The 230686-nt window shown below is 69.6% G+C and carries 203 protein-coding genes, 5 tRNA genes and 1 other RNA gene (3 of these 209 only partly in view); 79 read left to right on the top strand and 130 right to left on the bottom strand.

Features of this window, described 5'->3' with window-relative positions:
• Window positions 1-23, top strand: partial view of a DUF3515 family protein gene (locus tag HF024_RS08340; RefSeq protein ID WP_168689261.1) — the 3' end only. The gene continues 514 nt to the left of window position 1, outside the view; 23 of the gene's 537 nt are visible here — the last part of the coding sequence; the start codon falls outside the window, past its left edge; it ends in the stop codon at window positions 21-23.
• Here the strand turns inward: HF024_RS08340 and HF024_RS08335 are convergent.
• The 23 genes from HF024_RS08335 to HF024_RS08225 all read right to left on the bottom strand — a co-directional run.
• Window positions 1-1056, bottom strand: partial view of a ThiF family adenylyltransferase gene (locus HF024_RS08335; RefSeq protein ID WP_168689260.1) — the 5' portion only. 24 nt of this gene lie to the left of the window's left edge; only the first 1056 of its 1080 coding nucleotides appear in the window; the start codon lies at window positions 1054-1056; its stop codon lies beyond the left edge, outside the window. The genes HF024_RS08340 and HF024_RS08335 overlap by 47 nt on opposite strands.
• A gap of 107 nt (window positions 1057-1163) precedes the next feature.
• Window positions 1164-3554, bottom strand: a complete 2391-nt coding sequence (locus HF024_RS08330; RefSeq protein WP_168689259.1) for an FtsX-like permease family protein — start codon at window positions 3552-3554, stop codon at window positions 1164-1166.
• 31 nt (window positions 3555-3585) lie between these two features.
• Window positions 3586-4365 (bottom strand): ABC transporter ATP-binding protein, encoded by a 780-nt coding sequence (locus HF024_RS08325; RefSeq protein WP_168689258.1) that lies wholly within the window; start codon window positions 4363-4365, stop codon window positions 3586-3588.
• On the bottom strand, window positions 4362-5300 hold the full coding sequence (locus HF024_RS08320; protein WP_168689257.1) for a lysophospholipid acyltransferase family protein: 939 nt from the start codon (window positions 5298-5300) through the stop codon (window positions 4362-4364). Before HF024_RS08320 ends, HF024_RS08325 begins: the two co-directional genes overlap by 4 nt.
• A gap of 294 nt (window positions 5301-5594) precedes the next feature.
• Complete coding sequence (locus HF024_RS08315) at window positions 5595-6689, bottom strand: D-alanine--D-alanine ligase family protein (protein ID WP_085370345.1); 1095 nt, start codon at window positions 6687-6689, stop codon at window positions 5595-5597.
• Entirely contained in the window at window positions 6592-7734 is a 1143-nt protein-coding gene (locus HF024_RS08310; protein ID WP_168689256.1) for an NAD(P)H-dependent glycerol-3-phosphate dehydrogenase, read from the bottom strand. Before HF024_RS08310 ends, HF024_RS08315 begins: the two co-directional genes overlap by 98 nt.
• Window positions 7724-8473, bottom strand: a complete 750-nt coding sequence (locus HF024_RS08305) for a lysophospholipid acyltransferase family protein (RefSeq protein ID WP_247597368.1) — start codon at window positions 8471-8473, stop codon at window positions 7724-7726. The genes HF024_RS08310 and HF024_RS08305 overlap by 11 nt, the downstream gene beginning before the upstream one ends.
• Window positions 8474-8534: 61 nt before the next feature.
• A complete protein-coding gene (gene murA / locus HF024_RS08300; protein ID WP_085370341.1) occupies window positions 8535-9905 on the bottom strand; it encodes a UDP-N-acetylglucosamine 1-carboxyvinyltransferase in 1371 nt (456 codons plus the stop codon).
• On the bottom strand, window positions 9902-10501 hold the full coding sequence (gene leuD, locus HF024_RS08295) for a 3-isopropylmalate dehydratase small subunit (RefSeq protein ID WP_085370339.1): 600 nt from the start codon (window positions 10499-10501) through the stop codon (window positions 9902-9904). Before leuD ends, murA begins: the two co-directional genes overlap by 4 nt.
• Window positions 10501-11991 (bottom strand): 3-isopropylmalate dehydratase large subunit, encoded by a 1491-nt coding sequence (gene leuC, locus HF024_RS08290; protein WP_168689255.1) that lies wholly within the window; start codon window positions 11989-11991, stop codon window positions 10501-10503. The genes leuD and leuC overlap by 1 nt, the downstream gene beginning before the upstream one ends.
• 154 nt (window positions 11992-12145) lie before the next feature.
• Window positions 12146-12631, bottom strand: coding sequence for an FHA domain-containing protein (locus HF024_RS08285; protein WP_168689254.1), 486 nt, complete (start codon window positions 12629-12631; stop codon window positions 12146-12148).
• Between the two features lie 18 nt (window positions 12632-12649).
• Window positions 12650-15010 carry a transglutaminase-like domain-containing protein gene (locus HF024_RS08280; protein WP_168689253.1) on the bottom strand — a complete coding sequence of 787 codons (2361 nt, stop codon included), beginning with the start codon at window positions 15008-15010 and terminating at the stop codon, window positions 12650-12652.
• A complete protein-coding gene (locus HF024_RS08275) occupies window positions 15007-16326 on the bottom strand; it encodes a DUF58 domain-containing protein (RefSeq protein WP_085370333.1) in 1320 nt (439 codons plus the stop codon). Before HF024_RS08275 ends, HF024_RS08280 begins: the two co-directional genes overlap by 4 nt.
• Window positions 16326-17294 (bottom strand): MoxR family ATPase, encoded by a 969-nt coding sequence (locus HF024_RS08270; protein ID WP_085370331.1) that lies wholly within the window; start codon window positions 17292-17294, stop codon window positions 16326-16328. The genes HF024_RS08275 and HF024_RS08270 overlap by 1 nt, the downstream gene beginning before the upstream one ends.
• A 17-nt stretch (window positions 17295-17311) precedes the next feature.
• Window positions 17312-22528, bottom strand: a complete 5217-nt coding sequence (locus HF024_RS08265) for an Ig-like domain-containing protein (RefSeq protein WP_168689252.1) — start codon at window positions 22526-22528, stop codon at window positions 17312-17314.
• Between the two features lie 160 nt (window positions 22529-22688).
• Window positions 22689-23414, bottom strand: a complete 726-nt coding sequence (locus tag HF024_RS08260) for a hypothetical protein (RefSeq protein ID WP_168689251.1) — start codon at window positions 23412-23414, stop codon at window positions 22689-22691.
• The gene (locus HF024_RS08255; RefSeq protein ID WP_168689250.1) at window positions 23411-25099 is read right to left on the bottom strand and encodes a serine/threonine-protein kinase; all 1689 of its coding nucleotides are present in this window, start codon (window positions 25097-25099) and stop codon (window positions 23411-23413) included. Before HF024_RS08255 ends, HF024_RS08260 begins: the two co-directional genes overlap by 4 nt.
• Window positions 25096-26385 (bottom strand): FHA domain-containing protein, encoded by a 1290-nt coding sequence (locus HF024_RS08250; protein ID WP_168689249.1) that lies wholly within the window; start codon window positions 26383-26385, stop codon window positions 25096-25098. The genes HF024_RS08255 and HF024_RS08250 overlap by 4 nt, the downstream gene beginning before the upstream one ends.
• Window positions 26386-26396: 11 nt before the next feature.
• Window positions 26397-27209: a protein phosphatase 2C domain-containing protein gene (locus HF024_RS08245; protein WP_168689248.1), complete on the bottom strand. Its 813-nt coding sequence runs from the start codon at window positions 27207-27209 to the stop codon at window positions 26397-26399.
• The gene (locus HF024_RS08240; RefSeq protein WP_143465958.1) at window positions 27206-28312 is read right to left on the bottom strand and encodes a TerC/Alx family metal homeostasis membrane protein; all 1107 of its coding nucleotides are present in this window, start codon (window positions 28310-28312) and stop codon (window positions 27206-27208) included. The genes HF024_RS08245 and HF024_RS08240 overlap by 4 nt, the downstream gene beginning before the upstream one ends.
• A gap of 253 nt (window positions 28313-28565) precedes the next feature.
• A tRNA-Glu gene (locus HF024_RS08235) sits at window positions 28566-28638 on the bottom strand.
• An 86-nt stretch (window positions 28639-28724) separates the two neighbouring features.
• Window positions 28725-29627, bottom strand: a complete 903-nt coding sequence (locus HF024_RS08230) for a YegS/Rv2252/BmrU family lipid kinase (RefSeq protein WP_085370320.1) — start codon at window positions 29625-29627, stop codon at window positions 28725-28727.
• A gap of 345 nt (window positions 29628-29972) precedes the next feature.
• Complete coding sequence (locus HF024_RS08225) at window positions 29973-32108, bottom strand: copper-translocating P-type ATPase (protein ID WP_085370318.1); 2136 nt, start codon at window positions 32106-32108, stop codon at window positions 29973-29975.
• Window positions 32109-32185: 77 nt separating this feature from the next.
• Between HF024_RS08225 and HF024_RS08220 the strand changes: the two genes are divergently transcribed.
• A complete protein-coding gene (locus HF024_RS08220) occupies window positions 32186-32824 on the top strand; it encodes an MBL fold metallo-hydrolase (RefSeq protein WP_168689247.1) in 639 nt (212 codons plus the stop codon).
• Window positions 32825-32828: 4 nt separating this feature from the next.
• Window positions 32829-34217: a deoxyribodipyrimidine photo-lyase gene (locus HF024_RS08215; RefSeq protein ID WP_168689246.1), complete on the top strand. Its 1389-nt coding sequence runs from the start codon at window positions 32829-32831 to the stop codon at window positions 34215-34217.
• Between the two features lie 3 nt (window positions 34218-34220).
• On the opposite strand, the gene HF024_RS08210 is transcribed toward HF024_RS08215, so the two are convergent.
• Window positions 34221-34484 carry a hypothetical protein gene (locus HF024_RS08210; RefSeq protein ID WP_168689245.1) on the bottom strand — a complete coding sequence of 88 codons (264 nt, stop codon included), beginning with the start codon at window positions 34482-34484 and terminating at the stop codon, window positions 34221-34223.
• Window positions 34485-34532: 48 nt separating this feature from the next.
• Between HF024_RS08210 and HF024_RS08205 the strand changes: the two genes are divergently transcribed.
• Window positions 34533-34772 carry a hypothetical protein gene (locus tag HF024_RS08205; protein WP_168688228.1) on the top strand — a complete coding sequence of 80 codons (240 nt, stop codon included), beginning with the start codon at window positions 34533-34535 and terminating at the stop codon, window positions 34770-34772.
• Window positions 34773-34837: 65 nt separating this feature from the next.
• Window positions 34838-35614 (top strand): nuclease-related domain-containing protein, encoded by a 777-nt coding sequence (locus HF024_RS08200; protein ID WP_247597367.1) that lies wholly within the window; start codon window positions 34838-34840, stop codon window positions 35612-35614.
• Here the strand turns inward: HF024_RS08200 and HF024_RS08195 are convergent.
• Genes HF024_RS08195 through HF024_RS08185 form a run of 3 tightly spaced genes read right to left on the bottom strand, consistent with a single transcriptional unit; the run spans window position 35574 to window position 39561 of the window.
• Window positions 35574-36509 (bottom strand): metal-dependent hydrolase, encoded by a 936-nt coding sequence (locus HF024_RS08195; RefSeq protein ID WP_168689244.1) that lies wholly within the window; start codon window positions 36507-36509, stop codon window positions 35574-35576. The genes HF024_RS08200 and HF024_RS08195 overlap by 41 nt on opposite strands.
• Window positions 36510-36532: 23 nt before the next feature.
• On the bottom strand, window positions 36533-38239 hold the full coding sequence (locus tag HF024_RS20025; RefSeq protein WP_168689243.1) for an ABC transporter permease/substrate binding protein: 1707 nt from the start codon (window positions 38237-38239) through the stop codon (window positions 36533-36535).
• Entirely contained in the window at window positions 38239-39561 is a 1323-nt protein-coding gene (locus HF024_RS08185) for a glycine betaine/L-proline ABC transporter ATP-binding protein (RefSeq protein ID WP_247597366.1), read from the bottom strand. Before HF024_RS08185 ends, HF024_RS20025 begins: the two co-directional genes overlap by 1 nt.
• Window positions 39562-40009: 448 nt before the next feature.
• Here HF024_RS08185 and HF024_RS08180 point away from each other — a divergent pair, with 448 nt between their 5' ends.
• The 4 genes from HF024_RS08180 to HF024_RS08165 all read left to right on the top strand — a co-directional run bounded on the left by HF024_RS08180 (window position 40010) and on the right by HF024_RS08165 (window position 43611).
• Entirely contained in the window at window positions 40010-40978 is a 969-nt protein-coding gene (locus HF024_RS08180; RefSeq protein WP_168689241.1) for a Dyp-type peroxidase, read from the top strand.
• Window positions 40979-41091: 113 nt separating this feature from the next.
• A complete protein-coding gene (locus HF024_RS08175; protein ID WP_168689240.1) occupies window positions 41092-41940 on the top strand; it encodes an ABC transporter substrate-binding protein in 849 nt (282 codons plus the stop codon).
• A 25-nt stretch (window positions 41941-41965) separates the two neighbouring features.
• The gene (locus tag HF024_RS08170; RefSeq protein WP_247597365.1) at window positions 41966-42853 is read left to right on the top strand and encodes an amino acid ABC transporter permease; all 888 of its coding nucleotides are present in this window, start codon (window positions 41966-41968) and stop codon (window positions 42851-42853) included.
• Entirely contained in the window at window positions 42850-43611 is a 762-nt protein-coding gene (locus tag HF024_RS08165; RefSeq protein ID WP_085370301.1) for an amino acid ABC transporter ATP-binding protein, read from the top strand. The genes HF024_RS08170 and HF024_RS08165 overlap by 4 nt, the downstream gene beginning before the upstream one ends.
• A gap of 15 nt (window positions 43612-43626) precedes the next feature.
• Here the strand turns inward: HF024_RS08165 and sufU are convergent, their stop codons facing one another.
• The 3 genes from sufU to HF024_RS08150 form a co-directional block, all read right to left on the bottom strand.
• Complete coding sequence (gene sufU, locus HF024_RS08160) at window positions 43627-44073, bottom strand: Fe-S cluster assembly sulfur transfer protein SufU (protein ID WP_168689239.1); 447 nt, start codon at window positions 44071-44073, stop codon at window positions 43627-43629.
• Window positions 44070-45347, bottom strand: coding sequence for a SufS family cysteine desulfurase (locus HF024_RS08155; protein ID WP_168689238.1), 1278 nt, complete (start codon window positions 45345-45347; stop codon window positions 44070-44072). The genes sufU and HF024_RS08155 overlap by 4 nt, the downstream gene beginning before the upstream one ends.
• Before the next feature lie 76 nt (window positions 45348-45423).
• Complete coding sequence (locus HF024_RS08150) at window positions 45424-45750, bottom strand: hypothetical protein (RefSeq protein ID WP_085370297.1); 327 nt, start codon at window positions 45748-45750, stop codon at window positions 45424-45426.
• A gap of 176 nt (window positions 45751-45926) precedes the next feature.
• Here HF024_RS08150 and HF024_RS08145 point away from each other — a divergent pair, with 176 nt between their 5' ends.
• From HF024_RS08145 to HF024_RS08125, 5 genes are all read left to right on the top strand, one after another.
• Entirely contained in the window at window positions 45927-47606 is a 1680-nt protein-coding gene (locus HF024_RS08145; RefSeq protein ID WP_168689237.1) for an HAD family acid phosphatase, read from the top strand.
• A 55-nt stretch (window positions 47607-47661) separates the two neighbouring features.
• Window positions 47662-48168 (top strand): hypothetical protein, encoded by a 507-nt coding sequence (locus HF024_RS08140; RefSeq protein WP_085370295.1) that lies wholly within the window; start codon window positions 47662-47664, stop codon window positions 48166-48168.
• A 22-nt stretch (window positions 48169-48190) separates the two neighbouring features.
• Window positions 48191-48388 carry a hypothetical protein gene (locus HF024_RS08135; RefSeq protein WP_085370292.1) on the top strand — a complete coding sequence of 66 codons (198 nt, stop codon included), beginning with the start codon at window positions 48191-48193 and terminating at the stop codon, window positions 48386-48388.
• Between the two features lie 32 nt (window positions 48389-48420).
• Window positions 48421-49347, top strand: a complete 927-nt coding sequence (locus tag HF024_RS08130; RefSeq protein WP_168689236.1) for a Ppx/GppA phosphatase family protein — start codon at window positions 48421-48423, stop codon at window positions 49345-49347.
• A 180-nt stretch (window positions 49348-49527) separates the two neighbouring features.
• The gene (locus tag HF024_RS08125) at window positions 49528-53739 is read left to right on the top strand and encodes an SdrD B-like domain-containing protein (RefSeq protein WP_168689235.1); all 4212 of its coding nucleotides are present in this window, start codon (window positions 49528-49530) and stop codon (window positions 53737-53739) included.
• An 87-nt stretch (window positions 53740-53826) separates the two neighbouring features.
• On the opposite strand, the gene HF024_RS08120 is transcribed toward HF024_RS08125, so the two are convergent.
• From HF024_RS08120 to HF024_RS08095, 6 genes are all read right to left on the bottom strand, one after another.
• Window positions 53827-53898: transfer RNA gene (locus HF024_RS08120), tRNA-Gln, on the bottom strand.
• Between the two features lie 57 nt (window positions 53899-53955).
• Window positions 53956-54906: an NAD(P)/FAD-dependent oxidoreductase gene (locus tag HF024_RS08115; RefSeq protein WP_085370288.1), complete on the bottom strand. Its 951-nt coding sequence runs from the start codon at window positions 54904-54906 to the stop codon at window positions 53956-53958.
• 7 nt (window positions 54907-54913) lie between these two features.
• Window positions 54914-56431: a glutamate--tRNA ligase gene (gene gltX / locus HF024_RS08110; RefSeq protein WP_168689234.1), complete on the bottom strand. Its 1518-nt coding sequence runs from the start codon at window positions 56429-56431 to the stop codon at window positions 54914-54916.
• A gap of 12 nt (window positions 56432-56443) precedes the next feature.
• A complete protein-coding gene (locus tag HF024_RS08105) occupies window positions 56444-57211 on the bottom strand; it encodes a fumarylacetoacetate hydrolase family protein (protein WP_085370284.1) in 768 nt (255 codons plus the stop codon).
• A gap of 24 nt (window positions 57212-57235) precedes the next feature.
• Complete coding sequence (locus tag HF024_RS08100; RefSeq protein ID WP_168689233.1) at window positions 57236-58132, bottom strand: 2-dehydropantoate 2-reductase N-terminal domain-containing protein; 897 nt, start codon at window positions 58130-58132, stop codon at window positions 57236-57238.
• Complete coding sequence (locus HF024_RS08095; protein ID WP_348770481.1) at window positions 58129-59073, bottom strand: LysR family transcriptional regulator; 945 nt, start codon at window positions 59071-59073, stop codon at window positions 58129-58131. Before HF024_RS08095 ends, HF024_RS08100 begins: the two co-directional genes overlap by 4 nt.
• An 80-nt stretch (window positions 59074-59153) precedes the next feature.
• Here HF024_RS08095 and HF024_RS08090 point away from each other — a divergent pair, with 80 nt between their 5' ends.
• Entirely contained in the window at window positions 59154-60254 is a 1101-nt protein-coding gene (locus tag HF024_RS08090) for an aminotransferase class V-fold PLP-dependent enzyme (RefSeq protein WP_168689231.1), read from the top strand.
• On the opposite strand, the gene HF024_RS08085 is transcribed toward HF024_RS08090, so the two are convergent.
• The 3 genes from HF024_RS08085 to HF024_RS08075 form a co-directional block, all read right to left on the bottom strand.
• Window positions 60251-61381 (bottom strand): branched-chain amino acid aminotransferase, encoded by a 1131-nt coding sequence (locus HF024_RS08085; RefSeq protein ID WP_085370279.1) that lies wholly within the window; start codon window positions 61379-61381, stop codon window positions 60251-60253. The genes HF024_RS08090 and HF024_RS08085 overlap by 4 nt on opposite strands.
• Before the next feature lie 38 nt (window positions 61382-61419).
• A complete protein-coding gene (locus HF024_RS08080; RefSeq protein ID WP_085370277.1) occupies window positions 61420-62484 on the bottom strand; it encodes a 3-isopropylmalate dehydrogenase in 1065 nt (354 codons plus the stop codon).
• Between the two features lie 101 nt (window positions 62485-62585).
• The gene (locus tag HF024_RS08075; RefSeq protein WP_168689230.1) at window positions 62586-64118 is read right to left on the bottom strand and encodes an MFS transporter; all 1533 of its coding nucleotides are present in this window, start codon (window positions 64116-64118) and stop codon (window positions 62586-62588) included.
• Window positions 64119-64177: 59 nt separating this feature from the next.
• Here HF024_RS08075 and HF024_RS08070 point away from each other — a divergent pair, with 59 nt between their 5' ends.
• Window positions 64178-64720: a TetR/AcrR family transcriptional regulator gene (locus HF024_RS08070; RefSeq protein ID WP_143465954.1), complete on the top strand. Its 543-nt coding sequence runs from the start codon at window positions 64178-64180 to the stop codon at window positions 64718-64720.
• Here the strand turns inward: HF024_RS08070 and HF024_RS08065 are convergent.
• From HF024_RS08065 to serA, 3 genes are all read right to left on the bottom strand, one after another.
• Window positions 64717-65970, bottom strand: coding sequence for a DUF6596 domain-containing protein (locus tag HF024_RS08065; RefSeq protein WP_168689229.1), 1254 nt, complete (start codon window positions 65968-65970; stop codon window positions 64717-64719). The genes HF024_RS08070 and HF024_RS08065 overlap by 4 nt on opposite strands.
• A 34-nt stretch (window positions 65971-66004) precedes the next feature.
• Window positions 66005-66370 carry a YciI family protein gene (locus HF024_RS08060; RefSeq protein ID WP_085370273.1) on the bottom strand — a complete coding sequence of 122 codons (366 nt, stop codon included), beginning with the start codon at window positions 66368-66370 and terminating at the stop codon, window positions 66005-66007.
• 233 nt (window positions 66371-66603) lie between these two features.
• Window positions 66604-68196: a phosphoglycerate dehydrogenase gene (gene serA, locus HF024_RS08055; RefSeq protein WP_085370271.1), complete on the bottom strand. Its 1593-nt coding sequence runs from the start codon at window positions 68194-68196 to the stop codon at window positions 66604-66606.
• Between the two features lie 259 nt (window positions 68197-68455).
• Between serA and HF024_RS19775 the strand changes: the two genes are divergently transcribed.
• The gene (locus tag HF024_RS19775; protein ID WP_247597364.1) at window positions 68456-68845 is read left to right on the top strand and encodes a DoxX family membrane protein; all 390 of its coding nucleotides are present in this window, start codon (window positions 68456-68458) and stop codon (window positions 68843-68845) included.
• A 44-nt stretch (window positions 68846-68889) separates the two neighbouring features.
• Here HF024_RS19775 and HF024_RS08045 read toward each other — a convergent pair whose 3' ends face one another.
• Window positions 68890-69579, bottom strand: a complete 690-nt coding sequence (locus HF024_RS08045; RefSeq protein WP_168689227.1) for a TetR family transcriptional regulator — start codon at window positions 69577-69579, stop codon at window positions 68890-68892.
• Window positions 69580-69639: 60 nt separating this feature from the next.
• On the opposite strand from HF024_RS08045, the gene HF024_RS08040 reads away from it, so the two are divergent.
• Window positions 69640-70101, top strand: coding sequence for an anthrone oxygenase family protein (locus HF024_RS08040; protein ID WP_168689226.1), 462 nt, complete (start codon window positions 69640-69642; stop codon window positions 70099-70101).
• Between the two features lie 23 nt (window positions 70102-70124).
• On the opposite strand, the gene HF024_RS08035 is transcribed toward HF024_RS08040, so the two are convergent.
• From HF024_RS08035 to otsA, 7 genes are all read right to left on the bottom strand, one after another.
• Entirely contained in the window at window positions 70125-70853 is a 729-nt protein-coding gene (locus HF024_RS08035) for a copper homeostasis protein CutC (RefSeq protein ID WP_168689225.1), read from the bottom strand.
• A 131-nt stretch (window positions 70854-70984) separates the two neighbouring features.
• Entirely contained in the window at window positions 70985-72013 is a 1029-nt protein-coding gene (gene ilvC / locus HF024_RS08030) for a ketol-acid reductoisomerase (RefSeq protein WP_085370264.1), read from the bottom strand.
• Between the two features lie 39 nt (window positions 72014-72052).
• Window positions 72053-72562 (bottom strand): acetolactate synthase small subunit, encoded by a 510-nt coding sequence (ilvN, locus tag HF024_RS08025; RefSeq protein WP_055892785.1) that lies wholly within the window; start codon window positions 72560-72562, stop codon window positions 72053-72055.
• A 2-nt stretch (window positions 72563-72564) separates the two neighbouring features.
• Entirely contained in the window at window positions 72565-74373 is a 1809-nt protein-coding gene (locus HF024_RS08020; protein WP_247597363.1) for an acetolactate synthase large subunit, read from the bottom strand.
• 49 nt (window positions 74374-74422) lie between these two features.
• On the bottom strand, window positions 74423-76117 hold the full coding sequence (gene ilvD, locus HF024_RS08015) for a dihydroxy-acid dehydratase (RefSeq protein ID WP_085370262.1): 1695 nt from the start codon (window positions 76115-76117) through the stop codon (window positions 74423-74425).
• Between the two features lie 72 nt (window positions 76118-76189).
• Complete coding sequence (gene otsB, locus HF024_RS08010) at window positions 76190-77002, bottom strand: trehalose-phosphatase (protein ID WP_168689223.1); 813 nt, start codon at window positions 77000-77002, stop codon at window positions 76190-76192.
• 40 nt (window positions 77003-77042) lie between these two features.
• Window positions 77043-78629 (bottom strand): alpha,alpha-trehalose-phosphate synthase (UDP-forming), encoded by a 1587-nt coding sequence (gene otsA / locus HF024_RS08005; protein WP_168689222.1) that lies wholly within the window; start codon window positions 78627-78629, stop codon window positions 77043-77045.
• A 151-nt stretch (window positions 78630-78780) separates the two neighbouring features.
• On the opposite strand from otsA, the gene HF024_RS08000 reads away from it, so the two are divergent.
• On the top strand, window positions 78781-79593 hold the full coding sequence (locus HF024_RS08000; RefSeq protein ID WP_348770484.1) for a sugar phosphate isomerase/epimerase: 813 nt from the start codon (window positions 78781-78783) through the stop codon (window positions 79591-79593).
• Here HF024_RS08000 and HF024_RS07995 read toward each other — a convergent pair.
• A complete protein-coding gene (locus HF024_RS07995; RefSeq protein WP_168689220.1) occupies window positions 79568-80458 on the bottom strand; it encodes an SGNH/GDSL hydrolase family protein in 891 nt (296 codons plus the stop codon). The genes HF024_RS08000 and HF024_RS07995 overlap by 26 nt on opposite strands.
• Before the next feature lie 74 nt (window positions 80459-80532).
• Window positions 80533-81192: a TetR/AcrR family transcriptional regulator gene (locus HF024_RS07990; protein WP_247597362.1), complete on the bottom strand. Its 660-nt coding sequence runs from the start codon at window positions 81190-81192 to the stop codon at window positions 80533-80535.
• Between the two features lie 120 nt (window positions 81193-81312).
• Between HF024_RS07990 and HF024_RS07985 the strand changes: the two genes are divergently transcribed.
• On the top strand, window positions 81313-84249 hold the full coding sequence (locus HF024_RS07985) for an MMPL family transporter (protein WP_168689218.1): 2937 nt from the start codon (window positions 81313-81315) through the stop codon (window positions 84247-84249).
• Window positions 84246-86147, top strand: coding sequence for a YhgE/Pip domain-containing protein (locus HF024_RS07980; protein WP_168689217.1), 1902 nt, complete (start codon window positions 84246-84248; stop codon window positions 86145-86147). Before HF024_RS07985 ends, HF024_RS07980 begins: the two co-directional genes overlap by 4 nt.
• Before the next feature lie 90 nt (window positions 86148-86237).
• On the opposite strand, the gene HF024_RS07975 is transcribed toward HF024_RS07980, so the two are convergent.
• Window positions 86238-87392 (bottom strand): SLC13 family permease, encoded by a 1155-nt coding sequence (locus tag HF024_RS07975; protein ID WP_168689216.1) that lies wholly within the window; start codon window positions 87390-87392, stop codon window positions 86238-86240.
• 114 nt (window positions 87393-87506) lie between these two features.
• Here HF024_RS07975 and HF024_RS07970 point away from each other — a divergent pair, with 114 nt between their 5' ends.
• Both HF024_RS07970 and HF024_RS07965 read left to right on the top strand, forming a co-directional pair.
• Window positions 87507-87704 carry a hypothetical protein gene (locus HF024_RS07970; RefSeq protein ID WP_085369532.1) on the top strand — a complete coding sequence of 66 codons (198 nt, stop codon included), beginning with the start codon at window positions 87507-87509 and terminating at the stop codon, window positions 87702-87704.
• Window positions 87705-87843: 139 nt separating this feature from the next.
• Entirely contained in the window at window positions 87844-88260 is a 417-nt protein-coding gene (locus HF024_RS07965) for a hypothetical protein (protein WP_247597361.1), read from the top strand.
• A 14-nt stretch (window positions 88261-88274) separates the two neighbouring features.
• Here HF024_RS07965 and HF024_RS07960 read toward each other — a convergent pair whose 3' ends face one another.
• Entirely contained in the window at window positions 88275-89651 is a 1377-nt protein-coding gene (locus tag HF024_RS07960) for a glucose-6-phosphate dehydrogenase (protein ID WP_210724050.1), read from the bottom strand.
• A gap of 30 nt (window positions 89652-89681) precedes the next feature.
• Between HF024_RS07960 and HF024_RS07955 the strand changes: the two genes are divergently transcribed.
• From HF024_RS07955 to HF024_RS07945, 3 genes are read left to right on the top strand one after another with little or no spacing between them, the layout of a single operon-like run.
• A complete protein-coding gene (locus HF024_RS07955) occupies window positions 89682-91499 on the top strand; it encodes a glycoside hydrolase family 15 protein (RefSeq protein WP_168689214.1) in 1818 nt (605 codons plus the stop codon).
• 37 nt (window positions 91500-91536) lie between these two features.
• On the top strand, window positions 91537-91827 hold the full coding sequence (gene clpS / locus HF024_RS07950; protein WP_085369529.1) for an ATP-dependent Clp protease adapter ClpS: 291 nt from the start codon (window positions 91537-91539) through the stop codon (window positions 91825-91827).
• Window positions 91824-92375, top strand: a complete 552-nt coding sequence (locus HF024_RS07945; protein WP_168689213.1) for a DUF2017 family protein — start codon at window positions 91824-91826, stop codon at window positions 92373-92375. The genes clpS and HF024_RS07945 overlap by 4 nt, the downstream gene beginning before the upstream one ends.
• A gap of 43 nt (window positions 92376-92418) precedes the next feature.
• Here HF024_RS07945 and HF024_RS07940 read toward each other — a convergent pair whose 3' ends face one another.
• Window positions 92419-93540, bottom strand: a complete 1122-nt coding sequence (locus HF024_RS07940) for a hypothetical protein (RefSeq protein ID WP_168689212.1) — start codon at window positions 93538-93540, stop codon at window positions 92419-92421.
• A 122-nt stretch (window positions 93541-93662) separates the two neighbouring features.
• Here HF024_RS07940 and HF024_RS07935 point away from each other — a divergent pair, with 122 nt between their 5' ends.
• The 7 genes from HF024_RS07935 to HF024_RS07905 all read left to right on the top strand — a co-directional run bounded on the left by HF024_RS07935 (window position 93663) and on the right by HF024_RS07905 (window position 102223).
• On the top strand, window positions 93663-95777 hold the full coding sequence (locus HF024_RS07935) for a hypothetical protein (RefSeq protein WP_168689211.1): 2115 nt from the start codon (window positions 93663-93665) through the stop codon (window positions 95775-95777).
• Entirely contained in the window at window positions 95774-96799 is a 1026-nt protein-coding gene (locus HF024_RS07930; RefSeq protein WP_168689210.1) for a LacI family DNA-binding transcriptional regulator, read from the top strand. The genes HF024_RS07935 and HF024_RS07930 overlap by 4 nt, the downstream gene beginning before the upstream one ends.
• Window positions 96800-96818: 19 nt before the next feature.
• A complete protein-coding gene (locus HF024_RS07925; RefSeq protein WP_168689209.1) occupies window positions 96819-98111 on the top strand; it encodes a sugar ABC transporter substrate-binding protein in 1293 nt (430 codons plus the stop codon).
• Window positions 98112-98118: 7 nt separating this feature from the next.
• Window positions 98119-99105 (top strand): sugar ABC transporter permease, encoded by a 987-nt coding sequence (locus HF024_RS07920; protein ID WP_085369523.1) that lies wholly within the window; start codon window positions 98119-98121, stop codon window positions 99103-99105.
• The gene (locus HF024_RS07915) at window positions 99102-99998 is read left to right on the top strand and encodes a carbohydrate ABC transporter permease (protein WP_085369522.1); all 897 of its coding nucleotides are present in this window, start codon (window positions 99102-99104) and stop codon (window positions 99996-99998) included. Before HF024_RS07920 ends, HF024_RS07915 begins: the two co-directional genes overlap by 4 nt.
• Before the next feature lie 81 nt (window positions 99999-100079).
• On the top strand, window positions 100080-101156 hold the full coding sequence (locus HF024_RS07910) for a hypothetical protein (RefSeq protein ID WP_168689208.1): 1077 nt from the start codon (window positions 100080-100082) through the stop codon (window positions 101154-101156).
• On the top strand, window positions 101153-102223 hold the full coding sequence (locus HF024_RS07905) for a glycosidase (protein ID WP_168689207.1): 1071 nt from the start codon (window positions 101153-101155) through the stop codon (window positions 102221-102223). Before HF024_RS07910 ends, HF024_RS07905 begins: the two co-directional genes overlap by 4 nt.
• 46 nt (window positions 102224-102269) lie before the next feature.
• Here the strand turns inward: HF024_RS07905 and HF024_RS07900 are convergent, their stop codons facing one another.
• Window positions 102270-102395: an LPXTG cell wall anchor domain-containing protein gene (locus tag HF024_RS07900; protein ID WP_168689206.1), complete on the bottom strand. Its 126-nt coding sequence runs from the start codon at window positions 102393-102395 to the stop codon at window positions 102270-102272.
• Between the two features lie 192 nt (window positions 102396-102587).
• On the opposite strand from HF024_RS07900, the gene HF024_RS19660 reads away from it, so the two are divergent.
• Genes HF024_RS19660 through HF024_RS07890 form a run of 3 tightly spaced genes read left to right on the top strand, consistent with a single transcriptional unit; the run spans window position 102588 to window position 105070 of the window.
• On the top strand, window positions 102588-102929 hold the full coding sequence (locus HF024_RS19660) for a YciI family protein (protein ID WP_143465773.1): 342 nt from the start codon (window positions 102588-102590) through the stop codon (window positions 102927-102929).
• A 5-nt stretch (window positions 102930-102934) separates the two neighbouring features.
• Window positions 102935-104200 (top strand): sigma-70 family RNA polymerase sigma factor, encoded by a 1266-nt coding sequence (locus HF024_RS07895; RefSeq protein WP_247597360.1) that lies wholly within the window; start codon window positions 102935-102937, stop codon window positions 104198-104200.
• A 27-nt stretch (window positions 104201-104227) separates the two neighbouring features.
• Window positions 104228-105070, top strand: a complete 843-nt coding sequence (locus tag HF024_RS07890; RefSeq protein WP_168689204.1) for an NAD(P)-dependent oxidoreductase — start codon at window positions 104228-104230, stop codon at window positions 105068-105070.
• An 18-nt stretch (window positions 105071-105088) separates the two neighbouring features.
• Here the strand turns inward: HF024_RS07890 and HF024_RS07885 are convergent, their stop codons facing one another.
• From HF024_RS07885 to HF024_RS07860, 7 genes are all read right to left on the bottom strand, one after another.
• Window positions 105089-106126, bottom strand: coding sequence for a Gfo/Idh/MocA family oxidoreductase (locus HF024_RS07885; protein ID WP_168689203.1), 1038 nt, complete (start codon window positions 106124-106126; stop codon window positions 105089-105091).
• Window positions 106123-107172, bottom strand: a complete 1050-nt coding sequence (locus HF024_RS07880; protein ID WP_247597359.1) for a Gfo/Idh/MocA family oxidoreductase — start codon at window positions 107170-107172, stop codon at window positions 106123-106125. Before HF024_RS07880 ends, HF024_RS07885 begins: the two co-directional genes overlap by 4 nt.
• A 17-nt stretch (window positions 107173-107189) precedes the next feature.
• Window positions 107190-108044, bottom strand: a complete 855-nt coding sequence (locus HF024_RS19770; RefSeq protein ID WP_085369514.1) for a carbohydrate ABC transporter permease — start codon at window positions 108042-108044, stop codon at window positions 107190-107192.
• Complete coding sequence (locus HF024_RS07875; RefSeq protein WP_168689202.1) at window positions 108037-108993, bottom strand: sugar ABC transporter permease; 957 nt, start codon at window positions 108991-108993, stop codon at window positions 108037-108039. Before HF024_RS07875 ends, HF024_RS19770 begins: the two co-directional genes overlap by 8 nt.
• The gene (locus tag HF024_RS07870) at window positions 108993-110117 is read right to left on the bottom strand and encodes a sugar ABC transporter substrate-binding protein (protein ID WP_247597358.1); all 1125 of its coding nucleotides are present in this window, start codon (window positions 110115-110117) and stop codon (window positions 108993-108995) included. The genes HF024_RS07875 and HF024_RS07870 overlap by 1 nt, the downstream gene beginning before the upstream one ends.
• Window positions 110118-110340: 223 nt before the next feature.
• Window positions 110341-111531, bottom strand: a complete 1191-nt coding sequence (locus HF024_RS07865) for a Gfo/Idh/MocA family oxidoreductase (RefSeq protein WP_168689200.1) — start codon at window positions 111529-111531, stop codon at window positions 110341-110343.
• On the bottom strand, window positions 111528-112721 hold the full coding sequence (locus HF024_RS07860) for an ROK family transcriptional regulator (protein WP_085369510.1): 1194 nt from the start codon (window positions 112719-112721) through the stop codon (window positions 111528-111530). The genes HF024_RS07865 and HF024_RS07860 overlap by 4 nt, the downstream gene beginning before the upstream one ends.
• A gap of 230 nt (window positions 112722-112951) precedes the next feature.
• On the opposite strand from HF024_RS07860, the gene HF024_RS07855 reads away from it, so the two are divergent.
• Window positions 112952-114085 (top strand): AI-2E family transporter, encoded by a 1134-nt coding sequence (locus HF024_RS07855; protein ID WP_247597357.1) that lies wholly within the window; start codon window positions 112952-112954, stop codon window positions 114083-114085.
• 66 nt (window positions 114086-114151) lie between these two features.
• On the opposite strand, the gene HF024_RS07850 is transcribed toward HF024_RS07855, so the two are convergent.
• Window positions 114152-115246, bottom strand: coding sequence for an acyltransferase (locus HF024_RS07850; RefSeq protein WP_168689199.1), 1095 nt, complete (start codon window positions 115244-115246; stop codon window positions 114152-114154).
• A 264-nt stretch (window positions 115247-115510) separates the two neighbouring features.
• Here HF024_RS07850 and HF024_RS07845 point away from each other — a divergent pair, with 264 nt between their 5' ends.
• Window positions 115511-116800: an O-antigen polymerase gene (locus HF024_RS07845; RefSeq protein ID WP_168689198.1), complete on the top strand. Its 1290-nt coding sequence runs from the start codon at window positions 115511-115513 to the stop codon at window positions 116798-116800.
• A gap of 108 nt (window positions 116801-116908) precedes the next feature.
• Here HF024_RS07845 and HF024_RS07840 read toward each other — a convergent pair.
• Window positions 116909-116984: transfer RNA gene (locus tag HF024_RS07840), tRNA-Lys, on the bottom strand.
• A gap of 117 nt (window positions 116985-117101) precedes the next feature.
• Between HF024_RS07840 and hisN the strand changes: the two genes are divergently transcribed.
• A complete protein-coding gene (hisN, locus tag HF024_RS07835) occupies window positions 117102-117899 on the top strand; it encodes a histidinol-phosphatase (protein ID WP_168689197.1) in 798 nt (265 codons plus the stop codon).
• Between the two features lie 93 nt (window positions 117900-117992).
• Here the strand turns inward: hisN and HF024_RS07830 are convergent, their stop codons facing one another.
• Both HF024_RS07830 and HF024_RS07825 read right to left on the bottom strand, forming a co-directional pair.
• Window positions 117993-118469 (bottom strand): SRPBCC family protein, encoded by a 477-nt coding sequence (locus tag HF024_RS07830; RefSeq protein WP_168689196.1) that lies wholly within the window; start codon window positions 118467-118469, stop codon window positions 117993-117995.
• The gene (locus tag HF024_RS07825; protein ID WP_085369504.1) at window positions 118466-118831 is read right to left on the bottom strand and encodes a metalloregulator ArsR/SmtB family transcription factor; all 366 of its coding nucleotides are present in this window, start codon (window positions 118829-118831) and stop codon (window positions 118466-118468) included. The genes HF024_RS07830 and HF024_RS07825 overlap by 4 nt, the downstream gene beginning before the upstream one ends.
• 129 nt (window positions 118832-118960) lie before the next feature.
• Between HF024_RS07825 and HF024_RS07820 the strand changes: the two genes are divergently transcribed.
• The 3 genes from HF024_RS07820 to HF024_RS07810 are packed head-to-tail and all read left to right on the top strand — an operon-like array spanning window position 118961 to window position 122057.
• Window positions 118961-119836 carry an ABC transporter ATP-binding protein gene (locus HF024_RS07820; protein WP_085369544.1) on the top strand — a complete coding sequence of 292 codons (876 nt, stop codon included), beginning with the start codon at window positions 118961-118963 and terminating at the stop codon, window positions 119834-119836.
• Window positions 119836-121077, top strand: a complete 1242-nt coding sequence (locus HF024_RS07815) for an ABC transporter permease (RefSeq protein ID WP_168689195.1) — start codon at window positions 119836-119838, stop codon at window positions 121075-121077. The genes HF024_RS07820 and HF024_RS07815 overlap by 1 nt, the downstream gene beginning before the upstream one ends.
• Entirely contained in the window at window positions 121077-122057 is a 981-nt protein-coding gene (locus HF024_RS07810) for an NAD(P)H-quinone oxidoreductase (protein WP_168689194.1), read from the top strand. The genes HF024_RS07815 and HF024_RS07810 overlap by 1 nt, the downstream gene beginning before the upstream one ends.
• On the opposite strand, the gene HF024_RS07805 is transcribed toward HF024_RS07810, so the two are convergent.
• On the bottom strand, window positions 121960-122430 hold the full coding sequence (locus tag HF024_RS07805; protein ID WP_168689193.1) for a DUF2809 domain-containing protein: 471 nt from the start codon (window positions 122428-122430) through the stop codon (window positions 121960-121962). The genes HF024_RS07810 and HF024_RS07805 overlap by 98 nt on opposite strands.
• A 63-nt stretch (window positions 122431-122493) precedes the next feature.
• Here HF024_RS07805 and HF024_RS07800 point away from each other — a divergent pair, with 63 nt between their 5' ends.
• Window positions 122494-123507: an adenosine deaminase gene (locus HF024_RS07800; RefSeq protein WP_168689192.1), complete on the top strand. Its 1014-nt coding sequence runs from the start codon at window positions 122494-122496 to the stop codon at window positions 123505-123507.
• Window positions 123508-123581: 74 nt separating this feature from the next.
• Window positions 123582-124724, top strand: coding sequence for a hypothetical protein (locus HF024_RS07795; RefSeq protein ID WP_247597356.1), 1143 nt, complete (start codon window positions 123582-123584; stop codon window positions 124722-124724).
• Here the strand turns inward: HF024_RS07795 and HF024_RS07790 are convergent.
• Window positions 124690-126546 carry a glycoside hydrolase family 15 protein gene (locus tag HF024_RS07790; protein ID WP_168689191.1) on the bottom strand — a complete coding sequence of 619 codons (1857 nt, stop codon included), beginning with the start codon at window positions 126544-126546 and terminating at the stop codon, window positions 124690-124692. The two genes, HF024_RS07795 and HF024_RS07790, sit on opposite strands and share 35 nt — an antisense overlap.
• 137 nt (window positions 126547-126683) lie before the next feature.
• Between HF024_RS07790 and HF024_RS07785 the strand changes: the two genes are divergently transcribed.
• Genes HF024_RS07785 through HF024_RS07775 form a run of 3 tightly spaced genes read left to right on the top strand, consistent with a single transcriptional unit; the run spans window position 126684 to window position 129553 of the window.
• Window positions 126684-128102, top strand: a complete 1419-nt coding sequence (locus HF024_RS07785) for an MFS transporter (protein WP_168689190.1) — start codon at window positions 126684-126686, stop codon at window positions 128100-128102.
• The gene (locus tag HF024_RS07780; RefSeq protein ID WP_085369497.1) at window positions 128099-128617 is read left to right on the top strand and encodes a hypothetical protein; all 519 of its coding nucleotides are present in this window, start codon (window positions 128099-128101) and stop codon (window positions 128615-128617) included. Before HF024_RS07785 ends, HF024_RS07780 begins: the two co-directional genes overlap by 4 nt.
• Before the next feature lie 48 nt (window positions 128618-128665).
• Window positions 128666-129553 (top strand): alpha/beta hydrolase, encoded by an 888-nt coding sequence (locus HF024_RS07775; protein ID WP_247597355.1) that lies wholly within the window; start codon window positions 128666-128668, stop codon window positions 129551-129553.
• A 21-nt stretch (window positions 129554-129574) separates the two neighbouring features.
• Here the strand turns inward: HF024_RS07775 and HF024_RS07770 are convergent, their stop codons facing one another.
• From HF024_RS07770 to HF024_RS07745, 6 genes are all read right to left on the bottom strand, one after another.
• On the bottom strand, window positions 129575-130693 hold the full coding sequence (locus HF024_RS07770) for a hypothetical protein (RefSeq protein WP_168689189.1): 1119 nt from the start codon (window positions 130691-130693) through the stop codon (window positions 129575-129577).
• A gap of 47 nt (window positions 130694-130740) precedes the next feature.
• Entirely contained in the window at window positions 130741-134067 is a 3327-nt protein-coding gene (locus HF024_RS07765; RefSeq protein ID WP_168689188.1) for an InlB B-repeat-containing protein, read from the bottom strand.
• A 76-nt stretch (window positions 134068-134143) separates the two neighbouring features.
• Window positions 134144-136315, bottom strand: a complete 2172-nt coding sequence (locus HF024_RS07760; protein ID WP_168689187.1) for an alkaline phosphatase family protein — start codon at window positions 136313-136315, stop codon at window positions 134144-134146.
• Between the two features lie 179 nt (window positions 136316-136494).
• On the bottom strand, window positions 136495-137241 hold the full coding sequence (locus tag HF024_RS07755) for a GntR family transcriptional regulator (protein ID WP_168689186.1): 747 nt from the start codon (window positions 137239-137241) through the stop codon (window positions 136495-136497).
• Between the two features lie 45 nt (window positions 137242-137286).
• Window positions 137287-138081 carry a thioesterase family protein gene (locus HF024_RS07750; RefSeq protein ID WP_168689185.1) on the bottom strand — a complete coding sequence of 265 codons (795 nt, stop codon included), beginning with the start codon at window positions 138079-138081 and terminating at the stop codon, window positions 137287-137289.
• A 55-nt stretch (window positions 138082-138136) separates the two neighbouring features.
• Window positions 138137-139618 (bottom strand): arylsulfatase, encoded by a 1482-nt coding sequence (locus HF024_RS07745; RefSeq protein WP_168690830.1) that lies wholly within the window; start codon window positions 139616-139618, stop codon window positions 138137-138139.
• A gap of 148 nt (window positions 139619-139766) precedes the next feature.
• Between HF024_RS07745 and HF024_RS07740 the strand changes: the two genes are divergently transcribed.
• Complete coding sequence (locus HF024_RS07740; protein WP_168689184.1) at window positions 139767-140705, top strand: HAD family hydrolase; 939 nt, start codon at window positions 139767-139769, stop codon at window positions 140703-140705.
• Between the two features lie 22 nt (window positions 140706-140727).
• Here HF024_RS07740 and HF024_RS07735 read toward each other — a convergent pair whose 3' ends face one another.
• Both HF024_RS07735 and ssrA read right to left on the bottom strand, forming a co-directional pair.
• Complete coding sequence (locus HF024_RS07735) at window positions 140728-141621, bottom strand: formylglycine-generating enzyme family protein (RefSeq protein WP_168690829.1); 894 nt, start codon at window positions 141619-141621, stop codon at window positions 140728-140730.
• A gap of 95 nt (window positions 141622-141716) precedes the next feature.
• Window positions 141717-142112: a transfer-messenger RNA gene (gene ssrA, locus HF024_RS07730) on the bottom strand.
• A gap of 127 nt (window positions 142113-142239) precedes the next feature.
• Here ssrA and HF024_RS07725 point away from each other — a divergent pair.
• Window positions 142240-142908 carry an SIMPL domain-containing protein gene (locus tag HF024_RS07725; protein WP_168689183.1) on the top strand — a complete coding sequence of 223 codons (669 nt, stop codon included), beginning with the start codon at window positions 142240-142242 and terminating at the stop codon, window positions 142906-142908.
• A gap of 22 nt (window positions 142909-142930) precedes the next feature.
• Here HF024_RS07725 and HF024_RS07720 read toward each other — a convergent pair whose 3' ends face one another.
• From HF024_RS07720 to prfB, 6 genes are all read right to left on the bottom strand, one after another.
• Window positions 142931-143671: a tyrosine-protein phosphatase gene (locus HF024_RS07720; RefSeq protein WP_168689182.1), complete on the bottom strand. Its 741-nt coding sequence runs from the start codon at window positions 143669-143671 to the stop codon at window positions 142931-142933.
• A 76-nt stretch (window positions 143672-143747) separates the two neighbouring features.
• Window positions 143748-144224, bottom strand: a complete 477-nt coding sequence (gene smpB, locus HF024_RS07715) for an SsrA-binding protein SmpB (RefSeq protein WP_055892644.1) — start codon at window positions 144222-144224, stop codon at window positions 143748-143750.
• Window positions 144225-144294: 70 nt separating this feature from the next.
• Window positions 144295-145200 (bottom strand): permease-like cell division protein FtsX, encoded by a 906-nt coding sequence (gene ftsX, locus HF024_RS07710; protein ID WP_085369479.1) that lies wholly within the window; start codon window positions 145198-145200, stop codon window positions 144295-144297.
• Entirely contained in the window at window positions 145197-146381 is a 1185-nt protein-coding gene (ftsE, locus tag HF024_RS07705; RefSeq protein WP_168689181.1) for a cell division ATP-binding protein FtsE, read from the bottom strand. The genes ftsX and ftsE overlap by 4 nt, the downstream gene beginning before the upstream one ends.
• 97 nt (window positions 146382-146478) lie before the next feature.
• On the bottom strand, window positions 146479-146919 hold the full coding sequence (locus HF024_RS07700) for a GNAT family N-acetyltransferase (protein ID WP_085369477.1): 441 nt from the start codon (window positions 146917-146919) through the stop codon (window positions 146479-146481).
• The gene (gene prfB / locus HF024_RS07695) at window positions 146916-148031 is read right to left on the bottom strand and encodes a peptide chain release factor 2 (RefSeq protein WP_085369476.1); all 1116 of its coding nucleotides are present in this window, start codon (window positions 148029-148031) and stop codon (window positions 146916-146918) included. The genes HF024_RS07700 and prfB overlap by 4 nt, the downstream gene beginning before the upstream one ends.
• A gap of 71 nt (window positions 148032-148102) precedes the next feature.
• On the opposite strand from prfB, the gene HF024_RS07690 reads away from it, so the two are divergent.
• The 4 genes from HF024_RS07690 (at window position 148103) to HF024_RS07675 (ending at window position 151486) form a co-directional block, all read left to right on the top strand.
• Entirely contained in the window at window positions 148103-149371 is a 1269-nt protein-coding gene (locus HF024_RS07690; RefSeq protein WP_168689180.1) for an MFS transporter, read from the top strand.
• A gap of 96 nt (window positions 149372-149467) precedes the next feature.
• Window positions 149468-150505, top strand: a complete 1038-nt coding sequence (locus tag HF024_RS07685) for an LLM class flavin-dependent oxidoreductase (RefSeq protein WP_168689179.1) — start codon at window positions 149468-149470, stop codon at window positions 150503-150505.
• 16 nt (window positions 150506-150521) lie between these two features.
• Window positions 150522-150606, top strand: a tRNA-Leu gene (locus tag HF024_RS07680).
• A 160-nt stretch (window positions 150607-150766) separates the two neighbouring features.
• Window positions 150767-151486, top strand: a complete 720-nt coding sequence (locus HF024_RS07675; RefSeq protein WP_168689178.1) for a VTT domain-containing protein — start codon at window positions 150767-150769, stop codon at window positions 151484-151486.
• A gap of 78 nt (window positions 151487-151564) precedes the next feature.
• Here HF024_RS07675 and HF024_RS07670 read toward each other — a convergent pair whose 3' ends face one another.
• The 4 genes from HF024_RS07670 to murI all read right to left on the bottom strand — a co-directional run bounded on the left by HF024_RS07670 (window position 151565) and on the right by murI (window position 154836).
• Window positions 151565-152467, bottom strand: coding sequence for a cation diffusion facilitator family transporter (locus tag HF024_RS07670; RefSeq protein ID WP_168689177.1), 903 nt, complete (start codon window positions 152465-152467; stop codon window positions 151565-151567).
• Window positions 152468-152571: 104 nt separating this feature from the next.
• Entirely contained in the window at window positions 152572-153171 is a 600-nt protein-coding gene (gene rdgB, locus HF024_RS07665; protein WP_085369470.1) for an RdgB/HAM1 family non-canonical purine NTP pyrophosphatase, read from the bottom strand.
• Window positions 153171-153926, bottom strand: coding sequence for a ribonuclease PH (gene rph, locus HF024_RS07660; protein WP_168689176.1), 756 nt, complete (start codon window positions 153924-153926; stop codon window positions 153171-153173). Before rph ends, rdgB begins: the two co-directional genes overlap by 1 nt.
• Before the next feature lie 88 nt (window positions 153927-154014).
• The gene (gene murI / locus HF024_RS07655; RefSeq protein ID WP_085369468.1) at window positions 154015-154836 is read right to left on the bottom strand and encodes a glutamate racemase; all 822 of its coding nucleotides are present in this window, start codon (window positions 154834-154836) and stop codon (window positions 154015-154017) included.
• Between the two features lie 68 nt (window positions 154837-154904).
• Here murI and HF024_RS07650 point away from each other — a divergent pair, with 68 nt between their 5' ends.
• A complete protein-coding gene (locus HF024_RS07650) occupies window positions 154905-156215 on the top strand; it encodes a nicotinate phosphoribosyltransferase (protein WP_247597354.1) in 1311 nt (436 codons plus the stop codon).
• 36 nt (window positions 156216-156251) lie between these two features.
• On the opposite strand, the gene HF024_RS07645 is transcribed toward HF024_RS07650, so the two are convergent.
• The 3 genes from HF024_RS07645 to HF024_RS07635 are packed head-to-tail and all read right to left on the bottom strand — an operon-like array spanning window position 156252 to window position 159222.
• A complete protein-coding gene (locus HF024_RS07645) occupies window positions 156252-156536 on the bottom strand; it encodes a DUF3039 domain-containing protein (RefSeq protein WP_085369466.1) in 285 nt (94 codons plus the stop codon).
• Window positions 156537-156574: 38 nt separating this feature from the next.
• Window positions 156575-158152 (bottom strand): hypothetical protein, encoded by a 1578-nt coding sequence (locus HF024_RS07640; RefSeq protein ID WP_247597353.1) that lies wholly within the window; start codon window positions 158150-158152, stop codon window positions 156575-156577.
• Window positions 158128-159222: an ABC transporter ATP-binding protein gene (locus HF024_RS07635; protein WP_168689175.1), complete on the bottom strand. Its 1095-nt coding sequence runs from the start codon at window positions 159220-159222 to the stop codon at window positions 158128-158130. The genes HF024_RS07640 and HF024_RS07635 overlap by 25 nt, the downstream gene beginning before the upstream one ends.
• A 401-nt stretch (window positions 159223-159623) precedes the next feature.
• Here HF024_RS07635 and HF024_RS07630 point away from each other — a divergent pair, with 401 nt between their 5' ends.
• The 6 genes from HF024_RS07630 (at window position 159624) to HF024_RS07605 (ending at window position 163974) form a co-directional block, all read left to right on the top strand.
• Entirely contained in the window at window positions 159624-160316 is a 693-nt protein-coding gene (locus HF024_RS07630; RefSeq protein ID WP_085369463.1) for a phosphocholine cytidylyltransferase family protein, read from the top strand.
• Window positions 160317-160436: 120 nt separating this feature from the next.
• Window positions 160437-161225, top strand: coding sequence for an ABC transporter permease (locus tag HF024_RS07625; protein WP_168690826.1), 789 nt, complete (start codon window positions 160437-160439; stop codon window positions 161223-161225).
• Window positions 161225-161962: an ABC transporter ATP-binding protein gene (locus HF024_RS07620; protein WP_085369462.1), complete on the top strand. Its 738-nt coding sequence runs from the start codon at window positions 161225-161227 to the stop codon at window positions 161960-161962. Before HF024_RS07625 ends, HF024_RS07620 begins: the two co-directional genes overlap by 1 nt.
• Before the next feature lie 139 nt (window positions 161963-162101).
• The gene (locus HF024_RS19765) at window positions 162102-162491 is read left to right on the top strand and encodes a hypothetical protein (protein ID WP_247597352.1); all 390 of its coding nucleotides are present in this window, start codon (window positions 162102-162104) and stop codon (window positions 162489-162491) included.
• 105 nt (window positions 162492-162596) lie between these two features.
• A complete protein-coding gene (locus HF024_RS07610; protein ID WP_168689174.1) occupies window positions 162597-162911 on the top strand; it encodes a helix-turn-helix transcriptional regulator in 315 nt (104 codons plus the stop codon).
• 79 nt (window positions 162912-162990) lie between these two features.
• Window positions 162991-163974, top strand: a complete 984-nt coding sequence (locus HF024_RS07605; protein ID WP_247597351.1) for a hypothetical protein — start codon at window positions 162991-162993, stop codon at window positions 163972-163974.
• A 63-nt stretch (window positions 163975-164037) separates the two neighbouring features.
• Here the strand turns inward: HF024_RS07605 and HF024_RS07600 are convergent, their stop codons facing one another.
• The 4 genes from HF024_RS07600 to HF024_RS07585 all read right to left on the bottom strand — a co-directional run bounded on the left by HF024_RS07600 (window position 164038) and on the right by HF024_RS07585 (window position 168686).
• Window positions 164038-164919: a glycosyltransferase gene (locus HF024_RS07600; RefSeq protein ID WP_168689173.1), complete on the bottom strand. Its 882-nt coding sequence runs from the start codon at window positions 164917-164919 to the stop codon at window positions 164038-164040.
• Window positions 164912-165730 carry a CDP-alcohol phosphatidyltransferase family protein gene (locus tag HF024_RS07595; protein WP_168689172.1) on the bottom strand — a complete coding sequence of 273 codons (819 nt, stop codon included), beginning with the start codon at window positions 165728-165730 and terminating at the stop codon, window positions 164912-164914. Before HF024_RS07595 ends, HF024_RS07600 begins: the two co-directional genes overlap by 8 nt.
• A 2-nt stretch (window positions 165731-165732) precedes the next feature.
• Window positions 165733-166794, bottom strand: coding sequence for a glycosyltransferase family 2 protein (locus HF024_RS07590; protein ID WP_168689171.1), 1062 nt, complete (start codon window positions 166792-166794; stop codon window positions 165733-165735).
• Between the two features lie 131 nt (window positions 166795-166925).
• Window positions 166926-168686 (bottom strand): trypsin-like peptidase domain-containing protein, encoded by a 1761-nt coding sequence (locus HF024_RS07585; protein WP_168689170.1) that lies wholly within the window; start codon window positions 168684-168686, stop codon window positions 166926-166928.
• Window positions 168687-168854: 168 nt separating this feature from the next.
• Here HF024_RS07585 and HF024_RS07580 point away from each other — a divergent pair, with 168 nt between their 5' ends.
• A complete protein-coding gene (locus tag HF024_RS07580) occupies window positions 168855-170051 on the top strand; it encodes a pyridoxal phosphate-dependent aminotransferase (protein ID WP_168689169.1) in 1197 nt (398 codons plus the stop codon).
• 61 nt (window positions 170052-170112) lie between these two features.
• On the opposite strand, the gene HF024_RS07575 is transcribed toward HF024_RS07580, so the two are convergent.
• Genes HF024_RS07575 through HF024_RS07545 form a run of 7 tightly spaced genes read right to left on the bottom strand, consistent with a single transcriptional unit; the run spans window position 170113 to window position 176109 of the window.
• Window positions 170113-170928 carry a carbon-nitrogen hydrolase family protein gene (locus HF024_RS07575; RefSeq protein ID WP_168690824.1) on the bottom strand — a complete coding sequence of 272 codons (816 nt, stop codon included), beginning with the start codon at window positions 170926-170928 and terminating at the stop codon, window positions 170113-170115.
• Window positions 170928-172691 (bottom strand): ATP-binding protein, encoded by a 1764-nt coding sequence (locus HF024_RS07570; protein WP_168689168.1) that lies wholly within the window; start codon window positions 172689-172691, stop codon window positions 170928-170930. The genes HF024_RS07575 and HF024_RS07570 overlap by 1 nt, the downstream gene beginning before the upstream one ends.
• Window positions 172688-173083 (bottom strand): response regulator, encoded by a 396-nt coding sequence (locus HF024_RS07565; RefSeq protein ID WP_247597350.1) that lies wholly within the window; start codon window positions 173081-173083, stop codon window positions 172688-172690. Before HF024_RS07565 ends, HF024_RS07570 begins: the two co-directional genes overlap by 4 nt.
• The gene (locus tag HF024_RS07560; RefSeq protein WP_168689167.1) at window positions 173080-173235 is read right to left on the bottom strand and encodes a hypothetical protein; all 156 of its coding nucleotides are present in this window, start codon (window positions 173233-173235) and stop codon (window positions 173080-173082) included. Before HF024_RS07560 ends, HF024_RS07565 begins: the two co-directional genes overlap by 4 nt.
• Window positions 173232-174029 carry a PHP domain-containing protein gene (locus HF024_RS07555; protein ID WP_247597349.1) on the bottom strand — a complete coding sequence of 266 codons (798 nt, stop codon included), beginning with the start codon at window positions 174027-174029 and terminating at the stop codon, window positions 173232-173234. Before HF024_RS07555 ends, HF024_RS07560 begins: the two co-directional genes overlap by 4 nt.
• Window positions 174026-175027, bottom strand: a complete 1002-nt coding sequence (locus HF024_RS07550) for an ATP-grasp domain-containing protein (RefSeq protein ID WP_168689166.1) — start codon at window positions 175025-175027, stop codon at window positions 174026-174028. The genes HF024_RS07555 and HF024_RS07550 overlap by 4 nt, the downstream gene beginning before the upstream one ends.
• Window positions 175024-176109, bottom strand: a complete 1086-nt coding sequence (locus HF024_RS07545) for a response regulator (RefSeq protein WP_168689165.1) — start codon at window positions 176107-176109, stop codon at window positions 175024-175026. Before HF024_RS07545 ends, HF024_RS07550 begins: the two co-directional genes overlap by 4 nt.
• Before the next feature lie 170 nt (window positions 176110-176279).
• Here HF024_RS07545 and HF024_RS07540 point away from each other — a divergent pair.
• Window positions 176280-176356, top strand: a tRNA-Met gene (locus HF024_RS07540).
• Between the two features lie 81 nt (window positions 176357-176437).
• Entirely contained in the window at window positions 176438-178327 is a 1890-nt protein-coding gene (locus HF024_RS07535; RefSeq protein WP_168689164.1) for a DUF2207 domain-containing protein, read from the top strand.
• A 42-nt stretch (window positions 178328-178369) separates the two neighbouring features.
• On the opposite strand, the gene HF024_RS07530 is transcribed toward HF024_RS07535, so the two are convergent.
• Window positions 178370-178888, bottom strand: coding sequence for an isochorismatase family protein (locus HF024_RS07530; protein WP_168689163.1), 519 nt, complete (start codon window positions 178886-178888; stop codon window positions 178370-178372).
• Between the two features lie 113 nt (window positions 178889-179001).
• Here HF024_RS07530 and HF024_RS07525 point away from each other — a divergent pair, with 113 nt between their 5' ends.
• On the top strand, window positions 179002-180141 hold the full coding sequence (locus tag HF024_RS07525) for an ROK family transcriptional regulator (protein WP_168689162.1): 1140 nt from the start codon (window positions 179002-179004) through the stop codon (window positions 180139-180141).
• Here HF024_RS07525 and HF024_RS07520 read toward each other — a convergent pair.
• The 4 genes from HF024_RS07520 to HF024_RS07505 form a co-directional block, all read right to left on the bottom strand.
• The gene (locus tag HF024_RS07520; RefSeq protein WP_168689161.1) at window positions 180138-180662 is read right to left on the bottom strand and encodes a hypothetical protein; all 525 of its coding nucleotides are present in this window, start codon (window positions 180660-180662) and stop codon (window positions 180138-180140) included. The two genes, HF024_RS07525 and HF024_RS07520, sit on opposite strands and share 4 nt — an antisense overlap.
• On the bottom strand, window positions 180662-181858 hold the full coding sequence (locus tag HF024_RS07515; protein WP_085369447.1) for an ROK family transcriptional regulator: 1197 nt from the start codon (window positions 181856-181858) through the stop codon (window positions 180662-180664). The genes HF024_RS07520 and HF024_RS07515 overlap by 1 nt, the downstream gene beginning before the upstream one ends.
• A 198-nt stretch (window positions 181859-182056) precedes the next feature.
• On the bottom strand, window positions 182057-185002 hold the full coding sequence (locus tag HF024_RS07510; RefSeq protein ID WP_210724048.1) for a UPF0182 family protein: 2946 nt from the start codon (window positions 185000-185002) through the stop codon (window positions 182057-182059).
• 130 nt (window positions 185003-185132) lie between these two features.
• Window positions 185133-186275 carry a PDZ domain-containing protein gene (locus HF024_RS07505; protein WP_168689160.1) on the bottom strand — a complete coding sequence of 381 codons (1143 nt, stop codon included), beginning with the start codon at window positions 186273-186275 and terminating at the stop codon, window positions 185133-185135.
• Window positions 186276-186436: 161 nt separating this feature from the next.
• Between HF024_RS07505 and HF024_RS07500 the strand changes: the two genes are divergently transcribed.
• Together HF024_RS07500 and HF024_RS07495 are read left to right on the top strand one after the other, a co-directional pair.
• Window positions 186437-187780 (top strand): zinc-dependent metalloprotease, encoded by a 1344-nt coding sequence (locus HF024_RS07500; protein WP_168689159.1) that lies wholly within the window; start codon window positions 186437-186439, stop codon window positions 187778-187780.
• A 147-nt stretch (window positions 187781-187927) separates the two neighbouring features.
• Window positions 187928-188740, top strand: a complete 813-nt coding sequence (locus HF024_RS07495; RefSeq protein ID WP_168689158.1) for a hypothetical protein — start codon at window positions 187928-187930, stop codon at window positions 188738-188740.
• Window positions 188741-188743: 3 nt separating this feature from the next.
• Here HF024_RS07495 and HF024_RS07490 read toward each other — a convergent pair whose 3' ends face one another.
• Both HF024_RS07490 and nudC read right to left on the bottom strand, forming a co-directional pair.
• The gene (locus HF024_RS07490) at window positions 188744-190504 is read right to left on the bottom strand and encodes an ATP-dependent helicase (RefSeq protein ID WP_168689157.1); all 1761 of its coding nucleotides are present in this window, start codon (window positions 190502-190504) and stop codon (window positions 188744-188746) included.
• 13 nt (window positions 190505-190517) lie between these two features.
• The gene (nudC, locus tag HF024_RS07485; RefSeq protein WP_168689156.1) at window positions 190518-191525 is read right to left on the bottom strand and encodes an NAD(+) diphosphatase; all 1008 of its coding nucleotides are present in this window, start codon (window positions 191523-191525) and stop codon (window positions 190518-190520) included.
• Between the two features lie 60 nt (window positions 191526-191585).
• Here nudC and HF024_RS07480 point away from each other — a divergent pair, with 60 nt between their 5' ends.
• Window positions 191586-192662, top strand: coding sequence for a phosphotransferase (locus HF024_RS07480; protein ID WP_168689155.1), 1077 nt, complete (start codon window positions 191586-191588; stop codon window positions 192660-192662).
• Here the strand turns inward: HF024_RS07480 and HF024_RS07475 are convergent.
• Entirely contained in the window at window positions 192599-195925 is a 3327-nt protein-coding gene (locus HF024_RS07475) for an ATP-dependent DNA helicase (protein WP_168689154.1), read from the bottom strand. The two genes, HF024_RS07480 and HF024_RS07475, sit on opposite strands and share 64 nt — an antisense overlap.
• A gap of 13 nt (window positions 195926-195938) precedes the next feature.
• Complete coding sequence (locus HF024_RS07470) at window positions 195939-199055, bottom strand: ATP-dependent DNA helicase (protein WP_168689153.1); 3117 nt, start codon at window positions 199053-199055, stop codon at window positions 195939-195941.
• A gap of 108 nt (window positions 199056-199163) precedes the next feature.
• On the opposite strand from HF024_RS07470, the gene HF024_RS07465 reads away from it, so the two are divergent.
• Both HF024_RS07465 and HF024_RS07460 read left to right on the top strand, forming a co-directional pair.
• A complete protein-coding gene (locus HF024_RS07465; RefSeq protein ID WP_168689152.1) occupies window positions 199164-199388 on the top strand; it encodes a DUF3107 domain-containing protein in 225 nt (74 codons plus the stop codon).
• Window positions 199389-199398: 10 nt separating this feature from the next.
• A complete protein-coding gene (locus HF024_RS07460; RefSeq protein WP_168689151.1) occupies window positions 199399-199701 on the top strand; it encodes a hypothetical protein in 303 nt (100 codons plus the stop codon).
• 293 nt (window positions 199702-199994) lie between these two features.
• Here HF024_RS07460 and HF024_RS07455 read toward each other — a convergent pair whose 3' ends face one another.
• A complete protein-coding gene (locus tag HF024_RS07455; protein ID WP_168689150.1) occupies window positions 199995-200711 on the bottom strand; it encodes a ferritin-like fold-containing protein in 717 nt (238 codons plus the stop codon).
• A gap of 127 nt (window positions 200712-200838) precedes the next feature.
• On the opposite strand from HF024_RS07455, the gene HF024_RS07450 reads away from it, so the two are divergent.
• Window positions 200839-202350, top strand: a complete 1512-nt coding sequence (locus HF024_RS07450) for a DEAD/DEAH box helicase (RefSeq protein WP_168689149.1) — start codon at window positions 200839-200841, stop codon at window positions 202348-202350.
• 80 nt (window positions 202351-202430) lie between these two features.
• Here the strand turns inward: HF024_RS07450 and HF024_RS07445 are convergent, their stop codons facing one another.
• Window positions 202431-203579 carry a hypothetical protein gene (locus HF024_RS07445; RefSeq protein ID WP_247597348.1) on the bottom strand — a complete coding sequence of 383 codons (1149 nt, stop codon included), beginning with the start codon at window positions 203577-203579 and terminating at the stop codon, window positions 202431-202433.
• 72 nt (window positions 203580-203651) lie between these two features.
• Entirely contained in the window at window positions 203652-204524 is an 873-nt protein-coding gene (locus tag HF024_RS07440) for a PHP domain-containing protein (protein WP_168689148.1), read from the bottom strand.
• 24 nt (window positions 204525-204548) lie between these two features.
• Here HF024_RS07440 and HF024_RS07435 point away from each other — a divergent pair, with 24 nt between their 5' ends.
• On the top strand, window positions 204549-206081 hold the full coding sequence (locus HF024_RS07435) for an aminopeptidase P family protein (protein ID WP_168689147.1): 1533 nt from the start codon (window positions 204549-204551) through the stop codon (window positions 206079-206081).
• Window positions 206082-206091: 10 nt separating this feature from the next.
• On the opposite strand, the gene HF024_RS07430 is transcribed toward HF024_RS07435, so the two are convergent.
• A complete protein-coding gene (locus HF024_RS07430; protein WP_085369430.1) occupies window positions 206092-206748 on the bottom strand; it encodes a general stress protein in 657 nt (218 codons plus the stop codon).
• Between the two features lie 56 nt (window positions 206749-206804).
• Here HF024_RS07430 and HF024_RS07425 point away from each other — a divergent pair, with 56 nt between their 5' ends.
• From HF024_RS07425 to HF024_RS07415, 3 genes are read left to right on the top strand one after another with little or no spacing between them, the layout of a single operon-like run.
• The gene (locus tag HF024_RS07425) at window positions 206805-208127 is read left to right on the top strand and encodes a CBS domain-containing protein (protein ID WP_168689146.1); all 1323 of its coding nucleotides are present in this window, start codon (window positions 206805-206807) and stop codon (window positions 208125-208127) included.
• Window positions 208114-208656, top strand: coding sequence for a DUF1003 domain-containing protein (locus tag HF024_RS07420; protein ID WP_168689145.1), 543 nt, complete (start codon window positions 208114-208116; stop codon window positions 208654-208656). The genes HF024_RS07425 and HF024_RS07420 overlap by 14 nt, the downstream gene beginning before the upstream one ends.
• Window positions 208649-209791: an Mrp/NBP35 family ATP-binding protein gene (locus tag HF024_RS07415; protein WP_168689144.1), complete on the top strand. Its 1143-nt coding sequence runs from the start codon at window positions 208649-208651 to the stop codon at window positions 209789-209791. Before HF024_RS07420 ends, HF024_RS07415 begins: the two co-directional genes overlap by 8 nt.
• Window positions 209792-209794: 3 nt before the next feature.
• Here the strand turns inward: HF024_RS07415 and HF024_RS07410 are convergent, their stop codons facing one another.
• The 3 genes from HF024_RS07410 to HF024_RS07400 are packed head-to-tail and all read right to left on the bottom strand — an operon-like array spanning window position 209795 to window position 213085.
• Window positions 209795-211288, bottom strand: coding sequence for a pyridoxal-dependent decarboxylase (locus tag HF024_RS07410; protein WP_168689143.1), 1494 nt, complete (start codon window positions 211286-211288; stop codon window positions 209795-209797).
• Entirely contained in the window at window positions 211275-212651 is a 1377-nt protein-coding gene (locus HF024_RS07405) for an MFS transporter (RefSeq protein WP_168689142.1), read from the bottom strand. The genes HF024_RS07410 and HF024_RS07405 overlap by 14 nt, the downstream gene beginning before the upstream one ends.
• 59 nt (window positions 212652-212710) lie before the next feature.
• Window positions 212711-213085, bottom strand: coding sequence for a twin-arginine translocase TatA/TatE family subunit (locus HF024_RS07400; protein WP_085369536.1), 375 nt, complete (start codon window positions 213083-213085; stop codon window positions 212711-212713).
• A gap of 82 nt (window positions 213086-213167) precedes the next feature.
• On the opposite strand from HF024_RS07400, the gene HF024_RS07395 reads away from it, so the two are divergent.
• Window positions 213168-213800, top strand: coding sequence for a class I SAM-dependent methyltransferase (locus HF024_RS07395; RefSeq protein ID WP_085369425.1), 633 nt, complete (start codon window positions 213168-213170; stop codon window positions 213798-213800).
• Between the two features lie 63 nt (window positions 213801-213863).
• Here the strand turns inward: HF024_RS07395 and HF024_RS07390 are convergent, their stop codons facing one another.
• The 3 genes from HF024_RS07390 to dapE all read right to left on the bottom strand — a co-directional run bounded on the left by HF024_RS07390 (window position 213864) and on the right by dapE (window position 216431).
• Window positions 213864-214037 (bottom strand): DUF3117 domain-containing protein, encoded by a 174-nt coding sequence (locus HF024_RS07390; protein WP_082581279.1) that lies wholly within the window; start codon window positions 214035-214037, stop codon window positions 213864-213866.
• Window positions 214038-214129: 92 nt separating this feature from the next.
• Window positions 214130-215365 (bottom strand): hypothetical protein, encoded by a 1236-nt coding sequence (locus HF024_RS07385; protein ID WP_247597347.1) that lies wholly within the window; start codon window positions 215363-215365, stop codon window positions 214130-214132.
• Complete coding sequence (dapE, locus tag HF024_RS07380) at window positions 215349-216431, bottom strand: succinyl-diaminopimelate desuccinylase (RefSeq protein WP_168689141.1); 1083 nt, start codon at window positions 216429-216431, stop codon at window positions 215349-215351. The genes HF024_RS07385 and dapE overlap by 17 nt, the downstream gene beginning before the upstream one ends.
• 17 nt (window positions 216432-216448) lie before the next feature.
• Between dapE and dapD the strand changes: the two genes are divergently transcribed.
• On the top strand, window positions 216449-217438 hold the full coding sequence (gene dapD, locus HF024_RS07375; protein WP_085369422.1) for a 2,3,4,5-tetrahydropyridine-2,6-dicarboxylate N-succinyltransferase: 990 nt from the start codon (window positions 216449-216451) through the stop codon (window positions 217436-217438).
• Between the two features lie 227 nt (window positions 217439-217665).
• On the opposite strand, the gene HF024_RS07370 is transcribed toward dapD, so the two are convergent.
• From HF024_RS07370 to pdhA, 3 genes are read right to left on the bottom strand one after another with little or no spacing between them, the layout of a single operon-like run.
• The gene (locus tag HF024_RS07370) at window positions 217666-219015 is read right to left on the bottom strand and encodes a dihydrolipoamide acetyltransferase family protein (protein ID WP_168689140.1); all 1350 of its coding nucleotides are present in this window, start codon (window positions 219013-219015) and stop codon (window positions 217666-217668) included.
• Window positions 219012-220025 (bottom strand): alpha-ketoacid dehydrogenase subunit beta, encoded by a 1014-nt coding sequence (locus tag HF024_RS07365; RefSeq protein ID WP_085369420.1) that lies wholly within the window; start codon window positions 220023-220025, stop codon window positions 219012-219014. The genes HF024_RS07370 and HF024_RS07365 overlap by 4 nt, the downstream gene beginning before the upstream one ends.
• A complete protein-coding gene (gene pdhA, locus HF024_RS07360; protein ID WP_247597416.1) occupies window positions 220022-221137 on the bottom strand; it encodes a pyruvate dehydrogenase (acetyl-transferring) E1 component subunit alpha in 1116 nt (371 codons plus the stop codon). The genes HF024_RS07365 and pdhA overlap by 4 nt, the downstream gene beginning before the upstream one ends.
• A gap of 234 nt (window positions 221138-221371) precedes the next feature.
• Here pdhA and HF024_RS07355 point away from each other — a divergent pair, with 234 nt between their 5' ends.
• Window positions 221372-221842 (top strand): Lrp/AsnC family transcriptional regulator, encoded by a 471-nt coding sequence (locus HF024_RS07355; RefSeq protein ID WP_168689139.1) that lies wholly within the window; start codon window positions 221372-221374, stop codon window positions 221840-221842.
• A 72-nt stretch (window positions 221843-221914) separates the two neighbouring features.
• Here the strand turns inward: HF024_RS07355 and HF024_RS07350 are convergent, their stop codons facing one another.
• The 5 genes from HF024_RS07350 to HF024_RS07330 form a co-directional block, all read right to left on the bottom strand.
• Complete coding sequence (locus HF024_RS07350; RefSeq protein ID WP_085369418.1) at window positions 221915-224215, bottom strand: polyribonucleotide nucleotidyltransferase; 2301 nt, start codon at window positions 224213-224215, stop codon at window positions 221915-221917.
• 316 nt (window positions 224216-224531) lie between these two features.
• On the bottom strand, window positions 224532-225314 hold the full coding sequence (locus HF024_RS07345) for a fructosamine kinase family protein (protein ID WP_168689138.1): 783 nt from the start codon (window positions 225312-225314) through the stop codon (window positions 224532-224534).
• A 40-nt stretch (window positions 225315-225354) separates the two neighbouring features.
• Window positions 225355-225984 (bottom strand): FMN reductase, encoded by a 630-nt coding sequence (locus HF024_RS07340; RefSeq protein ID WP_210724047.1) that lies wholly within the window; start codon window positions 225982-225984, stop codon window positions 225355-225357.
• Window positions 225984-227126 (bottom strand): LLM class flavin-dependent oxidoreductase, encoded by a 1143-nt coding sequence (locus HF024_RS07335; protein ID WP_168689136.1) that lies wholly within the window; start codon window positions 227124-227126, stop codon window positions 225984-225986. The genes HF024_RS07340 and HF024_RS07335 overlap by 1 nt, the downstream gene beginning before the upstream one ends.
• A 12-nt stretch (window positions 227127-227138) precedes the next feature.
• Entirely contained in the window at window positions 227139-227609 is a 471-nt protein-coding gene (locus HF024_RS07330; RefSeq protein ID WP_168689135.1) for a VanZ family protein, read from the bottom strand.
• A gap of 76 nt (window positions 227610-227685) precedes the next feature.
• On the opposite strand from HF024_RS07330, the gene HF024_RS07325 reads away from it, so the two are divergent.
• Window positions 227686-228876 (top strand): low temperature requirement protein A, encoded by a 1191-nt coding sequence (locus HF024_RS07325; RefSeq protein ID WP_210724046.1) that lies wholly within the window; start codon window positions 227686-227688, stop codon window positions 228874-228876.
• Between the two features lie 117 nt (window positions 228877-228993).
• On the opposite strand, the gene rpsO is transcribed toward HF024_RS07325, so the two are convergent.
• Together rpsO and HF024_RS07315 are read right to left on the bottom strand one after the other, a co-directional pair.
• Window positions 228994-229263, bottom strand: a complete 270-nt coding sequence (gene rpsO / locus HF024_RS07320; protein ID WP_055892416.1) for a 30S ribosomal protein S15 — start codon at window positions 229261-229263, stop codon at window positions 228994-228996.
• 125 nt (window positions 229264-229388) lie between these two features.
• Window positions 229389-230171 carry a VOC family protein gene (locus HF024_RS07315; RefSeq protein ID WP_168689134.1) on the bottom strand — a complete coding sequence of 261 codons (783 nt, stop codon included), beginning with the start codon at window positions 230169-230171 and terminating at the stop codon, window positions 229389-229391.
• 62 nt (window positions 230172-230233) lie between these two features.
• Between HF024_RS07315 and HF024_RS07310 the strand changes: the two genes are divergently transcribed.
• Window positions 230234-230686 carry the beginning of an NAD(P)-dependent alcohol dehydrogenase gene (locus HF024_RS07310; RefSeq protein WP_168689133.1) on the top strand. Its footprint extends 588 nt past the window's final position, so the window shows 453 of its 1041 coding nt (coding positions 1-453); its start codon is at window positions 230234-230236; its stop codon lies off the right edge, out of view.

The raw sequence follows: 230686 nt of genomic DNA, 5'->3' as shown, positions 1-230686 counted from the left end.
CGACGCCGACTCCGACGCGCTAGACGACGGCTCTCGGGTGAGCGCAGTCTGCCCGTCGGCGTGGATGCGCCTCGCACAATCGACGGCGGGCTCGACGCGGCGAATGCGCCAGTCCAGACTCATGATGTCCAGTTCCCGGACGTGGTCGGCGAGACCGAGCGGGAGGCCGAGCAGCACCCGCAACGCCTCCCAGGCCGTCAGGTTCCCCACCAGACCGGACACCGGCGCGATGCTCCCGCCGGCGTCGCTCCTCCCCTTGAGCGTCGTCATCGAGAGCCGACGGTGGTCGTCTCGTGTCGCGTCCCGGATACAGCTCCAGCAGACTGTCTTGCCCGGCACGACCGTCACGCCCGGAGAACCGAGGTTTCCGCCGTACGCTCCGCCGACGATGTGAGGGATGCCGGACACCTGCGCGCACTCGGCGACGATGTCGGACAGTGCGAACGGATCGGGCTCGTCTCCGCAGCTGATGACGAGGTCGGCGCCATCGACGAGGTCGGCGAGATCGGACGTCGACTCGACCGACCGCCGGTGCCCAGACACCACGATGCCGTCGGTGATGTCGCCGAGGCGATCGCGCGCGGCGTCGATCTTCGCTGTACCGACCTGCACGGTCGAATACAGCGGCTGTCGGTTGAGGTTCGACAGCTCGACGACATCGGGGTCCACGATGTCGAGCCGACCGACCCCGGCCATCGCCAACGACTGGAGCACCCACGATCCGACACCACCGATACCGACGATGACCACCCTCGCATCGCCGAGTCTGTCCTGCAGGGCTCGCGGCGATGCGGGGAGCTGCGGGAAGGTCGCGATCATCTCCTCGAAAAGCAGTCCCTGGCGGGAGTGGCGGGCATCGCCCGCCCACCGCTCACCACGGCCGAGGAGTCGCTCGTCTCTCAGCACGTCGAGACATGCATCGACCGCGTTCGCGCTGTCGGGGAATTCCGCGACGGCTGTCCGAAGCTCGGCGATGGAACGCGTGCCGTCGATCAGCGGGATCAGCGCGATGACCGCATCCGTTGCCTGGAACTCCTTGACGCGCAGATCGCTCACTGAGATGAACTGAACCGTCTGGTCACGACGGAAGGCGAGGACGCTGCTCCGGAGCCGAGGGTGACTGTGCGATTCATCCATGACAACCTCCTGCATCTGTCGACGACCTACTGCGCGGCCAGAGCGACAACGGGGTCGACCGCACTCGCCCTTCTGGCCGGGCCGATCGAGGCCGTCACGAGGAAGACGACGGTGACCACCGCGATCGCCAGCCAGGCGCCCGGCTCGAACGCCGGGGCAAGACTCACCCCGAGAGAACCCGCGATGACCTTGGTCAAGAGCGCACCTGCGAGCTGACCGAGGCAGAGACCGACGGCAAGAGAGGCGAGCGACACACCGATCGCGTCCCACAGCACGAGCCCGGCGACCCCGCGCCGTGTCGCCCCGACAGCGCGAAGGGCGCCGAACTCGGCCTGCCTCTGATAGACGGAGAAGGCCATGACACCGGCGATTCCGATGGACCCGAGGCCGAAGGCGATGAGGACAACCGCGAAGGCGGACGCCGAATACGCACCGAGTTCGCTGGTCGCCCGCTCCCGCATCGCGGCCGCCGTGATGACCGTGAGCCCAGGGACGTCGCCGAGCTCGTCCGCGACCGCGTCCCGTACCTCCACGGGATGGGCACCCTCGGCGACCGAGGCGTTCCAGCCCGTCTGACCTGACATCCCCAGTGCTCGGGCGATCGGGAGCGGAACGACCACCTGCGTCCCCGTGACCAGCGAATCGAACGTCCCGACGACAGCCAGGCGTTTGGACGCCGTTCCTCGCGTCAGTGTGACTTCGGAACCGACGCCGGCACCGCTGGATGCCGCCAGCGCAGCAGGCAGGACGATCCCGCCCGACTTCTCCAGGGCGGCCGGCGTGGTGTGGTCGTCTCCGGCGTTCCACGGGAGCTGCGCCGTCTGGAAATAGGTGGCCGGATCCACTCCGAGCACGCTGACCGCCGCGGTCTCGCCGTCCGGGCCGGAGAAGGTCGCCCGGTCGGCGATGGTGCCGGAGACGATTCGCACGCCGCTGACGCCCGCGATCCTCTCCGTCGCCTGCGCATCCAGGGGTACCGTCGACGTGACCTGCACGTCGGCCCCGAACTGGCGGGAGATCTGCACAGACATCGCCGTGCTGATTGCCGAGACCCCGATCACAAGCGCGAGGCCGAGACACGCGATGGAGGCGGTCATCGCCGAGATCATGCCCAATGGGTTCGTCTGTTGCAGGCGTCGCGCGGACGCGCGCGCCGACCAGGTCGGCAGCCCGGGCATCCTGGCCAGCAGACGTAGAGCGACCGGCGCCAGGAGCATGGATGCGGCGATCAGGCCCACGAGCGAGGCGATGGTGAGCGCGTCGTGATCGACGAACAGCGTCGCCACCGTCGGTGCCAGCACCGCGACCACGACAAGGAATCGACTCCAGCCGGTCATGCGGCGCCCACGATCCTGCGTGATCGTGGAGATCGGCGGGCGGCGCACCACCGACACGATCGACCTGCACGCCCCGGCCAGACCGGCAACGAGTCCTGTCGCGAACGCGATCGCGACCTGCCAGGGACGCACCTCCATCGGTGGAATCGGCAAGCCGTTGCTGGAGGTCAGGAGCAGGTTGAGCACCGCGCTCACTCCGAACCCCGCACCGATTCCGACAATGGAGCACACCACGCTGAGCATGGTCGCCTCAGCAAGCACGCGTCGCCCAAGCCACCCGCCCGAAGCGCCGACGGTGCGCATGACCGCGTATGTACTGTCCCGCGCCCGGATGGCTGCTCCGAGCGCGACGGCGATCAGGATCGCGGCAACGCCCATCGTCACGGCGGACGCCAGCACGAGGACCAGCGTGATCGTCGACAGGAGGGGTCCGAAAGCAGACGTGACGGCCGAGGTGTCCTGGAGCACCAGCCCGGGCGGGAGCTTCGCCGCGTTCGTCGCTTTCCAGTCGTCGGCAGAGCCAGAGAACGTGAGGTCCACTCTCGTGACCTGCGCCGGGAGGTCGAAGATATCCTGGGCCGTCGGCAGGCTGACGAAGATGTTCTCGTAGGCGAGCACTCCGAGGCTTCGGGGGTCGGCGATCCCGACCACCTCCAGGACGCGCCGTCCCGTCGTGGCCGCGAGCGCGATGTCGTCTCCGACCGTGACGCCGAGGCGCTCCGCAATATCCGACGGGAGCAGTACTTCTTCGCTTCCCTCCCGTGGGAGCCTGCCCTGCGAGGCGAGCCGGCTGATCGCCTCGTTGAGATCGGTCGAATATCCCGTGACTGTCAGATCGCTGCGCGACCCCCTCGCGCCCTCGACGGACGACCCCCGGCTGAGCGTGGTGACAGCCAGCCCGACTCCTGGCAGCTCCGCGACGGCGGCGGCGTCCTCTTCAGGGACGGCCGCCCCCGGGGTGCTCGACACGATTCCGGCTTGCCCGATTCCGCCGAGCGCGTCGACGCCCGCCGAGAGGGTCGCTCCGACGGACAAGGAGGTGAGGAGGGTGCCGAAGAGCAGCGCAACGCCTGCCGTCAACGCCGACGCTGCGACTGCGTACCGGCGCCCCTCAGCGAAGAGCTGACGCAAGCCACGAGCGAACATGTTCACCCCGCTCGACGTCGGAACGGCCGGCAGTGGCCCTGTCATGGCTCAGCTCGTCGACGATGACGCCGTCTCTGAGCGCGATGACACGATCGGCGAACCCCGCCGCCCGCAGGTCGTGGGTCACCAGGACGCCGCAGCGGACCTCGGAGGCATCGAGTCCGGTACGCAGGAGATTCAGGATGATGTCGCTGTTCTTCGTGTCGAGGTTTCCTGTCGGCTCGTCGGCGAGGAGGACGTCCGGTCGTCCGAAGATCGCCCGGCCGAACGCGACCCGCTGACGCTGCCCTCCGGAGAGCAGGTTCGGCATGCGCTTGGCGTGGTCGACGAGATCGAGTTCCGCGAGCACATCGAGCGCGCGCGGGAACCACTCCGCCCGCTTCGCGTTCGCGACGATCGCCGTGAGCGCCACGTTCTCAACGACGGTCATGGTGGGGACGAGGTGGAACGACTGGAACACGAAGCCGACATGGTCGCGGCGGAACACCGTCCTCTGCCGTTCGGTCTGCGCCGTCACGTCACGTCCAGCGAACGAGATCGTTCCGCTCGTCGCAGTGTCGAGGCCGCCGATGAGCTGGAGAAGCGTGGACTTGCCCGACCCGGACGGGCCGACGATGGCTACGAGTTCGCGTTCATGGACCGTGAGGTCCACTCCGCGGAGCGCCGCGATCTCGTTTCCGCCGGAGTCCGTATACACCCGGGTGAGCCCCCGCACGGCGAGAATCTCCTGCGCACCTGCGATCACGACGCCACCGCCGGACGTTCCGGCTGCATCCGATCGAACTCGTACCACATCTCCCACTCGCCGAATTCGCCATCGAGCAGCGTCGACTCGATGACCGTCCACAGCCTGGCGAGCGCGCTCGCGTCGTCCGTGCTCGTCCGGGGTGCGGGAATCGGCCCGTGATACTCGAGTTGGTAGTGCCCGTCGGCGGAGGAGCGCAGAGTGATGGGCACCATGGGCGCCCCCGCTGCGCGGCTGATGAGAACGGGTCCGAGCGGAGCGTTCACCGTTGTTCCGAGGAAAGGCACCCGCCGATGGTGTTTGTCCACCCCGCGAGGGTCCAGCTCTGGGAAGAGGGAGAAGGCCCGACCGGACCGGAGAACGCCCAGGGCTCGCCGGAAGGTGGACTCGGATCCCAGCTGATGCGCGTCGATGTCGAGTGAGGGGAATGCGAACCGGTGGAGCGCGTCGAAGTTCATCCGGTTGAACACGAGGCTGACCGGCATGTGGTGCGCCATCAACGGACCGATCGGGTAGGACGGCCCGACGTGAAGTGGAAGCGCCAGCACACCGTGACCAAGGCTCTGGGCACGGCGGAGATTGTCCAGGCCCGTAACCGTCACGACCCGATCGAAGAGGGCGTCCGGCTCATTCAGCCAGAGACAGAGGAACGTCGAGTCGAATTGCAGCCGCGGCCCGTAGACGGAGAAACGCCGCGCCTGTTCCGCCTTGTCGAGGCCGTCGAGAGCCGGCGCCTGATCCATGAACGCCACCGTGCGCTCGTAGATGGCGTCCGGGTGTTCCGCAGGAGGGACGTCCTCCAGGTAGGAAGCCTGGGCGTAGTCCGAGAGCTCGGACATCAACGCCCACGCCCGTTCGGGTCCGGCTGCCTTCAGCGAAGCGAAGAGAGCCGGATGGTCCGGAAGCTCGAAGATGTTGAAAAGCGGCATGGCCATGCTGGCGGGATCCCTTCATCGACGCCGATTGTCAGAGAGCGGACGGCGTGAGTGCGGCGGCGATCACCGCCGCACTCAGACGAGTCAGCTGCACATGCACTGGCTGCCACAGGCGAGCGTCGCTCCGGCCTGCAGGTCGATGTCCTTGACCTTCTCCACGGGAATCACCTCCTCACTGAATCGATGCCCACGACTGGGCGTTGATTCAGTGTTCCGAGGTTAGGTCTGCAATGTCAATCAATGCATTTCTTAGTCTGACATTACATACAGGTATTTATGTTGCGCGCGAGTCGCTCAGGCTGCGGCGCGCGCCAGCGCGACGTCGATCAGCTCGGTGATCAGCGCCGGGTATGCGAGGCCGGACTCCTGCCAGCAGCGCGGGAACATCGAGATCGGCGTGAAGCCGGGCATGGTGTTGATCTCGTTGATGACGAAACCGTCTGCGGTGAGGAAGAAGTCGACGCGGGCGAGGCCCTCTCCCCCGATGGCGTCGAACGCCTTCGCCCCGAGCGCCTGCATGGTGGCGAGCTCGTCGGCGGTCAGGTCGGCCGGGCAGACCAGGTCGATGCCGGGCGCATCCAGGTATTTGGCCTCGAAGTCGTAGAAGTCGCGGCCGGTGACCACGATCTCGCCGGCGACGGAGGCGCGGGTCGCCTGTCCGGGGCGTCCGCCCAGCACCGCGATCTCCACCTCGCGGCCGACCAGGCCGGACTCGATGAGCACCCGGTCGTCCTCGGCCAGCGCCGTCTCGATCGCCGCGTCGAGCTGCGACCAGTCGGAGACCTTGCTGACGCCGACGCTCGAACCGGCGCGCGCCGGCTTCACGAACGCGGGGAGCCCCAGCTCCTCCGCCGTCCTGCGCACCGCATCCTTGTCGGTGCGCCACTCGTACGCGGAGACCGTGCGCCACGGCGCCACGGGGATGCCCGCCTGCTGCAGCACGGTCTTCGTGAAGTGCTTGTCCATCCCGAGCGAGCTGGCCAGCACGCCGCTGCCGACGTACGGCAGGTCGACGAGCTCCAGCATCCCCTGGATGGTGCCGTCCTCTCCCCACGGGCCGTGCAGGATCGGGAACACCAGGTCGATGTCGCCGAGCGAGCGCGTCTGGCCGCCTTCCGTCACCGTCAGCTCGCGCGTGACGGCGCTCTCCGGCCAGTGGATGCGCGTTCCGTTGTCCTCGACGGCCGGCAGCTTCTCCGCGTTCAGCGCGAACAGCGCCGCGTCGTCCGGCTGCAGGGTGAACGCACCGTCGCGGGTGATGCCGACGGGGATGACCTCGTAGCGGTCGCGGTCAATCGCGCCGAGCACTCCCGCCGCCGTTGCGCAGCTGATCGAATGCTCGCTTGAACGCCCCCCGAAGAGAAGCACGACCGCGATTCGGTCCGTCATCCGTTGTCCTTTCACCCTGGGGTTCGTCCGAATCGGTGGTGAGATGCGGCGCGATGTCTTTCGGATCGAGCGTACCGGCAAGCACCTGGCTCACCTGGCGCACGATGGGCATGTCCACGCCGCGGGCCTCCGCCAGCGTCAGGATGGGGGCGACGGACGCCAGACCTTCGGCGGTCTGGTTCATCTGCTTCACGACGTCGTTGAAGCTGTAGCCCTGGCCGAGCAGGCGGCCGGCGGTGTTGTTGCGGCTGAGCGACGACTCGCAGGTGGCGATGAGGTCGCCGAGACCGGCGAGGCCGGACAGCGTGACGGCCTCTGCGCCATATGCCACGGCGAAGTCCGTCATCTCCACCAGCCCGCGGGTGATGATCGACGCCTTGGTGTTCTCGCCGTAGCCGACACCGTCGACGATGCCGATGGCGACGGCGATCAGGTTCTTGAGCACGCCGCCGAACTCGGTGCCGATCACGTCGGTGTTCACGAAGCTGCGGAAGTAGCGGTTGGTGGCGGCCATCGCCACCGCCTGCGCCGTCTCGAGGCTCACCGACGACACGACAGCGGCCGTCGGCTGCTCGCGCGCGATCTCGAGCGCGAGGTTGGGACCGGAGGCCACGGCGATGCGCTCCTGCTCGATCGGCAGCCCCTGGGCGATCACCTCGCTCATCCGGAGGCCTGTGCCCTTCTCGACGCCCTTCATCAGGCTGACGACGATGGTCGACGGGCCGAGGTACGGCGCGATGGCCTCCAGGTTGGAGCGCAGGGTCTGGCTCGGGATGGAGACGAAGACGAGTTCCGCATCCCGCATCGCATCGGACAGCTTGGACGTGGCCTTGAGGTTGCGCGGAAGGTTGATGCCCTCGAGGTAGTCGCTGTTGCGCTTCACCTCGTTGATCTCGCGCGCCAACTCCGGACGGCGCGCCCAGAGGGTCACGTCGGAGCCGCCGTCCGCGAGGATCTTCGCGAACGTCGTCCCCCAGCTGCCTGCGCCGAGGACGGCGATCCTGCGGGGGGCGACGACGGGGCGTCTGCCAGCGCTAGCCTTCAAAACGGCCGGTCTCCTTCTGGTCGTGCTCGGCGGGGTTCCACCGGACTGCAGGCGCCTTCTCGCCGCGGAGGTCTTCCAGCAGCGCAGTGATGGCGTCCATGATGACGGCGGTCGCTTCGTTCAGCGTCGCCGCGTCGAGGTTGCGGCCTCGGAAAGCGGACAGGTCGACGGGGTCGCCGATCTTGACCTCGATGGTCTTGCGCGGGAAGAAGCTGATCTTCTTGCCGTAGCGCGCCATCACGTGCTGGGTCCCCCAGTGCGCGACGGGGATCACCGGCAGGTCGTTCTCGAGCGCCATCCGCGCAGCGCCCGTCTTGCCGCGCATCGGCCACAGGTCGGGATCGCGGGTGAGCGAGCCCTCCGGGTAGATGATGACGATGCGGCCGTCCCGCACGATCTCCTTGGCCGCCGTGAGCGGCGCTGAGCCGCGGGTCGACCCGGCGCGCTCGACCGGCACCTGACCGGACTTGCGCAGGAACCAGCCGACCACCGGGATGCGGAACAGGCTCCCCTTGGCGAGGAACCGCGGCATCCTGCCGAGCTTCCAGGAGACCATCCCGACCATCACCGGGTCGATCTCGCTGTAGTGGTTCGGCGCGACGACGTACGCACCGCGGCGCGGCAGCTTGTCGCCGTCCTGGATGCGGAACCGCACCGCGATGCTCATGATCGGGATGACGATCCCCGCGAGCACCCAGAAGATCGAGGGCCTGCTCGTCTCCTTGCGCGGGAGCTTCACGGGTGTGCTCGGTCGATCGGTTGCCGGGTTCTGCTCTGAAGAGGGTCGGGACACCCCTCCATTATCCTTCGAGAACGAAGTCGGCTCCCAGCAGCTGCAGCTTGGTGATGAAGTTCTCGTAGCCGCGGCTGATGATCCCGACGTTGCTGACGGTCGAGCGTCCCTCGGCCGTGAGCGCGGCGATCAGGTGGCTGAAGCCTCCGCGCAGGTCGGGAACCTCGATGTCCGCACCCTTCAGGTCGGTCGGTCCCATGATGACCGCCGAGTGGTTGAAGTTGCGCTGACCGAAGCGGCACGGGTGCCCGCCGAGGCACTCCTTGTGGATCTGGATCTTCGCACCCATGTCGATCAGGGCGTCGACGAAGCCGAAGCGCTGCTCGTACACGGTCTCGTGGACGATCGAGACGCCCTTCGCCTTGGTGAGGGCGATGACGAGCGGCTGCTGCCAGTCGGTCATGAAGCCGGGGTGCACGTCCGTCTCGATGACGACGGGCTTGAGCTCGCCTCCCGGGTGGAAGAACCGGATGCCGTCGTCGTGGATCTCGAACGCGCCGCCGACCTTGCGGAAGACGTTGAGGAAGGTGAGCATCTCCGGCTGGCGGGCTCCGCCGACGTAGATGTCCCCGCCAGTGGCGAGCGCCGCGGCGGCCCAGCTGGCTGCCTCGTTGCGGTCGAACAGCGCGGTGTGGCTGTATCCGACGAGCTTCTTGACGCCCTCGATGCGGATGACGCGGTCGGTGTCGACCGTGATGATCGCACCCATCTTCTGCAGGATGTTGATGAGATCCATGATCTCCGGCTCGATCGCAGCACCCTTGAGCTCGGTGATGCCCTCGGCACGGACGGCCGTGAGCAGCACCTGCTCCGTGGCGCCGACGCTCGGGTACGGCAGCTCGAGCTTGGCTCCGTGCAGGCCGTTCGGGGCGGTCATCCTGATGCCGGTGGGCAGCTTGTCGACGATGGCGCCGAACTTGCGCAGCACTTCGAGGTGGTAGTCGATCGGGCGGTCGCCGATGCGGCAGCCGCCGAGGTCGGGGATGAACGCCTCGCCGAGGCGGTGCAGCAGCGGCCCGCAGAACAGGATCGGGATGCGGCTGGAGCCGGCGTGCGCGTCGATGTCCGCCATGTGGGCGGACTCGACGGCGCTCGGGTCGAGGAGCAGTTCGCCCTCGTCCGTTCCGTCGGTGACCTTGACGCCGTGGATCTCGAGCAGGCCGCGCACGACCCGGACATCGCTGATGTCCGGGACGTCGCGCAGCACGCTCGGACCCTCACCCAGGAGGGCGGCGACCATCGCCTTGGTGACGAGGTTCTTCGCGCCCTTCAGCTCGATCCTGCCGCGGAGCGGGATGCCCCCGTTGATCGTGATGCGGTCGCCCTTGAGGCCGACGCGCGCTCCTGCTGCCTGAGCGTCCTGAAGAAGTGAGTTCAAAGTTTCACCGGTAACGTTTTGGGCCGCCAGCTCTCGCGGCGGGCTTCGTATTCTGAAATGCGCGCCTCGTCGCGCAGGGTCAGAGCGATGTCGTCCAACCCTTCGAGCAAACGCCACCTAGTGTAATCGTCGATGTCGAAAGACACCTGGACTTCACCGACGCTCGCAGTCTTGGCAACCAGATCCACCGTCGCGGCTATTCCCGGCTGGGCCTCGATGGCCTGCCAGAGACGCTCGGCGTCCTCCTCCGTGATCTGCCCGGCGAGCAGTCCCTGCTTGCCGGCGTTGCCACGGAAGATGTCGGCGAACCGGGGGCTGAGCACGGCCGCGAAGCCGTAGTCGCGCAGCGCCCAGACGGCGTGCTCGCGCGACGAGCCCGTGCCGAAGTCTGCCCCGGCGATCAGGACGCGCGCTCCCTGGTATGCGGGCTGGTTGAGAATGAACTCAGGATCCTGCCGCCAGGCGTGGAACAGCGCGTCGTCGAAGCCCGTCTTGGTGACGCGCTTGAGGAACACCGCGGGGATGATCTGGTCGGTGTCGACGTTGGAGCGGCGGAACGGGACGGCGACGCCCTCGATCGTTGAGATCTTTTCCATCAGGCGCCCACCTTCTCTCCTGCGCGCGTATCCGAGCCGTCACGGCCCGGCGTGTCGTCACCATCGTCGTGCTCGAGGTCCCACGGGCTGGACAGCGTCCCGCGGATCGCGGTCGCTGCGGCGACCAGCGGGGACACCAGGTGGGTGCGCCCTCCCTTGCCCTGCCTGCCCTCGAAGTTGCGGTTGGAGGTGGATGCGCAGCGCTCGCCGGGAGCGAGCTGGTCCGGGTTCATGCCGAGGCACATTGAGCACCCGGCGAACCGCCACTCCGCGCCGAACTCCTCGACGATCTTGTCGATGCCCTCCGCCTCGGCCTCGATGCGCACGCGGGCGCTGCCAGGCACGACCATGACGCGCACGCCGTCGGCCTTCTTGCGACCCTTGATGACGGAGGCGAAGGCGCGGAGGTCTTCGATGCGGCTGTTGGTGCAGGAGCCCATGAAGACCGCATCCACCGGGATGCTCTTCATCGGCGTGCCCGCTGCGAGATCCATATACTCCAGGGCCCGCTCGGCCGCGGCGCGCTGGTTGGCATCCTCGATGGTCGCGGGGTCTGGCACGTTCTGGCTGAGCGAGACGCCCTGGCCGGGGTTGGTGCCCCAGGTGACGAACGGCTCGATCTCCGCGGCGTCGAGGTAGACCTCGGCGTCGAAGACGGCGTCGTCGTCGGTGGCGAGCGTCTCCCAGTACGCGACGGCGTCGTCCCAGTCCTGGCCGGACGGCGCGTGCGGGCGGCCCTTGAGGTAGGCGTACGTCGTCTCGTCCGGCGCGACCATCCCCGCCCGGGCGCCGGCCTCGATCGACATGTTGCAGATGGTCATCCTGCCCTCCATCGAGAGCGCGCGGATGGCACTGCCGCGGTATTCGAGCACGTAGCCCTGCCCGCCGCCGGTGCCGATCTTGGCGATGACCGCCAGGATGATGTCTTTGGCCGTCACGCCGGGGCGCAGGTCGCCCTCGACGGTGATCGCCATCGTCTTGAACGCCTTCAGCGGCAGCGTCTGCGTCGCCATGACGTGCTCGACCTCGCTGGTGCCGATGCCGAACGCCATCGCGCCGAACGCGCCGTGGGTCGAGGTGTGCGAGTCTCCGCAGACCACCGTGATGCCGGGCATGGTGAGCCCGAGCTGCGGTCCGACGACGTGCACGATGCCCTGCTCCAGGTCGCCGAGCGAGTGCAGCCGGACGCCGAACTCCTCGGCGTTCTTGCGGAGCGTCTCGATCTGGGTGCGGCTGGTGAGGTCGGCGATCGGCTTGTCGATGCCGATGGTCGGGGTGTTGTGGTCTTCCGTGGCGATGGTGAGATCGGGCCGGCGCACCGGGCGCCCTGCCATCCGGAGGCCGTCGAAGGCCTGCGGGCTGGTCACCTCGTGCACGAGGTGCAGGTCGATGTAGATCAGGTCGGGCGAACCGTCTTCGCCCTTGACGACCAGGTGGTCACGCCAGACCTTCTCTGCGAGAGTCAGTCCACGTTCGGAATCGGTACTCATGATGCTCAAGAACTCCTTAGCTTGCTTCCGGATCAGCCGACGACGAACTCCGCGACGAGGGAGGCCTGAAGGATCTAGGACTCGTCGCGGCAGCTAAGGAGGAGCAGACCGTGAAACACGTTGTCAGGTTATCACCGGATGGCGGGTGCTTCCGTCAGGCGAGCTCGACGCGCACCGCGTACCGGCCGAGGTGCACGGTCTCGCCGTGCGCGAGCGGCGCAGGCTCCCCCGGCGTCAGCTCGCGTTCCCGCTTCCCGTCCGCCACGACGACGACGCCGTTGGTCGAGTGCGCGTCCGTCACCGTCAGCGTGTCGCCGTGCGCCTCGAAGGCGGCGTGCGTCTTCGAGACGCTCGCGGCCGGGTCGTCGACGGCGACCAGTTCGGCGTCCGTCCACGCCCCGAACGTCACCGGGTTCCTGCCGACCAGCACGGTGCCCGTGACAGGCACGGCGCGGCCGCCCGGCAGCAGCAGCCGCCACTGGCGGGCAGGCGCCGCCGCGGTCGGAGCCTGGGCGGCGGCGGGCGGAGCGAACACCGGGAGCGAACGCTCGCGCGACGGCACCCGCACCGTCTCCGTCCCCGTGTCGTGACGGGGTGGGATGAGGTGCGGCGGCGGCACGATGAAGTCGGGCGAATCCACGCAGCCACTATAGGGGAGCTACGCGCTGCCCTTCTTCCCCCTGCTGCCCTTCCCCCTGCCGTCCTTCGCCGCGCGGCGGTAGCGGAACGCGGCCAGGCGCGACCGCAGCCCGCCCGCGGACGAGCGCGCGTCGCCGATGGCGGCGTCGGAGGCGCGCCAGACCGCATCCACTCTGTCCGTGCTGACCTCCGAGCCGTCGAACACGGCGGCGTCGACGTCGCGGGCCAGCGTGGCGAGGCCGCCCTGCGGCACGCGCAGGTTCTGCTCTCCGCTCTGCGCTTCGAGCGCGGCGGCGGCCTGCAGCCTGGTCGCGTTGCGCGGCACGCTGAGGCCGAGCTCGTCGTAGCCGTCGGCGAGCTCGTCCCACGCGCCCGCCGCCCGGCGGTCGGGCGGTCCGGTCGTCAGCCTGCGCCTGCGCCTGCGCCGTTTGAGGGCGGCGACGATGAGCAGCGGCACGAAGTACAGCACCAGCGGAATGACCACGATGCCGCCGACCACCCACGCCCACGCGGGGATCGCGAAGCCGGTCGCCGACTTCTTGCGCTCGTTGTCCTTCGTCTTCACCGGGGTGAGCAGGTCCTGTGCCTTGGGGTCGGCGGGCGGAGGCTGGCGCACCTGCGGCTGCGGTTCGAGCTTCGGCTTGGTGGTCTGGTTCTTGGGCGCGTCCGTCTTGGTGGGCGTCGGGAAGAACGGCACCCAGCCCACGCCGTCGAACGCGACCTCGTCCCACGCCGTCACATCGTTGCCGGTGACCGTCGTCGGCTTGCCGTCGACCACCTTCGGGGCGAAGCCCATCACGACCCTCGTCGGGTAGCCGAGGCGCCTGGCCATCAGGGCGAACGCGCTGGAGTACTGCTCCTGGTCGCCGACCATCGGCGATTTGGCGAACAGGTCGGTCATCCTGTCCGCGCCCTCCCCTGCCCGCGACGGAACAGGATCGGAGGCGCGGCCGTGGCTGAGGTAGCCGAGCGTCTTGAGCGAGCGCTCCAGGTTCCGCAGCTTCTGGATGGCCGTGGTCGCCGACCCCGCGTACTCCTCCGCCTTCGCGGACACGATGTCCGGCACGTTGGTGACGGGAGGCAGTTCGAGCCTGGCCGGGGCGACCTTGGCGAGCGCCTTGTCGCTCGGGATCTTCTGCGCGGTGGCGTCGACGCTGTAGCGGAGGCCGTCCTTCACCCCGCTGGTCACGGCGGTCGTGCCGGTCGCGGTGTTGACGCGGACCGTCGTGGACGGGTCCGTGCCCTGATACGCGTCGAAGCCGAGCTTGGTCAGGTAGCCGACCGTCGGCAGCCAGACGTCCGAGTACTCCTGGATGTCGATGGTCGCGGTGCTCGTCGAGCCCGGGGTGAACAGCCGGGGCTCCGGGATCGTGCTGCCGAGGAGTTCGAAGCTGCCGGACGCATCCGGGCTGTCCTTCGGGTCGGTGAGCGTCCAGACCACGCCGTCGTAGCTGTCCATCGTGGCGAGCCGGATGACCTGGCCGGAGGTCAGGCCGTCGACCGTGAACAGCTCGGTCTTCTGCAGATCCTTCGTGTACTGGCGGAACCCGGCGAGCGGGCTCGGGTAGTCGAGGGGGTCGAACGGCGGCGTGACCTCCTGGCGCAGCACGAACCGGGATGCGGGGGGCGGCGCGAGCGCCGAGCCGGCCAGCGCGCCGACCACCACGGCTCCGAGCACCACGGACCCGACCCCGACGATCCTGCGGCGGCGCAGTCCGGGGTCGGCGACGACCTCGACGGCGGCGGAGCGTGCCCGCCGCCAGGCGAGCCAGAGGAGCGTGATGGCCGCGAACGCGACGCCGCGAACGGCGGCGAGGTACGCATCCACGGTCCCCAGCAGGATGCCGGCGACGAACAGGGCGAGCGGGCCGGCCACGAGCACGGCGGCGCGGCCGACGCCGCGTCCCCCGCGCGCCCTCGCGCGCGGCAGCCAGCGCACGGCGAGCGAGACGGACACCAGGGTCACCAGCCAGCCGGCGACGTACGGCACGACGGCGACGTACGGCGGCGCTTCCAGCGGCGCCTGCAGGGTGACGGCGTCGCTCCAGCCGAACACCGCGCCGATGACGAGGCCGGACAGGCTGTCGAGCGACGGGAGGACGCCCAGGGTGGCGGAGCCCGGCATCGCGAGCGGCGTGCCGAACAGGAAGTACGCAGCGAGAGCGACGGCGACGGTGAGCGGCACGGACAGCCGGAAGAGCCGGCAGAGCACCGCGGCGGCTGTTCCGACGACCAGGCCGCCGAATGCCGCCGTGACGAAGGAGAAGTGGCCGAACGCCGGCTCGAAGCCGAGCACGGCGATGGCGCTCAGCACCACGACGACGGCGACGTCGATCCAGGTCGTCGCCGAAAGCCGGTCGATGGTCGTCGTGCGCGTCATCGGCCTGCCCTCTTCAGCAGGGCCGGAAGTTCGCTCAGGGTCGAGACGGTCGCGAGCATCATGCCGCCGAGCCTGCTCAGCCGCGGCTCGCCCGCGACGTCGACGCGCACGCCGACGGTCTCGGTGTCCGTGCCGTAGAGGCTCGCCGCCGCCCGGATCTGCGCGGGGTCGAGCTGCGAGCCGACCACCATGACGACCAGGCTCGGGGAGGCCAGGCGCATGGTCGACCGGCGGACGAAGTCGCGCAGGCTGTCGTGCATCCCGTCGACCGGCTGGATGCGGCACGAGTCGTCGAGCAGAGCCGTCGGCGTCTCGACGCGCATCGCCTTCTGCTGCCACACCGCATCGATCTCCGTCTCCTCGCGGATCACCTGGCAGCCGATGGAGGCGAGCACGGAGACGCCCAGCTCGAACTCGTCATCGTCGGCGAAGTGCGAGCGCTCGGCGTCGAACACCAGCAGGAGCTGCGACCGGCGCGTCTCCTGATACTGCCGCACCATCAGCTGGCCGGTGCGCGCCGACGTGCGCCAGTGCACGTTGCGGATGTCGTCGCCCGGCTCGTAGGTGCGCAGCGCGTGGAAGGCGAGGTCGCTGTCGGTGATGACCTTGGTGGTCTGACCCTCGAGGTCGCGCACCAGCCCGCGGGCGGTGGCGGCGAGCCTAGTCGTCTTCGGGTGCACGAACAGCTCGACCTGCTCCGTCCACTCCGTGGTGCGGCGCAGCAGCCCGAGCTGGTCGCCGCGGACGGAGAGCGCAGGACCGGCGAGGATCAGGGCGCGGCGCGCGGTCGGGACGGCGAACAGCTCCTCGCTCTCCTCCCCGGCGGCGAGCCTCGGCACCATGAACTCGGCGACGCCGGCTCCGACGGGCAGCTCCATCCTGGTCGGCAGCACCGGCTTCGATCCCGAGTTCCGCACGACCATGCGGCCGAGTGCTCTGTCGCCCGCCACCACGCGGCGCGGGTTCAGCTCGATCGCCACGTCGTAGGTGGAGCGGCCGAACACGAAGCCGACCGCGATCAGAAAGGCCGCGAACAGCGTCGCCCCGAGGAAGGCGAACTCCGCCCAGCCGAGCAGCAGGAGCAGCAGCAGGGAGACCGCGGCTCCCCCGAGCACGATCCAGCCGAACGTGCTCACCACCCCGAGCACCGGCGCCAGCCATCCGGTGACGGCCCGCCAGGCCGGATGGATGCGGCGGCCGAGCGCACCGAACGTGCCGCGCACAGCGTCGCCCAGCTGCCCGGCCGCGATACCGGCCTGGGACAGCGGGCGCGCCCGTCTGCGGCGCCCGGTGGGTGCTGGGGTGTCCGTCGTCATCAGGCCGCTCGGTAGGCGGGCGGGGTGGCTTCGGCGATGGCGCGCGACACGATGTCCTCGGCCGTCACGCCGGCGAACTCGGACTCCGGGTCGACGATCACGCGGTGCGCGAGCACAGGGAGGGCGAGCTCCCGGACGTCGTCGGGTGTCACGTACGTGCGCCCGGCCGAGATCGCCCAGGTCTTGGCCGCACGGGCGAGCGCGAGGGCGCCGCGGATGCTGACGCCGAGGGCGGAGTCCTTGTCGGCGCGGGTCGCCGAGACGATCTCACTCAGGTAGCCCATCACCGCCGCGTCGGTGTGCACGTCGGAGGCGAGCTGCGCGAGCGCCGTCACGGAGTCCGAGGCGATGATCGGCCGCACGCCCGCCGCCCGCGAGCGGTTCGAGGAGTCGAGCAGCAGGTTCACCGTGGTCTCGTGGTCCGGGTAGCCGAGCGACGTCTTGATCAGGAAGCGGTCGAGCTGCGCCTCCGGCAGCGAGTACGTTCCCGCCTGCTCCACCGGGTTCTGCGTGGCGATCACCACGAACGGCGCCCCGACGGGATGCCCGACGCCGTCGACCGTGACGACGCCCTCCTCCATCACCTCGAGTAGGGCGGACTGGGTCTTCGGGCTCGCCCTGTTGATCTCGTCCGCGAGCACGACCGAGGCGAAGATCGGGCCGGGGTGGAACTCGAACCGGCCGTTGCTCTGGTCGTAGATCGTCACGCCCGTCACGTCGGACGGCAGCAGGTCCGGCGTGAACTGGATGCGCGACTGCGTCCCCTCGATGGTGTTCGCGAGCGCCTTCGCCAGCACGGTCTTCCCCGTGCCAGGCACGTCCTCGAGCAGCACGTGCCCTCCGGAGAGCATCGCCGTGATGACGAGCCGGATGCTGTGCTCCTTGCCGAGGATCGCCTTGTCGACGTTCGCCACCAGCTGGGAGAAGGCGCCGGCGAACCAGTCTGCCTGTTCCTGCGTTACTGCCACGGTGTTCCATCCATTCTTTACGGGGACCAGTCCTGAACGCTGCTCTGCACGCCGCCTGCCGTCACGTACGCACCCTTGTATCCGCAGTACGCGTGCAGCCCGTTCGGCGCACCTCGGTAGTGCGCGTATCCACTGCCGTTGGTGGTGATCGACTCACTGGTGAGCTTTCCGCCGTTGCAGTAGAAGTTCATCGTGTACCGCGTGTTCGCGCCGAAGTGGTTGAGCGTCACGTCGTAGGTGAAGCTGTGCGCATATCCGGGTTCCAGGTCGCCCTGGGAGAGGTCGATCGACGGCTGGGGGTCCGGCTTCTTCGCCACGGAGACCGTGTTGGAGGTGTCAGCGCCACCGGTCTTGTTGCTGTGGTCGTTGACGGCGCGCACCTGGAACGAGTAGTCGCCGACGCCCTGGTTCGACACCGTCGCGGTCGTTCCCGAGGTGTTGTTCCACGCTCCGCCGTTGAGCCGCCACTGGTACGTCACCGAACCGCCGCCCGTGCCGGAGGGGTCGGACAGACCGTTCCAGCTCAGCCGCAGGTCGCTCGGCGCATACTGGTCGGCGCTGATCGTCGCGCCGCTGACCGCCTGCGGGGTCCCGTACGGCGTGACGGACGCGCTCGGCGCCGACTGCTGGCTCCACCCGTCCGCGTTGTGCGCCCTCACGGTGAACGAGTACGCCGTGCCGTTGGTCAGCCCGCCGATGGTCACCTGGCCGATCGAGCTCGTGGTCACGGCCTTCGGGCCGCCGCGCACCTCGTACTGGTCGATCGGCTTCCCGTTGTTCGCTGGGGCGGCGATGTCGACCGTCGCCTGCCCGTCGCTCGCCTTGGCGTTGCTGGGGGCACCCGGCTTGTCCGGAACGTCGTGGACGGTCACGCGGTACTGCCCGACGGCCGCGGCCGTGCGCTTCGGGTCCTTCGTCGCATCCTGCACGTGGTAGACGATGTTGACGGCGCCGATCGCCGCACCGGAGGCCGCGCTCACCGTGATCGACGACCCGGTGTACGTCACCGTCACCCCGGACGGAGCGCTGCCGGCCTTGGCATCGGTGATGGTGAGCGGATGCCCGGGGAACGGGTTCACCCAGGCCGAGTCGCTCGCGGCGCCGCTCAAGGTCACCGACTTCCCGCGCTGCAGCTCTTGAGTCTGCGGCGGGTTCTTCTGGCTGGCGACCGGCCGGTTGGAGCTCACCACCTGCACGTTGACGGTGCCCGCGATCGTGTGCGTCCCCGAACTGATCGTCACTGCGACCGTCGTCGACTGCCCGGGCTGCACGCCGAGGGGCGCGGACAGGGACAGCGACGAGCCGTTCAGCCCCACCTGGATCTGCTTGTTCGCCCACTGCGGGTTCGAGTACGTGAGCTTCGCCAGGATCGCCGGGTTCGGGTGGAAGCTCGACGCGCGGAGGTCGATCGTCAGCGGAGCCTCCCCCGGTTCGATCTTCTCGCTCGGCGACGTGAAGGTCGGCGCGACATCCGACTGGTCGGGACTGCCGACGGTGATCGGCAGCACCAGCGTCGTGATGCGGTCGGTCGTCTGGCCAGCATCCCGTCCGTCGTTGACCTTGAACGTGATCGCCGCCGGACCCCGGTAGTCCTTCGCCGCGGTGAAGCGGAGCGTCTGCTCGTCGCCGTACGACGAGGCGCCCGTGCTGTTGGTCGCGCTGACCCCGCTCGCTCCGGTGAGCTTGACCGCCCTGCCGGACGGCACATCCAGGATGTCCGACAGCTTCCAGGTCTTGCTCCCGCCCATCTCGACGATCTGCTGCGGCAGCGACTTCGCGATGCTCGGAGGGGCCGTGGCGTCGCCCTTCGGCGGCACGATGATAAACGCGTCGCCGGTGAGGCCGGTCACCGGATCCTTCACCTGGTAGGCGATGGCGAGCCGCTTGGCCGCGGGATGCACGGTGATCGCGCCGCCGGCACCCACCTCGGCCGCTCCCGCGTTCGGGCCGGTGACCGCGACCGTGAGGTCTTCGACGAGGCCGGACGGGTTGGTCGCCCCGGCCAGCGCATCCACCTTCACGCTGTCCTTGTTGGCGACAGCATCCGGTTCGATCAGGTGGTCGACCGCCGACGGGTACTGCTCCTTGGCGTTCGGGGTGACGGTCACCTGGATGAAGGCGCTCGCGACACCGCCCTGGCCGTTGCTGATCTGGTAGCGGACGATGTACGCGCCCTCGGTCTTCGGGGCGGTGACGAGGACCACCTTGCCGTGCACGGAGGCCTTGAGGCCCGCATCCACCTGCAGCAGCTTCTTCTGCACGGCGATGGTGTATCCGTTGGGGTCGGAGTCGTTGTCGAGCACCGGGACGGAGACGGTGCGTCCCGGCTTCACCTGCACCGGGTCGTTCCCGGCGATCGGCGACTGCACGGAGGTCGGCCGCGGGATGACGCCGATGCTGACCGTGCCGGTCGCCGTCTTCCCGTAGGTGTCCTTGACCTGGTAGGTGAACGTGTCCGTGCCCGCCGAGTCCGGGTACGCCTCGTAGGTGAAGGACGTGCTCGAGCTGTCGGAGATGCGGCCGAGGGTCGGCTGCGTTCCGAGCCCGGCGAGCGTGACCGAGTCGCCGTCCGGGTCGATGCCGTCGAGCGGCACGTCCACCGGCACGGTCGATCCGGCGAACGCCCTGATCGTGAGCGGCTGCGGGCGCGGCGCCTTGTCGGAGCCCTTGTCCGGAGCCGTGACCACGAAGCTCACCGTGGCCTGGGCCTTCTGGCCGAGCTTGTCCGTCACGCCGTAGACGACGCTGTACTGGCCGGGCTGGGTCGGCGCCTGGTATCGCACGGTCTTGCCGCTGACGAACGCGGTGGCACCCTTGCCCGCCGCCGCGTCATCGCGGAGAGCGGGGTCGAGCGAGAACGGAGCGTTGTCCGGCGAGTAGTCGTTGTCCATCACCGGAACAGTCGCGATGTCGCCGGCGCGCACCGTCACCGTGTCGTCGACGGCGATCGGCGGCTGGTGGGTGACCAGCGGAGGAACCGGGACGACGGTGATGCCCGCCTTCGCCTCGTGGATGCCGTCCGAGACGGTGTAGACCAGCTGCACCTGCTCGGCGAGCACGGTCGGCGCCGTGATCTTGACGATCGCGTTGTCGAGCACCTCGACGTTGAGATCGCCTGCTCCCTTGGCCGCGGTGACCGACCGGACGACGAGCACCCGCCCGGACGGGGACACGTCGTTGTCGAGCACGCTGACCGAGGTCGGCTCGCCCGGGCGCACGTATGCGGTGTCCGTGACGGCGACGGGCGGGGCGTCCGAGCCGCCGTCGGCGACCACGTTGACCCGGATCAGCCCGGTGGTCGACTTCGGCCCGGCCCCCAGGGTGTACGTCACGTAGAACTCGCCGGGCGCGTTGCTGAGCAGGGTGACGGTGCCGCGCGCGGCGTCCGTGGTCACGTCGGCGGCCGCCTGACCGTCGATCGAGGCGCCCACCAGGCTGAGCGGCTGCCCGGACGGCGACTGGTCGTTGTCCAGTGGATGCACGACCACCGGCTTCCCGGTGAACCCGCCGCCGAAGTCGGGCACGGCGACGGGGTCGAGCGATCCGGCGGGCTTGACCGTGATGAGCAGGCTACCCGTCGTGCTCTTCTTGCCGTCCGAGACGGTGACCTTGACCTCCTTCGAGCCGGTCTGCCCGGTCTTGCTGGTGAAGGTCACCTCGCCGTTCGGCTTGAACTGGACATCGTCCTCGGTGGTGGCCGCCGCGGACACGAGCGAGAGGTCGTCGCCGTCCGGGTCGAGCCAGTCGTTGAGGACGTCGTACTTCACGGACTGGCCGACCTCGGCCTGCGCCGTGCTCGCCCTCGTGGAGGCGGGGGCGGCGTTCTGCGCCGGCTGGTGCAGGGTCGCATCCACCTGCGTCGAGGAGGTGCCGCCTCGCCCGTCGTCGACCGTGTACCGGAACGAGATGGTGCCGCTCAGTCCGTCGCCGGGGGTGAACTGGATGGCGCGCCCGCCCTCGACCAGTTCGAGGGTGCCCTGCGCGGCCGGGATGGCGGACACGTCCGAGATCGTGAGCACGTCGCCGTCCGGGTCCGTGTCGTTGGCGAGCACGGGAAGCACGGTTGAGCGGCCGGGGCGCACGCCGAACGCATCCGGAACGGCGGTCGGCGGCCTGTTCACCTTCGTGCGCTGCGCGAGGGTGTCGGAGAACGACTGCAGCACCGGCTTCTCCTCGCCGGTGTCGCCCTGCACGGTGGTCTCGTTCGGTTTCAGCTGCGCCCAGTTCTGCACGAGGCGCATGTTGGAGGAGACCACCCAGGCGTTGCCGTCCCGGAGGTTGTTGAGGGCGATCACGCCATGGTTGACCCGGAACTCGAGGTCGTCACCCTTCACCGGCTGGTCGATGTCGACGCCGATGTCCTTCTTGCCGTCGCAGGCGTAGAGGTAGCGGGCGGAGCCCGCCCACGCGCCGTACGAGCAGCTGCCGAGGCGCACGGGCGCGGAGACCGCGGCCGTTCCCCCGGCTGCCGTCGCACCGGCGGGATGCGCGACGACGGTTCCCCCACCGAGCGGGACGCTGAGCAGGCTCGACGCCGTCGCGACCAGCGCGGACGGGTCGTCGGCGCTCGGCTGCTGCAGCTTCAGGCCCTTGGCGGGCAGGTCGACCGTCTTCCCGTCTGCCGTGACGAGGCGGTTGCCCTGCGTGTCGAGCACGACGGGCCGGTCACCGACGGCGGAGAGCTGGAACCGTCCGGGAACAGGGAACGACGCCGTCGTCGGCTCCGCTCCTGGGTGCTCGACGGTGTAGAGCTTCTTGCCGCTCGGCGCCACCACGAAGGTGGTGCCCGACTTGGTCACGACGAGCTGCGCATCCTGGCCGACCTTGGCCGTCGGCCTGGTCTTCGTCTTATCGAAGTCGAGTCGGCCGCTCGCGTCGAGCACCCAGAGCTGCCCGGCCGGCGAGAGCACGGAGAGCGTGTTCCCTCCGTAGCCGAGCTGGGACTTCTCCGGGATCTGGATGCGGCCGCCGAGCGAGACGAACGCCGGGTCGATCTTGTCGACCGTGCCGTGCGGTGCGTCGGTGAGGAAGTACGCGGAGCCGTCCTGGAGGACGTCGAGGTCGGAGCTCGCTCCGGTGACCGCTGCATCCAGTTCGTTGATCTGGTGGTTGAGACGCCCGCCCATCAGCTTGTCGCCGTTGGTCACCCAGACGTCGCGGGTGTCGAGGTCGACGGCGTTCACCGGGAAGCCGTTGTGGAGCACGGCAATGGTCAGCGGGACTCCCGCGACCACGGCGAGAGCGGTGACGGATGCGAGCGTCTTACGCTTCCGTATCCATGCGCTCAGCGATACCAAAACTCTAAAATCCCCCCGGGTACGAGACGACGACTACGCTAACACGGCGCAGAGCGCACGCCGATGGGCAGCGCTGCCCATCGGGTGCCGAGGAGGATCAGTCGTCGGCGTCCGGCGCCGAGCCCTGCTCCTTTTCCTTCTCCGCGTCGAGCAGCGCCAGATCGTCCAGCCCGACCAGGCGGGTGGTGACCGCGTACTCCACCAACCGGGCCCTGCGATTGGTGGCCAGCTTGCCCTTGCCGCCGCGCAGCCCGGCGACGCCGAGCTTGTCGAGCTTGTCGCAGACGTTGTCGAGCTTGCGGTTGAACGTGGTCATGCTCCAGCCCAGGCGTGCGGCGGCCTCCGCCGAGGTCGGGATGGTGCCGCGGCCGGGCACGGCCTGGGTCAGCACGCCCTCCGAGAGGGCGACGATCAGCTGGCGCTGGCTCGTGGTGAGCGTCACCGGCAGGATCGTGGTCGACCCGCCGGAGTCGTTCACGGTCACGGCCGTGTTGAAGAAGTCGTCCTCGCTGCTGATCGTGAAGTCGTACGTCGTGGCCCCAGCGCTGAACATGACGTGCATGGTCTGGAACACGATCGGCAGCTTCGCCCCCGGAGCGAGCCACGCCTGCACAGTGCCGGTGGAGTCGCTGACCGTGGCGGTGAGGAGCGTCCCGACGTTGGAGAGCCACCACATCCCGAAGTCGCTGCTGATGGTGAGGAAACGCCGGTGCAGGTACGGGTTGTCGTCGATGCTCAGGTCGGCCTCGCGCCCGATGCCGAACTCGTCCGGGCCCGTGACCGTGTACAGCTCTCCGCAGTAGTCGACCGTCAGCGGTTTCATTTGGCGCACGCCTTCAGCGGTTCGGAGGTGCGGCCGGAGCGCACCGTGGCGACATCGATGCAGACGGGGACGCCGGCGGTCAGCCCGGTCAGCTGCGCCTTCGGGGTGGCGGTGACGGTGGGAGGGTCCGTCGTGCCCTCGCGCACCCACTGATACTGGTCGCCCTTCTCGGGCTTGGCCGTCTTCCAGACGATCGTCGCCGTCGTGCCCGACGCGTCCCTGGTGGCGGAGACAAGGGTGGGCGGGGGCACCACGGTGACGGCGATCGTCCCGTCCTGATCCGTGCCGGCCCGCTGCGTCGGAGAGGCAGCGGGGCTCAGTGACGGGACGAGCACGGCGGCGAGCACGCCGCCGGCGACCACGAGGACGGCGGCGGCCGCGATCACCGGAAGCAGCCAGCGGGGGCGGGAGGTGCCGGGCTCGTCCTCCGCATCCGCCGCATCGGTGTCCGCTCCCTCCGCTTCGGCCGATGCCGTCGCCGCGGCGCCGCGTGGCCGCAGCATCGTGTGCTCGACGGGCGCTGACTCGCTCTGCTGCTCGGGATGCACGGTGGGCATGGCGCCACGCACCACGGTCGGACCGGCCAGAAGCTCGGGAGGGACCTCCACCAGCCCCGGTCGCGTCTCCGTGGGCTCGTTCGCCGTCGGGGACGGAGAGGGTCGCGTGGTGGGGCGGAGCCCCTGTGCGTCCACGGTCTGCACCGACCGGGCGCGCGTCTCGTCCTCTCCGGACGCTGGAGGCGACTCGTCGAGCACGCGCAGGTTGGGCACGTCGATGCTGGTCGGGGCGAACCCGAGTTCCAGCTCCACCCGCTGCAGCGCCCTGGCGAAGTCGACCGCCGTGGCGAACCGGTCGTCGCGTTTGGTGGCCATGCCCTTGCGCAGCACGGCGACCAGCGACGGGGGCAGGTCGTCCCTGTCGATCGGGGTGATCATCCCGCGCTCGATCCTGCCGATCAGGTCGAGGGTGCCGTTGGCGCGGCCCGGCACCTCGAACGGCGTGCGCCCGGCGAGGATGGTGTGGATGGTCGCGGCCAGCGAGAACACGTCGCTGCGCACATCCGGCTGGGGGTCGTCGTCGAACATCTCGGCGGGCGACCACGGAACGCTGAGCCCGACGGACCGGCTGCCGCTCGTCCCGGTGTCCGCGTCACCGCCGCGCAGCGATCCGAGCGACGCGGTGTGCACCGGAAGCTCTTCGAGCGCGGACGCGATGCCGAAGTCGGTGAGCGCCGGCCAGCCGAAGTCGGTGGTGAGCACGTTCGCCGGCTTGATGTCCCTGTGCAGGATGCCGACGCTGTGCGCCGTCGCGATGGCGCTCGACAGCCGCACGCCGGTGCGCAGGGCGTCCTCGACGGTGAAGCGCTCCCGCTTGAACCGGTCGCCGAGCGACGGGCCGGAGCAGTACTCCATCACCAGGTACGGGCGCTCGTCCGCCGACACGTCCGCGTGGTGGATCGTGACGATGTACGGATGTGCGGACAGCTGCGCCATCACGTTCGCCTCGGCCACGAACCGGGCGCGGGCGGCGTCGTCGACGCTGTCGGTCAGCAGCACCTTGACGGCGACGCTGCGCTTCGGGAGCTCCTGCTCGTACAGGAACACGTCGGAGAACCCACCGGAGCCGAGCAGCCGGATGAAGTGGAAGCCCGGCAGCGCGGGCGGCTGGGAGGCGAGACGCCTCATGCGTCCTCACCGACCGTGAGCGTCACACCGCTGCCCAGATCGACGACGGTGCCCGCGATGACAGCGGTCGGCTCGCCGCTGCGCAGCTTCTGCGGCGGCTTGCCGGGCAGGACGATCATGGTGCCGTTGCGCGAGTGCAGGTCGGTGACCACGACCGTGTCGCCCTCGACCGCGATGGTGGTGTGCGACCGGGAGATGTCGCGCTCCGCACTGTCGACGGTCACCGGCCGCGGCGCAGGACCGCGAGCGGTGGTGGAGGCGACGGGAGCGCGGCCGACGACGATGGGCGGCTCCAGGTATTCGCGCCTGCCGTCGGCGAGGTCGACGAAGAAGCGCGGGGAGGGAGCGGCGGGCGGCTGCGCCTCCTGCGCGCCGTCTGCCGCAGTGTGCTGCGCGCTGTCCTGCGCGCGGAGGCCGTCGAGGCTGCCGGACATGATCGTGAGGCCGTCGTGGTCGCCCGCCTCTGCGCTCGGGCGGGCCGGGGCGGAGTCCGTGATGAAGCGCGGCAGGTCGATGCGCGCCGGCTCCGCCTCCTCCGCGGGGCGCACGGCGGCGTCCTCGACGCTGCGCATCATGGTGGCGCCGAACAGGTGGTCGTAGCCGGTCGCGTCCGCCTCGGCCGCGTCTGTGTGGGTCACCTCGCTGAGAGTCGCATCCGGGATGCGGGTCTCGCCCGCCTCGACCTCGGACTCCGCGTGGTCGGGCACGCGCACGGGCACCGGCTCTGGCTCTGGCTCTGCCAACGGCTCGGGCTCGGGCTCCACCGCCGCCTCCACCTGCACCGGCGCCGTGATCGGCGCACGCTTCGCCTCCGGAGCCACGACGGGAACCACGGCCTGCGCCGCCGACGTGCCGCCCCAGCTCACGCCGGCCGCCCACACGATCCCGTCGGCCAGCGGCAGAGCTGGACGCGCAGAAGCCGCACCGTCCGCCATCCCCGTGACGGCCAGTGTCACCGCGGTGGCCTCGGCCACCTGCTGCTCCAGCCAGGTGGAGACGCCGTCGGCGTCGATGCTGCGCTCGCCATCGTGCGTGCGCACGGTCGCCGTCACCGGGCCGCGGACCGCGATCATCGCGCGTCCGGCCGCGCCTTCGATCAGTCCGAACGACGGCGTCCGGGCGAACCCGTCGGCCGCGAGCGCTTCGAGAGTCTCGGCGAAGCCGGACGAGACGGCGGCGGCGAGGCCGCGCAGCGCCGTGGCGTCCTGCCCTTCGACGATGAGTGCGCGCGCTCCGGCGGCGACCACCGCCCAGTCCCCGGCTGTCGTCTGCTGAACGTCGAACACGTCGGTGAAACCTACCCTCTCGGCTGCGTGTCTTCGAGAGAGCGGCTTCCCTCCGGCCTGTCCTTCGTGACATCCGATGCCGGTTCCGCGTCCCCCGCCGTCGATTCAACCACGACCACGGTGACGTTGTCGCGCCCGCCCGCCGCGATCGCCGCATCCACCAGCCGGTCGGCGATGTCCGCTCCCCCATCGGCGAGGATGCGCGCGATGGTCTCGTCGGAGAGTTCCTTGGTGAGCCCGTCGGAGCAGATCAGGAACGTCTGCCGCCCGGTCACCGGCAGCAGCAGCGAGTCCGTGTCGACGAAGTCCTCCGCTCCCAGCGCCCTGGTGATCACGTTGCGTTCGGGATGCACGGCGGCCTGCGCCTCCGTGATGAGGCCGGCGTCCACAAGCTCCTGCACCGCGGAGTGGTCGACGCTCAGGCGGGTGAGCGCCCTGCCGTCCCAGAGGTAGACGCGGGAGTCGCCGATGTTGACGACCATCCACTGCTCGTCGAGGGTCTCTTGCACCCGCACCCGCACCACACCGGTGAGGGTGGTGCCCGCGACGGCGACGCCGGACTCGTCGGCGCTCGACAGGGACCGCACGGCCGCGTTGGCCTCGTCGATGGCGGCGATGACCTCCTCCGGCGTCGGCCGCGTGCCGGCCGGGAGGGTGCGGGCGAGCGACTCCACCGCCGTCTGGCTGGCGGCGTCCCCGCGGGCGTGCCCGCCCATCCCGTCCGCGACGGCGAACACCGGATCGGCCGCGATCATGCTGTCTTCGTTGACGCGTCGTACCGCACCCACATCGCTGCGTACGCTCACGCCGACGGTTGACGTCATGTACCGGTTTCCTCCTGCGTTTTCGCGGCCGAGGCCGGTGCGCGCCCGGTGCTGTCCGCTCCGGATGCGCCACCCTGGTCGTCCACGTCGTCCTGATCATCGCCGTGGATGGCATCGGCGACGGAGGTTCCGCTGAGCTTCAGCTTCACCAGACTTGCAATCGTAGCGACTGCCATCGCCCCGACGATCACTCCGAGCGACATCATCGTGCTGATGTCGGGCGCCCACTCGATGTGCTGGCCGCCGTTGATGAACGGCAGTTCGTTCTCGTGCATCGCGTGGAACACCAGTTTGACGCCGATGAACGCCAGGATGAACGCGATCCCGTACTTGAGGTATTCGAGCTTGTCGAGCAGGTGCCCGAGCAGGAAGTAGAGCTGCCGCAGCCCCATCAGCGCGAAGACGTTCGCGGCGAACACGATGAACGGGCTCTGCGTGATCCCGAAGATGGCCGGGATGGAGTCGAGGGCGAACAGCAGGTCCGTCGTGCCGAGGGCGAGGAATACGATGATCAGCGGGGTGAACATCCTGGTGCCGTTGACCGTGGTGCGCAGCTTGTTGCCCTCGTACTGGTCGGACACCTTGAGGCGCTTGCGGGTGAAGCGCACGAACCAGCTGTCTTTCGTGCCCTCCTCGTCGTCGTGCTTGCTGAGCGCCTGGTGGATGGCCGTCCAGAGCAGGAACGCACCGAAGATGTAGAAGATCCAGCTGAACGTGGCGATCAGCGACGCACCCAGAATGATGAAGACGCCGCGCAGCACCAGGGCGATGATGATGCCCACCATCAGCACTTCCTGCTGGTACTTCCTCGGCACGGAGAACCTCGCCATGATGATGACGAAGACGAACAGGTTGTCGATGCTCAGGCTGTACTCGGTCAGCCAGCCCGCGACGAACTGCCCGGCGTGCTCGGCGTCTCCGATCAGGAGCATCGCCAGCGCGAACAGCAGCGCGAGCGCCACGTAGAACGACACCCACAGCGTCGACTCTTTGGGGCTCGGGATGTGCGGCCTCTTGAACACGATCAGCAGGTCGAACGCCAGGATCAGCAGCAGGACGATCATGGATCCGATTTCGAACCATGCGGGAAGAGCAAGCTCCACGGGGGGACAACCTTTCGAAGGGCACCGGCAACGGGTCCGAAAGTCTCTCCCGCACCCATCGTTCGGGTGCCGCTGTGCCCGGGCTCGAAGACTCGAACCGTGATGACGTCCACAGCGCCGACCCGTCGTGGGTCGTCCGGGATACTCCCCTTCGCTCCGAAGAGTCTACCGGATGCCCGGCGGCCGCGCTCGCCCTCGCCCGACCACACAAAAAAGCCCGGATACCAGTAAATTACTGGTATCCGGGCTGTTGTGACCCCAGCGGGATTTGAACCCGCGTTACCGCCGTGAGAGGGCGACGTCCTAGGCCGCTAAACGATGGGGCCGTTTTTGCAACTCAATGAGTATGCCACACCCTCCGCTCAGGTTCCAAAACGGCGGGTGCATCCCGGGCGTGGCGCGCGGGCTGCGGTCAGGCGAGCACGAGCAACGCGCCCGGAGAGACCGAGACCTCGACCGGCAGTGGGCCGATCCGCTCCCCGTCGGCGTACGCCACCACATCCGGAGCGTCGATCGTGACCGTGCGCGCCGGGAGGAATGAGACCTCGTCGATCTCCGTATGCGTTCCGGAGAATACTTTCGGGAACAGGCGCAGGAACCGCCACTTCGGCATGTCCCTGACGACGAAGAGGTCGAGCATCCCGTCGTCGAGGCTGGCGTGCGGCACCACGCGCATCCCTCCCCCGATGGAGCGGTTGTTGGCGACGGCGATGAGCAGCGCGTCGGTGTCGAGCGGCACACCGTCGGCGACCACGCGGTACGGGATGGGGCGGAGCGTCGCGAGCTCGCGGAGCAGGGCGAGCACGTAGCGGCTTCGGCCGCGCGGGCGGGTCATCAGGTTGGCGCGCTCGTTGACGGTGGCGTCGAACCCGGCGGAGAGCACACAGCCGAACCAGGTGCTCAGGCCGCCGTGCCGCACGATCCCGGCGTCGATCCGGCGCGGCGGCTTCTGCAACGCAGCGAGCAGGAGGGCGATGGCGGCCTCGGTGTCGGAGACCGGGATGCCCAGGCCGTCCGCCATGTCGTTGCCTGTGCCGCTCGGCACGATCCCGAGCGGGATGTCCGTCTGCGCGACGATGTTGATGCCGAGGTTCACCATGCCGTCGCCGCCGACCACCACGAGAGCGTCGGCACCGGCAGCGACGGCGCGTTTTGCTTCGCGCCGCAGGAGCTCGACGTTCGCCTCGTCGAGCGCGACCACCGAGTGACCGGCAGCGCGGAGCCGCTCGACCACGCGCGGGCCGACCTCCCGTCTCTTCCCGAACGACGCCATCGGATTGACCGCGACGACGACGGTGCGGGGGGAAGCGGCCATAGTGCACGATTATGGCGGACCAGCCGTGCGCGGCCGGGAGTAGACGTGGCTGTCCCCGTGTCGCGCGCGGGGGCGTGCCGGGCGTCCGTTCGAGCGGACTCCCAGCACGACACGCCGCGCCCGACTCTGCCCCAGCGGAGTTCCCGCAGCGAGCAGCACGCGTCTTCCGCCCGGACGGAGTTCGCGGCCGAGCGCACGGAGTCCGCCCGGGCGGAGTTCGCGGCCGAGCCGCGGAATCCGCTTGAGCGGAGTTCTCGCGGCCGGGGGCCCGCCCATTCCTTTCCAGCGGAGTCTTCCGCGGCGTGTCGCGCCGGGACTCCGCCCGGGCGGAGTTCGCGCCGCGGCCTAGAGGCGCACGCGCCGCAGCAGTTGCGCGTTCAGGGCCACCACGATGGTGGACACCGACATCAGCACGGCGCCGAACGCGGGAGACACGACCACGCCGATTCCGGTCGCCACGCCCGCCGCGAGCGGCAGCGCGATCACGTTGTACCCGGCGGCCCAGGCGAGGTTCTGCAGCATCTTGCGGTAGGTGGCCCTCGACAGCGTGATGACCCTGGCGACGCCGCGCGGGTCGCTCGACGCGAGCACGATCCCGGCCGACTCGATCGCCACGTCCGTGCCCGCGCCGATCGCGATGCCGACGTCCGCCTGTGCGAGCGCGGGAGCGTCGTTGACGCCGTCGCCGACCATCGCCACCTTCGCGCCGCCCTGCTGCAACTGCGCGACGGTGCCCGCCTTGTCGCCGGGCAGCACCTCGGCGAACACCTCGTCGATGCCCAGCCGGGCGGCGACGGCCTCGCCCACGGCCCGCGAGTCGCCGGTCAGCATCGCGACGCGCACTCCGCGGCTGTGCAGGATGCGCACCGCCTCCTCCGACTCGGGCCGCACGACGTCCGCGAGCGCGATCATCCCGGCCACCTGCATCCCGGCGGCGCCATCCGCACCATCCCCGTGCAGCACGTACACCACGGTCTGTCCCTCCGCCTCCGCCGCACGCGCGGCCTCGGCAACCGCAGCGTCGGGCGTCAGCCCCCGCTCGGCGAGCAGTCTCGGTGCCCCGACGGTCACGGCGACACCGTCGACCGTCGCCGTCGCTCCCCGACCGCCCAGCGCCTCGAAGTCCGCAGCGGCGGAGACGGTGAGCCTGCCCTGCTGCGCCTCGGCGACGATCGCCCGGGCGATGGGATGCTCGGCCGGTGCCTCGGCCGACGCGGCCAGCGCGAGCAGCGCATCCACGTCCCCGTCGGTGGCCTCCACGGACGCGACGCCCTGGCGGCCCTCGGTGAGCGTCCCGGTCTTGTCGAACAGGACGACGTCGATCAGGCGGGCGTCCTCCATCGCGTGCCTGTCGCGGATCAGCAGGCCGTTCTTCGCGCCGATCGCCGTGGAGATCTGGGCGACCAGCGGAATGGCCAGGCCGAGGGCGTGGGGGCAGGCGATGACGAGCACGGTCACGACGCGTTCGAGCACGAAGCCGGGCTCGTCCGGCCGCAGGATCGCCCACACGACCAGGGTGAGGGATGCGGCGGCGAGCGCCACGTAGAACAGCAGCCCGGCCGCGCGGTCGGCGAGGATCTGCGTGCCGGACTTGCTGGCCTGCGCGTCGGAGACGAGGCGCATGATCCCGGCGAGCGCGGTGTCTCCCCCGGTCTTCGTCACCCGGACCACGAGTGACCCGCTGCCGGAGATGGAACCGGCGACCACCTGCTCGCCCACTCCGCGGGTGACCGGCTTCGACTCGCCGGTGAGAAGCGATTCGTCCACGTCGGACCGTCCGTCGACGATCTCCCCGTCCACGGGCACCGCGGCGCCGGGGCGGACGCGCACGAGGTCGCCGACGGCGAGCGCACTGACGGGTACGAGCTCGGACGTGGACCCGTCGCCCACCCGCTCCGCCTGGTCGGGCAGGAGCTTCGCGAGCTGGCCCAGCGCATCCTGGGCGCCCATCACCGCCGACATCTCGATCCAGTGGCCGAGCAGCATGATCAGGATGAGGGTGGCGAGCTCCCACCAGAAGTCCATGCCGGGCAGGCCGAACGTGACGGCGAGGCTGTAGCCGAACGCGACGACGATGGCCAGCGAGATGAGGGTCATCATGCCGGGCTGGCGGCTCCGCAGCTCGGTGACGGCTCCGCGCAGGAAGACGAGGCCGCCGTAGAAGAAGATGGCGACGCCGAAGACCGCGGGGATGTACTGGCTGCCGGGGAACCGGGGTCCGCCGAGCCCGAGGATCTCCTGCAGGCCGGGCGAGAACACCAGAGTGGGGATGGTGAGGACCAGGGTCAGCCAGAACTTGCGCCGGAAGATCGCCGGATCGTGCCCGGCGTGGGCGCCGTGATCGTGACCGCCCTGGTCGTGACCGCCGTGGTCGTGCGCCGAGTGATCGTCGGCCGCGCCGCCGTGACCCGAGTGCTCGTGCGCCCCGTGATCGTGCGCGTCGTGTGGCTGGTGCGTCTGATTCGTCGTCGTCTCGTTCATATCCACCCTTGAACAGTACCCCCCAGGGGTATATTCCTCAAGTTGCACGACCACCCTTTTAGGTATTTCCTGGTGCCATGAGACTGACGAAGTTCGAACACGCCGCCCTGCTCCTCGAAGAGTCCGGAAAGAAGCTGTTCGTCGACCCGGGAAGCCTGACCTCTCCGCTCACCGACACCAACAGCACCGTCGGCGTCGTGATCACCCACGAGCACGCCGACCACTGGACCCCCGAGCAGCTGAACCGCATCCTCGACCTCAACCCGGATGTGCCGATCTTCGCCCCGCAGGGCGTCGCCGCCGCAGCCCCCGACTTCGCCATCACCGTCGTGCACCCCGGAGACACCGTCGAGGCCGGGCCGTTCACGCTGCGCTTCTTCGGTGGCCGCCACGCTGTCATCCACGAGAGCATCCCGGTCGTCGACAACGTCGGCGTGCTCATCAACGACGTGCTCTACTACCCGGGCGACTCGTTCACCATCCCGGAGGGCGTCGACGTGGATGTGCTCGCCACCCCGGCCGGCGCCCCCTGGCTGAAGATCGCGGAGACCATCGACTTCGTGCTCGCCGTCAAGCCCAAGCGCAGCTTCCCGACCCACGAGATGGTGCTCTCCCGCGGAGGCAAGGACATGGCGAACGCCCGCATCAAGTGGGCGACGGAGCAGAACGGCGGCGAGTTCTTCCCGCTGGAGCCCAACGACACGCTCGACCTCTGAGCGCGTGAGCGAGCAGCACGCCGCAGCGTCCGGATCCCGCCCGGCGGTCGTCTGGTTCCGTGACGACCTCCGGGTCGCAGACAATCCGGCACTGACGGCCGCCGCCGGCAGCGGGATGCCCGTCGTCTGCGTCTACGTGCTCGACGACGAGTCGCCCGGCGTGCGAGCGCCGGGCGGCGCGTCCCGGTGGTGGCTGCACCACAGTCTCACCGCGCTCTCCGCAGCACTGGATGCGCTCGGCGGCTCCCTGACGATCCGCCGCGGCCCGGCCGAACGCGTCATCGGCGACCTGCTCGCCGAGACCGACGCCGCCGCCGTGTTCTGGAACAGGCGGTACGGCGAGGCGGAGCGCACGGTCGACGAAGCCATCAAGACGCAGGCCAGGGACGACGGACGCGAGGCGTCCAGCTTCGGCGCGAACCTGCTCTTCGAACCGTGGACCATTCGGACGGGCTCCGGCACGCCGTTCTCCGTCTACACCCCGTTCTGGCGCGCCTGCCTCGCCTCGCCAGAGCCGCGCAAGCCGATGGATGCGCCCGGGAGCATCGCGGGCGCTCCCCCGCTGGACGGCCTCACGGTCGCCGACCTCGGGCTCCTGCCGACGCATCCCGACTGGTCGGCCGGCCTGCAGGAGACCTGGGAGCCGGGAGAGGACGCCGCGCACGAGGCCCTCGCGCGCTTCCTGGACGAGGACGTCGCCGCATACAAGGCGGACAGGGACACCCCGGGGATCGACGCCACCTCACGGCTGTCGCCGCGCCTCCGCTGGGGCGAGCTCAGCCCGCACCAGGTCTGGCACGCCACCGCCGCCGCGCGCACCCGCACGAACGCGGAGGGCGCGGCCACCTTCCTCTCCGAGCTGGGCTGGCGCGAGTTCGCGTACCACACGCTGTTCCAGCGGCCGGCGCTGGCGACGGAGAACATCCGCAGCGAGTTCGACGCCTTCCCCTGGCCGCGCCTGCACCCGACGGCGCTGCGCGCCTGGGAGCAGGGCCGCACCGGCATCCCGCTGGTCGACGCCGGGATGCGGGAGCTCTGGCACACCGGCACGATGCACAACAGGGTGCGCATGGTCGTCGCGTCGTTCCTGATCAAGAACCTGCTGATCGACTGGCGGCTGGGCGAGCAGTGGTTCTGGGACACGCTGGTCGACGCCGACCCGGCCAGCAACCCGTTCAACTGGCAGTGGGTCGCGGGAAGCGGGGCGGACGCCGCACCGTACTTCCGCGTGTTCAACCCCGAGCTGCAGCGCGAGAAGTTCGACACACACGGCGACTACGTGCGCCGCTGGGTGCCGGAGTGGCAGACGGACGCGTATCCGGAGCCGATCGTCGACCTCGCGGAGACGAGGAGGGCGGCCCTCGCCGCCTACGACGTGGTGAAGGGGCGCTGAGGGTCAGCGCCCGTGCTCGGCGAGGATCTGGTCGACGTCGATCCGCTTGAGCAGGCCGTTCCAGTCGATCCTGCGCGCCTCGTCCGCCTTGTCCTCGTCGGCGAACACCTTGCCGCTGCGCTCCACGACGATGCCGACGGGGATCATCCTGTTCAGTTCGGCGAGGATCGCGTCGTCGACGGCTTCGGTGTCGAAGTCGGCTCCGACGGTGGCGTAGTAGTCGCCGGACAGGGTGTACGACACGATTCCGGTCTCGATTCGGCTCATGGGCGGCAGTGTAGTCCCGGCATCCGACGGGAGCGTACAGTGCGCGGCATGAGCGATCAGGATGAGCCCACCACCGGCCCCGATGCAACCGGACAGGACACAACCACCGGCCAGGACACCCAGCAGAGCCAGGAGCCCGCTGCGCCGCGCGACGCCGACGAGTTGACCGAGGCCGTCACCGAACTCGGCTCGAACGACGAGGAACGTCTCGACGCCGTCGCCGAGCACAACGCCTCGCTCGAAGAGCGACTGCCCGGCGACGACGAGCTGCCCCTCACCAAGGGGTAGTCCGTCCGGAGCGCGCCCTGGTTGGGGGCCTGGAAGGGCTCCCATCCGCTCGGTACGGTGGCGCGGTGGACAACAGTGGACGGATGCGCGACAGGGTCGCCGGATACGCGGTGATGGAGCAGGTCGTCCGGTTGCACGGCGACGTCCCTCCCCGGTCTGCCGTCGCCCGCGCGTTCGGCGTCCGCCCGCTCAGCGCCGGCACCCGCCCCTGGTTCGACGGCGCGCTCGGCGAGCGCGAGGTGGGGGCGATGCTCGACCGCCTGCCGGACGGCTGGACCGTCTTCCACGCGCTGCCCGTCGGAAACGGGGATGCGGACATCGACCATCTCGTCGTCGGCCCCGGCGGCGTGTTCGTCGTGAACACCAAGAACCACCAGGGTGCTGAGGTGTGGGTCGGCGAGCGCGCCGTGCTCGTGAACGGGGCGAAGAAGCCGTACCTGCGCAACTCCGAGCTGGAGGCGTCGCGCATCCGGCAGGTACTCGCCACCGCGGGCCTGGTCGCCCCGGTGAACGCCGTGGTCGCGGTGCTGGGCGCGAAGAAGCTGACCGTGCGTCAGCAGCCGGCCAGGGTCGCCGTGCTCGCCGCCGGCGGACTGAACCGCTGGCTCACCCGGCGTCCGGCCGGCGTCGATAAGGCGACCGTGGATGCGATCGTGCGCATCGTCGACGACCCCGCCACCTGGCGAGCGGTACACGGCCCGTCCGGCGCAGGCTCGGCCACCGTCGAGCGGTTCGACGCCATCGCCCGCGAGGACAGGGCGGCGCGCGTCGTCCGGCTGGGCTGGCTGCTCGCGGTCGCGCTCAGTGCGCTCGCGGTGGCTCTGCCGTTCCTGCCGCACTGAGTGTCGCGGCGGTGCGCATCCGGAGTTCGAGCGCACCTTCCATCTCGTGGAGGTCGAGGTCGACCGTCACCGACGCCAGTTCGGAGAGCGAGCGCAGGTGCGTTCCTCCGCACGGGATCTCGACGGTGCCATCCGGGAGGTCGCAGCGCCAAGTGCGCCGCTCCCCCAGGCCGTCTCCGTCGCGCGCGATCGACACCGCGGCTCCGGTCGCCAGCCATCCGGCCAGCAGCTCGTTGGCTGCGGCCTCCACGGTGTCCAGCGCTCCGGCGAGCTCTGCGGCCTGGAACCCCTTCTTCCGCAGGCTCTTGCCGATGCGGTACGTGTCGAGCGAGCCGTCCGGCAGGATGCGCGACTCGGTAATCGCGAGCTGGTCGAAGTTGGGGCTGCCCCTGCCGTCGAGCTGCACCTCTTTGCTCCACAGCCCGGCCAGCGCCGCGTTGAGCGCCAGCGACGCCAGGTGGCAGCCGGTGTGCCCGGCGGAGAGCGCGCGGCGCAGAGCGGGGTCGACGGTGACGGTCACCGGCGTGCCCGGGGTGAGCCCGTCCGCGTCCTCCACGACATGGCAGACGACGAACGCCCAGCCCTCCGTGCCCGTCCGCACCGGGACGTCGCCCACGAACAGGTTCTCTCCGTCGATCGCGCCGACCACCGCGCCGACCACGGGATGCACGACACCGTCCACCGACAGCGTGCCGTCATCGGCGGGCTGGTCCGGCCAGACCGGGTCGACGGCGTGGAACGCCGTCCTGTCGAGGACGATCGCGGTGCGGCCGTCCCCGACCGGCTGCGCGATGAGCACAGTGCCGGTCGAGGTCAGGTCGCCGTCCGGGTACGTGACGATGGTGTCCGCGTCGATCCTGGTGGTGTCGACGGGATGGGCGAGAGGAAAGCTCATCCCTCCAGCGTACGAGGTCGCGCTCACTTCGTGAGCGTGTCGACGTACTCCTGGTGCTCCGTCATCCACTTCGTGACGATGGGGTCGTAGTCGTCCGTCTTCGCGCCGTTGAACATGTCGTTCTCGAGCGAGTAGAGAAGCTTCGAGTCGAGTTTGAAGGACTTCACCCAGCCGGCCACCTCGGGGTACTTCTTCTCGAAGTCCGTGCTGGCGATCGAGTGCAGGGATTCCGCCGTCCCGAGCGTGTTCTTCGGGTCCTTCAGATCCTTCAGGTCGAACTGGTCGTACGCCCAGTGCGGTCGCCACAGGGTGACGGCGATGTTGTCCTTGCTCTTCATCGCGCTGGTCAGCTCGGCGAGCATCGCCGGGGTCGACGACGTCGTGAAGTCGAGACCGCCGAGGCCGTACTCCGGGATGACCTTCTTCTGCGTCGCCTCGGTGAGCCCGGCGCCCGGCTCGATGCCGACCAGCCGGTTGCCGAACTCGTCGGCGTGCGCCGCGAGCTGGTCGAGCGAGTCGATGGGGGCGTCCTTGTTCACCGCGATGGTGAGCTTGGCCTCGTTGTTCCAGGCGCCGAGGTCGACGAGCGAGTCTCCGTACTTCTTCAGGTACGCCTCGTGCGTGGTGGGCAGCCAACCGTCGAACGCCACGTCGTAGTCGCCCGTGCTGAGACCGGCGAACGCTGGGCCGGCGTCGGCGTACTCGAACGTCACGTCGTAGCCCTTCTCCTCCAGCACGTGCTTCCAGAGGTAGGACACCGCCTCGCCCTCCGGCCAGCCGTTGAAGACGGCGACCTTGATCTCGCCCTTCGACGCGTCCGCCTGCGAGACGGCGGCGATGCTGGTGCCGCCGACGGCCACGAGGGCTGCTGCCCCGAGGGCCGCCAGCGCGCGCTTCGGCATCCGCTTGCGGGCCGCCCCCACGGAGGCCGTGAGCCGATCCAGGATGATCGCGATGATGACCACGGAGAGTCCGGCCTCGAAGCCGAGGCCCACATCCACCCGGCTGAGCGCCTGGACGATGTCGCGGCCGAGACCGCCTGCGCCGACCATTCCGGCGATGACGACCATCGAGAGCGACAGCATGATCACCTGGTTCACCCCGGCGAGGATCGACGGCATGGCGAGCGGCAACTGGATCTGGCGGAGGATGCGCCGGGGCGACGAGCCGAACGCCCGCCCGGCCTCGACGATCTCGCTGTCGACGCCGCGGATGCCCAGCTCCGTGAGCCGCACGCCGGGAGCCATCGCGAAGATGATCGTCGCGACGATGCCGGGCACGACACCCACCCGGAACAGGATGAGGGCCGGGATGAGGTACACGAACGCCGGCATGGTCTGCATGAAGTCGAGCACGGGACGGATGATCGCCGACGCCGTCTTCGACCGCGCTGCCAGGATGCCGAGCGGGACGCTCAGCGCGACGGCGATGGCCGCGGCGACGAGCACGAGCGCGAGGGTGTCCATCGCGTTCGTCCACTGGTCGATCCCGGCGATGACGAGCAGCCCGACCACCGTTCCCGCACCGAACACCCAGCCGCGCAGCCAGACGGCGAGCACCGCGAAGATCAGGATGATGCCCCAGAACGGAGGCGTCTGCAGCAGCCAGTCCATCCCGGTGTACAGCGCGGTGAAGACCGTGCGGATCACATCGAACACGGGGCCGAAGAACTCGGTGACGAAGTCGACGGCGCTGGTCGCCCAGTCGCCGAGGGGAAGTCGTACATCCATCAGCGCACCTCCTCGAGCTCAGGCTCTCCGCCTTCTCGCGCGCCGACCCCCGGCGCGGTCTCGAGCAGTGTCTGGTTCATCACGTCGACCGGGATGGTCGCCCTGGGCTCGACGATGATCGGGATCTCGGTGGTCTCGCTGGTGACGTTGCCGAGCGCCGCGAGCAGGGTCACCCGCGGGATGACGCCGAGAAGGCGCTGGTTGTCGTCGACAACCGCGAGCGGCAGGTCGCTGCCGACGGACAGCTCGACCAGCTCGCTCAGCACCTCGTCGCGGGAGACGGACGCGATGCCGTCGTCGATCACCGCGGAGAGGTCGGACTGGCCGTCGCGCACCTGGCGCATCACGTCGCGGTCGCGCACGGCGCCGAGCAGGCGGCGTCCGTGGCCGACCACGAAGGCGGCGGAGGTCTGCAGGTCGCGCATGGTGCGCACCGCGGCGCGCGGTCCAGCGGCCACGGTGACGAGCGCGCGCACGGGCTCCATCACGCTCGCCGCCGTCAGCACGCGGGCACGGTCCACATCCTGCACGAAGCTCTCGACGTAGTCGTTGGCCGGGTCGGTGAGGATCTCCTCCGGCGTTCCGATCTGCACGACGCGACCGTCGCGCATCACCGCGATCCTGTCCCCGAGGAACATCGCCTCGTTGAGGTCGTGGGTGATGAACACGATGGTCTTGCCGAGCTGGCTCTGCAGTTCGAGCAGCTGCTCCTGCATCTCGCGCCGGATGAGCGGGTCGAGTGCGGAGAACGCCTCGTCCATCAGGAGCACGTCGGTGTCTGCCGCCAGTGCCCTGCCGAGGCCGACGCGCTGCTGCATACCTCCGGAGAGCTCTCCGGGGAGCTTGTCGCCCCAGCCGGACAGCCCGACGAGGTCGAGCACGGTCTCCGCCTTGGCGCGGCGCTCCGCGATCGGAACGCCCTGCACTTCGAGGCCGTATGCGAGGTTGTCGAGCACGGTGCGGTGCGGGAGGAGGGCGAAGTGCTGGAACACCATCGAGATGTGCTTCTGCCGCACATCCCGGAGCTTCTTGGGCGGCAGGCCCGTGATCGTCGTGCCCATCACCGCCACCTCGCCGGCGGTCGGCTCGAGGAGCCCGTTCAGCAGGCGGATCAGCGTGGACTTGCCCGAACCGGACAGACCCATGACCACGAAGATCTCGCCGGGGCGCACGGAGAAGCTCGCGTCGATCACCGCTGCGGTTCCCGAGCCTGCGACCTCGTCGCGGGTCGCCCCGCCCTGCAGCCGGCGAACGACGTCGCCGGGTTTACGTCCGAACACTTTGTACAGATTGCGCGCTTCGACGGCGGCAGATTCGCTCACTTTTCCTCCGTGGCACGCGCGCCGATGCCCTGGTGCGTGCCCGTGATTGCGCCCGGGTGGGCAGCGTGAACAGCTGGGCGACTCAAGCGGATCGTCCGACCCGCGAATCACCGGCTGCCGACGCGCCATCGGGGCACGCCCACACCGCCCGACCGTACGCTCCGGCGTGCGGGGCCGGTGTACACCTCGGCCCCTCATTCCCGGAACGCGGGCTGGGTTGTTGCGGCCCCGTTTCTGCCGGTCACGGCCAACGGGGCGACTCGACGTTATCAATGTGTTTGTACAGAAAGCCAATCGAGATTCTGCATTTCACGGCACATTCCGTCGGCGGCATACACCGACATCCGCGTGCTGATGCGGATCACTCGGGCCCTGCCATCGTTACCTTTCCGTTACCTGAGTGCGGCCGCTCTTCCTGCGGACCGGGGATGTGCGGCAGACTCTCCCCATGACCTCCGACACCGGCGACCACGCCTGGCAGCGCGTCCCGATCGACGCCCAGAGCGTCGATGCCCCGCTCTCCCGTTCCGCCGTTTTCCTCGTGGTGTCCGTCGCGGACTCCGACGAGGCCTTCTCCACGGTGAAGGACGTGCTCTCCGACCTGTCCGGCCTGGTCAAGACGGTCGGCTTCCGCGACCTGAACGCCCACCTCTCCTGCAACGTCGCGATCGGCGCGGGCATCTGGACGAGGCTCACCGGGCGCGGTCTCCCCCGCGAGCTGCACCCGTTCACCGAGATCCGCGGACCGGTGCACACCGCCGTTTCCACCCCGGGCGACCTGCTGTTCCACATCAGGGCGGAGCGCGGCGACTTCACCTTCGAGTTCGAGCGGCTGCTGCTGGGCGCCCTCGGCGACAGCGTCCAGGTGGTCGACGAGGTCACCGGCTTCCGCTACTTCGACTCCCGCGACCTGCTGGGATTCGTGGACGGCACCGCGAACCCCGCCGACGGGGAGATGGCGTCGTCGACGCTCGTCGGAGACGAGGACCCCGAGTTCGCAGGAGGCAGCTACGTCGTGGTGCAGAAGTACCTGCACGACCTCACGAAGTGGGGAGCACTGCCGACACCGGCCCAGGAGGGGGTGATCGGCCGCACCAAGCTCGACAACGTGGAACTGGACGACGCCGAGTACGGCCAGAAGTCCCACAAGACCCTCGCCACGATCACCGACGAGGCGGGCGTCGAGCACGACATCCTGCGCGACAACATGCCGTTCGGCCGGGTCGGGCACGGCGAGTTCGGCACGTACTTCATCGGGTACTCGCGCGCCCTGTGGGTGATCGAGCGGATGCTGCAGCGGATGTTCGTCGGAGACCCGGAGGGCAGCTACGACCGCATCCTGGACTTCTCCACGGCGGCGACGGGAACCACGTTCTTCGCGCCGCCCCGCGCCATCCTGAACGCGCTGGGCGACTGACCGCCGCGCCTCCGGCGTAACACTGTGACCGGCCGCGTTGCCCGCGCGGCGCAGGATGCGCCATGCTGAGAGACCCGCACGCACCCCGCCCCCGATCACAGCCCGGAGTCGCCATGTCCCGCCGCATCCTCACCGTCGCCGCCGTCGTCGCGGCCGCAGCGCTCGCCCTCACCGGATGCGCGTCCGGCTCCGGATCCACCGGCTCGGCAAGCACGAAGGCCGACGACGCGTACGTCACGCCCGGCAAGCTCACCATCGCCACGGCGGAGCCCGCATACTCGCCGTGGGTGATCGACGACAAGCCGGAGTCCGGCAAGGGCTTCGAGGCCGCCGTCGCGTACGCGGTCGCGGACAAGCTCGGCTTCGCGAAGACCGACGTCACCTGGGTGCGCACCACGTTCGACCAGGCCATCGCCCCCGGACCGAAGACCTTCGACTTCAACCTGCAGCAGTTCTCCATCACCGACGAGCGCAAGAAGGCCGTCGACTTCTCCTCTCCGTACTACGAGACCACGCAGGTGGTCGTCACCACCGGCGCCTCCCCCGCGGCGAAGGCGACCTCACTCGCCGACCTCAAGAAGCTCTCCATCGGCGCCCAGTCGGCCACCACCAGCTTCACGGCGGCGGAGAAGCAGATCGCGCCCTCCGGCGGCGTGCAGGCGTTCAACTCCAACGACGACGCCAAGCTCGCCCTGGAGAACAAGCAGGTGGATGCGATCGTCGTCGACCTGCCGACCGCCTTCTACCTGCGCGACGCCGAGTTGAAGGACGGGAAGATCGTCGGTCAGCTGCCGAAGGCGTCCGGACAGGACGGCGACCAGTTCGGTCTGGTGCTCGCCAAGGGCAGCCCGCTCACCACGAAGGTGACGGCCGCGGTCGACGCGCTGCGCACCGACGGAACCCTGGACACGCTGGCCGCCAAGTGGCTCGCCACCGACGGCAACGCCCCGGTGCTGAAGTAGCGGCCGACCGGCTAACGTTCAACGGGTGAGCACCATCCAGCAACCGGGCGCCGCCGGGCAGCCCAGCGACGTCGACCAGCCCAGCGCCGTCGAGCTCGGCCGGCGCACGTTCCGGCGCAGGCAGACGACGCGCTCCGTGCTGATCAGCCTCGCCAGCACCATCGTCGTCGCCGTCGTCGCCTGGTTCTTCGTCATCAACACCCCCGGCTGGGCCGCCGTGCAGCAGACCTTCTTCGACCCCGCCGTGGCCGTGCAGGCGTGGCCGCGAGTGTTCGAGGGGCTGCTGCTCAACATCCGGGTGCTGATCGTCGCCGCGATCGGGGTGCTGATCGTGAGCATCCTGATCGCCACGACGCGCACCCTGCGCGGGCCGATCTTCTTCCCGCTGCGCGCGCTGGCGGCGGGCTACACCGACCTGTTCCGCGGAATGCCGCTGATCATCGTGCTGTACCTCGTCGGCTTCGGCCTGCCCGGGCTCGGCGTCTTCCCGCGCATGCCCGCCGAGTTCTGGGGCACCATCGCGCTCATCCTGGTCTACTCGGCATACGTGTCCGAGGTGTTCCGCGCCGGGATCGAGGCCGTGCATCCCTCCCAGCGGCTGGCGGCCCGCGGCCTCGGCCTCAGCCACTACCAGACCCTGCGGCTGGTGATCCTGCCCCAGGCGGTCCGCAAGGTCACGCCCGCGCTGATGAACGACTTCGTCGCCATGCAGAAGGACGTCGGCCTCATCTCCATCCTGGGAGCAGTGGATGCTGTGCGCGCCGCGCAGATCGAGACGGCCGCCACATACAACTTCACCCCGTACGTGCTCGCCGGGCTGCTCTTCGTGGTCCTGGCGCTTCCGATGATCCGGCTCACCGACTGGTATTCGGCGCGGGTGCGCAGGCGCGAGCAGATCGGGAGCGTCGTATGAGCGACCAGGACACCGCGGAGCCCGTGCTCCGGCTGACCGGGCTGCGCAAGCGGTTCGGCGACACGGAGGTGCTGCGCGGCATCGACCTGGACGTGCACCGGCACGAGGTGGTGGCTTTGATCGGCGCGAGCGGGTCAGGCAAGTCGACGCTGCTGCGCACGATCAACCTCCTGGAGCCCATCGACGACGGGCAGATCTTCCTCGTCGGGGACGACATCAGCGATCCCCGCACCCGGATGGATGCGGTACGCGGCCGCATCGGCGTGGTGTTCCAGCACTACAACCTGTTCCCGCACCTGTCCGTGCTCGACAACGTGACGCTCGCCAGCCGCCGCGTGCACCGCATCCCGCGCAGGGCGGCGGAGGCGAAGGCGCACGAACTGCTGGCGGCGATCGGCCTCGGCGACAAGGCGAAGGAGTTCCCGGACCGGCTCTCCGGCGGTCAGCAGCAGCGCGCCGCCATCGTGCGCGCCATTGCGACCGACCCGGAGCTCCTACTGCTCGACGAGGTCACCAGCGCCCTCGATCCCGAACTGGTCGGCGAGGTGCTGGAACTGGTGCGCGACCTGAAGGCGTCCGGCACGACCATCGTCATGGCGACGCACGAGATGGCGTTCGCGCGCGACGTCGCAGACCGCGTGGTGTTCCTCGACGCGGGCGTGATCGCCGAGCAGGGGTCGCCGTCGGAACTGTTCGGCGCGCCGCGCGAGCAGCGCACCCGCGAGTTCCTCGCGCGGTTCTCCGGCTGGGTCGCCTGACGGCCGCTGCTGTCTCTACGCGGCCGACGTGGCCAGCGCGTCCTCCAGCGCCACCCACGGCAGCATGGCGCACTTGATGCGCGTGACGTACTTCGAGACGCCGGCGAGGGCGACGGCGTCGCCGAGCAGCTCTTCGTCGCCGTCGATCGTGCCCTTCGACTGCATCAGCTCACGGAACGCGGCCACCGCATCGGCCAGCTCCTCGCGCGACACGTCGTGCACGATGTCGCTGAGGAGCGACGCCGACGCCGTCGAGATGGAGCAGCCGTGCCCCTCCCAGCTGATCGACGCGACGCCGCCCTCCGCCGATGGATGCACGTTGAGCGTCACCTCGTCTCCGCAGGTCGGGTTGAGCTGGTGCGAGCTTCCCGCCGCATCCGGTCGCAGGCCGTAGCCGTGCTTCTCCTTGGCGTGGTCGAGGATGACCTGCTGGTAGAGGTTCTGTAGGTCGGACGTGCTCATCGGTCGACTCCGAAGAAGGAGCGGGCGTCGGCGACGGCCGCGACGGCCGCATCCACTTCGTCCGCGGTGCTGTAGAGGTAGGTGCTGATGCGGGTGCTGGCCGTCGCGCCGAAGCGGCGGTGCACCGGCTGGGCGCAGTGGTGGCCGACGCGCACCGCGATGCCGCGGTCGTCGAGGAACTGGCCGATATCGTGCGAGTGGATGCCGTCCACCACAAAGCTTGCGAGCCCGACCCTCGGCACGTCGCGCCCAGGTCCGAGCACGCGCACGCCGGGGATCTCGGCCAGCCCGTCCAGGATGCGCGCCCCCAGCTCCTCCTCGTGCGCCTCGATGGCGGCCATCCCGACCGCGTCGAGGTAGTCCACAGCGGCAGCGAGCGCGACGGCCTGGGAGACGCGCTGCGTCCCCGCCTCGAACCGCTGCGGCGCCGGGAGGTACTCGGCGCCGGTGAGCGTGACCGTGGTGATCATGGAGCCGCCGGTGAGGAACGGCGGAAGGGCGTTCAGCAGTTCGCGGCGGCCGTAGAGCGCGCCGATGCCGGTGGGCCCCAGCATCTTGTGGCCGGAGAACACGGCGAAGTCGACGCCGGCGGCGTGCAGGTCGAGCGCCAGGTGCGGCGCGGACTGGCAGGCGTCGAGGACGGTGAGCGCACCGACCTCCCGGGCGAGGGCGACGAGCGTCTCGACCGGATTGATCGCGCCGAGCACGTTGGAGACGTGGGTGAACGCGACGATCTTCGTGCGCGGCGTGATGACGGCGGCGGCCTCGTCGAGGCGGAGCTGTCCGTCGTCGTGCAGGCCGATCACCGAGAGCGTCGCTCCGGTCCTGGCGGCGAGCTCCTGCCACGGCACGAGGTTCGCGTGGTGCTCGGACTCCGTGACGACGATCTCGTCGCCCTCCCCGATCCTGAACCGCGCCGCCGCGTCTCCCCCGCGCCCGAGCGACGCGTTCGAGATGCTGTACGCGAGCAGGTTGATGCCCTCCGTCGCGTTGGACGTCCACACCAGCTCGTCGGCGTCGACGCCGACGAAGGAGGCGACGCGTGCGCGCGCGTCCTCGAACAGCTCGGTGGCCTCGCCGGCGACGGTGTGCGCGCCGCGGTGGACGGCCGAGGTGTACTGCTCGACGAAGGAGCGTTCGGCGTCGAGCACCTGGCGCGGCTTCTGCGAGGTCGCTCCGGAGTCGAGATAGACGAACGGGTGCCCGTTGACCTCGCGGCCGAGGATCGGGAAGTCCGCGCGGATTCGGGTGAGATCGATGGTGTCGGTGTGCATGCGTTGAAAACCTTACTTCCTCAAACTGCAATGCAGTCGAGGGTTACGGCATTCCCGGATGCGCAGACTCCGCCCGTCAGGAGTCGCGGCCGACCGGCGGTTCCCCGACGAACTGGTGCGCCTCGGAGGCGAGCTCCTGCCAGTCCTCCACGTCGCCGATCGCAACCCACGAGCCGCGCGCATCCACCACCCCTCCGGATGCGGGTGAGGCGATCCCGCGGTCCACCAGGTCGAGCGCCCTCGCGGCGGGCAGATCGACCACCAGGGCGTCCCCGTCGAGGAACGCGAACAGCTTCCCGTGGACGTTCAGGCCCTTCTCCGTCGCGACGACGTCGTCGTCCGGGTCGTCGAGCAGGCGGGTGGTGAGCAGGTCGAAGGCCACGGTCGGCGATGCGTCGGTCATGGCGAGATGCTAGGCCACCCGCGTTCCAGCAGACAAGGCCCGGCCTCGGGAGCCACGGGACATGCGCTCATTCGCGCGGGCCGGCCGAGCGCGTCTGGCGCGTCAGACCGCATCCGGCTAGTGTGCTCCCAGACCCCCGTTCGGGGGTGGACCCCCTTGATCGATTGGTGTCTGCAATGTTGCTCAGGTCCACCGAGAGAACCGCCCATCCGCGCCGCACCCGCCTCGCCGCCGGGGCAGCGGGCGTGCTGGCCATCGTCGTCGGCTTCGGCGTGGTCGACGTGTCCGCCGCGTCCGCCTGGGACCCGGGACCGGGGCACGGAAACGGCCACGGGCAGCAGCTCGCGCCGCGCACCTCCTTCACGATGGCGCCGGACGGCACGAGCGGTGCGACGCAGGGCGGGGAGGGCATCCCGAACATCGACTCGGTCAAGAAGACCATCGCCACCTACTACGGCGACCCCGGCACCGGCATCTCGAACAAGACGGCGTCGCCGTACATCAGCGAGATGTCGGCGATCGTGGCCGGCGAGACGGCGAAGCTGCAGGCCGAGTACGCGGCGGCAAAGGCCAGGGGCGAGAAGCCCGCGATCGTCTTCGACGCCGACGACACCACCCTGTGGACGTACGACATGGAGGTGGCGGACATGCACTTCACCTTCAACCCGGCCGAACAGAACGTGTGGGTGCAGGACCAGCGCTTCCCCGCCACCCCGGCGATGGTCGCCTTCGTGAACAAGGCCGCGGCCATCGGCTTCAGCGTCTTCGGCCTCACCGGCCGCAACGACGACCAGAAGGCCGCCACCCTCGGCAACCTGTCCAAGGTCGGATACACGCCGTTCACCGCGGAGAACTTCTACACCAAGTGGACCGGCGTCGGCGCCTCCCAGCAGCCGTCGTACATCACCTGCGCCACGGCGAAGTGCACCACGGTCGAGTACAAGGCGCTCACCAGGAAGCACATCCAGGATCTCGGATACACGATCGACCTCAACGTGGGCGACCAGTGGTCCGACCTGCAGGGCGGATACGCCACGCGCGCGCTGAAGCTGCCGAACCCCACGTACTACCTGCCCTCCCCCGACCTCCCCGGCGTGAGCGAGCCGGCCCTGTCGCCGCGCACCCACTTCACGATGGCGCCGGACGGCACGAGCGGCGCGACCCAGGGCGGTGAGGGCATCCCGAACATCGACTCGGTGAAGTCCACGATCGCCACCTACTACGGCGACCCGGGCACGGGCATCGCGAACAAGACGGACTCCCCGTACATCCGCGAGATGCGCAGCCTGGTGCTCCGGCAGCTGCCGGTGCTCGCCGCGACCTGCTTCGTGGAGAAGAAGCTGCACAAGAACCCCGCCATCGTCCTCGACGCCGACGACACCACCCTGTGGACGTACGACATGGAGGTGGCGGACATGCACTTCACCTTCAACCCGGCCGAGCAGGACGTCTGGGTGCAGGACCAGCGCTTCCCCGCCACCCCGTCGATGACCACGCTCGCCGCGGTCGCCCAGAAGTCCGGATGCACGCTGATCGGCCTCACCGGACGCAACGACGACCAGAAGGTCGCCACCCTCGGCAACCTCGCCAAGGTCGGATACACCGGCTTCACCCCGCAGAACTACTACACCAAGTGGACGGGCGTCGGCGCCTCCCAACAGCCGTCGTACATCACCTGCGCCACGGCCAAGTGCACGACGATCGAGTACAAGTCGCAGACCAGGGCCCACGTCGAGTCTGCCGCCGGCGGCAAGTACGACATCGTCGCCAACTACGGCGACCAGTTCAGCGACCTGATCGGCGGCTCGGCCGACCGCGCGGTGAAGCTGCCGAACCCGACGTACTACCTGCCGTAGATCGCCCCTGCCGGGGTCGGCGTCCAGTACGCTGACTCCGGCAAGGGAGGTGCGGATGCGGAAGCCGCTCAGGATCACGACGGTGCGGGGCAAGTGGGCCTATGCGGTCGTCGGGTGGTGCGTCGTCGGGCTCGGGGTGCGGGCGATCATCGCGACCACCGGCAACTCGCTGGCGTGGGTGGTCTTCTCCACCGTCGCCGACCTCGCGCTCTATCTGGTCGGCGCGCGGATCTTCCGCGGAGCGGACGAGCTGCGCGATCCTCCCCGGCCCTGGTGGCGGATGACCGCGAGGGCGAAACTGAGCCGCCGCCTGGGGATCCTGTTCGGCTTCCTCACCGTCATGACCTCGCTCAGCCTGTTCGTCGGGAACAGCCGCCACCCGCTAACGGAGACCGCCACGGCGAGCGCTGTTGCCGGGGCGATCGAGTTCCTCGTCCTCACTGTGCTGTACGTCACCTCCGGACGCCGCCTCAAGCGACTCGAGACCCAGCAGCCCACACCGGAGAAGGTCGATCCAGCCCTCTCCGCCCCCTTCGACGACGGGTGGCCCCGCGCGCGGTGACCGCACCGGTATCCTCGTGAGCATGGTCGAGCGCACGAACGGTTCCCCCTGGTTCTTGATCGGCGGCATCCTCCTCGTCGCCGTCGGTCTCGGCGCGCCGCTGATCTTCGACGCCGCGACCGGCCAGACCCAGTGGATCGTGCGCGGGATCGGCGTACTCGTGGCGATCGGCGGCGGCGTGCTGATCGGGTTCTGGGTGCGTCACAGGCAGGGGCGCTGAGCCAGTACTGTCTGAGCCAGTACTGTCTGACTATGCGCCTCGGAGTTCTCGACGTCGGTTCGAACACCATCCACCTTCTCGTCGTCGATGCTCACCCCGGCGCCCGCCCCATCCCGGCCGCCACCCACAAGTCCGTGCTGCGGCTGATGCGCTACATCACCGCGGACGGCGCGATCAGCGACGAGGGCTGCCAGGCCATCCTGGACGCCATCGCGTCTGCGATGCGGGTGGCGGAGCAGGAGGGCATCGAGGAACTGCTGCCGTTCGCCACGTCCGCCATCCGCGAGGCCAGCAACGGCCCTGAGCTGCTCGCGCGCATCACCGCGGAGACCGGCGTCGACCTGCAGGTGCTGTCCGGCGAGGACGAGGCGAAGCTGACCTTCCTCGCTGTGCGCCGCTGGTCGGGCTGGTCGGCCGGCGACCTGCTGCTGTTCGACATCGGCGGCGGTTCGCTGGAGATCGCCTCCGGCCGCGACGAGTACCCGGACATCGCGGTGTCCGTCCCGCTCGGCGCCGGCCGCAGCACCATCGGGTTCCTCCACGACGACCCGCCCACCGCATCCCAGGTCGACGCGCTCCGGATGCACGCCCGCGCGGTCCTGCAGAATGCGGTTGCGCAATTCGGCTCCCGCGCATCCGGGAGCCACGTGGTCGGCACCTCCAAGACCATCCGTTCCCTGGCCCGCCTCGCCGGGTCGACGGCGCCTGGCCCCGGCGGAACCGAGCGCAGCCTGCTGAAGCGGTCGGAGCTGTCCGACTGGGTGCCGCGCCTCGCGCAGCTGCCGGCCGATGCACGCACGGCGCTGCCCGGGATCACCGCGGACCGCACGTTCCAGATCGTCGCGGGCGGCGTCGTCCTCCGCGAGACGATGCGCGCCTTCGGCGTGGATGAGCTCGAAGTCTGCCCGTGGGCGCTCCGCGAGGGCATCATCCTGCGTTACCTCGACCACCTGGGCTGACCCGGCTGGGCCCTCGTGGCCGATTGTGGACAGGATGCGTCCCACACGGGATAGTCGCGGCCTTTTCCCGCCGCCTAACCTTGCGAGCAATATCCGTGGACATCGGCCCCAACCCGACGTGGGCCGTAGCCGCATCTTCCGCACGGGATCCCCGTGCACACCCGGGAAAGCTCCATCGTCATGCCCTCCGTACCTCCTCGCCATCGCGCCAGCGCCGGCACGCCTATCCACCACCGCCACCGCCGCCACGCGCGCCTCCCCCGCCTCGCGGCCCGCGCGCTGACCGCCACCGCCACCGCTGCGCTGCTCGTCGTCGCCGGCTGGGCGCCCGCCGCCCTCGCCGCGACGGCAGCCCCGGATGCTGTGGTGAACATCGCGACCGACCGCACCACCGTGGGGTGGCACGACACCTCGACGTTCACGTTCACCGTGGAGAACTCCGTCGCCGTGCCGCTCACCGACGGCGACGTCACGCTGATCGTTCCGACGTTCGACGGCACAGACGCCTCCGGGAAGCCGGTCGACTGGTGGACGGCGGGCATCCACTGCACGGCCACCGGCGGCGCCGTCTGCCCGACCGGGCGGTGGACCTTCGCCACAGCCACCGGGGCCGTCAGCGCCACCGGGCTCGCGGTGCCCCAGGGCGGGAAGCTGACCTTCACCGCCACCGCACAGCACATCGCGACCAGCACGCAGTCGGCGCGCGCGTCCATCGAGGTCTCCTCGCCGCTCGGCGACCTCGCCCCGCGCACGAACACCGCCGACCTCACCTACCAGTACACGCTCGCGGGCTTCGCGCACGGCGTCGCCGTCACCCTCGACGACCACGACCCGGCCGGCCTGGTCGCGGACGTGACCATCACCAACACCGGCTCGCAAACCTTCGACCTGCTCACCGCGCAGTGGTCCTCCGGCATCCCGGTCGCGGCGGCTGCCCCCGCGAGCCCGGGCGATCCGGCGTTCTCGGGCGTCAGCTGCGACCAGGCGGCGTCCACCGGCGACTGCTCGGCCGTGACCGGGGTCGGCGGTGGCCCGATCGCCGCCACGACAGCGGGAGGCGGCGCGCAGGTGTCCGGTCTCCAGCCCGGTCGCAGCATCGTCCTGCGCGTCACGTACACGCGGGGAACCCCGGGCTGCGGCAGTGCGCCGGTGACCTGGCCGTTCGACGTCGACACGCTCGCGGGTGTCCCGGCGGAGACCGACGGCTCTGTCGCGGACAACACCGCCCACGCCGAGACGACGTGGACGCCGCCCGCCTGCCGGAACTTCGACCTGCGCACCGACGCGGCGGACGCCGTCCCCGCGGCCGGAGCGTGGGCGCCGGGCGGACCGTTCGCGTACACGGCCACGTACTCCAACGCCGGGCCGGACGGCATCACCGACGCGTACCTCCAGGCGGAGGCACCCGCCCGGCTCTCCGGCGCGGCCTCCACCTTCGACCTGGCCGCGATCACCTGCACCGCGACCGGCGGGGCCAGCTGTCCAGCATCCTGGGCGGTCGACGGAACCGGCGCGACGCCGGAGAGCGAACGCATCCGGAGCGGCTCTGTCAGCGTCCCCGCCGGCGGCACTCTGACCGTCACCTATCACGGCACGTATCAGAACATCGACGACGCGATGCTGTGCCGCCCGGCGACGGTGGCGTTCCGCACCCTCGTCTGGACGGACGCGGGAACTGACGCCCATTCGACCGGGGACGACGACGTGTTCGGCACGTTTCAGGGAAACAACGGCCGCGTCGTGCGCTCCGACGCACTGCAGGGTCGGGACTGCGCGTCTCGTCCATACGACCTGGGCGTGGTGAAGACCGGGCCGTTCCTCGATGCCGCAGCCACGACCCCCGCCGGGGCGTTGCGTCCCGGGCAGCTGGTCTACTTCCTGCTCGACGTGACCAACAACACGGTCGACAGCACCGACCTCACCGAGTACACCATCGACGACCAGGCCAGCATCGGCTTCAACCCGATGTACCAGCCGGCAACGGGGACGAGCGGGACAGGCATCGTCGCCGACAAGATCACCTGCCAGTCTGTCGCCAACGGCGCCGCCTGCCCGACCGCTCCCCCGGAGACGGACGGGAACCCGGACTTCTGGTTCGACCCGACCACCAGGATGACCGACACCGAGCTGCTGCACTACGACATCTCGACACCGGCAGGCGACCCCGCCGCGATGCCGGTCGGCGGCGAGATCCGCCTCACGGTGCCGTACCGCGCCCCGCTGATCAAGCCAGAGTTCGCGCAGTGCAGCCCGCAGAGCGCTGCCATCGCCGGCAATAACTTCGTCAGCGTCCCGACCGGGATCGCCCCCGACCTCGTCGACCGGGACCCGTACGGCAACAACTCGGACTTCGTCGAGTTCTCGGTCGACCATCCCACCTGCACCACCTCGCTGAGCGTGGTGAAGACCGCGACCTCTCCGTACTTCGACACCGACGGGGACGCGACCTTCACGATCACGGCGACCAACACGTCCACCTCGGGACTCGAGGTTCCTCGCCTGCGGGACGCCTTCACGAGCGCGGCCGAGCTGTCCCTGGCGGAGGTCGACCTCGCTCACACGACGGTGACCTGCGTGGCAGGCGCGGGAGCGTCCTGCCCGGACTACACCGTGCACCCCGGGTCCCGTCAGGGCGTCGACGGCGCGACCTCGCCGGTCGGGCAGGACGCCGACCCGTCGTTCGCCGCACTCTTCGACGCATCCTGGTCCACGCCCGGCGACGGTGCAGCCACCATGTCCGCGGGATCGTCGGTGACCTTCACGGTGACCATGGCACTCCCGCGCACTCCGTCCGGCGACCTCACCAACCGGGCGATGTTCGGAGCATCCGACGACGACCCGCTGAAGTGGCCGACCGTGATCGACAGGGCGACCGTCGGGCCCCGCCCTGGCAGCGCCGGCCTGTCGGTGACCAAGACGGTCGACCCGACGGTCGCGTACGCAGGCGAGACCATCGTGTACACGTCGGTTTTCACGAACTACTCCGACCAGAGCCGCACGGCCTCCCTCGCCGACCCGCTGGATGCGACCCTGCGCGCCGACAACCCGACGGGGTTCGGCGCCGTGACCTGCTCCCCGTCGCCGCGCGCGACGGACGGCGTCGTCGGCGCGAGCTGTCCGGCACCGCTCACCTCGGCCGCCGACGGGATCACCGCTGGACCGTTCACGATGCCCGCGCACTCGTCGTTCACGATCACGTACACCGCGACGGCGCCGCTCGGCGGGTATTCGAGCGCCCCGAACAGCGTCCGGTTGTTCCAGTCGCCGGATGCGGTCAGCGACGGCGACGCCCAGGCGCAGGCCAACGCGGCGTTCCTCAGCCGGGCATCCCTCGCGGGGACCGTCTTCGTCGACACGGACTACGACGACGCGCTCAGCGCGCCGGACTCCGGACTGCCCGGCGTCCTCATCACGCTCACCGGCACCGACGAGCGCGGCGCCGCCGTCACCCTGTACGCGTGCACCAACGCCTCCGGGTACTACGCGTTCGCCGCAGGTGAGACGGTGTACGCCGACCGGCCGGACTGCGCGCGTCCCGCGACGGCCCCCGTTGCCGGTTTTGTCGGCCTCATCCCCGGAACGTACGCGGTCACCCAGACCCAGCCGGACGGGTTCACCTCCACCACCCCGTCGTCGTTCGTCGGGAGCCACGGTGGCACGTCGGGCACGGACACCGTGACCGGTGTGACCCTGACTGCAGGAGACGCGGCGATCCACTACGACTTCGGCGAGCAGCAGTTCGGCTCGATCGGAGACACGGTCTGGCTGGATGCGAACGCGAACGGCCTCCAGGATGCGGGCGAGCCCGGCGTCGACGGCTTCGCGGTCACCCTGAGCGGCACCGACATCACGGGCGCGCCGGTCTCGGCGACCACGAGCACGGACGCCCTCGGCCACTATGTCTTCGACCACCTGCGACCGGGCAGTTATACGGTCACCTTCTCCCCCGCCAGCCTGGGCGCCGGGCAGACGTTCGCGACGCAGGGAGCGGGCGGGGACCCCGCGCTCGACTCGGACGGCGACCCGGCCACGGGCGTCACTGGGACCATCGCGCTGGGGGCGGGCGAGCACCGCAGCGATATCGACCAGGGCGTGGTGGGGCCGGCGATCGTGGCGCCGCCGGTGCCGCCGGTTCCGCCGGCGCCGCCCACGCCGCCGGTTCCGCCCACGCCGCCGGTTCCGCCGCTGGCGCCCCCTGTGCCGCCGCTGACGCCACTGCCGCCCGTCAACGCGCCAGGCGCGCCCTCAGCGCCCTCCGGCGCCTCCGCTAGCCGCCTCGCAACCACCGGCGCGGACATCAGCGGTGGCCTGACGTCCCTCGCCCTCGCGGCGGTGCTAGCCGGCGCGGTCCTGCTCGCGACGCGCAGGAGGCGCAGGCCCGGCCGGGGGTGAGCGCCGCGGCGCTCCGCGCCGGGCCTCGCCGCGCCGAACCTCACCGCACCAACAAGAAAACCCCCGGGCGACCGGGGGTTTTCACTGCTGGGGTACCTGGACTCGAACCAAGAACAACGGTACCAGAAACCGCCGTGTTGCCAATTACACCATACCCCACTGTCCCGAACCGAAGCCCGGGCACGAGAGTCAACTTTATCCTACGCCGACCCTCAATTACAAAACGGCGATCCCGGGCGCGCCGTCGATCGCGAGTCCGATGAGGTCGCGGTTGATCGCCGAGGCCGCGACCGCTCCGGAGCCCGCGGCCACGATGAGCTGCTGGGGGCCGGGAGGCGTCGTCTCGCCGACCGCGTACACCCCGGGCACCGAGGTGCGGCCGTGGGCGTCCGTGAGCAGGTAGCCGTCGCTGTCCGCGTCCAGGTCGAGACCGGCCGCGTACGCGAGCGACGGCGTCCAGACCGGGCGCACGAAGCCGCCCGCGCGGTCGATGACCGTGCCGTCCGCCAGGCGCACGCCCGTCATCGTCCCTCGCTCCCCCACCACGTCGTCGATCGCGCGGCGCTCGACGCGCACGCCGAGCCGGGAGAGCACCCGCTCGTCGTCGTCGCCGACCGTGCCGACGCCGTTGGTGAAGACGATCAGGTCGTCGGTCCACTGGGTGAGCAGCATCGCGCGCTCCGCGAGGTCGTCCGTCTCGCCGATCAGGGCGAGCGGCGCATCCGCCTTCTCGTAGCCGTCGCACTCCACGCAACTGTGCAGCTGGGTGCCGTAGTACGCCCGGATGCTCGGCACGGCGGGCAGCGTCTCCTGCAGTCCCGTCGCGATCACCACCGTCTGCGCGAGCACGTCGATGTCCGCTGCTCCCCTGACGCCTTTCGCGCGCACCCGGAAGCCGTCGCCCTCCACCTCGATGCTCTGGGCGAGGGCGAACGTCACCTCCCCGCCGTCGTACGCCTCGACCTCTTCGCGGCCGAGGCGGCGCAGTTCGAGCGGGGCGATGCCGTCGCGGGTCAGGTAGCCGCGGGCGACGAGGGTGGCCGCGTGCCTGGGCCGGTTGCTGTCGACGACGAGCACGTCGCGGCGCGCCCGCACCAGGTTGAGCGCGGTGGACAGCCCGGCGGGGCCGCCGCCGACGACGACGACCTCGTGTGACTCCCGTGGCACGGCGCGCCTATCCGAGCGCGGCGGACAGCTTGTCGAGGCGCGCGATGCTCTCGGCCTTGCCGAGGATCTCCATCGACTCGAACAGCGGCGGCGAGATGCGGCGGCCGGACACGGCGACGCGGAGCGGGCCGAACGCGACACGCGGCTTCAGCCCGAGTGCCTCGATCAGCGCATCCCGGAGGGCGGACTCGATGTTCGTGTGGTTCCACTCGTCGAGCGGCACCAGTTCGAGCGCGCCGATGGAGGCGGCGAGCACCTCTCCGGCGTTGGCGGGCAGCGAGGCGCGCGCGTCGTCCTGGATCTCGAGCGACGCAGCGTCGGTGAACAGGAAGCCGAGCATCGCCGGGGTCTCGCCAAGCAGCTGCACGCGCTCCTGCACCAGCGGGGCCGCCTCGGCCAGGATGGCGCGCTGGGCGTCGGTCAGCGGCTCCGTGAGGATGCCGTCGGCCACCAGGTACGGGATGGTCCGCTCCGCGAAGTCCCCGACCTCCAGCAACCGGATGTGGTCGCCGTTGATCGACTCCGCCTTCTTCTGGTCGAAGCGTGCGGGGTTGGGGTTGACGTTCACCACGTCGAACGCCGCGACCATCTCGTCGATCGAGAACACGTCGCGGTCGTGGGTGAGCGACCAGCCGAGCAGCGCCAGGTAGTTGACCAGCCCCTCCGGGATGAACCCGCGGTCGCGGTGGTGGAACAGGTTGGACTCCGGGTCGCGCTTGGAGAGCTTCTTGTTTCCCTCGCCCATCACATACGGCAGGTGGCCGAAGCGCGGCACGAACGTGGTGATGCCCGCGTCGATCAGCGCGTGGTAGAGCGCGATCTGGCGCGGCGTCGACGAGAGCAGGTCTTCGCCGCGGAGCACGTGGGTGACGCCCATCAGCGCGTCGTCCACCGGGTTCACGAACGGGTAGAGCGGGTGCCCGTTGGGACGCACGACGACGAAGTCGCTGAACGATCCGGCCGGGAAGGTGATCTCGCCGCGCACCAGGTCGTCGAAGCTGAGGTCGTCGTCCGGCACGCGCAGGCGCAGAGCCGGCTGGCGGCCCTCGGCGCGGTGCGCGGCCTTCTGCTCGTCGCTGAGGTCGCGCTCGAAGTTGTCGTAGCCGAGCTTGGGGTCGCGGCCGAGCGAGACGTTGCGCGCCTCGATCTCCTCGCCGCTGGCGAAGCTCTCGTAGATGTGGCCGGACGCCTTCAGCTTCTCGATCACGTCGCGGTAGATGTCGTAGCGCTCCGACTGGCGGTACGGGCCGTCGGGGCCTCCGACGTTCACGCCCTCGTCCCAGTCGAGCTTCAGCCAGGTGAGCGCCTCGATGATCTGGCCGTAGCTCTCCTCGCTGTCGCGGGCAGCATCCGTGTCTTCGATGCGGAAGATGAGCTTGCCGCCGGTGTGCCGCGCATACGCCCAGTTGAACAGGGCGGTGCGGATCAGGCCGACGTGCGGCGTGCCGGTCGGCGACGGGCAGAACCGCACGCGGACGTCGGAGCCGGTTGCGGTGGAGAACGGGTGCGAAGTGGAGTCAGACATACTCCCTCAATCCTACTTGGCGGCCCGCACCGGATTCACGAGCGAGCCGACGCCTTCGATCTCCACCTCGACCGTGTCTCCCGCGACGATCGGGCCGATGCCGGCCGGTGTCCCGGTGAGGATCACATCCCCGGGCAGCAGCGTGAAGACGCTCGACGCGTACTCGACGATCGACGGGATGTCGTGAACCATGTCCGCGATCGTGGCGTCCTGCTTGAGCTCGCCGTTGACCCGCGTGCGCAGGTAGGCGTCCGGTTTCAGCTCGGTCTCGATCACCGGGCCGAGCGGGCAGAACGTGTCGAAGCCCTTGGCGCGCGTCCACTGGCCGTCCGTCTTCTGCAGGTCGCGGGCGGTGACGTCGTTGGCGACCGTGTATCCGAAGATGTACTCGTGCGCGTCCTTCGCGGAGACGTTGCGGGCGATTTTCCCGATCACCACGGCGAGCTCTCCCTCGAAGTCGACCTGCTTCGACTGGGGAGGCAGCACGATGGCATCGCCCAGCCCGATGACGGCGGTGTTCGGCTTGAGGAACAGCAGGGGCTCCTCCGGCGCGTCCCCGCCCATCTCTGCGGCGTGGTCGCGGTAGTTCTTGCCGACGGCGACGACCTTCGAGCGCGGGATGACCGGCGCGAGCAGCGCGCCGACCTTGCTGAGCGGCACCCGCTCCCCCGTGGTGTCGAATCCGGCGAACATCGGGTCGCCGGCGAGGACGACGAGGGCGTCCTCGTCGACGATGCCGTAGTCGATGGATCCCTCATGGCTGAAGCGCGCGATTTTCACGCTCCCGAGCCTACTGCCCCGCCATCAGGCCACGCTCAGCGCACTCACGATCCGCTCGACCGCCGGGGTCGGGATCCCGTTGGCCGCCCCGATCCTCAGCAGGGCGCCGCCGAGGGCGTCCAGTTCGTTCGGCGCACCGGCTGCGAGGTCCTCCTGCAGCGAGGTGCGCATCCCGCCCGGCACCCCGGACAGCGTCTCGACGAGCTGCAGCGTCGTCGCGGGAACCCCGGACGCGTTCGAGCACGCCACCACTTCGGAGAGCAGCGCCTCCGTCAGCTCGGGGTCCTCGCTGAGGGCAGCGGCAACCGGCTGCCGCCAGTACGAGGTGAGCAGCGCGATCGACGCGAGCATCCGGAACTTGCCCCAGAGCACCTCTCCCTCCGTCCCGCGCACGCGCACGGCCGGGCCGGCCGCGGTCAGCGCCGCGACCGACGCGAACCCGGCAGCGGGCTCCGGCACCTCGATCCGCACCCACGGGCTCCGCAGGTCGATCACCGACGGGGATGCGCGGAGCGCGGACACCGCGATGCTCGCGCCGGCCACGGGCACGCCGGGCAGCGCATCCCGCAGCTGCCCCATGTGCTCGACGCCGTTGAGCAGCGACAGCACCTCGCCGGGCCGCGCCGCGGCGATACCGGGCAGCACGTCGTCGAGCCCGTACGTCTTGGTCGCGACGATGACGCTCGCACCCTCCGGCACGTCGACGCCGGCGGGCACCCGCTCGACACCCGTGCCGAACTTCTCCGCGGCCGCCCCTCCCGTGTCGCGCAGCTCGATGCCGTTCGCCTCGATGGCGGAGACGGTCGCCGGCCGCCCGACGGCGACCACGTCTTCTCCCGCACGGTGCAGCAGCCAGGCGACGAGTCCGCCGACCGCTCCCGGTCCGACGACGGCGATCACGGGATGCTGCTCGGTGCTCATGACACCGATGCTAGCGACCAGGCCGCCCCGTCGAGCTCGAGCAGCGCGGAGGCCGTGCTCGCGATGGCGGGCACCTGGTCGGCGCCGACGGCCCCGACCAGGTTCACCGTGCGGTGGTCGTGGTTGACGGTGGGCCGGATGACCACCCCGTCGTTGTGCCCGGCGGAGCCGATGGCGAGCGACGGGATCAGCGCGACGCCCACGCCCTCTGCGACCATGCTCACCACCGCGACGAAGTTGTCCGTCTCGTAGGCGATCCGCGGCACGAAGTCGCGCGCGTCCGTCAGTTCGAGCAGGTGGCCACGGCAGCGCGGGCAGCCGGCGATCCACGACTCCGTCGCCAGCTCGGCCAGGTCGACCGCCTTCGCGTCCGCGAGCCGGTGCCCTGCGGGAAGCACGAGCAGCATCTCGTCGCGCCAGACCGGGATGACCGCGAGTCCGCGCGCGCTCTCCCGGTGCGGGTCGACCCTGTCCCCCGGATAGCTGAACGTGATCGCGAGATCTGCTGTCTGCGCGCGCACGGCAGCGACGGCCTCGGGCGGCTCCGCCTCCGTGTACGTGATCCTCACCCCGGGATGCGCCGCCCCCATCGTGCGCAGCAGCCGCGGCACGATGGTCGACGACGCGGACGGGAACGCCGCGAGCCGCACCCGCCCCGACCGGAGGCCCTGCAGGTCGGCGAGTTCCCCGGCCGCAGCATCCAGTGCCGTCGTGACGCTCGTGGCGTGGCGGGCGAGCACCCTGCCGGCCTCGGTCAGCCGCACACCGCGTCCCGCCCGGGCGACCACGGGCATCCCGAGCCGGGCTTCGAGCCGTTTGAGGTGCTGGCTGATGGCGGGCTGACTGTAGCCGAGCGCGTCGGCGGCGCGGGTGATCGAGCCGTGGTCGGCGATGGCGCGCACGACGCGCAGGCTGTGGGAGTCGAGATCGTCGAGGGACACACGCACACATAACCACAGGTGATGGATGCGATTCAACACCTGCTCTTTTCGAATAGGTCCGGGATCGGCACGCTGGAGGCATGCCAGCACCCGTCATCGTCCCGCAGCCGCTCGCCGCCGCGCGCGCCGCCTTCGTCGGCGGGGCCGGCTACCTGGCCGCCTGCACCCAGGGCCTTCCGCTGCGGGCGACGCTCAGCGCATCCCGCGCCGAGCTGGACGCCTGGGAGCGCGGAGAGGCCACCCCGGCCGCGTACGGCGCCGCCGTCGAGGAGGCGCGGGCCGCGTTCGGCAGCATCGTCGGCGTCCCGGCCGACCGGGTGGCGATCGGCTCGCAGGTCTCCGCCATCGCCGCGACCGTCGCCGCATCCCTCCCGGACGGCGCGGAGGTGGTCTGCGTCGACGGCGACTTCAGCTCGATGGTCTTCCCGTTCCTCGCGCAGCAGCACAGAGGCGTCACCGTCGTGCACGCGCCGCTCGACCGCGTCGCCGACGCCATCGGCCCGCGCACCAGCCTGGTCGCCTTCTCGCTCGTGCAGTCAGCGACGGGCGCTGTCGCGGACTCCGACGCGATCATCGCCGCGGCGGCCACGCACGGCGCGATCACCTTCGCCGACCTCACCCAGGCCGTCGGCTGGCTCCCGGTCGACGCCTCCCGGTTCGACCTCACCGCCTGCCACGCATACAAGTGGCTGTGCGCCCCGCGCGGCTCGGCCTTCCTCACCGTGGGCGACCGGATGCTCGACGAGCTGCGACCCGTGCAGGCCGGCTGGTTCGCCGGCGACGACCCGTGGGCATCCTGCTACGGCCCGGACATGCACCTGGCCCGGGATGCGCGCCGCTTCGACGTCTCCCCCGCCTGGCCGGTCTGGCCGGGAACCGCCGCCGCGCTCGCATTCTTCGCCGGCCTCGACCAGGTCGCGGTGCACGCATACACGAGCGGCCTCGGCGACGCCCTCTCCGACCGCCTCGGCCTTCCGGCCCTCGGTCAGGCGATCGTCACCTGGCCGGATGCGGACGGCTCCGACCTCGCCGCCCTCAGCGCCTCCGGCATCCGGGCGTCCGGACGCGCCGGGCGTGCCAGGGTGGCCTTCCACCTCTGGAACACGCCCGACGACGTCGCACGAGTCGGCGACGCGCTTCCCGCGAAGGATCGGGGAAGCGCAGAGCCGGCAGGTTCCTAGCCGTCGAGACGCATCATCCAGTTGTGGCGGTCGCGCACGCGGCCGTACTGGATGTCGGTGAGCTCCTCGCGCAGCGACATCGTGAGCTCCCCGGGAGGGGCGGTGATGTCGCCGACGGTGAAGGTGTCCGACTTGAGCTCGCCGATCGGGGTGATCACGGCGGCGGTGCCGCAGGCGAACACCTCGACGATGTCGCCGGACTCCACGCCGACGCGCCACTCGTCGATCGTCACCTTGCGCTGCTCGACCTTGTGGCCGCGGTCGCGGGCCAGCTGCAGCACGGACTCGAGGGTGATGCCCTCCAGGATGCTGTCGGACTCGGGGGTCACCAGGGTGCCGTCCTTGTAGACGAGCACCACGTTCATCCCGCCGAGCTCTTCGAGGTACTTGCCCTCCACCGAGTCGAGGAACAGCACCTGCGCGCAGCCGTGTTCGGCCGCTTCGGCCTGGGGCAGCAGGCTGGACGCGTAGTTGCCTCCGGTCTTCGCCGCTCCCGTTCCGCCCTTGCCCGCGCGGGACCAGTGGTCGGAGAGCCAGATCGAGACCGGGTTCACTCCGCCGGAGAAGTACGCGCCCGCCGGGCTCGCGATCAGGTAGTAGGCGACTTTGTTCGCCGGACGGACGCCGAGGAACGCCTCCTTGGCGAACATGAAGGGACGCAGGTAGAGGCTTGTCTCCGGCTGGCTGGGCACCCAGTCGCCGTCCACGGCGATGAGCTGCTTGAGCGAGTCGATGAAGTACTCGACCGGGAGCTCCGGCAACGCGAGGCGGTATGCCGAGCGCTGCATCCTGGCGGCGTTCGCCTCCGGGCGGAAGGTCCAGACCGAGCCGTCCTCGTGACGGTAGGCCTTCAGACCCTCGAAGATCTCCTGCGCGTAGTGCAGGACGGCGGCGGACGGCTCCAGCTGGATCGGGCCGTACGGCGAGACGCGCGGGCGGTGCCAGCCACCCTTGACCGACCAGCACAGGTCCACCATATGGTCGGTGAAGTAGTTGCCGAAGCCCGGGTTCGCGAGGATCTCCTCACGCTCGGCTGCGCTGCGCGCCTCCTCGTTCCTGGTGACGGCGAAAGCGAGACCGCTGGGGGTCGGTGCTCCCGTGAGGGTGATGCTGGTCGGAGATGTCATGAGAATCCTTTGCGCTGCGCTCGTTCGAAGCGGATGAACTAATTCTGCGCCACGGCGGTGGCGATCGCGTCGCCGATTTCGGCGGTGGCGCGGGATGCTGTGCCGCGGCTGGCGAGGTCGGCGGTCACCGCCTGCTCCACCCGCTCCGCGAGCTCCACCCGTCCGAGGTGTCGGAGCAGGAGTGCGACGGAGAGGATCGCAGCGGTGGGGTCGGCCTTCTGCTGGCCTGCGATGTCGGGGGCCGATCCGTGAACCGGCTCGAACATGCTGGGGAATTCGCCTGCAGGGTTGATGTTGCCCGAGGCCGCCAGTCCGATGCCGCCGCTGATTGCGGCCGCGAGATCGGTGAGGATGTCGCCGAAGAGGTTGTCTGTGACGATCACGTCAAATCTAGCAGGATTCGTGACCAGGAAGATCGTGGCGGCGTCGACGTGCAGATAGTCGACCGCCACCTCCGGATGCTCGGCGGCGACAGCGTCCACGATCCGCTTCCAGAGCGAGCCGGCGAAGGTGAGTACGTTGGTCTTGTGCACGAGCGTGAGCTTCTTGCTGCGCTGCTCCGCCTGGTCGAAGGCGTAGCGGACGACGCGCTCGACGCCGTACGCCGTGTTCACGGAGACCTCGTTGGCGATCTCGTGCGGCGTTCCCTGGCGGATGGCGCCGCCGTTGCCGACGTACGGCCCCTCGGTGCCCTCGCGCACGACGACGAAGTCGACGTCGCCCGGGTCGGCGAGCGGGCTGGCGATGCCGGGGAACAGCGTGGTCGGGCGCAGGTTGACGTAGTGGTCGAGCGTGAAGCGGAGCTTCAGCAGCAGCCCGCGCTCGATGTTGGCCCCGGCGAGGCGGGGGTCGCCCGGCACGCCGCCGACGGCGCCGAGCAGGATGGCGTCGTGCTGCTTGATCGCATCCAGATCGGTGTCGGTGAGCACGTCGCCGGTCTCGAGGTAGCGCTGAGCGCCCAGCGAGAACGGCGTCTTCGAGAACGTGAGTCCGCTGCCCTCCGTGACGGCGTCGAGCACCTTGACCGCCTCGGCGACGACCTCCGGTCCGATCCCGTCTCCCGGGATGACGGCGAGCTTGACGACGGACGGGGACTCGGACATGGCACTCCTGCTGTTCGGTGCGGGCTGACCATCCCACACTACCGGCGAGCGACCGGGTGGATGCGCGCCCTCCGGATCGCGCCCCAGGGGCCGGATCCGCGTCAGCGCCCGATCTTCCGCAGCGAGAACACCGCGAGGGCCGCCGCGGCCACCATGAGCCCGACGCCGATGCCTGCGGTCAGCGCGACTCCGGAATCGAACGCGGCCCGCGCCGACGCGAGTAACTGCTCGCCGAGGTCGCCGGGGAGCTGTCCGGCCACGGTCGTGGCACCGCCGAGGGTCTCCCCCGCCGCGTGCGCCTGAGCGGCGCTGAGTCCATCCGGCAGCACCACCGCCGAACGGTATGACGCGGTGAGGATCGTGCCGAGCGTCGCCGTTCCGAGCACGGCGCCCAGTTCGTACGCCGTCTCGGACACCGCGGAGGCCGCACCGGCCTTCTCGGCGGGAGCGCTCGTCAGGATCAGCTCGTTCGAGACCGTCTCGGCCGCGCCGATCCCGAGCCCGAGCAGGACGAACGACAGGATGAGCACCCCGGCCTGCGCATCCCCTCCCGACAGAGCCACCACGAGGTAGCCGACCGCCGAGATCAGCAGCGCGACGGGCACCACGATCGCCGCCCGTACGCGCCGCGCGATCGGCACCACGACCAGCCCGGCCACGATCATCGTGGCGAGACCGGGGATGAGCACGAGACCGGCGTCGATCGGGCTGAGGCCGAGCACCAGCTGCAGGTGCTGCGACACGAAGAACAGGTAGCCGACGAGCGACACCACGCTCAGCAGGTTGATCAGCACGGCGCCGCTGAACGACGCCCGCCGGAACAGCCGCATGTCGAGCATCGGGATGGGCCTGCGCAGTTGCCTGCGCACGAACAGCCAGCCGGACACGGCCCCGATCACGATGGCGAGCACCCCGGCCACGGAGAGGCCGTCGGAGGCGAGCGACTTGATCCCGTACACGATGGGCGCCATCGTCAGCAGCGACAGCAGGATGCTCGGGACGTCGATCGGCCCGGGGTTCGGGTCGCGCGACTCGCGTACCAGCAGCGGAGTCAGCACGAGCAACGGGATGAGCACAGGCACCGCGAGCAGGAACACCGATCCCCACCAGAAGTGCTCGATGAGCACGCCGCCGACGATCGGGCCGAGGGCCGAGCCAGCAGCGAACCCGGAGGCCCAGACGGCGATGGCGAGCCTGCGCTGCTCGCGGTCGGTGAAGATGCTGCGCAGCAGCGACAGCGTGGACGGCATCAGCATCGCGCCGAAGAACCCGAGGCTGGCGCGCGCGGCGATGAGCCACTCGGTCGTCGGCGCGAAGGCGGCGCCGACGGAGACGACGGCGAACCCGGTCGCGCCGATCAGCAGCAGCTTGCGGCGCCCAATCCTGTCGCCGAGGCTGCCCATCGAGACGAGGAGCCCCGCGAGCACGAGCGGGTACGCGTCGATGATCCAGAGCATCCCCGTGCCGCTCGGTTCGAGCGCCTGGGAGATGGCGGGCAGCGCGAAGCTGAGCACCGTGTTGTCGACGGAGACCAGCAGCACGGGAAGCATCAGAACAGCGAGCGCCACCCATTGACGCGCACCGGCGCGGGGCGCGACGGCGGGCGTGGGCGTGGTGATGCTCGGCGTGGACATGTAGCTACTGTACCGTCTGGACGGTACAGTAATCAAGCCGGAGCGGCTACCATGTGCACATGGCAGAAACCCCCTCCGCCCGCGACCGCATCCTCGACGCGTTCGAGGAACTGCTCGCCGAGCAGAGCGAACGCGCCGCGACCCTCGACGCCGTCGCCGCCCGCGCCGGCGTCTCCAAGGGCGGCCTGCTCTACCACTTCGCCTCGAAGGACGCGATGGTCGACGGCGTCCTCGCCCGGCTGAGCGCGCACGTCGACGCCGACCTCGACCGGATGCGCTCCGCCCCGGAAGGCCCCGTCGCCTACTTCATCCGCACCTCGGTGCCCACCGACAACGACCTCGAACGCTCCATCGTCGCCGTCGCCCGCCTCGCCCAGAGTGCGGACAGCAGGGCACGGGATGCGCTGTCCGCGATGCAGCGCTCCTGGCTGTCGATCCTCGAATCGTCGGTCGGCGACCCGCTCGTGGCCCGCATCATCATGCTGATCGGCGACGGGATGTACTACAACACCGCTCTCCTGCCGGACACGAACGCCGTCCTGCGCAGCGAGACGGACATGGACAGGGTGATCGAGCTGGTGAAGCGGCTGGCCGACTCCTAGGAGCCGAGCCCGCTCCCGCCGCCGAGCCCGTCGAGCCGGGCCTGCAGGAACCGCCGCACCCGCGCATCCTGGGCGGCCTCGATCGCCGCGGCGTACGCGTCCGCCGCCCGCGCGTCCCCCGCCAGCCGCAGCAGGTCGGCGCGCACCGCGAGCGCCTGCGCGGCGACCACCCCGTCGAACAGTTCGGGATGCGCATCCAGGTCGGCCAGCGCCGCCTCCGGCCCCGCGTCCGCGCTGTAGCCGCGCGCCACGACGCGCCCGAGCTGCGCGGCAGCGGACGGCCACCCCAGCACGAGCCCGTCGTAGAGCCGGGCGATCGCCGGCCAGTCCGTGGCCTCCCAGGTCGGCGCGATGCCGTGCAGCCCGGCGATGGCCGCCTGCAGCGCGAACCGGCCGGGCAGTCCGGCCGCCCCGCTCAGCGCGACGGTGGCGAGGCGCTCCCCCTCTGCCAGCATCCCCGCGTTCCAGCGCGACCGGTCGGCGTCGGCGAGCGTGACGAACTCGTCGGCGTCGGAGATCCTGGTCGTCTGCCGCGCCTCGGTGAGCAGCAGCAGGGCGAGCAGCGCAGCCGCCTCCTCGTCGTGCGGGCGGAGGCGGTACGCGTCCCTGGCCAGCTCGATCGCGTCGGTGCGGAGCCGCCCGTCCGCGCGGGCGTGGCCGACGGTGTAGAGCAGGTAGACGGTGGTGAGCGCATCCGGCAGCCTGGCCGTCAGAGCCGCGTCGTCGCCGGCGGTGAACCGCAGCCGGGAGTCGTGGATGCGCTTCTTGGCCCGCGTGAGCCGCGCGGCCATCGTCGGCTCCTGCACCAGGAACACCTCCGCGACCTGCGCCGTCGGCACGTCGCAGACGAAGCGCAGCGCGAGGGCCACCCGCGTCTCCTCGGCGACATCCGGGTGGCAGACGAGCAGGATCAGCTCCAGTCGCTCGTCGCCGGTGAACACCTCGTCAGCCTGCATGTCGATCTCCGCCTGCCGGTCGGCCGCGCGCGCAGCCTCGGCGGCGAGCATCGGCGCCGCGCGAACGGCGGTGCCCTCGCGTCGCCGCATGTCGACGGCGATGCGCTTGGCCACCGTCGTGATCCAGGCGGCGGCGTTCGCGGGCTCTCGTCCGGCCGCTTCTTCGGCGACGGCGCGGGCGAACGCCTCCTGCACGGCGTCCTCCGCGACCTGGAGGTCGCCGGTCGAGCGGGCGACAGCGCCCAGGATGCGCGGCGCATCCGTGCGGAAGGCACGCTCGGTGGCGGTGGTCACAGCCCATTCAAGCAAGCGGTGACCACCGGCACAATCAGTTGACCGAGCTCAGGACGAGCACGGGGAACAGCTCGTTCCAGCCCTCCGTCGGCACGAGCGCAGCCAGCTCACGGGCCTGCTCCGGGGTGGCGGCGGTGAAGTTGTAGAACCCGGTGACGACCTCTTTGGTCTCGCCGAACGGCCCGTCGGTGAAGAGCGGGCTGTCGCCGTCCCTCGGGGTGATCCTGGTGGCGGCGCTGATCGGCTGCAGGGCGGCGCTCGCGACGATCTTCTCGCCGGCGGCGACCACCGCATCCTGGAACGCCCGGTGGCCGGCCATGCCTGCCGCCCACTGCTCCTCGGTCATCGCGGCCGGGTCCCAGTTCGGTTCCTTGATCAGCAGAACGTACTCGTCGGACATGATGTCTCCTTACGTCTCGCGCTCGCGCGCATCGGTGTGAACACCACTACGACGTCAGTCAACCGCGAAAATCGACAGTCCGCCCCACTTTTTTCTGCGCCTGCCTCCTCGGGCGCATCCGTTCTCGCGGAGAAGCGGCCGGCAGAACGACGAAACTCCGCCCGAACGGAGTCCTCGGCGGCGTGGCGGCCGGAGACTCCGCTCGGACGGAGCGGGAACGAGTGCGGGTCCGGTCAGGACTCGGTGATGTCGATCTCCTGCATCAGGTCGGCGTCGATGGCGATGCGCACCTTCTCGAGCAGCCCATCCGGGATGCGCGAGTCGACCGTGAGCACGCTGAGCGCCTTGCCGCCCGCGGACGTCCTGGCGATCTGCATGCCGGCGATGTTGATCTCCGCCTCGCCGAACTCCTGGCCGTAGACGGCGACGATGCCGGGACGGTCGTCGTAGACCATGACGATGAGGTGCTCCGCGATCGGGACCTCCACGTCGTAGCCGTTGATCTCCACGACCTTCTCGATCTGCTTGGTGCCGGTGAGCGTGCCCGACACCGACACCTGCGAACCGTCGCTGAGCGCGCCGCGCAGGGTGATCAGGTTGCGGTACTCCTCGCTGACCGAGTCGGTGATGAGGCGCACCTCGATGCCGCGCTGCTCGGCGAGCAGTGGCGCGTTCACGTAGGAGACGGTCTCGCTGACGACGTTGGTGAAGATGCCCTTCAGCGCCGCGAGCTTGAGCACGCTCACGTCGTAGTCGACCAGTTCGCCGCGCACCTCCACGTCCACGCTGGTGAGCGGGCTGTGGGCGAGGCCGGAGAACACCTGGCCGAGCTTCTCGACCAGCGGGATGCCGGGGCGCACGTACGGGTCGATGACGCCGCCGGCGACGTTGACCGCATCCGGGACCAGTTCGCCGGACAGCGCCAGCCGCACCGACTTGGCGACGGACACGCCGGCCTTTTCCTGCGCCTCGTCGGTGGATGCTCCGAGGTGCGGGGTGACGACGACGTTCTCGAGCGCGAGCAGCGGCGACTCGGTGGGCGGCTCGCTGACGAACACGTCGAGCCCGGCGCCGGCGATGGAGTTGGTGGACAGGGCGCGGTAGAGCGCGTCCTCGTCGATCAGGCCGCCGCGGGCGACGTTGACGATGAACGCGGTCGGCTTCATCAGCGCGAGCTGGTCGTCGCTGATCATGCCGGTGGTCTCCGGCGTCTTCGGCATGTGGATGGTGATGAAGTCGGCCTCGGCGAGCAGCTCGTCGAGCGTGACCAGCTGAACGCCCAGCTGCTGCGCGCGAGCCGAGGTGACGTACGGGTCGAACGCGATCACGCGGGTGCCGAACGCCTGCAGGCGCGCGGTGATGAGCGCGCCGATGCGGCCCAGCCCGATGATGCCGACGGTCTTCTCGTAGACCTCCGTGCCGGTGTACTTCGAGCGCTTCCACTGCCCCTGCGCCAGCGCGTTGTGCGCGGCCGGGATGTGACGGGCGAGGCTCAGGATGTGCCCGACGGTGAGCTCGGCGGCGGAGATGATGTTGGAGGTCGGCGCGTTCACGACCATGACACCGGCGTTGGTCGCCGCCTTGATGTCGACGTTGTCGAGCCCGACACCTGCACGCGCGATGACGCGCAGCTTGGGAGCGCCGCCGATGACCTCTGCGTCGACCTTGGTCGCCGACCGCACCAGGATGGCGTCGGCGTCGGCCACAGCGGAGAGCAGTGCAGCCCGGTCGGTCCCGTCCACACTGCGGATGTCGAAGTCCGGCCCGAGGGCGTCGACGGTGGCGGGCGAAAGTTCTTCGGCGATCAGCACGACCGGCTTTGTCACGTGGCAGTTCCTTAGTTTCGGAGCAGACTTGGGAGAAAGCGCCACTGGCCATTGGGGCGCGGATCGCAACAACTCTACCGGCTGGGCGGGGGTGCCTTTCGCCGCGTTACGTCTGGCTGCGCGGCCCGTCAACACCTCCGCGTCCAGCGCCCCACGGCACGCACGACTCGTGCAGGAATGGCGATCCGTGCGCCAGAAACCGCGCGTTCAGGTCGCCGAGCGCGCGGCGCATCGAGGAAGGCAGGGCAGACTGGGAGGCGTGACCGCCTTCGAAACCGTCCAGCTCGTCGTGCGGATCGCGCTCGCGTGCGTGTTCATAGGGATGGGCGTCCTGCACTTCGTTCCCGGGCCCGCCCGCGGAATGGCCGCGATGATCCCGCCCCGGATGCGCTGGGGCGCACCGTTCAGCCCGCGCGTCCTCGTCGCGCTGACGGGCGTGTGCGAGCTGGCGGGCGGGATCGGCCTGCTCGTGCCGTGGACGCGGGTGGCGGCGGCGATCTGCCTCGCGGTGTTCCTCGTCGCGGTGTTCCCCGCCAACGCGTACGCGGCGCGGCACAAGGAACGGTTCGGCGCGTTCGGCACCCCGCTCATCCCGCGCCTGCTGCTGCAGGTCCTGCTGATTGGGCTGTGCGTGTTCTGCGCGCTCTGAAGGCCACCTTCGCCGGGCCCATCGGGACAGCTTGGATCGTACTGTCAGCGCGCCCTGAGCACCGCGTCCAGGGCGGCGACCACCGTGGATGCGCGGGTCACGTCGGCGGCGACCGCCGCGCGCAGGTGCGCGACCGGCGTGCGTGCCGCGAGTTCGCGGCGCAGGGCGACGGCCTGGATGTCGGTCAGCCCGACGAGCGCCGTGGCCGCGATCCGCGGCTCAGGGTCGGCGGCTTCGAAGCCGCAGCGGGCGGCGAGTGACTCGGCGGCCAGGGCGACGAGCGCATCCTGTTGCTTGCGCTGGTGGGCGCGCAACGACGGCGTCTCGGCGATGAGGGCGCCGAACCTGGCGGTCTTGTCGTACGCCGCGCGCTCGTCCGGTTGGGCGGCGATCCAGTCGGTGAGACGTCCGAGTTCCCGGTCGAGCATCGTCGCGACCGCGGCGGCGGGCGGGGTGGTGTAATCGGCCAGGGCGCGTCGCAGTCCGGCCTCGGTGGCGTCGCCGCGGTCGAGCAGCAGGGCCTCTTTGCTGGGGAAGTAGTTGAACACCGTCTTCTCGGAGACGCCGCAGACGCGGGCGATCTCTGCGACCTGGACCGCGGCGAACCCGCGCTCGACGAACAATTCGGTGGCGGTGTCGGACAGCAGCCGCCGCATCCTGCGCTTCTTCTGCTCGCGGAGGCCGAGCTGCTCCCCCGGGTCGTCGTGATCCCAGACCACCGTTCGGTCGCTCATGCTGTTGATTTTACAGCAACCATATTTATACTGTCACTGTAATTATCGAAAGGGGTTCGCGTGTCCGCTCTTCTGGTGGCCGGCATCGTGCTGGTGGGGTTGGTCGTCGGCGTGTATTGGGGGCCGTGGATCGCGCTCACCCGGACCATCGCGACGTTCCAGCCTGCTGTGCTCCTGCCGCTCGTCGCGCGGCTGAGCGCGAACCTCGCTCCCGTGATGACCGTGCTGATGCCGCTCGCGCTGCTCGTGGTGGCGGCCGTGGTCGCGGTCGCGGCGTTCGGGCATCCGGTCACGCTCATCCTGGGTGCCGTCGCGTTCGTGCTCCTGGCGCTCACGCTGGTGGTGACGATGGCGGTCGAGGTGCCGATCGTCAAGACCATCGAATCCTGGACCGTCGACACGCTCCCACCCGACTGGCGCGCACGCCGCGACCGCTGGGTGTCGTTCCACCTGTTGCGCGTGATCCCGGGCGTCGTGGCGCTCGCGCTGCTCGCCGCGGCCGCGGTGACCTACCCGCTCTGACCCTGCCAACCACGCTCCCCCGCTCAGTACGCGGCGGCCAGCGCCTCCCGCACGACCGCGGCGTCCGTCACGTCGTACGATGCAGCCCCGCCGCCGGGGCCGGACGGCGAGCCTGTCACGGTCGTGCGCGCCGAGAGGTGCACCGCATCCACGCCGGTCGCCGCGATGCCTGCGATGTCGGTGACGCCGACTCCCCCGCCTGCCATCACCTGCACGCGGCCGGCGGACTCGGCGGCGAGGGCGGCGAGCATCCCGACGCCGTCGATGCTGCGGGATGCTCCTCCCGACGTCAGGATGCGGCGGACGCCGAGCGCGGCGAGCGTGTCGAGGGCGCCGAGAGGGTCCGGCGCGATGTCGATGGCGCGGTGGAAGGTGACGTCGAGGTCGCCGGCCTCGGCGACGAAGCGGGCGACCGCGTCCGTGTCCACGGCCCCGACGGCGTCCAGCGCGCCCACCACGACACCGGATGCGCATGCGCGCCTGGCGAAGCGGATGTCGGCCAGCGCCAGCTCCACCTCGTCCGCGTCGTAGACGAAACCTCCGGCGCGGGGGCGGATCAAGACGTGCACGAAACCGTCGCGGCCCGCGCTCTGCGCTTCGGCGACCGCCGCCTCGATCAGGCCCGCGGAGGGCGTGAGGCCGCCGACGCCGAGCGCGGAGCAGAGCTCGATGCGGTCGGCGCCCGCCTCCAGGGCGACGCGAACGCCCGCCCTGTCCTGGACAGCGATCTCGACGGCGAGACGACGGGACACGGGAACCTCCGGGGTGTGGGCGCGAGCGCGGAACGCGCGCGATTGGAGCGTGAAAAGCGGAAGAGGTGCCGACCTCCGCCGGAGCGGAAGCGGCACCTCTTCAGAGTAGCCAGTCGGTCGCTAGGCGACGATCAGCGCGCGACCTCGCCGTCGACGTAGTCGTCGTCGTTCGACGCGTTCCAAGCGAACAGCTTGCGCAGCTCGCGGCCGGTGGCCTCGATCGGGTGCTGCTCGCCCTTCTTGCGGAGCGCGAGGAACTCCGGCGCTCCTGCATCCTGGTCGGCGATGAAACGCTCGGCGAAGGCGCCGGACTGGATGTCGGCGAGAACGGCCTGCATGTTCTCCTTGACGTGCGGGTCGATGACGCGCGGGCCGGAGACGTAGTCGCCGTACTCAGCGGTGTCGGAGACGCTCCAGCGCTGCTTGGCGATGCCGCCCTCCCACATCAGGTCCACGATGAGCTTGAGCTCGTGCAGAACCTCGAAGTATGCGACCTGCGGCTGGTAGCCCGCCTCGGTCAGGGTCTCGAAACCGTACTGGACGAGCTGCGAGACACCGCCGCAGAGCACGGCCTGCTCACCGAACAGGTCGGTCTCGGTCTCCTCGGTGAAGGTCGTCTTGATGCCGCCGGCGCGGAGGCCGCCGATGCCCTTGGCGTAGCTGAGGACGAGGGGCCACGCGTTGCCGGTGGCGTCCTTCTCGACGGCGACGATCACGGGGACGCCACGGCCGGCCTCGTACTCGCGGCGCACGGTGTGGCCCGGGCCCTTCGGGGCGACCATGATGACGTCGACGCCCTCCGGGGCCTCGATGTAGCCGAAACGGATGTTGAAGCCGTGGCCGAAGACGAGCGCGTTGCCCTCTTCGAGGTTCGGCTGGATGTCGTCGGCGTAGAGGTGACGCTGCACCTGGTCCGGCGCGAGGATGACGATGACGTCGGCCCACTTCGCCGCGTCCGCGGCGCTCAGGACCTGGAAGCCTGCCTCTTCGGCCTTGGGCTTCGACTTCGAGCCCTCCTTGAGGCCGATGACGACCTCGACGCCGGAGTCGCGGAGGTTCTGCGCGTGCGCGTGACCCTGCGAGCCGTAGCCGATGACGGCGACCTTCTTGCCCTGGATGATCGACAGGTCAGCATCGTTGTCGTAGTAGATCTCAGCCACTGGGGGATTCTCCTTGTTCGTGTGGTTCTGCAGAAACGGTTAGTTCTTGAAAACGCGCTCGGTGATGGACTTCGAGCCGCGGCCGATCGCGAGGAGGCCGGACTGCGCCATCTCCTTGATCCCGTACGGTTCGAGCACCTTGAGCAGCGCCTGGGTCTTTCCGCTGTCGCCCGTGACCTCGATCACGAGGGCGTCCGTGGCCACGTCGACGACGCGGGCGCGGAACAGGTTGACGGCTTCGAGCACCTGCGAGCGGGTGGTGTTGTCGACGCGCACCTTGATCAGCAGGTGCTCGCGCTGCACGGACTGCGCAGGGTCGAGCTCCACGATCTTGATGACGTTGATCAGCTTGTTCAGCTGCTTGGTGACCTGTTCGAGCGGGAGGTCTTCGACGTCGACGACGACCGTGATGCGGGAGAGGCCGTCGACCTCGCTCGTACCCACCGCCAGGGATTCGATGTTGAAGCCGCGGCGTGCGAACAGACCGGCGACACGGGTCAGCAGACCCGGCTTGTCCTCGACGAGGAGGCTCAGAACGTGCGTGCTCATGTCTACTCCTCTCCGAAGGCGGGGCTGTGGTCGCGGGCGTACTGGACGTAGCTGTTGCTGACGCCCTGCGGGACCATCGGCCAGACCATCGCGTCCGCGCTCACGACGAAGTCGATGACCACGGGACGGTCGTTGGTCTCCAGCGCCAGCTTGATCGCCGCATCCACTTCCTCTTCCTTCGTGACGCGGATGCCGAGAGCGCCGTACGCCTCTGCCAGCTTCACGAAGTCGGGGACGCGCACGGTGTCGTGGCCGGTGTTCAGGTCGGTGTTGGAGTACCGGCCGTCGTAGAACAGCGTCTGCCACTGGCGGACCATGCCGAGCGACGAGTTGTTGATGATCGCGACCTTGATCGGGATGTTGTTGATCGTGCAGGTGGCGAGTTCCTGATTGGTCATCTGGAAGCAGCCGTCGCCGTCGATCGACCACACCACGCGGTCGGGCTGGGCCACCTTGGCGCCCATCGCGGCGGGCACCGAGTATCCCATCGTGCCTGCCCCACCCGAGTTGAGCCACGCGTTCGGCCGCTCGTACTTGATGAACTGCGCCGCCCACATCTGGTGCTGGCCGACTCCGGCGGTGTAGATGCCCTCCGGTCCGGTCAGCTCGCCGATCCGCTGGATGATGTGCTGCGGGGCGAGCAGGCCGTCCGTCGTCGGCGAGAACCCGAGCGGGAACTCCTCGCGGAGCCCGTTCAGGTACGTCCACCATTCGACGGTGTCGGGCGCCTGGTCTTTCGCGGCCTCTTTGAAGGCGGCGGTCAGATCGACGATGACATCTTTGGCATCGCCGACGATGGGCACGTCGGCGATCCGGATCTTGGAGATCTCAGCCGGGTCGACATCGACGTGGACGACTTTCGCGTTCGGAGCGAACAGCGAGGTGTTGCCGGTGACGCGGTCGTCGAACCGCGCGCCGAGCGACACGATGAGGTCGGACTCCTGGAGCGCGAGCACCGCGGGGACGGTGCCGTGCATCCCGGGCATGCCGAGGTGCTGCTTGTGGGAGTCGGGGAACGCGCCGCGCGCCATCAGCGTGGTGGTGACGGGCGCCCCGGTGACCTCGGCGAGCTCGAGCAGCTCCTGGGAGGCGCGGGAGCGGATGACGCCGCCGCCCACGTAGAGGATCGGCTTCTTCGCCTCGGCGAGCAGCTGCGCTGCCGCGAGGATCTGCTTGCCGTGCGCCTTGGTGATCGGACGGTAGCCGGGCAGGTCGACCTTGGGCGGCCAGATGAACGGCACCGTGTTCTGCTGCGCGTCTTTGGTGATGTCGACGAGCACCGGGCCGGGGCGGCCGGTTCCCGCGATGTGGTACGCCGCTGCGATGGTGGACGGGATGTCCTCCGCGCGCTTCACCAGGAAGGAGTGCTTGGTGATCGGCATGGTGATGCCGACGATGTCCGCCTCCTGGAACGCATCCGTACCCATCAGGGTGGAGAAGACCTGGCCCGTGATGAACACCACGGGGACCGAGTCCATGTGGGCGTCCATGATGGCCGTGACGAGGTTGGTCGCTCCGGGACCGGAGGTGGCCATCGCCACGCCGACCTTGTTGCTCGACGAGGCGTAGCCCTCTGCGGCGTGGCCGGCGCCCTGCTCGTGCCTGACCAGGATGTGACGGATCTTGGTGGAGTCCATGATCGCGTCGTAGATGGGGAGGATGGCTCCACCCGGGAGCCCGAAGACGTCGGTGACGCCGAGGAGTTCCAGGGTGCGGACGACGGACTGGGAGCCCGTCAGCGATTCGGGCGACGCCTTTCCAGGCGTCGCGGATGGCAACACGGTACTAGGAGAACTGGGTTCCGAGGACATGTGTGGGCGAGTCCCTTACGTACGAAACGGATGATGCGAGGAAGCGGAGCTACCCCGTGACCGCGCCCTCCGCAGCGGAGTGCACGAGCTTGGAGTACTTCGCGAGAACGCCACGGGTATAGCGCGGGGGAAGAGGCGCCCAGCCTTCACGGCGGGCGGTCAGCTCTGACTCATCGACAAGTAGGTCGAGGGAGCGAGCCGCGATATCGACCCGTATCAGATCACCATCGCGCACGAAGGCGATGGGACCTGCGTCCACCGCTTCGGGTGCTATGTGGCCGATGCAGAGGCCGGTTGTGCCGCCTGAGAATCGTCCGTCCGTCAATAGTAGTACATCCTTGCCGAGGCCCGCGCCCTTGATGGCGGCGGTGATGGCGAGCATCTCGCGCATCCCCGGGCCGCCCTTCGGACCCTCGTAGCGGATGACGACGACATCGCCGGCCTTGATCTTGCCTTCCGTCAGAGCATCCATTGCTCCGCGCTCGCGCTCGAACACGCGGGCGGGACCCTCGAAGACCTCGGCGTCGAAGCCCGCGGTCTTGACGACGGCGCCCTCAGGAGCGAACGACCCCTTGAGGATCGTGATGCCGCCGGTGGCGTGGATGGGGTTGTCGAGGCTGCGCATGACCTCGCCGTCCGGAGCGGGCGGGTTGATCTCCGCGAGGTTCTCCGCGACGGTCTTGCCGGTGACGGTGAGGCAGTCGCCGTGCAAGAGACCGGCGTCGAGCAGCGCCTTCATGACGACGGGGACGCCGCCGTGACGGTCGACGTCGTTCATCACGTACTTGCCGAACGGCTTGAGGTCGCCGATGTGCGGGACCTTGTCTCCGATGCGGTTGAAGTCGTCGATCGTGAGGTCGACCTCCGCCTCGCGGGCGATGGCGAGCAGGTGGAGCACGACGTTGGTGGAGCCGCCGAACGCCATGGCCACCGCGATGGCGTTCTCGAACGCCTTCTTGGTGAGGATGTCGCGCGCGGTGATGCCGAGCTTCAGCAGGTTGACCACGGCCTCGCCCGAGCGGTGGGCGAAGTAGTCGCGGCGGCGGTCTGCCGAGGGCGGCGCTGCCGAGCCGGGGAGGCTCATGCCGAGCGCCTCTGCGACGGAGGCCATGGTGTTGGCGGTGTACATGCCGCCACAGGCACCCTCGCCCGGGGCGATGGCGCACTCGATGCGCTTGAGGTCTTCTTCGCTCATCTTGCCCGCCTTGCAGGCGCCGACGGCCTCGAAGGAGTCGATGATCGTGACGTCCTTCTCCGTGCCGTCGGAGAGCTTGACCCAGCCGGGGGCGATCGAGCCCGCATAGAGGAAGACGGCGGAGAGGTCGAGACGCGCCGCGGCCATCAGCATGCCGGGGAGCGACTTGTCGCAGCCGGCGAGCAGGACGGTGCCGTCGAGGCGTTCCGCCATCATGACGGTCTCGACGGAGTCGGCGATGACCTCACGCGAGACGAGGGAGAAGTGCATGCCCTCGTGTCCCATCGAAATGCCGTCGGAGACGGAGATCGTGCCGAACTGCAGCGGGTATCCCCCACCGGAGTGGACGCCCTCTTTCGCGCCCTGTGCGAGGCGGTCGAGCGACAGGTTGCAGGGGGTGATCTCGTTCCAGGAGCTCGCGATTCCGATCTGCGGCTTCTCCCAGTCGGCGTCGCCCATTCCGACAGCCCGAAGCATCCCGCGGCTCGTGGTTGCTTCGATTCCGTCGGTGACGACGCGCGAACGCGGTTTCCAATCGATGTCTGGCATGGATCAACTCTAGGACGTTCGGGATGCCGCTCTGAACATATGACCGAGACCGGTGGATAACCCGCGAAGAGGTCAGGCTGTGGAGGACTGCCTGGCGTCCGCGAGCAGGCTCAGCATCGTCGCGACGGCGGTCTCGTCGGCGAGGCGGAACTGCGCTGCCGTCTCCCCTTCTCCCACCTTGATGCCGACGTCTCCGGCGCCCGGGCGGAGCACCGCGAAGCCGTCCTCGTCCGTCACGTCGTCTCCGGCGAACAGCACGGCCGTCGCCTTCGTGTACTCGCGCAGGCGCTCGATGCCGTCGCCCTTGTTGGCGCCGCGCACCGAGAACTCGATGATGTCCTTGCCGTCGCGGATGGTGAGCGTGTCGCTGACCGAGGCGGCAGCGGCGTACGCGGCCTCGACCACCTTCTTGCCCTCCTCATCGCCGAGCAGCCGGTAGTGGACGCCGTAGCCGACCGGCTTGGTCTCCAGGCGCGTTCCCTCCGTGGACGACACGAGCGCGCCGAGCACGTCTCCGAGCTTCTGCAGCGTCTCCTGCTCGTCGATGCTGAGGTCGAGCGATACGCCGTCGCGGCCGAACCGGATCTCGACGCCGTGCGAGCCGATGAGCAGCGCATCCGGATCGGCCTCCGTCACGATCTCGAGGCTCGACAGCGGTCGGCCGGAGATGTACGCGACCCAGGTGTTCGGCAGGGCTTCGAGCCTGTCGAGCGCCTCCTTGGCCTGCGGGAGCATCCTGGCCGCCTTGGGACGGTCGACGAACGGCGCGAGCGTGCCGTCGAAGTCGAGGGCGAGGAGGACGCGCTCCTCCGACGCGAACGCGCGGAGGGCGTCGACGAGGGCGACGGCGGAGGCGGACGGTGTTGCGGGGGCTGTCTCTGTCATGCTTCTTTCTCAGGTGATACTGCGGCTGGGTACGCGCCGGTCAGCGCCGGTTGACGGGCGGGTTCTGCAACGGGTGGTCTCCGTGCGCGCTGCGCGTCAGAGCATCCAGGAAGGATGCGGACCACTTGGCCACGTCGTTGGTGAGGACGCGCTTGCGCAGGGCGCGCATCCTGCGTGTCCTCTCCCTCCTCGGCATCGCGATCGCCTGCTGGATGGTCTCCTTCAGCCCCTCGATGTCGTGCGGGTTGATGAGGAGCGCCTGGCGCAGTTCGTCCGACGCCCCGGCGAACTCGCTGAGCACCAGCACGCCGTCGTCGTCCGCGCGGGTGGCGACGTACTCCTTGGCGACCAGGTTCATCCCGTCGCGGAGGGCGGTGACGAGCATCACGTCCGCCGCGAGGTAGAGGGCGACCATCTCCTCGCGCGGGTAGCCGTGGTGCAGGTAGGCGATGGCGGTGTGGCCGAGGGTGGAGTAGTCGCCGTTGATGCGGCCGACGGTCAGCTCGATCTCGTCGCGGAGCTGCATGTACGTCTCGACGCGCTCGCGGCTGGGGCTGGCGACCTGCACGAGCGTGACGTGCTCCGAGTCGAGCTTGCCCTCCGCGAGGAGTTCGCCGAACGCCTTGAGCCGGTGCCCGATGCCCTTCGTGTAGTCGAGTCGGTCGACGCCGAGCAGGATCTTCTCCGGGTTGCCGAGCTCTTCCCTGATCTGCCTGGCGCGCTCCTGGATCTCCGGCCGCTTCGCCAGCTCCTGGTACCGCTCGGCATCGATCGAGATCGGGAACTGCCTGGCGAGGACGGTGCGGGCCAGTCCCCCGTGCTTGTTGGTGGTCACGTGACGGTGCGACCCGGCATCCGGATCGTCGGTGTCGATCGGCACCTCGATGATCGGGCCGCGCGTCTCGTAGCCTTTCAGCCGCCGGACGGCGCGGGAGAAGTTGCCGGCGTCCGCGACCCGCTGGAAGCCGATCACGTCCGCGCCGAGCAGGCCGTCGATGATCTGCCTGCGCCACGGCAGCTGCGAGTAGATGCCGTACGGCGGGAACGGGATGTGGTTGAAGAAGCCGATCACGAGGTCAGGGCGCTGCGCCCTCAGCATGGCGGGGACGAGTTGCAGCTGGTAGTCGTGCACCCAGACAACGGCGCCCTTCGCCGACACGGCGGCGGCGGCATCGGCGAAGCGCTGGTTGACCTTCACGTAGGTGTCCCACCACTCGCGGTGGAAGCTCGGCTGCGCGATCACGTCGTGGTAGAGCGGCCAGAGGGTGTCGTTGGAGAAGCCCTCGTAGTACTCCTGCAGGTCCTGCTCGCTGAGGCGCACGGGCAGGATGTTGATGCCGTCCGCCTCGAACGGGTCGATGTCCTCGTCCGCGACGCCCGCCCAGCCGATCCAGACGCCGTCCTCCGCCCGCATGACGGGCTCCAGAGCGGCGACGAGTCCCCCGGGAGACGGCCGCCAGCTCGCCGTTCCGTCGTCGTCGGTGACCCGGTCGACGGGGAGTCTGTTGGAGACGATGACGAGATCGTACGTCTCGGTGTCCGTCGTCGTGTCCGTCGTCGTTTCCGTGCTGGTGGAGGAGGTTCGGTGGGGTGAGATGGTGTGTCCAATCCGTCGGGTCGCGGCCATTGCGCACTGTATGCCAGGGTACCAGCGTGTTCTAGCCCTCCCCAGGGGCGGCGGCCCGGCGGCGGGCCGGCAGCGGCGCGGCGGCGGCGCGGCTCGCGTTCGCGCGGCGGTCATGCTGCGTTCAGCGCGCGTGGGTACAGTGTCGCGCGTGATGCGAATCGGCATGAGCACGTCGTGCGTCTACCCGCTGGCCGTCGAGCACGGTTTCCGTCTGGCAGCCGAGGCGGGCTTCGACGGCGTCGAGGTGATGGTCACCCGCGACGAGACCACCCAGTCCCCGGATGCACTGCTCGCCCTCTCCGACAGCTACCGGATGCCCATCCTCTCCATCCACGCGCCCGTGCTGCTCCTGACGCACTTCGTCTGGGGCCGCGACCCGCGCGTGAAGCTGGAGAAGTCGGCCGAGCTGGCGGCGGAGGTCGGCGCGGACACCGTGGTCGTGCATCCACCGTTCCGCTGGCAGTCCGGCTACGCGGAGGACTTCCTGGCGATCGTCCGCGAGACCGCCGACGCGAGCGGCGTCGCCATCGCGGTGGAGAACATGTTCCCGTGGAAGCTGGCAGGCAGGGCGCTCGCGGCGTACTCCCCCGGCTGGAACCCCGCGGCGATGGACTGCGACGCGGTGACCCTCGACTTCTCGCACGCCGCGCTGAGCGGCGTCGACTCCCTCGCCCTGGCCACCGAACTCGGCGACCGTCTGCGCCACGTCCACCTCTGCGACGGGTCGGGCCCGCTCGACGAGAACCGCGTGTTCGACGAGCACCTCCTCCCCGGCCACGGCGGCGAACCGGTCGCTGAGGTGCTCAGGATGCTCGCCGGCCGCCGCTGGTCGGGCAGCATCGTCGCCGAGGTCAACACCCGCAAGGCGCGCACCGACGACGAACGGCTCGGGATGCTCCGCGAGACCGCCGCGTTCGCCCGCGAGAACACGGGGTCGGCTACTGCGCCTTCCCCAGCGTCCTGACGAGCGCCCGCGCGTACTCCCGGTATCCGGCGGCCGTCGGGTGGAAGGCGGCGAACCCCGAGGTGTTGACCCACGGGTTCTTGTTGCCGATGCCGTGTCCCTCGAAGTCGACGCCGACGAACGTCATCGGCACGCCTTTCGCCCTCTGCTCGTCGACCGCGGTGTGGATGACCTCGTTGAGGCCGATGGTCGCCGCGTTGATGGCGGCGGCCATCCCGAAGTCCGGGGCGTTGGGGTCGGAGGCGTCGTACATGACCGCGTAGCCGGTGACGACGATGCGCGCGTTCGGCGCGGCCTTCGCGACCGCCGCGTAGACCGCATCCAGCCGGTCGGGAAGCACGTTCAGCAGGGAGAGCGCGCTCGACAGCTCGTTGCGGCACGGGATGGCCTTGCCCGCCGCACAGTCGGACGCGATGTCCGCGACGCCGAGGTCGTTCCCTCCGATGCTGAGGGTGACGAGGTCGGTGCGGTCGTCGAGGGCGATCAGCTGCCGCTTGAGCAGGTCGGAGGTGGTGGCGCCGCTGCACGACGCGTTCGCGATCAGGTCGACGCCGGACTCCTCGGCGAACACGTCCGGGTAGCTCTTCGGGCTGCTCACGCACTTGCCCGTCTCGCCGCCCGCGCCCATCCCGGCCGCGAACGAGTCGCCGAGCGCGACGTAGCGGGTCTCCGGGGTGAGCGGCTCATCCGGGAACGGGTCGACGGTGGGCGTGGGCGTCGGCGTCTCGCGCGCGGCGACGGGGCGTCCGTCCTGGGAGTCGTGACGCGCGTTCGAGGTCGCCGACCACGCGAAGGCCGCTGCGCCGGCGAGCACGCCGACGACGACCACGGCGATGATCGGGATGACGATGGCTCTGCGTCGCATCCGATCAACGTTACCTGCGCATCCTTGGCGCCCGCTCGACGTCCGCCGTGGCTGGGCTCAGTGTGCGCTGTGCCTCACACCCGCTCGGTCAGCGCCAGCAGCACCGCGGGCACGCTGGCCGACAGGCGCTCGGAGAAGGCGCGCTCGTCGCCAGTGAGGAGCGCCCTGGCTTCGGCGTTCGCGCAGAGTTCGGCGATCACGCGCACCGCTTCCTCCGGCGCGATGGTGAAGCGGCGGTTGGCCGTCTCGAGCGCTGCCTCGACGATCTCGGTGAGTTCGGAGAAGAAGCCGTCCTGGTAGCGCACGAAGTCGGCGGCGATGGCGGGGTCGCGCATCGCGAGGAGCAGGAACTCCGACTGGACGAGCCACCAGCGACGGTCGTCGGACTGCAGTTCGAGCACCTTGGCGACGATGTCGACGACGTCGTCGTCGCCGATGGTCACACCGTCTCCGACCTTGGGCGCCAGGTACTGAGCGACACCGGCGTTCAGCTGTTCGATGCGCATGGTCTTCTCGCGCTCCATCAGCGCGAAGAACAGCTCCTCCTTGGTGGAGAAGTTGGAGTAGAAGGCGCCGCGGGTGAAGCCGGCCGCCTCGGTGATCATCTCGACGCTGGCCGCGTGGACGCCGTGCTCGGCGAAGATGTCGAAAGCCGCGTCGAGCAGGCGGGAGCGGGTCTTCTGGCGGCGCGCCGACTCGGCCGGCGCTTCGTCTCTGAGAGCTGTCGTTTCCAAGCTGAAACCTTCCTGAATCGAGTTCCAGATACACGAGTGTATCGGATACATTCGGGTATCGGATACAACGGTGTATCGAACCCCCGTACTGGATCTGTAGCCGATTATGTAGGAGAACGCGTGTCCTCGATTCTGTATTCGATCGGCCGCTGGGCGTTTCGTGCCCGCAAGCTCGTCGTCTCCCTGTGGATCGTCCTCCTCGTCGCCCTCGGCGGCGGCGCCGTACTCTTCAACCAGGGCACCGACAACTCGTTCAGCATCCCCGGCACGGAGTCGCAGGAAGCCCTCGACACCCTCAGCCGCACGTTCCCGCAGGTCAGCGGCACGTCGGCGCAGCTCGTCGTCGTCGCTCCGAAGGGCGAGTCGGTCACCGACGCGTCCGTGAAGCAGCCCGTCGACGCCGCCGTGACCGACCTCGCGAAGCTCGACGGCGTCGCGGGCGTCACCTCCCCGTACAGCAAGCAGGTGAAGGGCTCCATCTCCGACGACGGGTCCGCCGCCATCGTCACCGTGCAGCTGAAGGGCCAGATCACCACCGTTCCCGCCGAAACCAAGACGGCACTCCAGGATGCGGGGGCCGACCTCCAGAAGCAGCTTCCGGATGGGTCACAGGTCGCCGTGGGCGGGCAGCTGTTCTCGCAGAGCCTGCCGACGCTCAGCGTCACGGAGCTGCTCGGCGTCGGCATCGCCCTCGTCGTCCTGATCCTCACCTTCGGATCGTTCCTGGCGGCGGGGATGCCGCTGCTCACGGCGCTGCTCGGCGTCGGGCTGTCGATGGCGCTCATCTTCATCGCGACGCTGTTCGGGCCGATCTCCTCGACGACGCCGCTGCTCGCCCTCATGCTGGGGCTCGCGGTCGGGATCGACTACTCGCTGTTCATCATCTCCCGGCATCAGAGTCAGCTGAAGGCCGGCGTCGATCCGGAAGAGTCCGCCGCCCGCTCGGTCGCGACGGCGGGGTCCGCGGTGCTGTTCGCCGGGATCACGGTCATCATCGCGCTCGTCGGGCTGTCGGTGGCGAACATCCCGTTCCTGACCACGATGGGCATCGCGGCGTCGGCGGCGGTCGCCATCGCGGTGCTGATCTCGCTGTCACTCACCCCCGCTCTGCTCGGCTTCGCCGGCGCGAGGATCACGCCGGGACGGCGTGCGGCGAAGCGGGCGGCGCGGCGCGCGGCGAAGGCGGCGGGCGCATCCGGGGCGGGAGCCGCATCCGGCGCAGCGGCGACAAGCGCAGCACCCGAGACGCACGAACCCGTCCCCAGCGCCACGGCGCCGACCCTCGCGCACGCGGCCAAGGCCGACGTCCCTCCCGGGTTCTTCCGCGGCTGGGTGCGGGCGGTCACCCGGTTCCCGATCGTCACCATCGTGGGCGTCATCGCCATCCTCGGCGTCGCCACCATCCCCGCCGCCCAGCTGAGGCTCGCCCTCCCGGACGCCGGCTCGCACACCGAGGACGACCCGGCGCGCATCGCATACGACCTCATCTCCGAGCACTTCGGCCCCGGATACAACGGACCGTTGATCGTCACGGGCTCGATCATCTCCAGCACGGACCCCGTCGGACTGATGACGAAGATCGGCGACGAGCTCGCCGACCTCCCCGGCGTCGCCGCCGTGCCGCTCGCGACCCCGAACCAGACGGCGGACACCGGCGTCGTGCAGGTCATCCCGACCACCGGTCCAGACTCGGAGAAGACGGCGCAGCTCGTCTCGGACATCCGGGCGAAGCACCAGCACTTCCTGGACGAGTACGGCGTGGACCTCAAGGTCACCGGAAACACGGCCGCGCAGATCGACGTGTCTGACAGGCTCGGCGGCGCCCTGCTGCCGTTCGGGATCCTGGTCGTCGGGCTCTCGCTGGTGCTGCTGACGATGGTGTTCCGGTCGATCGCCGTGCCGATCAAGGCGGCGCTCGGCTACCTGCTCTCGGTCGGCGCGGCGTTCGGCGCCGTGACGGTCGTGTTCGAGTGGGGCTGGCTGTCGGACGCGCTCAACGTCGCGAAGACGGGGCCGGTGATCAGCTTCATGCCGATCATCCTGATGGGCGTGCTGTTCGGGCTCGCGATGGACTACGAGGTGTTCCTGGTCAGCCGCATCCGGGAGGACTACGTGCACGGCGGCAACGCCAGGCGCGCTGTCGAGAGCGGGTTCGTCGGGTCGGCGAAGGTGGTGACCGCCGCCGCGATCATCATGATCTCGGTATTCGCCGCGTTCGTCCCCGAGGGCGACACGTCGATCAAGCCGATCGCGCTCGGGCTCGCCGTCGGCGTCTTCGTCGACGCGTTCATCGTGCGGATGACGCTGGTGCCCGCCGTGCTGCAGCTGCTCGGCGAGAAGGCCTGGTGGATGCCGCGCTGGCTCGACCGCATCCTGCCGTCGTTCGACGTCGAGGGCGACGGCCTGCAGAAGGAGCTCGACCTGGCCGACTGGCCGGAGCCGGGCGGCCGTTACATCGCGGCAGCGGACGGACTGACCATCAGCGCCAAGAAGCGGCCGCTGTTCTCCGACGTGTCGTTCCGCCTCACGGATGGCGAGGTCCTGGTCGTGCAGGGCGACGACCGCACGGCGTCCCTCGCGCTGCTGATGGCGATCACCGGACGCACCAAACCGGATGCCGGCACGATCAAGGTGGCCGGCTTCGTCCTGCCGACCCGCGCCGCCGGCGTGCGTTCCCGCACCGCCGTCGTGCGCCTCGGCACCTCGGAGACGCCCGTGCACGACGTGCGGAACGCGCTCGCCGGTCACCCGCAGCTGCTCGCGCTCGACGCCGTCGATGCGGTGACAGACCCGGTGGAGCGCCGGCGCATCCGGTACGAGCTCTCCGACGCGGTCAACCGCGCACGGGACGACGAGCGGCCGTTCGCCATCGTCGTCAGTTGCGTCGATCCCGCCGAACTCGACGACCTGCTCCCGGTCAGCGTGGTGCCGACCTCGCTCGGCAGGACGGACCGGCCAGGCAGCGGCGAGCATCTCGCAGCCGACCACGCCGTGCACCAGCACTCCGCCCCCGCACACCCCGTAGACAGCACCACCGAGAAGGCGATCGTCCGATGACCACCCCGACCTCCCCGACCACGCCGCTCCGCCGCCCGCGCTCGCTGTTCTCCCTGGAACGGATGCGCTCCGACAAGCGCGTCACCTGGCTCACCATCGCCGGTCTGCTGCTAGTGCCGCTGGTGATCGGCGGGCTACTCGTCTGGGCGCTCTGGAACCCGACCGAGCGCCTCAGCGATGTGAAGGCCGCCGTCGTCAACCTCGACCAGCCTGTGGAGATCAACGGCCAGACCGTCCCGCTCGGGCGACAGCTGTCCGCCGGACTCCTCAACGGGAAGTCGGACAACTACAGCTGGGTGCTCACCGACAAGAAGGACGCCGACGCCGGGCTCGCCGATGGGACGTACGTCTCGGTCGTGACCATCCCCAAAGACTTCTCGAAGGCCGCGACGTCGCCGTCCGGCTCTGCCGCCGACGCCGAGCAGGCGACCATCGACGTGCAGTCCAGCGAGAAGTCGAAGCTCGTCGACCCCGCGATCAGCCAGGCCGTGACCACGACGGCGACCTCGGTGCTGAACACGCAGCTCACCTCCACCTACCTGGAGAACGTCTACGTCGGCTTCAACACGCTGCACGACCAGATCGCGAAGGCCGCGAGCGGGGCGACCGAGCTGTCCGGCGGGGCGTCGCAGCTGGCGTCCGGCGCGCACCAATTGAGTGACGCCTCCAGTCAGCTCGCGTCCGGGGCCTCAGCGCTCTCGAGCGGCGTCGGCCAGCTCTCCGACGGCGTCGCGTCGCTCGCCGGCGGACTGACCACGCTGCAGCAGCAGACCGCAGCACTCCCCGAGCAGACCCAGCAGCTCGCCGCGGGAACGGCCGGGGTGTCGAGCGGTGTGAACGCCACCGTCGCCGGGCTGCAGAAACTGGCAGCGGGATGCGCGGCCGTCCACGGCCCGAACGACCCGATCTGCGCGGGCATCACCCAGACCATCGCCGGCATGACCACCGGCCAGGGCGGCTCCCCCAGCCTGGTGGATGCGGCGGGTTCCGTCGCCGCGGGCACCCAGCAGCTGGCAGCGGGGATGCCGGCGCTCACGGCCGGGATCGGCCAGAGCGCATCCGGTGCGAGCCAGCTCGCCTCCGGGGCGTCGCAGTCCGCGTCGGGAGCGTCGTCTCTCGCGAGCGGCACACAGCAGCTCGCGACGGGCGTCGCCGGGCTCGCGACCGGGGCGGACCAGACCAGCGCAGGCACGGCATCCCTCGCCTCCGGGCTGAAGGAGGCGGCGGACAAGTTGCCCAGCTATTCGAGCGACGAGCGCTCCAACCTCGCGACCGTCGCCTCACAGCCGGTCACGCAGAACAGTGAAGGCACGAGCGGATTCGGGCAGACCAGCATCCCGTTGTTCGGCGCCGTCGCGCTCTGGCTCGGTGCCCTCGCGACGTTCCTGGTGCTGCAGGCGGTCTCCCGCCGCGCACTGCTGACGACGCGCGCATCCGGTCGCATCGCGCTCGACGGGTTCCTGCCCGCCGCGGCGATCGGCGCGATCCAGGGCGTGTTCGTGGCGGGCGTGATGCAGTTCGCGCTCGGTCTCGACGTGGGCCACTGGTTCGGCTTCGCCGGGGTGGCGGTGGCGGTGGGCGTGGCGTTCGCCGCCGTGAACCACGGGCTGGTCGCCCTCCTCGGCGGGGTCGGGCGGTTCGTCTCGATGCTCGTGGTGGTGGTGACCCTCGCCTCCGGGATCGTGTCGACCGTGCCGGGGTTCTTCTCCAGCGCGGTCCAGTGGATGCCCACCTCGGCGGCGATCACGGCGTTCCGCGGCGTCGTCGAGTCGACGGACGGCGTCTGGCGCGGCCTCGGAGCGCTCCTGCTCTGGGCGGCTGTCGGGTTCGCCATCTCCGCCATCGCCGTGGCGCGCCGGCGCATCGTGCGCGTCGCCCAGCTGCTCCCCGCCGAGTAACCCAAGCAATCGAGTCCGAAGTTGTTCACGCCTGCGCCCGGCGTGTCGCGTGAATAAGTTCGGACTCGATGGCTTGGGGAGCGGGGCGGGTCAGAGCGTGGCGATGAGGGCGAGCGTCGCGAGGATGACGGTGAGCGGCGCGACGATGGCGCCGAGGAGGATGTAGCGGCTCCAGCGGATCTCGACGTCGAGCGACGTGAGCCTCTGGTGCCAGAGCAGCGTGGCCAGCGACGCCCACGGGGTGATCAGCGGCCCGGCGTTCACGCCGATCAGCAGCGCGACGAGCCGCGCCGGGCTGCCGGCGACCGGTTCGAGGGCGAGGTAGGCGGGGAGGTTGTCGATGGCGTTCGCGCCGACCATCCCGGTCAGCGACAGCCGCAGCAGCGCGAGCGGCGAATCCCCCGTCCCCGACACCACGGCGAGCAGCTCGCCCAGGCCGACGGAGTGCAGCGCCTCGATGAACAGGAACAGACCGGACGCCAGCACGACGAGCTGCCACGGCACCAGCCCGAACCGGAGCACCGAGCGGCGGCGCACCAGGAACACCACGCCGAGGACCACGGCGGCCCCCGTCGCGGGCATCCACACCGGGATGCCGGACACCAGTAGAGGCACGAGCGCGACCACCACGGCGGCGCTCCACCAGAACAGCACGGGGTCTTCGATGCCGTCGATGCCCCCGGTCTCGTAGCGGGTGAGCAGGCGGCGGCGGTAGATTAGGAAGATCGCGACGACGGGCACGATGATCGCCACGATGGCGGGCGCTGCGGTGAGCGCGGCGAACTGCAGCGGGCTCGGATCCCCCATCGCGTGCTGGGCCAGCAGGTTGGTCAGGTTCGACACCGGAAGCAGGAGCGAGCCGGTGTTCGCGAGCCAGACGGTGGTGAGCGCGAACGGCAGAGGGTCGAGGCCGGCGTGGCGGGCGAGGACGATGACGACGGGCGTGAGCAGCACGGCCGTGGTGTCGAGCGACAGGAAGATGGTGCTGAGCGCCGCGACCGCTGCCACCAGCAGCCAGAGCACCCAGGCCCGTCCGCGACCCCAGCGTGCCGTCTGCTGCGCGATGGCGGTGAAGAGTCCAGCCTCCGCCGCCAGCTCCGTGACGACCGTGACGGCGACCACGAACAGCAGGATGGGCCACACCCTGTCCCCGAGCTGCGCGGCGTCCTCCAGGGGGAGGATGCCGGTCGCGACTGCGACGATTCCGAGCAGGAGGAGAACAGCGCCGACGATCGCGGTGCGCATCCATCGTCCTTTCGTGTCGTGGGTGTGTTCGCTGCTGCGGTTCTCGACGCGGCTCTGCGAGCGTACGCTACGAAACGCACCCGGTAGCGTAGTGCCAGGAGCGAAAGGATGCGGATGCGCAAGTTCATCTTCAATGGAGCGATCATCAGTGCCGCCTTCGGACTCTGGACGACCATCCAGACCACCCGCTCAGGAGCGAAGGACTGGCGGGTGCCCCTGCTGTGGATCAGCGCGGCCCTGTCGCTCGTCATCGCGGTCGGCACGGTGCTCGAAGAGTCGAAAGAAGCCGAGATCAGCGAGAAATCGCGCTGATCGCACGGCGTGTCCGCGCCGAATCTGAGATTTCTTCCAGGACACTTGCATTCAAGTGTAAGAACAGCCTGGAAGGGGTTGGATCATGTTTGGTCGTAGGCGGCACGCCGCCGCGGTTCCGGCGGCTCCGGTTCCACAATTGACGGACGCCCAGATCCTCGAACTCGTCCACGGCAAAGTGGCCGAGTTGATCGGTGAACGCGGTGAATGGACCGTGTCCCGACGCGCCGCAGACGACACCGACACGATCTTCCACTCGGTCCTCGCCCAGTCAGTCAGCCTCAGCATCACGACGGCCCTCGTGGAGGCACGCCAGCGCGTCGCCGCCGGCGAGACCATCGCGACCGCCGAGCCGCAGCACCTCGCCGCGGAGGCCCCTGCCTCCGAGCCCGTCGCGGCCGACGAGACCGCAGTGACGGTCGAGGCGGACACGACGACGGAGTCCGACGAGCCGGCCGCCTTCGGCTGGGAGCCCGCGCCGATCACCGTCTGGACCGACCTGCGCAAGCCGGTCACCGGCGAGATCCCCACCCTCACCGAGCGCTCCGCCGCCTAGCGCCCAGCCTCCGGCTAGTCGAGCGGGTGCCACGCGGCGGGCCCGCGTGAGCCTGCGCGGTAGGTGGTCAGCGGGACGGCGTCCTTCTTCCACTCGCTGATCACCGGGGCGACGATGCGCCAGCACTCCACGGCGGTGTCTCCGCGCACCGACAGCGACGGGTCGCCGTCGAGGATCCCCTCCAGGACCTCCCCGTATGCGAGCAGCTCGCCGGGACCGAACTCCACCGAGAGGGATGCGCGCTCGATCGCGGTCGGGTCGCCAGGGCCGTTGATGTTCAGGTCGAGCGACATCTCGTCCGGCGCGAGCATGATCCGCAGCTTGGTCGGCTCCTTCACGCCCGTCAGCCCGGTCGGGATGTGCGGGGCCGGCTTGAACGTGACCACGATCTCGCGCCGCCTCTCCCCCAGCGCCTTGCCGGAGCGCAGCGTGAACGGCACGCCCGCCCAGCGCCAGGTGTCGATCTGGAAGGTCACCTCGGCGAGCGTCTCCGTCTCCCTGTCCGGGTCGACGCCCGGCTCCTTGACGTAGGACGGCACCTTGGCGCCCTCCACCGTGCCCGCCGTGTACCTCGCGCGCCTGCTCGACTCCACCGGGCTGTCGTTCCAGACGCGGGTGGCGCGGAGCACAGCGCCCTTCGCATCCCGGATGTCCTGGGCGCCCATCGTCGACGGCGGCTCCATCGCCAGCACGGCGAGCACCTGCAGCAGGTGGCTCTGGATCATGTCGACCAGCGCTCCCGCCTTGTCGTAGTAGCGCGCCCTGCCCTCGAGGCCGAGGGTCTCGTCGTAGATCACGTCGACCCTGTCCACGTGCTGGCCGTTCCAGAGCGGCTCGAAGATGCGGTTCGCGAAGCGCAGTCCCACCAGGTTGAACACGGTCGACCGTCCGAGGAAGTGGTCGACACGGTGGATCTGGTCCTCCGGCACGAGCTTCGCAAGCTGGGCGTTCAACGCGATCGCGCTGCGCCGGTCCGTGCCGAACGGCTTCTCCAGGGCGAGCGTCAAACCTGTGGGAAGTTTCAGCTTCTCGAGGGCCTTGCAGGCGAGCGCGGCGACCGCGGGAGGCAGCGCGAAGTACAGCGCGGGCACCCCGTCTGCTGCGTCGAGGATGCGCTGCAGGTCGTCCGGCGAAGTGACGTCGGCGCTGAGGTAGGTCGTGCCGGAGAGGATCGCATCCACCGCCGGGCCACTGGCCTTCATCGTCTTGAAGGCCGCGCGGACCACGGAACGCCAGTGCGCGTCCGTCCAGTCCTCCGTGCCGGAGCCGACCAGTTTCACCGAGCGCTCCGGGTGGTCGGTCAGCAGCTGTCCGAGTGCGGGGAGGAGGAGTCTGGACGAGAGATCGCCGCTCGCTCCGAGAATCACGAGAGTGGTCACCGACTGCGTCATGTCCATCACAGTACGGCCATACTGGAAGACATGTCGCTCCCCATCGAGGATTACGCCCTGATCAGTGACTGCTTCACGGGGGCCCTCGTCGGACGGGACGGCAGCATCGACTGGCTGTGCCTCCCCCGCTATGACGCGCAGTCGATGTTCGGCTCGCTGCTCGGCACGGAGGACCACGGGCGCTGGCTGCTCGCGCCCAGCGATCCGGATGCGCGCTCCGTGCGCCGCTACGAGGGCGACACGATGATCCTCGTCACCACCTGGACCACCGACAGCGGCGAGGTCGAGGTCACGGACGCGATGCCGATGGGCGACGGCCGGGCCGACCTGGTCAGGAGGGTGCGCGGCATCCGGGGCACCGTGCGGATGCGGCAGGACCTGCGCATCCGGTTCGGATACGCCAGCGCCATCCCGTGGGTGCGCAAGGACGACTCCGAGCATCCGCCAGCGCTCATCGCGGTAGCAGGGCCGGACGCCATCGTCGTGCGCGGCTCTGCGCTGCGGGCGACCGACCACGCGCACTCCGGCGAGTTCGCGATCACCGCCGGCGAGACCATCGACCTCAGCCTCACCTGGTTCCGGTCGCACAGACACACCCCGTCTGCTCCGAACGTGGAGAAGGCGCTCGCCCGCACCCGCGACTGGTGGTCGAAGTGGGCGGAGGGCTGCCAGCACGACGGGCCGTACCGCGACGAGGTCGTGCGGTCGCTTCTGCTGCTGCGGGCCCTGACGCACCTGCAGACCGGTGGGATCGTCGCCGCGGCGACCACGTCGCTGCCGGAGAGCTTCGGCGGAGAACGCAACTGGGACTACCGGTACGTCTGGCTCCGGGATGCGTCGCTCACCATCTCCGCGCTGCTCGCCCACGGCTACGACGACTACGTCGACCACTGGAGGGACTGGCTGCTGCGCGCCGTCGCCGGAGATCCGGGCGACGTGCAGATCATGTACGGCCTCTCCGGTGAGCGCGACCTCTCCGAGCGCATCATCACCACCCTGCCCGGCTATCAGGGCGCCGCCCCCGTGCGGATCGGCAACGAGGCATCCACCCAGTTCCAGGCCGACGTGATCGGCGAGGTGATGCTCGCCCTCGACCACGGCCGCAGGAATGGCGTTGCGGAGACCAGGCTGTCCTGGGCGCTGCAGCGCGCGCTGATGGGCTACCTCGAAGACCACTGGCACGAGGCAGACCACGGCATCTGGGAGATCCGGGGAACCCCGCGGTTCTTCACGCACTCGCGCGCGCTGGTCTGGGCGGCGTTCGACTGCGCGATCCGCGCGGTGGAGGACCACGGGCTCGACGGGCCCGTCGACCGCTGGCGGCAGCGCAGGGACGAGGTGCGCGCCGACGTGGAGGCGCACGGCTTCGACAAGGAGCGCGGGACGTACGTGCAGCACTTCGGCACCACCGAGGTGGACGCCTCCCTGCTGCAGCTGGCCCAGGTGGGCTATTGCGACTGGAACGATCCGCGGATGCTCGGCACCGTGCGCGCGCTGGAGTCCGACCTGATGCGCGACGGCCTGCTGCTGCGCTACCGCACCGAGCACGGGGTGGACGGGTTGCCGCCCGGCGAGCATCCCTTCCTCGCCTGCTCGTTCTGGCTGGTGGAGCAGTACGCCCGCTCCGGCAGGGTGGACGATGCGCGCGAGCTGATGGACAGGCTGGTCGCCCTCGCCAACGACGTCGGCATGCTGTCGGAGGAGTACGACGTCTCCGGCGGCTCCCAGGCGGGCAACACGCCGCAGGCGCTCACCCACCTGACGCTCGTGCGGGCGGCGGATGCCATCTCCGACGCCCTCGGGCTCGGGCACGAACCGACCAGGGATGTCGTGCGGGGCCGGCGGTAGACTCTGTGACCGTGTTCCACCTCCCTGAGGACGCGTCGTGACCGACGCGTCGACCATCGAAGAGACCGAGCTCGGCGAACGCCTGGAGCTCGGATCGCCCTGGGTGACCATCGTCTGGAACGACCCCGTCAACCTGATGTCGTACGTGAGCTACGTCTTCCAGAGCTATTTCGGCTTCCCGCGCTCCGAGGCCGAGCGCCTGATGCTGCTCGTGCACAACGCCGGCCGCGCGGTCGTCGCGACGGGGACGCGCGAGGAGATGGAGAGGCACGTCGAGGCGATGCACGACTTCGGGCTCTGGGCGACACTGACCAAGGCGGACGAGTGAAGCCGTTCCGGCGCTCGAGGGACGGCGCCATCGTCGCCGTGTTCGAGCGCGAGGAGGCCGAGATCATCGCCCGGCTGGCCTCGGAGTCGGCGGAGCTGGTCGAGGCCGTGCGGTCCGGGGTCGACCCGGCGAGCGATCCGGCCCTGCTGCGGCTGCTCCCGGATGCGTACCCCGACGACGCCGAGGCGTCCGTCGACTTCCGGCGGTTCACCACGGACGGGCTCGCCGAGCGGAAGGCGCTGAATGCCGTGACCGTAGTGGAAGCGCTGAGCGCGGCGGGCGGCGTCGGCAGCAGCGGCGGCGGCAGGAGCGGCAGCGGCTCGGCGCGCGGGCGCATCGAGGTGCGGCTGGACGCGCAGGAGGCGACAGCGTGGATGCGCGCGATCGGCGACATCCGGCTGGTGCTCGCCTCCCGGCTCGGCATCGTGGAGGACGGAGACGACGGCGACGTGCACGACGACGAGACCGCCCTGCTGCGCGCGATCTACGACTGGCTCGCGTTCGTGCAGGACACGCTCGTCGGCGCGGTCTGGAAGGGCGCGCACTGAGACACGCGCGGAGGCGCGCCCTCGCTCCCTCTCCCGTTCCCGGTCAGACCGGGAAGCGCACCGCCGCCGCCGCAGGAGCGCCGCCGGGGATCTCCTCCGCGCGCAGCGCGTACACGGTCGCCTTCGAGCCGAGCGCCCTGCGCAGGATCTCGTCGACGACACCGTAGTTGCCGGGCTCGTCCTCGTCCGCGTACGTGATGGCACCCGTCTCCTCGTCGAGCGTGCCAGGCACGCGCCGGTCGATGTCGACCACGATCGACTCGACGGCACCGTATGTCGCCGCCCTGGCCATGTCACTGAGGTCGGTGGTGGCCGTTCCGGCCGCCAGCCGCGCCTCGAAGTCCGCCTTCAGGGCTTCGGCCTTCCGCGCGTAGACCGCGTCCAGAATGAGGCGCGCCTCCGCCGCGAGCTCCTCGTCCGTTTTGTCCTCCGGGTTGCCCGTGATCGTCTCGGGCACCAGCTTCGGGTAGGTGTTCACGTTGCGGAAGATCCCGATGAGAGGTTCGGCCGCCGCAAGAATGAGCGGGTCGGTCGAGTTGGCGAGGATGGGATGCAGGGCGCGCTCGATCGCCTGGACGTACTCGCGCATCCTGACCTTCTGGCCCTCCGAGCCCTGGATGCGCCCATCCGGTGCCCGGCCGTTGATCGAGGCGACACCGGCCGCGTCCGCGACGTCCTTCGGCAGCCCGGGGACGTCGACGGTCGCCGCCGGCGCCTGCGGGGAGACCTGGATGAGACGCACCGAGTTCTGCGCGAGCGCGAGGATCAGCGCCGTCTGCGGGAACGTGATCGTGCGCAGCAGCGGCTTGACGTAGAAGCGGTCGGCGATGTCGCAGGACGACCCCAGCCGGTTCGGCAGCCGGAAGGTCTCGCTGAGCTCGCCGTCGAGGAACACCGCGAGCGACCGCGACTGGTATCGCCAGAAGTCCCTGTCCTCCAGGATCGCCTCGCCCTCGCGCTGGATGGCGGCGATCCGCTGCTTCGGGATGCCGTCCTCCTCGAGCTTCTTGACCGCCTGCGCGAGGTGGTTCTTCAATTCGATCCTGGCGCGGTCCGCTTCGGCGGGGACGGTGCCTGTCGGCAGGTAGATGGTCACGGAGCCCGGTTGCCTCAACGCCGCGAACCTCTCGATGTCGGCCTTCGTGGGAATGTCTTTGTATTCCATTTCCGACTCCCTCGGTCGAGTGCTGTCCGGTCTCGCCAGTCTGGTCGTGCCCCCTCCCGTTGACAAGCCCCGAAAACGCGCCTACCGTCACCTAAACCGGTTTAGACACAAAGGACGCGACGATGCGAGACCTCCAAAACCACCCCGTACGACGCCGCTCGACGGCGATCTTCGCCCTCATCCTCGGCGGCACGATGGCCGCCACGCTCGGCGCGCTTCCCGCGCAGGCCGTCGCCCCCGCGGCGACCACCGCATCCACTGTCGCAGCCACCGGGACCCCTGCCACTGCTGCGGCTCCGGCGAAGCTGACGAACCTCGCGCACCTCGACTGGCTGCAGGCCGACGTCCCCCTGCTGCCCGGCGTCGACGGCCACACGACGTACCGCCAGGCCGAGGAGCCGACCGCCCGCGCACCGTGGGTCTACGCCGACCGCATCGCCGACGGAACCTTCCGTCGCGTCGGCGGCGGTCCGATCACCGACGCAGCGAAGGGCTGGTACGCGCAGGGCGCCTTCGACGCCGACGACATCTCCCGGGCCGCCGTCGTCTACCTGCGCGACTGGGCGCAGAACGGCACGGCCAGCAGCAAGCAGTCCGCATACGAACTGCTGCGCTCGCTCACCTACCTGCAGACCACGACCGGCCCGAACGCGGGCGGCGTCGTGCTCTGGCAGCAGTCCGACGGCACCCTGAACCCGTCGGCCATCCCGGTCGAGCTTCCCGACCCGAGCGATTCGGCCGAGTCGTTCTGGCTCGCGCGCACCGTCTGGGCGCTCGGAGAAGGCTACGCGGGCTTCGCAGCCACCGACCCGGCGTTCGCCTCGTTCCTGAAAGACCGGATGGACCTCTCCCTCTCCGCCCTGCAGCGCCAGTCCCTGTCGAAGTACGGCATCACGGTCCAGGCCAACGGGGTCACCGTCCCTGCCTGGCTGATCGTGGGAAGCGCGAGCGCCACCAGCGAGGCGGTGCTCGGCCTCAGCGCGTACGTGAAGGCGGCGCCGGGCGACCAGGCGGCGGCCACGGCGCTCTCCCGCTACGCGGAGGGCATCGCGGGGCTCGCCAGCAGCGGCATCGGGCAGTGGCCGTTCGGCGCGCTCCTGCCGGAGGCCAACTCCCCCACGTTCTGGCACGCCTGGGGCGGGATGGAGCCCGCTGCCCTCTCGCGCGCGGCGACCGTGCTCGGCAGGCAAGACCTGCAGAAGACCGCCGCGACGGACGCCGCCCAGTTCACCGCCCAGCTCCTCGCCTCGGGCGGCCCGGACAATGGCTGGACGCCGACCCCGGCGGACACCACGCAGATCGCCTACGGCGTCGACTCGCGCCTCGAAGGGCTGCTGTCCGTCGCCGACGCGACCGGCGCATCCGGGCTCACCCAGCTGGCGGCCGCACAGGCGGCCTGGTACTTCGGCGCCAACCCGGCCGGCGTCCCCGTCTACGACCCGGCCACCGGCGTGTGCATCGACGGGATCGGGGCGGACGCGACCGTGAACCGCAACTGCGGGGCGGAGTCGGTCATCCACACCGAGCTGTCGATGCTGGCACTGGATGCGCATCCCGCCGTCGCCGCGCAAGCCACAGCCCTCACCCGCACCACCGCGACGGACGGCCTCACGGTCGTCGAGGCGGAGAACGGCGCGCTGACCGGGTCGGCCACCGTGGTCACGCCGCCCTCGGCCTGGACGAGATCGGCCAACTGGTCCGGCGGGAAGTACGTGACGGCGAAAGCCGGGGACACGATCACGGTGACGCTCCCGGCCGGGCACGCTCTCGCGAGCATCCTGCCCATCGCCGACCTCGGCTCCGGAGGGTCGGGCAAGACGGTCTGGACGGCCACGGCCGGGCGGATCACGCTCCCGATCGGCACGACCGTCAACGCGGCGGCCGAAGCCCAGGGCATCGCGCCCACCACGGTGCACCTCAAGCCGCAGACGCTGCCGGTCCCCGTGCTCCCCGCGGTGCGCACCGTTACGGCGCGCGTCGGCGGACCGGTGAGCCTCGACGCCGTGCTCGTGCAGCCGGTGGTGTCGCACCTCGGGCTGGCCGGCGCATCCACCGGGCTCGATGTGCACGTCAACGGCACGAAGCTGCCGACGCTGACGAAGCTCGCAGGCACCGGCCCCGTGACCGTGACCCGGTACGACAAGACCGGCCACCAGGTCGGCTCCCCCGCCAAGCTCGGCGGTCACGCCGTGGTCGTCGTCGAGTCCGGAGGGTTCACGACGGTGGTGCCCCGATGAGCGCAGCGACGGTCACGATCAACGACGTCGCCAAGGCGGCGGGCGTGAGCAAGGGGCTCGTCTCCCTCGCACTCAACGACCGCCGCGGGGTGGCGCCGGACACCCGGGACCGCATCCTGACGGTGGCGCGTGAGCTGGGCTGGAGTCCCAACCCGGGCGCCAGGGGTCTCAGCACGAAGCGGGCGTACGCCCTCGGCCTGATCCTCCGCCGTGACCCGCGCACCATCGAGGTCGACCCGTTCTTCCCCGCGTTCATCGCCGGCGTGGAGACAGTGCTCGCCGAGCGCGGGCAGGTGCTCGTGCTCACCGTCGTGCCGGACGAGGAGGCCGAGCGCCGCGCGTACAGCAGGTTGGCCGCCGACAAGCGGGTCGACGGCTTCCTGCTCACCGACCTGCTCGCGGACGACGAGCGCATCCCGTTCATCCACGGGCTCGGGATGCAGGCGGTGTCGCTCGGAGAGCCGGGCAACGACACGCCGTTCCCCGTCATCACCCGGGACTACGACGCAGGCATCGACGACCTTGTCTCCCACCTCATCGGTCTCGGCCACCGGAGGATCGTGCACGTCTCCGGCGACGAGAGGATGCTGCACGGCCGCAAGCGGCGGGAACGGTACGAGCACGCGATGCTCGCCGCCGGGCTGACCCCGGTGGTCGTGCCCACCGACTTCTCGCCCGAACAGGGCGCGGAGGCCACCAAGGCGCTGCTCGACGGGCCGGACCGGCCCACCGCGATCGTCTACGGCAACGACCCGATGGCCATCGCCGGGATGGGCGTCGCGCACGAGCGCGGCCTCCGGCTCCCCCAGGATCTCTCGATCACGGGCCTCGACGGCTCGCAGATCGGGACGTACGTGTACCCGTCGCTGACCACCATCGACAACGACCCGACCGGATGGGGCATCGCCGCCGCCACCGCACTGCTGCGGCTGGTGGAAGACGGCGAGCCGGCCGACGTCGCCCTGCCCCCTGCACGACTCGTCGTGCGCGCATCGACCGCGGCACCCGCCGGCGGCGAGTGAAACACAAAGGAACGAAAGAATGCAAAGACGCAGGATCATCCTCAGCATCGTCACCGCCGGTGCCATCGCCGGTGCCCTCGCGGCCTGCGGGTCGAGCGGGGGCGGCTCGTCCGACGCCATGAAGGCGAAGGGCCCGATCACCATCTGGTACTCGAACAACGAGCAGGAGGTGCAGTGGGGCAAGGCGATGGTCTCCTCGTGGAACTCCGCCCACCCCGACCAGAAGATCAAGGCCCAGGAGGTGCCGGCCGGCAAGAGCACGGAGGAAGTGCTCGGCGCGGCCATCACCGCGGGCACGACGCCCTGCCTGGTGTTCAACAACCTCCCCGCCGTCACCGGTCAGTTCGAGAAGCAGGGCGGCCTCGTCGACCTGTCGAAGTTCTCCGACGGCGACTCGTACATCCAGGCCAGGAGCGGAAGCGCCGCCGACCAGTACAAGTCGGCGGACGGCGACTTCTACCAGATGCCGTGGAAGCAGAACCCCGTGATGATCTTCTACAACAAGGACATCTTCGCGAAGGCCGGACTCAACCCGGACAACCCCGACCTGTCGACATACGACAAGTTCCTGACGGCGGCCAAGCAGGTCACCTCCAGCGGCGCGGCGCAGTACGCCATCTATCCAGCACCGACCAGCGAGTTCTTCCAGCCGAACTTCGACTACCTGCCGCTCCTGGCCGCCCAGACCGGCGGCAAGGGCCTGATCGAGAACGGCAAGGCCACCATCGACAGCGCGGACGGCCTCGAGGTCGCGAACTTCTGGAAGAGCATCTACTCCCAGGGCCTCGCGGGCAAGGAGCAGTTCCAGGGCGACGCGTTCGCCGACGGCAAGTCGGCCATGGCCATCGTCGGCCCGTGGGCCATCGCGTATTACGGAGACAAGGTGAAGTGGGGATCCGTGCCCGTCCCGACCAAGGACGGCGTCGCAGCGGACAAGACGTACACCTTCCCCGACGCCAAGAACGTCGGCGTGTACACCTCCTGCAAGAACCAGGGCACGGCATGGGATGTGCTCAAGTTCGCCACGAGTAAGGACCAGGACAACAAGCTCCTGAACGTCACAGGCCAGATGCCGATCCGTGACAACCTCGCCTCCGTCTACGCCGACTACTTCGCCGCCCACCCGGCGTACAAGGAGTTCGGCGCCCAGTCGGCGCGCACGGTCGACGACCCGTCCGGCCCGAACACCGTCGCGCAGTTGCAGGCGCTCCGGGATGCGTACACCAAGTCCGTGATCTCCGGCTCCGGCAGCGTGGAGGACGCGTTCAAGGCGGCGGCCGAGAAGATCGACTCGCTGCAGAACAAGAAGTAGGCGGAGCATGTCCAGCATCCGCACCACCACCACGGCGGCCGGGGGCGGCAACGCCCCCGCCGCCGGGCGGCAGCCACGCGGCGGCAGACAGAACCAGGCCGCCAAGCCGCTGCTGCAGCGCATCTTCGGACGGAACCCGCTCGGCTGGCTGTTCAGCGCGCCGTATCTGATCTTCGTGATCGTGATCTTCGCGTACCCGCTGCTGTTCGCGATCTACATGTCATTCTTCGACTACTTCTTCGCGGCTCCCGGAGCGAACGTCGACCGCCCGTTCGTCGGTCTCGACAACTACGTGACGGCGTTCACCGACCCCGCCGTGCTGCAGTCGTTCGCGAACGTCGGCATCTTCCTCGTCATCAACGTGCCGTTGACGGTCGTGCTCAGCTTGGTGCTGGCGAGCGGCCTGAACAGTATCAAGCGGTTCCGCACCTTCCTGCGGGTCAGCTACTACGTGCCGTACGTCACGGCGAGCGTCGCGATCATCGGCGTCTGGCTGTTCCTGTTCAACCAGGACGGCCTGGTCAACCAGATCCTCGGGCCGCTCGCACCGAACCCCACTTGGTTCGTCAACCCGACCCTGGCGATGCCGATGATCGCCATCTACGTCACCTGGAAGCAGCTCGGCTTCTACATCCTGCTCTACCTGGCAGCGCTGCAGAACGTGCCGACCGAGCTCTACGAGTCCGCGGCGACCGACGGGGCGGGCCGGGTGCGGCAGTTCTTCTCGGTGACGATCCCCGGCGTCCGGCCGGCGACGGTCCTGGTGCTGCTGCTGTCGACCATCGTCGGCGCCAACCTGTTCACCGAGCCGTACCTGCTGACGGGAGGCGGAGGGCCGAACGGCGCATCCACGTCCCCCGTGCTGCTGATCTACCAGCAGGGCATCCAGCAGGGCCACCCGGGATACGCGGCCGCGATCGGCATCGTCCTGGTCGTGGTGGTGCTCATCATCGCTTTCTTGCAGAACCGATTCGCGGGAGACAGAGAATCATGACGACGACAGCAGCCCCGGCCCGCAAACGCCGGAAGACCGATCTGTCCTCTCCCCGGCAGCTCAGCAGGGGGCAGGCGGTGCTGCAGGGCATCGTGCTCACCATCGGCGCGCTGGCGTTCCTGTTCCCGTTCTATTACATGCTCGTCGGCTCCCTGCAGGCGTCTCCGGACACGACGGTCGCCGGGGCCTTCCCGACGCCGGGCAACCTGACGTTCAACAACTACGTCAACATCAACGACCGCATCAACCTGTGGAGCGGGCTCGCCAGCTCGGGGATCTTCACCGGCGGCGTGCTGCTCTGCACGGTCGTGTTCGGCCTGCTCGCCGGGTACGCGCTGTCCATCCTGCGGTGGCGGGGGCGCGGCGTGACGTTCGCGCTGGCGCTGCTCGTGCAGGTGGTGCCGTTCCAGCTGCTGATGGTGCCGCTCTACGTGCTGATCGCGCGCAACTACGGTCTCGCCGACAACTATCTCGGCATGATCCTGCCGTTCGCGATCAACTCGACGGCGGTGCTGATCTTCCGGCAGTACTTCCTGCAGATCCCGAAGGAACTGTTCGACGCGGCCAGGATCGACGGGGCCGGCGAGTTCATGATCCTGCGCAGGGTGGCGCTCCCGCTGGTGCGACCGGCGCTGGTGACCGTGCTGCTGCTGACCTTCATCGGGCCGTGGAACGAGTTCCTCTGGCCGTTCCTGATCACCAAGGAGCAGACGATGCAGCCGCTTGCCGTGTCGCTGGCGAACTACATCAGCACGGTCGCCGCGTCCACCACGAACCCGTACGGCGCGATCCTCGCCGGGGCGGTCGTGCTGGCCGCGCCGGTGGTGGTGCTGTTCATCGTGTTCCAGCGCTACTTCACGTCGACGGACATCGGGTCCGGTGTGAAGGGCTGACCCGCATCCACGGGGCGCCGACCCCACCATCCCCTTTCCGCCCATCCCTTTCCGCCCATCCCTTTCCGACCGAGGAGTACCGTGAAAGCCGTCGACACCGACGACCTCCGAGAGAGCTTCGCCGAAGCCCTCGCCCACACCAACGCGCTCACCGACCGCATCTCGACCGACCAGTTCTCCGCCCACTACGCGGAGACGCCGCCCTGGGCGATCGGGCCGTTCGCCCGGGATGCGTCGCTCACCTTCCGGCTGGACGGCCAGTGGGACGACCCCACCGGCATCGGCTGGACGAGCGACTCGATCTTCAACCCGACCGTGATCGAGCGCGACGGAGCCCTGCACCTCTTCTACCGCGCCTCCCCGCGGAAGGAGTCGACGGCCAGCCGCATCGGCCACGCCGTGCGCAGGGACGGGCTGTGGACGGACTCGCCCGCCAACCCGGTGATCTACCCGACGCTCGAGAACGAGGTGCTCGGCTGCGAAGACCCCAAGGTCTACGGGGTCGACGGCCGCTACGTCCTGTTCTACAACGCCATCCGCCGCACGGAGACGGGCGAGGTGGCCTGCGACATCATGGTCGCCACGTCCGACGACCTGGAGCACTGGGAGAAGCAGGGGCTCGCCGTGCCGTACGACGTGTCGCAGAACTGGGCGAAAGGCGCGGTGGTGCCCCGGGATGCGGACGGGAACGCCGTGCGGATCGGCGGCGAGTATCTGATGTTCCTCTCCGAGGGCTGCGGAGGGCGCCCGATGATCGGCCACTCCGACGACCTCGTGCACTGGACCTTCGCCGAGCAGCCGTACCTCGACCTCACCCCGCTGAACGGCTCGCTCTACGAAGTGGCCTGCGCGGTGGTCGACGGCGACGACCTGGTGCTCGACTTCTTCTACGCGGACGAGCACGGCGACTTCGCCGCGGCGCAGGCGCTCTACGCGCGATCCGCCCCGTTCACGCAGCTCGCCGTCAACCGCGGCGGCTCGCTCGCCTGGGGAGGGCTGCAGAGACTCGACGGCGACTGGACGTTCGCCCAGGGCTGGGATGCGCCGCCCGGTTCCCGCGAGATGTACTTCTACCGTTCCACCCGCCGTGCCGACCGCAACGACCGCAACGACCGCAACGACCGCAACGACCGCACCATCGCAGAGGAGGAAGCATGAGCTCCCCCGACGACTTCCCGTACGCCCTCACCAGAGCGGGCGTGATCATGGCCCCGGAGCCCGGCAACCCGCTGGAGGCGGAGGGTGTGCTCAACCCGGCCACCGGCCACGCGCCGGACGGCACGCTGTACCTGCTGCCGAGACTCGTGGCGGAGGGCAACGTCTCCCGCGTCGGGCTCGCCAGGGTGGACATCGAGGGCGGCCTCCCGGTCGGCGTCACCCGCGAGGCGGTCGTGCTGGAGCCGGAGCGGGAGTGGGAGTCCGGCGCGAACAACGCGGGCGTCGAGGACCCGCGCGTGACGTTCATCCCGGCTCTCGGCACGCACGTGATGACGTACGTGGCGTTCGGCCCGCTCGGCCCGCGCACGGCGGTGGCCGTCTCCGACGACCTCCGCTCCTGGCAGCGCCTCGGCCCCGTGACCTTCGAGTACGACGACGCCCTCGGCGTCGACCTCGGGCTCTACCACAACAAGGACACGGTGTTCTTTCCCGAGCCCGTGGTCGCGCCGGACGGCACCCCCAGCCTCGCGGTGCTGCACCGCCCGGTCTGGGAACTCGGCGAGGTGCGCCCCGGCGAAGGCAACCGTCCGCCGGCCACCGTGCCGGACCCGCGCCCCAGCATCTGGATCGCCTTCATCCCCCTGGATGCGGTGCTCGCCGACCGCCGGGAGCTCGCCCGCTGGCGCGGCAACCGCTTCCTGGCCGGCCCCGAGCATCCCTTCGAGGAGCTGAAGATCGGCGCAGGTCCAGCGCCGATCCGCGTCCCGGAGGGCTGGCTGCTCCTGCACCACGGCGTGACGGGCGTGATCGTCAACGCGATGGCCCAGCAGCAGAACGTCAACTACGGCGCCGGCGCGATGATCCTCGACGCCGACGAGCCCTGGCGGGTCGTCGACCGCACAGACGCCCCGCTCCTCGAGGCAGAGACGGAGGACGAGCGCAGCGGCATCGTGCCGAACGTGGTGTTCCCGACCGCGATCGAGACGATCGACGGCCAGCGCTACGTGTTCTACGGGATGGCCGACTCGAAGATCGGGGTGGCGCGGCTGGACCGCACAGAGAAGTGACGAGCGCCCGGCGCGAATCCCTCGCGCCGGGCGCTCCCCGTGGTGCCTAGTGGCCGTTGCGATCCTGCCGGCGGCGCCGACGGCGAACCCACACCGCGCAGGCCACGACGACCGCGACGATTCCGCCGATCATCAGCAGGGTATTCACGTTCCAGAGAGCCAGTGGCGACATCTGTGTCCTCCGTTCTCACCGAAGCGGCTGGTCATCGACCGTACCACAAACCGCAATAGAAACATTTTACATGCATTCCGCCCCGCCCTGGCGCTCCTCCTCCGCACAGACCAGACTGCACACTAACCGCGCCCACCATGTCGAAATCACCCACCCCCACTCGTATAGACGGTGAGAGAAACGGAGAACACCATGACTCAGTACCTGCTCAGCGTCTACCAGCCCGACGGGCCCATCCCGGAGCCGGAGGTGATGGCGGCGATCGATGCGGCCGTCGGCGCCGTCGACCGGGATATGCGCGCATCCGGCGTGTGGGTCTTCTCGAACGGGCTGCTTCCCGCGTCGTCGTCGACCGTGCTGCGGCCGGCAGACGGCGAGGTGCTCATCACCGACGGCCCGTTCGCGGAGGGCAAGGAGCATCTCGGCGGGTTCAGCATCGTCGACGTGCCCGACCTGGATGCGGCGCTCGACTGGGGCAGGCGGCTCGCCGTCGCGACCACGCTGCCCATCGAAGTGCGCCCGTTCGCGGGCTGACCGGCGTGGAGCGTGCGGTCGGCGTGGAGCCCGCGGTCGGCAGCGACGACATCGCGCGCGTCTTCCGTGCAGAGTACGGCCGCGCGGTCTCCGTCCTGTACCGCGTCTTCGGCGATCTGAGCGTCGCCGAGGACGCGGTGCAGGATGCGTTCACGACGGCGGCCGTCCGCTGGCCGGAGGACGGCATCCCGCCTGCACCGGCTGGATGGATCATCACGACCGCCCGCCGTAAAGCCATCGATCGGCTGCGCCGCGAGGCCACCGGACGCGACCGCGAGGCGGAGGCGGCGCTCCTGCACGAGCAGGATGCGCCGGACATCGCAGAGGAGGGACCGGTGGACGACGACAGGCTGCGCCTGATCTTCACCTGCTGCCACCCGGCGCTCGCCCCGGCCAGCAGGGTGGCGCTCACGCTGCGGCTGCTCGGCGGCCTCAGCACGGCGGAGATCGCGCGCGCGTTCCTCGTGCAGGAGTCGGCGATGGGCCAGCGGCTGTCCAGGGCGAAGGCGAAGATCCGGGATGCGCGCATCCCGTTCCGCCTCCCGTCCGACGCCGACCTCCCCGACCGGCTCGCCTCCGTGCTGACGGTCGTGTACCTGATCTTCACCGAGGGGTACACCGCGTCGGCGGGCGACAGGCTGGTGCGCGACGAGCTGTGCGGCGAGGCGATCCGGCTGGCCAGGCTGCTGGTCGAGTTGATGCCGGACGAGGAGGAGGCGCTCGGCCTGCTCGCACTGCTGCTGCTCGTCGACGCCCGACGTGCAGCCCGGGTGGATGCGCAGGGCAGGCTCGTGCCGCTTCCGCACCAGGACCGCACCCTCTGGGACGGGGCGCGCATCGCCGAAGGCCAGGACATCCTGCGCACCTGCCTGCGCAGGAACCGACCGGGCAGCTTCCAGCTCCAGGCCGCGATCCAGGCGGTGCACGACGACGCGCGCATCCCGGAGCAGACCGACTGGCCGCAGATCGTGACGATCTACGACCAGCTGCTGGCCGTGCATCCCTCCCCCGTCGTCGCGCTCAACCGTGCGGTCGCGGTCGCCGAGGTCGACGGCCCTGCGGCGGCGCTGGCCGAGACGGACAGGCTGGTGGATGCGCTCGGCGCGTTCCACCTGCTGCACGCGATCCGCGCCGACCTGTTCGTCCGGCTGGGGCGGCCCGACGAGGCCGCCGCCGCGTACGAGGCGGCCATCGCGCTCGCCGACAACGCCGCCGAGCGTGAGTTCCTGACGGCGGCGCGTGCCAGGCTCACCGCGTCGCCTCTTCCCTAGCCGCCCGCATCGGCGCAGAGTGGAGACATGAACATCGCATTCCTCGGGCTCGGCCGCATGGGCCGCGAGCTCGTCCCCCACCTGATCGACGCCGGTCACCGCGTGACCGTGTGGAACCGTTCCCCGGAGCCTGCGCAGGCGATGGGCCGACGTGGAGCGGCGGTGGCGCAGACCGCGGCGGAGGCGGTCGACGGCGCGCAGGCCGTGGTCTCCGCGCTGTTCGGACCGGACGCCGTGCGCGAGGTGATCGTCGACGGCGGGCTGCCGTTCGCATCCGGGGCCGTGTGGATCGACATCACCACCGTCTCGCCCGCGGACGCCTCCGACTTCAGCGCGTGGGCGGCGGGCGCCGGAGTCTCGTACGTGCACTCCCCCGTCATCGGCTCCCTCGCGCCCGCCCGCGCCGCCTCCCTCGGCGTCCTCATCGGCGGAGAGCACGACGCCGCCCGCATCGCGCGCACCATCGTCGCCCTCTGGGCGGACCCCAACAAGCTCAGGATGCTCGACACCCCCGAGCAGGCGGCAGCGGGCAAGCTCGTCGCCAACCTCGCCCTCGCCGTCTCGTTCGAGGGGTTGGTGGAGGCGCTGCGCCTCGGCGAGTCCGGCGGCCTCAGCGCCGAGCAGGTGCTCGACACCCTCGGCATCACGGCGCTCGCGCCGATCGCCGCGATGAAGGGCGGCCCCGTCGTCTCCGGCGACTTCGACGACACCCAGTTCTCCGCAGCCCTGCTCGCGAAGGACACCCGGCTGATGCTGGCGACCTCGCGCGACCCCCTGCCCGCCGTGTCGCTGGTGTCGGCCGCGCTGGAGGACGCGGTCGACACCGGCGACGGCGACAAGGACTTCTCGGTCATCGCCGCCCGACGCTAGGGAGGCAACGGTCGACCGCTACAGCGCGACCGGCTGCCCGTCCACGGCGGAGCGGCGTGCGGCATCCACGACCTGCAGCGTGCGCAGCCCCACCTGGCCGTCCGGCACCGCAGCCCGGCCGGAGCGCACCGCGTCGAGGAACTCGGCGAGCATCAGAGCGTCGAGGTCGTCGCCGACGCCCTCCCAGACCTCGCCGTCGACGGTCTGCCCCGCGATGTGCGGTGCGAACGGCGCGATGGTGATGTTGCCTTTCGTGCCGGTGAGCTGCAGCGTGAGCCCTCCCCAGGTCGGCGCGTTCTCCGGCATCGTCCAGGAGCAGTCGATCGTCGCGACCACGCCGCCCGGATAGGTCGCGGTCACCAGGCCGCCGGTCTCCACCCGCAGCGCGTCGTCGGCGTGCAGAATGCTGTTCGAGACGGCGCGCACCGTGGTCGGCAGGGCGCCGAGCAGGTCGTCGAGCAGGTCGGCGCAGTGCACGACGTGGTCGACCAGCGCGCCGCCGCCCGCGAGCGCAGGATCGGTGAACCAGGCGCGGTCGGCCGGAAGCTTGCCGTTGTTCGTTCCGCGGATGCCGATGATGTCGCCCAGCTGGCCGGCGCGCACCCTGGCGCGCGCATCCACGAACGACGGCGCGAAGCGCACCGGGTATGCGGTCATCATGGTCACGCCTGCGCGCTCGGCGGCATCGAGCATCGCCCGGCCGTCCTCAACCGTCGTCGCGAGCGGCTTCTCGCACAGGATGTGCGCTCCGGCTGCCGCCGCGGCCTCGACCAGCGCGCGGTGCCTGGCGTTCTCCGCCGTGACGATCACCGCATCCGGGCCCCAGGCGAGCGCCGCCTCGTAGTCGGCGACGTAGCGCACCCCGATGGATGCGGCCAGCGCCTCCCCGCGGAGGGCGGCATCCGGGGCGGCAGCGCCGTCGGGGTCTGTGGCGATCAGCTCGATGTCGTCGCGCCCGGCGAGCAGTCGGCAGTATCCGATCGCGTGCGGATGGGCGAACGAGAGAACGGCGATCTTGAGCGGGCGGGTCACGGTGTCTCCTGTTCCGGCGGTCATGCGCCGACGTTCTCTGCGATGTGCGATCCTGCGACGGACGGGTCGGCGACGGCCAGGCCGGTCCCCTGGTCGATGTCGACAGCGCGCCCGGTGCGGAGCGACGCGGCGGCCGCCTCCGCGATCGCGACGGCGCGCACGCCGTCCTCCGGCGTCACGACCGCATCGGTTCCGTCCACGACCGCCTCCAGGAAGGCGGCGAGCTGCCGGGTGTACGGGCTGACGGCGGTGGTGGACGGCGGAAGGTAGCCGTCCCCGGACACACCGGCCGGGAAGTCGAGCACCGTCGCGGTGTCCTTCCGCGAGTCGATGGAGAGCGTTCCCCTGCTGCCCGCGACGTCGGCACTCGTGCGGAACACCGTGCCGTCCGGTCCCCAGGTGCCCTGCACGTGGCTGATCGCACCGCTCGCGTGGGTGAGGGTGACGTGCGCCGTGACGATGCCGGGCACGATGCCGTCGACGCTCTCCGGGCTCTGCACCGCGTAGACCTGCGTGACCTCGCCGGCCAGCCACCTGGCCTGGTCGAGATCGTGGATCATCTGGTCGAGGATGATGCCTCCCCCGGCGTTCTCGTCGAAGAACCACGAGCCGGCGCGGGGCGCCTGCCCGCCGCGCACGAAACGCAGCACGGCAGGGTCGCCGATGCGGCCGGCATCCACCTGGGCCTTCACCGCGACGTATTCGGGGAAGAACCGGACGACGTGAGCGGGGAACAGCCGCACTCCCGCGTCCGCGGCGGCGTCGGCGAGCTCGCGCGCATCGGCGGCGGTGACGGAGAGGGGCTTCTCGCAGATCACGTGCTTGCCGGCCGCGATGGCCGAGAGCGCCAGCTCCTTGTGGCTGTTGCTCGACGTGACGATGTCGACGAGGTCGCTCGCCGCGAGCAGCGAGTCCAGGCCGGTGGCGATGTCGAAGCCGTACTCCGCCGCGAGCGCCTCAGCGCCCTCGTGGGAGTAGACGGTGACCGGCACGCCCAGCGCCGCCCATCCGGATGCGTGCACCTGCGAGATCCCGCCGGCGCCGATGAGGCCGACTCGGAGTGTATTCACGAACGTGTCTGTTCTTTCTATTTGAGACCGGAGAATGCGATGCCGTCGATGACGCGCTTCTGCATGATCAGGAAGAGGATGAGCACCGGCGCCATCGCCAGGAGGCTGGCGGCGAGCAGGAGCGGGTAGTCGGGGATCGACCGCTGGCTGGTGAGCGTCGCGATACCGGCCGAGAGCGGCATCTGGGTCGAGTCCGTCGCGACGATGAGCGGCCAGAGCAGGTCGTTCCACGAGGCGAGCACCGTGATGATCGCGAGCGCGGACAGGCCGGGCTTGGCGAGCGGCAGCATCACCTTCCAGAAGGTCTGAAAGTGGTTCGCTCCGTCGAGGCGGGCCGCCTCGGCCAGTTCGTCGGGCAGGCCGAGGAAGAACTGGCGCATCAGGAAGGTGCCGAACGCGCTGAAGATGCCGGGGGCGGCGATTCCGGCGATGGTGTTGAGCCAGCCGAGGCCCTGCACGATCTGGTACTGCGGCAAAAGGTACACCTGCGGCGGCACCATCAGGATGGCGAGCACGAGCGCGAAGATCGTCCGCTTGAACGGGAACGACATCCTGGCGAACGCATACCCGGCCATCGAGCACAGCAACAGCTGGCCGACCGTGCGGATCACCGTGACGGCGACCGACACCCAGAGCTGGTTGAGGAACGGCAGCTGGTCGAACACGTGGGCGAAGTTCTCCCAGTGCAGCGTGCCCGGCCAGACGGTCGGCGGCACGGAGGTGACCTGCGCGTTCGTGGACAGCGACATCAGGATCTGCCAGACGAACGGGAAGATCATCACGATCGACGCGACGATCAGGACGAGGTGGGTGACACCCGTCCCCACCCGGGCGCGCCCCGATTTCGCGCCGACGACGACGGAGCTAGACATACGTCACCCACCTCTTCTGCATCCGGAACTGGATGATCGTGAACACGCCGACGAGCACGAGGATCGCCATCCCGACGGCGGCTGCGTAGCCGTTGTCGCCGGTCTGCTGGTGGGCGAAGAACAGGTACACCATCGACTGGGTCTGGTTGAGCGCCGGGTTCTGCGTCCCCATCAGCGCGTAGAGCAGGTCGAACAGCTGGAAGCCGGTGATGACCGTCATGACGGAGACGAAGAAGATCGACGGGCTGAGCAGCGGAACCGTGATCGAGAAGAACTGGCGCAGCCTGCTCGCGCCGTCGAGGCTCGACGCCTCGTACATCTCCGGCGGGATACCCTTCATGCCGGCGGAGAGCACGATGAGGTTGAAGCCGAGCGAGATCCACATCCCGACCAGTCCCACCGCGATCAGTGCGACCCATTCGGTGGAGAGCCAGTTCGGCCCCTTGATGCCGACGAGCGACAGCGCATAGTTGATGACGCCGAAGTCGCCGTTGAAGATGATCCGCCAGACCATCGAGACTGCCGCGGGCATCGCGACGTACGGCAGGAAGAACGCCGTGCGGTACAGGGCGGCGAAGCGCAGCCCGGGCCGGTTGATCAGGCTGGCGAAGATCACCGCGAGCGGGATGCCGATCAGCAGGAAGCCGATGTAGATCAGCGTGTTGACGATCGAGCGCCAGAACGACGGATCGGCGAGCATCGCCTGGTAGTTCGCCAGTCCACTCCAGGTCGCTCCTCCGAAGACGCCCCAGGTGGTGAAGCTGAAGTACGCGTTCCGGATGATCGGCCAGATGTAGAAGACGAGGACGCCGAACAGCAGCGGGGCGACGAACAGGGCCGCCCACAGCCATTCCTTCCGGTCGGTGCGCCGCTTGCGCGGTGCGGCCGGCCGGGTGGCGGGCGCCGTGGTCACGACGCCCGCCTCCTGGGTTGCGGTGGACAGGGACATTACTCTTTGGCGAGGTCCGCGTTCATCTGCTTGGCGAGCTCCTTGGCCACGTCGGCCACCGGGCGCTTGCCGGAGAACGCGTCGGGGAGCAGGTCGTTCTCCGCCTTGTTCCACGCTGCCGTGTTCTTGGAGATGGGGTACGGGTACGCGTAGTCCGCCGCCGCCTTCTCGAAGATGTTCAGATCCCACGGCGCCGTCTTGACGAAGGCGTCCTGGGTGCCGTTGAACGCGGGGTTCGCCGCGCCCATCTCCGCCTGGGTCTGCGCCGCCTGCTTGCCGGCGAGGTAGGTCTGGAACGCGACGGCCGCCGGCTTGTTCTTGGAGTCCTTGGCGACGACGTTGGCGAGACCGTGGATGACCGTGGCCTGCTTCTCGCCCTTGGGCAGAGGAGCGAGGGCGATCGTGTCCTTGATCGGCGATGCGAGGAGCTCGGAGTTCAGCCAGGTGCCCGACCAGATCATGGCCGACTTGCTGTTGATGAACCACTGGTCCTGCGGGGTGTCCGACAGCTGCGACGGCGTCGGCGACGACCCGTCCGCGACGAGGTCGCGCACGAACTGCAGGCCCTTGATCGCTGCGGCGGAGTCGTAGCCCGACTTCTTGCCGTCGGACGAGATGATGTCGCCGCCGGCCTGCAGGATGGTGTTGTAGTAGACCTCCTGGCCGCCGCTCAGACCGCTCGCGACGCCGTAGACGCCTTCGGCCTTCAGCTTGTCGGAGATCGCCTTGGCCTTCTGGTGGAAGTCGTCCCAGGTCCAGTCGGCCGTCGGGTACGCGACGCCGGCCTTGTCGAAGACCGCCTTGTTGTAGAAGACGCCGATCGTGTCGAAGTCCTTCGGAGCGCCGTACTGCTTGCCGTCGTAGCTGTAGAGCTCGTCGAGCGCCTTCGGGTAGTTCGACGGGTCGATGCCGGAGCCGATCGGTTCGAGCAGCCCGTTGGATGCGTACAGCTGGAAGTTCGGTCCGTTCATCCAGAACACGTCGGGCAGCGTCTTCGACGAGCCCTGCGTCTGCAGCTTGGTGAAGTAGTTCTGGTACGGCGTCACCTGGCTGGTGACCTTGATGTTCGGGTACTCCTTGTTGAAGTCCTTGATCAGCGCCTCCATCGCGGGCTTCTGGTTCACGTCCCAGTATGCGTAGGAGATCGAGGCCGACAGATTATGATCGGCAGTGGCACCGGAGCCGCTTCCAGTGTTGGACGAGCATCCGGCCAGAAGGGCAGCGGCTGCGACCGCCGCCCCGGCGGCTAGTAGGGCTTTTCGCATTGGTTCTCCTTGAAATGTGAGTGTTGTTGTGGTGCCTCCCGGGCCGGCGACTTGTCCTCGCCGGCCCGGGAATACCGCGTGGTCACACCAGCGTGGCCACGTGTTCGTCCACGGCAGGCACGGCGATGGGCCGTGAGCCGTCGCGGATGGACTCGGTTGCTGCGACGGCTGTCGCCACCGCGTTCCTGGCAGCGACAGCGGACGTCTCGGTCTCCGAGCCGTCCGTGATGAACCGGATGAACTCGTCGACCGTGAGCCGGTCCGCGTCGCGGTGCCCCCGCTCGTCGCCGTTCACCCGGTACTCGGCGTCCCCGGCCGGGTCGTAGGTCGTGCGCGTGTTCCACACGCGCACGACGGCCCCGTCGGTGTCGCCGAAGTTCTCCAGCCTGCCCTCCGTGCCGATCACCGTGTAGTTGCGCCAGTAATCGGGGGTGTAGTGGCACTGCTGGTACGACGCGTACACGCCGTTGTCGAGGCGCATGGTGACCATCGAGATGTCTTCGACGTCGATCACGGGGTTCAGCTCGGTCTGGCTGAGCGGAGGCCACGCGTCGAGCGAGAACCACTCGGGCATCGTGCGGTCGGAGTTGTCCCTGCGGTCCGTGATGTCTCCGTAGAGGCTGAGGCCGCCCATCCCGGTGACCAGCTCGGAGTACCCTCCGGCGAGCCAGTGGATGATGTCGATGTCGTGGGCGCCCTTCTGCAGCAGCAGCCCGTTCGACTTGGCGCGCTCCGCGTGCCAGTCCTTGAAGTAGTAGTCGCCGCCGTTCCCGACGAAGTGCCTGCACCAGACGGCCTTGACCTCGCCGATCTCGCCGCGCTGGATGATGTCGCGCATGAGGGTGACGACGGCCATGTGCCGCATGTTGTGGCCGACGTAGAGCCGGGTGCCGCTCTCGGCCGCCGCAGCCAGGATCGCGTCCGCATCGTCGAGGCTGATCGCGAGCGGCTTCTCCACGTAGACCGGGATCCCTGCGCGTAGCAGGTCGATGGCGATCTCGGCGTGGGTGTGGTCCGGGGAGGTGACGAACGCGGCGTCGACGATGCTGCCGCCCTGCGCATCCCGGGCGTCGATGAGGTCGCGGTGGCTCGCGAAGGTGGCGATGCCCGCGCCGAACTGCTCGGCGGCGCGCTCCCTGGCAGCACTGCTGGGGTCGGCGACGGCCACGATCGTCCCGCTGCCGGAGTCGACCGCGTGGCTCGCGATGTACGACCGCGCCCCCACGCCGATGACGGCCAGCCTCAGCGGCGACCCTGCTTCCGTGGAACTCATGCGGTGATCCTCTCTGCGAGGGCCTTCGCCCCCGCGACATCGATGTCGGGCTCCGGCACGTCCGCCGTCCCGTAGACCCGCTCGGCCGACTGGCCGAAGGCGAGCGCGAGCGCCCCGAGCACGACGGATTCGGCGCCGAGCTCGGACTGGATGATCGTGGGGTGGATGGGCAGCCGGATCTCGCGCATCACGGCCCTCCTCAACGGTTCGAGCAGCGCTTCCCCCGCACGGGAGAGACCGCCGCCGACCACGACCACGTCGGGGTCGACCGCCATCGTGAGCGTGGCGATGCCGGTGGCGAGGCCGCCGACGAACGACTCGATCTCCTCGCGGGCGCCCTCGTCGCCCTCCACGGCCATCCGGAACACCTCTTCGCCGGAGGGCGCGGTCTTCCAGCTGAGCTGGCCGGCCTCGTTCACCTTCATCGAGAAGACGATCTCGCCCACCTCGCCGGCGGCGGAGTGCGCGCCGCGACGGAGCTTGCCGTCGATGATGAGCCCCATCGAGATGCGGTGCCCGAGGAAGAAGTACGCGGAGTCGTTGACCAGGCGGGATGCGCCCATCCGGTGCTCGGCGAGGGCGGCGAGCCGCATGTCGTTCTCGACCACCACCTCGCAGCCGAACTCGGAACGCAGGTGGCCGGCGATGTCGACGCCCTCCCAGTCCGGGAAGTTGCGGGAGACGATGAGCTTGCCGTCCTCGCCGACGAGACCGGAGACGGCGACGGTCATCGCGACCAGGCGCGACCGGTCGACCTCGTGCCCGTCGAGGCTGTCGGAGACCACCTGGCGCACTACGCTCATCCGGTTGGCGCCGAGTGAACTGCCGTCGATCTCGCGCTCCGACCAGCCGACGATCGCACCGGCGAGGTCGGCGATGGCGACGCGCACCCGGTGGATGCCCACGTCGACGCCCACGAGGTATCCGGCGTCCGCGGCGAAGTCGTAGAGCCGCGCCGGGCGTCCCGCTCCCCTGCCGCCGAGCGTGTGCTCGTCGACCTCGACGACCAGGCCGCGCTCGCGCATCGTCGTGAGGGCGACTTCGACGGTCGGGCGGGACAGTCCCGTGCGTGCGGCGATCTGCGCGACGGTTCCGCGGCCGCCCTGCCGGACGGCGAGCGCACACCGGGCGGCGTTCGCCGCCCTCTGCCGCGACGCGTCCGGCTCCTGGCCGTGTCCACCGAATGCCATCCGCCGGTTCTCCCGTCCCGCTTACAATGAAACCTCGTTGCTTAATTGCTGCCGCAAGTGAAGCATGCGCCGGATGCGGGCGTCAAGAGCGAAACAGATAGAAGTAAAGGCGTTTACATATTCGTAACGAACGCCGCCGGCATCCCGCGCCGATGCCGCAGTGACTTGTCCCGGATAGCCCGCTGGCAATACGCTCGGCACCAGCCATACACCGAGCCGAGGAGGGCGTCATGCGCCTCACCAGACACGCCCCACCACCGGCCACAACAGAGCAGCCGCAGCAGGGTCAGGCGACGCAGCCGCCGCAGCCGCCGCAGCAGTCCATGCTGCAGCGCAGCCCGCTGGCGCTCGGCTACATCGTCACGCTGGGCGCTGTCGGCGCGATCATCACCGGCTTCGCCCTGTACGGCCTGCGCTCGATCATCTTCATGGTCTTCCTCGCGATGTTCGCCACGGTCGGCCTCGACCCGCTCATCCGGTGGTTCCAGCGCAGGCACATGTCCCGGCCGTGGGCGATCGTCACGGTCATCCTGCTGCTCATCGCGGTGATCATCACGATCGTCTGGGTGGTGCTCCCGCTGGTCATCCAGCAGATCCAGTTCCTGGCGACGGCCATCCCGAAAGAGGTGGCGAACCTCCGCGCCCAAGGCTGGTTCGACCCGGCGAACGCTTCCAGCAACGGCGTCCTCGGCGCCCTCGTCAACTGGGTCTCGACCGAAGTGCAGAAACCCGAGGTGTGGGCCTCCCTCGGCACCGGCCTGGTCGGCTTCGGCCTGTCTGTCGTCAACGGCCTGACCTCCGGCTTCTTCATCGCCATCCTCACCATCTACTTCATCGCCACCTACGACGCGACGAAGGAGGCCGGATACAAGCTGGTCTCCGCCTCCCGCAGGCCCACGTTCGTCAAATACTCGGAACGCATCCTGCGCAACTTCGGCAAATACCTGAGCGGGATGGTGGTGCTCGCGTTCTTCAACGCGGTCTACAGCGTCATCCTGCTGCTGATCACCGACGTGCCCGGCGCATTCCTGATCGGAATCCTCGCCTTCTTCATCACCCTCATCCCGTTGATCGGAACGGTGCTGACCACGGCGGCGATGACGGTCCTCGCCTTCATCCACTCCCCCGTCTCCGGCCTGGTCGTCCTCATCTTCATGCTGATCTACATGCAGGTCGAGGCATACATCCTCACGCCGAAGGTGATGGGCAAGGCGGTGCAGGTGCCTGGCTCAGTGGTGCTGATCTCAGCGCTGGCCGGGTCGACGCTGTTCGGGCTGCCCGGGGCCTTGGTCGCCATCCCGATCTCGGCGGGGATCATCCTGATCATCAAAGAGATCGTGATGCCGCGGAAAGAGTTGCGGTAGGGGTCGGCAGCATCTCGACTGGGGCAGGCCGTCCGCATCCATTGCGCAGACCGCCGCACATCGCGGTCACTCCGTCGCTACGCCCTTTTCACCTCTCCGAGAGCTTGGGTCACTCTCCAGTCGAGGCTCGCCCACGAGCCATCTCGGTGCCGATGCGCCCTTCAACCGAAGAGCCTTTGACTCGATCACATACCAACTCGCGGCTGCGAGCCCGAGCGTCACGACGAGCGTCGAAGCGAGATAGAGGGGAAGCCCCAGCTTCTGAAGACCGAAGAAGGCACCGATCTGTAAGACGGGCCAGCCGTAGATGTACATGCCATAGGAGAAGTCTCGTTTGACTCCGACCTTGCGAAAGGGCAGCACGCAGCCAGCCCAGATACATGCAAACGCGAAAGCGATGATCCCGACTTGATGAAAGCCCAGAGTCACGTAAGTCAGCCCAGCCACGAGGATCGCGCAAACACCGATCACGAGCCCCGCTGATTTTGTGAGTACCTTCTCTCGCAAGAACCACGCAAGGGAACCGACCATGAAGCACACGGTGAGCGTCGCTTGACGGTTATCGACCACGCCCGCTGCCCCCACCTCGATGAGCTGCAGCCACACCCACACACCTGCTCCGACAGTCAGGACGGTCTTCGCGTTCAAGACCCCGAGCGCAGCGAGGCCGCCGACCACCAGGTAGCAAATGAATTCGTAGTAGAGCGTGTAGAGAGGCCCGTTCCAGAGGTTTGGAAACGGGTTGGAAGCCAAAGTCCCGCCGATTCCCTGCTGCATGGTCGATAGCAGAGAGTTGTTCAGCACATAACCGACCGCTGTCGGGGTCGCAGTGAAGTAGCGCCACAGAGAGTGGCCTGTCCGCCAGACGATTGGCGCGAAGACCACTGCAATCACCAGTAGACAGACCCAGTAAGCGGGGAAGATGCGGAGAATGCGATGCCACAAATATCGCCCCGTGCTTTGCCGGGACGCGCTCCGAGTGATGAGGAAACCCGAAAGGGCGAAGAACCCCTCCACACAGAGGAAGCCAACGTTGTTCTCGGTCCGCCCGAGGTGAGTCCCGAACCCACCGAGCGGCCAGGCGTGTTCGACGATCACGAGGGTTGCGAACAGCAATCTCAGGAAGCCGATGCTGTTCTGCCGCGGATCGAAGATGGTCACGAGACGCTATTGTTCCATGCGATTCACGACTTCACGCGCGATCGCGCGGTCCTCGCCAGGGGTCGAGTTAGCGCCGCGGGAAGCGGCGATGCTGCCGATCCTGGTCTGATCGACCGAGCCGTCCACCATGAGAACATCTCTCATCCGTCCCCAGAACGGGGCGGGCGGTACGGATTGGACATCGGGCGCCGAAACATCGGGCAGAATCAGTAGATGAATCAACTGGGGGGATGACTCCCGGAACCCGAAGAATGGTTGAAGTAGATGGAGTTCGTCGCGCTGCTCGTAGCGTTGGCCGCAGCCGGGTTCTCGATGTACCGAGACCGTCGCAGCCCGCTCGCGTGGTCGCTGTGTCTGTGGGCAGGGATCTTTCTGCTCTACCTGCTGCAGCCGATCCGGTTCGAACCTCTGAACTGGGTGACGCTCATCGCGATCAGCCTCGGACTGATCGGCCTTGCCGCGCCGTCGTTCCTGCCCCATCTGAAACCGCACGTCGCCCGCCAGGGAGACCGTAAGCTGGCGTTCCGCCGATTCCTCGTCGTGACGATCGTGATCTTCGCCCTCTTCGTCATCGGCGTGATCGCCTTCCGTGCCGGTGTGGCTAACGCGGCAGGCGAGGCCTACGAGCACCTCAGCCTCAAAGAGATCCGCGCGGCGCAGAACACCGTCGCCCGCGGCGGCGGCCCCGTCGTCCTCCTCGCCGCGCTCGGGCCCGTCGTCTCCTGCCTCGGCGTGTACGGCGCGTACAGGTTCTCCCGATGGTGGTGGTTGATCAGCGTGGCGGCGTTCGGGCTGGTCGCCCAGAACCCTGCCCGCATCAACCTCCTGACGTTGCTCGTCGTGACAGTGGTCTTCTGGCTGTACGCCCGCCAGTCACTCGCGAAGGACGACCACCCACCAGGGCGGAAGCCGTTCCCGATCTACGTGTACGTCATCATGGGCGTCGCGGTGATTGCCGGCCTCGTGTACTTCACCGTCGTCGGAGCGAGCCTGTCGAAGAATGACACCGCCACCGAGTACTCGAACTGGCTCCCTGGCTGGATCGCCGCACCGGTTCTTTACTTCATGGGCGGCATCGCAGCGTTCTCATCCGCCACCAGGATGGGCGTCGACCCGTTCCAGTGGGGAACCACCATCTTCACTCCACTGAAGCTCGTGAACGCAGTGTTCCCCGACGTGCACGTGCCAAACACGATCGCAGGTGCTGTGCACTCACCCATGTGGTTCAACGTCTACACGGGCTTTGGGCAGATGTGGTTCGACTTCGGATACGTCGGAGTGTTCGTGCTCTCCGCCATACTCGGCACGCTGGCGCTCTACGCTCACCGTCGAGGTGAACAGGGCAGTATGGAATGGGCCTGGGTCGCCGCGTCGTCGGCCGCGCTCCTGTTCTCGCTGCCACAGGCATTCCGGTTGTTCAACCTCGACGTCCTGTTCCAGCTCGCCCTCGGTGCCGCAGCGTTCTACATCATCCGGTGGCCAGGGTTCCGACGACGGACGCCCGCGAAGCAGCCCGCGGACGCTGCGTGTGCAGACAACGAGAATCAACGATAAAGAGACGACCGGATGCGATACGCGGTCATCGTCTGGCCGAGAAGACATTCGGCACGTCGGCTCACGAAAATGCCCGGTCAGACTTGCGCCTGACCGGGCATTTCCCTGTGGTGCACCCCCTGGGACTTGAACCCAGAACCCACTGATTAAGAGTCAGTTGCTCTGCCGATTGAGCTAGAGGTGCGTTTTGTTCGGCGACCCGAACGAGGCTCAACACTAGCATCCATTTCGGCCTCATCGCCAATCGAGGGGACGCCGGGCGCGCCACCGGGTGTTCACCTCGGATCGGTAGGCTCTGGACGTGACTTTCGACACCGAATCCTCTCCGTTCTCCGCCGACTTGGCGCTGGCCGTCCGGCTGGCCGATCTGGCCGATTCGATTTCGGCGGAGAAGTTCCGCGCGCTGGATCTGCACATCGACACGAAGCCGGATCGCACCCATGTCACCGAAGCGGATCTGGCCGTGGAGCGGGCCATCCGGGAGCTCATCGCGGCAGAACGGCCGGAGGACGGCATCCTGGGCGAGGAGTTCGGGACGGAGGGGGACGCATCCCGGCAGTGGATCGTCGACCCCATCGACGGCACCGCCAACTATCTGCGCGGCGTTCCGGTGTGGGGCACGCTGATCGCGCTGGCCGTCGACGGCAAGCCGGTGGTCGGGGTCGTCAGCTCGCCGGCGCTCGATCGGCGCTGGTGGGCGGCGCAGGGCGCTGGGGCCTGGCTGTCGGAGGCCGGTGGCGAGCCGCGCAGGCTGCGGGTGTCCGCCGTCTCCGATCTGGAGCACGCCTCGATCAGCTTCCAGAGCATCGCCCAGTGGGATGGCGCCGGATACCTGGACAGGCTGATCGCGCTCACCCGGCAGGTGTGGCGGGATCGCGCATACGGCGACATGTGGTCGTACATGCTGCTGGCCGAGGGGGTTCTGGATGCGGTGGGCGAGTTCGACGTGAAGACCTACGATCTCGCCGCGCTCATCCCGATCGTCGAAGAGGCCGGGGGCACCTTCACCTCGGTCACCGGCGACGCCGGCCCGGGCAACGGCTCCTCGCTGGCGAGCAACGGCCTCCTCCACCCGGCCCTCCTCGCCGCGCTCGCCTGACACGCAATCGAGTCCGAACCCGTTCACGCCTGCGACCGGCGTGTCGCGTGAAGAGGTTCGGACTCGATTGGTTGGGCGGGAGAGGCGGACGGGTCAGCCCGCGGCGAGCACGGCGTCGAGGCGCTCGTAGCCCTCGGTGACGCCTTTCGCCTGGCCGGAGGCGACCATGCCGTCTCGCGCCTCAAGCGTCGGGTAGACGGCGTGGGCCTTCACGCGGGTGCGTCCTCCGTCGAGGGGTTCGAACGTGACGGACTCGATGCTGACCACATCCGGGTATCCCTCGAACTCGAAGGTCTGGATGGCGAACTCGTTGTCGCGCACGACGTGGAATACCCCGCGGAAGCCGTACTCCCCGCCGTTCGGGTCGCGGTGCACGTAGCGGTAGTGCCCGCCCGTCGTGTAGTCGTACTCCTCGACGTCCATCTCGTAGCCGCGCGGGCCGAGCCACTGGGCGATCAGGGCCGGATCCTTGTGGGCGAGGAACACCTTCTCGACCGGATAGTCGAATTCGCGCTCGATGTCGACGTACGGGAGACCGTCCGGCGCGGTGATGGTGACTGCGTTGCTCATTTCTTCTTCTCCTTCGGTGTGGCCGTGCCGCCGAGGCCGGCGAGCACGCTGTCGAGACTGCGGTACTGCTGTTCGTGGATGAGCCGGTAGCCGTCGATCCACGAGGTGAGCTCCTCGAGGGCCGCCGGTTCGAGGTGGACGGGGCGGCGCTGCGCCTCCCTCGTCCTGCTGACGAGTCCGGCCTCTTCGAGGACGTGGATGTGGCGGGACACCGCCTGCGTGGTGATCGCGAACGGCTCCGCCAGTTCGTTCACCGTCGCAGAGCCCCTGCTGAGGCGGGCGACGATCGCTCGGCGCACCGGGTCGGCCAGGGCCTGGAACGCGCGGTCGAGCCGCGTGTCCGCGTCCACATCCTGAGTCATATACAACCGATTCCTTTATCAACTGTTACGTTGAATACGATAATCCGCGGCCCACGACCCGTCAACCCCTAATGTGGATGCGTGAGCAGTCCGACGCAGGAACCCCTCGTGCACATCGACCACTTCCGGATGGATTTCGGCCGCACCACCGTCATCCGCGACCTCTCCTTCGACATCGCGCGCGGAGAGACGTTCGGCTTCCTCGGCAGCAACGGCTCGGGGAAGACCACCACGATCCGCGCGCTTCTCGGCATCTACCAGCCGACGGCCGGCGTTCTCCACATCGACGGCCGCCCGTTCAGCCCGGAGGCCGGCGACAGGCTCGGCTACCTCCCGGAGGAGCGCGGGCTGTACAAGAAGGAGTCCGTCATCGACGTGATGGTCTACTTCGGCAAGCTCAAGGGCCTCGGCAAGGAGCAGGCCAGGCGCTGGTCCCGCGGCTACCTCGAACGGGTCGGCATCGGCGACAAGGAGAAGGTGCGCCTCGACAAGCTCTCCGGCGGCCAGCAGCAGAAGGTGCAGCTGGGCGTGACGATCATGAACGACCCGGAGCTGCTCATCCTGGACGAGCCGACCAAGGGCTTCGACCCCGTCAACCGACGCCTGCTGATGGACATCATCGACGACCAGAAGCGTTCGGGCTCCACCGTGATGATGGTCACCCACCAGATGGAGGAGGTCGAGCGGCTCTGCGACCGCGTCATCCTCCTCAAGGACGGCGTCTCTCGCGCATACGGCACGGTCGCCGAGGTGCAGGAGCAGTTCGGCGGCACGGTCGTGCACGTCGACCACGACGGCACGATCCCCTCCTCCCCCGCATACACGATCGCCCGGGATGCGGGCGGCCACGCCGAGCTGGAGGTCGCCAACGACGCGGACACCGCCGCGATCCTCCGCTCCCTCGTGGATGCCGGGCTCGACGTGACCCGCTTCGCACCGACCAGGAAGTCGCTCGACGACATCTTCGTCGAAGTGTACGGAGCAGACAGCAGGGAGGCAGACTGATGGCTCAGCACAACCTCGGGACCGTCGTCTCGTTCGAGTTCCTCCGCACCGTGTCGAAGCGCCGGTTCTGGGCGATCACGCTCATCGTGCCGATCTTCGCCATCGCGCTGATCAGCCTCGTCGTCGCCTCCAACGTGTCCACGGCGCAGACGGCGGACGCTCAGAAGAACGCCCGCTTCGAGTTCCAGTACGTGGATGCGTCCGGGCTGGTCGACCCGTCCGTCGCCCGGCAGCTGGGCGGCTCGCCCGCCGAGAGCAGCGCATCCGGGATCGACGCCGTGAAGTCCGGCAGCTCGGCGGCCTTCTTCGACTTCCCCGCCGACCCGGCGAAGCAGACCGTGAAGGTCTACGGCGCGGACGCCGGGCTGCTGCAGAACGCCAAGTACTCGTCGGCGGCGGAGAGCGTGCTCTCCGCCAGCGTGGAAAAGCGGATCGACTCCCCCACCGACGTCGCCGTGCTGCGCGGCGAGGTGCAGACCTCGACCACCACGTTCAAGGACGGCGCCGTCGCTCCCGGGTTCGAGGCGATCATCCCGGCCCTGATCTTCCTGGTGGCGTTCTTCATCGTCATCGTCTTCCTCGGCAACCAGATGCTGAACTCCACGCTGGAGGAGAAGGAGAACAGGGTCACCGAGATGATCCTGACCACCATCAACCCCACCAGCCTGCTGGTCGGCAAGGTGATCTCGCTGTTCATGATCGGCATCATCCAGATGGCGGTGTTCGCGCTGCCCGTGGTGGTCGGCTACCTGTTCTTCCGGGAGCAGCTGTCCATCCCGAGCCTCGACCTGTCCGGGCTGGTGTTCGAGCCGCAGAAGATGATCGTCGGCGCGCTCATCCTGATCGGCGGGTTCGCGCTGTTCACCGGGACGCTCGTGGCGGTCGGCGCCGTGATGCCGACCGCGAAGGACGCCGCCCCGCTGTTCTCGATCGTGATCTTCTCCATCGTGATCCCGCTCTACGCGTCCGGGTTCGCGATCAGCAACCCGCAGTCGGCGATCGTGCAGGTGCTCGCGTTCTTCCCGTACACCGCGCCGATCACGGCGCTGATCCTGAACGCGTTCGGCACGCTGCCGCTCTGGCAGGCGATCGTCATCATCGTCGAGCTGTTCGTGCTGTCCGCCGTCGTGCTGCGCATCGCGGTGCGCCTGTTCCGCTACGGCTCGATCGAGTACACCAACAAGGTGAAGATCCGGGATGTGCTGAGCCGCCGCTCGAACTCGGCAGGGACGCGGTCCTGATGCGCGCCGTCGTCGTCACGACGCCGGGAGACGCGGACGTCCTCACCCTCGCGGAGGTGGCCGAGCCCGTCGCGGCGGACACCGAGGTGCGCATCCGGGTGACGGCGGCCGGACTGAACGGCGCCGACCTGTCGCAGCGCCGCGGGTACTACCCGTCGCCGGCCGGAGCACCGGAGTGGCCGGGGCTCGAGGTGTCGGGCGAGATCGACCAGGTCGGCTCGTCCGTGCACGGCTGGGCCGTCGGCGACCGGGTGTGCGCGCTGCTGCCGGGAGGCGGATACGCCGAATACGTGACCGTGGATGCCGGCCTCGTGCTCCCTGTTCCCCCGGGCGTCGACCTCGTCGAGGCAGCGGGACTCCCGGAGGTCGCTGCCACCGTCTGGTCGAACGTGTTCCAGCTCGGCCGGCTCGCGGAGGGCGAGACCCTGCTCGTGCACGGAGGGTCGAGCGGGATCGGCTCGATGGCGATCCAGCTGGGCCGGGTGTTCGGGGCGACGGTGATCGCGACCGCCGGCAGCCCGGTGAAAGTGGAGTTCTGCCGCTCGCTCGGCGCCGAGGCCGCGATCGACTACCGCGAGAGCGACTTCGTCGAGGTGGTGCGCGACGTGACGGACGGACGCGGCGTGGACGTGGTGCTCGACATCGTCAGCGGCGCGTACATCGCCCGCGACCTGGACGCCCTCGCCGTCGGAGGGCGCATCATGTCGATCGCGACGCGCGATCGCACCCCGGCATCCATCGACACCGGCCTGCTGATGAGCAAGCGCGCACGCATCTGGGGCACGACGCTCCGGGCACGGCCGCTCGCCGAGCGGGTGGCGATCATCGCCGGAGTGCGCGAACACGTCTGGCCGCACCTGGCAGCCGGTCGCATCCACCCGGTCATCGACTCGGTGTTCCCTCTGGAGGACGCCGCTCAGGCGCACCGCCGGATGGAGTCGTCCGCGCATCTCGGGAAGATCCTGCTGCAGGTCGGCTGACCGCGGCGACCACGGCGACGCCCACCGCGTACGCGACAAGGTCGATCCACTGAAAGGTCGACCCGAAGACGAAGTAGCTGCCGGGCACCGCCACCTCGATCGCGCGCGGCAGCGGCGTGAGCTGGAGCACCTCGATCGCCCAGCAGAACGCCAGCGCCACGACCGGAGCCACCCACCGGGCCGCCCGCGGAACGGCGAACGCCACGATCACCGCGATGAGGGCGGCGTAGAGGGCGTCCCCGGCGAACCCGCCGACCGGACCGTCCGCGAAAGCGTGCACGGCGAGCCCGGCAACCAGGATGCACGCGGCCGCGACGGCCAGTCGGGCGCGGCGGGATCGTCTGCCGCGGCGGGACAGGCTACTCGTGCTCATCCTCCGAGGCTACGGGTGCGCATCCGGTCGGCACGTCCCTCCCCGGGATGACAAAATCGGAGGATGACCGATCTTGCCTCCGACTCCGCTCTGTTCGCCCTGCCGAAGGCCGAGCTGCACCTCCACATCGAGGGCACGCTCGAACCGGACCTCGTCTTCGAACTGGCGGGCAAGAACGGCGTCTCGCTCCCGTACTCGTCGGTGGACGAGCTGGCAGCGCTCTACGAGTTCGACGACCTGCAGTCGTTCCTCAACCTCTACTACGCGACGATGGATGTGCTCCGCACCGAGAACGACTTCGCCGAGCTCACCAGGCGCTATCTGACCACCGCCGCAGCGCAGGGCGTCCGCCACGTCGAGCTGTTCTTCGACCCGCAGGCGCACACCGCGCGCGACGTGCGCATCGAGACCGTCATCGACGGCATCTCCGGCGCGCTGGAGGAGGCCGAGCGCGACCTCGGGATCACCGGCGGCATCATCCTCAGCTTCCTGCGCGACCAGCCGGTCGAGTCCGCCGACCAGATCCTCAACGCCGGCCTCAGCCGCCGCGAGAACCTGATCGGCGTCGGCCTCGACTCCGCCGAGGTCGGCTATCCGCCGTCGCTGTTCCAGGACGTCTTCTCCGCAGCGCGGGATGCCGGCCTGCACGTCGTCGCGCACGCCGGGGAGGAGGGTCCGGCGTCGTACATCCGCGAGGCGCTCGACCTGCTCGGCGCCGAGCGCATCGACCACGGCATCCGTGCCGTCGACGACCCGGAGCTGGTCGCACGCCTCGCCGAGGAGCGGATCGCGCTGACCATGTGCCCGCTGTCCAACCTGCGGTTGCGCACGGTCGCGACGCTGGACGAGCATCCACTGCTCCGGCTGGATGCGGCAGGGGCGCCCGTCACGATCAACTCGGACGACCCGGCATACTTCGGCGGATACATCGGAGACAACTTCGTGGCCGTCCGGGATGCGCTCGGCGTCACGAGCGAGCAGGCCGAGCGCTTCGCGCGCACCTCCATCGAGGCGTCGTTCGCGTCGGACGACCGCAAGCAGGAGCTGCTCGACGACGTGGACGCCTGGCGCGGCTGACCGCCGGGAACAGGGCTCTAGCCCAGCGCCCGTCCGCGGCGGTACAGTGAGCGCACTGCTGACGGGGTGATGCGATGGCGAGCACCGGAGTTGGAACACGACGTGCACCTCTGCTGAGCGCGGAAGGCGCCGCCATCGTCGCGGGTGGAGGGGCGTTCGTCCTCGCGCTCGTCGTCGCCCTGCCGCTGTTCTGGGGAGCGAGCCTCGCGATCGCGGGGCCGGACTCCCTCGGCCAATTCGTCGCCATCGCCGCCGGGGTGATCGCGGCGCTCGCCTACGTCGCTGGACGCCTGTGGACGCGGGAGGGACCGCGGCCGTTCCGCGCGCCCGCCGCCGCGAGCACCGAGGGCGACCGGGCAGGCCGGGCCACCGCCGCCGACGTGTTCGACACCATCGTCATCGCGCTCGCGCACGGCGTCATTGCCCTGCTCGGCTGGCTCGCGCTCAGCGCCGTGCTCGACAACGGGTTCCAGGATGCGACGGTCTACTTCCTGTCCGCCGCCGCCCTCGCCGCGGTCGCCTGTGCCGTCACCGCGTACATCGTCTTCCTGTCGTCCGTGCAGATGGACCTGATGCGCCTGTCGACCGTTCTCGCCGTGTTCGTCATCGTGGGCATCCTCACCGCGATGCTCAGCGCGCCGGACCCGCACTGGTGGATGCTGCATCTCAGCGCTCTCGGTATGTCGAGCAGCGTGTCGTCGTTCTCGTTCAACCTGACCCTGATCATCGCCGGGGTGATCGTCACGGCGCTGGCCCGCTATGCGACGGACACACGCGGGCTGGTGGCGCCCGCCGACGACCGGCCGGAGGCGCGCAGGAGCAGGGCGGCGCTCATCCGGGTGCGGGTGGCGCTCATCCTGATCGGCGTGCTGCTCGCCGGGGTCGGGCTGTTCCCGCTCAACGTCTCCGCCGTGCTGCACAACGTGTCCGCCGTCGGGATGGTGCTGACGTTCTCGCTGGTCGTGTTCTGGGTGCGCGCGGCGCTCCCCCAGGCGCCCGCGTCGTTCTTCGTGCTCGGGTACGTGTTCTTCGCCACCATCGTGGTGATGCTGCTGTTCTACGTCGTCGGGTACTACGTGCTCACGGCGACGGAGCTGGTGGCCGGGGTGGTGGTGTTCAGCTGGCTCATCGTCTACCTGCGGGTGAGCGGGGCCGCGACCGGTGCGCCGAGGGCGGAGCCCGTCACGGGCGCTGGCGCCGCGACTCCTGCCGGGTGAGCGCCGCATCCAGCACGATTGCCGCGCGGATCAGCGCCAGGTGGGTGAACGCCTGCGGGAAGTTGCCCAGCTGCCTCCCGGCCGGGTCGATCTCCTCCGCGAACAGCCCGACGTGGTTGCCGTAGGTGAGCATCTTCTCGAACGCGTACTGGGCCTCCTCGATGCGGTCGGCGTCCGCCAGGGCGATCACGTAGAAGAACGAGCAGAGCGAGAACGTTCCCTCCTCCCCGGGCAGCCCGTCCGGCGATGCCGCTGGGTTGTAGCGGTAGACCAGGCTGTCGGTGACCAGCTCGTCGCCGATCGCGTCGAGGGTGGAGAGCCACATCGGGTCGTGCGGGGAGATCATGCCGACCAGCGGCATCAGCAGGGTGATCGCGTCCACCACGTCCGTGCCCGGATACTGCACGAACGCCTTCCGATCCGGGTTCCAGCAGTGGGTGAAGACCTGCTCGTAGATGGCGTCGCGGGCGCCGATCCAGGTCTCCAGCGGAGCGGGAAGGCCGCGCTCCCTGGCGATGCTGATCGCCCGGTCGAACGCCACCCAGCACATGATGCGCCCGTAGGTGAAGTCCTTGCGGCCTCCCCTGGTCTCCCAGACGCCCTCGTCCGGCTGGTCCCAGTTCTCGGCCAGCCAGTCGAGCACCGTGCGCAGCTTGGCCCAACCAGGATGCCCGATACGGCGGTACTTCTCGGTGACGAACAGAGCGTCGAACGCCTCGCCGTAGATGTCGAGCTGCAACTGGTCGGCCGCGCCGTTGCCGACGTTGACCGGCCGGGAGCCCTCGTAGCCCTCGAAGCCGTCGAGCTCCAGCTCCTGCAGGTCGGAGGAGCCGTCGATCCTGTACATGATCTTGAGCGGGCCGGAGGCCTCCCCCGCCTGCTCGGCGACCCGGTCCGCGACCCACAGCGCGAACGCGACGGCCTCGTCGGTGTACCCGAGCGCGAGCAGCGAGTAGACCGAGAACGAACCGTCCCGGATCCAGGTGTACCGGTAGTCCCAGTTGCGCACGCCGCCGAGCTGCTCGGGAAGCGCGGCGGTCGGGGCGGCGACCAGGCCGCCGCTCGGCGCGTACTGCAACAGCTTGAGCACCATCGCCGAGCGCTCCACCGCCTCCCGCCACCTGCCGGTGTACGTGCTCACCCGCAGCCAGTCTCGCCAGAACTCCACGGTCTGCCGGAACAGTTCCTGCCCGTGCTGCGTGGTGAGTCCGTCCGCGTCGTCGCCCGGGGCGGTGTGGAACGCGAACAGCCGCAGCTGCCCCGCCGACATCGTGAACTCCAGCACGACGTCCCCCGCGGCGAGCGCCGCAGCATCCGGAGTGTCGTCGCCGAGCCCGAGCAGGGCGGCTCCCGCTTGCCCGTCGTCGAAGTCCACCCGCTCGGGACTGGTGGATGCGGTGTGCGCCCTCCGCCCGAAGTCGAACCGCGGGCGGCACTCGAGCCGGAAGCTCACCTCGCCCCTGACCACGCGGATGCCGCGCAGGATGCGGCGCTCGTCGGTGGCGACGGTGGGGTCGTCGGCCAGCGGCATGAAGTCGATCACCTCGGCGACACCGGATGCGCTCATGAACCGGGTGATCAGCACGGCCGTCTGCGGGAAGTACATCTGCTTCACTCGCACGTCGTCGTCGACGGCGTGGATGCGGAAGTATCCGCCCTTTTCCCTGTCCAGAAGCGATGCGAACACCGCTGGAGAGTCGAAGCGCGGGGCGCAGAACCAGTCGATGGTCCCGTCCGTGCACACCAGTGCCACGGATTGCAGGTCGCCGATCAGTCCGTGCTCTGCGATATCGGGGAATGCATGTCTCGGTGTCTCCGTCATGGGAGCCCTCCTCGGACGATGGCGCTCACTATAGACCCGGCAGGGCGACGGTGGCCAGTGGGGGGATATCCGCGGCAGCGGGCGAGGACTATGATCCGGTGCCAGCGGAAAGTCCACCTTTCCGGCAGGAGGTCGTCATGACCGCATCCTTCACCGGCACGTCCCGTTCCGACGTGCGACGGCTCATCGCGCCCCTGGCTCTCGCGCAGTTCATCTGCAGCTTCGCCGGGTCGAACATGAACGTGATGATCAGCGACATCTCCCGCGATCTGGACACGACGGTGCAGGGCGTTCAGATCAGCATCACGCTGTTCCTGCTGACGATGGCGGCGCTGATGATCCCCGCCGGGAAGCTCACGGACAAGATCGGCAGGAAGCGCTGCTTCACGCTGGGACTCATCGTCTACGGCGCCGGTGCGCTCGTGAGTGCCGCATCGCCGGGGCTGTGGGCGCTGATCCTCGGCAACAGCATCCTGGAGGGCGTCGGCACCGCCCTGCTGATCCCTCCCGTCTACATCCTCACCACGGTCTACCTGTCGGACATCCCGACGCGGGCGTGGGCGTTCGGCGTGATCAGCGGCTTGGGCGGCATCGGGGCCGCGGCAGGTCCGCTGATCGGCGGGCTGATCACCACCGCGATCAGCTGGCGTGCCGCCTTCCTCTTCCAGGCGCTCATCATCGTGGTCATCCTGCTGCTGAGCAGGAGACTGACCGACCCCATCCCGGCCGATCCGAAGCGGCCGTTCGACGTGGTCGGGGCCGTGCTCTCCGCGCTCGGCCTGTTCGTGCTCGTGCTCGGCATCCTCGCTGCCGACAACAGCGTGCCGCTGATGGTGACGCTCATCGTCGCCGGGATCGTGATCCTGGTGCTGTTCTTCTGGTGGGTGCGGCGCCGCGAGCACGCAGGGAAGGAAGCGCTGCTGTCGACCTCGCTGTTCCGCAACCGCCTGTCGAACATCGCCCTCGTCACCCAGAACGTGCAGTGGGTGCTGCTGATGGGCACGTCCTTCACGGTGTCGGCGTACCTGCAGGTGGTCCGCGGCTACAGCGCCATTGCGACCGGGGTGCTGTTCACCGCCGCGACGGTCGGGCTGCTCCTCACCTCCCTGGTCGCGGGCAGGCTGGCTCGGCGGTTCTCGCAGCGGAGCCTCATCCTGACCGGCTTCGTGCTCTGCGTCCCCGGCATCGTGCTGCTGATCTGGCTCGTCGCGGTCACGACGACCGACTGGGCGTTCGTGCCCGGTCTCTTCCTCATCGGGGCCGGCCTCGGCCTGATGCTGACACCGTCGGTGAACGTGGTCCAGTCCGCCTTCCCGGAGGAGGCGCAGGGCGAGATCTCCGGACTGTCCCGCAGCGTCTCGAACCTCGGCTCCACCCTCGGCACGGCCATCGCCGGCACCATCCTGATCGCCAACGTCGCCGCGGGCTCTGCGGCATACGGCTCGGCGATGGCGGTGCTCGCCGTCCTCGGACTCGGCGGACTCGTCGCCGCGCTGCTGCTGCCCAGGGATGCGAGCGCTCGGCATCCCGCACCGGGCATCCGGGCGGCGACGTGACACCGCGGCCGCGCACCGCGAACGCCGCGCTCCGCCGCGCGCGGGTGGATTACATCACCGAGGAGTCGGTGTACGGGACCGTGCTCGTCAGCGGGATGATCGTCGCAGCGGGCTCGTACCACGCCACCTCGATGCAGGTCTTCCTGACGGTGCTCACCACGGTGATCGTCTTCTGGGCGGCGCACGTCTACGCCGGGACCATCGCGGGCCACGGTGTGGAGGAGGAGGGCGGCGGAGGGCTGTCCGCGTCGTTCCAACGCTCTCTGCGGCGGTCGGTCGGGTTCCTCACGTCCGCTGTCCCTCCGTCGTTCGTGCTCCTGCTCGGCGGGCTGCGCGTCGTCGACGACACGGTCGCGCTGTGGACGGCGCTCTGGCTCGGCGTCGCGATCCTCGCGGTGCTCGGGTACATCGTGTTCGCCCTCCGCGGCGACTCCTGGCCGGTGCGGATCATCGGCTCCATCACCACGGCCCTGTTCGGCATCGCGATGATTGTGCTGAAGGCCGTCATCCACTGAGTCCGGCCAAACCTCTGCTCCGCGGCCGACCAGGCGTACGATCCGGCTATGACCATGCAGGAGGAAGGCACCGCCGGCGACGAGGCCGACGAGCGCGAGGGGTCCGTGCCGGACGGCGCGCGCGAACTCACCACACCGGACGGCCGCACCGTCCGCTTCTTCGACTCGGGAGCATCCGGGGCGGGCGCGACGGTGCTCTGGCATCACGGCACCCCGCAGACCGGCGCGATCATCGCGCCCATCGCCGCCGCCGCGGAAGCCGCCGGTCTCCGCGTCGTCTCCGTCGCCCGGCCCGGCTACCCGGGCTCGACCGAACGGCCGGACCGCAGCGTCGCCGACGCTGCGGCAGACGCCCTCCTGGTGCTCGACGAACTGGGCATCGACCGGTTCGCGACGGTCGGCGCATCCGGTGGCGGCCCGCACGCGCTCGCCTGCGCGGCCCTGGCACCGGACAGGGTCAGCGCGGTGGCCACGATCGCCTCGCTCGCCCCGCGCTGGGAGTCCGACGACTGGTTCGCCGGGATGGCCTCCCCCGACGCACTCCTCACCGCTGTGCTCGGCCGGGATGCGCGCCTCCGCCACGCGGAGCACGCCGAGTTCGACGAGTCCTCCTTCACCGACCGCGACTGGGCGGCACTCTCCGCCGACTGGGCGCCGCTCGGCGCAGACGCGCAGGCCGGAGCAGCGGAGGGACCGGCCGGCGAATCCGACGACGACGTCGCCTATGTGTCCGACTGGGGCTTCGACCCGGCGGACATCACCGCGCCCGCCCTCCTCGTGCACGGCAGGGCCGACCGCGTCGTCCCCGTCGCCCACACGCTCGCCCTGCTGGAGAGCATCCCGAACGCCAACCTTCTGCTGCGCCCACGCGACGGGCACGTGTCGGTGCTTGCGACGCTGCCGCTGGTGTTCGCGTGGGCGGCTGCGCCGGTGTGACGGAACGGGCGCGCCGACCGGTCACACCCTTCGCCAGTCCGGCCTTCCCCCGCGTCGCCACGCGACTCCCTCGTCGTCGCTGAACCGCAGCACGTCCGCGCGGAACCACCAGGTCTGATCCGGGTCCCATCCGGCGACGACGGATGCGCGTTCCTCGTCGACGGGCAGGCTCCGGCCTGCGGCCTGCAGGTAGGCGGCGGCGGTCAGGTGGACGCCGTCGTACTGCTCGGCGACCGCGGTCCAGTCCGGGATCACCCAGGCACCGTCCCTCCCCGTCGTGCGATACCAGTCGTGCCGGCGGGAGGCGGTCACGTCGAGCGGGTAACGACTGCACAGCTCAGTCCAGTCCTCGGCGCGACGGAGCTCGTAGACGCGCGCGGACGGCCGGATGCCCACCCGCCTGGCGTGCGCGGCCTCCCAGCCCATCGAGTCCTCGACCAGCCGGAGCCCAGCGGGACCGTGGTCGCCGATGCTCCTGGTCGTCGTGAACGACGCCGACCAGACGAGCGGAGTGGACCACCAGGTTCCCGAGTAGTTCGCGGTCACGTCGGACGGCCGGTCGAGGCGTGCGCGCTCCTCCTCGGCCACCGCGGCGGCGCGAAAGCCTCCGGCATCCGGGGTGCCCGCCCGCGTCGGCAGCGGCTCGTCGCGATCGAAGTCGACGGCCCACTGGTCGGCGGGATCGACCGGCTCGTCCCACCACTGCGCATCCGGATGGGCGAGGAGCACACGGGCGGAGCGGAGCAGCGCAGGGCGGAGAGCGGGGAGGGCTGTGAGGAAATCCTCTCCCTCGGGCTCCTGCCAATAGCGCGCGGTGCCGACCACCTCGTCGAGCACGGCGAGCGGGTCGATGAAGTGGTCGTGGATGGGCGCGGTCAGGAGGGCAGCACCGAGGTCATCGGGAGTGGTGATCGGTGCGAACGGCTCGTGGTCGTCCTCGTCCTCGTCTCCGTCCTGTGCCATCAGGGTCAGGTGGACCCTGCCGTGGCCCATCGCGGGATCGAGCGCTCCGCCGAGTTCCATCACCGCGCCGAGAAGGGTCGACGAGATGGCCTCGTCTCCGCTGGATCGCGCCGCCACGATGAGCGACGCCCGTCGTCCGCGCGGCCCGAGCAGGAGGGTGTCGGCGTCGATGGTCACGCCGACACCCTACGGCACGGGGCAGTCTTCCCGGCGGAGCCGCCCGCCTAGCCGCGGTCCGACTTCGCCCCGTACCTCCTGCGTCGCACGATCACCCCGACGAGGATGGCCGCGACGGCCGCCACGATCAACGCGATCGGGAGGTGCGAGCCCGTCCACGCCAGCGCGTCGTCGCCTCCGCGCGGCGGCTTCGCGCCTGCGGGGGCCGCCCCGGGGTCGGCCGAGCCGGTCGGCGATGGCACGGACGGGTCGGTGGGAGTCGCGGTGGGGGTCGGGGTGGTCCCCGGAGTGCCCGGCGCGGTCGGGGTGCCGGTCGGCGTCGGCGTCGCGGTCGGCGTCGGCGTCGCGGTCGGCGTCGGCGTCGCGGTGGGAGTCGGGGTCGGCGTGGGCGTCGGCGTGCTCACCGCGGCCGGGTCGAGCCGGAACGTCGTCACGACCGCGCGGTGGTTGCTCGGCCACGCGTTGCCCGCGACGTTTCTCGGCGAGGGCCACCCCGCCACCAGCGTGTTCGAGCCGAGCACGGCGAGGTCGGCGCCCGCCGCGTAGACGTAGTCGATGCGGTCCTGCGGCTCCGGCGTGCCCGTCGACGGGTCGGTGGCCACGATCGACGACCACGAGTTCCCCGCGGCGGCCGCCGGATCCGGATGCACGGCGCGGTAGGTGTCCGTCAGCCCGGCCTTCGTCAACGCGGCCGGGACCGGCCAGGCCACAGCGCCGACACCGCAGTGCGCTGCGGCCGTCGCGGCCGTCCAGTCGTCCGACGACGGGGACTCCAGGTCGGCGAGCAGGATGACCGGGGTCTTCTCCGCAGCCGACGCGTCGCCGCGCAGCGCCGCGGCGAGCGCCGTCGCCTCGTCGTAGCGCGCCGTCGTCTTCTCCGCGGCGGCTAGCGCTGCCGGGTCGGTCACTCCGCCCTGGCAGGCCGCGTTCGGCCCGTAGCCCGCTCCGTCGAGTCCGGCGCTCCACAGGCGCACGTCGCGTCCGAGCACATGGGCGGTGGCGCCGACGGCGGGGAGCGCTGCCGCGACCGCCGCGCGTCGGCCGGTGGCCGCATCCACCGGGTACGCCGAGACGATGGACGCGCCGTCGCCGCCCGCGACCGCGTACCAGCCGAGGGCCTTGGCGAGGCGGGTGGCGACCGTGCCGTCGTCCTGCTGCACCCCGATCACGTCGAGCCCGTTGGAGGCGATCACCGCGAGCTCCTTGAACGTCGCATCGCTGACGTGGCTGCCCGCATCCCACAGGTTCCAGGTCGCCGCGGCGAGCTGCACGGGGTCGGTGGCGCCGAGCACCGGCACCTCAACGGTGATGCGGGAGGTGGTGCTGCCGTCCGCCGCCTGTACGGTGATGGTCGCCGGGTCGGCGGGTGCTGCGGAGGGCGCCGTACCGGTGACCGTGCCGTCCGCCGCGACGCTGAGCCAGTCGTCGCCGGCCACCTTTGAGTATCCGGTGACCGCCGCGCCGTTCCAGAGCCCGCCGACGCGCTGGGCGACAGCGCCGCCCGCGCGCACCGCCGGCGCGCGGAAGGTGTCCGTCACGAATCCGGCGGCGAGGGTGGCCCCGCTGTCCGACGGCGTCGTGGCGGGCAGTGCCGCCGTGTACTCGTTGAGGATCTGGGCGGCGCCGATCGCGGTGTCGTAGAAGTCGAAGTCGTCGATGGATGCGTTGACGAACCCGTCCCCGGTGTCCGCTCCTGAGCCTTCGGCGCCGACCCGGAACGGGTTGCCGCTCACCAGGGAGAACGCGCTCGTCAGCCCGGCGTTCTGCGCCGTCTGCTGGCCGTCCAGGTAGGTGGTCATGGTGCCGGCCGCGCGGTCGGCGACGACGGCCACCTGATGCCACGCCCCGATCACCGAGCTGCCGCTGACCTGCGGAAGGTAGTTCTGCGCGGTGGAGGTGCCGTTCCTGCCGAAGCAGGCGCGCAGCACGCCCGGCTGGCCCGCGGTGTTGTAGAGCGTCGTGCCCTTGTTGTAGCAGTGAGTGAAGTCCTGGTTCGAGACGATCGGCGAGTCGGAGCTGGTGGCCGCCTCGTTCATCCAGAACACGTAGGAGAAGCTGGACGACGCATCCGTGCGCCCCGCGATCAGCGGCAGGCTGAAGAAGTTGACGCCCTGGACGCTTCCCGCCGGCGAGTTCACGTATGCCGCCTTGCCGGAGATGCCGGCTCCGTACGACGGCGTGCCTGACCAGGCGCCCGCGTTGCCGCTGCCCGAGCTGTCGGCCACCGTCGTGCCGGTGTCGTCGTCGAAGTCGTACGACACGATCGGTGCGACCGAGTCCCCCGGCGCGCGGTAGCGGTTCCAGACCGCATACAGGGTCACCGTGGCTCCCGCCGCCGACGCCAGATCCGTGACGCTCTGCGTGTCGGCGTACACGACCGCTCCGGATGCGCTGGTCGCCCAGCCGCGGAACTGGTATCCGGCGCGGGTGTACCCGTTCGCGGTCAGCGCTGCGGTCTGCCCGGTGGTGAGCGCCTGCGACGCCGTCGACCCTCCCCCGGCGCCGTTGCCGTCGAACGCCACCGTGTACGCGACCACGGTCGGCTTGCTCGCCGCGAAGTCCGCGGCGACCTGGCTGCCGGGGATGGCGGCGTCGAAGAAGTTGACGCTGTCGACGGACGCGTTGACGTACCCGTCTCCGGTGTCGCTCTCACTGCCGCTCAGTCCGCCGATGTTGAACGCCAGCCCGCTGTCGAACGCCGTGGATGCGGTGATCGACCCGGCGGGTGCCGTCGCCTTCTGCACGCCGTCGACGTAGAACGTCCCGGTGTTCGCGGTGCGGTCGATCACCACGGCGACATGATGCCAGGCGTTGAGGATGCTGCCGGAGATGCCGTGCACGTACTGCTTCGTCCCGCCGGCCGTCTTCCCCCAGCAGGCTTCGAGCACCCCGGCCGTCGCCTGGTTGTAGAGGGTGATGCCCGCGTTGTTGCACGAATCGAAGTCCTGGTTGCTGATGATGGGGCCGTAGCTGGTGCGCGACTGCTCGGAGATCCAGAACTCGTAGGAGAAGCTGGACGACGCATCCGTCTTCCCCGCCACCCTCGGGAGCTTGATGTAGTTGGCCCCACCGCCGACCACCGCCGCTTTGCCCGAGACCCCGCCGACGTAGGACGGCGTGCCCTTCCAGCTCGCGTCGTTCCCATTGCCGGAGCTGTCGGTGACGACGGAGCCCGTGTCGCCGTCGAACGTGTACGACGCGACCGGTGTGATCGCATCCTGCGGATCGAAGGCGGGGCTCGCGGCCGCCGCGTTCGCCACGCCGACGATCACCCCGGCGCCCGCTGCGGCCACCGCCAGCGCTGCGACGGAGGCCAGGATGCGGTGCGCCACGGTGCGCGGGACGAGGCGGTTGATGACGCTCTGCACGGTCATGTGGGTTCTCCGGAGTCGGGTCGGGCGGGATCGGCGGTGGTGGTGCGGCGAGGTGCGGTGCGGTGCGGCGGTCAGGTCACGCGGTCAGCTGCGCCACGCGCCCCGCATACCGGTGCTGCCACCCGGTGCCGGTCGCCGCCGTGACGACCACGTCGTAGTACCCGTCCGTGGTCGGCCAGGTGATCGTCTCCGTCGCGCCGGGGTGCACCCACACGCTGCGCGTGCCACCCGCGAAGTCGTTGGCGGTGAGCGTGTAGTGCACCGGCTGCAGGCCGTCGTCGTGCAGCGCGATCGTCAGGGTGGGCTCGCTCCCCGCGACCAGTGCGACGTCCACCCGGGGCACGCCGGCGTTGTCCTGCCCGGCCGGCAGCACGGTGCCCGCGTGCGATCGCACGAACCCATCCGGTCCGTACACGGTGAACGCGTATCGACCGTCGTGCGCCGCCGCATCCCAGCTGTACGCCGCGGGCGACGCTGCCGTCACCGTGTGCGGCGTGTTGCTGAACGGCAGGTACTTGTCGGGGAACGCCTGCAGGCTGACCGCTTTCCCCGCCGCGCCTCCGACGAGGCTCAGCCGCGCGGTCACGGTGCCGGTCTCCCTGTCCTCCTCGAACGTGCCGTGCGGGTGGAACGACAGCGGGCGGGGGCGCAGCGCGCCGCCGTCCCACTTGTCCGCCGGCGGCACCTGCGTGCTGATCGTTCCTCCTGCGCGCGCGATCTGCACCAGCGCCTCGGTGTCCGGCAGCGACGGGATGTCCACCACCGGATGTGCGAAGTCCAGCGCACTCGTCAGGTCGCCGCTGATCCCGCGCCGCCACTGCGTGATGGTGGTGCTGAGCGCCGGGGTGCCGAGCGCCGTGGTCCAGGTCTCCAGGAACTGGAGAATCGAGGTGTGGTCGAACGTCTCGCTGTTGACCCAGCCGCCGCGGGTCCACGGCGACACCAGGATCGCCGGGACGCGGGCGCCGTAGCCGATGGGCGTGCTGCCGGAGTACTCGCCGGGCGTGCCCGGCTCGGCGAACGGTGGGAGGACGTGGTCGTAGTATCCGTCGTTCTCGTCGAACGTCATGATCAGCAGGGTGCTCTTCCACAGCTCTGGATTGCTCTGCAGCGTCTGGATCACCCGGTTGCTGAAGTGCGCGCCGTGCTCCGGGTTCGCCGACGGGTGCTCGGTCCAGCCGTACGGGGCGACCACCCACGACACCTGCGGGAAAGGCTGGGCCGCACCGGGCTGGCAGGCGGCGATGAAGTCCTTGAGCACGGCGTTCAGGTTGGCGTCGCTGTCGTTGTTGGGGGCGCCGGTCGGGGCGTACGGCGCCGACCCCGCCCGCCAGACGAGGCCGGTCCCCGGGGCGTTCTTGACCGCATCCACCCGGTTGGCCGCGTCGGTCGCCGTGCTGCCGGAGGTGGTGAACGCCGCGAACCCGCGGATCGGGTTGTCGGTGTAGTCGCCGACCCAGCTGCTGCCGTTATTGCTGTTGTCGACGTAGATGCGCCACGAGACGCCCGCCTTCTGCAGCGCCTCCGGGTATGTCTGCCAGGTGCGGGTGCCGTTGGACTCCCCTCCGTTGTCCGTGACGCCGTTGGAGGTGCCCGTCCAGTGGTAGAGCCGGTTCGGGGTGGTCGGTCCCATCACGGAGCAGTGCCAGGCGTCGCAGATCGTGTACGCGCTGGCGAGAGACCACTGCCACGGGATCTCCTCGCCGGTGACGTAGTTCATCGTGGACGGCCCTTTGGCCCCGATCCAGTTGTTGTACCGGCCGCCCGCCCACGCGCCGAGCCCGCCGGAGTACGAGTGGTCGAGCCCGGTCGTGGTGCCGGCGACGGTGGTGACCCTGCTCGGCTTCACGAACGACGCCCCGCTCGGCTGCGAGAACACGTCGGTGCCGTTCTGGAACCGCAGCGCCTGCTTGTCCTCGAACCCGCGCACGCCGGGAAGGGCGCCGTAGTAGTGGTCGAATGCACGGTTCTCCTGCACGAGCACGACGACGTGCTTCAGGTCGCTGATGTCCCCGGCGAAACCGTCGGGCAGCACGTACGCGGGTGCCCGCCGCCCAGCACCGGCGGCCTGCCCGGCCTGTCCTGCCCACGCCGCACCGGTCGTGCCGCCCAGTACCGCGGCGCCGCCGAGCAGCCCGAGCGCCTTGAGCATCCCGCGCCGGGACAGCCCCGACCGCAGCACCTCCGGAGGAACGGTCTCCGCGCGCTCGTACGGGTCAGGGATGAAGTCTTCCGGCTCGCTGGACATGGCTCTCCTGGTGTCTGATTCGTTCAAGGCCGCGGACAGCCGACCAAACCGAAGGAAACCGCCGGTGAACGCCAGGCGACCGAAGACCCCGGATGCGCGTGCACGGCCGAATTCGCACGCCGAGTGTTCACACTGGGCGTCGCGGGACGGCGTCGCCGGACGGCGTCGCGATGCGACTGTCACACCACCGCGCGGGTGCTCTCCCCCGCGTTCACGTCGAACGCGATCGTTCCGGCCAGATACCGGTCGACCCCGAGCTCCACGACCCGGCCATCCCTCGTCGCCGTCGTGCGCGACACCTGCAGCAGCGGGCTGGACCGCCGCACCCGCAGCAGCGCCGCATCCTGAGTGGACGCGGCGACCGCCTCGATCCGGTGGCTGCCGGACGTCACCCTGATCCCCTCCAGCGCCAGCGCCGCCGTGGTCGACGCCACGTCGTCTGGCATCGCGTCGACCACGTCCGCCACCCACGGCGCCCACGCCGACCGCTCCACCATCACCACCAGCCCGTCCAGCGTCCGCACCCTGGTGAAGCACAGGATGCGCTCGCCCGGCCGCACCCCCAGCTGCTGCGCCTCCCGCGCATCCGCCCCACGCCGCACCCGTTCCGAGATCAGCCCGCCGGCGACCCGCCCGCCGGCCTCCGCCCACTGGGCGAACGACAGCATCCTGTCGAACACCTGGGTGTGGTGCCGAGCCTGCACCATCCAGCCGTCCCTCGGCCGCGCGAGCACCAGCGACTGCCGCGCCAGCTTCGCCATCGCCCCGCGCACGAGGCTCCTGGTCACCCGGTACTCCTCCGCCAGCGACGCCTCGCTCGGCAACCGCATCCCCGCCACGAACTCCCCCGACTGGATGCGCCTCCGCAGGTCGGCGGCGATGTCCTGCGACGCGATGGTGCGGGGGCTCTCACTCTGCTGCGGCACCCCAGGAGCGTACGGCGGCCGGGAGACCGGCAGGTGGCGCGGGGCTTAACGGGAGCCGGGCGCCGCCGGCCGCCGGACGGTCAGCGTCTGCTCCGCCCTCCCCACCGGTCCCCGTTCGTCGTGGAGCCCGGAACTGGTCAGCCCCTGCCCGGTCGGCCCGAACGTGACGGTCGTGTCGAGCCCGACCCAGCGTCCGGTGGGCTGCGTGTGCAGGTGGATCGTGAGGTCGAGGTTGGGGAACATCCACTCGCCGGGCTGCTGGCGAACGGCGATCCCGTTGGCGGTGTCGACCAGGGCGATGAACGCGGCATGCGCGCTGACGGCCTCCCCGGCCACGAGCTCCCGATCGGTGCGGAGCCACGCCATCCCCCGTCCGGGCCGCGGCGGCTCCTCGGCGCGCATCTCGAGCGAAGCGACGTAGCCACCGGGCCAAGTGTCCGCGATCCCCCACTCGTGCCCCTCCTCCGGCACGGAGAACGTCGCCGACTCGCCGCCGGCGACCTCGCGGGTGTCGCTGTCGATCGTGTACCAGCCGCGCGCCAGCACGACGGCCCTCCCCGCGATGGCGAGGGTCGCCTGCACCAGCTCGATCGTCCGCCCCGGACGCAGCGTCTCCACCGCGATCTCGCACACGTCGGCGGCGAGAAACCCCAGGATGTCGAAGCTGAGCCGGGCGAGAGACATCCCGGCCGCACCGTGCGCCGCCCGGTGGACATCCATCGCGTGCGCGATCAGGCCGCCGAGCGGACTGAAGTGGATCTCCGCATCGTTCCACGCCCCGCCGGCGTCGGGCAGCGGACGGAAACGGCTGTCGTCGAGACGTTCGAAGTATGCGCTCATCGCACACCATTCTGGCGGGCGGAGGCGGGAAAAGCCGCCCCCGCCCGATCTGCGATCAGTTCGACGACGAGAGCCCGTGAAGCATCTTCTTGATCTGCTCCTGCACCTGAGCGTCGTCGGTCTCGAAGATCGCATAGCTGATGCCCGCGGTCTGGATCGGCCGGTTGGGGTACTTCGTGTACGTGGGAAGCACTCCGAGCAACCGGTCGGCCATCTGCGGCAGCTGCCAGGTCTTCTCGGCGAAACTGTTCATGAAGATGTCGTACCGCTCCTGCGGGTCCTGCCACAGGTCGAACAGCTCCGGCACGATCGCCGTGTATGACGCGGGGCCGCGCCAGCCGTCGCGGACGTTCCAGATCGCTTTCCACTTGCCGAGGCGGATGGCGCCCGGGATGGCCTCCGTCTCGGTCATGTAGAACCAGTGATCTCGCGTCGACGGGCCCTCGCCTTTCAGGAGGGCGGTCTGGTCGTAACTGTCGAAAATGGTCGGTTCGCCGTCGCGATCCTCGGTCGGAAGGTCCACGCCCGCAATGCTCGCGAACGTCGCCATCAGATCCAGCGACCCGACGATCTCGGAATTGCGCCGCCCGGCCTCGATGGTCCCCGGCCACCACGCGATGGCGGGGACACGGCTGCCGCCCTCGTAGTCGGTTCCCTTGGTGCCTCGGTACGGCGTGTAGCCGCAGTCGGGATACACGTCCTGCCACGCGCCGTTGTCCGTCGTCCAGATGATCAGGGTGTTCTCGGCGATGCCCAGCTCCCGGACCTTGTCGACGACCTGCCCGACCCGGTGATCGAGTTCGACGAGGGAGTCGAGATACTTCGACTTCGCGAGCGAAGAACCTTCGAAATCCGGATGCGGCAGGTTCGGCTGGTGCAGCTTGGCGGTATTGAGGTACAGGAAGAACGGGTTCTCGCCGGCGGCGTGTTCCTCGAGGTAGTCCAGCGCGATAGCCGTCGACTTCTCGTCGATGAACGGGATGTTCGACGAGTCGACCTTCTCCACCTCGTGCGGCTGCTCCCCCGTCGTGCCTTCCAGAGCGCCGGTCACATTGCCCCACATCTTCATGGTGGCCGGATCGTCGAACGGGAAGTCCGGGTTGTACGCCTTGTCGGTGTATGTGTACGCGTTCAGGTGGTAGAGGGTCGTGTTGAACATCTGATCGAACCCGTGAGCGGTCGGCATGGCGTAGTCGGCCTCTCCGAGATGCCATTTGCCGATGTGGCAGGTGTCGTAGTCCGCCTTCTTGAGCACGCTGGCCAACGTCCACTCTGCCGCCGGAAGTCCGCCGCCCTGGCCGGGGAAAGCGACAGTGGTCATGCCGCTGCGGATCGGGAGTCGGCCGGTGATCGCCGCAGCCCGTCCCGGCGTGCAGCTCGGCTGCCCGTAGAACGACAAGAACTGCAAGCCCTCAGCGGCGAGGCGATCGAGGTTGGGCGTCGGCGCGCCACGGTTCTCGCCGCCGCCGTAGCAGCCCAGATCCCCCCAACCGACATCGTCAGACATGAACAGGATGATGTTCGGCTTCTCAGGCATCCGAGCCCCCTCGCATAACGGAACGATATGGCTGGACCCTAGCAACTGGAAAGGCTTCGCAACAGACTCGTTCTCTCGGCGAAAGTGGTGGAAAATTGCAGCACCTGCGCTGACTCCATCCGAGCCGCGGCGATCGAGGAGGCTCACGATGGCTGAACCGCACCTAGCGTCCTGGCGAGACACCCCGACCCTGGCGGCGATCGTCTCCTTCGTCGAGTCGGTCGCGACAGGACCGGGGGCGGTCCCTGTCGAGCAGCGGGTCGCGGTCTTCGACAACGACGGCACCCTCTGGATCGAGAAGCCGATGCCGACGCAACTGCACTACGTCGTGGAGCAATGGCGCACCAGACTCCGCGCCGACCCCGCACTCGCACGGCACCAGCCGTACACCGCCGTGGCCAGCGGCGACCTCTCGTGGATCGGAGCAGCCGTCGACAAGCACTACGACGGCGACGACGACGACCTCCACGCGCTCATCGGCGCCCTCGTCGAAGTGACGGAACAGAGCAGCGTCGAGGACTACGCCCGTTCCGTGTCCGAGTTCTACCGCACGGCGCACCACCCTGTCCTGGACAGACCGTACGCCCAGACGGTCTACCAGCCGATGGTCGAGCTGCTGCACTACCTCGGCGCCAACGGCTTCGTCTGCTACATCGTGTCGGCGGGCGAACGGGACTTCATGCGTCCCATGTCGGAGGGTTATTACGGCGTTCCCCCCGAACGCGTCGTCGGGTCGGCGTACGAACTGACGTACGACGAGGAATCCGGAGAACTGCGGTATGGCGCATCCCTCGCCTTCTTCGACGACGGACTCGAGAAACCAGCGCGCATCTGGAACCGCATCGGCCGGCGGCCGTTGCTCGCCGGGGGCAACGCCAACGGCGACATCCCGATGCTGGACTTCACCCGTCACTCCGGCACCGGCCTCGCACTGCTCATCCACCACGACGACGACACCGGCCGCGGAGACATCCCGTACGACAAGGGTGCCGAGCGGGCGCTCGCCGAGGCGGATGCTCGTGGCTACACCGTCGTCAGCGTCAAGAACGACTGGTCGGAGATCTTCCCGGCGGCTCCGTCAGCGTGAGCCTCGACCGCCGCGAGGCGGTTCAGGCGTCGCGTGCGCAGCGGAACCCGATGTGCGACATGCCTGTGTCCTCCGCCTGGGGTGAGCGCGCAGCGGGACGGAACCGAAGACAATAGTCCGGCGAGCACAGGTGCGATCCGCCCTTGAGCACGCGCCGCGCGATCTCCGGGAACTCCGGCTGGGCGCTCGCCGTTGCGAGCAGGTTCTGCCGCTTACCGGCATCCACCGGCTTATCGGACAGACGCAGATGCCGGGGCGTGTAGTAGTCGGACGTCCATTCCCAGACGTTGCCGACCATTTCGTAGAGCCCGTATCCGTTGGCCGGGTACGAACCGACGGGCGCGGTGCCGCCGACACCCTGGTTGTCGTACGGGAAGCGGCCGAGCCAGGAGTTCGCCTGCGCGGTGCCGTCCGGATAGATCTCCTCGCCCCAGGCGAAACGCGCCCCATCCAGGCCTCCCCGGGCCGCGTACTCGTGCTCGGCCTCGGTCGGGAGACGCAGCCCTGCCCACCCCGCATACGCCCGGGCGTCCTCGAACGCGACGTGCACGACCGGATGCTGCATCCGGTCGGCGATGGACGAGCCCGGTCCGAACGGCCGCCGCCAGAAGGCGCCCGGCGTCCACGTCCACCAGTTGCGCCAGTCGTTCAGATCGACCGGACCGGCCGACGGGGTGAACACCATCGAGCCGGGGACGAGGGAAGCGGGATCGGCTCCGGGGAACGCCGCAGGGTCGAGCTCGCGCTCTGCGACGGTCACGTAGCCGGTCGAATCGACGAACTCCGCGTACTGCTCGTTCGTGACTTCATAGCGGTCGATCGAGAACGAACGGACGTCGCGCTCATGGACGGGCCGTTCGTCGGGATAGAACTCGTCCGATCCCATCAGGAACGAGCCGCCGTCGATCAACACCATGTCCCGCGTCCGTGACTTCACGACCTCACCCTAACTCGCAGGGGGCCGGTGGGCGGGGACTTCGCGGGACTCGAACAACGCGTGACAGCGACCGATGGTGGAGATGGGGGGAATTGAACCCCCGTCCACTGCTGTGGTCATATGCCTTCTACGGGTGTAGCCAGTGTTGACGTTCTACTCGGCTCCGGAATTTGCCACTGGCACCTAAACCGACGAGCCCAGCATCAGTGCACGTCCCTCCACGCCCTGATACTCAACATGGAGGCAAGCTCTCTAGATGACGCCAGAATCCGGGTAGAGAGCTATTCCCGGCTTGACGGTCTCATAAGTTGCTTTGGAAGAACTTACGCCGCGAGGGCGAAGTCTGCCTTGGCAGAGACAGTGCTCTTTGAATTGGCACTTGTTTTTTGCATGCATCGTTTACGAGATAAGCATGCATCCTCGACCCGCTTCTCACACTCTCGCAGACAATGTCGAAACCGATCATCCCCATGCGCAGCCGGTGAGGCTGGGTCGCTGTCACGCGCTGTTGAGTTGTCCAGATACTGTTCTCACCGCTTGCGGCGAGCTTCTTATCCTACAACATCCCGAGGCCCCGTTCTATGCCACGATCGGAAGATGGCCGACACGATCATCACCGTCCAGGGCGAATACGAACTGCATCAGCCTGCCGAACGCGGCACCGTCCGCCTCACCGTTGCGTACGACGGACCGAGCCGGGATGAGGTGCTCGCGCTCACGACGCAGCGCCACCGCTCCCTCACCAGCGAGCTGCGGGACATCCACAATCCGCAGTCGGGGCCAGTCACCTGGTGGTCGTCCGACCAGTTGCGGGTGTGGGGCGAGCGGCCGTGGAACCAGAACGGCAAGCAGCTGCCGATCGTCTACCACGCCCAGGTCGGCATCGAGGCGAAGTTCAGCGACCTCGCCGCACTGTCCGATTGGGTCGGCGTCGTGTCGCTGCTCGACGGCGTCACCGTGTCCGGCGTGACCTGGGCACTGACGGAGGCGCGCAAGCAGACCCTGGTGCAGGAGGCGCGACGCCGGGCGGTCGAGAACGCCGTCGCGAAGGCGACCGTCTACGCCACCAGCCTCGGGCTCGGCTCCGTCAAGCCGCTCGCGCTCAGCGACCCGGGAATGCTCGGCGACCACACGTCCACACAGCAGCAGTCGCAGCCGATGTTCGCGAGGGCGGCGTCCGCGGACGTCAGCGGTGGGACGCTGGCGTTGAAGCCGGAGGACATCACCATCGCGGTTCAGGTGCACGCGCGTTTCGCCGCATCCTGAGCCGCGACGCCGCGACCCCGCGTCAGCTCTCCTCGACCAGCACCGAGCGCAGCTTGGGCAGTTCCAGGTCGTCCAGCCCGGCGTCCTTCAGGTAGGCGTGGACGCCTCCCCGCTCGCGGTCGATCAGGTCGAGCGCCGACTCGAGCGCTTCCGGCGGGCTGCCTCCCATGATCACGCGCAGATCGGGAGTCACCTCGACGCCGTGGCTCTGCACCAGCTTCAGCATGCCTTCGAGCCAGGGGCCGGCGAGGTTCGCCTGCGTGCGCGCGTAGTCGTCGACCACCGTCTGCCTGTCGACGCCGGCCGCCAGCAGGGCGAGCGCGATCACGATGCCCGTGCGGTCTTTGCCCGCCGTGCAGTGCACCACCACGCCCTCGTCCCCGGTGTCCGCGATCTCGCGCAAGGCGGTGATCACCACATCCGTGTGCTGCAGCACGATCTTCGCGTACAGGTCGGCCAGGGTCGCGCCGATCGTGGCCTGGGAGGCGCCGGAACCCTCGAACACCGGCAGGTGCAGCACCTCCACGTCCAGCCCGTCGAGGTCGTCCGGCAGCGTCTTCACCTCGAAGTCGTCGCGCAGGTCGATGATCACCCGCACGCCTAGCTCGCGCAGCGCGTCCTTGCCCGTCTCGCCCAGCGAGTGCAGGCCGTCCGAACGGAACAGCTTGCCCGATCGGATCGTTCCGCCGTCGGCCCGGTAGCCGCCGACATCGCGGAAGTTGTACGTGCCGTTCACGGGGATGCGCGGTGCGATCGAACTCATGCGTTCAGTCTGCCACGCGCCCCCGACGCGCCACCCGCGCTCCCCCAGCGTGCGTCACGCCGAGGCGCTGCCGCGGCTACTCGCCCAGGTGCTTCCTGCTCGACATGGCCCTGTCGGCCTCGCGCTTGTCCTGCCGCTCGCGCAGCGCCTGGCGCTTGTCGTACTCGCGCTTGCCCTTGGCCACCGCGATCTCGACCTTCGCGCGCCCGTCGCTGAAGTAGATCTGCAGCGGGACGATCGTGTACCCGCCCTCTTTCACCTTGTTGTGGATCTTGAGGATCTGCGCCTTGTGCAGCAGCAGCTTGCGCTTGCGGCGCGGGGCGTGGTTGTTCCAGGTGCCGTCCGCGTACTCCGGGATGTGCACGGCGTCGAGCCACGCCTCGCCTCCGTCGACGAACGCGTATCCGTCCACGAGGGATGCGCGACCGGCCCTCAACGACTTCACCTCGGTCCCCGTCAAGACCAGACCGGCCTCATAGGTGTCTTCGATGGTGTAGTCGTGGCGGGCTTTGCGATTGGTGGCCACCACCTTCTGGCCACGTTCCCTGGGCACAGCTCACTCCTGACGCGTTCGATCGGATGCCGCCCGCGGTACGCAAGGCAGCCATCCAGTATATGGCGAACTAGACCTTCAGGTAGCGACTGATCGCGAAGTTCGCCGACGCCGCCGCCAGAACCACCCCCACGAGGAGCAGCAGGGGCGCCACGACGAGCGCATCCCCCTCCCCGACGAAGTTGATCGACTGGATGCGTTCGGACAGGAACCCGCGCACGAAGAAGTGCACGATCCCGTACACCGCCCCCGCCGCCAGGATCGAGCCGATCAGTGCGGCGAACACGCCCTCCAGGATGAACGGCGTCTGGATGAACCGGTTGGACGCACCCACCAGCCGCATGATGCCCAGCTCCCGTCTTCGCGAGAACGCCGACAGCCGGATGGTCGTGGCGATCAGCAAGGCCGCCGCCACGAGCATCAGCGCTGCGATGCCGATGGCGGTGAAACTGGCCGCGCGGAGGATCGAGAAGATCTGGTCAAGGTAACTGCGCTGGTCGACGACGCTCTGCACACCGGCGGCACCGGACAGCGTCTCGGTCAGCACGGCCGAGTTGCTCGGGTCCTTCAGGTTGACCCAGAACGTCTGCGGGATCATCTCCGGCGTGACGAAGTCGGCGATCTGGTTGCCCTTGAACTGCTGCTTGAACTGCTCGTAGCCCTGCTTCTGATCCTGGAAGTAGAACTTCTGGATGTACGGGGACAGCTCAGGAGACTCGAGCTGCTTCTTCACGGCGGCGATGGTCTGCTCGTTCGCCGCCCCTCCGACACAGTTGTCGGTCTCCGTGCACATGTACACGGCCACCTGGGCGCGGTCGTACCAGTAGGTCTTCATCTGGTTGATCTGCATCTGCAGCAGCACTGCCGTGCCGACGAACGTCAGCGAGATGAAGGTGACGAGGATGACCGAGACGACCATCGACACGTTGCGGCGCAGCCCGTTCGCTGCCTCGGACCAGATCAGGCCGAATCTCATTTGGTCGGCCCCACATTCTGCTCGCCGTTGGAGTCGCTGTCATCCCGCAGGCCCCGGAGGTCGAGGTTCGCGGTGAAGTTGAGGTGGTCGGGGAGGTCCTTATCACCCGCGGGAGGCGGGGGCGGCGGTGGCGGCGTTGTCGCGGCCGTCGCGAACTGCACTGGCGCGGGGTATTGCTGCTGAGACGGCGTCTGCTGCTGCTGCGCCGACACGGGCTCCGGATGCGCGACACCGGCCTGCGGGACGGCCACCGGCTGCTGCGGCTCGGCGGGGGCGGGTTGCGTCTGCTGCGGTGCGGCCTGGACCGGTACCGGAACGCTGACCGGCGCCGCGGGGTCGGACGTGGGAACGTGCGGCCTGGCCATCTCGTGCTGCGGCTCGTACGCCGGCTGCTGCTGCTGCGCGTACACCGGCTGCTGCGGCTGCTGCTGCACCGGCGCGGACGCCGCGCGCGCATCCTGCAGCTGCTCCGCGGCCTGCATGGTGGGGATCGCCGCGGTGACGCCGTAGCCGCCGTGACGCTCGTCGCGGATGATCTGCCCGTTGACGAGCTCGATCACGCGACGCTTCATCTGGTCGACGATCGCGGCCTCGTGCGTGGCCATGAGCACCGTGGTGCCGCCCGCGTTGATGCGGTCGAGCACGGCCATGATGCCGGCGCTGGTGGCGGGGTCGAGGTTACCCGTCGGCTCGTCGGCCAGGAGCACCTGCGGCTTGTTCACCACCGCGCGGGCGATGGCGACGCGCTGCTGCTCACCACCGGACAGCTCGTGCGGGAGGCGCTGCGCCTTGCCGTCGAGGCCGACCATCTTCAGCACGTCGGGGACGGCCTCCTGGATGAAGCCGCGCGACTTGCCGATCACCTGCAGCGTGAACGCGACGTTCTCGAAGACCGTCTTGTTGGGCAGCAGGCGGAAGTCCTGGAACACCACGCCGATGTTGCGGCGGAAGTACGGGACCTTGCGCGACGAGATCGTGCCCAGGTCCTGCCCGAGCACATGGATCTTCCCCGTGGTGGGCTTCTCCTCTTTGAGGATGAGCCGCAGGCAGCTCGACTTGCCCGAGCCGGATGCACCGACGAGGAAGACGAACTCCCCACGCAGCACTTCGAGGTTGATGGCGTTGAGTGCCGGGCGCGAGGTGCCCGAATACTGCTTGGATACGTGTTCGAACCGGATCATGACCTCTAGAGACTAAGCAACCCTGGGCCGATCCGCAGTAGCGACTCACCATTGCGCGACAAGCCTGGATGCGGCCCGAACGGCAGCCGTCAGCGAGCTATCCGGCGAATCGGAACGTGTTGGTGTCCCTGCGCACGAACCCGACGGACTCGTAGAGCCTGATCGCCGCCACCCTGGACGGGCGGGAGGTGAGGTCGAGGGTGCGGATGCCGAGTTCGGCCGAGCGGGCGATCATCGCCTCGAGCAGGCTCCTGGCGACACCGCGGCCGCGGGTGCTCTCGTCGACGACCACGTCGTCGATGTGACCGCGGAGGCCGGTCGGGATGGCGTACGCGACCAGCGTCGCCATGCCGACGATCGCGCCGTCGAGGCGGGCGACGAACAGGGTCGCGGCCTCGCTCGCCACGACGCGCTCCAGCAGCGCCCTGTCGAAGGTCGCGCTGGACGAGAGCTGCGGGAGCAGCGTGACGACAGCATCCACCAGCTCGTCGTCGACGACGGAGGCGACCTCGATCACCGCGGACGGCTGGCCGCTCACGCGTCGGCCTTCGCGCCTGCACGCCACCGGATGCCGGCGGCGATGAAGCCGTCGAGGTCTCCGTCGAAGACGTTGGCGGGGTTGTTGACCTCGTAGTCGGTGCGCAGGTCTTTGACCATCTGGTACGGCGCGAGCACGTAGCTGCGCATCTGGTCGCCCCAGCTGGCGGTGATGTTGCCCGCGAGTTCCTTCTTCGCCGCAGCCTCCGCCTCGCGCTGCAACAGCAGCAGGCGGCTCTGCAGCACGCGCATGGCGGCGGCGCGGTTCTGGATCTGGCTCTTCTCGTTCTGCATCGAGACCACCGTTCCCGTGGGGAGGTGGGTGATGCGGACGGCGGAGTCCGTGGTGTTGACCGACTGGCCACCCGGGCCGGACGACCGGAACACATCCACCCGGATGTCGTTGTCCGGGATCTCGATCGACTCGGTCTCCTCGATCAGCGGGATGACCTCGACCGCGGCGAACGAGGTCTGGCGCTTGCCCGCCGAGTTGAACGGACTCATCCTGACCAGGCGGTGCGTCCCCGCCTCGACGGACAGCGTGCCGAAGGCGTACGGCGCGTCCACCTCGAAGGTGGCCGACTTGATGCCGGCCTCCTCCGCGTAACTGGTGTCCATGACCTGCACGGGGTACTTGTGCTGCTCGGCCCAGCGCAGGTACATGCGCAGCAGCATCTCGGCGAAGTCGGCGGCGTCCACACCACCGGCGCCCGCGCGGATCGTGACGACGGCGGGACGCGGGTCGTACTCGCCGTTCAGGAGCGTCTGCACCTCGAGGTCGCCGAGGCTCTTCTGCAGCGACTCGAGCTCGGTGCGCGCCTCGGCGGCGGTGGCTTCGTCGCCCTCGCCGTCGTTGGCCATCTCCACGAGCACTTCGAGGTCGTCGAGCCTGCGCTCGATCGAGGTGATGCGGGCGAGCTCGGACTGCCGGTGGCTGAGCGCGCTGGTGATCTTCTGGGCGTTCTCGGTGTCGTCCCAGAGATCGGGGGCGCCCGCCTGCTCGCTGAGCGAGGCGATCTCGGCGGTGAGAGCGTCCACGTTCACCACGGAACGGATGTCGGCGAACGTCGAGCGCAGTTCGGCGATCTGCTGGGAAAGATCGATTTCAATCATGTCGCCGACCAGCCTACCGGGGAGGTCCGGCCGCCGGGGCCCCGCACATCCAGTTGTAGTGTGTTAAAGAAATGACTTCCGACGAGCGACCCTTCTCTTTCCGGTCCGTGGCGCTCGCCGCCTTCCTCCCCACGCTGCTGTTCTCCATCGGCGAGGGCGCGATCATCCCGATCATCCCCATCGCGGCGGGCAATCTCGGTGCGAGCCTGGCCATCGCGGGCTTCATCTCCTCGATGGTGATGCTCGGCGAGCTGGCCGGGGACATCCCGAGCGGCTGGGTGGTGTCGCGGATCGGCGAGCGCGCCTCGATGATCTACGCCGCCGTCGTCGCGATCCTCGGCGTCGGCGTCTGCCTGGTCGCTCCCAACTACTGGGTGCTCATGGTCGGGATCTTCGTGGTCGGCCTGGCGACGGCGGTGTTCGCCCTCGCGCGCCACGCGTTCATGACCTCGTACGTGCCGCAGCGCTACCGCGCCAGGGCGCTGTCGACGCTCGGCGGCATCTTCCGCTGCGGCTGGTTCGTCGGACCGCTGATCGCCTCGCTCGTGATCAGCGTCACCGGATCGACGCAGTCGGTGTTCTGGATCTTCATCGTCAGCTGCCTCGGCTCGGTGGTCGTGCTGATCGTTCTGCCGGACCCGGAGAAGATGTTCGGGCCGAGCCCGGCCGCGGCGGTCGAGGGCGGCGAGGTGCTGACCGCCGGGGAAGAGGAGGCGGAGGAGCGCACGCACGGCCTGTTCCGCACCATCTGGTCGTTCAGGGCCGTGCTGGCCAGGATGGGCACCGGCGTCGCGCTGATCGGCGCCATCCGGTCAGCCCGCACCGTGCTGATGCCCCTGTGGGCCATCAGCATCGGCCTGAGCGAGGCGAACACGGCGCTCATCATCGGCATCGCCGGTGCCGTCGACTTCGCCCTGTTCTACGCGAGCGGGCAGATCATGGACCGCTTCGGCCGGATGTGGAGCGCCCTGCCGTCGATGCTCGGCCTGGCGCTCGGCTTCCTCACGCTCGCCTTCACCCACGACCTGGATGCGCGGGTCGCCTGGTACATCGGCGTCTCGCTCTTCCTCTCTGTCGCCAACGGCATCGGCTCCGGCATCATCATGACGCTCGGTGCCGACCTCGCCCCGAAGGATCAGCCTGCCCCGTTCCTCGGCGCGTGGCGGTTCGCGGGAGACGCCGGCCAGGCGGCGGCCCCGCTGCTGGTGTCCCTGCTGACGGCCGTGGTCTCCCTCGCCTTCGCCAGCGGCGCGATCGGGGTGCTCGGCTTCGTCGGCGCCGCGATGCTCGCCCGGTACATCCCCCGCTACGTCCCGCGCCGCGCCCGGCCGAGCGAATAGCTCCCTCCCCCTTCGCGCCCGCGACGGAATAGTCTCGGTGCAACAGCGTTGGGGTGTATGCAAACGCATACACCTGCGACACGGGATGAGGACAGTATGAGCACGAAGCTCGAACTCGGGATCGACACGTTCGGCGACGTCACCAACGACGCGGACGGCCAGCCGCTCCCCCAGGCGCAGGTGCTGCGCAACGTGGTGGCGGAGGGCGTGCTCGCCGACCAGGTCGGCCTCGACTTCATCGGCGTCGGGGAGCACCACCGCAAAGACTTCGCCGTGTCGGCGCCCGAGGTGGTGCTGGCCGCCATCGCCGGGCAGACCGAGCGCATCCACCTGGGTTCGGCGGTCACCGTGCTCAGTTCGGACGACCCCGTGCGCGTGTTCCAGCGCTTCGCCACGCTCGACGGCGTCTCCGGCGGCCGCGCGGAGGTCATCCTCGGCAGAGGGTCGTTCATCGAGTCGTTCCCGCTCTTCGGCTACGACCTCGGCCAGTACGAGGAGCTGTTCGAGGAGAAGCTGAACCTGTTCACCGAGGTGCGCAAGCAGGAGCCGGTGACCTGGACGGGCGCTCTCCGCGCATCCCTCGACGGCCAGTCGGTGTATCCGCACCTGGAGAACGGCCTGCTGAAGACCTGGATCGGCGTGGGAGGAAGCCCGGAGTCGGTCGTCCGCGCCGCCCACTACGGCCTGCCGCTGATGCTCGCGATCATCGGCGGAGGCCCGATGCGGTTCAAGCCGCTGGCCGAACTGTACCGCAACGCGCTCGAACAGTTCGGCGGAGACACCACCCTCCCGATCGGCGTGCACTCCCCCGGCTTCATCGCCGCCACCGACGAGGAGGCCAAGGAGACGCTCTGGCCGCACTACGAGGCGATGACCAACAGGATCGGCCGCGAGCGCGGCTGGCCGCCCGCGACGCGTGCACGGTTCGAGCACGAGGCGGGAGAGGACGGCGCCCTGTTCGTCGGCTCGCCGGAGACGGTCGCGAAGAAGATCGCGTACACCGCCAACGGGCTCGGCATCGAGCGCTTCGACCTCAAGATCAGCAACGGCACCCTCGGCCACGACCACCTGATGAAGGCCATCGAGCTCTACGGCACCGAGGTCGCCCCGCGCGTGCATGAGCTATTGTCGTAGCCGCGCCTAGCGCACCGCGGGAGTGGTGAAATTGGCAGACACGCAGGATTTAGGTTCCTGTGCTTTCGAGCGTGAGGGTTCAAGTCCCTTCTCCCGCACCAAGCACCGGACGTCTCCCAGCGGGCGCAGGGACGACACAGGGACGGCGCAGGGTCAGACCACAGGATGATCTTTTCTCACGGCGTGCACATTCGCATGGTCTCCGCAGGTGGCGGCCACTAAACTCGGCAGCATCCCGCACCGAACGCCCTCTGGAGAATCTTGATCCATCACGCCGGACTCATCCCGTGGCTCGACCCGCACACCATCATCGATGCCGCCGGTCCGTGGGCGCTCGTCGTCGTCGGCGCGATCGTGTTCGCGGAGACGGGCCTGCTCGTCGGGTTCCTTCTGCCGGGTGACACGCTCCTCGTCATCTCCGGACTGCTCACGCACACCTCGCTGGTGTTCGGCGTCGACATCTGGTGGGTCTGCCTGGTGATCGCGTTCGGGGCATTCCTCGGCGGCGAGGTCGGCTATCTGATCGGCCACAAGTTCGGGCCACGGGTCTTCGAACGCAAAGAGAGCGGGCTGTTCAGCATGGAGAACGTGCGCCGCACCAACGCGTTCTTCGACCGCTTCGGCGCTCTCGCCGTGATCGTCGCCCGCTTCGTGCCGATCGTGCGCACCTTCGCGCCCGTCGCGGCCGGCGTCGGCCACATGAACTACAAGAAGTACTCGCTCTACAACGCCATCGGCGCGCTCATCTGGGGCGCAGGGCTCACCTACTTCGGCTTCCTCATCGGCTACATCCCGCCCGTCGCCAACTTCGTCTCCAGCTACATCGACATCATCCTGATCGGCGCCGTGCTGATCACGCTGGTGCCCACCCTCATCCACTACTTCCAGTCGCTGCACAAGGCGAAGAAGAAGGCGGCAGCGGCGGCCGAAGCCGGCGAGCCCACCAGCGCGCCCGAGCCCCGGACGACGCCGGACGCCTGATACCCCGACGCCTGACACCCGGACGCCTGATACCCCGACGCCTGACCGCCTGACCGAGCAGCGTCACGGCTGCGGCCGTCAGGCGTGGAACTCGTCCTCGTGGGCGGCGTGCTCCGCCGGCTCCAGCTGGAACGTGGAGTGCTCGACGTCGAAGTGCTTCGACAGGCATCCGGAGAGTTCGTCCAGCAGGTCGCCCGTCTTGCCGGAGCTGAACACTGACGGCTCGACCACCACGTGCGCCGTGAACACCGGGGCGCCCGACGTGATCGCCCAGACGTGCACGTCGTGCACCGCGACCACCCCCGGCGTCTTCCGGATGTGGTCCCTGATCTCCGCCACGTCGGTGTCCGCGGGAGCCGCCTCGCTGAGCACGCGCATCACATCCCGCAGCAGCAGGTACGCGCGCGGCACGATGAACACCGCGATCAGCAGCGACGCGATGGCGTCCGCCTGCACGAACCCGGTGGCCAGGATGACCACGGCCGCGACGATCACCGTCACCGACCCGATCAGGTCGCCGAGCACTTCCAGGTACGCGCCGCGCATGTTGATCGAGTGTCCGGCGGCCGGGCGCAGCAGCAGCAGGGCGCCGAGGTTCGCCACCAGCCCGATGGCCGCGACGATCAGCATCGGGATGCTCTGCACCTCCGACTCGCCCGCGACCAGCCTGCCGATCGCTCCGATGGTGACACCGACGGCGACCACCAGGAGGATCAGCCCGTTGACGAGCGCGCCGAACACCTCAGCCCTGCGGTAGCCGAACGTCTGCCGGTCGCTGGCCGGGCGCGCGGCGACGATGGTCGCGAGCAGCGCCACGATCAGCCCGGTCAGGTCGCTGAGCATGTGCCCGGCGTCCGCGAGCAGCGACAGCGAGCCGCTCAGCCACGCGCCGACCACCTCGACGACCAGAACGGTCGCGACGATCCCGATGGCGATCAGGAGCCGGTTGCGATTGGCGGAATGCCCGTGGTTGTGACTCATCACCATCAACGGTATGCAGTGGATGCGCGACCCGCCAGATCAGCGGCCTAGATAGGAATGAGTGCCGTTCTCATTCTCACTGCCGAGCGCCCCCTGCCGAGCGCTCAGCGCGAGCGCTCCACCAGCGCGGTCAGCGCGGGGACCATCGCCGCGAACGCCCGCGCGCGGTGGCTCTCGGCGTTCTTCACCGCCGGCCCGAGCTCGGCGGCCGTGCTCTCGTGCCCGGCCGGCACGAAGATCGGGTCGTAGCCGTGGCCGTTCGTGCCGCGTGCCGTCCGAGCGATGCGGCCGGGCCACTGGCCCTCCACCACCGTCTCGTCTCCGTCCGGGGTGACCAGCGCGAGCGTCGCCGTGAAGTGCGCGCCGCGCGTGCCGATCGGCAGATCGGCGAGCTGGTCGAGCAGCAGCCGCAGGTTCGCCTCTGCGTCGCCGTGCGAACCCGCCCAGCGGGCGGAGAAGATCCCCGGTGCCCCGCCCATCGCATCCACGCAGATGCCCGAGTCGTCCGCGAGGGCGGGCAGCCCGGTGTGCGCCGTCGCCGCACGCGCCTTGATCAGCGCGTTCTGCTCGAAGGTGACGCCGTCCTCGACCGGCTCCGGGCCGTCGTACGCCACGATCTCGAGGCCGGGGACCGCGTCCCCGAGGATCTGCTGGAACTCGGCAGCCTTGTGCTGGTTGTGCGTGGCGAGGACGACGCGGACCATCAGTCCTGCGCTCCGCCCGGCGTCGCGGCCAGCGCTGCGGTCTGGATCTGCGCGAGGTCGGCCGCTCCGCCGACGGCGAGGTCGAGCAGCGCATCCAATTCGCGGCGGTCGAAGGGCGCGCCTTCCGCCGTGCCCTGCACCTCGACGAAGAGGCCGCGGCCGGTGACGACGACGTTCATGTCCGTCTCGGCGCGCACGTCCTCGACGTATGCGAGGTCGAGCATCGGCTCCCCGTCGATGATGCCGACCGAGACCGCAGAGACCGAGTCGATCAGCGGGGTGGCCTTCTGGCCGATGAAGCGGTGCTCCCGACCCCACTCCAGTGCGTCGACCAGGGCGACGTAAGCACCGGTGATCGCGGCGGTGCGGGTGCCGCCGTCCGCCTGCAGCACGTCGCAGTCGAGCACGATGGTGTTCTCGCCGAGCGCCTTCATGTCGACCACCGCGCGCAGGCTGCGGCCGATCAGCCTGCTGATCTCGTGCGTGCGGCCGCCGATCTTGCCCTTGACCGACTCGCGGTCCATGCGGCTGTTGGTCGAGCGCGGCAGCATCGAGTACTCCGCGGTCACCCAGCCCTTGCCCTTGCCGGCCATCCAGCGCGGCACGCCGTTCGTGAACGACGCGGTGCAGAGCACCTTGGTGTTGCCGAACGAGATGAGCGCAGAGCCCTCGGCCTGCGTGCTCCAGCCGCGCTCGATGGTGACCGGCCGCAGCTGGTGGGTGGTGCGCCCGTCGGCGCGGATGATGTCGGTCACGGTTTCTCCTCGGTGATGCTGGATGCGGGGATGCTGGATGAAGCGTTTTTGGGTGCTGCGTTTCTGGATGCTGCGGCCGGCGCGTCGATCACGGGCGCGGCAACTCGATCACGCCGGTCTGCACGAGGTCGACGGAGGCGACCTGCGGACCGATGAACCGGTGCGCGAGGCGCAGGAACGTCTCGGTGTCCGCCCCCGTCGCCTCGTAGTGGATGGTCGGAGGCAGCGGCGACGTGCGTTCCAGCCCGCCGCCCACGATGGTGCGGTACACGTCCTTGGCCGTCTCGGTGTCGCTCGACACGAGCGAGACGCCCTCCCCCATCACGTACGAGATGGCGCCCTTGAGGAACGGGTAGTGCGTGCAACCGAGCACGAGCGTGTCCACGTCGGCGTCGCGCAGCGGCTGCAGGTATTCGGCGGTCACCTGCAGCACCTCGTCTCCGCTGGTGACACCGGCCTCGACGAACTCCACGAAGCGCGGGCAGGCCTGGGTGAACAGTTCGAGAGACGGGGCGGCGGCGAAGGCGTCCTCGTACGCGCGGGAGTTGATGGTGCCGACGGTGCCGATCACACCCACCCTGTTGCTGCGAGTGGCGGCGACCGCGCGGCGCACGGCCGGCTGGATGACCTCGATGACCGGCACGGAGTAGCGCTCCCGCGCATCCCGGAGCATGGCGGACGACGCCGTGTTGCAGGCGATCACGAGCATCTTCACGCCCTGGTCGACCAGGAAGTCGAGCACGTCCAGCGAGAAGCGGCGCACGTCGGCGATCGGCTTCGGCCCGTACGGGGAGTGCAGCGTGTCGCCCACGTAGAGGATGGACTCGTTCGGGAGCTGATCGCGGACGGCGCGTGCGACGGTGAGCCCGCCGACGCCCGAGTCGAAAATCCCAATCGGTGCATCGGTCACAAGAAGCCAGCCTACAACGAGAGCGCTGCTGCGGCCCGGCCGCACGCGGCCTTCGCTAGGCTGAACGCGTGATGGCCTCCTCCGCGTTGCTGACCGACCGCTACGAACTCACCATGCTCGACGCCGCGCTGCTCAGCGGCACGCACGACAGGGAGTGCGTGTTCGAGGCGTTCACCCGCCGCCTGCCCGCCGGGCGCCGCTACGGCATCCTGGCCGGCACGGGACGGCTGCTCGAGCTGATCGAGCAGTTCCGGTTCGGAGACGAAGAGCTCGACTACCTGCGCAGTAACAACGTCGTGCGGGATGCGACCATCGACTGGCTCGCGGACTACCGGTTCAGCGGCACCATCTCCGGCTACCGCGAGGGCGAGGTGTTCTTCCCCGGCTCGCCGTTCCTCGTCGTCGACGCGCCGTTCGCCGAGGGGGTGATCCTGGAGACCCTCCTCCTCAGCGTCTTCAACTACGACTCCGCCGTCGCGAGTGCCGCCGCCAGGATGGTCACCGCCGCCGGCGGCCGCCCCGTCGCCGAGATGGGCTCCCGGCGCGCCAACGAGCGGGCAGCCGTGGCCGCAGCGCGCGCCGCGTTCATCGCCGGGTTCAGCGCCACCTCCAACCTGGAGGCCGGCCGCGCCTGGGGCGTGCCGACGATGGGAACCGCCGCGCACGCCTTCACCCTCCTGCACGACAGAGAGGAGGACGCCTTCCGCGCCCAGGTGGATGCGCTCGGCCCCGGCACCACGCTCCTGGTCGACACGTTCGACGTCGAGAAGGCGATCGACACCGCCGTCCGCGTCGCCGGCACCGGGCTCGGCGCCGTCCGCCTCGACTCCGGCGACCTGCCGAACCTCGTCCGCCGGGTGCGCGACCAGCTCGACGGGCTCGGAGCCGTGAACACGAAGATCACGGTCACCAACGACCTCGACGAGTTCACCATCGCCGCCCTCGCCGCCTCCCCCGTCGACTCGTACGGCGTCGGCACCTCCGTGGTCACCGGCTCTGGACATCCGGCGTCCGGCATGGTCTACAAGCTGGTCGCGCACCGCGAGCACGACGGCACAGGCGAGTGGATCCCGGTGGCCAAGAAGTCCGACGGCAAGGCCACGGTGGGCGGCCGCAAGCATCCGGTGCGGCGGCTGGACGACAACGGCGTGGCGGTGGCAGAGGCCATCCACGTGATCGAGAAGGGCGCGACCGTCGAAGACCGCGGACGCGACCTGCTCGTGCCGCTGATCACCGACGGTGTCGTGCACCGCGAGCACCTGGGCGCAGCGGGGACGGCCGCGGCCAGGGAGCACAGGGCGCTCGCGATGGCGGAGCTTCCCGACCAGGCGTTCCGCGTCGGGCGGGGCGACCCCGTGCTTCCGACGCTCTACGTGTGAAGCGGCTGCGCCGCATCCACCCGGGCTGCGCTTGCGCTATTCGTCGCGCAGCTTCTCGTAGATCTCTTTGCAGCTGGGGCACACCGGGAACTTCTGCGGGTCGCGGCCCGGGGTCCACATCTTGCCGCAGAGCGCCTTGACCGGCTTGCCCGTCATGGCGGACTCGAGGATCTGCTCCTTCTTGACGTAGTGCGAGAAGCGCTCGTGGTCACCGGGTTCGATGGCCTCGTTCTGCAGGAGCTCTTCGAGCTCGCGGTCGAGCGTCGCCGTTCCTCCGCCGTCCGGCAGGCCGCCGGGTTCCGAAATGCTGTCGTCGTACATGCCCACCAGTCTACGTTCCCCAGGCCCCGACGACGGGGTCAGTCGTTGCGGTTGGCGAACGCCATGAGCTCCGGGCCGCGGTGGTCGAAGGCCTTCGCACCGAGGTAGAGGCCGCCGAAGAGGACGCCGAAGCCGAGCACGATGGCCGCCACAGGGGCGATGCCCAGCCAGAACGGGCTGAGCGTGAGGCCCAGCACAAGGAACACGATGATCGGCGACGCGAGGATCAGGATGGCGAAGAAGCTCAGCGCCTGCACCAGCGCCGCAGAGGCGCCCGAGGTCTGCGGCTGCGCGAACGCACTGTCGCCCGGCTTGGTGGCCGGATACGGGAAGAGCGCGGAGAACAGGCTGGACAGCCCGAGCCCGATCAGCAGGATGGCGCCGCTCAGCGCGCCGACAGCGGGCAGCACGGCCCAGTCGCCGTACACCGCGGCCGTGATGATCGAGCCGATGATGACCACCGGGATGCCGAACAGGATCGGCGGGAACATCCTGCCCACCCTGTCGGCGATGCCGCGGGTGCCGGAGACGACGTGCAACCAGATGGCGGTGCTGTCGTACGCGACATCGTTGTGGATGGTCCAGCCGAGGAACAGGCACACCAGCGGCAGCGGCACGAGCGACACGTAGTGGCCCGGGATGCCGGCGAGGGTGAGCGCGACGATCACGAAGATGGGCACGACGGGGATCATCACCAACGAGATCCAGTAGCGGGGGTCGCGTCCCCAGTAGGTCATCGAGCGCGCGGCGATGGCGGCCGTCGGGCCGCCCTTCAGCCGGCCGAACCAGCCGAGACCGTGATAGGCCTTGGCGTGCGCCTCGCGCTGCGGGGTGACGAGCATCTTCGCGACCAGCGACGTCCAGGCGAGCCAGAGCAGGCCGACCGTCGCCGCAGCGATCAGGAGCTTGAGCACGGCGATGCCCCACGCGCCCTCCGCGGCCTCTCCCGGCACGGACCACACGGCGCCGAGCGGCGTCCAGCCGAGCCACGCCGCGAACCCGGACAGCACGCCGAGGCCGTCGCGTCCCCAGTCGATCGTCATCAGCAGGATGATCACGGGAGCGATCAGCACGATAATCAGGATGCCGATGACCCCGCCGAACTCGCGCGACCGGCGGGTGGCGAGCAGGAACGACGCCACCGACGTCGAGACGCGGCTCGCCAGGACGCAGGTCAGCACCAGCAGCGCGGCGGACACGATCGCGATCAGCGTGGTGCCGGGATCCCGCGACCAAGTGACGACCGTGCCGACGGCGCAGATGGTCAGCACGATGGACGGGATGCCGATCAGCGCGGCGAGCAGCAGTCCGGTCGACAGCTGCCGGTTCGGGATGCCGAACAGCGAGAACGCGCGCGGGTCGAGCGTGTCGTCGACCCCGAACACCAGCGGAAGCAGGAAGAACCCGGCCACGACGATCGAGCCGACGACCACGAGCACGTGGTGCACCTGGGAGACGTCTGGCACGAAGCGCGCGGCGATGAGGCTGCCGACCACCACGAAGGTGACGAAGAAACCGTAGACCAGCCCCACCGAGAGCCCGACGACTTGCCACGGGCTCCGCCGGAAGGCGTTGCCCATGAGGCGCAGCTTCAGTCCGAGAAACTGTGCAACCACTCCATGCCCTCCGCTGCCTTGCGTCCGCCTGCCAGCTCGACGAACCGCTCCTCGAGGGTCTGCTCACCGCGCACCTCGTCGATGGTCCCGGCCGCGAGCACCTTGCCCTGCACGATGATCGCGACGCTGTCGCACACCCGCTGGATGAGGTCCATGCCGTGACTGGACAGCACCACCGTGCCGCCCGCCGCCGCATAGCGTTGCAGGATCTCGATGACGTTCGCCGCGGACACGGGGTCGACGGACTCGAACGGCTCGTCGAGCACGAGGAGGCGCGGCGAGTGGATCATCGCAGCGGCCAGCGCGATCTTCTTGGTCATGCCCGCCGAGTAGTCGGCGACGAGGCGGTCGAGGGCGTCCTCGATGCCGAACGCCGTCGCGAGGTCGGCGGAGCGCGACCGCACGGTCTTGGCGCTCAGCCCGCGCAGCGTGCCGGAGTAGTGGAGCAGCTGGGCGCCGGTGAGCCGGTCGAACAGCCGCAGCTTGTCGGGGAGGACGCCGATCGCGCGCTTGGCGCGGACGGGGTCCGTCCAGGCGTCGATGCCGTGCACGAGCACCCGTCCGGCGTCCGGCCGGAGCAGCCCGGTGATCATGGAGAGCGTCGTGGTCTTTCCCGCGCCGTTCGGCCCGACGATGCCGTAGAAGGAGCCCTCCTTCACGTCGAGCGACACGCCGTCGACGGCGACCGTGTCGCCGAAGCGCTTGTAGAGCCCGGTGACGCTGAGCACGCTCTCGGTGGAGGTGGGCGCCGCCTTCGTCTGCGTGCTGGCAGCAGTGGATGCGGCGGGCGCGGAGGGCACGGCAACCTCGGCGGGCGCATCCACCGCAGCAGGCGCATCCACTTCGGCGGGCGCGGCGACCTCGATCGTCGCGGTCGTCTCGACCGGCAGGGTCGCCTTCGTCGCACGCGGCTTCGTGGTGCGCGGTGCGCGCGGCGACGCGCTGCGCGTGCTCGAACCAGCGGCTGCCGCCGCCGTCTTCGCGCTCGGAGCGCGTTTCACCGCCGCGGGCTTCGCAGCCTTCGTCGGCGGCGAGGAGACACCGTCTCCCTCACCTGCATTCGCGGCCATCTCGTCCCCCGTCCGCTCCCCAGCGCTCGATGTCTTCTGTGTGGTCTTCCGTCTCGGCGTCCCCGGCGTACGCGCCGTGATCGGCTCGGTGCTGTCGGATGGCGCTTGCTCGGAACTCACGCAGCTAACGTACCAAGACGCCCGGGTCTTCGGAGCCCCACCCAGCCATCTGGAGCGGTCCTGCAGCCTAGGAAAGTCCTGTGAGGTACATAACGACCCAACAACGACATCCGTCAACCCCTGCCCCTCGAATGGGTGCGCCGGTATTCTGGCGGAGGCATGAAGGGGTGTCGATACGCGTAAGTGCGGCTGAACCCTGGGCGAACCCTCAACCAGACTTCGGTGACGTGGCGGCCAGAAGGTCACCATCACCCGTCCGCACGGAACCCAAGGAGACAATTGTGACGACCCAGGTAGTGATTCTGGCAGCCGGCATGGGCAGCCGTCTCGGACGAAGCCTTCCGAAGCCTCTCACCGAGCTCAGCGACGGCCGCACCATCATGCAGCAGCAGTTCGACAACATCCACGCTGCCTTCGGCAAGGACGCCAAGGTCACGATCGTCGTCGGCTACAAGCTCGAGCACATCATCGAGGCCTTCCCCGACGCCTCCTTCGTCTACAACGAGCAGTACGACCAGACCAACACCTCCAAGAGCCTCATGCGCGCCCTGCAGGCGTCCGGCAACGGCGGCGTGCTCTGGATGAACGGCGACGTGGTCTTCGACCCGGCCGTCCTCGTGCGTGCAGCAGCCACCGTCAACCGCGACCAGTCGTTCGTGACCGTCAACACCTCGTCGGTGGCCGACGAGGAGGTCAAGTACACCACCGGCGCAGAGGGCTACATCCAGGAGCTGTCGAAGACCGTCAAGAACGGTCTGGGCGAGGCCGTCGGCATCAACTACATCTCCAGCGCAGACAAGGCGGGCCTGCTGCGCCAGCTGCAGCGCGTCGGCGACCAGGACTACTTCGAGCGCGGCATCGAGCTCGCGATCGAGCAGGACGGGATGCTCGTCGAGCCTGTCGACATCTCCGACCTGTACGCCGTCGAGGTCGACTTCCAGGAAGACCTGGAGCGCGCGAACCTCTTCGTGTAGTCCGCCGCGCAAACGAAATTCACGCGTCGTCGCTGTATTTTCGTATAGTCATGTGGGCTGCGTGACGAGCACGCAGCTTCGATCAATACGATGGGTTCCGTGACCAGTACATTCACTGCCGTGCGCCCTGCGCAGCGAACGAAGTTCGCCCGCTATCGGCACTCCCTCTGGTTGCTGACCAAGCGCGACCTGCGGGTCCGGTACTCGACCAGCGTGCTCGGCTACCTGTGGTCGATCCTCGACCCCCTGGTGATGAGCGGCATCTACTGGCTCGTCTTCACCCAGATCTTCCACCGCAACGTCGGCGAAGACCCGTACATCGTCTTCCTGCTCGCCGCCCTCCTGCCCTGGATGTGGTTCAACGGCGCGGTCTCGGACAGCACCAGGGCCTTCCTCCGCGAGTCGAAGCTGATCCGGTCGACCATGATCCCGCGCTCGATCTGGGTGAACAGGATCGTCGCCTCCAAGGGCATCGAGTTCCTGCTGTCCCTCCCCGTGCTCGCGTTCTTCGCGATCATCGGAGGGGCGACCATCAACGTCGACATCCTGCTGTTCCCGCTCGCCGTGCTGATCCAGGTCATCCTGACCGTGGGCGTCGGGCTGATCGTCGCGCCGCTCGTGGTGTTCTTCCGCGACCTGGAGCGCGCGATCAAGCTGTTCCTGCGCTTCCTCTTCTACGCGTCCCCGATCATCTACAGCGCACGCGACCTCGAACACATCCACATCCTGAAAGACCTGGCGGCGTTCAACCCGCTCACCGGTCTGTTCAGCCTGTACAGGGCCACCTTCTTCGCGAAGGAGCTGGACTGGTATCTCGTGCTGATGAGCGCCCTGGTGTCGCTCATCTTGCTGGTGGTCGGCGTCCTGGTGTTCCGGCGGAGCGAGCGCGCCGTCCTGAAGGAGATCTGATGACGGCACCCATCATCGACGTGGCCGACCTCGGCGTGCGGTTCCGCAGGAACCGCGGAGGACGGCGTTCGTTCAAAGACCTGTTCAGCTCGCGGCAGCGCCGCACCCGCCCCGACGACTTCTGGGCGCTCCGCAATGTCAGCTTCAGTGTGGGCGAGGGCGAGGCCATCGGCGTCGTCGGCCGCAACGGCCAGGGCAAGTCCACGCTGCTGAAGCTGGTGGCCGGCGTCATGCTGCCCGACGAGGGCTTCGTGCGGGTCGAGGACGGCGTCGCGCCGCTGATCGAGATCACCGGCGGGTTCGTCGACGATCTCACGGTGCGCGACAACGTCTACCTGACCGCCGGGCTGCACGGGATGTCGCGCTCGCAGATCGACGAGCGGTTCGACAGCATCATCGACTTCGCGGAGATCCGCGACTTCGTGGACACCCCGTACAAGCACCTGTCGAGCGGCATGAAGGTGCGCATCGCCTTCTCCGTGATCTCGCAGCTCGAAGAGCCGATCATCCTGGTGGACGAGGTGCTCGCCGTCGGAGACCGGGGCTTCCGAGAGAAGTGCTACCGGCGCATCGAGGAGCTGCTCGCGGGCGGCAGGACGCTCTTCTTCGTCTCGCACAACGAGAAGGACCTGCGCCGCTTCTGCGAACGCGGCCTCTACCTCGACAAGGGCTCCCTGGTGCTCGACGGCTCCATCGACGACGTGCTCGAGCTCTACAACCGCGACTACGGGAGCTGATCGAAACTCCCGGTCAACGGCGGTTTCCACAGCCCCGCCAATCCCTCCACAATTTAAATTACGACACGTTGTCCACATAAAGGGCACGAACACCCGACCAGACGGCTCCCGCGTCAGACGCCATCATTAGTTTGTAGCCATGATCCGCCGTCCCCATGAAGCCCACCGTCCCTCCGAGACCCGTCGTCCCTCCGCCCTCCGGCGCCCGTCCGCGCTCCGCGCCCCCGTGGTGCGCCGGCCACCGGCATCCGGAGCGGGGCACGCCGTCGCACGCCCCGTTCCGTGGGTGGTCGACCGCAGCGCTCCCCCGCTCTACCGGCTGGTGAACACCAGCCGGGATGTGCTCAGCGGGGTCACCGTCAGCATCTCCGGCCGCTCCCGGCTCCGCGTGAGCTCGCCCAGCACGATCGCCCCGGATGCGTCGGTGGTCGCCACGGTGATCGGGCGCGACGTCGCCAGAGACACGATCCTCGTCGTCCGGTGGTTCCATCCGGACGGTACGGAATACCTCTGGAACGTCAGCTTCTAGGCGCGCCGGGCATCGCATGTATTTTACATCTTTTACGCACACGGTGAAAGAGTCCGAGGTCTTTCGGCTCTGGCCACGGACGCACGCTCGCCGTATTTATTGTTTATGTCCCCAGAACCCCTGTCCCCAGCCGCCCTGATCTTCGGCCGTCGGGTGCGCAGCGTCCGCATCGAGCTCGGTCTCAGCCAGGAGAACGTGGCCGACCTCGCGCAGATGCACGTCACCAACTACGGCAAGATCGAGCGCGGCGTCGCCAACCCGAGCCTCGTGACCATTCTGCGCATCGCGAGCGTGCTCGGAGTCGACGTCGGCGCCCTCACGACCGATCTGACCGGTGAGCATCTGCCGGAGGTCTACAGCGTGCTCCCCGCGTCCGACTATCTCCGGTCACGGCACGGGCGCACGCGCCGGCCGCTCTGAGTCCGGCACGCCCATGCGAGGAACACGGGAGAGTCAACCCCCGTGTTCCTCGCAGAATGTACGCATACACTCGGAGGCGATGGCTAGACAGCAGAAACCGCTCGTATCGGTCACCGGGGGCGCGCCGTCCGGCGCCGAGACGCCCCGCGTGCTCAACTCGACGCTCGACCGTTTCCTCGCGATCCACCGGCCGGCCGTCCTGGCCCACCTGCGGAGCATCCGGCGCAGGAACCCGGATGCGACCCCCGCGCAGCTCGCCGCCATCCTCGAACGCCGCTACCTGGCCGCCGTGACCACCGGCGGAGCCGCGGTCGGTGTCACCGCCGTCATCCCGGCGATCGGCACCGGCGTCACCATCGCACTCTCCGGGCTGGAGACGGCCGCCTTCCTGGAAGCGACCGCCCTCTACGCGCAGTCGCTCAGCGAGCTGCACGGCATCGCCGTGGACGACCCGGAACGCGCCCGCGCCCTCGTGCTCACCATGATGCTCGGCAAGGAGGGCTCGGACCTCGTGCGCCAGCTCGCCGGGCAGGTCGCAGGATCCGGTGCCGGGCGCAGCGCGTACTGGGGCGAGATGGTCACGTCCAGCCTGCCGACGATGATGGTCGGGCCGCTGGTGGACAGGCTGAAGAGCGCGTTCATCCGGCAGTTCGCGATCCGCGGAGGGGCGGGCATCATCGGCCGCGCCATCCCGTTCGGCGTCGGTGCGGTCATCGGTGGCGCGGGGAACAACATCCTGGGCAGGCGCGTCGTGCAGAACTCCCGCCTGGCCTTCGGCCGCGCGCCGGAAGTCTTCCCGGCGGCGACCGACCCGGTCATCCGGCCGGTCGCGATCGGCGAGAAGAAGCCGGGCATCGCCGGGCGCTCCCTCGCCGCGACGACCGACGGCGTGCGCAGGATGGGCGCAAGCGCCGGTGGTGCGGCCGTCCGCGCCGGGAAGGTGCTGCGAGGCGCTGTCCCCCGCCGCCGGACAGCGACCGACGCCCCGGCCGAGCTGGAGCAGGGGCAAGGGCAGGGACAGGACACCGACCCGCTCGCCCTCGACGAGCGCGCCGACGACTGAGCAGGGGCAGGGCCACCAGGCGAGCGCGCAGGCGACTGAGCGCGCGCAGCGCTGGGGCAGCGCTCAGACGATCGGCGGGCGGCCGGCCAGCGTCATCCGCCAGACCGTGCGCCAGCGGAGCGGGCGGCGCTCACCGGGGTCGGTGCGCCAGCCTTCGCGCCAGCCGCCGAACCACGCCTTCAGCACCGCCGGCTTCCTGAACCAGCGGAGCAGCTGGATGCCCGTCCACGAACCCACGTAGAGCGGCGCCAGCACGGCGGGGAGGTTGCGGCGCGCCAGCCACACCCGGTTGCGGGCGTTGAGCCGGTAGTAGTACGCGTGCCTGGTGGGCGACACCGCCGGGTGGTTGGCGATCAGGTCGCCCGCGTACCAGGTGCGCAGGCCCTGGTCCCAGACCTTCCAGGCCAGGTCGATTCCCTCGTGCGCGTAGAAGAACGGGGCCGCCCAGCCGCCCGCGGCGTCGAACACGCTGCGCGGCAGCACGATGACCGCCTCGCACACCGAGAAGACGTTGCTCGGGCGCGCTGGATCGCCCTTGCGGATGCGTGGGATCCACCGCCGGGGCGACATCGTGCCGGACGGGTCGACGATGCGCGGCTGGATCATCCCGATGCCCGGGTCCGCCTCCAGTTTGCCGATCGCGTCGCTGAGGAACTGTGGCGACGGGATGCACGCGTCGTCGTCCAGGAAAAGCAGGATGTCGCCGGCCACCAGTGGCACGCCGGCGTTGCGTCCGGCCGGGATGCCCAGGTTCTCCGGCAGGTGCAGGGTGCGGACACCCTCCGGCAGCGCGGGGTCTGAGGTCGCAGGATCCCAGCCGTTGCCGACCACGACGATGTCCGTGGTCACCCCCGTCTGCGCCAGCACCGAGTCGACGCCGCGGCGCAGCTCCTCCGGTCGCGTGCCCTGGGTGAGCACGACGACGGCGACCTGGCGGTCAGCCACGGACGCGCTTCGACGACATGATGGCCACGAAGTGCCCGATCAGCGCCAGCAGCGCGAGCGGCACCAGCACCGACAGCAGGATGCGGTTCGCCAGCTGGTCGCCGATGAACAGCCCGACGATCGAGAACACGAAGATCATGATCGTCAGCTCCACCGAGTGGTACAGGCGGTGGAACGGGACGAAGCGGGCGGCACGGCGCAGACGGGCGATCACGCCGTGGGTGGGCGCATACGCCGCCTGCGTGTCGGCCAGCTTGCCGAGCCCGGCGTTCGCCCTGGCGACGCGCACCATGTCGTTGAGCGCCTTGTTGAGCACGATGATGAGGGCGAGGAGCGTGCCCAGGTTGGTCCACAGGTAATCGGCCGGAGCTTCGAACGGGTATCCGGCGGCGCGGATGCCGAGCGCGATGGCGATCAGCGTCTCCGTGGAGTAGTGCCCGACGTTGTCGAGGAAGATCCCCGCGGGAGACGACGTGTTGCGCCAGCGCGCCACCTCGCCGTCGCAGCAGTCCACGAGCATCTGCAGCTGACCGAGGATGAGCGCGAGCGCCGCACCGCCGATGCCGGGGATGAGCAGGCTCGCGGCCGTCGCCCATCCGGTGAGGATCATCAGCCCGGTGACGCCGTTGGCCGAGATCGAGGTCTTGAGCAGGAACCAGGTGAGGTAGGGAGACAGGTTGCGCAGGTAGAGCGACGCCGTCCAGTGCTCGGCGTTGCGTCGGCCGCGCACCTCGGGCGGCTGCGCGACGGCGCGCAGTTCGGCGATCGAGGTCGGGCGCGCTCCGTGCGCGCCGGCTCCTGGGGCTGACATGGCTACCTTCCCGTGTGGGCAGTGATGTTCCGGGTGAGCGACAGGTATCCGAGGATGAACCCGCTCCCCCAGCAGAAATGGATGCACGGCAAGACTACGAGAAACCACAAGAACGAACGAAAGCCGCCGTCCGGCCCTGCGAGCAGAGAGCGTCCCCAGACCAGCGCGGAGACGAGCACGATGAGCACGTAGAACGCGGGGATCGCGAAACCGATGAGCAGCCACGGTGCAGCCCCGACGATGGCCTGCACGATGCCGGCGACGCCGAGGAGCAGCCCGATGGCCACGGCGACCACCATCAGCGGCGGCGCGAAGTAGCGCAGCCCGTTCGCGGCGGGGAAGCGGCGCGCCAGCTCTCCGCGCCACACACCGGTGGAGACGAACTGACGGGCCAGCCGGTACAGGTTGGGGCGCGGACGGTATGTGACCTTGAGGCGCGGGGTGAACCACACCGTCCCACCGGTGGAGCGCAGGCGGCGGTTGAGCTCCCAGTCCTGCCCGCGCTTGATGTCTTCGTCGAACATGCCGACTTCGAGCAGCCGGTCGCGCTGGAAGACGCCGAGGTAGACGGTCTCCGCCGGTCCTGCCTCGCCTCCGACGTGCAGCTTGGTGCCGCCCAGGCCGATGCGGCTGCCGTATGCGCGCGCGACGGCGCGCTCGAACGGGGTGGTGCCCTGCGCATCCATCAGCCCGCCGACGTTGTCGGCGCCCGTCTCCAGGATGGTCTCGACCGCGATGCGGGCGTAGTCGGGGGGAAGCACCGAGTGCGCATCCACCCGGATGACCACCGGGTAGTGCGACTGCCGGATGGCCAGGTTGAGCCCGGCCGGCGTGGAGCCGACGACGTTCTCGACGATGTGGATGCGGTTGTCGATCGCTGCGAGCTCCTCGACGAGCTCCGTGGTGCCGTCCATGCTCGGGCCGAGGGCGACGGTCACCTCGAACGGTCCTGCGTAGTCCTGCGCGAGGAGGCTGTCGACGGCCGCCCGCACGTGAGTGACTTCGTTCAGAACGGGCATCACGTACGAGACACCGGGAAGGGTGTGCACAGTGTTGTCCGGCATCGGTTCCATTCGTCGTTTTCGGGTCAATCGAGCTTATCAGCCGTGGATCGCCGCGCCTGGGAACCGCACCCCCGCACGGCACGAGGCCGCCCCGCTGCTGCGGGACGGCCTCGTGGTGGCGCTGGTGGCGATCAGCTCGCCGGGAGGGAACCCAGCGTGACGGTGGTCGTCTTGGTCTGGCCGTCGCGGATGTACGTCACGTCCGCCTTGGCACCGGCCGCGAGGGCGCGGACCTGAGCGGTGAGGTCGGTGGCGCTCGTGATCGGCAGGCCGTTGAAGTTCACGACCTCGTCGCCCGCCTTCAGCCCGGCAGAGGCTGCCGCTCCTCCGGAGGTGACCTCCTTGATGATGGCGCCGACGTTCTTCGCCTTGGCGTCGGAGGACGAGTCGGTGACGGATGCGCCGAGCAGGCCGTGCGTCGCCGAGCCGTTCTTGATGATCTCCTGCGAGACGCGCTCCGCGAGGTTCGCCGGGATGGCGAAGCCGACGCCGATGCTGCCCGACTGGCTGCCGCTCGACGACGAACCGCTCGCGCTGGCGATGGCGACGTTGACGCCGATCAGCTCGCCCTTGCTGTTCAGCAGGGCACCGCCCGAGTTGCCGGGGTTGATCGCGGCGTCGGTCTGGATGACCGGCAGCGAGATGGTCGCGGTCGCCTGCTGCTGCTGTTGCTGCTGCTGGCCGGAGCCGCCCTGGCCGGGGAAGTCGAAGTTCCACGGGTTGCCGTTGTTGTCTCCCCCGCTGCCGCCGGACGAGTCGTCTCCCGACTTGGGGGCGGCGGACGACGCGATGCTGATGCTGCGGTTGAGGGCGCTGACGATGCCGTCGGTGACGGTGCCGGACAGGCCGAGCGGCGCGCCGATGGCCACGGCGGTGTCCCCGACGTTCAGCTTGCTGGAGTCGGCGAACTTCATCGGGGTCATCCCGGATGCGCCGTCCAGCTTGATCACGGCGAGGTCGGTCGTCGGGTCCGTGCCGACGATCTTGGCCGTGTAGATCTTGCCGTCGTTGTCCTGGACGCTGACGGTCACGTTGGATGCCTGGCCGTCGAGGGTCACGACGTGCGTGTTGGTGAGGACGTAGCCGTCGGAGGTGAGGACGATGCCGGAGCCCGTGCCTCCCTCGCTCGACCCGGTCACCGAGATGGTGACCACGCTCGGGGACGCCTTCGCGGCGACGGCGGTGACCGTCGTGGCGTTGTTCGCGTCGTTGACCGTGATGTTCTGCGGACCCGAGACGGTCTTGATCGTGGCGTTGTTGGAGCTGGTGGCCGCGTAGATGCCGACACCGGCTCCCGCTCCGGCGACGCCGCCGATGAGGGCGCCGATCGCGAGGGTGGCGATGATCATGCCGGTGTTGCGCTTCTTGGCCGGCTTGTCTGCGGCCGCGACGCCGGGGGCCGTGGCGTACGGGCCCTGCTGGGTGTGCGGGGCGTACGGCTGCTGCGGCACGCCCTGGTATGCGGGCTGGCCGAACGCGCCGTTGCCGTAGTTGGGCTGCTGCGCCGTCGGCTGCTGCGCGGTCGGCTGCTGGCCGTACGGCTGCGGCGGGACGGGCTGCGTCGGCTGCGTGGTGTGCGCCGCCGGTGCGACGGGAGCCGTCGGCTGCTGCGCGGTGGGCTGAGCACCCGTCGGCTGCTCAGCGGCGGGCGCGGCCGGTGCTGCGGGTGCCGTCTCGGCGGCGGCGGGCGCCTCCCAAGCGGGCGTGCCAGCGGCGGGGGCGGCGGGCGCCGCGGGGGCTGCCGGTGCTGCGGTCTCCGCCGACTCGGCGGGCGCGGCCGGCGCCTGGTTCTCTGCTGCGGTGGGAGTCTCGGCTGCAGCGTCCACGACCGACTCGGTGTCGGCGTCGTGCTGGGCCTTCGCGGGCTCCGGAGTGATCGGGGTGTCAGTCATGGTGTTGCTCCTTCCAAGCACTGACAGCTTGGGATGCGAACCTGGGTGTTCTATTTGCGGCCCCTGTGGACGAGCTACTGCCTGTCAATGACTCTGCACAACGTACCGAATGCATCCGGTGACCGACACCCCGTAGGTTGGGAGGCAGGACGGCGAGAGGACGTGACCATGACGGTGCCAGGCGCGTGGAGACGGGCGGCGAGCGGCGCCGGGCTGCTCGGGGCGGACGGGACGATCGCCTCGACGGTGTTCGCCGAGATGAGCGCGCTCGCCGTGCGCACCGGCGCGATCAACCTCGGCCAGGGCTTCCCGGACGAGGACGGGCCCGCCGAGGTCCTCGACGTGGCCGTCTCCGCCATCCGGGACGGCAGGAACCAGTACCCGCCGGGCATCGGCATCCCCGAGCTGCGGCTCGCCATCGCCGAGCACCAGCAGCGCTTCTACGGCCTCACCGTCGACCCGGACCGCGAGGTGCTCGTGACAGCTGGGGCGACGGAGGCCATCGCCGCCACCCTGCTCGCCCTCCTGCAGCCGGGCGACGAGGTCGTCACCTTCGAGCCGTTCTACGACGCATACGGCGGCCTCATCGGCCTCGCGGACGGCAGGCACCGCACGGTGCCGCTGCGGCTGCCCGACTTCCAGCCCGACCTCGACGAGCTGCGGGATGCGGTCACCGACCGCACCAGGATCATCCTCGTGAACACGCCGCACAACCCGACGGGCACCGTGCTCGGCGCCGAGGTGCTGCGCACGATCGTCGAGCTGGCGCACGAGCACGACGCCATCATTGTCACCGACGAGGTGTACGAGCACCTCACCTTCGGTCTCCCCCACGTCCCCATCGCCACGCTGCCGGGTGCACGAGAGCGCACGGTGACGATCTCGTCGGGAGGGAAGACGTTCAACACCACGGGCTGGAAGATCGGCTGGCTCACCGCCCCGGCCGAGCTCGTCACCGCGATCCTCGCCGTGAAGCAGTTCCTCACCTACGTGAACGGCGCACCCTTCCAGCCGGCCATCGCGGCCGGGCTCCGGCTGGGCGACGACTACTTCACCGGCATCGCAGAGACCCTCCGGAGCAAGAAGGACCTGCTGTCGGCCGGCCTGCGCGAGGCCGGCTTCGGTGTCGCGAACTCCGACGGAACGTATTTCGTGGTGGCGGACGCCGCCCCGCTCGGCTTCGACGACGCCGTGCGGTTCTGCCGCGAACTGCCGCACCTCGCCGGGGTGGTGGCCGTGCCGCTGTCCGCGTTCTGCACGGACGAGTACCGGGCGCGGACCGCATCCCTCGTCCGGTTCGCGTTCTGCAAGCGCACCGAGGTGCTCGAGCGGGCGGCCGCCCAGCTCGCCGGGCTGCGACGCTGACCAGGCTGCGACGCTGACCGGGCTGCGACACTGACCGGACGGGCGTGCGCTGCGGCGCGCCTCAGTCGATCGGCTCCACCCGGTAGCGGCGGAGCGCGAGGGCCGGATTGAGCTCCCGGACGGAGCGCACGCGTTCGGCGTCGACCTCGGCGACGGCCACTCCGGTGGTCTCCCCGATCGTCGCGAGCGCGACGCCCATCGGGTCCACGACGGTGCTCGACCCGACGCCGATCGGCGGCGCGTGGTCGGCCGCTGCGACGTACAGCGTGTTCTCGATGGCGCGCGCGGCAATCAGCGTGCGCCAGTGCTGCTCCTTCAGCGGCCCCCGCACCCACTCGGCCGGCACGAGCACCAGCTGGGCCCCCGTGTCGGCCAGGCGCCTGGTGACTTCGGGGAAGCGCAGGTCGTAACAGGTCTGCATCCCGACAGTGATCCCGTCGGCGTCGAACGTCTGCGGTGCGTCGAGCGCTCCGGGGACCACCCACTCCGACTCGCTCGCGCCGAACGCGTCGTAGAGGTGCTGCTTGCGGTAGGTGGCGACCACGTCGCCGTCCGGGGAGACGGCGACGAGCGTGTTGGAGAACCGGTGCTTGTCCTCCGTGCTCTCCACCAGCCCGGCGACCACGAACACCTGGTGCTCACGCGCGGCCTCGACCAGCGCCCCGACGAACGCGCCGTCGAGCGGCTCGGCGTTGCGTGCGAAGCCGGAGCCCAGTGGATGCTCGAAGTACGACGAGTACTCCGGGAACACCACCAGCCGCGCCCCCCGGCCCGCCGCGACCGCGACGAACGCGGCGACCGCATCCCGGTTGTGCACCCTGTCGTCGGTGGGCGTGAACTGCACCACGGCGACCGTGACCGTCTGAGCCTCGTGCATCATCGGCCTCCCTCGACCACCGCATCCGTCGTGACCTCGAGTGGCAGGCGCAGGCTGATGGTGGTGCCGACGCCCTCCTCGCTGGCGATGTCGATGCTTCCGCCGTGGGCGGTGACGATGGCCTTCGTGATCGTCAACCCCAGTCCGACGCCCGGCACGGCGTTGCGGGTGGCGGTGGATGCGCGGAAGAACCGGTTGGACAGCTGCCCGAGCTCGACGGCCGGGATCCCGATGCCGGTGTCGCTGACCGCGATCACCGCGTCCCCTCCGTCCCTGGACAGCGTCACGGTGACCGTGCCGCCGGACGGGGTGAACTTGATGGCGTTGGAGACGAGGTTGTCGACGGACTGGCCGATGCGCACAGGGTCGCCGAACATCGTCACCGGCTCATCCGGGAACTCGGCGGCCAGGGCGATCCCGGCGTTGGCCGCCACGGGGCCGGCCGACTCGACGGAGGCCGCGATCAGCGGGCCGAGGTCGACGTCCTTGTGCTCCAGCGGGAACCGGCCGGACTCCACCTGCGCCGTGAACAGCAGGTCGCCGACCAGCCGCAGCAGGCGGTGCGCGTTGCGCTCCGCGACGCCGAGGTACTGCAGCTGCTCCTGCGAGAGCGGGTCGTCCTCGTCGTCGCGCATCAGTTCCAGATAGCCGAGGATCGAGCTGAGCGGCGTGCGCAGCTCGTGCGAGATGAGGCCGACGAACTCGTCCTTGAGCCGCGCGAACTCGCGGGCCTGGGTCATGTCCGTCGCCACGAAGATGAAGCCGACCCTGTGGCCGTTCTCGTCCAGGCGCGGGGTCGCGGCCACCTGCACGGGCACCTGCTTGCCGTCCGGGCGCACATAGGTCCAGTCGCGCACGTCCGCGTAGCCGGAGCGGACAGCATCCACCAGGGCGGAGAAGTCCTCTGCGCTGGACACGGTCTGCACGCGCGCGTCCATCGCGCGCAGGCGCTCCTCCAGCTCGGAGGCCAGGTGGAAGTCGATGATGTGGCGCCGGCCGTCGAGCGCCTGCTTCTCGGTCAACCCGAGCATCTTCTCCGCGCCGGGGTTCCAGACGTCGATCAGCCCGTCGAGGTCCGTGCCGATCACGGACTGCTCCGTCACGGCGTTCCAGATGCTCTGGATGAGCCGGTTGGCCGTCTTGAGGCGAGCCTCGTTGAGCACCAGCTCGTCCTGCGCGTGCACGGCCTGCTCGAGCAGTTCCTTGCGGAGCTTCGCCGCCTCGTTCGCTGCGGCGAGTTGCACCCTCACCCTGTGCGCGATCTCGTTGATCACGACGGCGACGATCATGTAGATGAGCGGGGAGAAGAACGCGCGCACCAGGTCGCCGACCGTGCTGGGCACCGAGGTCGAGATGAGCGGGGCGAGGAGCACGAGGAACGTGCCGAGCGCCGCGATCACGGCGTTGATCCTGCCCTCCTCCGTCGCGATCCACACGAACGGCAGCAGGATCAGCGCCCCGTACGGCGAGGTCGACCCGCCTGTCCCCAGACGGAACAGGCCGACCGCGATCAGCGACACCACCGGGATGAGGATCGACCACTCCGTGCGGATCTTCTTCCACGGAAGGGCGAACGACAGAATGCTCGCCAGGGCGGCGAGCACGACTCCGATCGTGAAGTAGAGCGGCTCCGTCGGCCACGGGCTCACAGGGAGCAGGATGACGCCGATGGCGATCAGGAAGCCGATGATCGTCGGAAGCTGCTTGACGAACGGGGTGGGAGAGTCGAGCGAGATCCTGCCGAGCCAGCGATCGAGGGTCATACCGTCGCCTCCATCCCGAGCATCTGCCGGATCCGCGCGGTGAGGACCTTGGGGCTGAACGGCTTGATGATGAAGCTGTCCGATCGTTCGGCGACGACGCCGTGGTCGGTGAGCAGTTGCACGGACGCGGAGACCATCAGGATGAGCGTCGCGCTGGCGACCGGATCGGCCCTGACCGCCTCAGCCACCTCCACCCCGTTCATCCCCGGCATCGAGATGTCGAGGACCACGAGGTCGATCCCGCCCGCCCGCACGGCGTCGAGCGCCGCCGGACCGTTGTCGACGGCCGCGACCACCTCGACGCCCGCGCGGCGCGCGGCGATCTGCATCAGCCCACGGATGTCGTCGTCGTCATCGGCGATGACGACCCTCGGAACGCCTGCGCTGCTCACGTGAGGAACACCGTGCGCACCACGACGATCGCGGCCAGCACGACCAGCGCGATCCCCGCGTACGGCAGCAGACGGAACTCCCAGCGCTTGTTCGCGTCGATCTCGCGCTGGATCTCGTCGTACGTCTCACTGTCGATCTGGATGGGACTCATCGGTCCTCCTCCCTGGCTGCTCGTGCTCGTGCTCGTTCTCGTTCGACGTCGTCCTGGGAACGACGATAGGCGTCGTCCAGGATGTGCGCCACACGTTCGTAGCGGCCGACGTCCGCCGCGTCGTGGCTGTCCGTCGACGCGACGATGCGTGCACCGGCCGCGATCAGGGCCGCGACGGCCTCCGGACCGGGACACGCCCACTTCTCGTTGACCTCGACGATCGTGCCCGTGCGTGCCGCCGACTCCGCCCAGGCGGAGAGCCGGTCGGCGCCCAGCTGGTCCTCCGACAGGCCCACCTTGGGCAGGATCGAGAACCAGTGCGCCAGCTGCGCGTTCGGCGTGCGCTGCATGGCCAGGATGCTCGCTGTGACCAGCTGATCCAGTGCGTCGTCCGCCGAGAGTCCCGCCGCCAGGCGCTCTGTCGTCTCGCGCGGCGACCACGGGCCGTCCGTGCCGGGGAACTGGTGGTCGCCGATCACGATGGCGTCGACCCCGCCGTCGCCTCCGACGATCAGGCCGGGCGGCGTGTCGACGGCACCGGACGCATCCAGCAGCTTCGTCTCCACCCCCGTGAACACCGTGAGACCGCTCGGGATGCGCTCGGCCGCGACGGCGCGGACGAACTCGGGCACCCAGGTGGTCGACGCCCGCACGTGGTCGATCAGCCGCAGCTCGCGGAGACCGGCGGCCTCCGCGGCGGCGAGGTTCTCCGCGAGAGTGCTGACCGCGTCGTCGGAGAAGGTGGAGTGGACGTGGTAGTCGCCGAGCAGCAGCTCGCGCGGGGCCGTCGTCACTCCTCGCCCGGGCCTTCCGCGTGGGCGGCGTTCTCGGACACGAGGACGTCGGACGGGTCGAGGAACACGTCTTCGAGGAAGCGCACGTTCGCCAGCTCGACGAAGTCGACCGTTGCGGGTGCGCCGACACCGGTGACCAGGTCGAGCAGCAGCGACGGCATGTCGACACCGGCAGCGATGGTGAGCGGCATCGCGCCGGGGAAGCGCGGGTTCACCTCCAGCAGGGCCGGGATGCCCGCCGTGCTGTACCGCAGCTGCACATTCGCCACTCCAGTGAGCCCGATCGCGCGTGCCACGTCGGCCGCCGTGCGGGAGAGCTCGTCGCGCTTCACGGTGCGACCCGCGATGGACACCCCGGAGTCGACACGTTCGCGCGAGCGCGGAACGGCGGCGATCACGCTGCCGTCGAGTGCAGCGAGCACGTCGACGGAGAACTCGTCGCCGGGCAGGTTCTCCTGGATCAGGATGCTCTCGTCCGTGCCGAGCGACTCGAGCGTCTCGCGATCGGGGATGAGGCGGACGCCGCGGGAGCCCGCCCCGCTGCGCGGCTTGATGATGACGGGGAAGGTCCAGTCGTGCGCGACGCCGTCCGCGTTCAGCAGCCGCGTCTCCGGAACGGCGAGCGACCCGGCGCAGCGCTCGGCGAGGAGGTACTTGTCGAGGCAGACAGTCAGCGTCTCGATGCTGGGGGCGGCGAGCGCCGTTCCGACGGCGAGCAGGTCGTCGCGCCGGGCTGCGAGGCCGGGCAGCTCGACGTCGACCGTCGAGAACAGGACGTCGATGCCGTCCGCCTCGCACAACCTGATCAGTTCGTCGACGAATCCTGCGGACTTCCCGGCCGGCACGATGCGCCGGTCGGCGGCGTCGACGAGGTAGAGGCCGCTCGCCCAGCCGTCCATGTCGGCGGCGAGCACCTGCACGTCGTCGCGGGCCAGCAGGGAGCGGATGACGGCGACACCGGCTGGGCCGCCTGCGCCTGTCACGAGAACACGGGTCACTTCTCTGTTCCTCTATCCATTTCTTTCGCTCTCGTCCTGGCGTCCGTCGTCAGGGACGATGCGGGCACCGAGATGTCGGCGGTGTCTTTGATCACTTCGAGCGGCTCGCAGCTCTGCCCTCCGCCGAACCGCGACCAGTAGCGCGCCGTGGCGAGCACGAAATCGGGTTCGAGGTAGGAGCGGAGCTCGGTCTGCGACCGGAAGCAGTCGATCAGGCGCAGTTTCGCGTCTGTGAAACCATCTATCGGCACGAACCGGGTCGGCCGGTAGTCGATCGTCGCCGACGGGCTCTGATAGCAGCAGACCGTGCGCACCGACCGCGTGGCCACCAGGGTCGCGGAGTGCACGGCGCGGTGGTCCTGATGGCGGTCGTGCGCGGAGTGCGTGTAGACGATGTCCGGCTGCACCTCGGCGACGACGCGCTCGATGATGCCGACGGTCGGGTCGGCCGCGGAGATCTGCGTGTCCTCCAGGTCCTCCATGAACAGGCGGGCGCCGAGCAGTTCGGCGGAGGCGAGCGACTCGTGCTGCCTGTCGTCCGCATCCCCTCCCCTGGCACCTCTCGACATGGTGAGGATGACCACGGTGTTGCCGGCATCCCGGTGGGCGGAGAGGATGCCGCCGACGCCGATCTCGACATCGTCGGGATGCGCGCCGATTGCCAGCACCACCTGCGGACGCTGTGCGGCCTTCTTGGTGCGCCCCTGCTCGGCGAGCCGCGTCACGATGGACACCAGGTCGGCGGAGGAGACCGGCTTGGTCAGGAACTCGTCCGCCTGCGCCCGCAGCGCGGACACGGCGTAGTCGACCGAGACGTGCGCCGTCATCACGACGACGGGCATCCCGGGATACTGGTTGCGCAGCTCCTTGAGCAGGTCGAGGCCGGAGATGCCGGGCATCTCGATGTCGGTGAGCACGAGGTCCGGCTCGAAGTCGGCGATGGCGGCCAGCGCCTTCGACGGATCGGTGATCGCGATGACCGACGCATCCGCGCGCTTCTCCAGCACGGTCTTCATGTAGAAGGCGACATCCGGATCGTCTTCGATCACGCAGACCCGGTACTTCTGAAGCGAACTCGGCATGGGCGCCCTCCCTGCGTCGACTCTACCGGCGGGGCCGCCCAGGGTCCGGCCCCGAAACACGGCATCGACAGATCGGTCTACCGGCGACCGCCGCCGACGACGCGGCACGCCCGGGATGCGACCCCGATTTTCCCTTCGTCGCCGGCCGGTGCTAAAGTAAATTCTTGTGACGCGGGGTGGAGCAGCTCGGTAGCTCGCTGGGCTCATAACCCAGAGGTCGTAGGTTCAAATCCTGCCCCCGCAACCAGAAAGGCCCGGATTTCCACGGAAATCCGGGCCTTGTTCTTTGCGTCCCGACCGGTCAGCACCCTCGGGTAGCCTCATTCTCGTGTCTTGGTTGCCTGGAATTCGCGCCGTCATCGTCGCCGCCGTCGTCGCGCTCGGCCTGATCGGCGCCGGGCCCGCGACGGCTGCCGTCGCCGCCGGTCCCGCCCAGCCCGCCGGACCCGTCCAGCCCGCCGGACCCGTCCGCGCCGACGCCGGCGACTTCACCTTCGATTCCTTCGACGCCGATTACACGCTCACGCGCGACGCGAACAAGGACTCGGCGCTCACGACCGTCGAGACGCTGGTGGCCGAGTTCCCGTCGTTCGACCAGAACCACGGCATCGTCCGCGCCATCCCGCTGTCGAATCAGCACACCGATCTCCGGCTCGACGTCCGCTCGGTCACCGACGCGAACGGCGCAGCCATCCCCTTCACCAGGGACGATCAGGACGGCTTCGCCCGGCTCACGATCGGCTCCGCCGACGCATACGTGCACGGACGCCAGACCTACGTGATCACCTACACCCAGCGCTTCGTGGTCCGGCCGTTCGCCGACACGCACGACGACGAGTTCTACTGGGACGTCAACGGCACCGGATGGGATCAACCGTTCGGCAAAGTCAGCGCACGTCTCCATCTCGACAGCGCGCTGACCGGCGCGCTGACCGGTCAGCAGTCCTGCTACGTCGGCGAGCAGGGCAGCACGACGCCGTGCACCATCTCGTCGACTCCCGCACCGGACGGGACGGTGATCTCCGTGAGCCAGGCGACGGTGCCGCCCCGGCAGAACGTCACCATCGCCGTCGGCTTCCGCCCGGGCACGTTCGCTCCCCCGCCGGACGTCAGGGACGCCTTCCCCTTCGCCGTGCTGCCCTGGATCCTGCTGGCCATCGCCGCGCTGATCGTCGCGGGCGCCGTGGTCGCGCGTTCTGTCCTCTGGCGGACGCCGCGCGGGCGCGGCATCATCGTGCCGCAGTACACCCCGCCGCCCGGCGTGTTCCCCGCCCTGGCCGCCACGCTCCTGAAGCGGGAGGACCGCGCGCTGCCCGCCCAGCTCGTCGGCTTCGCCGTCAACCGGGTCGCCGCGATCATCGACCATTCGGACGCCCCCCAGTCCCGGCCGTTCGGCCTGCGCCTCCTCGCCGACCCCGCGACCGTGCGAGACGACGCGGAGCGCGACATCCTGACCAGGGTTTTCGGTGCGGCGGAACCCGGCCACGAGGAAGTGCTCGACCCGCAGAACCAGGTTCTCGGCGACCGCCTGGCCGGACTCGGCGGCGCACTGAACACCGTGGTGGCCCAACGCGGCCTGCGTGCCCGCCCGAAGAGCCGCCTCCCGCTCCTGTTCCGGCTGGGCATCGTGCTGATCCTCATCGCCTGGATCGTCGTGTTCGCCTGGTCGACCACCCAGAACGCGACGACGGCCATCCTGGGCTGGGGGTTCGCCGGCGTGATAGCCGCAACGATCGCCGTCTTCCCGCTGAGCGCCGTGCCGAACCTCCTGACCGAGAAGGGCGTCGAGCTCCGGGACTACCTCCTCGGCCTCCGCGACTATCTCGCTCTCGCCGAGGCCGACCGCTTCCGCGTGCTGCAGAGCCCGGAAGGCGCGGAGCGCGTGGACGCGCGCGACGGCACGGCCGTGGTCAAACTCAACGAGAAGCTCCTGCCGTACGCGATCGTGTGGGGCGTCGAGAAGGAGTGGATGCGCGAACTCGCCCACTCCTACGAGGTCACCGCCACCCAACCCGAGTGGATGCCCGGCTCGGCCAACCCGGCGCTCCTCCCCTTGCAGGTCGCCGCCTTCTCCACGCTGTACCACGGCACCCCGTTCGCGACGACGCCGCCCGTCTCGTCATACTCCGGCTCGGGCGGCAGCAGCTTCACCGGCGGCGCCGGTGGCGGCGGCTTCTCCGGGGGCGGCGGGGGTGGAGGCGGCGGAGGCGGGTGGTGAGGTCTCGCGAACGCTTACGCCGCGTAGCCCAACAGACCCGACTCAGTCGAACCGCACCTCCACCAGATCCACGATGGTGACGCCTTCGGCCGTCAGCTCGATCTCGATCCGCTCACGAATGTCCTCCGCCGGTTCGCCGTCGTCGTATGTGGCGTGCCCGTCGGCGGGCAGGATCACCTCGAAGCCGCGTTCCAGGGCGCCGAGCGCCGTCGACCGGATGCAGTACTCGCTCTGCAGCCCGGCCACGATCAGGGTGGAGACGCCCATCGCGTGCAGCACGTCGGCGAGCGCGGGGTTCGACTCGAACGTGTTGGCCACGTCCTTGCGCACCACCGGCTCCCCCGGCAGCGGACGGAAGACGAACTCCCAGCCCGGCGTCCCCGGCTCGTCCGGGTCTCCCGGCCGTCCGTCGTTCTGCACGTGCACGATCGGGATGCGCGCCTCCCTCGCCCGTTCGAGCAGCCCGGACATCGCCTCGCGGAACGCCGCAGCACCCTCGATCGCCGTCTCGCCGTCGAGCATGTTGCGCTGCACATCCACCAGCATCAGTCCGTAACCCATCTCCACATCATCCGCCCACCCCCGGCGACCCGCCAGTCCGTGCAGCATCCCGGGCGAGCCCGATTCGCTATGGTCGACAGCGGGGAGCAATGCGCACCGAGGAGCGGAAGACAGTGGCAGACGATCACAGCACGGCGACGCAGGCCGCCATCCGTGAGCGCAACGTCCGGAGCGCCCTGCAGCTCGTCCTCTCCGGTGGGGGCACGGCGACGCGCGCCGGGATCGCCCGGCGCACCGGTCTCACGTCGGCCACCGTGTCGTCCCTGCTCTCCGGGCTGATCTCCGACGGCCTCGTCCTCGAAGGGCAGCGTGCGGAGAGCACGGGCGGCAAGCGTGCCACGACCCTGCAGGTCGATCAGGAACGGCACGTTCTGCTGTCGGTGATCGTGCAGCCGGGTCTCGTGCGCGGCGCGGTCGTCAACCTGCTCGGGGCCGAGCTGACCACCGTGTCGCAGCGCCCGTCTGCGCCGGGCGCGATCGAGGACGTTCAGTCCGTCGTGCGCAGGCTCGCCGCATCCACCACCGCCGCCATCGTCGCCGTCGGCGTGCAGGTGCCCGGCATCGCGGACGGCCCGCTCATCCGGGAGTCCGTGCAGCTCGGCTGGACGGACGTCGACCTCGGCGCCGCGCTCCTGGGCATCGTCGACGCCCCCGTGCACCTGGTCAACGATGCCGACGCGGAAGCCCTCGCCGACTATTCGAGCTCCGACCAGTTCGGCGCCAACCAGATGGTCGTGTCGCTGAGCACCGGCGTCGGGGCCGCGTTCATCGTCGACGGCAGCGTGCTCGCCGGCGCCGCCCACCGTGCAGGCGAGATCGGCCACGTGCCCGTGCTGTTCGGCCAGGATGCGCCACTCTGCCCGTGCGGCAACCGCGGCTGCCTCGAAGAGGTCGTCTCCGTCACCGCCCTGCTCGGCCTCCCGCACGGAACCGACCTGGAATCCGTGGATGTCGCTGGACTCGCGGCGACGCCGGAGTCGCGGGAGCGGATCGCATTCGGCGCGCGCGTGCTCGCCCGGTCGCTGCTGCTCGTCGGGGCCGCACTGGATGTGCCGAACGTCGTGCTCGGCGGAACGGCGCCCAAGCTCGGCGAGGAGTTCATCGGCCACCTGCGCGCCGAGGCGGCGCGGCACCCGGTGCGTGCGGCCATGCCGCTCAGCTTCCGCTACGCGAAGGTCGCGCTCGAACAGCCGTTCCGCGGCGCGGCGCAGCACGCCATGCAGTCGACCCTCGGGGTCAGCTGGGCGCTCTAGACCGCGCCGTCCCGCTCCGCCCGGTGCTCGTGCGCGTGCTCGTGCGCGCCGGTCAGCAGATCGAGCAGCGCTCCCCCGCGCGCCCTGTCGAACCCGAACGTCGCGATGTCCGCATAGGCGTGACCAGTCAGTCTGTGCCCGAGATCCACCACCAGCACCGACCGGCAGGATGCGCGCACCGCGTCGACCACGGCGCGCACCCACGCGCTCCGCTCGTTGTCGACGCCGACGATCACCACCGGAGCCTGCGTCGCCAGCACCAGATGCGGGTCGTCACCCTCCGCGACCGATACCACCGGGTTGGCGGCCCACTGCCGCCCGGACGGCGAGTCCGGCTCGGCCCACGCCTCGGCGAGGGTCGACCAGCGCGGCACGCCGAGCAGCTCGTTGTCGACGGTGGCCAGCCGCACCACCGTGCAGCGCCCACGGAAGGCGGGAAGCGCATCCTGAGCTGTCGGCGCGAACGCGAACGACCGGGCGATCACCTCCGAGGTCGCCGGACGGTCGAGCACCAGGGACATCAGGACACCCCGAGCTGCGCCGACATCACCATGACCACGCAGCCGCGCACCACGATGTCGCGGCCCTGACTCGTCATGCGGAGCGTGGCGTCCGAGTGGAAGCCGGCCATCGTGCGGTTGCGCAGGGTCTCCCCCACCGCATCGATCAGCGCGCCGTCGAGCAGTTCCTCCGGGCCGCTGAGCACGACCTCGGACAGGTTCAGTGCGCCGACGATCGGCGCGAGCGCCACGCCGAGCCGCTGCCCGGCCACCCGCAGCACCTGGTGGACGGGCTCTCCGGCGATCGCCGCGGCCGCGACGCGCGATTCCAGCCGGGGCACGGCGAGCCAGGCCTCCAGGCATTTCTCCCTGTCGTACTCGGCCTCTGCGCCGTCGTCCGTGCCGACCATCACCTGGCCGATCTCACCGGCGGCGAACCTGCTGCCGAGCACCAGAGCACCGGCGACGAGCAGCCCGGAGCCGACGCCGTGGCCCACCTTGATGAGCATCATGTCCCCGTGCGCGCCGCCGAAGCCGTGCTCGGCGAGCACCGCGACGTTCGCGTCGTTCGCCACGAACACCGGCAGGCCGGTGCGCTCTTCGATCCGGCGCTGCAGCGGCTGGTCCGTCCAGCCGAGGTTCGGGGCGGCAACGACCGTGCCGGACGGGTCGACGATGCCGGGCGAGCCGATGCCGATGCCCAGGATGGGCGCCGTCGTCATCCCGACCAGCCTGTCCACGAGCCCAAGTACCTTGGCCACGGCCTCCTCGCCGTGGCTGCCGGCGAGAGCGACCTCCGCGGTCGCCAGGATCGTGCCGTCGATGTCGAGCACCGCGCCGCGGAAGGCGGAGTGCTCGCTGAGGTCGACGCCGACGATCTGCGTCGCCGCCCTGTTCATGTCGAGGAGCACGGCCGGTTTGCCCGGTCGCGCGTCGTCCCGCTGACCGAGCTCGATGACCAGGCCCTCGGCGATCAGGTCGCCGACGAGGTCGGAGATGGTGACCCTGGTGAGGCCGGTCTCCCTCGCGATGTCCGCCCTGCTCACCTGGCCGGCGCGATACAGCGTCTGCAGCACCAGGGAGCGGTTGTGATTGCGGGCGTGCTCGGGGAGCACCTTGCCGCGCGGGCGCAGCGCACGCCCGGGAACCATGCCGCGATCCTGCGGGATCGTGCTGTGCTCGCTCGCGGTGGAGCGCCGTCCTTCGTCGACCAGCATGTTTGTTAGTAAAGTCGACAATCAAAGTTTTCGCAAGCGTTTCCTGGCCTCGCGGCGGCGCGTCGCGGAAATCCGCCACTCGCGCGCGTCCCCGCCCGCGACACTTTGTACGGCGGCTGAACATACAGGACCGAGCACACGAAAAAGGGCGGGGCGTGCATCCCGTGGATGCGCGCCCCGCCCGTCGGAGTCCGCCCGCTACTTGGAGGAGGTGGTGCCCTCCGCCGCGAGCGCGTCCTGCAGCGCCTGCTGGAGGCGCTGGTCGGCCTGGCCGTACTCTGCCCAGTTGCCCGCCTTCAGCGCCGTCTCACGGTCGGCGAGAGCCTGCTTCGCCTGCGCGAGCGCCTGCTGCAGAGCCGGGTTGTTCTGCGCCGAGCCCGAGCCGCCTGAGCCGGTCTGGGAGCCGCCCGTTCCTCCGGTGCCTCCTGTACCGCCCGTTCCCCCGGTGCCTCCCCCGGTCTGCGGCACATTGTTGTCGCCGGCCGTCGCGCCGGAGTCACCGCCGAACAGCGCGTCGAGCGCCTGGTCGAGGGTGTCCTCGAACGCGATCTTGTCGCCGAACGCCACCAGCACCTTCTGCAGCAGCGGGTAGCTCGTCTCACCCGTGGACTTGACGTAGACCGGCTGCACGTAGAGCAGACCGCCACCCACCGGCAGCGTCAGCAGGTTGCCGTTGATCACGTCCGTCTTGCCCTGTCTGAGCAGGTTGAGCTGCGCGGAGACCGTCGGGTCGGAGTTGAACGTGTTCTGCACCTGTCCAGGCCCTGGCACCGTGTCGCTCGATGGCAGGGTCAAGAGTCTCAACTTGCCGTAGGCCGAGGAGACCTTGCCCTTCGTCGAGCCGGCATCGGAGTCGACCGCCAGGTAGCCCTTCAGCACCGACCTGCTCGACTCGCTGGATGCCTGGGGAATGAAGGTCGTGTACAGCGAGAACGACGGCGCCTTCTGACCCGGCATCTGCATCGTCAGGTAGTACGGCGGCTGCAGCGTGGGATCGGTCGGCGACGACACGGGGTCGTTCGGCGTCGTCCACGCGTCCTCCCGCGAGTAGAACGATCCCGCGTCGGTCACGTGGTACTGACCGAGCACCGAGCGCTGCACCTTGAACATGTCCGCCGGGTAGCGCACGTGGCTGAGGAGCTGCGAGCTCATGTCGCTCATCGGCTTGACCGTGGCGGGGTAGATCTTCTCCCAGGTCTTCAGGATGGGGTCCTTGGCGTCCCAGGCGTAGAGCGTGACGGAGCCGTCGTACGCGTCGACCGTGGCCTTGACCGAGTTGCGGATGTAGTTGATGTCGTCGAAGGCGTATGCCGGCTTCGGCGTCTCGGTGTCCGCGATGGCGTCGCTCAGGCTGCCGACGTGCGAGTACGGGTACTGGTCGCTCGTGGTGTATCCGTCGATGACCCACTTGACCCGGCCGTCCACGACCGTCGGGTACGCCTGCGAGTCGAGCGTCAGGTACGGCGCCACCTTCTGCACGCGCTTGACCGGGTCGCGGTCGTAGAGGATCTGCGAGTCGTTGTTGACCGCGTCGGACAGCACGATCTGCTCGTCCTGGAACTTGAGCGCGTAGACCAGCCGCTTGAAGATGTTGTCGAGCTTCGGGCCGCCCTCCCCGCTGAACGTCGTGTACGTCTGCTGCGCGTCACCCTTGCCGCCGGGGTAGTCGAGCTCGACGTTCTTGCCGCCCTTCGGACCGCCGACGATGGAGTACGTCGGCGACTGCTGGCCGAAGTAGATGCGCGGCTCATACGTGCCGAGCGACCCCTGGCTCGGGATGCCGGACTCGAGGAACACGGGCTGGCCGTCGACGGAGCGCTTGTTGCCGTACGCGGCCACAAGGCCGTAGCCGTGCGTGTAGACGATGGTGTCGTTGTACCAGTTGCGGGCGCTCGTCAGGCCGGACTGCTGCAGCTCGCGGACCGCGACCACCGCATCCTGTTCCTTGCCGCCGATGTCGTAACGGTCGACGGCGAGGTTGTTCGGGAACGCGTAGTACTGGCGGAACTGCTCCAGCTGCCGGAACGACGGGCTGACGACGGCAGGGTCGATGATGCGGATCTGCGCCGTGGTCTGCGCGTCCTGGCGCAGCTGGCCCTGCTCGACGTCCGTCGTGGCGTTGTAGGGGATGACGTCGATGTCGCTGAGGCCGTACGCATCCCGGGTGGCGTCGATGCCGTTCTGCACGAACGGCGTCTCGAGCGTCTTCTGGCTCGGCTCGACCTGGAAGCGCTGGATCACCCAGGGGTAGATCGCACCGGCGATGAGGGCTGCGACGATGAGCAGCGCGGTTCCGACGATCGGGAAGCGCCAGCGGCCGATGAAGGCCGTCAGCACGAAGAGCAGCGCCACGAAGACCGCCGCACCGGCGAGCACCGCGCGCGCTGGGATGGTGGCATTCACGTCGGTGTACGCCGCGCCATTGATCATGTCGTTGACGTTGGAGTCGGTGACGGTCGCGTACCGGTCCAGCCAGATGCTCACGCCCTGCAGCAGCAGGTAGAGCGCCGAGATGACCGAGATCTGGATGCGCGCGGCCTTCGAGATGCGCACCTCGCGCCCGCTCACCCGCAGCGAACCGTAGAGGTAGCAGGTGGCGAGCGTTGCCAGCAGTGCGATGAGCACCACGGCCGATGCGAACCCGACGGCACCGCGGTAGAACGGCAGCGCGAACAGGTAGAAGCCGATGTCGAGGTGGAACAGCGGGTCGGTCTTGCCGTACGCCGTGCCGTTCAGCCACATGGCGGCGGTCTGCCAGCGGCTACCCGCCGAGACGCCGGCGAAGATGCCGAAGACGATCGGGATGCCGTACATCGCGAGGCGACGCAGAGGCTCGACGACCTGCTGGTAGCGGTCGAGCTGCGAGTTCAGCTTGGCGTAGACCGGTCGCAGCCGGTATGCGAGCTGGATGGCGAGCCACAGGGGCACGGCCATGCCGAGGAACCCGATGAGGAACATGGTGATCGCGCCGAACCACTGCGTGGTGAGGACGTTGAGGAAACCGACCTGCTGGTACCACAGGATGTCCGCGTACAGTCCGGCGAAGACGAAGAAGGCGATCACCAGAGCGACGATCACCCCCAGGGTGATCCAGATGGCCGCGCGACGGCGCCCAGGTGGTCGGACTGCTGCTGTTGAACTCACGAATGGCCCTCATTGCTCTCGCGTGGCAAGGTCAGAAATCCATCCTAGGCGTCCGTCGCTTGGAGAACGCCGTATCGAATACGCCTGCGGCGAAGCTCGCGGCGGGCGCTGGGCGAAGCCTATGTAAGCGCTATGAAGCAGGGCAGGTCGCGAGACCGGAGGTGCTGCCTCCCGAGCTGATCGCCTTCAGTGCGGCGAGCGAGTCGTCCAGCGTCTTCACCGCGAAGACGTGCAGCCCGGACGGGATGTGTCCGGTGACCTCGTTGCAGTTCGTCGCTGGCGCCAGGAAGTACGTGGCTCCCCCGGTGTCCCTCGCCGCGTACATCTTCTGCCGGATGCCGCCGATCGGGCCGATGTTGCCCTCGTTGTCGATGGTGCCGGTGCCCGCGACCTTCTTGCCGCCGTTGAGGTATCCGGGGGTGAGCTGGTCCATGATCCCGAGCGCGAACATCTGGCCGGCGCTCGGCCCTCCCACGTTGTCGAGCTGGATCTTCACGTCGAACGGGAAGGTGTAGTCCATTCCGGCTCCGATGCCGAGGACCGTCTGCGCGCCCGACTTCACGGGCGTGATCGACACCGTGGACGCCGCACCGCCGCGGATGATGCCGACCTCGGCCGCCTTGTCAGTGCCGTTCTTGTTGATCAGTTCGCGCAGGGTCGCGACGCCGGGCACCGGCTCGCCGTTCACGCTGGTGATCTCGTCGTCGACCTTCAGCACGCCGGCTGCCGGTGTGCCCTTGATGACCTGCTTGACGGCGACGGCCTCCGGGAATTCGTAGCCGAGGTGGTTGAGGGCGGCGGCCACCGCATCCTGCTGCGAGTTGACCATCAGGGCCGCGTTCTCCGCATTGGACTGCTCGGTGGTGGTGCCGGGCGGGAAGACGACGTCCACCGGCAGCACGGCCTTGCTCGGCTGGAACCAGGCGGCGATGATGTCGAACCAGCTGGGCCGCTGGTCCGGGTTGCCGACGACGGAGACGGTCAGCAGGTCGAGGGAACCGGACGTCGGGTACGTCTTCTGCGACGGGATGCTGATCAGCGGCTTCGCTTTGTCGCTCTCCTTCGACCCGACGGGCTGGTCCTTCCCGAGCGTGTTGAAGACGGGGCCCGGCTGCTCGATCACGAACGGCGCCGGCGCTACCGCGAGCACGAGGGTCAGCGCGAAGGCGACGCCGACGGCGATCCATCCCGCGATCACCCGCCGGGGAGGGGCGACCCTGGTGGTGCTCTCCTCCGCAGGCGGCTGCAGTTCGTCGTCGCTGAAGAGGCTCACGCACTGTCCCTTTCGTGTGTTGCATCGGCTGGTCGCTCGTCTGTTCGCCACGGGCGCACATCCAGAGCCCGAGCCTAGGCCAATTCTCACCCGGCGCCGTCGTACACGGTCTAGCGTAGATTCCAAGCCTGAAAGCCGGACCACACGAAAGAGGCGTAACGATGGCCGACGATCCCAACAAGGAACCGGACGACGAGCTGGCCCGCCTGCTGCGCGAGATGCTCTCCGGAAACGCGTCCATCGACCCGAGCCAGCTGGCAGGGGCCGCAGGACTGCCGAGCGATCCAGCGAGCATCCAGGCCCTGATCGGCCAGCTGCAGAACGCGATGCGCAACACCGACGGCGGCATCAACTGGGACCTCTCGCTCGAGCAGGCCCGCACGCTCGCGTCCGAGGGCGCCCACTCCGTCACCCCGGCCGAGCGCGCAACGCTCGACCAGGCGTTCAACGTCGCCGCCCTCTGGCTCGACCAGGTCACCACGGTGTCCGAGCTCACCAGCCCGCCCCAGCTGATCGGCCGCGCGGAATGGGCGAGGCAGACGATGCCACTCTGGACGCAGCTCGCTGAGCCCGTCGCCCTCAGCATCTCCGACGCGCTCACCCGCGTGCTCACCGAGCAGGCGCCGGAAGAAATGCAGGGAATGCTCGCCAACGCCGGGCAGATCATGCGCAGCGTCGGAGGAGCCCTCTTCGCGATGCAGCTCGGCCAGGTGGTCGGCCAGCTCGCCAAGGAGGTCGTCTCCGGCGGTGACATCGGCATCCCGCTGCTCGCCGACGGCCAGGCGGCCCTGCTCCCCCAGAACGTCGCCGAGTTCGGCGACGGCCTCGACATCCCGGCCGACCAGGTGCAGCTGTACCTGGCGGTGCGCGAGCTCGCGCACGCCCGCCTGTTCCGCCACGCCAAGTGGCTGCGGCTGCAGCTGATCACCCAGATCACGGCCTTCGCTAAGGGCATCACCATCGACACCGAGCGGCTCGAAGAGCTGGCGGAGGGCTTCGACCCCTCCAACCCGGAGGAGCTGCGCGAGGCGATGGTCAGCGGCGCGCTGATCCCGCCGAAGACCGAGGAGCAGCAGGAGGCGCTCGCCCGCCTGGAGACGGTGCTCGCGCTCGTCGAAGGCTGGGTGGATGTGGTCACCGCCAACGCCACCCGGCTGCTGCCGAAGGCGGACGCCATCGCGGAGATGGTCCGCAGGCGCCGCGCATCCGGTGGCCCTGCCGAGTCGGCGTTCGCGACGCTCGTCGGCCTGGAACTCCGCCCCCGCCGGCTGCGCGACGCCGCCGCGATGTGGCAGGCCGTCACCGACGCCGTCGGCCAGGAGGCCAGGGACGACCTGTGGTCGCACCCCGACCTGCTCCCCCAGTCCAGCGACCTCGACGACCCGTCGGCGATCGTCGCCAGGCTCACCGCCACCGCGAACGGCCAGGAGCCGGAGCGCGACGCGGTCGACCAGGCGCTCGAAGACCTGCTCCGCGGCGACACGGAGCGGCCGACGGAGGAGTAGGCCGCCGGTCTGCGAGGTCGCCGGTCCGCCGGATTCAGCGCCGTGCCCTTCGGGGCGCGGCGCTTTTTTCGTGCTGAGCGTGTGGACGGCGCCTCCGGCTTGTGGATAACTCCGGCGCCGTCCGGCCAGCTGCGGGATGATGCCGGGATGGTCTACGCACTCGATCCCCGCATCCACCGGGTCTGGCGGTCGCCCAGCACCCTGCAGTTCGGGGTGGACACGGCGGTGCTGACGCTGGACGACCTGAGCAACGCGGACGAGCGGATGCTCGTGGCGCTCGACGCGGGCGTGACGATGTCCGGGCTGCAGATGGTGGCGAGGAGGGCGCGCGCGGGCGCCGGGGCTCCCGCGCGGCTGCTGGAGCGTCTCGCACCCGTGCTGGCGCCGCAGCCGGAGCCGGAGCCGGAGTGCGAGCGCCCCGTCGTCGTGATCGACGGCGCCGGGCAGACCGCTGCCCGGCTGATCGAGGCGCTCGGCGAGGCCGGGGTGGATGCACGCAGCGGCCTGACCTGGGACGACCCTGCCGTCGACACGGCAGCGGCCGCCGTCGTGGTCGGCTCGTTCGCGGTCGAGCCGGAGCGGCATCGCCGCTGGCTGCGCAGGGACGTGCCGCACCTGGCCATCGTGTTCGGCGACGAGCGTGTGCGCGTCGGGCCGTTCGTCGACCCGGGCGCTGGACCGTGCCTCGGCTGCGTGGACCTCCGGCTCACGGACGCCGATCCGGCCTGGCCCGCGATGGCCACGCAGCTGTACACCCGGGATGCGCGGCGCGAGACGCCGCTCGTCGCGGCCGCCGCCTCCGGTGTGGCCGGCTTCGCGGTGCTCGACCGGCTGCGTGGCGGCCGTGCGCTCAGCCGGTCGAGCGTGGCGGTCGACTACGTCACGGGCGCGAGGGAGGAGACGGACTGGGCCGCACATCCGGGATGCGGGTGCCTGGGGCTGCCGGCCGACCCCGCGTGACGCTCAGCGACTGACGGGCACGTGCGGGGCCATCTCGGCGAGGAACCGCGACGGCTGGCGCACCGAGGAGCGACCGGCGTACTGGCCCGACTGCGACCAGCTGAGCTGCAGGTTGCTGCGCGCCCGGGTGATGCCGACGTAGAGCAGGCGGCGTTCCTCGTCGATCTGCTCGAAGCTCTTCGCATAGCTGATCGGCACCAGCCCCTCGCTGAGGCCGACGAGGTAGACCGACTCCCACTCCAGGCCCTTCGCCGAGTGCAGGGTCGCCAGGGTCACGGCGGACAGGGTCGGCTCGTGCTGGCCGGCCTGGCGGGTGAGCAGTTCGTCGGTGAAGCGACGGAACGACGTGCCGGGCGGCATCGTGTCGACCAGGCCCATGATGGCGTTCAGCGACTCCCAGCGGTCACGTACGGCGCCCCGCGTCTCCGGCGGCTCCTGGCTCCAGCCCAGCGAGCGCAGCACGTCGCTGACCGACTTGAAGAGCGGTTCGTCGCCGACCGCGACACTGGCGGCGCGCAGCGACATGATCGCCTGGCGCACCTCCGGCAGGTCGAAGAAGCGCTTGGAGCCTCGGATCTGGTAGCTGATGCCGAGATCACCGAGCGCCTGCTCGATGGCGGCGGCCTGCACGTTCACCCGGTACAGGATCGCGATGTCCTCCGGCTTCGCCCCCGCCGCGAGCTCCGCGGCGATCTTCTGGGCGACGGCGCGGGCCTCGTCCCGGTCGCTCTCGTACGCCGTCGGCGACGGGATGCCCGGCGCAGCAGAGTCGACCGCACCCGGCGTGACCGCACCCGTAGCCGCCTCGCCCGGCGTCGCCACCACCGCTGCTGCCGAGTGCAGCGTCAGCGCGCCCGCGCGACCGCGCATGAGCCGGTTCGCCGCATCCACCACAGCGGGCGTCGAGCGGTAGTTCTGCTCGAGCCGCACCACCGTCGCTCCCGGATGCGTCCGCTCGAAGTCGAGCAGGTACGCGCTGCGCGCCCCGGCGAACGAATAGATCGTCTGGCTGGCGTCGCCGACCACGCAGACGTCGCGTCTGCCGCCGAGCCACAGGTCGAGGAGCTGCTGCTGCAGCGGCGAGACGTCCTGGTATTCGTCCACCACGAAGAAGCGGTACTGCTCGCGCACCTGCATCGCCACGGCCGGCTCGATCTCGATCATCCCCGCGCAGACGAGCAGCACGTCCTCGAAGTCGATCTGCTTCCGCTCGTCTTTGAGGTCTTCGTACGTCTGCAGCATCAGCACCAGCTGCTCGGCGGTGAGGGTGCCCGGCACCGTGCGGTCCGCGACGGCGGAGGCGTACTGCTCGATGCTGAGCCCGGACACCTTGCGCCACTCCACCTCGGCGGCCACGTCGCGCAGGGTCGCCGTGTCGACGCGCAGTTTCAGGCGCTCGGCCGCCTGGCCGAGCACCCTGCCCTTGCCGTCGAGCACGCTCGGCAGCTGGCCGCCGACCACCTGCGGCCAGAAGAAGTTCAATTGGGACAGCGCAGCGGCGTGGAAGGTGCGCGCCGCGACACCGCCCGCGCCGAGCTGGCGCAGCCTCCCGCGCAGTTCGGCCGCCGCACGGTTGGTGAAGGTGAGCGCCATCACGCGGTTCGGCGCGTACGCGCCGGAGGCCACGCCGTACGCGATGCGATGCGTGATCGCGCGCGTCTTGCCCGTGCCGGCGCCGGCCAGGATGCAGACCGGCCCGAGCAGCGCCTCGGCGGCGACCCTCTGCTGCGCATCCAGCCCGTCGAGCAGACTGTCCGGATTCACCGAGCCACCCGGGTCACCGCGCCACCGGAGCCTCGTCCAGCGATCCGCCGTACCAGTCTTCGATCAGGGCGCGGGCGATCGAGGACCGGCCGGGCAGGATGACCTGCTCGCGCGCCTCCCACAGCTCGGTGCGGCTGAACCAGCGCAGGTCGAGGATCTCCTCCCCGTCCGGTGCGAGCCCGGACGGCGCCTGGTCGTCGGCCAGCCGGGCCGTGAAGCCGACCATCACCGATGCAGGGAAGGGCCACGGCTGCGACCCCTTGTACTGCGGGTCGACCACCCGGATGCCCGCCTCCTCGAAGATCTCGCGCTGCACGGCAGACTCGAACGACTCCCCCGGCTCGACGAAACCGGCCAGCAGCGAGTATCGCGAGTTCTCCCACATCGCGTTCGATCCGAGCAGCAGCCGGTCGTCCGCATCCAGCACGGTCACGATCACGGCGGGGTCAGTGCGCGGGAACACCTCGGAGCCGTCCTCGAAGCAGCGGCGCACCCAGCCGGCCTGCTCCACGACGGTCGGCGTGCCGCAGCGCGGGCAGTGGGTGTGGGAGGCGTGCCAGTTGGCGATCGCGAGCGCCTCGGTGAACAGCCCGGCGTCACGGTCGGTGAGCGCGGTGGCGACGGTGCGCAGGTTCCCCCAGCGGGCCTCATCCGGTTCGAGCTCCTGCGCGGCGGCGTCGGTGAGCACTTCGAGCACGACGGCGGTGCCGGCCGGCTCCGCGTCGCTCGCGACGAGCGTGCGTCCCAGATAGACCCTGACAAGCGCAGAGGTCACCCGTTCGACGGGAAGCAGCTCGAGCGCGGCAGCGCCGGCACCGGATCCGCCCCAGCCGTCCGCGGCGGGCGTCGCCGCCTCCACGCTGTCCGCCGTGAGCAGCGCCCTGCCCTTCCAGAGCGCGAGCACGCGCGTCGACGGCTCCTCCCAGAGCTCGTCGAACAGCGCTGGACGCGACCGGGAGACATGATCGCGGTCGACGGCGTGACGCGAGAGCGGCAGCGAATCGAATGGGATGGGCGACATCGAGGTCCTTTCGGGGCGTGGCGAACGGCTCACGCGGGGAAGTCCAATTAACCTTGGCGCATGGCCAGATCCCATCTCACTCTAGCCGCGCTGGCCACTTCGGCCGTGCCGGGGCTCGAGGTCTCCGGTGCCCGCAGCTACACACTCGGGGGCGCGGGCGAGTTCGACTCCGCGCTGCTCAGCGGGCGGGACGGCGGAACGTCGGTCATCCGGGTCCCCACGTCGCAGGCGGCGGAGACCGAGCAGAGCGCCGACCTGGTCGCCCTGCGCGCGCTGACCACCGGCATCCGCAGCCGCCTCCCGTTCGACGTGCCGACCTACCTCGGCCAGGCTCCCGTCGGCGGCACGCGCGCGATCGTCTACGACTTCCTGCCCGGCCACCACATCGACGTCGACGACATCCCGCCCGGCGACGGTCTGGCCGGATCGATCGGGCACGCCATCGCGGCCATCCACATGCTTCCGACCAACTTCGTCGGCGAGGCGGGACTCCCGGTGCTGAGCGCCGCGGAGTGCCACACGTCCACCACGGCCCTGATCGAGTCCGCCGCATCCACCGGGCTGCTGCCGAGCGCGCTCCGCGACCGCTGGCGCGATGCGTCGGCCGACCAGTCGCTCTGGCAGTTCCAGCCCACCGTGGTCAACGGGGCCCTCACCGCCGACTCGTTCCTCGTGGAGGACGAGACCGTGCTCGCCGTTCTCGGCTGGTCGGCGCTGCGCGTCGGCGACCCTGCGCGTGACCTGCACTGGCTGCTCGCGATGAACCCGGAGGCGACGGAGGGCGCGCTCGGCGCATACGCCTCGACGCGCCAGGTCGCCACCGACCGCCAGTTCACGCAGCGCGCGATGCTGTACGCGGAGCTCGAGGTCGCGCGCTGGCTGCTGCACGGCCGCGAGGTGCGCGACCAGAGCATCGTCGACGACGCCGTGCAGATGCTCGACGGCCTGGTCGACCGGGTGCACAGCAACGCGGTCACCCCGCTGTCCACGGCCACGGGACCGATCCTCGCGATCGACGACGTCGAGGCGATGCTCGACCGCACGCCGGGCGACCGCAGCTCGGATGCCTACGGTCACGCCGGCGGGATGAAGCCCGTCGAGGAGGACCAGAGCGACCGCAACTCCGCCGCGGAGTAGAGCCGTTCCGGCCGGATGACCTCGTCGTCGGCCACGAAGTAGAAGACGGCGTCGATCTTCTCCGGGTCGACGCCGGCGTACTGCGCGTACGCCAGCCGGTAGAGGGCGAGCTGGAGCTGCTTGCGTTCGAGGTCGGCGGCGTCGCGCGGCGCCTTGCCGGTCTTCCAGTCGACGATCTGGTGGCTGTGCACGCCGTCGTCCGCCGGGTAGACCGCATCCAGTTTGCAGACCACCACCTGCCCGGCGAGCGTGACGTGGATCTCGATCTCCACCTCGTCCGGACGGCGGCCCGCCCACTCGCTCGCCGCGAAAGTGCGCTGCAGCTCGGCCAGCTGCTCGGACTCGAGCTGCTCCCCCGCCGGGTCGTCCAGTTCGTATGCCGCAGCGTCGATGACGTCGGCAGCTCCCGCCACCGTGCCGTATCGCTGCTCCACCCAGCCGTGGAACAGGGTGCCGAGACGGGTCTGCCGGTACGGCCGCTCGGGCATCGGGCGGCGGAGGGCTGCCGCGACGGACGCGGGATCGGTGACGTAGTCCTTGAACCGCGAGGCCGGGATGCGCGTCGGCAGCTCGACCAGGCCGGCGTCGTCGAGGCGGCGAGCACGCTCGGCGAGCAGCAGGTCGAGGTCGGCGGCGTAGACTCCTCCGTCGCCGGGCCCGCGCTCCAGCGCGTTCCTGACGGCTGCTGCGGCGGCGTGCACCCTGTCGTGCCGCACGCCGAGCGGGTCGAGCGGCCACGTCACGGTCTGCGCGTCGAGCGCGAACGGGTTCTCGTCCGGCTCAGCGCACTCCGGGAACGCGTCGTCCGGAAGCAGACCGGCGGCCTGCAGTTCGAGCAGGTACGCGCCAGGACCGCGCGGCTTCTTCTGCGTCGACCAGTACGACCCGGAGAGCAGCAGGTGCTCCTTCGCCCGGGTGACGGCCACGTAGACGAGTCTCCGCTGCTCGGCGGCGTGCCGGGCCACGATCTCCTCCTCGAACGCGGTCATCGACTCGTCGATGTCCTTCTGCGTCTCCGCCGTGCGCCAGGCCAGCACGGGCAGCTCGGTGGAGTCTCCGCGGAACTCGTACGGCAGAGCGCCGAACTCGAACCAGCCGCGCTTGCTCTGCGGCCCGCCCGGCAGTTCGCCGTCGACCATCCGCGGCACGGCGACCACATCCCATTCGAGGCCCTTCGACCCGTGGATGGTCAGGATCTGCACCGTGCCGGGCTCCGGCTCCTCGCTGCGCGGCGCGAGGTTGTCCCTGCGCTCCGCCTCGGCCAGCCAGGCGAGGAACGAGCCGAGCGTGGCCTGATCGTCGCTGGCCAGATAGGAGGAGACCTGCTCGGCGAACGCGTCGAGGCTCGCCTGGCCGAGCTGGGCCGTCTCGTTCGCGGCCACCTCGATGTCGAGCAGCAGCTCCTGCTGCACCAGCGTCACCAGGTCGAGCAGGTCGAGACCGACCCGGGATCGCAGGTGGTCGAGCTGGCGGCCGGCCTCGCGCATCCGGTGCAGGCCGGCCTCGCTGAACCCGGCCAGCTGGGAGTGCCCGTCCTTCGCCTCGACCACGAAGTCGAGGGCGTCGACGAGGGAGGCGGACTCGTCGCCCGCCACCGACTGCCGCAGGCGCCTGCGCACCTCGGGATCGAGCTCCTGGAACCGGTGGTCGCGCGCGGCGAGCCAGGATGCGACGTTCCGCAGCGCTTGGATGTCCTTCGGCCCGATCCGCCAGCGCGCACCGGTGAGCAGCCGGATCAGTTCCGAGCCGGCCGTCGGGTCGTGCATGACGCGCATGGCGCTCACCAGGTCGGCGATCACCGGCTGCTCCAGCAGGCCGCCGAGCCCGAGCACGTGATACGGGATGTTCCTCCGCGAGAGCGCCGCGGTGAAGACGTCGATCTTCTTGAGCGACCGGCAGAGCATGGCGGCGCTCGGCACGGCACCGCGCGCATCCCGGGTGGCCAGGCGAGCGCCCAGCCACGCGGCGACCGCTTCCGCCTCGTCGGCGACGGTCTGCTCGAAGACGGCGAGCAGCTCGCCCTTCTCCGCGCCGGGCCTCGGCTGCAGCTGCTCGACGTGGACGGGCGAGCTCGCGGTCAGCGGGGCGACCAGCGCGTTGGCGGCGTCGAGCACGCTCGTGGGGTTGCGCCAGCTGGTGCTGAGGGCGTACTCGGCGGCGCCGTCGCGAGTGCCGGTGAAGTCGAGCGAGAACCGGCCGAGGTTGGCGGCGCTCGCCCCTCGCCAGCCGTAGATGGACTGGTGCGGGTCGCCGACCGCCATGACGGCCTGCCCGCTGAACAGGCCCGAGAGCAGGCGGGTCTGCACCACGGAGGTGTCCTGGTACTCGTCGAGCAGCACCACCCGGTAGCGGGACCGGTAGTCGTCTGCGACGGACGGAATACGCTCGCTGACGCGCAGCGCGAGCGCGACCTGGTCGGAGTATTCCACGAAGCCGCGGCGCACCTTCTCCGCCGCGAACTGCTCCGCGAGGTCGAGCAGTGGAGGGAGCGCACCGACCACCTGGATGGCCGAGCGCACGGAGGCGTACAGCTCCTTGACCCTCCCGCTGCCGGTGGGCAGGTCGGCGATGGCCTGGAACCGCTCGGTCATCCGCAGCACGTCCGCAGCCTCGACCACGTTCTCGCTGAGCGCGCGGCTGAGCGAGATGACAGCCGAGGTGACGGTGTCGACGCTCTTCTCCAGCTCGACCAGCCGGTCGTCGGTGCTCGTCACCACGAGACGGCGGGCGACCTGCCACGCCGACGCCTCGCTGAGCACGGCGGACTCCGGCTCTCTCCCGATCAGCAGCGCGTTCTCGCGGAAGATCGCGTTGGCGAACGCGTTGTACGTCGCCACCTCCGGCGCGTCGAACGGGTCGAACTCGATGTCGGTCAGCCCGGACGCCACCAGCTGCTCGATGCGCTTCCTGATGCGGATCGCCAGCTCGCCGGCCGCCTTGCGGGTGAAGGTGAGGCCGAGGATCTCCGGCACCCTGACGTGCCCGTTGGCGAGCAGCCAGACCACCCGGTTGGCCATCGTCTCCGTCTTGCCGCTGCCTGCGCCCGCCACGACGATCGCCGGTTCGAGCGGCGCCTCGATCACGGCCTGCTGCTGCGGCGTGGGGGTGGGCAGCCCCAGCGCCTCCGCGATCTCGACCGCACTGATCCTGCGCGCCGGACGGGGATGTTCCTCGTGCGCGAGTGTGAACGCCTGCTCCACGAAGTCGAGCGTCGCCTCGTCCGCTCCCCACTCCAGCAGGCCGTCGCCGTTCTCCTCGATCATGCGCGCCCCCCGATCATGCGCTGACCGCCGGAACGAGGTGGATGCGGTACTCGTACTTCGCGTGCGGGTCCCTGTCTCCGAGGTCGACCACTCCGGCGAACGTGCTGCCCGCCATCCCGGCCGCCGCCTGCTCGACCCTGGCCTTCAGCCGGTCGAGCCCGTCGCCGTCAACCCGCTCCTGGGCGACCTCCCTGTAGCCCTTGCCGCGCACGCCCTTGCTCACATAGAGCAGCTTCGCGCCGCCGGACGGGGCGCCCTCCGCCGCCTCCACTGCCCCGTGCTCCAAGGCGAGCTGGTATGCGCCGAGCTGGGCGTGCCCGGCCACCTGCGCGGCGCTCGGCACGGTGTTGCCTGTCTTGAGGTCGACGATGACGATGGTTCCCTCCTGAGTGCGTTCCACGCGGTCGATGGTGCCGCGGATGAGCGCGCGGCCGACGGAGAGCTCGAACGCGCCCTCCGAGCCGAGCAGCGCCCCTCCGGCCCGCTCGAAGTCGCGCAGGTACTCGGAGACGCCCTCTGCGAGCTTCCTGGTGCGCCTGCGTTCCTTCTCCTCGAGCCACGGGGACTCGAACTGCAGCTCGTTCCAGCGTTCCTCGACGCCCCGCCAGACGCGTTCGACGCTGAGGTCGCCGTCCGGCTCGGTGCTGACCTGCTCCATCACCGCGTGCACGACGGTGCCGATCCCGGCGGCGAGGCCGCTCGGCGAGGACGCCATCGCGTCGACGAACCAGGCGAGCGGCGACTTCTCGAAGGTCTCCAGGCGCGACGGGGAGACCCGGACCACCGCATCCGGATCGTCGAGGTCGACCAGCGGCTCCTCGGTCGACGGCGCGATCAGGCCGTACCAGTCGTCCGGGCTCGCGCCCTCCACCTCCGCGGCGGCGAGACGTGCGAGGGCGTCGGCCGCATCCGGGGCGCCGGTGGTGACCAGCCGCCGCCTCAGCCGCCCGACCATCCCGCGCAGCGACAGTGGATGCACGGAGTCGTCCGTGTCGTCGTAGGCCAGATCGCCGGCGAGCCGGAGGAACGGGGACGGCTGCTCGTCGTCGTTGGCGGTGGCCGTGAGGATGACCTGCGTGCGCGCCCTGGACACCGCGAGCGCGAACATCCTGAGCTCGTCGCCGAGCACCTGGGCGCGTTCATCCACCGTGTCCGATGTGGTTCCGGCGAGTGCGTCCGCGAGCGCCTGGGGGTGCAGCAGGGAGCCGCGGAGGCGCAGGTTGGGCCAGACGCTCTCCTGCAGGCCTGCGACGGCGACGATGTCGAACTCGGCGCCGATGGTGGCGCTCGGGGTGCAGACCAGCACGGCCTCCCCCGCCGTCTGCGCGGCGAGGGTGTCTTCCGGGACCTCTGCGCCGAGCAGTTCGACGACGAAGTCGGACGCGGGACGTTCCGGATAGCGCTCGACGAACCGCCTGGCGGCGGTGAAGAGCGCGACGACGCCGTCGAGGTGGCGGTTGGCCTCGTCGGCGACGATGCCGCTGCGTTCCGACTGCTCCAGCCAGCGCTTGGCGAGCCCGCTGCGCTCCCAGGCGTGCCAGAGCAGTTCCTCGATAGTGGCGCCGTTCTGCGCCTTCTCGCGTCCGGCCGCGATGGTCTCGGCGAGCCGGGATGCGCGGCGTGCCGGGGCGGAGTCGATGGTGGAGAACCGGCCGGGCGCGCTCAGCGCCTCGACGAGGAGGTCGTCGGCCGAGCGGTTGCCGTCTCCAGCCAGCTCCTCCTGGCGGAGGGCCAGCCGCAGGCGGCGCAGGCTGATCCCGTCGAGGCCGCCGAACGGCCCGAGCAGCAGATCGGAGACCACGGGAGGGTCGAGCTCGACGGCGCCGAGCTCGACGCCGACGACCGTGATCAGCTGCCGGGCGGCGAAGTCGTCGCGCAGAGCGCGCCCGGCGACGCTGGTCCTGGTCGGCACCTCGGCGACCGCGAGCGACCTGGCGAGGCCAGGCACGTGCGCCCCGGAGCGGACGACGACGGCCATCCTGTTCCACGGCACGCCCTTCATCAGGTGCTGCTCCCGCAGCCTGCGCGCCAGCCGCGCCGCCTCTGCCGGGGCGGACGACGCCTCGATGCGCACGACCTCCTGGCCGGAGGGCGGCGCATCCCGGCCTGCTGCTGCGAGGCGCTGGACGCCGGCCGCCGCCGTGCCGATGCGCTCGGTGACGCGCGTCGTGAGGTCGCGGAGCGTCGGCGTCTGGCGGTGCGCCGTGCCGAGGACGAAGCGCGTGACGGGAACGCCGAGCCGCGCCTCCAGCTGGCCGAGAGCCGTCGCCTCGGCCCCGCGGAACGTGGTGGACGCCACATCCGGATCGCCGAACGCCACGATCGCCACCCCGCGGGCGGCGAAGGCGCGCAGGAGGGAGACGGTGGCGAGCGTCGCTTCCTGCAAGTCGTCGACGAAGATCGCCCTCAGCCGGTCGAGCGAGCTGCCGCCGCGCACGACGGACACGGCCTCGGCGATCAGCTCCGACGAGTCGACGAAGGTGCCGCGATAGCTGTCAACCACGCGCTGGTACTCCGCGATGAAACGCGCGGCGGCCCTCCACTCGTCGTGCCCCGTGATCGCGCCCAGCTCGGAGAGCCTGCTGGGCGTGACGCCGAGTTCGACGCAGCGCGCCATCAGTTCGCGCAGTTCGGTGCGGAAGCCGCGGAGGGTGCGCACGTCGGCGACCAGCGGCTCCGGCCAGGCCGGTCCCGTGCCGTCTTCGAGATGGCCGTCGATCAGCTCGGCGATGATCTGGTCCTGTTCGCCGCCGGTGAGCAGGCGGGGCGGCTCCAGCGCCGCCGCCCTGGCGCGCTCCCCCGCGAGCTGGAACGCGAGCGACGTCGCCGTCCTCGCCAGCGGGCCGTTGGTCGGGACGCCGATCCGCAGCGCGATCCTGTCGCGCAGCCGGGTGGCCGCCGACCGGGATGCGCTGATCGCGAGCACCTCCCCTGTTCCGTAGCCGCGCTGGAGCACCCGCTCGGCGAGCGCCTCCACCAGCGCGGTGGTCTTGCCGGTGCCCGGCGCGCCGATGACGGCACCGGATGCGCCGTCCGGCAGCGCGAGGACGGCCGCCTGCGTGTCGTCGAGTGCGAGGTCGGCCGCCGTCTGCTCCGCGGAAGGCGGCGGTCGGAAGCCTCGGATCGTCATGCCTGAAACGCTACCGGCGTCCGCCGACAGAGAACGCGGCGCAGCGCCGCAGGCTGCGTGTCGTAGTCTGAACTCACATCCGCCGGTCAGATTCGAAAGGCACCACACGTGGAGATCCGCATCGGAATCGTCAACGCTCCTCGCGAGCTCAGCTTCGAGTCGTCCCAGACGGCGGAGGAGATCGCATCGCAGGTCGAGGAAGCGCTCTCGAGCGGCACCGGATTCGTCCGCCTCACCGACAACAAGGGCAAGCTGTACGTCGTCCCGACGGCCGGCATCGCATACATCGAGATCGGTTCGGACGAGTCGCGCCGCATCGGCTTCGTCGGCTAGATTCGCCAGCGTGGAACTGCTCTTCGTCGCGCTCGGCGGGGCCATCATCGGCCTCGCCGCCCGCTATCTGCTGCCGAACCGTCACACGCACGGCGCCGTGCTGATCCCCGCTCTCGGGGTCATGGTGTCGAGCGTGCTCTGGGTCGCCCTCACCTGGGCCGGCCTGAAGTGGAACGGCGGCTGGATCTGGTGGATCACGCTCCTCGGCACCGCCCTGGTGGTCGCCGTGGTCGACGTGGTCATCGGCCGTGTCCGCACCGCGCACGACGACCGGATGCTCGCCGACCTCACCAAGGGCGCCGTCGCGCGCTGAGTCCCCACCGGCTCCGCTCGAACGGAATCCGCGCCCGACACGCCGCCGCACTCTCCGTAGTTGCGGAGATCCCGGCCGTTGCGCCCGCATCCTCCCCAACGACGGAGATCCCGGCCACGCGCGACTCCTCCGACGCAACGGACCTCCGCATTGCGCGCCCGGTCCGTTCGAGCGGAGTTTCGGGCCGATGCGACGAGTTTCTCCGCTCGGGCGGAGAACCCGGCGGCGTGTCACGGCAGAACTCCGGTCGAACACCCGCTGCCGATGCGGCCGCGTCAGGGCGTGAGGCCGCGTCAGGCCGTGAGGCCGAGGGCGTCCATCCTGCGGGTGTGCGCCGCGATGAGCTCGGTGAAGATCGGCTCGATGCGCTCGTCGTCTTTCGCGGCGTTGCCGGACAGGTGCAGCGCCGAGCGTGCGACGAGGAGCGTGTCGCCCACCAGGCGCCTCCCCCACATCGCCAGGCGCGACGACAGCCGCTGGTCGGCCTCGATCTCGTCGCGCAGCACGTCGAGCACCCCCTCCTGGCCGCCGTCCGAGCCGAGCAGCTGGGCGATGCGCGGGCCCACGTCGCCGGGGAGCCCGGCCGCCAGGCGGATGAAGAAGTCGTCGAGCAGGCCGCTCGTCACCAGCACGGCCAGCAGCGTCTCGCGCCAGTCCGCGCCGGTCGTCAGAGCGCTGAAGCCGTCGATCTCGTCGGCGAACGGCTTCATCACCTCGGCAGGGTCGTCGCCGCGACGGCGGATCTCCGCCACGACGCCCTGGTGCTTGGACAGCGCGTGACCGGCCGCCGCAGCCACCTTCTCTTTGGCGGAGAGCGCATCCACCTCTCCGACGACGCGCGAGAGGGTCTGGAACGTCTCCAGCTGGAGGTAGGCGGCCTGGCCGAGATACGGCAGCAGATCGGGCATGACCTCGTGCAGATCGACGCGGATCGCCTCCGTGGGAGTGTTCCGCGGCGTCAGTCGGGGAAGCTCGACCGGGGGCCGGCGTCGGGAGATCCAGGTTGCCACGTACAGCAGTGTAACGGGGACGTCCAGTAAGCTGGTGCCGCCGTCGGCGCTGGATCGACGGCCCTACGCCTGCGAACGAGGAACAAGGCGTAGACCTTCAACTCACGATCGACAGGCATATTCTCTAGTGACTTTCTCTGAACTCAACATCGACCAGGACATGGTCGACGCTCTCGCCGCGAAGGGCATCATCGAGCCCTTCCCCATCCAGGCGCAGACCATCCCGCTCGCTCTCGACGGCCAGGACATCATCGGCCAGGCCAAGACGGGAACCGGCAAGACTTTCGGCTTCGGCCTCCCGATCATCCAGCGTCTCGGACTCCACCCGGAGCCCGGGGTGCAGGCGCTCGTCGTCGTCCCCACCCGCGAGCTGTGCGTCCAGGTCTTCGAAGACCTCTCCCAGGCGGCGGCGAACCGCGACACCGAGGTCGTCGCCATCTACGGCGGCAAGGCGTACGAGGGCCAGATCGCCCAGCTCAAGTCGGGCGCGCAGATCGTCGTCGGCACGCCGGGCCGTCTGCTCGACCTCGCCGGCCAGCGACTCCTCAACCTCTCCAACGTGCGCGAGATGGTGCTCGACGAAGCGGACAAGATGCTCGACCTCGGCTTCCTCGCCGACATCGAGAAGCTGTTCGCGCAGACTCCGGCCACACGCCACACCATGCTGTTCTCCGCGACCATGCCCGGCCCGATCGTCGCCCTGGCGCGCCGCTTCATGACGCGCCCCATCCACATCCGCGCGACCGACCCGGACGAGGGCCAGATCCAGGCGAACATCAAGCACCTGATCTACCGCGCCCACTCGCTCGACAAAGACGAGGTCGTTGCCCGCATCCTGCAGGCGGAAGGCCGCGGCAAGACCGTGGTGTTCACGCGCACCAAGCGCGCGGCGGCCAAGCTGGTCGAGGAGCTCAACGACCGCGGATTCAACGCCGCCGCGGTGCACGGCGACCTCAACCAGGAGCAGCGCGAGCGCGCGATGGCCGCCTTCAAGGCCGGCAAGAAGGACATCCTGATCGCCACGGACGTCGCGGCCCGCGGCATCGACGTCGACGACGTGACCCACGTCATCAACCACACCATCCCGGACGACGAGAAGACCTACCTGCACCGTGCGGGCCGCACGGGACGCGCCGGCAAGACCGGCATCGCCGTCACGTTCGTGGACTGGGAAGACCTGCACAAGTGGGCGCTCATCAACCGCGCCCTCGAGTTCGGCCAGCCGGAGCCGACGGAGACGTACTCGTCGTCGCCGCACCTGTACTCCGACCTGGACATCCCCGCCGGCTCCAAGGGCCGCCTGAAGGCGACGCCCGCGGTGAAGGCCGACGGCGCGCAGCGCTCGGGCGGACGCTCGGACGGTGGACGCTCGGAGGGCGGACAGCGCTCAGACGGCGGACGCTCCGAGGGCGGTCGCTCCGGCGGATCGGACGCAGCGGGCGACAGCCAGCGCAGCCGTCGCCGCACCCGCGGCGGACGCCCGAGCGGAGCAGGCTCGGCCGAGACCGCTCCCGCAACCGACACACCGGCATCCGGAACCCACGACGGTGGAGGAGCAGAGCACCACGACGGCAACAGCGCACCGCGCCGCCGTCGTCGCCGCTCCCGCGGAGGAGCCCCCGCGGCTCCCACCGCCTGACCCGCGCCAGGACCAATCGAGTCCGGACTTATTCACGCACCGCTCCGGCGTGTCGCGTGAATAGGTCCGGACTCGATTTCTTAGTACCAGTTGTAGCCGATCTCGTGGGTCCAGGCTCCGCAGGGTGAGCCGTAGCGGCCGCTGATGTAGTTGAGACCCCAGTTGATCTGCGTGCGGTAGTTGGTCATCCAGTCGCCGCCCGCCGACGACATCTTGCTCGCGGGAAGCGACTGCGGGATGCCGTACGCCCCGCTCGAGGTGTTGTACGCGTCGGTGCGCCAGCCGGACTCCTGGTTCCAGAGCCGGATGAGGCAGCCCATCTGGTCTCCGCCCCAGCCGTACGACCCGAGCACACTGGACGCGTAGTTCTGCGCTCCGGCCGGGTCGACGTCGACACCGGGAGGCGGGGCGAAGCCGTCCGCCCCTCCGTCGCCCGCCGCCGCTGCGGCCGCTGCGGCCTGCGCTGCCGCCGCCTGCGCCGCCGCGACACCCTCCGCGTACTTCTGCTCCACCGACGCCTCGGTGTTCTTCAGCGCGGCGAGCTGCGCGTACAGGGTGGTGGCGTGCTGCTTCTGGTCGGCGAGCTGCGCGTCCGCCGCCTGCTTGGCCGCCTTGGCGGCGTCGAGCGCCGTCTTGGCCTGCGTCGCCAGCCCGTCGCGGATGGTGCGGGCTTGGGCGGCCTGCTCGCTGAGGGATGCTGCGATGTTCTTCTGTGCCGTGGCCTGCGCGAACAGGGTGCTCGCCTGGTCGGCCAGCTTGGAGACGGCACCGAGCTGGTAGAGCAGCTCCGACGACTTGACCGAGCTGTTCCCGGTGAGGAACAGCCGCAGAGACACCTCCGCCCCTCCGGAGCGGGTGAGCTGCTCGGCGAGCTTGCCGCTCTGCGAGCGCAGGGACGCCGCCTTGGTGCTCGCCGCCGTCGCGGCCGTCCGCAGGTCGTCCGCCTTCTGCGTCGCCGCCTGCAGGGCGGCCTCCGCCTGCCCGTACTCGCCCGCGCGCTTGATCGCGAGGTCGCCTGCGGCGTCCGCGGAGGTCTGCAGCGAGGCGAGCAGACCGTTGATGCGATCCACCTCCGCCTGACTGGCCGCGGCGTTGGCCTTCGCCGCCTGCACGTCGTCCCACGACGGATACGAGGTGTCCGCGATGGCAGGGGATGCTCCTCCTGCCGTCACCATGGCGGCGACCAGCACCGCGGCCGCTGCCGCTGCTGACCAGCTCCGTCGGCTCACGCCTGACCTCGTCTCCCGTGCTCGATCCTGGGCTCCGTGCTTCGAACCCCGACCCAGGCTAAGCAGAAAACCTCAGGACGCGTAGAAGGGCGCCGCGCCTGTCGCTTCTTCGATGATCCTGTCAACAACCTCAGGATCGGTCGTGTTCTCCCCCAACCGGTTCGGTTTGCCGTCGCCGTGGTAGTCGCTCGACCCGGTCACGGCGAGCCCGAACTTCGCGGCCAGTTCGTGCAGTCTGGCCTTGCCGTCCTCGGTGTTCTCCCTGTGGTCGATCTCCAGGCCGAAGAGGCCGGCATCCACCAGCCGCGCGAGCCGCTGCTCCGGGATGACCCTGCCGCGCCCGCCCGTCGCCGGATGCGCGAGCACGGGGACGCCGCCGGCCTCGCGGATGAGACGCACCCCGGTCAGCGGCTCCGGAGCGTAGTGCGGCTGGTAGTAGCCGCCTCGCCAGTGCAGGATGCCCGCGAAGGCGGCGCTGCGGTCGCTGGCGAGCCCGCGGGCGACGAGGGCGTCCGCAATGTGCGGGCGTCCGACGGTCGCCCCTTCTGTGGCCTGATCCATCACGTCGGCCCAGGTGATGTCGTAGTCCTCCGCGATGCGGTTGACCATCTCCTCCGCCCTGGTCAGCCGTCCCTCCCGGATGCGCGCCGTCTCCGCCACGAGCGCCGGATTCAGCGGGTCGAAGAGGTAGCCGAGCATGTGCACGCTGGCGAACTCGATGCGTGTGCTGAGCTCCATGCCGGGGAGGACGGTGACACCCACCTCTGCTCCGGCGGCCGCAGCATCCAGCCAGCCGGCTGTGGAGTCGTGGTCGGTGAGCGCGACCGTGCCGAGCCCGGCGACCGCTGCAGCCCGCACCAGCTCCGCCGGTGTCTCGGTGCCGTCGGAGACGGACGAGTGGGTGTGCAGGTCGATGGGACCACGGAAGCGTCGCACATCAGCCATGCACTCCATCCTAGGAGTGGAAGAATGGTCGGCATGTCCTCGCAGCAGCAGACCCAGCCGGCAACAGCAGCCCCCGCCCCGCGCGCCACCTCCAACCGGTCGACGACACCGGGTTCGGACGGCTTCAAGGAATACATCGGAAGCGGCTGGGCCGAGCGGGAGGAGACGCTGCCGGATGCGCGGGAGCAGGCGTCGTTCGCCGCTGCCCGCCGCGCGGCGATCTCCGAGCTCTACCGCGGCAAGCGGCTGATCATCCCGGCCGGGCGCCTCAAGCAGCGCTCGAACGACACCGACTACGCCTTCCGCGCCCACTCGGCGTTCGCGCACCTCACCGGCTGGGGCTCGGACTCCGAGCCGGGCAGCGTGCTCGTGCTGGAGCCGACGGACGCCGGTCACGACGCGACCCTCTACTTCCGCGAGCGTGCCGGCCGCGACTCCGACGAGTTCTACGCCAACCCGGAGATCGGCGAGTTCTGGATCGGCCCGCGCCCGTCGCTCGCGCAGGTCGCCAGCGATCTCGCGCTCGCCACCCGCGGCATCGCCGACCTGGATGCGGTCGTCGACGCTACCGACGCGGACACCATCGTGCTGCGCGAGGCCGACTCGGCGATCACCGACTCGGTGGATGCGCTCCGCATCGTCCTCGCGGGAGACGACGCCTCCGCGCCCGGCTACGACCCGGAACAGCACGAGGCCGACGACCAGCTGGCGCGCGACCTCTCCGAGCTGCGGCTGGTCAAGGACGCGTACGAGGTGGCCGAGCTGCGCTCCGCCATCGCGGCGACGGCGCGCGGCTTCGACGACGTGATCGGCGACCTGGAGCGCATCACCGCGCATCCCCGCGGCGAGCGCCTGGTCGAGGGCGTCTTCAACGGCCGTGCCCGTGCTGACGGGAACGCGGTGGGCTACGACACGATCGCGGCGAGCGGACCGCACGCGTGCATCCTGCACTGGACGCGCAACGACGGCCCCGTGGTCCCCGGCGACCTCATCCTGCTGGACGCCGGCGTGGAGGTCGACAGCTACTACACCGCCGACATCACCCGCACGTTCCCCATCGACGGCACCTTCACCGAGACGCAGCGGCTGGTCTACGAGACCGTGCGCGAGGCGGCGGACGCCGCGTTCGCGATCGTGCGTCCCGGCATCAAGTTCCGCGAGATCCACGCCACCGCGATGGCGGTCATCGCTCGCCGCACGGCGGAGTGGGGGCTACTGCCGGTCACCGCTGAGGAGGCTCTGCAGGCCGACAACCAGCACCACCGCCGCTACATGGTGCACGGCACCAGCCACCACCTCGGACTGGATGTGCACGACTGCGCGCAGGCCCGCCGCGAGCTCTACCTGGACGGCGTGCTCGAAGCGGGCATGACGTTCACCATCGAGCCCGGCCTGTACTTCCAGCCGGACGACCTCACGGTGCCGGAAGCGTTCCGTGGGATCGGCGTGCGCATCGAGGACAACATCCTGGTCACCGAAGACGGTGCAGAGAACCTCTCCATCGCCATCCCGCGCACGGCGGACGACGTGGAGGCGTGGGTGCAGCGACTGCGCTAGCGCGGTTCCGCTAGCGCGGTTCCTCAGGCGCGGGCGGCCCAGCCGGAGCGGGCGGCGCGGGCGGCGCAGGCGGCGGGTCGGACGGGTGCTCCGGCTGCGGGAACGCGGGCGGCGGGTCGGACGGATGCGGCGCCACCGGCGGGTCGGACGGGTGCGCGACGGGCGCCTCCCTGCCGTCTCCGACGCCGCCCTGCATCAGGTTGCGGGCGCGGTTGACGAGGTCCGAGTCGACGAGCACCGAGTAGCTGGTCGCGATCACCTGCATCACCGAGGTGTAGTCGCGGCGGCGGCGGTTGATGGCGTACGAGACCACGCCGAACAGCATCCCGAACCCGGCGCCGATGAGCACGGCGGCGAGCACGAAGGCCAGGCTGACCTGCGGGGAGAAGATCACCAGCAGCAGGCCGAAGAAGATTCCGAGCCACGCACCGGATGCCGCACCGGCGACCGCGACACGCCCCCAGGTCAGCTTCCCCGTCACGCGCTCGACGCTCTTGAGGTCGCTTCCGACGATCGAGACCTTGTCGACGGGGAAGTCCGCGCGCGCCAGCACATCCACCGCCTGCTGCGCTTCCGGGTAGGTCTCGTAGGTGGCGACGACCTCTCCGCGCGGGAGCGTGGGGAACATGACACGGTTGCGTCCGCCAAGCGGACTCTGGCTGCTCATCGCTCCATTCTTCCATCCGCAGCGACCTGACGGCCGGAGGGCTTAAGTTATTACATGTGAGTGCCACCAGAGTCTTCGTCGCCCGTTTGGCAGGGTGCACCGTTTTCGACCCGGTCGGCGACCGGGTCGGCAAGGTGCGCGACGTCCTGGTGGTCTACCGAAAAAGCGATCCGCCGCGCGTCGTGGGACTGATCGTCGAGATCCCCGGCAAGCGGCGGGTGTTCGTCTCCATCGGCCGGGTGACCAGCATCGGCAGCGGCCAGATCATCACGACCGGCCTCATCAACGTGCGCAGATTCGAGCAGCGCGGCGGCGAGGTGCGCGTGATCGCCGAGATGCTCGGCCGCAAGGTGCTGTTCGCCGACGGCACGGGCGAGGCGACCATCGAGGACGTGGCGATCGAGGAGTCCGCGACGGGAGAGTGGGCGATCAGCCAGCTCTTCGTGCGCCGCCCAAAGTCCGGATCGTCCCCGTTCGGCAAGGGCCCGACCACATTCGTCACCTGGAACGAGGTGCGCGAGAAGCAGGCGCGCGGCGAGGCGCAGTCCGCCGAGCAGCTGATCGCCACGTACTCCGAGCTGAAGCCGGCCGACCTCGCGAACACCCTGCTCGACCTCCCACCGCTCCGGATGCTCGAGGTCGCGGAAGAGCTGCCGGACGACCGTCTCGCCGACGTGCTCGAGGAGATGCCGGAGTCCGAGCAGGTGCAGATCCTCGCCAAGCTCGACGACGACCGCGCGGCGGACGTGCTCGACCAGATGGAGCCGGACGACGCCGCCGACCTCATCGCCCAGCTGTCCGACGAGCGCGGAGAGCACCTGCTCGAACTGATGCAGCCGGAGGAGGCGGAGGACGTGCGCATGCTGCTCAGCTATGCGCCGGACACCGCGGGCGGTCTGATGACGACCGAGCCGATCATCGTCTCCGCCGACGCCACCGTCGCGGAAGGACTCGCCCTGATCAGGAGGCACGAGCTCGCCCCGGCGCTCGGCGCGGCGGTGTGCGTGACCCTGCCGCCCTACGAGGCGCCGACCGGGCGCTTCCTCGGCGTCGTGCACTTCCAGCGGATGCTCCGCTACCCGCCGCACGTGCGCCTGGGCACCCTGCTCGACCCGAGCCTGGAACCGGTGACGGCGAACACCTCCGCTGCCGAGGTGTCGCGCATCCTGGCCAGCTACAACCTGGTGTCCGTTCCCGTCGTGGACGACAACCACCGACTGGTCGGGGTGGTGACCATTGACGACATCCTCGACTACCTGCTGCCAGACGACTGGCGAAGTCGCGACGAAGACGAGCCCGTGAAACGCGCGCCCGTCTCCGATCAGACCGGCAGTATCCGCATTGTGAACGGAAGGAGGGGCGGCAATGGCACGAGGTAAGCAGGACACCCGCCTGGATGCGCCCAAGGGCCTCCGCACCACCGTCATCCCCCGCCGCGGCCAGACCGTCGACAACAACGACAGGTTCGGCCGGTTCACCGAGTGGATCGCCCGCGCGATGGGCACGCCCTGGTTCATCCTGGGGCTCACCGTCTTCGTGGTGTTCTGGATGGCGTGGAACACCCTCGCCCCCGTCGCCTGGCGGTTCGACTCGATCGCGCTCGGCTTCATCGCGCTGACCCTGGTGCTGTCGCTGCAGGCGTCGTACGCCGCCCCGCTCATCCTGCTCGCCCAGAACAGGCAGGACGACCGCGACCGCGTGCAGATCGAGCAGGACAGGCAGCGCGCTGAGCGCAACCTGGCGGACACGGAGTACCTGGCGCGCGAGGTCGTCGCCCTGCGGCTGGCGATCAAGGACATCGCGACCAAGGACTTCATCCGCGCCGAGCTGCGCGCCCTCCTCGACGACCTGGACCGGCGCGACGACGACGGCAGCAGGGAAGGCGACGGAGCGCAGGCGCGTGGCTGAGCTGGCCGACACGGTCCTGCACGCCCTCGCCGGTGTGCTCGACCCGGAGATCCGCAAGCCCATCACCGAGCTGGACATGGTGGGCGGCGTCGCCGTCGACCCGTCCGGGCACGCGACGGTGGGCGTCAAGCTGACGATCGTCGGCTGCCCGGCCGCCGACACGATCGAACGGGATGTGCGCACCGCCACCGCGAGCGTGCCCGGCGTCACCGCCGTCACGGTCGACGTGACGGTGATGTCGAAGGAGGAGCGCAGGGCGCTCACCGAGAAGCTGCGGGGAGGCCGCGCATCCCGGGCCCAGCAGTTCGGGCCGGACTCGCTCACCCGCGTCTACGCGGTGACCAGCGGAAAGGGCGGCGTCGGCAAGTCGACCGTCACCGCCAACCTTGCCGTCGCCCTCGCGGAGCGCGGCCTGCGGGTCGGGATCGTGGATGCGGACGTGCACGGCTTCTCGATCCCCGGCATTCTGGGCCTTACAGACGCCGAGGGCGTCGCACAGCGCCCGACGCGCGTGGACGACATGATCCTGCCTCCCGTCGCCTACGGCGTGAAGGTGGTGTCGATCGGGATGTTCGTGGACTCGCCGTCCGCCGCCGTCGCCTGGCGCGGCCCGATGCTGCACCGCACCATCCAGCAGTTCCTCGGCGACGTCTTCTTCGGCGATCTCGACGTTCTCCTGCTCGACCTCCCGCCCGGCACGGGGGACGTGGCGATCTCGGTGGGCCAGCTGCTGCCGAACGCCGAGGTGATCGTGGTGACCACCCCGCAGCCCGCGGCCGCCGACGTCGCTGAGCGGAGCGGCGTGCTCGCCCGCCAGACCGGCCAGAAGGTCATCGGCGTCATCGAGAACATGGCGGGGCTCCCCCAGCCGGACGGCACCGTGCTCGACCTGTTCGGCAGCGGCGGCGGGGCCGAGGTGGCGCGCCGCCTCTCCGCCGGACAGGACGAGGAGGTGCCGCTGCTCGCGTCGGTGCCGCTGAGCATCCCGTTGCGGGCTGGCGGGGACACCGGCGCGCCGATCGTGGTCACCGACCCCGCCGATGCCGCAGCCGTGTCCATCCGGTCGGTGGCGGACAGGCTCGCCACCCGGGCGCGCGGGCTCTCCGGGCGGAAACTCGGGATCTCGGTGGTCTGACCGTCAACTCTCGGTCGGCTCGACGATCCGCGCGAGCAGCTCGATCAGCAGGCGTTCGGTGAGCGGCCGGGGCAGCGCCCCGATCAGCGCGAGGAACGGCGCCAGCTCGTCCGGCAGCGTGGCTCCTGACGCGTCGTCGCTCGCGCCGGCGAGCCCGATCGCCTGCAGCACGCCCCACGCCGTCTCCGCGTCGAGCGGGCCGTCCGCGAGACCCGGCGGGAGCGCCCCCAGCATCGCGGAGGGGTCGACCGCGGGCACCCCGCGCACCTCGTCGGCGGAGGCGCGCAGCGCCGCCTCGAGCTCGTCGACGCGCTCCTCGGTCACCGGGGTGATCGTGAGGTGCGTGGTGTGCGGCAGCCGCGTGCCGTCCGGCTGAACCAGACCGGGCTGCAGCTGCAGGTGCCAGCCGCGGCGCCCCGCCCTGTCCGCCCAGTGGTGCGGGTCGACGCGGCGCTCGGGAGGAACGGACTCGTCGGTGGCGACCGCGAGCAGCGGCCCGACAGGGTCCCCCACGATCCGCAGGCCGTCGATGTCGCCGACGATGTCGGCCAGCGCGCGCGTCGCCCGGCGGCAGGACTCGGCCAGCTCGGCGAAGCCGCGCGCGCCGAGCGCCTGCACGATCGCCCAGGACGCCGCGAGGGCTCCGGCCGACTTGGAGCCGAGCATCGTCGGGTTGACCACGGGATAGCCCGGCCAGCCCGTGGTCGCGAAGTACTGCATCCTCTGCCGGTCGCGGCCGCGCTGCAGCAGCACGCTCGCGCCCTTCGGGGCGTAGCCGAACTTGTGCAGGTCGGCGGAGATGCTGGTGACGCCGGGAACGCGGAAATCCCAGAGCGGCAGCGGCGAGCCGTCGGCGTTCCGCCAGAACGGCAGGATCCAGCCGCCGATGCAGGCATCCACGTGCAGGGCGATGCCGGCGTCCGCGCAGGCGGCGGCGACGGCCTCGACGGGGTCGAGCGCCGCGAGCGGGTATCCGGGCGCGGAGACGACGACCAGGGCCACGTCGGCCCCGAGCCTGCCGACGATCGCGTCCGCGTCGACCACGCCCGTCTCCGGATGCACGGAGACGAGCTCCAGGTCCACGTCGAAGTAGTGCGCCGCCTTCTGGAACGCCGCGTGGACCGTCACGGGAGCGACCATCCGCGCGCGGCCGGTGCCTCCCGCCGCCCGCCAGACGTCGCGCGCGGTCTTCACGGCGAGCAGGCACGACTCCGTGCCGCCCGACGTCACCGAGCCGACCACGTCGTCCGCGCCGTGCAGCAGTTCGCGGGCGAAGCCGAGCACCTCGCGCTCCATCACGGCCACCGAGGTGAACGTGGTGGGGTCGAGCCCGTTCACGGGCTGCACCAGGCGCATCGCCTGCGCGGCCAGCTCGTCCACCTCGGCGAGACCCGAGTCGTAGACGTAGCTCAGCACGCGACCGCCGTGCGTCGGGGCGTCCGCCGCCCGGAGCGCGGCGAGCCGCCCCAGGATCGCCGCAGAGTCAAACGCGACCATCGATGTCCTCCTTGCGCAGGCCGTACCGGGAGAGCGGGATGAGGCTGAGCGCCACGATCGCCGCGGGAACGATGCTGAAACCGATCACGATGCCGACGACAGCACTCGCCGGCTGCCCAGTGGCGATCGCCGTGGACTCCGTCATCGACCGGGTGACGTAGCCGGTGAGCGTCAGGATGATCGTCAGCACGGTCGCGCCGAGCGCCATCCCGGTGGTCTCCCCTGCCGTCCACATCCCGCCGAACGTCCCGGCCCGCCCCGGTCCGTTACGGGTGGCGTCGTGCGAGATCACGTCGGGCAGCATCGCCATCGGCAGCGACTGCATCCCGGCGTACCCTGCGCCGACCAGTGCGACCGGCGCATACACCCATGCCCCAGGGAACCACACCAGCAGCACCATCGAGAGCGCGGCCACCCCGAACAGGATGCTCGCGGCCACGAACCCGCGTTCCTTGCCGATCCGGCGCGAGATCACGCCCCAGAGCGGCGTCACGATCAGCGCGGGACCGATGAGCGCGACGAACAGGAACGTCACGGCATCCTCGGAGTGCAGCACCCAGGTGGCCACGTAGTTGGCCCCGGCGAGCATCAGCCCGGTGGCGAGCCCCTGCAGCAGGAAGGTCAGCAGCAGCGCCCGGAACGGCTGGCTGTCGCGGAGCGCCGCCACCCCGGCCGCGTAGTTCGTGCGCAGCGTCGTGAGCACGCCCACCGTCGGCGGGACGAGGGTGGATGCCGGCCGGCGCGGTGCGACGAACGCCGACACGAGCATCCCGGCCCCGATCACCACACCGGCGACGAGCGCCATCAGGAAGTAGCCGGCGAACTGGTTGTCGCCGCCGAGCGACCGCAGAGCAGGGCCGCCCGCGCCGAACAGCAGGATCGCGAAGGTGAGCACCACGACACGCCAGGTCAGTAGCCTGGTGCGCTGGTCGTAGCCGGAGGCGAGTTCAGCGGGCAGCGCGATGTACGGCACCTGGAACAGGCTGAACGCGGTCGCCGTCAGCAGGAACGCCACGAACACCCACACGGCCGCGAGCGGCTCGGGCGTCCCGACCGGCACGGCGAAGGTGAGCAGGAAGAGCACGGGGAGGGTGACGGCGCCGAGGATCATCATCGGGCGGCGCGACCCGCCGACGGCGAGCATCCGGTCGGAGCGGGCGCCGATCACCGGGTCGATGATCACATCCCACACCTTGGCGAGCGTCACGACGAGGCCGGCGACGATCGCGGCGACGCCGAGCGTGTCCGTCAGGTAGTAGACGAGCACCAGCCCCGGCAGGGTGGAGAAGCCGCCCGTGCCGAGCGAGCCGACGGCGTAGCGCGTGACCGTCGCGCGTGCGACCGTCTGCTCCGTTGCGATCATTCCCGCATCGTATTGGATGCGGGGGCCTCCCAGGAGGATTCAGCGCTGCGGGCTTCCGCTCAGGTGGATTCGGTATCGAACGGCGGGACCGCGCCGGCCTCCAGCTTGCGCTTGCGCTGCGCGTACGCCGACTCGGTCACCGGCTTGATGCTGCTCTCCGTGACCGTCGACGTGGCGGCCGGATCGTCGAGCAGCGCCTCGCGGATGATGCGGCGCGGGTCGTACTGGCGCGGGTCCAGCTTCTTCCAGTCGACCTCGTCGAACTCCGGGCCCATCTCGTCGCGCATCCTGGTCTTGGCGCCGTTCGCGAAATCGCGCAGCGACCTGGTGAATTTGCCGAGCTTGGCCGCGTAGGTGGGAAGGCGTTCCGGTCCGAGCAAGAAGGCAGCGATCACCGCCACGATGAGCAACTTGTCGAAAGTCAGACCGAACACAGGAGCAAGGGTATCGCGGTCGCGCCTGCGGTGTTGCTGTGCGTCCTGGCCGTATCCTGGACCGGAGAGCATCGGGAGCACTGTGTCTGACAAAGATTCGAACTGGAAATTCGCCGACGACGTCATCGTCGAGAGCGAGGTGATCGCGCGCGCCAGGCAGCAGTCGCTCGAACTGGGCATCGAGCCGATCGCGCCGAGCATCGGTGCGCAGGCCGCTGTCGTCGTCGCGGCGACGGCGGCGGAGAGCATCGTCGAGATCGGCACGGGCGTCGGCGTCTCCGGCCTGTGGCTTCTCGCAGGCGGCACGGAGGCGCAGCTCACCTCGATCGACTCCGAGGTCGACCACCAGCAGCACGCCCGCGGGTTCTTCACCGAGGCGGGCATCGCCTCCAACCGCGTGCGGCTGATCACCGGCAGGGCACTGGATGTGCTCCCCCGCATGAACGAGAACTCCTACGACATCGTCTTCGTCGACGCCGACCCCGGCTCGGTCATCGAGTACGTCGAGCACGGCCTCCGCCTCGCCCGCCCCGGCGGAACCGTGCTCGTGGCGCACGCGCTCTGGAAGGGCCGCGTCTCCGACCCCGCGGCGCGGGACGACGTCGCGACCGGCTTCCGAACGCTCATCACGGAGACCGCGGGCTCAGGCGCCGTGATCGCCGCGCTCTCCCCCGCGGGAGACGGCCTGCTGCAGCTCACCAAGCTGACGCCGTAACCGACGCCTTAACGGCGGAACGGGCCCCGTGGGGCCCGTTCCTCGGGTACTCGTTCGTGTGCGCTAGGAGGTCGTCACGACGCTCGCGAGAGCATCGTGAAGTTCTTTGGCTTCCGCGTCGTTGACGGAGACGACGAGCCGTCCCCCACCTTCGAGCGGCACCCGCACGATGATGAGCCGACCCTCCTTCACAGCCTCCATTGGCCCGTCCCCGGTCCTCGGCTTCATGGCCGCCATGCAGCTCCCCTTTCGTGGATGTATGTCTATTATCTGTCATCGGAGCGGACGGGCGGAAATCGAATCCACCCGCGTTCGGGGCTGACCGCCGATCACGGGGGCGACCAGTCGGCTCCGTCGACACCCCAGGCGATCGCGAGCCAGCCCACCTGCAGCGCCAGGAAGAGCAGCACCAGCCCCACCCGGTACACCCTGCTGCGCGGCAGCGCCATCGCGCCGAGCAGCGGGAACAGCGGCATCAGCAGCCGGAACGTGCTCGACTGCGGGAAGAACACGGCAAGCAGATACAGCGCGTACGCCACGATCCAGAACCGCAGGTCGACGCCGAGCCTCCGCACACCGGGCGAGAACAGCGTGATCGCGAAGAGGGCGAGCACGATCACGAGCACCACGATGCCGAGCCAGCCCGGCAGCCCGAGCATGGCGTTCGACCACCAGTACGCGCCCTGGAACCACGACGCGAACGGCACCAGGTGCGTGTATCCGATGTATGGAGAGCGCCAGGCCAGCTCGGTGTCCGTGTACGCCGTGATCGACCCGGTCGCCGCGGCGGCGATGGCGGGCCACGCCAGCCCGGCCAGCCCGCTGAACACCGTCAGCGACAGGCTCAGGATGCGGTCGCGCACCGGGAACGGGTCGCGGCGGCGCACCACCCAGCGGTAGATCACGTGCATCCCGAGCGCCAGCGCGAACGCCAGTCCGCTCGGCCGGGTGAACGCCATGACCGTGACCACGGGGAACAGCCAGCCGTATCGTCGCTCGACGAGCAGCAGCAGGGCGGTGGCGAGCAGCAGCAGATACAGCGACTCCGCGTACGCCAGCTGGAACAGCGGGGAGACCGGAGAGACGCAGAACAGCACCACCGCGAACAGGCTGGTCGACGCGGACAGGCCGACCCGCAGCATCAGCCGGTAGAAGACGAGCGTCGCCCCTGCCCCGCAGAGCACGGAGACGGTGACGGCGGCGGGGGCCCACGGCATCCTGGTCAGGAACATGACGACGTTCACGAGGCCGGGGTACCCGGGCATGAACGCCCACGCGTTCTCGGTGACGTGGATGCCGTCGACCGTCGGCAGCGACGACGGGTAGCCCGAGACGGCGACGATGTTGTACCAGAGCCCGTCCCAGATCGTCGCGAACGAGAAGTAGTCCGGGTGCGCTCCCGTCCAGGGGTTCTTGCCCTGCACGCTCGCGAAGATCAGCAGGAAGACGGTGGAGACGACCCTGCTCGCCGCGTACACGGCCAGCACCCGCACCCACCAGCGCGCCCAGGTGCGCTGGAGGCCGCCCGCCGCCGGCGGCGCCTCGACGTCAGCGGCGGGAAGCACCGGTCAGCCAGGCGCGGAGTCCCGCCTCGACGGCGGTGATCTGGTCGACCGCGACGCGCTCGTCGTCTGCGTGCGCCTTCAGCGGGTCGCCGGGGCCGTAGTTGACAGCCGGGATGCCCATCGCGCTGAACCGTGCCACGTCCGTCCAGCCGTACTTCGGCTTGGCCGTTCCGCCGACCGCCGCGAGGAACTCCTGCGCGAGCGGCGCATCCAGTCCGGGGCGGGCGCCGTCCGCACGGTCGACGACGGTGATCTCGTAGTCGCCGAACAGCTCGTGCATGTGCGCGATGGCCTCGTCCGAGGTGCGGGACGGCGCGAACCGGTAGTTGATGTGCACCATGCACTCGTCCGGGATGATGTTGCCGGCGACGCCACCGGTGATGCCGACCGCGTTCAGGCCCTCGCGGTAGACGAGCCCGTCGACCTCGACCTCGCGCGCCGTGTACGCCGCCAGCGTGTCCAGGATGGGCGTGGCCTTGTGGATGGCGTTGTCGCCGATCCAGCCGCGGGCCGAGTGCGCCCGCAGTCCGTACGTGCGCACCTCGACGCGCAGGTTGCCGTTGCAGCCGCCCTCGACGACGCCGTTGCTCGGCTCGCCCAGGATGGCGAAGTCGCCCTGGAACAGGTCGGGCCGGTTGCGGGCGAGGCGGCCGAGGCCGTTGAGGTCGGCGGAGACCTCCTCGTGGTCGTACCACATCCAGGTGATGTCGATGGCCGGGTCGGTGAGCTCGGCGGCGAGCTTCAGCTGCACGGCGGTGCCGGACTTCATGTCCACCGTGCCGCGGCCCCAGAGGTACTGGATGCCGTCCGCGGTCTCGAAGCGGGTGGGCAGGTTGTCGTTCAGCGGCACGGTGTCGATGTGACCGGCGATGACGGCGCGGCGCTCCCTGCCGAGATTGGTGCGCGCGACGACGGTGTCGCCGTCGCGGATGATCTCCAGATGGTCGAGGCCGCTGAGCGCCTCCACGATCGCGTCGGCGAGTTCCTTCTCGTTGCCCGACACCGATTCGATGTCGCAGATCTGGCGGGTGATGTCGATGGACGAGGCGCTGAGGTCGAGAGGCACCCTACTAATCTAGAGCCATGCCCTCCGACGTTTCCTCCGAATCCGCCGCGCCAGCATCCCCCCGCACCGCCTGGGGCTACGGCCTCGCGACCGTCGCGGGCGACGGCACCGTGCTCGACACCTGGTTCCCCGAGCCGCGGCTGGGTTCCCTGCCCGCCGGGCGCGACCGCTGGATCGCTCCGGCCGAGTTCGAGGCGCTGGCCGTCGAGGACGCCCGCCGCAACGTGCGCGTCGACATCGTGACGGTCGAGATCGACCTGGACGCCGCTCCGGCCTCCACCCCGGATGCGTACCTCCGCCTCCACCTGCTCTCGCACCTGCTCGCCGCCCCGAACACGGTGAACCTCGACGGCGTCTTCAGCCACCTGCCGATCGTGGCGTGGACCAACGCGGGCCCCGTGCATCCCGCCGACTACTCCCGGCTGCGCCCGCAGCTGCAGCGGGCGGGCATCCAGGTGACCGGCATCGACAAGTTCCCGCGCCTGCTCGACTACGTGACGCCCGACCGCGTGCGCATCGCCGACGCCTCCCGCGTGCGGCTCGGCGCGCACCTCGCCCCCGGCACGACGGTGATGCACGAGGGCTTCGTCAACTTCAACGCCGGCACGCTCGGCACCTCGATGGTCGAGGGCCGCATCTCGCAGGGCGTCGTGGTCGGCGACGGCTCCGACATCGGCGGCGGCGCATCCATCATGGGAACGCTCAGCGGCGGAGGCACCCAGCGTGTCGCCATCGGAGAGCGGGCGCTGCTCGGCGCGAACTCGGGCATCGGCATCTCGATCGGCGACGACAGCGTCGTCGAGGCCGGGCTGTACGTGACCGCGGGCACCAAGGTCGTGCTCGTCGGAGACGCGCCCACGGCCGACGGCGCACCCCGCACCGTCAAGGCCGTCGAGCTGTCCGGCGTGCCCGGCCTGCTCTTCCGCCGCAACTCGCTCACGGGCGCCGTCGAGGTCCTCCGCCGCGCAGGCGGCGGCGTCGAGCTCAACGCCGCCCTGCACGCGTAGGCCGGGCCGGGTCCGCCACCGCGCCGCCAGCACACCGCTCCACCGGAGAACTGCCCGAGATGCGGCCGAAAGTCCGTCCAAACGGAGTTCCCGGCGGCGTGTCTCCCCCGAGGTTCCGTTTTTGTGGTTCGCGCGGAGGTTCGGGCCGACGCGCCGCGGATTCGTCCGTTGGTGCGGAGATCCGGGGCCGGAGGACCGGGATCTCCGCTCGAACGGATGCGGAGGCGTCAGACCATCGTGAGGACGGAGGCCGGGTCGGAGAGGATCCGGCCGATGTCCGCGAGGAAACGGGCGGCCTGCTCGCCGTCCACCAGGCGGTGGTCGAACGAGAGCGCGAGCGTCAGCACGTCGCGCAGCGCGACCTCGCCGCGGAACTCCCACGGCTGCCGACGTACGGCACCGACCGCGAGGATCGCGGCCTCGCCCGGCGTCAGGATGGGCGTGCCGGCGTCGATCCCGAACACTCCCACGTTCGTGATCGTGATCGTCCCGCCCGTCATGCTCTCCGGCGCGGTGCGTCCTGCCCGCGCGGTCTCCGCCAGGCTCCGGATGCTCGCGGCCAGGTCGCCGAGGCCGAGCGCGTCCGCATCCCGCACCGTCGGCACGACCAGCCCGCGCGGCGTCGCGGCCGCGATCCCGAGGTTGACGTAGCCGAACTGCACGATCTCCTGCGCCGGGTCGTCCCAGCGCGCGTTCACCTCCGGCGTGCGTCGGACGGCGATGCAGAGCGCCTTCGCGATGACGGTCAGGAGCCCTGGGCGGCGCTCCGGGCTCTCGGCGGCCGCCCGCAGCCGCTCGACCAGCTCCATCGTCGGCGTGGCGTCGAGGGAGAGGAAGACCGTTGCCTGCGGAGCGGTGAACGCGCTGCGCACCATCGCCTCCGCCGTCGCCTTGCGCACCCCCTTGATCGGGATGCGCGTCTCGCGGCCCGTGGACGTTGCCGTCGAGGCGGCAGCGGTCGCACCAGTCGAGGCGGCGCCGGTCGCAGCCTCCAGGAACGCCTCGAGATCGTGCCGCGTGACCAGCCCGCGCTCGCCGGTTCCCGCAATGCTCGCGAGGTCGACGCCGTGCTCACGCGCGAGCTTCCGCACGGGAGGCGTGCTGCGCGGCCGGTCGGCGGTAGGCGCAGCGCTGGGCACGTCGGACGGCGCAGCCACCCGCGCATCCGGGACGGTCGTCGCCCCCGCCGCGAACGCCGCCACCCGCGCACGGCGCTGCGGTCGCGCCGTCGAGTCGGCCTTCGCGCCGTAGCCGACCAGGTTGGGCTCCGGGGCGTCCACGACGGCGGGCTCCTGCGCATCCCGAGTCGGCGCATCCGGTGCGGGCTCCTCCGGGCCGCCCACCTCGAACGCCACGATCCGCTCCCCCACCGACACGGTCACGCCCGGCTCGACGAACAGCTGCGACACGCGGCCCTCGTACGGCGCAGGCAGCTCGACCAGCGCCTTCGCGGTCTCCACCTCGGCGATGATCTGGTTCAGCTGCACCGTGTCGCCCACCGCGACCCGCCAGCTGACCAACTCGGACTCCGTCAGCCCCTCGCCGAGATCCGGGAGGGCGAACTCCTTGACGGTCACAGTTCCTCCACCCCGCTCAGCGAGTTCGGGCGGTCGAGCGCGCGGTCCACGCCGTCCAGGATGCGGTCGAGGTCGGGCAGATGCGCCCCCTCCAGCTTCGCGGCCGGGTACGGGATGTCGTGGCCGGTGACGCGCACCGGCGCGTGCTCCAGGTGGTAGAAGCAGCGCTCGGTGATGGACGCGGCGATCTCCGCCCCCATCCCCCCGGACAGCGCGGCCTCGTGCGAGATCACCAGGCGGCCGGTCTTCCGCACGGAGGCGGCCACCGTGTCGACGTCGAGCGGCGAGAGGCAGCGCAGGTCGATCACCTCGATGGAGACGCCGTCGTCGGCAGCAGCGGCGGCCGCATCCCTGGCGGTCTGCACCAGGCCACCGTAGGTCACGAGGGTCACATCGCTTCCGGGGACGACGACGCGCGCCGTGCCCATCGGCCGGGCGTCGGCGAGTGGGGCGTCCTCATCCACCTCGCCTTTCACGTGGTAGCGGCGCTTCGGCTCGAAATACAGCACGGGGTCGTCGGAGGCGATGGCCTGCCGGATGAGCGTGTACGCGTCCTCCGGACCGGACGGGCTGACCACCCGCAGCCCCGCCGCGTGGGCGAAGTAGGCCTCCGGAGAGTCGGAGTGGTGCTCGGCAGCGCCGATCCCGCCCGCGAACGGCACCCGGATGGTGATCGGCATCCGCACGGCGCCGGCCGTCCGGTAGTGCATCCTCGCCACCTGACTCACGATCTGGTCGAACGCCGGGTAGATGAACCCGTCGAACTGGATCTCCACCACCGGACGGTACCCGCGGTACGCCATGCCCACCGCCGTGCCCAGGATGCCCGACTCGGCCAGCGGCGAGTCCATCACCCTGCGCGGACCGAACTCGGTCTGCAGGCCGTCCGTCACCCGGTAGACGCCGCCGAGGGTGCCGATGTCCTCGCCCATCAGCACCACGTGGTCGTCGTCCGCCAGCGCGTGGCGGAGCCCGGCGTTGATGGCTTTCGCCATGGTCAGCGTCGTCATCGCGAGTCACCTCCGACGAAGGTTCTGAGGTAGCGGGAGTAGTGGTCGCGCTCGCGGGCGATGCCGGTGTGCGCTTCGGCGTACACGTTGTCGAACACGGTCATCGGGTCCGGGTCGGCCAGCGAGACGCATCCGGCGCGCAGCTCGGCGGCGACGGCGTCGGCCTTCGCGGCGACCTGCTCCTCGCGGGCGGCGTCCAGTGCTCCGCTGTGGCTGAGGTATGCGCCGACGCGAGCGATCGGGTCCTTCACCTTCCACTGCTCAAGCTCGGAGGGGTCGCGGTAGCGCGTGGGGTCGTCTGCGGTGGTGTGCGGGCCCATCCGGTATGTGACCGCCTCGATGAAGGTCGGGCCGCCTCCGGAGCGCGCCCGTTCGAGCGCAGAGCGCATCACCGCGAGCACGGCGAGCACGTCGTTGCCGTCCACCCGCACGCTCGGGATGCCGAACCCGGGAGCGCGTTCGGCGATCGGCCGCTGCGCCTGCAGGGCGACGGGCTCGGAGATCGCGTACTGGTTGTTCTGGCAGAAGAAGATCACGGGGGCGGCATAGGTCGCGGCGAAGATCATCGCCTCGTTCACGTCGCCCTCGCTGGTGGCGCCGTCGCCGAAGTATGCAACCGCGACCGCGTCGGTGCCGTCGGCCTGGATGCCGAGCGCGTATCCGGTGGCGTGCAGCGTCTGCGCGCCGATGATGACCTGCGGGGTGGCCATGTTGATGTCGTACGGATTCCAGCCGGACTGCGCCGTGCCGCGCCAGACCCTGACCAGGTCGGTGAGCTGGGCGCCACGGCAGTACGCGACGCCGTTCTCGCGGTAGCTGGAGAAGACGAAGTCGTCGGAGCGGAGGGCGCGGCCGGAGCCGATCTGGGCGGCCTCCTGGCCGAGCAGCGGCGGCCAGAGTCCCAGCTCGCCCTGGCGCTGCAGGGCGGTCGCCTCCGTGTCGATGCGGCGGATGACGACCATGTCCTCGTAGAAGGAGAGGAGCTGCTCGTCGCCGATGTCGGAGATCCAGGCGTCGTACCTGTCGTCGCTCAACCGCATCCCGTCGGGAGTCAGGAGCTGCACGGTGTCGATGCCGCCGAGCCGCAGCTCGCCGAGGTGCACATCGTCCATCCGACCGTCGTCGTCGGACATCCGGATGTCAGGCTGATTGTCGATCGTCACGGTTCACGCAACCTTCACTCTCGCGCCCGGCCCTCACGCTTGTGGCGCTGTGGACCGGCTTCCGGCGTCCTTGCCGGAATTACCCGGAACGTTACGCTTTCGGATCACCACGCACAACCATCGGCGTGTCGACCGTGCAACCTGCACTATTCGGCCGTGTCGCCGCGTGCTAGCTTTCACACTATGCGCACTATCGACAGCACTGACCGACGCATCCTCGTGGCCCTCACGGAGGACCCCCGATCGTCCAACGTGACGCTCGCCGACCGCCTCGGCCTGAGCAGGAACACGGTGCAGTCGCGAGTGGCGGAACTGGAGCGGTCCGGGGTGTTCCTGTCGTTCGATCGCCGGATCAGCGCCAACGCCGCCGGCTACCCGCTGGCCGCGTTCGTGACGGTGCACGTGCACCAGCAGAAGCTCGCGACGATCGTGGAGCAGCTGGCGACCATCCCGGAGATCGTGTCGGCGCACGGGCTCTCCGGCCCGTCCGATCTGCTCGTGCGCGTCGTCTGCACGGACGCGGAGGACCTGTTCCGCATCACCGGCGCCATTCAGGCCGCCGACGGCGTCGAGCGCGCAGAGACCGCGCTCGACATGGGCGAGCTCATTCCCTACCGCCTGCATCCCCTGCTCGCCAGAGACGCCGCGCGCTGACCGCAGCTATCGGCGGGGACGACGAAGGCCGCCCCGACGGAGTCGGGACGGCCTTCGTGGGGTCGGGCGGGACTACTCGCCTTCGGCGGGAGCCGTGGGGCCCTCGCTGGCGGCGTCGCGGCCGTGGGTGTCCGCGTCGTCGGCCTCGGCGAGCACCGGGGCGAGCGACAGCTTGCCGCGGTCGTCGATCTTGGTGATCTCCACCAGGATCTTCTGGCCGACGCCGAGCACGTCTTCGACGTTCTCGACACGCTTGCCACCGGCGAGCTTACGCACCTCGGAGATGTGCAGCAGGCCGTCCTTGCCCGGGAGCAGCGAGACGAACGCACCGAACGCGGCGATCTTGACGACGGTTCCGAGGAACTGCTCGCCGACCTCCGGGTTGGTGGGGTTCGCGATCGCGTTCACCTGGGCGCGGGCTGCCTCGGCCGACGGGCCGTCGACGGCGCCGATGTAGACGGTGCCGTCCTCCTCGATGGAGATGTCGGCGCCGGTCTCGTCCTGGATGGCGTTGATCGTCTTGCCCTTCGGGCCGATCAGCTCGCCGATCTTGTCGACGGGGATCTGGACCGAGATCACGCGGGGCGCGGTCGGGGCCATCTCGTCCGGCTGGTCGATGGCGGCGTTCAGCACGCTGAGGATGGTCGTCCGAGCATCCTTCGCCTGCTTCAGCGCACCGGCCAGAACGGCGGAGGGGATGCCGTCGAGCTTGGTGTCGAGCTGGATCGCCGTGACGAACTCGCTCGTGCCGGCGACCTTGAAGTCCATGTCGCCGAGCGCGTCCTCCGCACCGAGGATGTCGGTGAGGGCCGCGTAACGGGTCTCACCGTCGACGGTGTCGGAGATGAGGCCCATCGCGATGCCGGCGACCGGGGCGCGCAGCGGCACACCGGCGTTCAGCAGGGACAGGGTGGATGCGCAGACGGAGCCCATCGACGTCGAGCCGTTGGAGCCGAGAGCCTCGGACACCTGGCGGATCGCATACGGGAACTCGTCGCGGCTCGGCAGCACCGGCACGAGGGCGCGCTCGGCGAGGAAGCCGTGCCCGATCTCGCGACGCTTCGGCGAACCGACGCGGCCGGTCTCACCGGTCGAGTACGGCGGGAAGTTGTAGTGGTGCAGGTAGCGCTTCTTCGTGACAGGCGACAGGGAGTCGATCTGCTGCTCCATCTTGAGCATGTTCAGCGTGGTGACGCCCAGGATCTGGGTCTCTCCGCGCTGGAAGATCGCCGAACCGTGAACGCGCGGGATGACCTGCACCTCGGCGTCGAGCGGACGGATGTCGGTGAGGCCACGGCCGTCGATGCGGATGCCCTCGCGGAGGACGCGTCCGCGCATGACGACCTTGGAGACCGACTTGTACGCCGCGGAGAACTGCGTGAGCACCTCTGCGGGAAGCGCACCGGCCTCGACCTTCTCGGTCAGGGCCACCTTGACGCGGTCCTTGAGGGCGTCGTCGGCGTTCTGGCGCTCGATCTTGTCGGCGATCTGGTAGACGTTCACCAGTTCGTCGTACGCGAGGCCGGCGACGTTGTCGTACGTCTCCTGCGAGTACGGCAGGAACACCGGGTAGTCGGCGATGGCCTTGGCAGCCTGCTCCGCGACGACGTTCTGCGCGGCGACGAGCTGCTTGAGGAACGGCTTCGCGGCCTCGAGGCCCTGTGCGACGACCTCTTCGTTCGGCTTGGTGGCGCCGGCCTGGATGAGGTTCCAGCTGCCTTCGGTGGCCTCGGCCTCGACCATCATGATCGCGACGTCTTCCTGGCCGTTCTTGTCCGTGATGACGCGACCGGCGACGACGATGTCGAAGACGGCCTCCTCCAGCTGCGACGCCTTCGGGAACGCGATCCACTGGTCTTCTGCAGCACCGTTGCCCGGGATGAGCGCGAGGCGCACCGCGGCGATCGGGCCGCTGAACGGCAGGCCGGAGATCTGGGTCGACATGGATGCGGCGTTGATCGCGAGAGCGTCGTAGAACTCGTCGGGAGCGATGCTCAGGACGGTGATGACGATCTGGACCTCGTTGCGCAGGCCGTCGACGAACGACGGGCGCAGGGGCCGGTCGATCAGACGGCAGACCAGGATGGCCTCGGTCGACGGACGGCCTTCACGACGGAAGAACGAGCCGGGGATCTTGCCTGCTGCGTACGAACGCTCTTCGACGTCGACGGTCAGCGGGAAGAAGTCGAAGTTGTCCTTCGGGTGCTTGCTGGCGCTGGTCGCGCTCAGCAGCATGGTCTCCTCGTCGAGGTAGGCGGCGACGGCGCCCTGTGCCTGCTGTGCGAGGCGTCCGGTCTCGAACCGGACCGTGCGAGTGCCGAATCGTCCATTGTCCAGGACTGCTTCGGCGAACTTGATTTCGGGACCTTCCAAGAGGTCTTTCTCCTTTGTTTTACGTCGTCGCCCCGTATGGGCGGCGACTCCTCCATCGGAGCAGGGGAACAGGCAGATCGACACGGAAGTCCTCCGTGTACGTGCGGCTTCCTGCGCGCAGGACGGTGTCCCGGCGCGGTTCTGTGCCCGTCTGGCCATCAGTAGAAATACACGGTTGCGCGCCCTTCAGAGCTGCCATTCGCATCCGGATACCACCACCGAGGACCAGCTCCTGCCAGCCTGCTCCGTTTGGTACTCAGTATTGAGTTTGCGGTCGGCATGCAGCCAACCACAAGAATCCTAGCAGGTGAGGCCGTTATTCCGGCAGCGGGAGCGCGAGCGTGGCGCGCGCGGCGGCGGCCAGCGCGTCGCCGTACGACGGCCCGTACGACGCGGCGTGCACGGCCAGTGGATGCAGCTGGTGCAGCGGGATGCGCTCCCGCCAGCCGGCGCGCAGCGGCCGGGCGGCGTCGTACCCCGCCGTGATCTCGTCGAGCAGCGGGGCGCCGAACAGGGCGAGCATGGCGAGGTCGGTCTCGCGGTGGCCGCCGTGGGCCGCCGGGTCGATGAGCACGCAGCCGCGCGCATCCCACAGCAGGTTGCCGTTCCACAGATCCCCGTGGATGCGGGCGGGAGGCTCACCGTCGTCGAGCTCGCCGGACGCGACCCGGTCGACGGCCTCCCTGATCACCGGCAGCTGCGCAGCGGACACGCCGCCGGCGTTCACCGCGATGTCCAGGTACGGCAGAACGCGGTCGCGCGCGTAGAACCGGCCCCAGGACGACTCGGCGGCGACCGGCAGTGGGCGCGTGCCGATGAACAGCGGGCCGTCCCAGCCGTCCGGCGCAGCACCGAACGCGGCGGCGCCCGCGGCGTGGGTCACCGAGAGGGCAGCGCCGAAGGCACGGGCGGCATCCGGGGTGGGGCGCGCCTCCTGGACGCGTTCGAGCACGATCCGGCCGGGTGCCACCTCCACGACGCCGACCACCCGCGCTCCGCCGGAGGGCGTCGCGGCGGCGAGCCAGTCCAGGCCGGCGGCCTCCGCTTCGAAGAACAGCGGTGGCGCATCCGGCCTGGACTTCTCGACGGTGTCTGGCATGCACCGAACCTACCCGCGCGCGGGAGGAGCGGTCGGAGGACTAGTCCCCCTGGAACCCGCCGATCATCGAGGCGAAGTCGCCGTCGAGGGCGAAGGGATCCTTGATGCGCGACGAGCGGTCGGACGCGCTCACCAGCGTGGAGAACTCGCCGGCGGCGCGCTCGATGCGGTCGGGCAGCGCCTTGACCGTGTCTGCTCCGCTCCCCCAGTCCGCCGACGCCGCGTAGACCGAGGTCGGCACGACGACGCTGTGCAGGTAGGTGAACATCGGGCGCATCGCGTATTCGAGGGCGAGCGAGTGCCGTTCGGTTCCTCCGGTCGCGCCGATCAGCACGGGCATCCCGTCGAGCGCTGTCGGGTCGAGGATGTCGAAGAACGACTTGAACATCCCGCTGTAGCTCGTGGTGAAGATGGGCGTCACGGCGATCAGGCCGTCGGCTCCCGTCACCGTCTCGATGACGTCGGCGAGCGCGGGGCTTGGGAACCCGGCGAGGAGGTTGTTGGTCACATCCTTCGCCACATCCCGCAGCTCGATCGTGGTCACCTCGACCTCGACGCCCTGCTCCTCCAGCCTGCGGACGGTCGCCTCGGCGAGCCGGTCGGCCAGCAACCTGGACGACGACGGCTGGCTGAGACCGGCCGAGATCACGGCGATCTTCCTGGCGGTCATCACTTCACCTCCGAAACAGTGGATGCGGCGTCCGCGCCTGCGGCGTCCGCGTCGGCCACGAGCTCCGCGGCGTCGCGCTCGGCGACCATCGCGGCGTGGGTGGGGCCGTCCGGCACGTGGGAGGGACGGTCCTTCGCGAACTCCTTCCGGAGCACGGGCACGACCTCCCCGCCGAGGATGTCGAGCTGCTCCAGCACGGTCTTCAGCGGAAGGCCGGCGTGATCCATCAGCCAAAGCTGGCGCTGGTAGTCGCCGACGTAGTCGCGGAAGCCGAGGGTGCGGTCGATGACCTCCTGGGGGCTGCCGACGGTCAGCGGCGTCTGCGAGGTGAACTCCTCGAGCGTCGGGCCGTGGCCGTACACCGGCGCGTTGTCGAAGTACGGGCGGAACTCTGCGACGGCATCCTGCGAGTTCTTGCGCATGAACACCTGACCGCCGAGGCCGACGATCGCCTGGTCGGCGGTGCCGTGACCGTAGTGCTCGAAGCGCTGACGGTAGAGGGCGATCATCTGCTGGGTGTGCGATGCCGGCCAGAAGATGTGGTTCGCGAAGAACCCGTCACCGTAGTACGCGGCCTGCTCGGCGATCTCCGGGCTGCGGATGCTGCCGTGCCAGACGAACGGGGGCACGTCGTCGAGCGGTCGCGGGGTCGACTGGAAGCCCTGCAGCGGTGTGCGGAAACGTCCCTCCCAGTCCACGAACTCCTCGGTCCAGAGGCGGCGCAGCAGCGCGTACTTCTCGAGCGCGAGCGGGATGCCCTGGCGGATGTCCTCGCCGAACCACGGGTACACCGGTCCGGTGTTCCCGCGTCCGAGGGTGAGGTCCATCCGGCCGCCGGACAGGTGCTGCAGCATCGCGTACTCCTCGGCGATGCGCACCGGGTCGTTCGTGGTGATCAACGTGGTGGCCGTGGAGAGGATGATGCGGCTGGTCTTGGCGGCGAGGTAGCTGTTGATGGCGACAGGGCTCGACGGGAAGAACGGCGGGTTGTGGTGCTCCCCCATCGCGAAGACGTCGAGGCCGACCTCTTCCGCGTGCTGGGCGATGGTGAGGACGTCCTGCAACCGCGAGGCGTCGGTCGGGGTGTGACCGGTGGTGGGGTCGGTGGTGATGTCGCCGACACTGAAGATTCCGAACTGCATTTCCGCTGCTCCCTATTTCAATGCGTTTGCATGGATATCGTCATCAACGGACGGTGTGCCCTGACTATTCCCGCGTCGTTTCAGCCACGCGATTAGCGCGACCACGCCGATCCCGATCAGTGTTCCTGTGGTGTTCGCGATGAGGTCGCGCACGTCGCTGTACCTGGTCGGCAGGAACAGCTGGATGAACTCGATGGTGCAGGTGGCGACGACGCCGATGAGCAGCGCGACCCACCACCTGCGCAGCCCGAGCAGCAGGGTGAACAGCACGCCCATCGGCACGAACATGGCGATGTTCGCGGTGAACTCGACCCCGTTGTACGTGACCCAGGAGGTGGCGGGGAACCGCCCGATCTGCGCGATGACACCTCGGATGAACGTGTTCTGCTCCGAGTCCTGCGGCTGCGACGACAGGGTGATCCAGCCGACGGCGACCAGGTAGACGGCCGTGACGATGCTGAGGACGGGATGGCGGCGGAGCATACCCCTATGCTGGCCCACCCGGCCGGGCGGCGCACGCGCCCCACCGCCTGCCCCTCCCCTCGGCCACAATGAATGCATGACCAGCGCCTTCCGCATCCCGATGACCGGCCGTGCGACCGACGAGGCGCACCGCGTCTCGAGCCCGCTCGAACTGCTGTTCGACCTGACCTTCGTGGTCGCCATCGCCCAGGTGGCGGCGCAGCTCGCGGAGGCAACCCTGCACGGAGAGCTCTCCGCCGACATCGGGCCGTACCTGACCGTGTTCTTCGCGATCTGGTGGGCGTGGATGAACTTCACCTGGTTCGCGTCGGCGTACGACACCGACGACGTGCCGTACCGGATCACGACGCTCGTGCAGATGGGCGGCGTCCTGGTGCTCGCCGCCGGGGTGCCGAGCGCGTTCGGCGGCGGCGACTTCACCGCCATCACGATCGGCTACCTGATCATGCGCGTCGGGCTGGTGAGCCAGTGGATCAGGGCCGGGATCGAGCATCCACAGGGCAGGGTGACGGCGTTCCGCTACGCGGCGGGGGTGTCGGCGGTGCAGCTGCTGTGGGTGTCCAGGCTGTTCCTGCCTCCGGAGACCGGGCTGTGGACGTTCCTGATCGCGGCGGCCCTCGACCTCTCCGTGCCGATCTGGGCGGAGCGGACGGGCAAGACCTCTTGGCATCCGCACCACATCGCCGAACGGTACGGGCTGTTCACGATCATCGTGCTCGGCGAGTCGGTGTCCGCGTCGGCCATCGGGGTGCAGAAGGCGCTGGAGGCGAACGGCGTCTCGGTCACGCTGGTGGTGATCGCCTCCGCGGGACTGGTGCTGCTGTTCGCGCTCTGGTGGCTGTACTTCCTCGAGCCCGCGGCGGAGGGGCTGCGGTCGCGGCGCGGTCGCTCGTTCTACTGGGGCTACGGGCACTACCTCGTGTTCGCCTCGCTCGCTGCGCTCGGCGCTGGACTGGAGACGGCGGTGCAGCGCGGCTCGGAGGGCGGGGTCACACTGTCCGACACGGTGGTGGAGTACGCGGTGGTCGTGCCCGTCGCGGTGTTCCTGGTGATGCTGTACGTGCTGCACAGACCGCTGGTGGACGAGGTGGTGGTGCGCCCGCTCAAGACCGGGATCGCCGTGGTCCTGCTGCTCGCCCTGCCGCTGGCGTCGCCGCTGATCGGGCTGATCGGCGTGGCCATCGGGGTGGCGGTGGTCGCGTCGGCGCTGGTGGCCGCGACGCTCGTCGACCGCGCGGTGGAGGCACGGGCGGCGGCACGACTCTAGTGGGCGGGGTGCTGCGCGGGGGCGGAACGACGAAACGGGCCGCCACCCCGGAGGGTGACGGCCCGTTCGCAAGAAGTTCGCGGTGTCAGCGAGGAGCTGCCACAGGCGGCTCCTGAGTTATCGACGGAGTCCGAGACGCTCGATCAGCGAGCGGTAGCGGGCGATGTCGATGTCCGACAGGTAGCCGAGCAGGCGGCGACGCTGACCGACCAGGAGGAGCAGGCCACGACGCGAGTGGTGGTCGTGCTTGTGCTCCTTGAGGTGCTCGGTGAGGTCCTTGATCCGCTTGGTCAGGATTGCAACCTGAACCTCGGGGGATCCGGTGTCACCGGGGTGGGTCGCGTACTCTTCGATGATCGCCTTCTTGACGTCTGCATCAAGTGCCATAGAGGTGATCCCCTTTCTCTCGTTGCGCGGTGCCCGATGGCCGAATGCCTGGGCTCTCTTTATCCGCGGCCGTTAGACGGCAACCTGGAAAGCTTACCAGACGAGAGGCCACTCGCCCTCCGCGCTCACGCGACCTCCGGCTCCGGTTCGAGCAGCGCGAACGCGCCGCCGAACGGGTCGACGGCGCCGACCCAGCGGCCGACGCCCGGCGCGGACGCGCGCTCCCCGCGCACCGCGCCGCCGAGCTCGGTCAGGCGGACCGTCGCCGCATCCAGGTCGGCCACCGCGAAGTACACCAGCCAGTGCGGATGCACGTCCCCTCCCGGCTCGTAGGCTCCCGCGACGCTCGCCTCCCCCACGTCGAACAGCGTGCACAGGCCGTCTCCCAGCTCCAGCTGGCTCACGCCGACGCCGAGCACCGACTCGTAGAACGGGTACGACGCCTCGCAGCCGTTCTCGACCAGCTCCAGCCAGTCCACGGCTCCCGGCTCCTCGCGCAGCCACGGGGAGTCCCCGGCGCCGCTCTCCTTCTGCCAGAGCCCGAAGACCGCTCCCGCCGGATCGGCGACCACGGCGAGCTGCAATCCGGGCACCAGCTCACCGGGCGGCAGCAGCACAGCCCCGCCTGTCGCGGTGGCGGCTGCGGTGGATGCGGCGATGTCGTCGACGAGGAAGTACGTGGTCCAGACCGAGGTGCTCCCCTCCGGGAAGCTCTCCGGCAGCGGGCCGATGGCGGTGACGGGCACACCGCGCAGCGTGGCGACGGAGTATCCGCCGGTCTCGGCGCTCGCCGGCGTCACGTCCCAGCCGAACATCCGGCGGTAGAACGCGGCCGCTCCTGCCTGGTCCGTGCTCTGCAGATCGACCCAGATCGGCGTGCCCTGCGGAAAGCTGTCGATGATCGGCATGGCCGGTATCGTACGCGCGACGACCGGGGCGTGCGATAGCCGCAGGGAGTATCGTGCGCGGTATGAAGGCACTCCAATATCGCGAAATCGGTTCCCGTCCAGAGGTCGTCGAGATCGCCGATCCGGACGTCGGCCCCGGCCAGGTGCTCCTGAAGGTCACCGCCGCCGGGGTCTGCCACTCCGACGAGTTCATCATGGGACTTCCGGCCGACCAGTACGTCTACGGACTCCCCCTCACCCTCGGCCACGAGGGCGCAGGCATCGTGGAGGCGGTCGGCGACGGGGTCACCGGCGTGAAGCCCGGCGACGCGGTCGCCGTCTACGGCCCGTGGGGCTGCGGCCACTGCCTGATGTGCGCGCAGGGCAAGGAGAACTACTGCCTCAACGCCCAGGCGGAGGGCATCATGCCGCCCGGACTCGGGTCGCCGGGGTCGATGGCCGAGTACATGGTGGTCGACAACGCACGCCATCTCGTCCCCCTCGACGGGCTCGATCCCGTCGAGAACGTCTCGCTC

Source organism: Leifsonia sp. PS1209, assembly GCF_012317045.1.
Classification (GTDB): Bacteria; Actinomycetota; Actinomycetes; order Actinomycetales; family Microbacteriaceae; genus Leifsonia.
This window is presented reverse-complemented; position numbering and strand designations above follow the sequence as displayed.

Excerpts from the sequence above, each read along its gene's own strand:
- HF024_RS08155 (WP_168689238.1), bottom strand. The coding sequence starts at position 45,347 with ATGCACACCGACACCATCGATCTCACCCGAATCCGCGCGGACTTCCCG.
- HF024_RS08130 (WP_168689236.1), top strand. The coding sequence starts at position 48,421 with ATGCGCCTCGGAGTTCTCGACGTCGGTTCGAACACCATCCACCTTCTC.
- HF024_RS07475 (WP_168689154.1), bottom strand. The coding sequence starts at position 195,925 with ATGATCGAGGAGAACGGCGACGGCCTGCTGGAGTGGGGAGCGGACGAG.
- HF024_RS07390 (WP_082581279.1), bottom strand. The coding sequence starts at position 214,037 with ATGGCGGCCATGAAGCCGAGGACCGGGGACGGGCCAATGGAGGCTGTG.
- HF024_RS07860 (WP_085369510.1), bottom strand. The coding sequence starts at position 112,721 with ATGGCATTCGGTGGACACGGCCAGGAGCCGGACGCGTCGCGGCAGAGG.
- HF024_RS07725 (WP_168689183.1), top strand. The coding sequence starts at position 142,240 with ATGGCCGACACGATCATCACCGTCCAGGGCGAATACGAACTGCATCAG.
- HF024_RS08090 (WP_168689231.1), top strand. The coding sequence starts at position 59,154 with ATGCCAGCACCCGTCATCGTCCCGCAGCCGCTCGCCGCCGCGCGCGCC.
- HF024_RS19765 (WP_247597352.1), top strand. The coding sequence starts at position 162,102 with ATGATCCGCCGTCCCCATGAAGCCCACCGTCCCTCCGAGACCCGTCGT.
- HF024_RS07405 (WP_168689142.1), bottom strand. The coding sequence starts at position 212,651 with ATGATCGCAACGGAGCAGACGGTCGCACGCGCGACGGTCACGCGCTAC.
- HF024_RS07545 (WP_168689165.1), bottom strand. The coding sequence starts at position 176,109 with ATGCCGAGTTCGCTTCAGAAGTACCGGGTCTGCGTGATCGAAGACGAT.
- HF024_RS07435 (WP_168689147.1), top strand. The coding sequence starts at position 204,549 with ATGGTCGGCATGTCCTCGCAGCAGCAGACCCAGCCGGCAACAGCAGCC.
- HF024_RS08150 (WP_085370297.1), bottom strand. The coding sequence starts at position 45,750 with ATGACCGACGCATCGCCGACCGTGGCCTTCGACCTGCTCACCACCCGC.
- HF024_RS08165 (WP_085370301.1), top strand. The coding sequence starts at position 42,850 with ATGAGCGACCAGGACACCGCGGAGCCCGTGCTCCGGCTGACCGGGCTG.
- HF024_RS07315 (WP_168689134.1), bottom strand. The coding sequence starts at position 230,171 with ATGCCGATCATCGACAGCTTTCCGCAGGGCACGCCGATCTGGGTCGAT.
- HF024_RS07480 (WP_168689155.1), top strand. The coding sequence starts at position 191,586 with ATGGCCAGATCCCATCTCACTCTAGCCGCGCTGGCCACTTCGGCCGTG.
- dapD (WP_085369422.1), top strand. The coding sequence starts at position 216,449 with ATGCCCTCCGACGTTTCCTCCGAATCCGCCGCGCCAGCATCCCCCCGC.
- ilvN (WP_055892785.1), bottom strand. The coding sequence starts at position 72,562 with ATGAGCACGCACGTTCTGAGCCTCCTCGTCGAGGACAAGCCGGGTCTG.
- HF024_RS07620 (WP_085369462.1), top strand. The coding sequence starts at position 161,225 with ATGACGGCACCCATCATCGACGTGGCCGACCTCGGCGTGCGGTTCCGC.
- HF024_RS07410 (WP_168689143.1), bottom strand. The coding sequence starts at position 211,288 with ATGGTCGCGTTTGACTCTGCGGCGATCCTGGGGCGGCTCGCCGCGCTC.
- HF024_RS08125 (WP_168689235.1), top strand. The coding sequence starts at position 49,528 with ATGCCCTCCGTACCTCCTCGCCATCGCGCCAGCGCCGGCACGCCTATC.
- HF024_RS08175 (WP_168689240.1), top strand. The coding sequence starts at position 41,092 with ATGTCCCGCCGCATCCTCACCGTCGCCGCCGTCGTCGCGGCCGCAGCG.
- HF024_RS07690 (WP_168689180.1), top strand. The coding sequence starts at position 148,103 with ATGACTTCCGACGAGCGACCCTTCTCTTTCCGGTCCGTGGCGCTCGCC.
- HF024_RS07580 (WP_168689169.1), top strand. The coding sequence starts at position 168,855 with ATGACGGTGCCAGGCGCGTGGAGACGGGCGGCGAGCGGCGCCGGGCTG.
- HF024_RS08080 (WP_085370277.1), bottom strand. The coding sequence starts at position 62,484 with ATGTCCGAGTCCCCGTCCGTCGTCAAGCTCGCCGTCATCCCGGGAGAC.
- HF024_RS08145 (WP_168689237.1), top strand. The coding sequence starts at position 45,927 with ATGTTGCTCAGGTCCACCGAGAGAACCGCCCATCCGCGCCGCACCCGC.
- HF024_RS07885 (WP_168689203.1), bottom strand. The coding sequence starts at position 106,126 with ATGACCGCCGGAACAGGAGACACCGTGACCCGCCCGCTCAAGATCGCC.
- HF024_RS07515 (WP_085369447.1), bottom strand. The coding sequence starts at position 181,858 with ATGCTGGTCGACGAAGGACGGCGCTCCACCGCGAGCGAGCACAGCACG.
- HF024_RS07590 (WP_168689171.1), bottom strand. The coding sequence starts at position 166,794 with ATGCCGGACAACACTGTGCACACCCTTCCCGGTGTCTCGTACGTGATG.
- HF024_RS08180 (WP_168689241.1), top strand. The coding sequence starts at position 40,010 with ATGACCTCCGACACCGGCGACCACGCCTGGCAGCGCGTCCCGATCGAC.
- HF024_RS07855 (WP_247597357.1), top strand. The coding sequence starts at position 112,952 with ATGCGCCTCACCAGACACGCCCCACCACCGGCCACAACAGAGCAGCCG.
- HF024_RS19770 (WP_085369514.1), bottom strand. The coding sequence starts at position 108,044 with ATGTCTAGCTCCGTCGTCGTCGGCGCGAAATCGGGGCGCGCCCGGGTG.
- HF024_RS07750 (WP_168689185.1), bottom strand. The coding sequence starts at position 138,081 with ATGAGCGCATACTTCGAACGTCTCGACGACAGCCGTTTCCGTCCGCTG.
- HF024_RS08315 (WP_085370345.1), bottom strand. The coding sequence starts at position 6,689 with ATGACGGACCGAATCGCGGTCGTGCTTCTCTTCGGGGGGCGTTCAAGC.
- HF024_RS08220 (WP_168689247.1), top strand. The coding sequence starts at position 32,186 with ATGAGACTGACGAAGTTCGAACACGCCGCCCTGCTCCTCGAAGAGTCC.
- sufU (WP_168689239.1), bottom strand. The coding sequence starts at position 44,073 with ATGAGCACGTCCGACCTACAGAACCTCTACCAGCAGGTCATCCTCGAC.
- HF024_RS07825 (WP_085369504.1), bottom strand. The coding sequence starts at position 118,831 with ATGACTCAGGATGTGGACGCGGACACGCGGCTCGACCGCGCGTTCCAG.
- HF024_RS07775 (WP_247597355.1), top strand. The coding sequence starts at position 128,666 with ATGACCATGCAGGAGGAAGGCACCGCCGGCGACGAGGCCGACGAGCGC.
- HF024_RS08225 (WP_085370318.1), bottom strand. The coding sequence starts at position 32,108 with ATGAACGAGACGACGACGAATCAGACGCACCAGCCACACGACGCGCAC.
- HF024_RS07930 (WP_168689210.1), top strand. The coding sequence starts at position 95,774 with ATGAGCGCAGCGACGGTCACGATCAACGACGTCGCCAAGGCGGCGGGC.
- HF024_RS07740 (WP_168689184.1), top strand. The coding sequence starts at position 139,767 with ATGGCTGAACCGCACCTAGCGTCCTGGCGAGACACCCCGACCCTGGCG.
- HF024_RS08045 (WP_168689227.1), bottom strand. The coding sequence starts at position 69,579 with ATGAGCGACCGAACGGTGGTCTGGGATCACGACGACCCGGGGGAGCAG.
- HF024_RS07905 (WP_168689207.1), top strand. The coding sequence starts at position 101,153 with ATGAGCTCCCCCGACGACTTCCCGTACGCCCTCACCAGAGCGGGCGTG.
- HF024_RS07345 (WP_168689138.1), bottom strand. The coding sequence starts at position 225,314 with ATGCCAGACACCGTCGAGAAGTCCAGGCCGGATGCGCCACCGCTGTTC.
- HF024_RS07915 (WP_085369522.1), top strand. The coding sequence starts at position 99,102 with ATGACGACGACAGCAGCCCCGGCCCGCAAACGCCGGAAGACCGATCTG.
- HF024_RS07530 (WP_168689163.1), bottom strand. The coding sequence starts at position 178,888 with ATGGGTTACGGACTGATGCTGGTGGATGTGCAGCGCAACATGCTCGAC.
- HF024_RS07790 (WP_168689191.1), bottom strand. The coding sequence starts at position 126,546 with ATGACGGAGACACCGAGACATGCATTCCCCGATATCGCAGAGCACGGA.
- HF024_RS07980 (WP_168689217.1), top strand. The coding sequence starts at position 84,246 with ATGACCACCCCGACCTCCCCGACCACGCCGCTCCGCCGCCCGCGCTCG.
- HF024_RS08060 (WP_085370273.1), bottom strand. The coding sequence starts at position 66,370 with ATGTCCGACGAGTACGTTCTGCTGATCAAGGAACCGAACTGGGACCCG.
- HF024_RS07645 (WP_085369466.1), bottom strand. The coding sequence starts at position 156,536 with ATGTACGACGACAGCATTTCGGAACCCGGCGGCCTGCCGGACGGCGGA.
- HF024_RS07955 (WP_168689214.1), top strand. The coding sequence starts at position 89,682 with ATGTCGCTCCCCATCGAGGATTACGCCCTGATCAGTGACTGCTTCACG.
- HF024_RS07960 (WP_210724050.1), bottom strand. The coding sequence starts at position 89,651 with ATGACGCAGTCGGTGACCACTCTCGTGATTCTCGGAGCGAGCGGCGAT.
- HF024_RS07875 (WP_168689202.1), bottom strand. The coding sequence starts at position 108,993 with ATGTCCCTGTCCACCGCAACCCAGGAGGCGGGCGTCGTGACCACGGCG.
- HF024_RS07520 (WP_168689161.1), bottom strand. The coding sequence starts at position 180,662 with ATGTCCCTGGTGCTCGACCGTCCGGCGACCTCGGAGGTGATCGCCCGG.
- otsB (WP_168689223.1), bottom strand. The coding sequence starts at position 77,002 with ATGACAGAGACAGCCCCCGCAACACCGTCCGCCTCCGCCGTCGCCCTC.
- HF024_RS07420 (WP_168689145.1), top strand. The coding sequence starts at position 208,114 with ATGGCACGAGGTAAGCAGGACACCCGCCTGGATGCGCCCAAGGGCCTC.
- HF024_RS07335 (WP_168689136.1), bottom strand. The coding sequence starts at position 227,126 with ATGCAGTTCGGAATCTTCAGTGTCGGCGACATCACCACCGACCCCACC.
- HF024_RS07340 (WP_210724047.1), bottom strand. The coding sequence starts at position 225,984 with ATGACCGCCAGGAAGATCGCCGTGATCTCGGCCGGTCTCAGCCAGCCG.
- gltX (WP_168689234.1), bottom strand. The coding sequence starts at position 56,431 with ATGTCTGACTCCACTTCGCACCCGTTCTCCACCGCAACCGGCTCCGAC.
- HF024_RS08140 (WP_085370295.1), top strand. The coding sequence starts at position 47,662 with ATGCGGAAGCCGCTCAGGATCACGACGGTGCGGGGCAAGTGGGCCTAT.
- HF024_RS07970 (WP_085369532.1), top strand. The coding sequence starts at position 87,507 with ATGCGCAAGTTCATCTTCAATGGAGCGATCATCAGTGCCGCCTTCGGA.
- HF024_RS07940 (WP_168689212.1), bottom strand. The coding sequence starts at position 93,540 with ATGGAATACAAAGACATTCCCACGAAGGCCGACATCGAGAGGTTCGCG.
- HF024_RS08255 (WP_168689250.1), bottom strand. The coding sequence starts at position 25,099 with ATGAGGCGTCTCGCCTCCCAGCCGCCCGCGCTGCCGGGCTTCCACTTC.
- HF024_RS08085 (WP_085370279.1), bottom strand. The coding sequence starts at position 61,381 with ATGACATCTCCGACCAGCATCACCCTCACGGGAGCACCGACCCCCAGC.
- HF024_RS07845 (WP_168689198.1), top strand. The coding sequence starts at position 115,511 with ATGGAGTTCGTCGCGCTGCTCGTAGCGTTGGCCGCAGCCGGGTTCTCG.
- HF024_RS07685 (WP_168689179.1), top strand. The coding sequence starts at position 149,468 with ATGAGCACGAAGCTCGAACTCGGGATCGACACGTTCGGCGACGTCACC.
- ftsX (WP_085369479.1), bottom strand. The coding sequence starts at position 145,200 with ATGAGATTCGGCCTGATCTGGTCCGAGGCAGCGAACGGGCTGCGCCGC.
- pdhA (WP_247597416.1), bottom strand. The coding sequence starts at position 221,137 with ATGGACGATGTGCACCTCGGCGAGCTGCGGCTCGGCGGCATCGACACC.
- HF024_RS08280 (WP_168689253.1), bottom strand. The coding sequence starts at position 15,010 with ATGACGCGCACGACGACCATCGACCGGCTTTCGGCGACGACCTGGATC.
- rpsO (WP_055892416.1), bottom strand. The coding sequence starts at position 229,263 with ATGGCACTTGATGCAGACGTCAAGAAGGCGATCATCGAAGAGTACGCG.
- HF024_RS07610 (WP_168689174.1), top strand. The coding sequence starts at position 162,597 with ATGTCCCCAGAACCCCTGTCCCCAGCCGCCCTGATCTTCGGCCGTCGG.
- prfB (WP_085369476.1), bottom strand. The coding sequence starts at position 148,031 with ATGATTGAAATCGATCTTTCCCAGCAGATCGCCGAACTGCGCTCGACG.
- HF024_RS07805 (WP_168689193.1), bottom strand. The coding sequence starts at position 122,430 with ATGAGCACGAGTAGCCTGTCCCGCCGCGGCAGACGATCCCGCCGCGCC.
- HF024_RS07670 (WP_168689177.1), bottom strand. The coding sequence starts at position 152,467 with ATGAGTCACAACCACGGGCATTCCGCCAATCGCAACCGGCTCCTGATC.
- HF024_RS07935 (WP_168689211.1), top strand. The coding sequence starts at position 93,663 with ATGCGAGACCTCCAAAACCACCCCGTACGACGCCGCTCGACGGCGATC.
- HF024_RS08000 (WP_348770484.1), top strand. The coding sequence starts at position 78,781 with ATGCGAATCGGCATGAGCACGTCGTGCGTCTACCCGCTGGCCGTCGAG.
- HF024_RS07570 (WP_168689168.1), bottom strand. The coding sequence starts at position 172,691 with ATGACCCTCGATCGCTGGCTCGGCAGGATCTCGCTCGACTCTCCCACC.
- HF024_RS19660 (WP_143465773.1), top strand. The coding sequence starts at position 102,588 with ATGACTCAGTACCTGCTCAGCGTCTACCAGCCCGACGGGCCCATCCCG.
- HF024_RS08195 (WP_168689244.1), bottom strand. The coding sequence starts at position 36,509 with ATGAGCTTTCCTCTCGCCCATCCCGTCGACACCACCAGGATCGACGCG.
- HF024_RS08230 (WP_085370320.1), bottom strand. The coding sequence starts at position 29,627 with ATGGCCGCTTCCCCCCGCACCGTCGTCGTCGCGGTCAATCCGATGGCG.
- HF024_RS07595 (WP_168689172.1), bottom strand. The coding sequence starts at position 165,730 with ATGTCAGCCCCAGGAGCCGGCGCGCACGGAGCGCGCCCGACCTCGATC.
- HF024_RS07735 (WP_168690829.1), bottom strand. The coding sequence starts at position 141,621 with ATGGTGTTGATCGACGGCGGCTCGTTCCTGATGGGATCGGACGAGTTC.
- HF024_RS07745 (WP_168690830.1), bottom strand. The coding sequence starts at position 139,618 with ATGCCTGAGAAGCCGAACATCATCCTGTTCATGTCTGACGATGTCGGT.
- HF024_RS07325 (WP_210724046.1), top strand. The coding sequence starts at position 227,686 with ATGACCAGCGCCTTCCGCATCCCGATGACCGGCCGTGCGACCGACGAG.
- HF024_RS07440 (WP_168689148.1), bottom strand. The coding sequence starts at position 204,524 with ATGGCTGATGTGCGACGCTTCCGTGGTCCCATCGACCTGCACACCCAC.
- rdgB (WP_085369470.1), bottom strand. The coding sequence starts at position 153,171 with ATGGTCCGCGTCGTCCTCGCCACGCACAACCAGCACAAGGCTGCCGAG.
- HF024_RS07365 (WP_085369420.1), bottom strand. The coding sequence starts at position 220,025 with ATGACGACGCTGACCATGGCGAAAGCCATCAACGCCGGGCTCCGCCAC.
- HF024_RS08075 (WP_168689230.1), bottom strand. The coding sequence starts at position 64,118 with ATGTCCACGCCGAGCATCACCACGCCCACGCCCGCCGTCGCGCCCCGC.
- leuD (WP_085370339.1), bottom strand. The coding sequence starts at position 10,501 with ATGGAAAAGATCTCAACGATCGAGGGCGTCGCCGTCCCGTTCCGCCGC.
- HF024_RS07355 (WP_168689139.1), top strand. The coding sequence starts at position 221,372 with ATGCGCACTATCGACAGCACTGACCGACGCATCCTCGTGGCCCTCACG.
- HF024_RS07585 (WP_168689170.1), bottom strand. The coding sequence starts at position 168,686 with ATGACTGACACCCCGATCACTCCGGAGCCCGCGAAGGCCCAGCACGAC.
- HF024_RS07995 (WP_168689220.1), bottom strand. The coding sequence starts at position 80,458 with ATGCGACGCAGAGCCATCGTCATCCCGATCATCGCCGTGGTCGTCGTC.
- HF024_RS08070 (WP_143465954.1), top strand. The coding sequence starts at position 64,178 with ATGGCAGAAACCCCCTCCGCCCGCGACCGCATCCTCGACGCGTTCGAG.
- HF024_RS07975 (WP_168689216.1), bottom strand. The coding sequence starts at position 87,392 with ATGCGCACCGCGATCGTCGGCGCTGTTCTCCTCCTGCTCGGAATCGTC.
- HF024_RS08205 (WP_168688228.1), top strand. The coding sequence starts at position 34,533 with ATGAGCGATCAGGATGAGCCCACCACCGGCCCCGATGCAACCGGACAG.
- HF024_RS08245 (WP_168689248.1), bottom strand. The coding sequence starts at position 27,209 with ATGACGTCAACCGTCGGCGTGAGCGTACGCAGCGATGTGGGTGCGGTA.
- ilvD (WP_085370262.1), bottom strand. The coding sequence starts at position 76,117 with ATGCCAGACATCGATTGGAAACCGCGTTCGCGCGTCGTCACCGACGGA.
- HF024_RS07920 (WP_085369523.1), top strand. The coding sequence starts at position 98,119 with ATGTCCAGCATCCGCACCACCACCACGGCGGCCGGGGGCGGCAACGCC.
- HF024_RS08210 (WP_168689245.1), bottom strand. The coding sequence starts at position 34,484 with ATGAGCCGAATCGAGACCGGAATCGTGTCGTACACCCTGTCCGGCGAC.
- HF024_RS07635 (WP_168689175.1), bottom strand. The coding sequence starts at position 159,222 with ATGGCCGCGAATGCAGGTGAGGGAGACGGTGTCTCCTCGCCGCCGACG.
- HF024_RS07495 (WP_168689158.1), top strand. The coding sequence starts at position 187,928 with ATGGTCTACGCACTCGATCCCCGCATCCACCGGGTCTGGCGGTCGCCC.
- HF024_RS07900 (WP_168689206.1), bottom strand. The coding sequence starts at position 102,395 with ATGTCGCCACTGGCTCTCTGGAACGTGAATACCCTGCTGATGATCGGC.
- HF024_RS07765 (WP_168689188.1), bottom strand. The coding sequence starts at position 134,067 with ATGACCGTGCAGAGCGTCATCAACCGCCTCGTCCCGCGCACCGTGGCG.
- leuC (WP_168689255.1), bottom strand. The coding sequence starts at position 11,991 with ATGAGTACCGATTCCGAACGTGGACTGACTCTCGCAGAGAAGGTCTGG.
- HF024_RS07815 (WP_168689195.1), top strand. The coding sequence starts at position 119,836 with ATGGCTCAGCACAACCTCGGGACCGTCGTCTCGTTCGAGTTCCTCCGC.
- HF024_RS07575 (WP_168690824.1), bottom strand. The coding sequence starts at position 170,928 with ATGCACGAGGCTCAGACGGTCACGGTCGCCGTGGTGCAGTTCACGCCC.
- HF024_RS07760 (WP_168689187.1), bottom strand. The coding sequence starts at position 136,315 with ATGTCCAGCGAGCCGGAAGACTTCATCCCTGACCCGTACGAGCGCGCG.
- HF024_RS07830 (WP_168689196.1), bottom strand. The coding sequence starts at position 118,469 with ATGAGCAACGCAGTCACCATCACCGCGCCGGACGGTCTCCCGTACGTC.
- HF024_RS07720 (WP_168689182.1), bottom strand. The coding sequence starts at position 143,671 with ATGAGTTCGATCGCACCGCGCATCCCCGTGAACGGCACGTACAACTTC.
- HF024_RS08275 (WP_085370333.1), bottom strand. The coding sequence starts at position 16,326 with ATGACGACGGACACCCCAGCACCCACCGGGCGCCGCAGACGGGCGCGC.
- ftsE (WP_168689181.1), bottom strand. The coding sequence starts at position 146,381 with ATGATCCGGTTCGAACACGTATCCAAGCAGTATTCGGGCACCTCGCGC.
- HF024_RS07795 (WP_247597356.1), top strand. The coding sequence starts at position 123,582 with ATGGCGAGCACCGGAGTTGGAACACGACGTGCACCTCTGCTGAGCGCG.
- HF024_RS07865 (WP_168689200.1), bottom strand. The coding sequence starts at position 111,531 with ATGAGTTCCACGGAAGCAGGGTCGCCGCTGAGGCTGGCCGTCATCGGC.
- HF024_RS07470 (WP_168689153.1), bottom strand. The coding sequence starts at position 199,055 with ATGACGATCCGAGGCTTCCGACCGCCGCCTTCCGCGGAGCAGACGGCG.
- otsA (WP_168689222.1), bottom strand. The coding sequence starts at position 78,629 with ATGGCCGCGACCCGACGGATTGGACACACCATCTCACCCCACCGAACC.
- HF024_RS08135 (WP_085370292.1), top strand. The coding sequence starts at position 48,191 with ATGGTCGAGCGCACGAACGGTTCCCCCTGGTTCTTGATCGGCGGCATC.
- HF024_RS07500 (WP_168689159.1), top strand. The coding sequence starts at position 186,437 with ATGGCCGACGATCCCAACAAGGAACCGGACGACGAGCTGGCCCGCCTG.
- HF024_RS07785 (WP_168689190.1), top strand. The coding sequence starts at position 126,684 with ATGACCGCATCCTTCACCGGCACGTCCCGTTCCGACGTGCGACGGCTC.
- HF024_RS07605 (WP_247597351.1), top strand. The coding sequence starts at position 162,991 with ATGGCTAGACAGCAGAAACCGCTCGTATCGGTCACCGGGGGCGCGCCG.
- HF024_RS20025 (WP_168689243.1), bottom strand. The coding sequence starts at position 38,239 with ATGGATGTACGACTTCCCCTCGGCGACTGGGCGACCAGCGCCGTCGAC.
- HF024_RS07810 (WP_168689194.1), top strand. The coding sequence starts at position 121,077 with ATGCGCGCCGTCGTCGTCACGACGCCGGGAGACGCGGACGTCCTCACC.
- HF024_RS07820 (WP_085369544.1), top strand. The coding sequence starts at position 118,961 with ATGGATTTCGGCCGCACCACCGTCATCCGCGACCTCTCCTTCGACATC.
- nudC (WP_168689156.1), bottom strand. The coding sequence starts at position 191,525 with ATGTCGCCCATCCCATTCGATTCGCTGCCGCTCTCGCGTCACGCCGTC.
- HF024_RS07890 (WP_168689204.1), top strand. The coding sequence starts at position 104,228 with ATGAACATCGCATTCCTCGGGCTCGGCCGCATGGGCCGCGAGCTCGTC.
- HF024_RS08020 (WP_247597363.1), bottom strand. The coding sequence starts at position 74,373 with ATGTCCTCGGAACCCAGTTCTCCTAGTACCGTGTTGCCATCCGCGACG.
- HF024_RS07800 (WP_168689192.1), top strand. The coding sequence starts at position 122,494 with ATGACCGATCTTGCCTCCGACTCCGCTCTGTTCGCCCTGCCGAAGGCC.
- HF024_RS07925 (WP_168689209.1), top strand. The coding sequence starts at position 96,819 with ATGCAAAGACGCAGGATCATCCTCAGCATCGTCACCGCCGGTGCCATC.
- HF024_RS08100 (WP_168689233.1), bottom strand. The coding sequence starts at position 58,132 with ATGAGCACCGAGCAGCATCCCGTGATCGCCGTCGTCGGACCGGGAGCG.
- HF024_RS08320 (WP_168689257.1), bottom strand. The coding sequence starts at position 5,300 with ATGGCCATGCCGCTTTTCAACATCTTCGAGCTTCCGGACCATCCGGCT.
- HF024_RS07560 (WP_168689167.1), bottom strand. The coding sequence starts at position 173,235 with ATGAGTCCCATCCAGATCGACAGTGAGACGTACGACGAGATCCAGCGC.
- HF024_RS07330 (WP_168689135.1), bottom strand. The coding sequence starts at position 227,609 with ATGCTCCGCCGCCATCCCGTCCTCAGCATCGTCACGGCCGTCTACCTG.
- HF024_RS08260 (WP_168689251.1), bottom strand. The coding sequence starts at position 23,414 with ATGAAACCGCTGACGGTCGACTACTGCGGAGAGCTGTACACGGTCACG.
- HF024_RS07430 (WP_085369430.1), bottom strand. The coding sequence starts at position 206,748 with ATGAGCAGCCAGAGTCCGCTTGGCGGACGCAACCGTGTCATGTTCCCC.